The following is a 230,686-nucleotide window of genomic DNA, read 5'->3' as shown; positions in this document are numbered from 1 at the left end:
CATCAGAGAAATTATAAGCATTATAAGCTCTTGTCAAATCTCTTGATTCAGCAGCATAATTTGCAATTAATCTTTTATCTGCAATAACGGGAATATTTGTAAATGCTTCGTCTCCTGGATTTATCCAACGGTTTGTAAATTCTTTTGTGAATACTGTTAAATCATCATATTGATCAGAATAGATAGGGTTTAAACGCACTTTGTTACCGCCAGCAGCAACTATGAATACATTTAAAGACCAGTTTTCATAAGTAAATGTATTTGATAAACCAGCTGACTTGTTTGGTTCGATTGAACCTTCATATTTCAAGTATTTTGTAACATTTTCTGAATCTTGAAAGTTAGCTCCAGCAATGTTATCTTCCTCACCGTCAGCCATAACAAACGTAGGTAATCCTTGATTGTTTAATCCTTTAAATTGGTAAGAGTACAATGCATTTCTAGGATGGCCTACTGTGTTCCCGCCTGTTCCATCAACAAGTCCTAATACACTTGGATTATTTTGTAATTTTACAATTTCTTGATTGTATACAGAGAAATTGAAAGTTGTTGACCATTTTAATTTTGTATTGTTGAGGTTTTTAGTTGTTAATGACAATTCAATACCTTTTGTTTCCATGTCAGCGTTGTTTCCTTGCTTGATTTTTTGTCCTCCAATACCTGAAGTTGTAACAAAATCAACTAAATCAAAAGCTTTACGGCTATAAACATCTGTGGTAAATTGAACGCGATTGTCAAATAAGCCTAAATCTAAACCAATGTTAGTTTCAAATTGTTTTTCCCATGTTAAATCACCATTTTGTAATTCATCGATATTTAAACCGGATTCTCTATCCCCTAAATTTAAACGATTAGTGATAAAACTTTTATAAATAGCTAATGAGTTAGTTGCTGGTCCAGCTGTAGCAGTCAAACCGTATGAACCTCTTAAACTTAGATTAGTGATAGTATTTGCATTTTTCATGAAGTCTTCCTCCATAATATTCCATTTACCACTTACTGTATAGGTAGGTAACCATCTAGATGAACCGCTTCTTCCTTGTCTATTAGATCCATCATAACGACCGGTAACTGATCCAGTATAACGACGATCATATGTATAACCAACTTTTCCAAAGAAACCAACAGTTCTTTCTCTTTCTTCATTAAATCCAAAATAGGATTCTCCACCATTAATTAATTTTTCTAAAAGGCGAGGGTCTGTAAAAGCAGTTAAACCTTTGTCATATTGTAAACCAAATGCAGTAAAGTTATCACTACTCCTGTCAACAGATCTTAATTCCTGACCAAATAATCCTTCTAATTCGTGCTTGTCTTGGAATGTGTTTTTATAGCTAAAACTATTTCTAATATTATAAGAAGTCAATTCATTAGAAAATTTTCTTAAAATACCACCATTTGGAAGTACAGCCACTTTTGGAGCGGTTAGGTTATCTGGATCTTGGTATAAAAAGATATTTTGATCTCTAACAATTGTAGTTTCTTGTGCATTATAAGCACCTACAATATTTGAGTTCTCTAATATGTTGTGTTCTCTTGTAGTATTTGCATAACGTGCATTAGCCGTAAGGTTGTACGTTAAATTAGGATTGATTTTATACGCTAAGTCAGCTTGAAAACGGATGTCCTTAACTTTGATTTCCATATAGTTATTTTCAAGCTCATTAAGAATGTTTATAGGAGCCCAGTTATTTCGGTAATATTCTAGGTTTCCATTATCATCATAAGGTCTTAAAGCTCTATTTGTATTTAATACATAATTAAATGGATTGATATCAAAATCTCTGGTTGTACTACCACTTACTCCATCTTTAAGACTGTCATAACTTCCAGGAGCTCCCTGATCTCTTATTGATGCTTGGGTTGAAAGTGTTAAATTAAGTTTGTCATTGATAAAGAAAGTATTCTTTATGTTAGAAGTAAGCTGGCTTACATTATCTGCCAAAGTCCATCCCGGATCTGAATAATAACCTAAAGAAGCATAAAATGTATTGTTTTTACCACCACCTGAAAAACTTAGAGAATGATTTTGAGTAATAGAAGGTCTAAATAAGGCTTTAAACCAATCGGTGTTTGCAAGTTCATATTTTCTTAAAAAAGTATTTCTACTCGGAGTATCGTTTTTTACACCAAATGTTCCTGAAGTTTGATCATAGGTGTTTATTGCATTTGCAAGAATATTGTATACTCCTCCATAACGACCTTGGGCAGTTGAAGGTAAATCAAGAAAACCTTTAGCTTCAATTTCTTTAAGAACACTCATGGTCTCCTGAGAATTCAAAATGTCGTACTGATTATATGTTGGGACGTTTCTTACAGTTTGTTCCAGTGAATAAGTAACACTTAATGGAGATTCTCTTCTACCTTGTTTAGTCGTAACTACAACTACACCATTCAAAGATCGCGAACCATAGATTGATGTAGCAGAAGCATCTTTCAAAATTTCAATACTCAAAACATCATTTGCATTCAATCCTGCTATTGATGAACTTAACAATGTCTCTGAATTTCCAGAAGCTAAATCAGCAAAAGAGAGGTTGACGATGTCTTCTTGAACAATACCATCAATTACCCATAAAGGTTTTGTATCACCAAAAATTGAAGAGGAACCACGTACAGTAATTTTAGGAGCTGCACCAAAAGATCCAGTAACATTTTGTACCGTCACACCAGCTGCTTTTCCTTCAATCATTCTACTGATATCAATGACTCCTTCTACTTTTAAATCTTTTTCAGATATTTTACTTATCGCACCGGTAAAAGTACGTTTTGAAGTTTTTTCATATCCTGTTGTAATAACAACTTCATTCAATTTTTGTCCAACTTCATTTAAAACAATAGTAAGTGGTGTATTTCCAGTAGTTACTTCTAAGGTCTCCATGCCAACGTAAGAAACAATTAATTTAGTTGCGTTTTGTGGCATATCGATAACGAAATTACCATCAAAATCGGTTAGAACAGCTATTTTGCTTCCTTTTACCATAACAGTAGCCCCAGGTAAAGGATTGCCTTTTTCATCAATTACTTTACCTCTAACAATTGTGGCTGCTAATAAACTTTCAAAAAGGGTAGTTTGATCCTCTGTTGCGGTAAATCCTTCAATTTGATTATTCTTTTTTTGTAATACAATTTGATTGCTTACTTCGGAAAAGGTAATGTTAAATGGTTTTAAAATTCGATTCAGTATACTTGATAATTTTTCATCAATGGCGTCGATACTTACTTTTTTATTTTGTTGAGTAATTCGAGAATTATATGAAAACTTAATATTCGATGACTTTTGAAGCATCGACAAAGCATCGTCTAAACTGATGTTAGTAACTTCAATGGTCACTTTTGTATCTAATTTCCTTTGTCCTTTCACGCTATTGGCTAACGTTACACTTGAAAATACAAGTGCTAAGACTAATTGAAATAAAGTTATTTTCATAATTCGAAAGAGTAATCGTTGTTTGACAACAGGTTTTTTCATAATTTTGGGTTGTTTTGATAAATATTATTTATGGGTATTTTAAGAAACAGTACAAAATGCACTTTTCAGAGTGTACTTTGCTTTATTCATGGCGTCGAAATTGTTACAGCATTTTCGGCGCTTTTTTTAATTGTATTTTTTTTACATAGGCAATTTCACATTAGTTGCAACCATCAGAGGTAATGATGATTTGGTTTCCATTCATTTCATAACTGGTTTCATTTCCAATACTCTTACAAATAATCTTTAATTTTTCAGGCAACGGTTGGTCATTTAAGGATGTTGTAAGATGGCAATTTTTTAATTTTTCTACCGGAAAATCAATTTTAATTAAATAAGCTTGCTCGATAGTTTTGAATATTTGGCTAATTGGAATATCTGTGAATTCAAAACTTAATTGTTCAATATTACCCTCGTTTTGTATCAAATTTTTGTCTAGTGTAATGTCTGTTATTTTATTGAAAATCATTTTTTTACGTATAAATCTAAGGGCCTGATTGGGAAGTAAAACAATTTCTTTTTCTTTAGAATCTTTAATTAATTGACTCGACTTAACTTTTACCTTACCTGTACGAACAATAACTTCAACATTTGGTTGATCATTATACGCTTTTATTCTAAAACTTGTACCCACGACCTTAGTAACGATTTCATTTGCATAAACTAAAAATGGTTTTTTTGGGTTTTTACTTATTTCAAAAAATCCTTCACCTGATAGGTATACTTTTCGTTCATTTCCAGTAAATATTTTTGGATAACTCAACTTGCTGTCAGGTTTTAATAAAACGGAACTACCGTCAGATAAAGTTATGATTTGCGCCTTATTTGAGTTGTTAGTTTGCTCCACAAGACCTTCCCGATTTTCATTAATGAGTTCGTTGTAGGTGATGATGTTACTTTCAGGAACATAAAGACTGTTGTAGAACCAAGTTGATAAAAGAGCAAAAAGTAAAACAGCAGCAGCTATATTTACGCTATACTTTTTCAAAAGTTTTACTACACGAATTGTAGGATCTTCTTGCTTTTCTTTTTTATCAATTTTTGCCCAAGTGCTTTGTAATGCAGTTTTAATAACGATTGGCGATAGCAATGTTTCATTTACTTTCATAGCTAATATCCATAACCTAGCTTCCTCAACTAATTTTGCGCGTTTAGGATTTTCTAAGGTCCATTCTTCCCAACCTTGTTGGTCGTTCTTGAATCGAATCCATCTTTGGAATGATTCATTGGCTAAAAAATCCTCTATTTCTGTATAATTGTTTCGTTCTAGCATCAAAAAAGTGTTACAGATACATAGAGGACGGTTTTGTTAATATATACTCACTAAATTATGATTTTTTTTTGAGTTTGTTTAAAAAAACTAAAAAAGACTTGATGATAGTAAGAAAATAAGCGAAAGGTCTCCCTTCCATTCTTTACGAAGATTCAATACAGCACGATATAACAAATTGTTTGCTGATTGATAATTGACTTGGAGCATATCGGCAATTTGTTCGACACTAAGGCCCTGATGATAGCGAAGATACAAGGCTTCTTTTTGCCGAGCAGGTAAATTATTTAATAGCTCATTGAGATGTGAAACTTTCTCTTTCGTTACTTCATCAGAAATTAGTTGATGCTCAACAGAGAAATCAAAGAGAAATTCAATCGAGTCTATTGAAGTAGTTTTGCGAAAAATATGGTCCCGCTCTTGTAAACGAGCGATTCGCTTGCGAATACTTGATAGTAGATATGCTTTTACCACAACCGTATCATTTAGCGACTGTCTGTAAACCCAAACATCCGTAAATACATCTTGCACACAATCTTGTACTTTTTCAGGAAAAGGAGACAACGAATTTCCATAACGTACCAAATGTCCGTAGTATTTTTCAAAAAGTAATGAAAAAGCCTTTTCGTCACCCTCTTTTAGATTCCTCCAAAGAACAATGTCATCAAGAGTATCGATATATAATGTTTGACTTTTCATAATTTAGTTAGGATAGTTTAATTCTTTTCCGTGCAAATTGGTTGAAACACAATTCAATTGAGATTTTTATTAAAATATTTTTGACAAGAGCTGTACGAGTTAGCAAAAAAAAAAATCAACATTCATCTGCGATAAATTGATGTTTAGAAAACTTTTTTCATTATCAGGGATGTTTAATTTAATAAACAGTCAAATTTTTTTTTAACATTTTACTTAATTTTAACTTCATTATTTCGGGATTCATTCTTTCCGCTATTCTCATTTGCAATATTTTTGAAGGTCTGTTGCCAATGTTATTAATGCCTTTTTTTGCTAATTAGATCAACTTTTTAAATACTCAAAAACCTCCCGTTCTTTTACCTTATTAACACTAATCTTGCTAAACTTCTAAACGGAATTTTTTTATGTCCTAATTAATTTTTTTGAAAGCTTAACTTTATGGTATAAAATTACTTAAACTCATATATTTTCAGAAGCAAAGAGAATGATTGTAGGATTAAATTCCTGTTTTTAATCTAATCTGAAGCAAATTTAAAATTGAATTGACGCCTTAATAATTTAATGTTTTATTAACAAACATAAGCAATTATATGTTAAAAATTATTCCTAATGGCTTAAAAACATAGAGAAATGCAACAATTTATGAATAGATGCATTTTTTATTCGGTAAAATAAATTTTTAGAAGTTTAATTACTGATTTAATAATAGAAGTTTTTAAGGACTTCATTTTAAATGCATAATAGGAAAAAATAGAGGTACAGATTGTTTTTCCCGACTATCAAGAATGATTGGTGGGATTCAATACTTAAACAAAATAGGAGTTTTTATTCGAATTTCCAGGCCTTTTGCTGTGCTGCACTCAGGAAAGTCCAAGCTACAATTCGGCTTGTTTTTTGGCCTTGAGCCATATCAATCGTTTTAATTTCGACTGCACTTACTTTGTTTAATGTTTTGTAAAGACTGGAAAGATTTTCCTTTTTAGAAACCAAAGTAGTGAACCATAAACACTGCATCGGATATTTTGCACTTTCGTAAATCATTTGGGTAACAAAACCTAATTCTCCGCCTTCACACCATAGTTCAGCATTATGACCACCAAAATTTAAAACAGGTTTAGTTACTTTGCTCGTGGCGCTTCGAGACTCTAAATTATTGATTTTTAGAACCGTACTTTTCGTAGCTTCATCTTGTGAGGCATGAAAAGGAGGATTGCAAATGGTAAACGTAAATTTATCTTCGGGAGTGATTATGTTTTTGAAAATAAAACGCGATTCTGTTTGCTGTTGTAAACTGATGGCATCAATCAGTTTTGGGTTTTCTTCAATGATGGCGCTACAGTTTTCAATTGCTTTTAAGTCAATATCAGTTCCTACAAAACTCCATCCGTAAGCTGAATTACCAATTATAGGATAAATACAATTCGCACCCACACCTATGTCTAAACCCTGAACGGCTTCCCCTTCAGGAATTATTCCGCTATTACCTGAGGCTAATAAATCAGCGATATAATGAATGTAATCCGCTCTTCCCGGAATCGGCGGGCAAAGATAATTTTTAGGAATATCCCAGTTTTGAATATCGTAATGTGCTAGTAACAACGCTTTGTTCAGAGACTTTACCGCATCGGGATTACTAAAATCAATGGTTTCTTCTAAAGCGTCGGGATTGTGCTTATTGGTAGAAATAAAAGGCTTTAATTCAGGAGATTTTTGAATTAGTTCCTCAAAATTATATCCAAATCTATCCAGATTTCTGGGATGTAAATTAGTCTTTTCGGTAATCGTTTTCGCTTTCATTTTCTTTATTTCGATGCAAATATAGTCATAACTATTTTGTAAAAGCGTTAAGAAGACTTTAAGCAATAAATAGATGGAAAATAAATCATAAAATTAGAACGTTGCGTTTTTTCCGAAACATAAAAACGGTTACTTTTATAAAAAATACTATCAGAATGACCTTTATGCCCGCTTCATTTCATTTCAAAAAGAGATACATAGTTTACAGTTTGATGTTTTTGTATATCGTAATTTGTCAATCTTGTATGACGATGCGTTTTTCAAATAAAGAAACAACAAAATTTTTTGGTGCATCTAAAACAGAATTTCAGGATAAAACAATTGCTTTTGAAGGCTATAAAATACATTATGTAGCAACGGGAAGTGTGCAAAACCCGACTTTGTTTTTTGTGCATGGCTCGCCTGGCAGTTGGAATGCCTTCAAAGAATATCTTCAGGATACTTTGTTGCTTAAAAAATACCGAATGGTTGCTATTGACCGACCGGGTTTTGGATTCAGTGATTTTGGGGATGCTCAAAATTTAAAGGTACAATCTCAAAGAATATCTGAGTTTATCAAAAAAATAGATAACAAAAAGCCGCTAATTTTGGTGGGACATTCCGTTGGAGGGCCAGTTGTAGCTCAGTTAGCTGTAGATAATCCGTCTTGGTACAAACGATTGGTGATACTGGCTGGTTCATTGGACCCAAAAGCTGAAAACCCAGAGAAATGGAGAACCGTTATCAAGGCATCGCCTCTGCGATATCTAATTCCTGGAGCATTACGGCCTTCTAATGATGAGTTGTGGTGGCTCAAACAAGATTTGATGGTCTTAGAGCCAGAGCTGAAAAAGATTACTTGTGATGTTACCATTATACACGGAACAAAAGATGCTTTGGTACCGTACAGTAATGTTGCCTTTATGCAAAAAAAGTTTACCAATGCTAAATCAATCGACACAATATCGATCAAAAAAGCGAATCATTTTATTCCTTGGAGTCATTATGAGATTGTGAGAAATGCTTTGTTGAATATACAATAAATGCTAATCTAGACATTCCATCATTAATAAATCACCTTCATCATGTTCTATTGTTACGATGCCGTCCTTGATGACATGATTGCTGCTTCCGGTTCTGTAACCAATGGTTAAACTGTCATCTTTCAACGGATAAAATAAATTATTCGAATGAATTCCAGTAACGTGACCGATAGGAATTAATGAAATAGGAGTATTTGCCGTGTACCATTTTTCGAATTTCTTAGGCAATAGAAAAACTTTCGAGTGATCGTCCAAAATGACAATTTTCAATAGATTTCTGTATCTCGTAATGTTCGTAAGATTGGTAATCGTATGATCGGCTCTTCGTCCGGTGGCCCAAACGACATTTACGGCAGGAATTTTTCTTTCGATTAAATAGTCAAAAGCCTTTTCTAAATCAGTTTTATTCTGGTCCGGTGTGTGAATAATTTCGATTGGGTACTGAGATGTTTTATAAATTTCAGGATCAAATCCTCGGTCAAAATCTCCTAAAAGCACATCGACTTTGATGTCTAATTCCATCACGCGAACCATAGCCGAATCTAATACGACAACAAGCGGTGACCATTCCAATAGCTGACCCAATAGTTCTGGATTGCAGGAAGCGCCATTGGCAATGATTAAAGCAGGTTCTTGGTCGTCGCGGACGATATGGTGTGAAGACATAATGAAGTATAAATTATAAGTTGTGACGTAAAAGTAAATAAAAGTTCTCGTTTTATCCCTCACGTACTAGCTCGGATGGCAATGAAAACCAAAACAGGTTGTAAACTTTAGTTTTCCGGCAGTAGAACAGCGACCAAAGAAAGCTCCTTATACGGACTGGAAAACTGTTTAGAACCTGTTTTAGTTGTAATGAACAGCTGGATTAGCTCCAAATTATTCAATAATGTAATTTCTAACATCGACTTCGCTTAGGGAGAAATAGCCTAATGGATAATTTGCTGAATCAGTGGTATTGATGATATTTCCTCTTACGGTTGCAGGCGGTGATTGAAACGGACCGCCGCCATTATTTCCTGCAATGCTTACTAAAACACTCATGTAATTGTAGTATGCTTTTGAAATTCCGTAGTGCGTTACCTCAATTTTATCGTCTTTTTTTAATTCGTCATTTTGAGAGATACTGAAGAATTCGTTTCCATTAAAAAACTCATCCTGGTCTACATAAAAGTTGGATTTTACCTGGTTTGAATACACATATTTGTAAAGATAATAATTGCTTTCTCCCGCCGGATCTTGGTAGAATGTCTTAATTTCAATGTCGGTTCCAGTAAAACCACCTTGATTGTTTTGAATAATTTTTGTGATTGGCGTCACGGGTTTCAAGGTTTCGGTTGCGGTGTAGGTATTGCCATTACTAATCACTGTGAGCGTATAGGTTTCGTTGATTACCGGTATAAAAGTAGTACATGTATATTCGCCAGTACTCGCAATTTCGGAAAAATTAAAAACTACATTAGCGCTATTTTTTATGGAAACTGTGGCTCCGGAAACTTTTGGGATTTCAGTGTTGTAAAAACCGGTTGTAGTGGTTAGTTTTATTCTCTGTTGATTTCCGGTCGTTCCTTTTTTCCAATTGATAGCTGCTTCAATAACCAGTTTTGGTGCTGCATTATCTAAATCTACTTCGATAACATCTTCACAACTTATTGAAAATATAGCGATGAAAAGTACCAGATATAGTGTTATTTTTTTCATGATTTTATATTTTATTTTATTCTCTTAATCGATGCTATCGTTAAAATTTAAAGTTATAACTCACTGCCGGAACTACACCAAAAATCGAAGTTTTTACAGCTTCATTGCTTCCGGTATCTGTATTTTGTCTGAAATTGATGGAAGCCGCATTTTTCCGATTGTATAAATTATAGATACTAAAAACCCATTCGCCTTTCCATTCCCTATTTTTGTTTTTTGTTGGAGTCAAAGTAGCGGCAATATCTAAGTGATGGTAAGACGGAAGACGATTTTCATTTCTCAATCCGTAACTGGGAACATTGATTCCTAAGTAGTCATATTGCCCAACAGGATACGTTACTGGCTGTCCAGTTTGCAGGGCAAAATTAGCTCCAAAAGACCATTTCTCATTCAAATTATACGATGTGGTTACAGCAACATTATGCAATTTGTCGTATACTGAATTATACCATTGACCATTGTTGATTCCAGTTTCTACTGAAGTTCTTCCCGGAGTTTGTTGCTCGGATTTTGATAATGTATAGGAAATCCAGCCGTTAAATTTTCCTTCGTTTTTTCGGAACATGATTTCTAAACCGTACGATCGTAATTGGCCGTTCAGGATTATTTGCTCGATGGCTTTATTGGCAATCAAATCAGCGCCGTCAATATAATCCAATCGGTTTTGTACTTCTTTATAATACGTTTCTACTTCAAGAGAATACATGTCATCGTTGAAGTTTTTAAAGTAACCCAAAGCAACCTGATCCGCAATTTGTGGTTTTATAAAACTATCACTTGGCGTCCAGACATCAAGCGGAGTAGGCGATGAGGTATTCGAAATTAATTGTAAATACTGCACCATTCTGTTATAACTCGCTTTTATAGACTGCTCGTCATTGATTTGGTAGGCCAAAGAAAAACGCGGTTCCAAATAATTATAGCTTTTCATGACTTTATTTCTGTCGTAAAATTTAGTGCCAATTGGAGTTGCTTTTTCATAAATCTGTAACGCGGAATTGAATGTTACAGGATTATTGTCAGCATAAATATTCACTGTGGATTGACCTAAACGGTAAAACATACTGTAACGAAGTCCATAAGAAAGCGCTATTCTATCGGAGATTTCGTGATCAGCGTTAATGTAAACTGCAGGTTCAAAAGCATATTTTTTATCCAATTGAGCAAAATTGATACCGGAGTTCTCATCAGATGGTTTGATGGTTCCCGGATTAAACTCGTAGTAAATTCCGTTTATCCCGTAATTTAATTTGAATTTATCCGAAATATAGTTCTTGAAATCGTATTTAATATTGTAGTTTCTAATGCCGGAATCCCATTTGAAACCTACAAAATCCAAATCTAAACCGTAATAATAATCGCTGTAAATAAGTGATAAATTCGAAAATAGCTTTTCAGAAAACAGGTGATTCCAACGCAAGTTTAAAGTCGCATTTCCATAAATATTGGTAAAACTTTTATTCAGACTGAAAACATCACGACCAAAATAACCCGATAAATAAAGACTGTTGTTAGTATCCAATTTATAACTCAACTTGGTATTCAAATCATAAAAATAAGCAGAGTTATTTTTTTGTTCTTCGGAAAGCTTCAGGAATAAATGTGCATACGAACTTCTACCGCCAATAAGGAACGATCCTTTGTCTTTTACCAATGGTCCTTCGGCCAAAATGCGGCTGGAAATCAATCCGATTCCTCCATTGACATGAAATCCTTTGCTATTTCCGTCCTTTTGATAAATGTCTAAAACAGAAGAAGCTCTTCCGCCGTAGCGAGCCGGAATTCCGCCTTTATATAATTTTAAATCTTTGATTGCATCCGGATTAAAAACAGAGAAAAATCCAAAAACATGCGAGGAATTAAAAATAGTCGCTTCGTCCAATAAAATTAAATTCTGATCCGCTCCGCCACCACGAACATTGAAACCGGAAGCGCCTTCGCCAGCATTAGTAACTCCGGGAAGTAATAAAATAGATTTTAAAACATCGACTTCACCCAGCACAACGGGCATTTTTTTGATAGCCGAAATGGAGAGTTTATTAACGCTCATTTCTGGTTTTTTGATATCAATTTTTGTTTTATTATCCGTAATGATAACTTCTTGCAAAGCGGTTTCATTGCTGTATAAATTAAAATTGTTTTTTATATTTTGGTTAAGAGATATTGATTCGGAAATAGTCAGATAACCCAAATAACTTATTTGAACCGTATAATTTCCTTTTGGTATCGTAATGGAGTAAAATCCGTATTCATTGGTGGTTACGCCAGTTTTTAACTCTGGAATCACGACGTTGACACCTATTAAAGTTTCATTGCTGTTGGCGTCAATAATAGTTCCGCTTAGTGTAAATTTCTCTTGCCCGAAAGAGGAGAGCGTGGACAGTAATACAACTAAAAAGGTAATAATTTTCTTTGGAGTCATTGTTTAAATTTTATCGAAATGAAAAAACGCAAAGTACACTAAATTGAATAGCAATTGTTATATAACAAGTGTTAAGGTATTGCTAATATAAAAAAAAGACAACCGTTTCGGGTTGTCTTTTAAATATATTTAATAACTTGATTAAGCGATTTTTGCCAATATAGTATTGAAAGTTTCGCTTGGACGCATTGCTTTGCTTGTTGCTTCAGGATTTGGTTGGTAATGTCCACCAATGTCTTGAGGTTTTCCTTGAGCTGCAATCAATTCGGCATTAATTTTCGCTTCGTTTGCTGCAAATTCTGCTGCAATAGGAGTAAAGATAGCTTTTAAAGCAGGCTCTTTATCTTGCGCTGCCAAAGCTTCCGCCCAGTACATTGCTAAGTAAAAATGAGAACCTCGGTTGTCAATTCCTCCTAGTTTACGCGCTGGAGATTTATCAGTTGCTAAGAATTTCTCCGTTGCAACATCAAGAGTTTCTGCTAAAACAATAGCTTTTGAATTGTTTAATGTTTGTCCTAAATGCTCCAATGAAGCACCTAAAGCCAAGAACTCACCAAGAGAATCCCAACGTAAATAACCTTCAGCCGTAAATTGCTCTACGTGTTTAGGAGCTGATCCACCTGCACCAGTTTCAAATAAACCACCGCCGTTCATTAATGGAACAATAGATAGCATTTTTGCTGATGTTCCCACTTCTAAAATTGGGAATAAGTCGGTTAAGTAATCACGTAATACGTTTCCTGTTACAGAAATAGTATCTAATCCTTTGATGATTCTTTCCAATGTGAAGTTTGTAGCTTCAATAGGATTCAAGATTTGGATATCTAAACCGGTTGTATCGTGATCTTTTAAATATTTAGTAACTTTTTCAATAAGTTCTCTATCGTGTGCTCTATTATTATCCAACCAGAAAATAGCAGGAGTATTAGATAAACGTGCTCTGTTTACAGCTAATTTAACCCAGTCTTGAATCGGAGCATCTTTTGCCTGACACATTCTGAAAATATCTTTGGCTTCAACAGCTTGTTCCATTAAAACATTTCCGTTTGTATCTACCACACGCACTACGCCGTCAGCAGTCATTTGGAATGTTTTGTCATGAGAACCATATTCTTCTGCTTTTTGAGCCATCAAACCTACATTAGGAACACTTCCCATGGTTGTTGGGTCAAAAGCACCATGTTTTTTACAAAAATCAATAGTTGCTGTATAAACACCTGCATAACATCTGTCCGGTATCATTGCTACAGTATCTTGTAGTTTACCTTCTTTATTGTACATCTGTCCTGAAGTACGGATCATTGCTGGCATAGAAGCATCTACAATCACATCCGAAGGAACATGAAGATTTGTAATTCCTTTTTCAGAATTTACCATGGCTAATGCCGGACCATTTTCAATTGCTTGGTTTAATGCCGCTTCTACTTCAGCTTGCATCGGATGTCCTGCAATTTTTGCATATACATCACCCAAACCATTTCTGGTGTCAACGTTCAATTCATTAAATAAGGCAGCGTATTTCTCGAAAACAGCTGCAAAATATACTTCTACAATTGCTCCAAAAATAATTGGATCTGAAACTTTCATCATTGTCGCTTTCAGGTGAACTGAAAGTAGTACGTTTAATTTTTTTGCTTCAGCAATTGTTTTGGCAACAAAAGCTTTTAAGGCGTTCAGATTCATTACTGAACTATCAATTATTTCGCCCACTTTTAGTGGAGTACTTGCTTTTAGAACGGTAGTTGAACCATCTTTAGCTACGAATTCGATTTTTACATCGGTTGCGTCAGCAACAGTAACTGATTTTTCACTTCCGTAAAAATCACCACTTTCCATAAAAGCTACGTGTGTTTTTGAGTCAGCAGACCAAGCTCCCATAGAGTGTGGGTTTGCTTTAGCGTAATTTTTTACTGCTTTTGGTGCTCTACGATCAGAATTTCCTTCACGTAAAACAGGATTCACTGCCGAACCTAATATTTTCGAGTATTTAGCTTTGATAGCCGTTTCCGCTTCGTTTTGTGGCTCTTCAGGGAAGTTTGGTAAATTATAGCCGTGAGATTGTAATTCAGCAATAGCAGATTTTAATTGAGGAACTGACGCCGATACATTTGGTAATTTTATGATATTAGCCTCTGGAGTTGTTGCTAAAGTTCCAAGTTCTAGTAAAGCATCTCCTGTTTTTTGATCTTCGGATAAGAACTCCGGGAAATTTGCTAAAATTCTTCCGGCTAAAGAAATGTCTCTAGTTTCAATTTCAATGTCAGAAGTTGATGTAAATGCTTGTACAATAGGTAAAAATGAATATGTTGCCAATAAAGGCGCCTCATCAGTAAGTGTGTAAAAAATTTTTGATTTCTGTGTCATTTTTTTATTTTTATAATCGAATCAAGTTAAATGTAGCTTACATAAGGTATTTCACTTAAAATAAGGCGGACAAATATATGAAAATCAGATGTAATAGAAGGTGGATTTTGCACAGAAAAATACGAATTTTAAGATTACTAACTTGTTATTCTTATATTGTTAGTTTTAGGGGTTCAATAATCCTAAATTATTAATTTATAAGGAAAATAGTAAACAAAAAAAAGTCCCAACACTGTTGGGACTTTTATAGTAAAGAGATATTTGACTATCTTCTTTTGTCTTTAATCTTAGCTTTTTTACCAGTAAGTTCTCTGAAGTAGAAAATTCTAGCTCTACGAACTGCGCCTTTTTTGTTGATTTCAATTTTTTGTAAAGCTGGCAAGTTTACTGGGAAGATACGCTCTACTCCAATAGCACCTGACATTTTACGAATTGTGAAAGTTTCTGTATTAGCAGAACCTCTTCTTTGAATAACAACTCCTTTAAAAAACTGTGTTCTAGTTTTTTCACCCTCTCTAATTTCGTAGTAAACGGTGATAGTATCTCCAGCTGCAAAAACTGGGAATTCTTTTCTTGTTACGAATTCGTCTTGAACGAATTTCATTAAATCTGCCATGATATTTTTTAATTATGGGTTGCATTAAATCAACATTCACGGATCTCGCCAGAGGTTAAACTAATGTGGGCGCAAAAGTAGATAAAAAAGTTTAAATTTTAAAGTATTTCTTGTTTAAAGTTTAGAAGTTCTTGAATACCAACTTTAAACTTTAAACAAACTTTTACTCCTCCAGCAAATCCGGTCTTCTATTCTTTGTGTGTTCGTAGGCCATATCCTCACGCCATTTGTCAATTTTGGCAAAATTCCCGCTGGTCAAAACCTCCGGAACTTTCCATCCGTTGTAATCCGCAGGGCGAGTGTAAATAGGTCCCGACAATAATCCATCCTGAAAACTATCTGTCAGTGCTGAGGTTTCGTCACTCAAAACTCCGGGAATCAATCGGATCAAGGCATCCGATAATACCAAAGCTCCTAACTCACCACCAGACAAAACATAATCACCAATAGAGATTTCTTTCGTGATAAAATGGTCGCGTACGCGTTGATCTACACCTTTATAATGTCCGCAAAGGATAATAATATTCTCATACATTGACATCGTATTCGCCATTTTCTGATTCAGGGTTTCCCCGTCTGGCGACATATAAATGATTTCGTCGTAGGTTCTTTCGCTTTTCAAATGCGTAATACAGGCATCAATAGGTTGTACCGTCATTACCATACCAGCACCACCGCCATAAGGATAATCATCCACACTTTTCTGTCTGTTGGTCGTATAGTCCCGCAGATTATGAAAATGAACTTCCACCAATCCTTTGTCAATAGCACGTTTCATAATCGAAGCCTCAAACGGACTTCGCAATAATTCTGGGAGAACGGTAACAATATCAATGCGCATAATTTCTTTTATAAGTTTCAATCCCGAGGATCCGGGAGCAAAGGTACAAAGATGCTGAGGTTTTCAAATAACCAAATACCCAATTCAACGATTAAACTTTTCTTCAGGAGCTATTTCCAGCTTTACACGCTATCTTTTCTTGCTTAAAGAAATCAAGAAAAGGATGTTGTTTCAATCTGGGCTAGGGTTTAGTTGAATTAAAACTTTTTACTTATTATATAGACTTTGCGAGATAGCACCACTAACAAAAACTGCTATGACTGATGTAGAGGTTTGTTTTATTTTAGTAAATCCTAAAGTATTCTAAATTGTATTGATTTACAACTTTTTATTTCTGAATTTTGATATTCAATGAAAGATGATGAAAAATAAAATTCGAGTTTTAGGAAGTATAACACTGCTCTCTGCAAGTCTGCTGATTATGAATTCCTGCAGCTCTATACCTAAGGGCGCTATGGTAATTCAAGATTTTGAAAAAGATAAATACTTAGGCAACTGGTACGAAATTGCACGGCTGGATTTTATTTTTGAAAAAAATTTGAACAATACAACAGCAGAATATTCATTAAACGAGAATGGAACCATAAAGGTGGTAAATAGAGGGTATAATTACATAAAGAACAAATATGTAGCATCAACAGGTAAAGTGAAGTTTGCAGGTGATTCAAAGGAAGGAAAATTAAAAGTTTCTTTTTTTGGACCATTTTATTCGGGATACAACATTATTGGACTTGATTCAGACTATAAATATGCTTTGGTTGCAGGGAAAAGTCTGAAGTATTTGTGGTTGCTTTCGCGGGATAAAACAATGCCACAAGAGGTAAAAGAAGTGTATTTAAAAACGGCGAAAGATCTTGGTTACAATACTTCCGAACTCATTTGGGTAAAACACGATTAGTTTCTACAAATAGAAGAGTATATTATTTAGAGTCTTTTTTTGCCAAAATGGCTCAGCACAATCACTAAATAATGGTCTTCAATTAAGTGAATCGATTTAATGAGAATTTTCAAATTGTCTAATTTAATTCGTAAATTTGCGCTTTAACAAAAATTAAAAAAAATGGAAAACGGAATATATGCTAAATTCAACACCACAAAAGGTGCTATTTTAGTAAAACTAACACACGATTTAACTCCAGGAACAGTTGGGAACTTCGTAGGATTAGCTGAAGGAAACTTAGAAAATAAAGTAAAACCACAAGGGGTTAAATTTTATGACGGATTAAAATTCCACAGAGTAATTCCTAACTTTATGATTCAAGGTGGTTGTCCGCAAGGAACTGGAACTGGAGATCCAGGATATAAATTTGATGATGAATTTCACCCAAGTTTGAAACACGATCGTCCGGGCGTTTTGGCAATGGCCAACTCAGGACCTGGAACCAACGGTTCTCAATTTTACATCACGCATATTCCAACGGATTGGTTGGATAACAAACATACTGTTTTTGGCCATGTTGTCGAAGGTCAGGATGTGGTAGATGCTGTAGAGCAAGGAGATGTTTTAGAGTCTTTGGAAATCATCAGAGAAGGAGAAGAAGCTAAAAACTGGAATGCAATTGAGGCTTTCATCACTTTTAAAGGATCTCGTAACAAACGTGATGCAGCTCTTAAAGTAGAAGTGGAAGCAGCTATGGAAAAATTAGCAGCCGGTTTTGAGAAAACAGAAAGTGGTTTGCGTTACCAATTTATCCAAAGAGGTGAAGGTAAAAAAGCAGAAAGCGGAAAAACAGTAGCTGTTCATTATGAAGGTTCATTAGAGAACGGTAAAGTTTTTGATTCATCGTATCCAAGAAAAAAACCAATCGAATTCAGATTGGGTCAAGGTCAGGTTATCGAAGGTTGGGATGAAGGAATTGCGTTGTTGCGAGTAGGTGACAAAGCACGTTTCGTGATTCCATCTGATTTAGGCTATGGATCTCGTGGTGCAGGAGGAGCAATTCCACCTAATGCTACTTTGATTTTTGATGTAGAATTAATGGAAGTAAAATAGTTTAAACTATTCACAGTACTTATAAAATTAAAAAACCCAAAACGTAAGTTTTGGGTTTTTTTATGCGTTACATTAAAATCATAAGTAATTGTAATACAATTGTCTGTTTGTTCTATGAATTTAAAAATTCAACTAAATCTTTGTTTAATTTATCTTTTTCAATGTAAAATAACCCGTGTGGTGCTCCTTCATAGACGATAAATTTATTATCCGGAATTAATTTCGCAGCAACTTCAGATGTAATTTCAATGGGAACTGTTTTGTCTTCATCCCCATGAATAATTAATGTAGGGACATTTACAGCTGCCATTTCTGAGCGAAAATCGGTTGTTGAAAATGATACGGCACATTCCAAAGTTGCACGAGGTGACGCAAAAGAACACAACATTCTATAATAATCCAATAAAGGAGTACTGATTGGCTTACTGATAAAACTCACGCCGAAAAATGTTTTTCCAAAATTATCCAGAAAACCAATTCGGTCGGCTTTAATTTGTTCCGCCATTCCGTCGTATTTCTCTTGTGGAACTCCGTTTGGATTTGAATCTGTTTGTAGTTGAAAAGGGGTTACTGATGCAATAAGAACCGCCTTTGAAATTCCTTTTCCACCATGACGACTGAAATAACGAACTACTTCTCCGCCACCCATCGAAAATCCAACTAGCGCTGCATCATCTAAATCTAAATGTTCAATAATGACTTTCAAATCGTCAGCCAAAGTATCGTAATCATAGCCATCCCAAGGTTGCGATGATTTCCCAAAACCTCGACGGTCATAGGTGATAACTCTGTAGTTATTCTGTATTAAAGCATCAATTTGGTATTCCCACATTTCATTCGATAATGGCCAACCATGAATAAGAATTACGGGTTTTCCTTGACCATAATCTTTCACGTATAATTTTACATTAGGCGCTGTCTCAATATACAAGTCTATACCAGAATTACTTTCTTTGCGCATTTTGCTGTCATTCATTTGACTCATTTCCATAATAGTTACTATTTAAAAGATGAATTTTAGTATTCGCCTCTTGTAAAATTATAACTATTTTACAAAAAAAGTTTTACAGAATTAGTTTAAATAGTTGTAACTTTCTTTGTTTTTGAAAATAAAAAAGGAAGGGTTTTTACTTAACGAAAAAAAAACACCTTCATAAAATGAGGTGTTTAAAAAAGTTTATAATTAGTCGTTTGCAGTATTAGTTACGGTAATTATTTTTAAATTTTTAATGCCGGCAGGCAATTGCCATTCCACTTCGTCATTTTCTTTAAATCCAATTATAGCTACGGATAAAGGAGCCAAAATAGAAACTTTTCCATCTTTTATATTGGATTGTGAAGGCATAACAATTTGAATATTCATTTGCTGTTTTGTCTTGATGTCTTTGACTGTTACATGAGAATTCATTCGAATAATTGACTCGTCGAGAACACCTTCTTTTTTGATGATTGCGCGATCTAATTCTTGTGTAAGCAAGGCAATCTGTCTAATATTTGTGCTGTCTTTTGCATTTTTTACTAATTTGCGAAGAATGTTATAATCGGTAATTGTTAAAACTGGAGTTGGTTTCATATCGATTTAATTTAAGTTTATTTTTTCGGTTTTAGCTTTATTTTTAAAATCATTAAAAAATAGTGATGTAAAACTTTCATTCGTTTTATGGTCAATTCTGCGGTAAAAAACATCTGGAGTAATCGCTTTTGGAGAATCAAATCCACATGCTCCAATGAATTCTGCAAAAGCTTTTAATGTGTTGTTGTGAAAATGGGTAACTCGCACACTTTTTTCGGTAATATCTAATCCTTTGTATAATGCTTTATCTTGGGTTGCAATACCTACAGGACATTTACCACTGTCGCATTGCAACGCTTGAATACAACCTAATGCAAACATCATTCCTCGTGCGCTGTAACATGCATCGGCACCAAGTGAAATCGCTTTGGCGATATCAAAACCAGTGATGATTTTCCCAGAAGCCATAATTTTAATTTGATCTCTAAGTTCAAATTGTTGCAAGGTTTTGGAAACAAAAATCAAAGCATCCGAAAGTGCCATTCCCATATAATCAATAAATTCTAAAGGTGCTGCTCCAGTTCCTCCCTCTGCTCCGTCAACGGTTATAAAATCAGGTACAATTCCTGTTTCTTTCATGGCTTTAATGATGTCAATAAATTCATCTTGGCGACCAATACAAATTTTGAATCCAACAGGTTTTCCCTTTGATAAATGTCTTAATTTCTTTAGAAAAAGCAATAATTCAGTACTATTTGAAAAAGCAGTGTGTCCCGCAGGAGAATGTACTGCAATGTGAGGCTGGATATTTCTAATGTTAGCAATTTCAGGCGTGTTTTTTTCACCGGGTAATAACCCTCCATGCCCGGGTTTTGCTCCTTGCGAGAGTTTCAACTCAATCATTTTGACTTGTGGAAAGTTGGCTTTTTCTGTAAATAATTCTTCCGAAAAAGTACCATCATCTTTTCTGCATCCAAAATATCCTGTTCCGATTTGCCAAATTAAATCACCGCCTTCTAAGTGAAAATCGCTGATTCCTCCTTCGCCTGTGTTATGCGCAAATCCACCTTTTTGAGCTCCAATATTCAAAGAAGAAATAGCAGTTTTGCTCAATGCGCCATAACTCATGGCGCTAATGTTATAAATACTGGCACTATACGGTTGCAAACACTGGCTGTTGCCTACTGTGGTCCTGAAAAATTGTTTGTCGGCTCTTTTTGGATAAATAGAATGCGCCGCCCATTCATAACCAATTCTGTTTGGATCATCCTGCATTCCGAAAGAGATAGTTTGCTTTACATTTTTGGCTCTTTGATAAACGATTGTGCGTTGTCTGCGATTAAATGGCTTTCCGTCTAATTCGCCTTCAAAGAAATATTGACGCATTTCCGGACGAAAAGATTCTAGGAAATACCTGAATCGCCCCACAATTGGGTAATTTTTTTTAACGGTATGCTTGGATTGAAAAGTATCTGAAATTAGTAAATAGACTAATAAAAGTGGAACAGCCAAAAATAAATAATCAAGATAATCGAAATAAATTAATACACTGCTGATTACTAGAAACGAAAGGGTAGACGCCCAAATAATTTGGTGCGCTGCTAATTTTTTTAAAAACATGTTTTTAAATTATATTGAATTTTAAAAAGAGAACTTTTAAAATTTCAGATTAAATAAATGGTGTAAAGAAAAACCTTCGTCTCGAAGTAGTAGTTTGTTGTTATATAGACGAAGGTCTAATCAACAAAGGCTTTTGAATGCGAAAACTTAGCACCAAGCACGAAAATCTCTTTAAAAAGAGAGGTGCAACTTGGTGTTGTATTTGGAAAGATTTTCATGAAAATTAAATTTCGCACTGCAAAAATACACTCATTTTTTTTAGTTCTAAGACGTTTAACGTGTATTTAACACGTCAGATTAGTTTAGGATTGCTTTCAATTAGTAAATATCTTCTTATAATGAGTAGTTTTTTATTTTGTAAAATGTAACTTTATAATTCGAAATTAAATCAAAATTAAATCAAAATTAGATGGAACTGACTTGGACTGAATTTGAAAGAGTAGAAATGCGTGTGGGAACCATTTTAGAAATAAATGATTTTCCTGAAGCAAGAAAACCAGCGTACCAATTAACGATTGATTTCGGTTCCAAAATCGGAATCCGAAAAACATCGGCGCAAATAACCAAACGTTATCAGAAAGAAGATTTACTCAACCGCCAAATCGTAGCGGTAATCAATTTTCCTAAAAAACAAATTGGGAAATTCATGAGCGAATGCTTGGTTTTGGGTGCAGTAGGGGAAGAAGGTGATGTGATTTTATTGGCGCCCGATTTTAAAATTGAAAATGGATTGCCAATTGGGTAATTTATGACTCTAAAGTATTGACTCTTTTTACCTCTAAGGTCTCATATTTATTGTGAATAGCTAATATTATAACGCCAAACAATACTGCAGCTACAATAAGTATTGCATTCAAAACTCCTTCTGTGCCAAAAGAAAGCTTTATTAATATTGTTGATATGATAAAACCTGAATTGCGAATGACTCTATTGAATTTATCTGAAAGGAAGAAGGAAAACAGTAGTAAAAGCACTTCAATTAAAATCAGAATTGTAAAAAAATCAGCAAAGAAAATTTTATTAATGTCTTTAATTTTAACAACGATTTGCGTAATTGAAAAGAAATTTTCGTAAATCCAGTGGGCTAAACTGTATATCGAAAGCACCAAAAATATAGGGATGAGCCCGATAGCAAAAATATTTTTTAGCTTTATGAATGAATTGATGTCCAACGTTTTTTGGAGTTTAGACTGATTAATTTCATTTTTTTTGTTGAGGTTGTAAAAGATAAATATTAAAAAGAACAAGATTATTGTAGACACAATGTCAAAGGTAAAATTCACATTAGCTTTCGAATCAAACCAATTAGAGTTTAATTCTAATTTGGTTAAGTCTTTAAAAATTCTTCGGATGATAATTAGAGTGATAATTTCATATTGTTTGCCAATATAGATAGTTGTCGATTTAGGAAGATAATAGACTAATAGGTAAACTTCATAAATCAAAATAAAGGAGAATGGAGTGTAAATTGCAGTTATTGGATTACTTAATAATTTGGAATAATCATTAATCAAAATAATTTTAAGGTCAACTAAGGCAATGATTGCTAAATGCAATAAAAAACTTATTATTGCTAACGAAACAAAGAAAATTTCAGCTCTTTTTTTAGTTTTTTCAGATAAAAGTGCGGCGTATAAAAAACTAAATAATGAATTGGCTTCTTTCATGTGTTGTCAGTAATTTTAAATGCTTTTCGTTCGGTTTAATTGCTATTTTACGATAATTTCTCAGCGGTTCAAATGATTTTAAATAAAGTCTCAAAAAAGATGAGATTAAGCTCTGAAAATTTCTATTAAAAAAGGCTCTCACTACCTTTTAGCTCTGCGTTAATCCACAAAAATTTTTGAACGTAGATTTTTATTATTGTAAGTATTGGATAAATGTAATTAAATAACATGTAAAATTATCTGGAAAACAATCTTTTAACTTCCGTTTAAAGAGGAGAATTGCATGAATTTCGGTAATAGTTAAGCTCAGATTTGATGCTGAAATTTTTAAATAGTTAATTTATTATCTGGAAAAAATAAATTTATTAGCATGAATTTGTGGCTTATTTTCGGTAGAAAGCAAGGAAGTTAGTTATTCCATTTAAATTAAAAACGTACTGACATTGTATAGTAATGAATGCTAATTTCTTTGTTAAGCTGTTTATAACACACTATTTTTTAGATTACTCCTGGGATTAGCGGTCGTAATGTGATTTACAATTTAAAAGCAGTTTTTTATTTAAAAAATTCGTACCATTAGTATTAAAAAAAAATATTTTAATTTTCAATTGGAAGATTTTCCAGTTGTCCCCATTCTGTCCAAGAACCATCGTAGACGGATTTGGGATTTTTACCAATCAATTCATAAGCAATTAAATCGATGCAGGCAGTAACTCCGGAACCACAAGTAAATATTAGAGGTCTGCTGTCAGTTTTCAGAATTTTGACTAATTCTTCTTTTGGTAAGAATTTGCCGTTTCTTAAAAGTTGTGTGTATGGCATATTTATGGAGCCGGGAATATGGCCGCTTCGTAATCCGGGTCTGGGTTCGCTGCCAATTCCTTTAAATCGGTTTTCCGCGCGAGCATCAATCAGAACCGAGTCTTTAGTTTGTGTGTTTTCTAAAATTTGTTCTTTGCTTTTGACCAATTCTGGATCAAATTTGGCTTCAAAATTGCCAATTGTATAGTTTGGAATTGCCGGTATTGCTTCAACAGGATACTTTTGACTAATCCATTCCGGAAGACCGCCATCCAGAACAGCAACATTTTGATGTCCCATTACTTTAAACAACCACCATGCTCTTGGACTGGAATAAACGCCCAGATTGTCATAAATTACAACGATACTATTCTTGTTAATCCCTAGTTTTCTGGCTTCAAATTCAAAATGTTCAGGACTAGGAATCGTGTTGGGTAAAGGATTATTGGTATCGCTAAACGTGTTTTTTATATCAAAAAAACGAGCGCCTTTGATGTGAATATTTTCAAAATCTGTTTCTATATTGGATTGGTTCTCTTTGAAACTGGCATCGAGGAGTATTAAGTTTACATCTTTAATATTTGCTTGAAGCCATGCTGTACTTACTATTGGTTCTGTCATTTTAGTTGTTTCTACTGTTTAGTGAAATGTACAAAAAAAGTCCAAAAATCAAATGACTTTTGGACTTTTTTATTGGTAAGTAAGTAACTAAAAATTAAATATCATCAAATTCTATATCTGTAAAAGTTGATGTTTGCGGTATAATTTCATCATCTGATTTTTCAGATGCATATTCTTTTTTGAAATCTTTTTGGTGTCTTTCTGAGATTACTTCTTCGCCTTTGTGGTTCAAAACGTAAGATGTCATTTCTCCTAAAATTTCTGCAAAAGCAGCGAAATCTTCTTTGTATAAATAAATTTTATGCTTTTTGAAATGGAAAGATCCATCCTCTTCGGTAAATTTCTTACTTTCTGTAATGGTAATGTAATAATCATCTGCTTTTGTCGCTCTCACATCAAAGAAATAGGTTCTTCTTCCAGCTCTTAAAACTTTAGAAAAAATCTCTTCTTTTTCTAACATGTCATGTTCTCTCATAATCCTTTCTATCAATTTATGGTTGTTAACTAGTACCCAAAAATCTATAAAAAATATGTATTATACAACAATTATAGCATTTCTTTTTCTGAAAGTTGTTTCAAATACAAAGCCGCATAATACCCTTCTTGATTTATCAATTGATTATGAGAACCTTGTTGGATGATTTGTCCTTTATCAATAATTATAATTCTATCAGCATTTTTAGCTGATGACACACGGTGGCTTACAATTATAGTTGTTTTGTCTTTACAAATTTCGTGCAGGTTATTCAATATCGCTTCTTCTGTCTCCGTATCAACGGCCGACAAACAATCATCAAAAAGTAAAATAGGAGGATTCTTAATAATGGCTCTGGCAATGGAAACTCTTTGTTTTTGACCTCCGGAAAGTGTAATTCCTCTTTCACCCAACACAGTTTCGTATTGTTTATTAAAGCCCATGATGTTATCATGAACAACGGCACTTTTTGCTGCTGATTCCACTTCTTGGATGCTCGCATTCTCCTTGCCAAACATAATATTATTCTTAATACTGTCTGAAAATAAAAACGCATCTTGCGGAACGATACCAATGCTGTTTCGCAAATCAAAAAGATTGACGTTGCTTATTTCACTTCCGTCAATGGTTATTTTTCCATCGGTTACATCATACATTCTGGAAATTAAGGATAAAATGGTAGATTTTCCAGATCCTGTTTTCCCTAAAATAGCTAAAGTTTCTCCTTTTTTAACGGTGAAAGATATGTTTTGCAACGCTTTGATATTAGTATCCTCATATGTATAGCTTACGTTTTCGAAAGAGATCGAGCCTTCGATTATGGATTTATTTTCGTTTTTATTTTTTATCTCCGGTTCAATTTTAAGGAATTCATTTAATCTTTTTTGAGACGCTTCTGCTTCCTGAACCATTGAAGAAACCCAGCCAAGTGAAGCTACAGGCCACGTCAGCATGTTGACGTACAAAATAAATTCTGCAATGGTTCCAATGCTATTTATGGAACCGTTGATGTACATTAAACCCCCAAAATAAATTACGACTAAGTTACTGATTCCTATAAGCGCTAACATTAAAGGACCAAATAAGGATTGTACTTTGGCTAAATTCAAGCTTTTACTTTTGCTTTCATTGGCTAAATTCACCATATTATTTTGATGTTGGGCTTCCAGTGAATATGCCTTTATCACACGGATTCCCGAAAATATTTCTTGTGAAAAACTGGAAACTTTAGATAGATATTGCTGAAAAATGGTACTCCTTATATTGATTTCGGAACTTAACTTGAAAATTGTATACGATAAAATGGGTAAAGGTAACAGCGTATAAAGTGTCAAAGTTGGGGATACATTATACATGTAGACAATTACGATTGCAAAACGAATAACAGTATTAATCGTGTACATTACCGCAGGACCCACATACATTCTTACTTTTGAAACATCTTCGCTGATGCGGTTCATTAAATCTCCAGTACGATTTTGCTTGTAAAAATTTTGAGATAAATTCTCATATTGGCGGAAAACTTCGTTTTTCAAATCAAATTCTATGTGTCGTGACATGACAATTAAAGTTTGTCTCATCAAAAAAGTAAGAAATCCGGCAATGATTGTTGTGGCAATAATCAGTAAAATATTCGAAATTAATTCCTCATGAATGACTGATTTGGCTATGGTTTTATCTTTGGCGAAAGCCTCAATTACCTTGAAAGATTTGCTGATCAACTTTGGGGTGAAAAGCATGAAAATCTGTGCAATAATGGTAAAAATAATTCCCAATAAGAAACTGTATTTGTATTTGACGAAGTATTTATTTAAATAACGTAATTCTTTCATTTTTTATGATATTCTGTGTTGAAATGATTTTATTTCTAAGTTAAAAATTTGTTTTTATTATTTTTACCGATAAATTTTCGATTACTCTAATTGATGAATTAACAAATTTTAGACAAAATGTTGATGCATATTTATATTTTATGTAAATTTGAAATGTCTTTTTGACGAATTCGTAATTTATCACTATAAAAACTTACACTATGAATGCAGCTTTCACAACTGGAAAGGAACTTCAAAAAATGGATCCCGTTTTTGGTCAATTATCATTTGATGATCACGAACAAATTGTATTTTGCAACGACAAAGATACAGGTTTAAAAGCAATTATTGGTATTCATAATTCGGTTATGGGTCCTGCTTTGGGTGGTACACGAATGTTTAATTATGCCAATGAATGGGAAGCATTAAATGATGTTTTGCGTCTTTCACGCGGTATGACTTTTAAAGCAGCGGTTACAGGATTAAATATTGGTGGCGGTAAAGCCGTGATTATAGGAGATGCAAAAACGCAAAAAACGCCGGAGTTGATGCGTAAGTTTGGTGAATTTGTGCACGGTTTAAGCGGAAGATATATTACTGCTGAAGATGTGGGAATGGAAACCGCAGATATGGATATCGTTAGAGATGTAACACCATATGTTACCGGAATTTCTGAATACAGAGGTGGTTCTGGAAATCCATCGCCAGTTACAGCTTACGGAGTATATTTAGGAATGAAAGCGGCTGCAAAACAACAATTTGGTTCTGATATTTTGAGTGGCAAGAAAGTATTGGTTCAAGGAATTGGTCATGTTGGTGAAACTTTAGTTGATTATTTGACCAAAGAAGGAGCAATCGTTACTATTGCTGACATCAATGAAGAAAAACTGAATGAAGTAGGAGCGAAGTACCATGCAGAAATTTTCAGAGGAGACGATTTGTACAGCGCCGATGTTGATATTTACGCGCCTTGCGCCATGGGAGCAACTTTAAATGACAATACAGTTTATAAAATTAAAGCAAAAGTAATCGCCGGAGCTGCTAATAATCAATTAGCTGATGAGAATGTTCACGGTGCAATTTTACAGGAAAGAGGGATTTTATATGCTCCGGATTTCTTGATTAATGCCGGTGGAATTATCAATGTTTACGCTGAATTAGCGCATTATGACAAAGCGGAAATCATGCGTAAAACAGAAAACATCTATAATACAACATTGGAGATTTTTGATTTTGCAATTGCTAACAACATGACAACACATCATGCTGCTTTGACTATTGCCCAAAATAGAATCAATCAAAGAAAAATAGAGAACAGTAAAAAGTAGTTTTCAGTGCTCAATTATCAGTATTCAGGGGATGTTTTAGTAGTATTTACTGAGTACTGTTGATTGATTACAATAAAATAAGCGATTATATATTTTATTTTAAAAAATGAAATACTTATTTTTGCACCCTAATTAATAAAAGTTCTTACAAGGTGGTAAATAGAAGACACATTCGCGTTAAAGTCATGCAGTCCATTTATGCGATGCATCAAAGCGGTTCAGATAATTTGGAAAAAGAAGAAAAATTCCTTTTTTACAGTATCGACAATATTCAAGATTTATACCTTATAATGCTTTCTTCGCTGATTGAAATTTGCAAAACAGAAACTATCTTTTTGCACAAATCAAGTTTGAAACATCTTGCAACTCCTGAGGAACGCAAGCCTAACGAAAAATTCATCAAAAACAGGATTTTTCAAATTCTTTCCGAAAATAATTCATTAAGTATTGCTCTGGAAAACCGTAAGATCAATAATTGGACTTTAAACGACGATTATATTTTATTGCTTTTGAATGATATCAAGGCGAGTCCATTGTATGCGCAATACATGAGTAATGCCGTGAACACGTTTGAGGAAGACCGACAGTTTATCGTTGATTTATTCATGGAAGTTATTGTTCCAAACGAGAAATTGTATGACTATCTGGAGGATGATAAATTGACTTGGGTTGATGATATTCCGTTAGTGAATACACATATTATCAAGCAATTGAAAGCGATTAAGGCTGGTGAAGATGATAATTTCCGAGTTCCAAAATTGTATAAAGACAATGAGGACAAAGATTTTGTGAAAGATTTGTTTAGAAAAACAGTGCTTAACGAATCAGAATTAGCTAAAGAATATGTAGATAAAACGCCTAATTGGGACAGTGAGAGAATTGCCGAGATTGATACTATTATTCTGAAAATGGCAATTTGTGAATTCTTGAAATTCCCTTCTATTCCTGTAAAAGTTACACTTAACGAATATTTAGAGGTTGCCAAAGAATATTCTACACCAAAAAGTAGTATTTTTATCAACGGAATTTTAGACAATTTAGTAAAAGAACTGCAAACCAGCAAAAGAATTATAAAAGCCGGTCGTGGTCTAATGTAATAATTAACAAATAAAAAGAGAATCAAAATTATGGAACAGTTAACTCAATTTGCACCGTTTATATTAATGTTTGTGGTGATCTATTTCTTTATGATCAGACCACAACAGAAAAAAGCAAAACAAGAAAAAGAATTTGAAAGTACACTAAAAGTAGGTGATAAAATCATCACCAAAAGTGGACTTCACGGAAAAGTTTCTGAGCTTGCAGATACAACTGTTGTTGTAGAAACGATGTCAGGAAAATTGAAAATGGAGCGTTCTGCGATTTCTATGGAAATGAGTGCTATTTTGAACAAAAAATAATTTTCATTTTATAAATTAAAAAAAGTCTCAACCGGAAAATATTCGGATTGAGACTTTTTTTTGCATAAAAAAGAATAATATTATTTTTTATTCTTTTTATTCTTCTTTGCTTTTTTAGATTTTGCTTTGGCTTTTTTAGCTTTGATCTTCGCTTTTACTTTTGCTTTCTTCGCTTTGTCCTTTTTCGCTTTTTTTGCCTTTTTGGCTTTTGCTTTTGCTTTTTGCTTTGCTTTTTCTTTTGCGTCAGCTTTTTTAACCTTTTTCTTGTCTTTATCTTTCATCTTTATCTTCTTTTTAGTGTCTTTTTTAGTGTCTTTTTTAGTGTCTTTTTTACTTGGTTCTGCAGCAGTATCATCGTTGCTTTCAGCAGAAATGGTTATCGTTTCTTCAATAATTTCAGTGATTACAGTTTCATTTTTAGGTTCGATAATTTCGGCAGGTACCACTTCAGGGTTAATAATTTTTGGTTTTCTGGTTCGGGTTGGTTTTACAACTTCAGGTTTTTCCAAAGACGGTTGTATCGTCTCTTCTTCTTCTTTTTGTATCATAGTTTGTGTTTTTAGTATTAGATTTTGCTTTATTAAAACTAATGTTTCTTATTGTTTTAATAAATTGTTAAGTTATTGTAAGTAAATATAGTGATTTAATCAATTGTCCAATGTTAAGCTTTTCTTTATTTGAATCTAAATTTGTACGAATACATGACAACGAAGTAAGCCAACTAAAAAATATAAGCAGAAATTAGAGATTAATTTTGGCATCAATTAGTAAAGTAAATCATTGCTAAGTTTGATTTTTTTTAATAAAAAAAGTCCCATTCCTGAAATTTCAGTAATGGGACTTAATCTTATCGGTATTTGTCATTAAGACCAATGCTATCGAGTATCATTGGGATGATTTTATCAATCCGGGAACGTTTAGTTTCTTCTCGTTTTGCACTTTCAATATATTCCATGAATTCATATTGCTTGTACGCTGAAAATTTCTGAAAAGCCGCTGCTAATTCTTGATTGGCAATTAATTCTTTTTGGAAAAACTCGGATAAAATTGGCATTTTCTTTTCAGGCTTACTCGTTTTTCCTTGCTTTTCATTTTCAATGGCTTCCTTTATATAATTCAGGACATCAGTTTCATTGACTTCTTCTTTTGATTTAAAACGCCACTGCCGCAATGCTTTTGTAACGCCTTCTTATGCATTCACTAACAACTGTTTTTTGTCTTCCAGTAAAATACCTTTGAAAAACCAAATGGCAAAGTAATTTTTGAATCCACCAATTCCTATTACATTTTTGTCATTGAGGACATAAACAATTCCGCCCCATTTGCTAGTTTCTTCAAGTTCAGTTTTGACAATAATTGATTTTAGAAATTCTAATTCTTCTAACCAACTGTTGTTTTTATCCCAAATGTGAGTCGCTTTTGAGGATTCCAATAGATTATTTTTTAACAGCTACTTCCAGCGCAGTCAATTCGGCTATTTTTACAATAACTTCAACTGCTTTTTGCATGCTTTCAGCAGGAACATATTCATATTTTCCGTGAAAATTATGTCCGCCGGCAAAAATATTTGGGCAGGGCAATCCTTTATACGACAATTGAGAACCGTCAGTTCCACCACGAATAGGTTTTATTAGCGGTTTAATTCCAATCTCTTTCATTGCTTTTTCAGCAATATCCACAATATGTTTTACAGGCAAAACCTTTTCTTTCATATTGTAATATTGATCTTTTATTTCGGCAGTAACTATATCTTCACCAAATTGTTTTGCAAATTTCTTATTGATTTTTTTAGTTATTTTTTCAATTAGTTCTTTTCGTTTTTCAAACTTTTTCTTGTTATGATCGCGAATGATAAGTTCCAAAACAGTTTCTTCGATACTTCCTGTTAGGTGATGCACGTGAAAAAAGCCTTCGTATCCTTTGGTTTCTTCGGGAGTTTCTCCAGAGGGCAATTCATTTAGGAAATTATTTGCAATCAACATGGAATTGATCATTTTACCTTTGGCGTAGCCAGGATGAACGCTTTTTCCTTTGAAAGTAATTTTGGCTCCAGCCGCATTAAAATTTTCGTATTCCAGTTCTCCAACTTGGCTTCCGTCCATTGTATAGGCCCAATCCGCTCCAAATTTCTCTACGTCAAAATGATGGGCGCCACGACCAATTTCTTCGTCAGGTGTAAAACCAATTCTGATTTTTCCGTGTTTGATTTCAGGATTTTTGATAAGGAATTCCATAGCGGTAACAATCTCCGTGATTCCGGCTTTGTCATCGGCGCCTAATAAGGTTGTGCCGTCTGTAGTGATTAGAGTTTGTCCTTTGTAAAGCAGTAAATCTTTGAAATAATTAGGGGAAAGGATAATGTTTTTATCCGCATTTAATACAATGTCTTTACCATCATAATTTGGGACTATTTGCGGTTTTACATTTGCACCACAAAAATCTGGAGATGTGTCAAAGTGTGAAATAAACCCAATTGTAGGTACATCATGCGCTACATTACTGGGCAACGTTGCCATAATATATGATTTATCATCTATTGAAACGTCTTGCATTCCAATAGTTTTCAATTCTTCAACTAGTTTATTAGCTAAATCCCATTGTTTTTTTGTGCTTGGTGTAGTTTCTGAATTTGCGTCAGATTCTGTATCAATAACTACATAACTGATGAAACGGTCTATGATATGTTGCATTTTTCTTTGTTTTATGCAAATATAATCTTTTTTTTAGGAGGATTTAGAAGTAAAGTAAAGACTAAATTTTGTTTAATGGAATTTTGAATGACACAAGGATTGTATGCTGATTTGTGTCGGAATAGAGTAGTCATAAAAAAACCACCCGGAGGTGGTTGAAATTTAGTTTTTTACTTTATTTAATTTTTTTTTCAGCTTTCTCAAGATCTTCTTCCAGTTTATTGGTTTTAATTTGTTGCTTACTGATCTTTATATTTTCTTTTTTAATTCGATTAGAAGAAAGGCTGCCTTTGGCAATTTTCTTATCTAATTTTTCCTTGCTTGTAATCAAGTTTCGTTGTGACTTACTTATTTTATCTTTTATATTCCGAACGGATTTCTCTCCGGAAAAAATTCGGCTTTGCTTTTTGTTAAAGTCCTTTTTTTCTTTTTCAAAACGCTCTTGTTCTTTCTCAATTTTTTTAGCTTCCTTTAAAGCTTTCTTTTCGGACTTAAGTTGGTCATTTAAGTATTTTGTATCTTCTTTGGTTTTACTGCTTATTGCCGTTGCTGTTGCTGCAATTTGAGTTGAATCAACTGCTGGAATTACATTTTTTTTTGCATCCACTTTTATAGTTTCATTTTTTACTTCTTGTGCAAAAAAGACCTGAACTATAAAAAACAAAAAAAGCGTTGTTGTAATTTTCAATCTCATGGGAGTAAATATTTAATTAAAAAATGTAATTTTTATAAAACGATTCGATCGGTTAATTTAAAGTGTTTCTTCTATAATTGTATCATTTTAGATAGATAGAAAGAATAGGATTCTTTATTGGCATTTTCTTCGTTGGCTAAAGCCAAATAAAATATGTTTATAACCACTTTTTGATTTGGCAAAATGATTTAAAAATTATTTTCCAAATATTTATTTATCGGTTAGATAATTCTATTTTTGCACAACACAACAACACCAACATGTACAAATTACTCTTACGCCCTATACTTTTTTGGTTTAATCCTGAAAAAGTGCATTATTTTACTTTTTCATTGATTCGCTTTTTGTCTAAAATTCCCGGATTTACAGCTCTTTTTAAAGCGCTTTATGAAGTAAATGATGCCAAATTAGAAACCGAAGTTTTCGGATTAAAATTTAAAAATCCAGTAGGTCTTGCAGCAGGTTTTGATAAAGATGCAAAATTGTATAAGGAATTGTCCAATTTTGGTTTTGGCTTTATCGAAATAGGAACGTTGACTCCAAAAGGTCAGGAAGGAAATCCCAAAAAACGATTGTTTCGCTTGAAAGAAGACAGCGCCATCATCAACCGAATGGGATTTAACAACGGCGGAGTTCAAGAAGCAGTGGAACGTTTGAAACAAAACAAAGGCGTTTTGATTGGAGGAAACATTGGGAAAAACAAGTTGACACCAAACGAAGAAGCGACTTCTGATTATGAAATATGTTTTGACGCTTTATACGATTATGTCGATTATTTTGTGGTTAATGTGAGTTCGCCAAACACACCAAATCTTCGAGCATTACAAGATAAAGAACCGTTGACACAACTTTTGCAGACGCTCCAAAATAAGAATTTGGCTAAGCCAAAGCAAAAGCCAATTTTATTAAAAATTGCCCCAGATTTAACAGATGAACAATTGCTTGATATTATTGATATTGTAAAAGAAACTAAAATTGCGGGGGTTATTGCTACTAATACCACGATTTCTCGTGAAGGGTTGCAATCCGAAAATAAAACAGAAATGGGTGGATTGTCAGGAAAACCATTGACACATCGTTCTACTGAAGTAATCCGATTTTTATCTCAAAAAAGCAATAAAGCCTTCCCTATTATTGGAGTAGGAGGAATTCATTCTGCTGAAGATGCAATTGAAAAACTAGATGCCGGAGCAAGTTTAATTCAGTTGTATACCGGTTTTATTTATGAAGGACCAGCATTGGTAAAGGCCATAAATAAGAAACTTTTAGAAAGATTACAGTAGTTTTACTTTACTTAAATAAAAAGAGACTCTGTATCAATTATGAATATAGAGTCTCTTTTCGTTGAACTAATAAAATTAAAGCAATTATTTTTTTTGGCTTTTATTACGATATTGATGGAGCAATTTTCTATTGAAATCTTCTTCAGCCTTTCTAAGTTTAATGATTTTCACTGAAGGTAATATGCCTCGCAAATTTTGAGTGAATTTTTTTCGCAATAAAAATAACTCTTCTTCAGTTTCTTCCATTTGAACTAAGAAATTATTAGCTTCTTTTTCAGATATTTTATCTAATGAGCCATCACTCATTCTTTTCATATAAGCACGCATTTTTTGATGTCTTAATTCAAATTGTTTGTCATCAAATGTGTTGTAAAGCGGCCAGAACTTTTCAGCCTCATTAGCTGTAAAATCAAGCTCAGTGGTAAAAAAAGCTACTTTCAACGCTTTTATTTTTTCTCTTTTTTCTTTCATACTTTCGCCTTGAGCGTAAAAGCTGAATGAAACAAATAAAAAGAGTAGGGGTAATAATTTTCTAACGTTCATTTTATGATTTTTTAATTAAAGCTTAAAAAGCAAGTTTGTTATTTATTCTAAAATAAGATTTTCCAGATTTGAATTTCCAGATAAAAGATCTTCTATCGCTTCATCTTCTATTGCAGTACTTGTGTTCATGTTGTTAATGTCCTCAGTTTCTAGGCCACTTATCAAATCATATTGATTTAGATTAGATTGATAGGTGATATAATTTTCTAATTCAGTTGCATCCAATTCATTGCTGCTGGCAGATGAGTAATTATAAATTGGAATCATCAGGGCAAGTACGAAAACGGCTGCCACCATCATAATTAAAGTTTTCCTTTTTTGAAAAATAGAAATAACTTTTGGTTCCCTTGCAGGCAATTGCTGCATCATTTTGACTGAGAAATTTTCAAAATAATGATCCGGTGTTTTAAATCCGGTTTCAATTTTAGGCTCGTTTTCTAATTTAAATGTTTTCATATTTTCTTTAGACGTAGTTAGTATAAAAAGGTTTAATTAGTAGATACAAAAGCTTCTATTTTTTTTACTGCGATATGATAGGATGCTTTTAATCCACCAACGGAAGTTCCTAAGATTTCAGAAATTTCTTCATACTTGAGTTCTTCAAAATATTTCATTTTAAAAATCAATTGTTGTTTCTCAGGTAATAGTGCAATAGCTTTTTGCAATTTTATTTGAATATCATTTCCGTCAAAAAACACATCAGCTTCTAGATTATCCAACGTTTTGTTTTGCAATGTTTCAGATGAGATGCCACTTATTTTTGATTTTTGTTTTAAAAAAGTCAAAGCTTCATTGGTAGCAATACGATACATCCATGAAAATAGTTTGCTTTCGCCTTTAAAATTCTTTAAATTTTGAAATACTTTAATAAAAGTATTTTGCAAAACATCATCTGTATCATCGTGGTTCAAAACGATATTACGAATGTGATTGTAAAGTGGTCTTTGATAATCTGCAATCAACCGCTGAAACGCTTGATTATGCGTTTTAGGGGATAACAATTGCTGAATAAATTCCTGTTCCTCTTGCAAAATTATTATTTATAGGTTAGAGTGTAATTTTTCAAAAAGGTTTAATCCACCAATAATAATTTAAAATTCAGATTGCTCTTCTTCCTTATTCATAACTGGTTCAGGAGTTATTGCTGGCTCTACTTTCTTAATGGCAGCTGGAACATAAGATTTGACTGGAATTATTTTTGGCTGCAAAGGATAGTAAATTTCAGTTACCCATTTTGAAGGATTTTTAATTTCTGTTCTACTTGTAGTGAAAATTTCCAAGTGAGAAAATGTAGGATCTATTACAATTTTATTAGTATTAATGTATACTTTAGTTTGATCCAGTGCTTTTTGAGTATGGGAATAGTCTCCATTTAACGTTGTTTTAATGGCGTCGAATGGTTCTAGTTTTCCAGCTAAAATATCACTTCCTGAACTCGTTAAAATTTGAGTTTTTATAGGCACACAAAACGAAACTTTAGTCAATCCGCTTGCTACATCATAAGTGTGATAGATTAAAAATGGTTTTCCATTCAATTCGATATTGTTTTGTTTACAGAACGTGCTGATTTTATAAAATACGATTCTTGAATTTTTAATAACATTCGAAATTTTACTGTTGAAGGTTTGTTTCAAATAAAAGGTTCCAGCCTTTTTAGCTGGTCCGTCCACTTTTACCGTGTAAGTGTTTATCTCAAAATCTAGCGTTTTATCAAGATTGGCTAGGCTTTTTTCATACATTTCACCAATGATTTTATCGATACCGCCATTAAACGCGGTATATACTTTCATAGAAAAACTCATTTTTCCAATGGTTTTCCAAGTTACTTTTGTTCCTCCAACGGTATCTTTAAATTTCCAAAAAACCGAAGATTCGGTACCGCTATAGTTCATTTTCTGAGAAATACTATCGTTTTCTTTTACAAAAAGAGTTTTCATATCACCGTTTCCATCTTTTCCTTCCCATGAATACGATGCTCCTGTACCGATTGTTTTACCTGGATAATTAATTTTAATCTCGGGATCTGCAGTAATCCATGAGCCAAAATCTTCCCAGTTTCTGTAATCATTGACAAAATTAAAAACGTTGGATTTTGGAGAATTTATGATTTTACTTCTTTCTACGGTAAAATCTCCTTTTTGAGTGGCCACAAAAATAGATAGAGCCACAAAACTAAGCAGCAGTAAAAGAAATAAATATTTTAAAATCCTCATAATATACAGGTTTATTAATTTTTGTAAAGTTAAAGATTTAATTTACAAGTAGTGGAAAGTGTTAAATAAATATGATGGCAATTTTATCCAAAAAAGGATGTTTAATTTGTTTAATTATTAGAAGCGGTTAAAAAATTAATTTTCAATGCCTTAATTTTCAATTTTTAAGCAAAAACAAGAATTTTGAAAGCATATCCTGATATATTTAAAACAAAAAATTCCACTGTAGAGTGGAATTGGTTTATTAATTTGGAGAAAACTAACGTTTTAAAAATATTTTTATCAGGAATAAAATACCAATAAAAACTACAAATCCTATTACAATTTTGTAATTCCCCTTGTAAAACTCATTATGAATTTTGATATCTTTTCGATAGGAATAAATTGCAGCAATAACAAATGCAACAAAAAACAAGCCTGCAAACACTAATTGACCTTGACTAAACATAGTTGAAATTATTTCAGGCAAATTTAGGTAATAGTTTAGAAATAGTTGCTAATTTGCCTTTTCATTTAACAAAATAAAAAAATGCAAAAACAGATAAACTCAGTCAAAGAATTTCACACTGCTTTTAAAATTGGGCACAGTGAAATTCCAACAGCTAATTTAGGCGAAAGTAAGCATGAACTTCGCTATAATTTAATGAAAGAGGAAAACGAAGAATATCTTGAAGCAGTTCGAAATAATGATTTAATAGAAATTGCAGATGCATTGGGTGATATGATGTATATTCTCTGCGGAACTATTATTGAACATGGTTTGCAACATAAAATAGAGGCCGTTTTTGACGAGATCCAACGTAGTAATATGAGTAAGTTAGGCGAAGATGGAAGCCCTATTTACCGTGAAGACGGTAAAGTGATGAAAGGACCAAATTATTTTAAACCTGATTTTTCTAAAATATTGGAACATAAATAGAAGTATAGGCGGAATCTTAATATATACAAAATACAAAAAGCGATTTTCATTGTGAAAATCGCTTTTTGTATGCATTCATAATGTTGAAAAATTATATTTTAACAGTCCATCCAAAAGTATCTTCTTCTAGTTTATTTTGAATATTAGTCAATTTGTCTTTCAACTGAATTGCTACTGTTTTTTCAATTTTTGGCAATTCATAGTATACGTCTTGGTATGAAAATCCTGATATCGGACTTATTACAGCCGCTGTTCCTGCACCAAAAATTTCTTTTAAAGTTCCGTTTTTCGCAGCTTCAACAAGTTCAGAAACTAAAACCGGACGAACCTCTACAGCAATTCCTTCACTTTTAGCCAAGTCGATTAGTGTTTTTCTAGTAACACCATCAAGAATTCTTTCACTAACCGGAGCAGTCAAAAGCGTTTCGTTTATTCTAAAGAAAACATTCATTGTTCCTGCTTCTTCTAGTTTGGTATGCGTGGCATCATCTGTCCAAATTACTTGTTGGAATCCTTCCTTGTTAGCTAATTCAGTTGGATAGAACTGCGCAGCGTAATTACCTGCAGCTTTTGCAGCTCCAATTCCTCCATTAGCAGCTCTACTAAAATGTTCCGCTATGAGCACTTTGACATCACCAGAGTAATAAGATGTTACTGGAGATAAAATGATCATGAATTTGTAATCATTAGATGGATTTGCAATCACACCTGTTCCGGTAGCAATCATAAATGGTCGGATATACATCGCGTTCCCTTTACCTTTTTTGATCCAAGCTTCATCCAATTGCAACAATTGATTCAACCCATTCATGAATATTTCTTCAGGAACTTCAGGCATGGCCATTCTCACTGCTGATTTATTGAAACGTTTGTAGTTTTCGTCAGGTCTAAAAAGCCAAACAGCATCATTCGTATCCTTGTAGGCTTTCATGCCCTCAAATATAGCTTGGCCGTAATGAAAAACTCTTGTTGATGGGTCTAACAAAAAGGGAGCGTAAGGTTTAATGACCGGTTGTTGCCATTCTCCATTTTTAAAATCACATTCAAATAAATGATCTGTGAAAACGGAACCAAAGCTTAAGTTTTCAAAATCTACTTCACTTATTTTTGAAGTAGCGGATTTTATAATTTCAATTTTGTTAGTTTGAGTGGTACTCATAATAATGTATTGTTTTTTAATTTTTTTTAAAGTTTTAGCTAAAGCTTAAAAAATCTGGTTTCTATAAATTGGCGTTTAATATTTGCAAAATTAAATAAAAATCAGCAAATTACTTATCAAAACAATATTAATTATAGCCTTTGACTACGATTTGTTTACGTTTTAGAAAATAAAAAAAAAATGAGCTTAATTCTATCGATTACATAATAAATAGTGATTTATCAGCAGTAAACGCATTAGTTTTCATTAATTTTGACAAGTTTAAAAAATTTCACACTCGAATAACTTTAGAAAATAATTTTGAAAAGAGAAATAATCCAAACACTTGATGGTTCAACAACCATCCATATTGCGGAATGGGACGAATGTTATCATTCTAAACATGGCGCCATTCAGGAAGCGCAACACGTATTTATAAAAAACGGACTTTCGCTGTTTCCAGACAGGAATGTTTCTATTTTAGAAATTGGTTTTGGTACCGGCCTTAATGCTTTTATTACTTTTTTGGAGTCAAAAAAAAGGAATCAAAGCATTGATTATGTTGGAGTGGAAGCGTATCCAATTACGGCAGAGGAAATAGTGGCGATGAATTATGTAGAAGAACTTAATGCAGTGGAACAAAGTTCAATTTTTGATATCATGCATCAAAGTAATTGGGGAGAAAAAAGTATTTTGGATGATGATTTTACATTGACGAAAAGAAAACAATTCTTTGAAGAAATCAATGATGAAAATAAATTTGACTTGATTTATTTCGACGCTTTTGGATATAGAGTACAACCTGAATTGTGGAGTACAGCAATTTTCGAAAAAATGTATAATGCGCTCAAACCAAATGGAGTGCTGGTTACCTATGCAGCCAGAGGTGTGGTAAAAAGGAGCATGATTGAAGTAGGTTTTACTGTTGAAAAACTCGCAGGGCCACCGGGAAAAAGAGAAATGTTTCGGGCTACAAAAAACTAGATAGAGTTGTTAAAACCTTTGTTTTCAGTAGTTTGTTTTTGTTTTATTGATGGAATTTTTATCTGAAATAAAAAACTAAAAACTACGTTAAATAATTATGTTACAATTATAATTAATGTATTTTTACACCGATTTATTATTAAAATCTAACTTAAAATCTTCATTTACTATGTCGAAAATCATGTATGATTATACAAAATCAGTCCTAGAAAGAGTAAGTTTTGATCCGTTGCTTTTTTGCAAAGAGTTAGAAAAAGCCATCAAAATGTTGTTGCCTTATGAAATGGAACAATTACGAGAATGGTTATTGAACTATACGATAGGAAAACCAGAGTTGAAACAATGTTTACTTATTGTAAATTCATAAAAAAAGGAACCGCAAAAACGGTTCCTTTTTTTATTTTTTATGAATAGAACTTATAATTTGTACGTTCTGAAAAACAATTGCACCTTTTATGACTCCGGCAATTGTACTTCTAAGAGCTTCAATTATTTGAATTTTCAATTCGCTTTTAGGAAAAATAAGGCTGACTTCCCGTGCCGGTTTTGGTTCCTTGAAATGGCGAAGCTTTAATTTATCTTTATCTTTTAAATCCAGTGTATGCAAATAAGGAAGTAATGTTGTTCCCAGACCTTCATCGGCTAGTTTTATTAAGGTTTCAAAACTGCCACTTTCTAATTGAAAATGTCCAATTTCATTTTTGCTGCTGTTGTTTTTGCACAAATTTAAAATTCCGTCTCTAAAACAATGACCATCTTGCAATAACAGAATCTCGTCTAAGTTTAGATCGGAGACTTCTATTTCTTCCTTTTGAAAATTATGGTGAGTTTCCGGAATGTACGCCACAAAAGGTTCAAAATACAATACTATTTCCTTGATTTTATCTTCTAATAATGGAGTTGCGGCTATGGCTGCATCCAGATGACCATTATTAAGTTTTGTAATAATTTCGTCGGTATTCAACTCTTCGATGATGAGTTTTACTTTTGGATATTTTTTGATGAAATTAGTAAGGAACATTGGTAATAAAGTAGGCATAATAGTAGGGATTATTCCTAATCGGAATTCACCGCCTATAAATCCTTTTTGCTGTTCTACAATATCTTGTATACGATCAGCTTCGTTGACGATATTTTTAGCTTGATTGACTATTTTTTGACCAATATCAGTAAGTTGAATTGGTTTTTTGGATCGGTCAAATATCTGAATGCTTAACTCTTCTTCAATTTTCTGAATTTGCATGCTCAATGTAGGTTGAGTTACAAAGCATTTTTCGGCCGCAAGAGTGAAATTTTTGTGTTCGGCTACAGCCAAAACATATTTTAATTGAGTTATTGTCATTTTTTATAGTAATATCTAATGCAAATATAAAAACAATCAATTTGACTTATAGTGTAAAGTGGCGTTTTCTTGCGTATTTTTGTTTAAAACAATAAATTATGAAAACAAATATTTTAGGATTACCAGTTAAAGAATCAGAATTGATCGTAAGTGAATTGAATATTTTGTTGTCTAATTTTCAAGTGTATTATCAAAATTTAAGAGGAATTCATTGGAATATAAGAGGGAAACGTTTTTTTGATTTACATGTTAAATTTGAAGAATTGTACACAGATGCCCAAATCAAAATTGATTTAATCGCTGAAAGGGTTCTTACAGTTGGGGGAACTCCACTGCATACTTTTGAGGATTACATAAAAAATAATCAATTAGTAGTAGGGAAGAATGTTTCAAACGACGAGAAAGCAGTTCATTTGATTGTTACTTCATTGTCACATTTGCTAAAAATAGAAAGAGGGATTCTTAATAAATCTGGGGAAATTAGTGATGAAGGGACCAACTCAATGATGAGTGATTTTATATCAGAGCAAGAAAAAACAATTTGGATGATGCAAGCTTGGCTGGAAGAAACCTTATAGTTTTAGGAACGAAATAGAATAAGCCAGATGGAATCATAAGATTTTATTCTGGTTTTTTTTTGAATGTTAATTTTTTTTTAAATTTATTAGAACTTATGTTTTTTCTAATGAACTTAATTCTATTTTTGCGACAATGAAAATTATATCTAAAATATTTTTAATCATATTTTTCGCATTTCTTGTCACGCCAACAATTGTTACTGTGATTGAGAAAAGCGCTGATATATCTATTTTCTATGGCATCTCAGAAGAAGAACATGCGCTTAAAGAAATCAAGGCTTTTCTTTATACCGATTATTTTTCAGAAGTTATTGTTCCAATAAAATTATCTTCTAGCGCCATTCTATCTGAAAATCTATCAAAGCAAGATAAGATCACGTCCTCGATATTTATTCCCCCGCCCAACGAGGTTTAATACAAGTATGATTTTGAATTATTTCAAAATCTTTCCTCGCATTACTTTCTGCGAAAAAAACGCTGTATTCAATTTTAGTTAGGTATTATGTCAAAAAAAATTAATCTTTTTGCTAACCTTAAATCCGATTTCGCATCTGGTTTAGTGGTTTTTTTGGTGGCGCTACCATTGTGTTTAGGTATTGCAATGGCTTCAGGAGCTCCCTTGTTTTCAGGAATTATTTCAGGAATTGTAGGAGGAATAGTAGTAGGATATTTAAGTACTTCACATATAAGCGTATCCGGTCCAGCTGCGGGTTTAACAGCTATTGTTCTTACGGCAATCACGGATTTAGGTGCTTTTGACATTTTTTTGACTGCGGTTTTCATTGCAGGTATGGTACAATTAATATTAGGATTTGCCAAGGCCGGAAGTATTTCTAATTATTTTCCAACGAATGTTATTGAGGGAATGCTGGCAGGTATCGGAATTATCATTATTCTGAAGCAATTGCCACACGCTTTTGGGTATGATAATGATTTTGAAGGAGATCAAGCGTTTTCACAAACGGATGGCAGCAACACCTTTTCTACGCTGTTTAGTATTTTTGATTACATTCAAATTGGCTCAATTGTAATCACAGTAGTTTCTATGGTTATTTTGATTTCTTGGGACAAAGTTCCTTTTTTGAAAAAATTAAAATTAGTTCCAGGAGCTTTAATTGCGGTGGCTTTGGGTGTTATTTTAAATGAGATTTTCATGGCTAGCGGAAGTGCATTAACTATAGGAAAAGAACATTTAGTTTCGCTACCGGTTCCATCTTCTTTCGAGGAATTTAAAGCAATTATTGTTACGCCAAATCTTTCTGGAGTAATGAATCCTAAAGTATGGGTGGTTGCATTGACCATAGCAATTGTAGCGTCTATTGAGACATTATTGAGTATAGAAGCTGCCGATCGAATGGATGTACAAAAACGGTACACTGACACGAATATGGAATTAAAAGCGCAAGGAATTGGTAATATGGTGAGTTCACTTTTAGGTGGTTTACCATTGACATCAGTGATTGTGCGTTCCTCTGCGAACAGCAATTCGGGGGCAAAATCTAAACTGTCGACTATTATTCACGGATCATTGTTATTAGTAAGTGTACTTGCTATTCCAGCGATTCTGAACAAAATTCCTTTGGCTACTTTGGCAGCTATCTTAATTTTGGTAGGGTATAAATTAGCAAAACCGGCAACATTTATACATTTTTGGGAAAAAGGGAAATATCAGTTTGTGCCTTTTATTGCCACATTACTAGCTGTAGTATTTTTAGATTTATTGAAAGGTGTCACCTTGGGGATTATCATCAGTATTATTTTTGTTTTAAAGGGAAATCTCAAGAGAGCTTACTTTTTTAGAAAAGAACAATATGCCGATGGTGATGTGATTCACATTGATTTGGCTCAAGAAGTATCTTTTTTGAATAAAGCAGCCATTAAACAAACGTTGAATCATCTTCCGGAGAATTCAAAAGTGATCATTGATGCAAAAGATACGGTTTACATTGCACATGATATTTTGGATTTAATCTACGAGTTTAAAACTACAAGAGCGTTAGACAACAACATTAAGGTAAAATTAAAAGGATTTAAAAAAGCCTATCATCTGGAAAATAGTATTGAAACTCAGAATCATGTTTCCATTGAGCACTATTATGATGCGGCTAAAAGAGTTATGGTTAAAAAAGAAATCACCGACGTAGAATTTCTTAAACAAGATAATGGCAACTAAGTAAGGAATTCAAGTTGAAAAATAGTTCCTTTACATTGTAGTACAGTCACAGAACGTTTGTATTAAAATAATAATTAAACAAAAATTATGAGCGATTTTTATAAAAAAATATTAGAAAATAATAAAAAATGGGTGGAAACTTCCTTAGCAAGTGACCCTAATTATTTCCAAGATCTTGCCAAAGGTCAAACACCGCCATTATTATGGATTGGGTGTTCGGATAGTCGTGTTCCTGCTAATGAAATTGTCGGAGCAAAACCAGGTGAAGTTTTTGTACACAGAAACATTGCTAATATGGTCGTTCACTCTGACATGAATATGTTGAGTGTTTTGGATTATGCCGTGAATGTATTGAAAGTAAAACACGTTTTAGTTTGCGGACATTATGGTTGTGGTGGTGTTAAAGCAGCAATGGGCAATGATTCTATTGGTATTATTGATAACTGGATTCGTCACATCAAAGATGTATATCGTTTGCATAGTGCTTATTTAGATTCAATTGAGGATGAAACAGATCGTTTTAATACTTTTGTAGAATTGAATGTAAAAGAACAGGTTTTTGATTTAGCTAAAACATCAATCGTTCAGGCAGCTTGGAGAAACGGTCAAGATTTGACTTTACACGGATGGGCTTATGGACTTAATTCGGGGTTTGTAACAGATTTAGAGGTTAACATCAGTTCCGAAAAAGATTTGGATGCGGTTTACCAGTTAAAATTTTAATCAAAGAATTATAGTATAAAATCCGCTTTTAAGCGGATTTTTTTTTTATTCGGTATCCAGATTTTCATTAAAAGCAGAAGGCAATAGCGTAGGTATGAATTTGATTAAAATAGGCAACAATAAACTACCGCCAGGAAGCAGAAAAATGGTTAGTGACGGAATGGTTTTACAGATTTCCAGTAATTGTTTTTTGACTTTTTTCTTTTCTTTTTCGTCCAAATCTCTTCGGGTGGAGTAGGCAAGCAGCACCATCAATTCTTTACTTTGGACAATTTCCTTAATCAATCGGTTTTTGTTCCTGCCAATAAGTGTAACCACGCTTTGTGTGGTTTGATCATAAAAATGTTTGACAGGATTTGAGTAATTGAAATAAGGAATTTCTTTTTTGTACTTGGTAATAAATTCATTGGTACTATTGGTACTTTCATCAACGAAAGAATCTGGAACCGATACAATTTCAGCTAGCGAATGCAAAAAATACCTCTCGTCATTTTCTACTTTTCCATCGCTCCACAAAGCCATTCCGGCAATGTCTATCAAATAATATTTTTCCAATTCATTTGTAAAGTAATCTAAATGTAGTGTTTCTAAACTTTGAACAGAAACTTTAGAGAATTTGCTGTAGCGAATGGAAGCCTCAAAAAGTTTGATTAACAAATCATCATATTGTGATTTTCTTGACTTGATTTTTAGCGCAAGTGTTACAATATTAACGACCGTTTCTTCAATCTTTTTTAGATATTTTTCGGGAATTTCACCGTGAATCAAATATTGCCTAAAAGCAAGCACGTCAATAAATAATAATGCGTTTGTCACCAGATGAGAGAAACTTTTACTGATGATGCTGTCATTAGTCTGTACACGTTCGTCAATGATTTTTTCTAAAGTTAAAGCAGGAGAGTTTTTCGGAAGAATTTTTTTAAACAAATTAAAACCTTGAGGATTCATTTGATTGTAAAAAGCATTTCCTTGTTTGATAAAATTCTCGGGACTAATATCTTCATTAGTCAAACAAAAAACGTGATATAAAGTGTTCAAAAGTGCAACTTTTGAAATCTCTTCTTTAAACCAACCTTTCGTTTGTATAGGGGTTGCGGTTTCAAAAGCAATTATATGTCCATAAATAAACCCTGTATCTCTCACTTTTTGATAAAAAATATCAGTAGTTTTAGAAACAGTATCTTTTGAAAATTTTTGTTCAATAAAAAATTTATCTATCCAACCGGATGCTGAAGGGTTAATCATTGCTTTATTTTGAAGGTACAAAGCTATACTTTTTTGCGATAGTTTTAAAGGGTGTTTTTAGTTTAACACAGATATTACGTTTAATTGATGCTGTTTTTTTTAGAATTTGAATAGGAATAATTTATAGTGGATAATCTTAGGAATTTATCAGGGTGTATTGTCGTTTTTTAAAAGTAAAAACCCTGAAATATAGATGTATAATTCAGGGCTTTTTTTAATGTGTTTTTTATGAATTGAATAATTTTTCTGCTTCATCCCAATTGACAACATTCCAAAAAGAAGCAATATAATCTGCTCTTCGGTTTTGATTTTTAAGATAATATGCGTGTTCCCAAACATCCAATGCTAAAACGGGTTTCCCTTTTAGTCCTTTTCCTCTTAATCGCATCAGCGGATTATCTTGGTTTGCCGTTGAACCAATGACTAATTTTCCATCTTGTACCACTAACCAAGCCCATCCGGAACCAAATCGTTTCATAGACGCATCACTAAACTGTTTTTTGAATTCATCAAAAGTACCAAAGGCACTAGTTATAGCTTCTGCCAATTTTCCTTTTGGACTTCCGCCGCCATTAGGTTTCAATAATGTCCAGAAAAGACTATGGTTGTAATGTCCACCACCATTGTTTCGGATAGATTCTGGAAATTTAGACATTTTTTCAAAAATACTTTCTAAGGATTTCGAATCATCAACTAGTTTTTCATCCAGTGTTTCAAGGGCTTTATTCAAGTTTGTAACATACGCTTGATGGTGTTTTCCATGGTGAATTTCCATGGTGGCTTTATCAATATGTGGCTCTAATGCGTCGTAGGCGTATGCTAACTTTGGTAGACTGTAAATTCCTGCCGCCGCATTAATTATTTCGGAAGCTGAATTTTTATTTTCAATTTTTAATTCTGTTTCATTAGCGAAAGCAGAATTAAATAAACTAGACCCAATAATAGTCCCTGTTGAAAGTATGGCTGTTTGTTTTAAAAAATTTCTTCGTGTATTATTATTTTCCATAATGATAAATTTATCCTAAAAGAGGTATTAATATTTCTATAAAATTAGACATTTAAAGATAGAGATGGGTTAATAAAGACTTAAAGTTTGGTTTCATTTTTTTGTTTAAAATGTATTTTTCTCAACTTGAAAGGATGGGAATTATGTAAAATTCAGTTCAAATTGATAAAAATAATCTTTGTAATTTTGAATGAAAGTACAAAGGATTTCCGCGTATCATCTTCGCTTTTGAATTCAGGTAAAATGATAGGTCTAAATTTGATGTTGTATATGAATATAAAAGAGCATTGTTAAGATGAAGAAGAAAGAAATAGCAGTTATAAGTTGGGATTTATTAAAACGCACGTATCAGGAATTTGATGATGATAATGCAATAAAATTGAGTGCATCATTATCGTACTATACCATATTTTCGTTGCCGCCTTTATTGATTATTATTATGTCGATTTTTAGTTTTTTCTTTGGAAGTGAAGCTGTCACAGGACGTTTTTTTGGTCAAATCAATGGAATGGTAGGTAATGAAGCTGCGATTCAAATTCAGGAAACCATAAAAAATATTGAATTGTCTAATAGCAACACTTTTGCGGCCATTTTTGGAGGTATAATGTTACTTATAGGTGCTTCAGGTGTGTTTGCTGAAATACAAAGTTCCATCAATTATATTTGGGGTCTAAAAGCAAAGCCCAATAAAGGAATTATGAAATTTATTAAAAACAGATTGATGTCATTTTCCATGATTGCGTCTGTTGGTTTTTTATTAATGGTCAGTTTGATGGTGAATACGGTAATGGATGTTATCAATGCACGATTGCTTATTTATTTCCCGGACACCACGGTTTACATATTTTATATTTTCAATATCTTGATATTATTTGCTACGACAACCATGTTATTTGCCATCATTTTTAAAACCTTACCAGACGGAAATATCGCTTGGAAAGACGCTTTAATTGGTTCCAGTTTTACATCGTTTTTCTTTATGTTTGGTAAATTTGCTATTGGTTTTTATTTAGGAAGCTCTACCGTTGCTACTGTTTACGGTGCCGCTGGATCCGTAATCATTATTTTAATTTGGGTGTATTATTCAGCTATAATCTTATATTTTGGAGCCGAATTTACTAAAGTATACGCTAATTCACATGGAAAAAAAATTATTCCAAATGCTTATGCCGTGGGGATTAAAGTTGAAGTGACTGAAATTAAAAAGAAATAAAAGAGTGCCGATTTTTTAATATTTGACAGTGTTTGAGTTTTTAAAAGAATACTTATTTTGATGTTATTTTTTTTTCTCCGTAAACTGGCAATGTTATTGTTCTATTATAGAAGTATAAATATTAAAGATGATTTTATGAAAAAAATAATTTTGGCATTAGCCGTCCTTTCTCTAGCATTTGTTTCTTGTAATTCGGTGAAATCAGTATCGAGTAAAACTTCTTCTATTGAAGGAAGTTGGGAGTTAAATTATATCACAGGACCAAGAATAGCTTTCGCAGGATTGTATCCAGATAAAAAACCATCCATCACTTTCAACTTAGAAGAGACAACTGTATCCGGACGTAACAGTTGTAATAGCTATTCAGGGAAATTAAATATTGATGGTAGTAAAATTAGTTTCAAAGAACCGATGATGGTAACTAAAATGTTTTGTCCGGGAGAAGGGGAGAATGTTTACATGAATACCCTTCAAAAAATAGATTCTTATTCTGTTTCTGAAGATGGAAAAACGCTGAATTTTATAATGGGAGACATTGTAATGATGCGTTTTGAGAAAAAATAGATCATAGACTTTTGTAGAAATAAAAAAACCGCCTTGTTTTCAGGAACAAGGCGGTTAAAAAAAAACTAAAAACTAATTTTTATTAGAAACAATATTCATTTTCAGCTACTAATTTTGCTGTAATTGTTTCTCTCAATGCCACTACATTTGGCATGTTCGTGTATTTTGTAAAACGACGTAATCCCATAAGCATCATACGCTGTTCATCGCCTTCGGCAAAAGAGATAATGCTTTCTTTTCCTTTTTGATTCACAATATCTACCGCTTTGTATAAATACAATTTTGCCATTGCAATTTGCTCTTGTACTTTATCTTCTCCTTCTTTTTTAGCCAATTTTTCAGTACGCAAGATGGTACTTTCCGCCATATATACTTCGATTAACATATCTGAAGCTGCCATCAATAATTGTTGGTGAGCGTCTAAGTCTGCGCCAAATTTTTGAACAGCACTTCCGGCAACCATCAAGAATGATTTTTTCAAATTTCTAACGATTTCTTTTTCCTCAGCAAATAATTCAGAATAGTCAGGTGTGTCAAAAGATGGAATTCCCATTAATTCTTCAGAAACTTTCATTGCAGGTCCTAATAAATCAACATGACCTTTCATCGCTTTTTTGATCAACATTCCTACAGAAAGCATTCTGTTGATTTCGTTTGTACCTTCGTAAATACGTGCTATACGCGCATCTCTCCAAGCACTCTCCATAGGAGTATCTTCTGAGAATCCCATTCCACCAAAGATTTGAATTCCTTCATCGGCACAGTTTTGTACATCTTCAGAAACCGCTACTTTTAAGATTGAACACTCGATTGCATATTCCTCAACTCCTTTTAATTCTGCTTCTTGATGAGAAACTCCTTCTGCTTCACGAGCAATAATACGATCTTCAATATCTTTTGCAGCTCTATAAGAAGCACTTTCTCCAGCATAACAACTAGTAGCCATTTCTGCTAGTTTTGCACGAATAGCACCAAATTGAGAAATCGCAGTATTGAATTGGATTCTTTCATTTGCATATTTCACTGAACCTGTAATCACTCTCCTTTGTGCATCCAAACAAGCAGCAGCTAATTTGATACGACCTACGTTTAAAGCGTTCATGGCAATTTTGAAACCGTTTCCTCTTTCAGACAACATGTTTTCAACAGGAACTTTCGTTTCGTTGAAGAAAACCTGACGTGTAGAAGACGCACGAATTCCTAATTTATGCTCTTCTTCACCCATTGAAATTCCGTTATCTGGAGTGTTTTCAAGAATAAAACCAGTAATATTTTTGTCATCGCCAATACGGGCGAAAACGATAAACAAAGAACAAAATCCTGCATTTGAAATCCACATTTTTTGTCCTGTGATTTTGTAATGTGTTCCATCTTCTGATAAAACGGCTTTCGTTTTTCCGGAATTAGCATCCGATCCTGCACCTGGTTCTGTCAAACAATAGGCACCAAACCATTCGCCAGAAGCTAATTTAGGAACGTATTTTTGTTTTTGTTCTTCTGTTCCGTATAAAGTGATTGGCATCGTTCCAATTCCGGTATGTGCTCCAAAAGCAGTCGAGAACGAACCCGTTGCTCCCGAAATATAATCACAAACCAACATTGTGGAAACAAATCCCATTCCTAATCCGCCATAAGCCTCAGGAACTGCAACTCCTAAAAGTCCTAAGTCTCCTGCTTTTCTCATGGTTTCTTCGGTATAGGCATAATCTTTTTTCTCAAAACGATCTTTATGTGCCCATAATTCTTTGTCTACAAACTCTTTTACAGAGTCACGCATCATTAATTGCTCTTCCGAAAAATCTTCTGGAGTGAAGATATCTTCGCATTTTGTTTCTTTTACTAGGAATTGACCTCCTCTGGTTACGTCGCTCATTTTTTTTTTTTTTTAGATAAAAGATGAAAGAATCAAGAAGAAAGATTGTTGTCTAACTTATTAATGAAACCTGTTGTCATCTTTTGAAATTCAATTATTTTATTTTCTATTTCGTCTGTTTTTTCTTTTGATAGATAAGCATTTTGATTAGCTATTAGCAATTGAGTTTGTAATTCAAATGATGAACCCAAACTGATATTTAAATAATGCTGAAAATGTTTATCCCCTCTATTCGAACCCTCTGCAATATTTGAAGGCATCTAAACTGAACGCCTATTCATTTGACTAACTAGACCATATATTTCAGATTTTGGAAATATAGAAGTAAGTTTATAAATATCATTGGTGATATCCATTGCTAAATTCCAAATCTTCAAATTCTTGAAATTGTGTCTCATTTGTCTTTTTAATTCTAATTTCTGCTAAAATTATATCTTAAAGTCTTGCTTCTAGTTTCTTTCTTCCTTTATAAAATAATTTTAAAGCAACTCATAAATCCCAGCACTTCCTTGCCCAGTTCCTACACACATACTCACAATTCCGTATTTGCTTCCTCTGCGTTGCATCTCATCAAATAATTGAACAGAAAGTTTAGCTCCGGTACAACCCAGTGGGTGACCTAATGCAATCGCTCCACCATTGACATTGATAATATCAGGATTTAGGTTTAGTTCTCTCGTTACTGCTAGTGCTTGTGAGGCGAACGCTTCGTTTAACTCAATTAAATCAATATCATTCAACGTTAATCCAGCTTGTTTCAAGGCTTTTGGAATTGCTTTTACTGGTCCAATTCCCATTATTCTTGGTTCAACTCCAGCTGATGCGAAGTTTACCAAACGGGCAATAGGAGTAAGGTTCAATTCTTTTACCATTTCTTCGCTCATGATTAGAACAAATGCTGCTCCATCACTCATTTGAGAAGAGTTTCCTGCAGTTACGCTTCCGTTCGCTTCAAAAACCGGTCTTAAACCTGCCAAAGCTTCTACAGAAGTTCCTGCTCTAGGACCTTCATCTTTATTTACGATATACGATTTTGTTTCTTTTTTACCATTTTCATTGATAAACGTTTGTTCAACAGTAATAGGAACAATTTGTTTGTCAAATTTGCCTTCAGCTTGCGCTTTCAAGGCTTTCATGTGCGATTGGTACGCAAACTCATCTTGGTCGGCACGAGATACATTGAATTGTTTGGCAACCGCTTCCGCAGTCAATCCCATTCCCCAATAGTAATCTTCGTTACCTGCCTTTGCAACAGCATAATCCGGAGTTGGTTTGTAACCTCCCATCGGAATAAAACTCATGCTTTCAGCACCACCGGCAATAATACAATCCGCCATTCCAGATTGGATTTTGGCTGTAGCCATACCAATAGTTTCTAATCCTGACGCACAGTAACGATTTACGGTTACACCCGGAACATCTTCGATTTTCAATCCCATCAAGGAAATTAATCGTCCCACGTTTAGTCCTTGTTCTGCTTCCGGCATCGCATTTCCCACCATTACGTCGTCAATACGTTTTTTGTCAAAATCAGGCAACTCATTCATCATAAACTGAATCGTTTCTGCCGCCAATTCATCAGGACGTTTAAATCTAAACACGCCTTTTGGAGCTTTCCCCACGGCTGTTCTGTATGCTTTTACTATATAGGCTGTTTTCATTTTTTTTCTTTTTAAGAGTTGAGAATATAGAGAATAGAAAATAGAATATTTTAAATCTATACTCTATTCTCTTTGTTCTATTTTCTAATTACGTAGCGGTTTCCCTTTGGTTAACATAAACTGGATTCTCTCCAATGTTTTTCTTTCGGTACACAAAGACAAGAAAGCTTCACGTTCCAAATCCAATAAATATTGTTCAGTTACTAAAGTTGGTTCAGATAAATCACCACCAGCCATAACATACGCTAGTTTATTAGCAATTTTCTTGTCGTGTTCCGAGATGTATTTTCCAGCTTCCATTTGGTCCGTTCCTACCAAGAACATTCCCAAAGCTTGTTTTCCAAGAACTTTCACATCGCTTCTGCGAATTGGTTGTGTGTAACCCGCTTCGGCCATAAGTAATGCATGTTTCTTCGCTTCCGCAATCTGACGGTCTTTGTTTACCACAATGATATCTTTTCCTTGTTGTAAAAGTCCGGTATCAAAAGCTTCGTAACCAGAAGTAGACACTTTTGCCATAGCGATTGTCAAGAAATATTCTTGCAATACATTCAACTCCACATCATTTTTATGGAATAAATCTGCTGCACGCAATGCCATTTCTTTCGATCCTCCACCGCCGGGAATTACCCCAACACCAAATTCTACCAATCCCATATACGTTTCTGCTGCAGCAACAACTTTGTCAGCATGCAAACTCATTTCGCATCCACCGCCAAAAGTCATTCCGTGTGGCGCAACCACAACTGGAATTCCGGAGTAACGTACGCGCATCATCGTGTCCTGGAACATTTTGATCGCCATATTCAACTCATCGTATTCTTGCTCGACTGCCATCATGAAAATCATTCCGATATTGGCACCCACAGAGAAATTCGCTGCTTGATTTCCAATAACCAATCCTTGATATTCTTTTTCAGATAAGTCAATCGCTTTATTGATAGCTTGTAAAACATCGCCGCCAATCGTATTCATTTTAGATTGGAATTCTAAATTCAAAATTCCGTCTCCTAAATCTTGTATAATAGCACCGCTATTGCTCCACACTTTTTTGCTTTCGCGAATGTTGTTCAGGATAATAAATGAATCCTGACCTGGAACTTTAGTTTGTGATTTTGTAGGGATATTGTAGAAAAAAGTGGCTCCTTCTTTTATAGAATAAAAACTAGTACTTCCCGAAGCTAACATTTCAGTAACCCAAGCAGCTGGTTCAAGACCTTCCGCTTTCATGATTTCGATTCCTTTTTCGACACCGATGGCATCCCAAATTTCGAAAGGGCCATTTTCCCATCCAAAACCGGCTTTCATTGCATCGTCAATCTTGTATAATTCGTCTGATATTTCAGGAATTCTGTTGGAAACATAAGCAAACATTCCAGAAAAACTTTTTCTGTAAAATTCTCCTGCTTTGTCTTTTCCTTTTACCAAAACTTTAAAACGGTCAATTGGTTTATCAATTGTTTTTGTCAGTTCCAAAGTGGCGAAAGAAGCTTTTTTAGCAGCACGGTATTCCAAAGTATCTAAATCCAAAGACAAAATATCCTTATCTACTTTTTTATAAAAACCTTGACCTGTTTTGCTCCCCAACCATTTGTTCTCCATCATTTTGTTGACGAAACCTGGTAATTTGAATAACTCGTGTTGCTCGTCAGTTGGGCAGTTTTCGTAGATTCCGTTGGCAACGTGTACCAAAGTATCTAATCCAACCACGTCAACCGTTCTGAAAGTCGCTGATTTTGGTCTTCCAATAACTGGACCAGTCAATTTATCCACTTCTTCAATCGTCAATCCCATTTCTTTAACCAAATGAAACAAACTCTGAATTCCGTAAATCCCGATTCTATTACCAATAAATGCCGGAGTATCTTTGGCCACGACCGAAGTTTTTCCTAAGAATTTTGAACCATAATCAGTTAGGAAATCCAAAACTTCCGATGCTGTTTGTGGACCAGGAATGATTTCGAATAATTTCAAATAACGCGCAGGGTTAAAAAAGTGTGTCCCGCAGAAATGCTTTTGGAAATCGTCGCTTCTTCCTTCACTCATAAAGTGAATTGGAATTCCAGACGTGTTTGAAGTTACGAGAGTTCCCGGTTTTCTGAATTTTTCAATTTGTTCAAAAACCATTTTCTTGATGTCCAAACGTTCCACTACAACCTCAATAATCCAATCAACAGTAGCGATTTTCGCCATGTCATCAGTAGTATTTCCAGTTGTGATTCTACTTGCAAATTTCTGACTGTAAATAGGAGAGGGTTTCGATTTCAGGGAATTGGCCAAATGCTCATTTACCAATCGGTTTCTAACGATTTTGCTTTCTAAAGTTAGTCCTTTTTTAGCTTCCGCTTCGGTAAGTTCTCTTGGAACAATGTCTAATAATAGGACTTCGACTCCAATGTTAGCAAAATGGCAGGCAATTCCTGAACCCATAATTCCGGATCCAATTACTGCAACTTTTTTAATTGTGCGTTTCATATAAATAATATTTGATTTTCATTAGAAAACAACAGCGCTATTTTATTGATGGGAATCAATTTTAGCAGTGTCATTCTCTGTTTTTTCAGTTTGTTCCGCCAGTTCGCTGACGCTCGTATGTGTAAATATATTTTTGTCTTGAATTAATTCATTGATGGTTTCCGCAACTTCTATAAAGTGCTGAAGTTTCTCTGCCGAAATAGTTTGTTTGACCGTTTCATTAAATTTCAACACGGTATTTTTTGACAATTCTCTTTTTTCTTTACCAAAATCCGTCAGGTAAATCAAAACCCCACGGCCATCCACAGGGTTTTTCTTGCGAATGATTAAGCCTTTTTCCTCCATGGATTTCAGGGTTCTGGTCAGGCTCGTAGCTTCCATTCCCATTTTTGGACCTAACGAGGTCGATGGCGTTCCACCTTCCTTATCAATACTCAATAAAGCGAAACCAGTAGCCATGCTAGCATCGTATTTTGATGCTTCTTCATTATACATTCTGGCCACTGCTTGCCAGGTGGCACGTAAAATATAATCTATCGTTTTATCTTTCATAAGTAACTATATCGATTTCAAATATAATAAAAAATACTATGCATGCATAATATATTAAAATATTTTTTTGTTAAAAAGCATTAAATATAAAAAATCCCCGCTGAAATAGAGGAGATTATACCGTTTTTTAAGAGTAATTAATTTTTTTTGGGCGTATCCCTCCGGGTCGGGCTGTTCGTTGTATCTTTTATAAATCCCGAAGCCTCGGGATGGGGATTTATAAAAGGATGCCACTTCCATCCCTTACGCGAATCCTGCAAAGGAGAATGATTGGGGATTTAGTCGTAAGATCTGCTAAAGAGATGCTTCCATCGTCAGCATGACAAGATTGGCGATAATTATTTTGAATAATTTATCAATAGATGTTCCTGACCGTTAATTGTTCTATCGAAAAAGAATTTAAACTCAAAAGAATTAGTCAGGTCGCTAGATTAATTTTAGATGAAAAAAGTATAAAAAAACCACGAAAATCAATTCGTGGTTTTTTGTATAGTAAATATCTTTTCTAAGACTTCCTAAACTCCCCATTATCCACATCTTTCAAAAACGTAATCACGCCCGGAAAATAGGTTTTTGGATCATCGTATTGCGAAAGGTGGCTTCCGTTAGGACAAAACAAGAAACGTCCGTTTTGGACTTCGTTCGCAATCCATTTCATGTGTTCGGGATCCATCGTGTCGTATTTAGAACCAATACTCAATGTAGGAACGGTCAACGTTTTTAGTCTGGCTTTGACATCCCAATTTTTAAGGGTCGCATTTCCAGTAATACCAAATTCACTGTGGCCTTGCATAAACACATATACATTAGGATTAATGTGCTTGAAACATCTGTTGATGGATTCCGGCCATTCTTCGAGAGGCTTTCTCAAAATGTGTTCCGTGTAGTAATGTTTGAACAGTAATTCGCTGTATTTTGGATTATCAAAATCATTATTTTTTTCGATATCCTGCAATTGCTTTAGGATTTTAGGATCCATTTGCGGTGCCAGAACTTCTTTTGCGTAAGCATTATATTCCTGAGCGCTAGCCATCATATTCGAGATAATCAAGCCTTTCAGGTTTTTTTGGTATTTCAAAGCATATTCCATTGCTAGGATTCCGCCCCAAGATTGTCCCATCAAGTAAAAATTAGAATTGTCTAATCCTAATGCGATGCGTACTTGTTCGACTTCCTCCACAAAACGGTCATTGGTCCACAAACTGTTGTCGTTGGGTTGGTCGCTGTAATACGAGCCCAACTGGTCGTAATAAATGTATTCAATGCTTTCGTTGGGGAAATAACCGTCAAAGGCCTCGTACAATTCATGTGTCAAACCGGGACCGCCGTGCAGCAACAACACTTTTATTTTAGGATTGTTGCCCACTCGTTTGGTCCAGACTTTAAACGTACCTTTTGGTGTTTGAATCGGAATCATTTTGATACCGCCCGTGAGTTGGTCGTCCCGTTTGGAGAAATCTAAATAATTTGCTTTGATAGTATCTTCCTTTAGTTTTTCCTGACAATTAGAAAAAAAGAACACACTGATAACGGAGCAAATTAAGATTTTTAGTTTCATAACGGAATGGTTTTGTAACGCCTAGTTGTAGATTTTATGGAATAAATCAATGTATTTTTCCATTACTATTTTTCGTTTCAGTTTCAGGGTTGGTGTAAGCTGTCCGCCTTCTACAGACCATAAATCCGGCGTTAGTTCAAAACGTTTTATTTTCTCCCAGTTTCCAAATTTTTCATTCAGATTATCCACTTCCAACTGGATTCTTTCGATTACTTTTTCGTTGGCAATTATTTCTTCATTGCTTTTTCCAATGTTGATTCGGTGGATAACGGCCCATTCTTTGATGAAATCAAAACTTGGCTGAATAAAGGCTGCCGGCATTTTTTGTCCGTCACCAATAACCATGATTTGTTCAATGAAACGGGATTGTTTCATCGTATTTTCAATTAATTGTGGCGCTATGTATTTTCCTCCTGAGGTTTTGAACATTTCTTTTTTACGATCGGTGATTTTCAAGAATCCGTCTTCGTCAAAAATTCCAATATCTCCCGTGTGGAAAAATCCGTCCGTGATTACTTCGTTTGTTAATTTTTCATCTTTGAAATACCCCATCATTACGTTAGGTCCTTTACAGAGGATTTCGCCATCTTCAGCAATAATAACTTGCACATTGTCGATTACTTTACCCACAGTTCCCACTCTGAATCCACCATTTCTAATGTCATTTACGGAGATTACGGGAGAAGTTTCAGTCAAACCGTATCCTTCCATAACCGGAATTTCGGCAGCGGCAAAAATGCGGGCTAATCTTGGTTGCAAAGCAGCACTTCCAGAAACCATTAAATCGAGGTTTCCGCCCAAACCTTCTTTCCATTTGCTGAAAATCAGTTTGCGCGCAATTTTAAGTTGGAACTCATACCAAAATCCATTTTTGCCATACGGCTCATAGATTAAACCTAAGTCAATCGCCCAAAAGAATAATTTCTTTTTGATGCCGGTTAATTCGGTTCCTTTGGCATAAATTTTATCATATACTTTTTCTAAAAGTCTTGGAACAGCTGTAATTACTGTTGGTTTCACTTCCTTGATGTTGTCACTGATTTTTTCAATGGATTCTCCAAAATAAATGGAAACACCATAATATTGGTATAAATACAAAATCATTCTTTCGAAAATATGACAAATAGGAAGGAAGCTTAAAGCACGGCTTTTTCCGGCTTCAAATGGAATTCTAGAAGCACTGTCCAATACATTAGAGACAATATTTTTGTGCGAAAGCATAACGCCTTTTGGTCTTCCTGTTGTTCCCGAAGTATAAATGATAGTCGCTAAATCTTCGGTTTTTACGTTGTTTTTGCGTTGTTCCACTTCGTCTTGGTTTCCGGTGTCTACACCAAGAATTAACAAATCATTCCAGTTGGTGCAACCTTCAATTTCGTTGAAGGAATACACTTCCTTAAGCGTAGGAATTTTATGTTTGATGAGGTTTACTTTTCGAAGAACCTCAGCATCTGATACAAAACAATATATAGAACCGGAATGATTCAGGATATATTCGTAATCTTCTTCGGAAATAGTCGGATAAATGGGAACAGTTTGTGCGCCAGTTTGCAGCACACCAATGTCCATAATATTCCATTCGGTTCTGTTATTAGAGGAAATGATGGCAATTTTATCATCTTTATTAACACCTAATCGCAGTAGTGCTCTTGAAATGGCGTTGGCTTTGGCTATGTATTCCTGGGTCGAGGTTTTTACCCAGACACCGTTCTGTTTGCTTACTAAAGCATCCGGAATGGAATTGTATTTTTCTTGCTGATAATAAGGGAAATCAAAGAGGCGGGTGATATTTATCATTATGGATAATGTTGGATTTGCTTGCAAATTAAAAAAAAAATAGGGATAAATTTTAAAAATTGGAAATTATATCGCAAAATTTTGAATGGATTGTTGATTATCAACGAAATCGTTTTCTTTAAGGGATTGTCAAATAGATTTTACTGATAAAAAAGCATTTGTTTTCTAAAGTAATTGTGCTCCTTTTTTGCAATTTTAGATAATTCAAGTTTTGTGAAAAGTTTAAATTAAACTTTTCTTAAGGCATTTTTGGATGATATACGATTTACTTTTCAAACATCAGCATAAGTTGTATTGTTTAATGGAAGTAGTTTTTCAAGCATCTTGTTTAAATAGTAAAATGGAAGTACTTTTTTATAATTTAATCCTCTAAAAATAACTTTTTGCCACATAAATTTATAATGATTTGGTTAACTATTTATCTTTTCATCAATAATTTTTTATGATAATAGCGTAAAGGAATTGCTTCGCTCAACTTTTGGTTAGTTAAAAGCTAAGCGAACACAATAGGCATCTGTCTTTATCGCTTGGGTTCTAGTATTTGCTTACTAATTCAAAATATTAGAAAAGGAAAATAATACAGCGCAAATTTCTAATACGTAAGTACGTACTGCAATTCCATTAACAATTTTTTTGACCCACTCATTAACATTTAAATTATTTTTTATCATTTGAGTGATCCTATTAATTAACTAATTACAAATGTGGTATTTTTTTATAATAAGTTTTTATTAATGTTTTTTATTATTTACATAAAATAAATTTATAATACTTTAATTGGCTTATTTTATATTCAGCTTTAAGCAAATAAATCTAGGAGCATGGCATAGTGTTACAAACAACACATTTGTATTTAAATATCTATTTTTTAGGTGAAATATTGCCAATGTTAATTACGTAAAACTTACCTATGATTTTATGAAGCACTACATCTGGCATAGGTTTCTGTAATTTGTCTGCTGTAAAATATAAAGTCAGTTATAGTTGATAGGTTTAAAACTGATATTTCAAAGCTTCCATTATTTCTAAATGGCAAATTTTGCATGCAGGGCTACTACAATAGTATTTCTTTTGATACTCATTTGCAATGAGTTCTGGCTTATTTATGTTAATTAAACACAGCGGTTCTACTATTTTTTTTGAAGAGTGTTAAATTTTATTCTCAGAAATCTATTATAGTGCAAAGTACTTAATTAAGCTTTTTGTGTAAGTAGATGTTAGAATGAAAAATTAGTGATGCAGATGGTGGCTTAGAAAAAAATAAAATTACAGTGTAAAATTTTTGAACGCAATTTAGGAGTGCAGCGTAATTATTCTCTTTAAAAGCTTTACCATAAATTTCCAAACTTGTTTTATAGGCTACAATTAAGATTATCTCTAAACTCTATATGACTGCTAAGAGCATGTCCAGATTACCTTATTATATCCGTGCGCTTGGCGAGGTTGGGGATTAAGAAAACCAAAACTTTTAGTTTAAAACTGAATTTTACAATTAAAAACTAATTCTAAATTTAGCAAAAAAAAATCTTACCAAGAATGTGATAGCGGTTCGCTGTTATTATTGCATTATTGTTCCGTCTTCGGTAAGAATTATTGTTCCGTCTTTTTCAACTTCAAATGTAATATCTGGAGCATTTTTTTCTCCAATAATATTTCTGTAAACTTTGTATGTGTAGTTTCCATTTGAAAAAGTAATAACATGATTTCCGCCACTTCCTTCAAATTCTAATACTCCATTGTTTAAAATTATGTCAGGTTTTGAAGATTCTATTTTGTTTATTTTCCAAGAAGCATATCTGTATTTGGAATTAGATAGTTCGTCAACTCTAATCAAATAATTTTTAGTTTTTATTTTGTATGTTGGGCTATTAAAAGTTTTTAATGAAACATGCAAGTTTTCTTTTTCCTTTGCAATCAAGTCTTTTTGTAACTTTTTTTCAAAGGTGCTCTGATAATTTACTGCGGTTATTTTACCTTCATAACTTTCTATCCATACAATGCCATTGTCCAACATAATACCTCTCCATCCAACTTCTGACCATTGTTTAATTTTTGAATTAACAATCTTGTCTACAAGAGTTTGGTCAAAAACTTGACTGAACCGCTGTTTAAATTCATTTTTGTCATTAATGCTTGGTATTGGATATTCTCTACGTAAAGGAAAAGAAATTATGTTTGATATTTTGTGAATGTTTTTTTGTTTGAATAAAGCTATAATATTTTTGATGTTGTTTGTTTTATTGTCGTCAAGTTTTTCACTTTGAGAATAACCAATTTTGGAAACAAGTACTAGTAAAAATAATAATCTGAATTTCATTCTGTGTATTTTTATAATGGTCGCTAAAGTCAGTTCGTCTAAAAACGTCCAAACGAATTGTATTTAGTAAATCAAGTAGTAAATGTATATGATTTAAACTACAATTAAAATTCTTTCTGATAAAATTCGCTTTATGATTATTAAACTAAAATAGTCTTTAAAAAGCTTTTAAAGTCCCAGAATTAAAGCCAGAATTTAATAAATTTTGGTCAAGATCCGTTATTACGGTTTTTTGAGCAGTATCCCGTGTAAACGGGGCAGGCTATGGAAACGAGTAAAGTTGTAGCTTTTGCAAGAAAAGCTGAAGGAAGTCAAACGGCAAAAGTTTATACCGAGGAACGCAATCAAGTGAAGCGTATCACGAATACAAAAAAAGCAATAACAAAGCGTGAGTTTAGCGCATAAGAGGCTAATGAAATTAAGTAAGTGTACACAGCAATGCAAAGCCTTTAGACAACAGGTTTAGTTAGTAGATGCGTCGGGGATAGACGGAAAGAGGAAGTGCTTACCGAGGGAGGTCTTTGCAACCACGAGTTGGTTAAGCAAAGAAGTCAGCAGAAGTCATAGTACTTGGGGCAACGAGTTGCCAACAGAAAGGTATAGGACTCACAAACAAGGAAGGACCCAACGCAAGTGGTTCTCAATTTTCATCGGAATGACGCAAGTTATAGCCCTGGAAAAGCGGAACAGGAAGAATTTAATGTAAAACAACAAGCATGATTGTATGCTGACCCCCAAAATTCGGACAATATATCCCGACTAATTTAGATAGGAATAAAAACCTTAAATTAGCACTAATATGTCAAGAACAAGAAGAACCTTCGGAAAAGACTTCAAAGCCAAAGTTGTTTTGGAAGCCTTAAAAGAGAAAGATACCATCGAGGTATTAGCAAAAAAATACGAGTTGCTGCCCAACCAAATTTCAATGTGGAAGTCCGAAGCGATACGGAATCTTTCTGCGGTTTTTTCTGCAGAAAAAACGCTCGTTGCCAAAGATGAAATTCCAACAGAGAAACTCTATGCTCGAATAGGTCAGCTGACTTTGGAGAATGACTTTTTAAAAAAAAGTCTGGGTTAGTATCGATCAGTGAGCGAGTGAAAATGGTCGATACCCAAAATAAATTGAGCATTGTCAAACAATGTCGCTTATTAGAAATTCATCGTGGCGGTCTTTATTATAAAGCAAAACAGGAAAGTTTAGAGAACTTAAAAATAATGCAATTATTAGACCAACAGTATTTTAATACTCCATTTTATGGCTGCAGGAAACTGACGTTTTGGCTCAAGGATTTAGGTTTTAAAGTGAATCGCAAACGGGTAAAACGATTGATGCAAATCATCAATTGGCAAACCATTTATAGAGAACCTACAACAACAGTGAGTACTAAAGAACATAAGAAATACCCTTATTTACTCAAAGGTTTGAAGATTACCCATAAAAATCAGGTTTGGGCAACAGATATCACCTATATTCCTATGGCAAAAGGATTTATGTACTTGACTGCGATTATTGATTTGCATACAAGATTTGTTTTGAACTGGAGTGTAAGCAATACAATGAGTGCCGATTGGTGTGCCGATATTTTGCAAGAAACTATACAAAAGTATGGTGTGCCTGAAATTTTCAATACAGATCAAGGAAGTCAATACACCAGTGAGGTTCACACCAATGTACTATTAAACAATGAAATAAAAATTTCTATGGACGGTAAAGGAAGAGCTATTGACAACATTTTTATAGAAAGATTATGGAGGACAGTCAAATACGAGAATGTATATTTACAAGCATATACTGATGGAATCAGCCTTTATAGAGGACTCAAAGATTATTTTGAATTTTATAATACACGGCGAATTCATCAGTCACTAGATTATGGAACGCCTTATAATAATTATTACAAAAAAGAAGTGGCATAAAATCAGAATAACTTTTTTTGGCTTCTTAAAACAGCCAAAAGTTATCTCCGATTTTAACCAAGATAATAGAATATAAAACTAAAAACCTATCTTAAATCGTTGAGATTTCTGTCTGAAAAATGGGTACAGCATAATTGCACAAGTAACACATCCTTACAATCTCCAAAAGGCGCTACGTCAAGTAGTGGTCAACAAAGGCAGTGCGGGCGTTGATGGACTAAAAACCACTCAACTAGCGGATTATTTCCGTGAACACAAGTCTGCATTGTTGGAGGATATTAAGAATTATCGTTACTTACCGCAACCTATTCTTGGTGTGGAAATTCCAAAAGGAGGCGGAAAGTTCCGTCTCTTAGGAATTCCAACAGTAGTTGACAGACTGCTTCAACAAGCCGTATCGCAAGCGATGATGCCAAGATTCGAAAAAGATTTTAGTGATAATAGTTTCGGATTCCGACCCAACAAAAACGCCCGCCAAGCGGTAGGCAAAGCTTTGGGAAATATTCACCAAGGCTACAATTACATTGTAGATATTGACCTAAAGACCTTCTTTGATGAAGTCGACCATTGCTTGCTGATGAACCTAATTTACCAAAAGGTAAAATGTCCAACAACTTTGCGATTAATCCGCAAATGGTTGCGAGTGCCGATACTCATCAAAGGAAAACTGGTCAAACGACGAAAAGGCGTTCCGCAAGGGAGTCCGATAAGTCCGCTTTTGTCAAAGATTTTGCTCCATGAATTGGACAAAGAACTGACAACAAAAGGCTTGAAGTTTGTCCGTTATGCCGATGATTTTAGCATTTACACCAAATCGAAAACCCAAGCCAAAACGGTTGGTAACACTATCTTTCTGTTTTTGAGAGACAAGCTGAAACTGACTATTAATCTGGAAAAGAGCGGAATTAGAAAACCCATTCAGTTCACGATATTGGGATTTTTGTTTGCATCGACCTATCAAAAAGGGGTAAAAGGCAGGTATCAACTAACGGTAGGGGACAAAGCTTGGGCAAAACTCAAGCATAGTTTAAAAGAAGTGACACGCAAAACCGCACCCAAAAGTTTCGAGGAACGCATCCGTAAAATCAACGAAATCCAACGAGGATGGCTAAACTATTTTCGAGGGACAAGTATTCAAGGAAGGTTACGAGATATTGACGGATGGTTGCGCAACCGTCTGCGCTATTTCATTTGGACGGATTGGAAGAAACCCGAGCGCAAAAGGAAAAACCTGATGCGATTAGGGATTGACAAAGACCATGCTTATGCTTGGAGCAGAACCAGAAAAGGAGGCTGGCGAATCGCCCAAAGTCCAATTTTAACCACTACAATTACCCTACAAAGGCTCAAGAAGAAAGGCTATCAATCAATGTTGGAGATTTACATGGAACTCAACCCATCACTTTGCGAACCGCCGTATACGAGACCCGAACGTACGGTGGTGTGAGAGGCGCACTCCGTCAGTTTCTGGCGGAGCCGTCTACTCGATTAGCCGTAGTTTTTTTTTAAATTATTGTGGCTGACGTAAGATAACCATGATGAGTATCATACTCTGTAATTATTTCCCATTTAGTGTCACATTTTGAACATTTAAATATTTCAGTTTTTATATTCCATCCACCAGCTTCATCTTCATTTATTTTATCGATTAAAATTAAATTTTTAGGAGAACAGGTTAATCCGTTGTAGAATTTAGTTTCTTTCGGATTCCCACAAAATATAGAATTATCATAATCGTATGCTTCCTCAATTTCAAAATGCTCGATTGGATAAAATCCAACAGAATCAAACGGGATGTATTCTTCTTGTTTGACAGTGACATCTCCAACTTTTAACCATTTAGTTAATTTATTAAATGTCATTTTTTTCCATAATCCTTCACATTTTGAGCATGTAAATATTTCTATTAGTATTTCATTATTTCGTAGAGTATAATTATGGATTTTTTTCAAGTTGCTACTTTCACAACTTAATTCAAGGTGTTTTTTTTTATTTGAATTGCAATAAGTGTAAATCATTGATTCCTTCATCTTTTAAAATTACGGCTAACGTCAGTCTGTGAAAAAACCTCCGTTGTATTTATGATCAAATATAACAAAATACTAGTATAAAAAGAAGGTTTTTCGTATATTTAAGAATGCAACACATCACCGGAATTTCCCGTCAACAAATGCGTTTTTCAAGTTTAGAAGACACTATAAGTCCCGATAATCAGGTGCGATTTATAGATGCCTTTGTCGAATATATTGACCTCTCTAAACTCGATTTTGCTGTAAAAACGCTCAAGACCGAAGGTCGCCCAAGTTTCAATAGTAAAGTATTTCTAAAGATGTATTTATACGGTTATCTCAACGGAATCAGAAGTTGCCGTGATCTAGAAAAGGAATGTTTGAGAAACATCGAAATGCAATGGCTTTTAGAGGATATTCGTCCCAATTACCACAGCATCTCAGATTTTAGAAAAGACAATCCTATTGCTTTGAAAAAATTATTCAAACTATTTGTTTCGTTCTTGAAAGATGCTGACTTAATAGGCGGTGAAACCATAGCTATTGATGGCACCAAAAGCCGAGCGCACAATAGTAAGAAAGCCAATTTCAACCAAAAGAAAATCGACAAACACTTAGCTTATATTGAAGCTAAGACCCAAGAATACTTGGATACCTTGGAAGAAAATGACGGCAAAGATAATCCAGCTATAATCCAAAATATCCAACAAAAGTTAGACCGATTGAAAGGGAACAAATTGCGTTATGATCTACTGGAAGAAAAACTAAAAGCAAGTGGCGAGCCTCAAATAAGCACAACTGACAGTGATTCCAGAGCCTTGCTGGTTCAGGGACAAGTGATTGAGATTTCGTTCAATATTCAGGCTGCAGTCGATGCCAAACACAATCTGGTGGTAGCCACGCACACCATCAATAAGAATGATCGCAGTGCTTTGTCAGCTATTGCCATAGAAGCCAAAGAGAATCTAGGTATAGAAACCTATACCGCATTGGTCGATAAAGGTTACCATAATGGCAAACAAATAGAAATCTGCAAACAAGCCAACATAACTACCATTGTAGCACAGCCTGAACAAGGAAAAAGTAACGAAAACGGTACGACCAAGGCTTATTTGGTAGCCCAATTTCAATACGATCACGACACTTATACTTGCCCACAAGGCGAAACACTAAAAACTACAGGCAGTTGGCATAAGAAAACTACAGATAAAGACAGCTATAATTTTAAAAAATACCGAACCCCAAAATGCAAAGAATGTCCCGTAAAACATTTATGTACAAGTAGAGCAGCAGGCAGAGAAATCGACCGAAGCCAATATGCCGATGCCGTAGAAGAAAACAACAAGCGCTACCATGAGAACCCACAGCTCTACCGTAAACGACAGGAAATCAATGAACATATTTTTGGCACCATCAAACGACAATGGGGCTATAACCATACCAACTTAAAGGGATTAGAAAAAGTAAACGGAGAACATAGCTTGATTATGCTGGTGTATAACATCAAACGCAGTGTCAATATCCTAGGCGTTCCCGATTTGATTACTAAACTCAAAAAATGGAACTCACCCTACAAGGTAAAAGTCTTGTTTTTGCTAAAAACGAGTTATTTAAAGCTGAATTTAGAGTTCTTTTTTTCCAGTTTAAAATTAGCAGCCTAAAAAAGACCTTTCTTAAAAGGCTTTCTTTTGGATTGTAGAAAAGGAAAAATTGAAGATTTTAACGCAAAAAAGAGGTTTTTTCACAGCCTGACGTTCTCTTGCTACTCGTGGTTTGGTGCAAATTCCAGTGATATTGACCACCCAATTCCAATTTAAAGTGAGCACCTGATTCCAATTCAAAATGACCACCTAATTCCGGAGCAAAATGACCACCCCATTTTTCATTAAAAACTACTCTTTTTCATCTGTTAATTAGTATTCAAATATACTTAAATATTAGCCTTTGTTTATCCCTCTTTTTTTTCTCATGGATTCTCCATGTAATTCGAGTCGATGAGATTGATGAATCAGTCTATCCAAAATGGCATCAGCTATGGTTTTTTCTCCAATGATGTCATACCAGCCTTGCACTGGGATTTGTGAGGTTACAATAATAGAACCGTTATTATGCCTGTCTTCAATGATCTCTAAAAGGGTAATTCGGTTACTGCTATCCAAAGCTTGGAGTCCAAAATCGTCTAATATAATAACATCTTGCCGTTCTATTTTGGCCAATTCTCTCAGGTAAGAACCATCTGCTTTGGCCATTTTTAATTTAGCAAACAGCTTCGAAGTATTAAAATAACTTACTTTAAAACCTTGGATACAGGCTTGATAACCCAATGCTGTGCCTAAATAACTTTTGCCTACACCAGTGCTTCCCGTTATTAAAATGTTTTCATTTTTTTCGACAAATTCACATTCTGCCAGACGCAGTATGGTATTTCGATCCAGATTACGGGTTTGGTCAAAATTGATACTTTCAATATTTGATTTGTAATGGAATCGGGCGTTGGTGATACTGCGGGCAATACGCCGATTGTGCCTTTCATCCCATTCGGCATCAATAAGCATCGATACAAACTGATCGAGCGTGTAATGGTCTGTTTTTCCGCTTTCAATGGCTGTTTTAAAAGCATTGTGCATGCCGTAAAGCTTCATTTGTTTCATTTTTGTTACTGTGGATTCATTCATGATTACTGTGTTTTAATTTAATTATAATACTGTTTTCCTCTTATGTTAGCGTGAATTGGAAGTTCCTGCTCAGGTTCTTGTTCAAATTCGATATGATCTAAGTTGTTTTCTAAAATATTTTGAATGGTCTTAAAATTGTAAATTTTAAAATCAAGTGCCCGCTTACAGGCATTTATTAATCGCTCTTTCCCTACCTTTTTCTCGAAGTTTAATATTCCCAAACAACTTTTATAAGCCTGTTCAGGATGGTTTCTACTTTCAATTATTTGCATAATATATTCTGCTACTGACTCGTCAATACTACTGGCCCAATCAATGAAGCGGGCAGCACTCCACTGAGCTACAAATTGATGCGTGCTAGCCATATGTTCCGGGATTGTGGTATAGATATAAGGTTTGTAATTCCTTGGATGGATGGCTATTCGATTGTATTTGTGATAGATCTCTACCGTTGATTTGGTATACAATAGTTTCGCTTTTTTCTTGACATATTGATACGGAACGCTATAGTAATTTTTGTCCTGACTTAATTGAACATGCCCATTTTGCATTACTGTTGCAAAGGATTGGTATTTGATTTCAAAACGTTCTTGTGGTAATGGACTTAGTTTTTGTTGCTCATCTTCTAAAAATAATTCTATCCGAGAGTACGGACGTCCTGTGAGTTTTCGACTGTTATGAGCATCCAATAAATCCCATATTTGCTGGTTTAATTCTTCCAGAGAAAAGAATTTAGTTTCTTTTAGATTTACATAAATCCTTCGATACAAGATCTTAACAGCTCCTTCAACCAATGATTTGTCTCGGGGTTTATAAGCCCTAGCAGGCAAGATTGTAGTTTGGTAATGTTCGGCTAAATCAGCTAAGGTTTCATTAATTGTGGGTTCAAAACGACTGCTTTTTATTACTGCAGATTTTAAATTATCGGGAACAATTGCCGCAGGAGTACCTTCAAAAAAACGCATAGCATTTTCTACCGAAGTAACAAAATCTTCTTTTTGTTGGCTCATGGAAGCTTCGGCATAGGTGTATTGACTGGCTCCTAATATGGCTACAAAAAATTGTACTTCTTTAATTTCTCCCGTGTCTTTATCAATGATGGAGAGTGTTTTTCCAGCATAATCCACATACATTTTATCACCCGCTTTGTGATTCATGTGCATCACTGGATTGACTCGTTTGCTCCATGTTTTATAATGATGTCCAAATTGCGAGCTTCGGTAACCATTAGGATTTAGGGCAATATATTGCTCCCACATGTGCTGTATGGTAACGCCAACTTTTTTTAGTTCGCGTTCCATTTTAGGAAAAAAATCATAAAGAATCTGCAGTTTGGGACTGATTGATTCCACGGTAGTGTGTGAAAACAAAAGTTCTAACTCAGCATCTGTTTTTTCGTTAATTACTTCAAAACTTAATCCTAGCACTTCAAATAAAGAAATATACTTCTTTACTGTATTTCTAGAAAGAGATAAGTACTTACTTATGAATAACTTACTTTTCCCGTTACAGTAGAATTTAATTGCTTTTCTAATTTTACTCATGTCTGTTATTTTGTTTGCCATAATCCGTATTTTTTTAACGAATGTATGGTGCTAACAACATGAAAAAGTTAGTAGTTTTTAATGTCCAATTTTAGCCCAAAATCAGGTGGTCAATTTGGACTGGAAAATGGTGGTCAGTTTGCTCCGAAACTGGTGGTCAATTTGAACTGGAATAGGGTGGTCAATTTGACTGGTTTTTCCACACTTATACTTGCCCACAAGGCGAAACACTAAAAACTACAGGCAGTTGGCATAAGAAAACTACAGATAAAGACAGCTATAATTTTAAAAAATACCGAACCCCAAAATGCAAAGAATGTCCCGTAAAACATTTATGTACAAGTAGAGCAGCAGGCAGAGAAATCGACCGAAGCCAATATGCCGATGCCGTAGAAGAAAACAACAAGCGCTACCATGAGAACCCACAGCTCTACCGTAAACGACAGGAAATCAATGAACATATTTTTGGCACCATCAAACGACAATGGGGCTATAACCATACCAACTTAAAGGGATTAGAAAAAGTAAACGGAGAACATAGCTTGATTATGCTGGTGTATAACATCAAACGCAGTGTCAATATCCTAGGCGTTCCCGATTTGATTACTAAACTCAAAAAATGGAACTCACCCTACAAGGTAAAAGTCTTGTTTTTGCTAAAAACGAGTTATTTAAAGCTGAATTTAGAGTTCTTTTTTTCCAGTTTAAAATTAGCAGCCTAAAAAAGACCTTTCTTAAAAGGCTTTCTTTTGGATTGTAGAAAAGGAAAAATTGAAGATTTTAACGCAAAAAAGAGGTTTTTTCACAGCCTGACGTTCCCGCGCTACAGGCAGTTTGGGACTAAATTAAGCCCATTATTCGGATTTGCCAAATCTTCCAAATACAGACCAATTTTTCCATTAAGCCTAATGCCCAAATTGCTTGTAGCGTGTGTTAGCTGTAGTTTTTATGGTGCTTCAGTAACAGTTGATTGTTCAGGCTGGTCTTTTTTAAATTTAATTGAAGCTAATATATTTGAAAAATTTTTGTCATAATTATTAAATTCAACTAGATTTGTTTTTACAGTAACAACTCTCCATATATTCGAGTTTTCAATTATATAATACTCATTATGAACCACCAAGTGTTTTTTATTATTTAATTTAGATTTGAAATTATAAGAAATATTTCCAACAATTCCTTTGTATCCATTGAGTGTTGTATCTCTAGCTAATTTGATTTCTGGATTTGAATAAGGATATTTTTTAACATCTTCATCTCTGTTCCTGAAAAATTGTTTTTCTTCAATTTGTTTTTTAATCATTTGAAGTTCAATGTTTTTACCATCTTTTATATTGTTGTTTTCAGGTATCAAATATTTAATATCTTTTTGTGTTAATTTTACGATTACTAATTTCGAAATCAATTCATTTTCTCCCTTTGCTTGAATACTATCTTCTTTTTGAAAGAACCAAAATGAAGGATAATCGTTTCCTGGAATTTCATAATATCCTATATTACTATTTAATGAATCAATTGTGAAAAATGCATTGTCAATTTTTTTTAATTTTTTATTAGGTGAACAAGACAAAATAGTAAAGAAGCTAAAAGAAAGCATTAAGAATTTATTCATATAAGGTTTGTGTTTGGTGAAAATTCTAACTAATATTTTTTTAATGTTTTGAAAATCAATTATTTATATTTTTGATATTTGCCTAAATTTTCACTTTCTTCCGTTAGCTGAAGGAGTCAATTTGGGCGCGAATATGGGGAATTACAGCTAACTTGTATATATGTATGACAAAATCATACAAAGCCATCCAGTTTTGGGTAGATATGTATGACAAATACCATACTTTATTTTAATTCAAATATATAGATAATTCATTACAAATCATCAAAAGGACTTTTAATTTGTTGAATACTTTTCGTATTTACATGGGTATAAATTTCGATAGTCTTACTTCTGTTATGGCCTAATAATTCCTGTATATATCGTAAATCAGTTCCGTTTTCTAGTAAATGTGTGGCATAACTGTGACGCAACCAGTGTAATGTTACGGGTTTTGTGTTCCCCACTTTTTGAAGAGCTTGTTTTAAAACACTTTGTAAACTTTGTTCTGAATAGTGTTCTCCTACATTTTGCCCTTTAAAAAGCCAGGTTTTAGGTTTGCTTATTACATAATAATCTCGCATAATTTCTAATATTTTTGGAGATAAAGGAACAATTCTATCCTTTTTACCTTTGCTTTGTCTGATTATTACAATACCTCTTTTTGAATCAATATCATTTGGTTTTAAATTTAAAAGCTCACCTCTACGCAAACCACAACTGTATAGCAACGAAAGCATTGTTCTGTGTTTAATGTTACTATGCGCATTTAATATCAATTTTACTTCTTCTTTGCTTAATACATTGGGTAATAGTTTGGCTCGTTTGGGACGATGGATTTTATCAATATCGATTTTGGTGCCTATAATTGTTATAAAGAATAATTTAATGGAGTTGACCGTTTGATTCTGATACGAAGCCGAAAGATTATTCTTTAAAATATACTCGTTATTATAAATAATCACGTCCTCATTATTGATTTCTACAACTGATTTTTCTCGATAGAAAATCAGGAAAGATTTTAAGGCTTCGCTATAGGTACTAATGGTGCTTTCGCTATATCGTTTAGAACGAAGCCATTGTTTAAATTTTTCAATTTGTGTTATTGCCTCTGTCGAAGGGACTGAATTTGCAAGAGGTTCTATCTTGAAACGTTCTCTATTTTCGATTGTATCGGGGAGGTGCCAAACTGTTTTTTGCTGGCTCCATCGGGCTCCTTCTATTTGTTTGATACGGGCAATCAAATCTTGATTTTTTTTCAAAATAAACGGCAATTCTATTTTCGCTATTGTGTTTAATAAGTTTTGCGGCCCAAGTCATGTAGTGTTGGTTTTGTGACTGAAAGATACTAATTTTTACAAATATGGTTTTATTAAACCAAAGGTTCTTATAGTACCGAGGCTTTTGCGTGAGGGATAAAAGCGGAAATCCTCCCGATTTTTCTTCGGGAGATTAAAGCGGATAGCCCGACCCGCTTTTTTTAGCGGGTCACGCCCAAATTGTAAATTTTAGAATTAGTAGCAGTATTTGTGTAGCATTATTTTTTAAATAAAAAGGTAGTGGACTTTGCGAAAAACTTTGCGAACTTTGCGGTCCAATAATACGAGATGAAAGGAGTATAACGCAAGTTTGAAATAAACAACTGTAGCGCTATGCAAATTACATATTGCTTAAAAAAAATATAAACTACGTATGAAATCGCCATGACAACATTTGTCGCATACACCGATGAAGATTAGGCGATAGCATATTGCTTCGCCTGTTCGCTATCGCTCGAGTCCATTAAAAAACAAATATTATCTACATATGAAAATAAATCCAAAAAACGGAATTGACAAGCTCATTTTCGGAATGAAACAAAATGATGTTACTGCAATTTACGGGAAACCAGACCGCAACTATAAGGATGAGGATGAAAATGTGATCTTTGCTTACAACAAACTAAAAATGCGTTTGACGTTCTATGTAGAGGAAGATTTTAAATTGGGTTATATCGTAGCGTCGAGTCCTGAACTGGAAGTTTTTGGATATAAAATAATCAATAGAAAAATCAGTGAGGTCAAAAAAGATTTGGCAGCAAAGGGAATTACTAAATTTACTCAGGAAGAGTTTGACACGTTCGAAAACTATTTCAACGAGGAAAACTGGATGATTTTTCAAACGGAATTTGATGAAGTGGTGAAGTTTGAGATTGGTGCCATTATCAATCAGAAAGATGAATTTGACTGGAAATTTGGAAAGAAATAATTGAAACGTCGATAATGCTCAAAAAAGCATAAAAGGCGATTTCTATTCCTGTAATCACAGAGAATGAATTATAAAAATAAACCCGACATATTTTGAAGTCTGTCGGGTTTTTTTATGGCATTTTTTTTTGAGTTTTATTGTTTTGGAGCGGGTTGTTTTTCGAGCATTTCCAATTCGAAAATAAGCATTGTATTAGGCGGAATAACACCACCGGCTCCTCTTTCTCCATACGCTAGATTTGATGGGATGAAAACTACTGCTTTGTCGCCAAAAGCCATATTTTCAAGTCCTTCAATAAATCCTGGAATCATACCGTCTTTTTTTCCGGCTTCAAACGGGAAGGCTTGGTAGCCGTTTTGTGCGGCACGATTTGCATCATATTTTCCATAGGATTTATTCACCGTTTCATAACTGCTGTCAAATAGTGTTCCGTCCTCAAAATAACCAGCATAATGAAAATAGAATGTGGATCCGTTAGCGGGTTTTACTCCAGTTCCTTTCTCGGTTATTTTGTAAGCTAATCCGGATGGAGTAGTGGTTGCAGTTGCTTTTGTAGCGGCTAAATAGGCTTTTTTTGCGGATACTACAGGACCGTATTTTTCAGTGTACGCTCTTTTCGCTTCGGCTTCAATTGCTGCTTTTTTGGCTTTGTTTTCAGCGTTGATTAAATCCTGTTTCTTTTGGTCTTCGGATTTATTGTTGAAATAATCAGCGAACACTTTTGGCGCATCAAATTTTTGTGCTAAAGCGCCTTTTCTTACGATGGTAATTTTTGTGATTACATCGTTTTGCGCAATGGAGTTTACTATATTCATTCCTTCGGTAACGTGACCAAAAATGGTGTGTTTTCCGTCTAACCAAGGCGTTTCTTTATGCGTAATGAAAAACTGGCTTCCATTAGTAGTAGGGCCGGAATTAGCCATAGAGAGTATTCCGGGTTTGTTGTGCTTCAAGTCTGTGAATTCATCCTTGAATGCATAACCAGGACCGCCAGAACCATTACCGGAAGGATCTCCACCTTGAATCATGAAGTCTTTGATGACACGGTGAAATTTTAAACCATCAAAGAACGGTTTTCCTTTTAGTTTGTCATCTGTGACAAAAGTATTTTTCCCTTCGGCAAGTGCAATGAAGTTAGCCACTGTTACGGGTGCTTTTTGGTATGCTAATTCCAGTACAATATCTCCTTTGTTTGTTGCAATTGTTGCAAAAATCCCCTCGATTGCCGCTGGAGTTTTTACCGCAGGCTTTACTGGCGATTTTACAGTTGCTTTGACGCTTGTTGCCGGTTTTTTGGCAGGAACGGATTTCTTGATCGTTTGAGAATGGACGTTGACCATTCCCATAAATAATAAAAACAGAATTTTAAATTTCATGTTGTACTAATTTAAAGGCTTATTTTTTTAATATTATTGGGGCATTTTTTCTAATAATTCAATCTCAAAAATGATATTGGCATTGGGTGGTATTACGCCTCCAGCGCCCGCTGCTCCATATCCTAAACGGGATGGGATGAAAATTACGGCTTTATCACCAAAAGATAATTGCTCCAATCCTTCGATGAAACCAGGAATCATGCCATCTTTTTTACCTGCTTGGAAAGGGATGGGTTGGTACCCGTTTTGAGCGGCTCTGTTTTCATCGTATTTCCCAAACGTTTTAGCCACATTTTCGACACTGGCGTCAAATAATTCTCCATCTTCCAGAAAACCTGCGTAGTGTATAAAAACATTAGCGCCATTGGCCGGTTTTTTACCACCGCTTTTCTTGATAATCACATATTGCAAACCACTAGGCGTTCTGGTAGCCTTTGCTTTTAAAGCAGTAAATTCAGCTACTTTTTGTTTGCGAACTACTTTGTACTTTTCGTTGTATACTCTTTTATTTTCCGCTTCGATTGCTGCTTTTTTCTTTTGATTTTCAGACTCTACAGCGAAATAATCATTGAATATTTTTACAGCGTTGAATTTTTTGGCAGCTTCACCATTTCTGATGATGGTTACTTTATTGATGTAATCATTTTGTTCAATTTTGTTTACGACTTCCATTCCATTTTCGACTACATGACCAAATATAGTGTGTTTTCCGTCGAGCCAAGGTGTTGCAAGATGCGTGATGAAAAATTGACTGCTGTTCGTTGTTGGTCCGTTATTGGCCATAGCCAAAACACCGCCTTTATCAAATCTCAAATCAGAAAATTCATCTTTAAATTTGTATCCGGTATCTCCAGAACCTGTTCCAAGCGGATCTCCGGTTTGAACCATAAAATCTTTGATAACTCGGTGGAATTTCAAACCGTCAAAAAAGGGTTTGTTTTTAAGGTTTTCATTGGTAACAAATTCATTTTTTCCTTCGGCCAAGGCTACATAATTGGCCACCGTGATAGGTGCTTTTTCAAAATCTAATTGGACAATGATTTCACCTTTATTGGTTTCAATTTTCGCATATAAACCGTCAGGAAGGTTGTTGTATTCTTCTTTACAAGAATAAAATGAAGCAATTATCAGGAATACGAATAGAATCTTTTTTTTCATTTCTAAATTATTTTATTGAGTTATTGTATCTACGGTCTTGTTTATAATAGGGGTTGATTCTTTTGTAGGTGTTGGAACTGTTGGCGTGACTTTTAGTTTTACCTCGTTTTCTTTTTTATATGCTGCTTCCGATTTAAAATCACGTAATGTTACGGTGCAAAGTAGCGGTTGATTAGTGCCAATTCTTTTTTCGTCACCATGGTATCCATATCCCATGTGCGATGGGAAAAGAAAGTTTACTTTTTCATTTTTACGCATTAGCTTGATTCCGTCACGCAAGCCCATCATGATATTTTGTTTGTCCACATAATATATTTGCGGTCGCAATTCTAATGCAGAATAGATTATGGTTCCTTTCAAGTCTTTGATTTCATAATCAAAAAAAGCAACGTCTCCTTTTTTTGGTGTAAGCGTATCGGCTTCATTTCTTGTTTCATAGGAATACCAATATCCTTTTTTGGATGCGAGATAAACAACATTAGGATTACTTTTGATTACATCCTGAATTTGGGTTTCCTCGTTGGCAACTAATTTTTTGTTGCGTGCCACAGATTTTTTCATGAAGCTTCCTGATGCTTGAGAAATAGGTCTCCTGGCTTCCTGATGTTGTTTGCAACTTGAAAAGAGGACAAACATAAAAAATACAATTGCGATTCCCTTGCTATTTTTCATAGGATTAGATGCTTAATTTTGTTACTAAATCTTCAAATTTCCGAATCGTTTCTTCCATCGAAACTTCTGATTTTCCTCCGGCAGCATTGCGATGTCCGCCACCATTAAAATAATCTCTTGCAAACTGATTGACATCAAAATCGCCTTGAGAGCGGAATGAAATCTTGATGATTTTTTCTTCTTTATTTTCGATAAATATAGCGGTAAAAAGGATTCCTTTAATGCTTAGTCCGTAATTTACAATACCTTCCGTATCTCCTTTTACATAATCAAAGGAATTTAGTTCCAATTGAGTCAGTGTAGTATAGGCTGTTTTATGTTCCGTTATCACTTTCATGTTTTGAAGTGCTCTTCCCAATATTTGCAAGCGCCCAAAAGAACTGTTATCAAATAACAAGCTTGGAATTTCTGTGTTTTCAACGCCCAAATCAATTAATTCAGCCACAATTCTATGGGTTGTTCCAGTTGTTTTTGGGAAACGAAACGAACCCGAATCAGTTAGGATTCCTGTATAAATGCAAGTTCCGATAGTTTTGTCGATATCTGCTTTTTTTCCAAGATGCGATATGAAGTTATAAAGCATTTCGCAGGTAGATCCAAACGAAGTGTCGGAATAGGTTACCACAGCATAATCATCTGGTTTTTGATGATGATCTATCATTACGAAAGGTGCGGTTAGCTTGGCTAAAACATGTTCCATTTCGCCGGTGCGATGCAACGCATTAAAATCTAAAGTAAAAATAAGTTCTGCCTCTTCAAGAATTTGGGTGCAGTTTTGTTTGTCTTTTTCGAATATTTTAATGGTTTCAGAACCCGGCATCCACGCTAGGAAATCCGGAAATTCATTTGGAGAAACCACCACAGGATGATGCTTGTTTTTTAATAAAAAATGGTATAAACCCAGTGTAGAACCCATGGCGTCTCCGTCAGGACCGCGGTGAGGGATTATGGCAATTTTTTTTGGAGTTGATAATAACAACTGTATCGCTTGAATGTCTTGTATTTTCATAGTCTGCGAAATTACATTTTTTTAGTGTAATGTTGAAATCATTTATACAATTAACAAACTTTTAGAAGGTTATAAAAAGTCGGTATTTTTTCTTTTCAATTTTTGATACAAATGGTATTTTGCTCCTTTTACTATTTGAGAACTGTAAATACCGACTGACCCCGAAGAAAAGTAAGCAAGCAAACACGCAATCCCAATAAAAATGCCGCTTTCGATCCCGAAAAGTTCCATTCCCATAACCGTACAGGAAATAGGGGTATGAGTGGCTCCCGAAAAAACAGCTACAAATCCCATTCCTGCCAAAAGGGCTATTGGTAAAGGAACAAAAAGCGATAAAGCGCTTCCTAAAGTGGCACCAACAAAAAATAATGGTGTGACTTCACCTCCTTTGAATCCCGCTCCCAGCGTAAATCCTGTAAAAAGTATTTTTAGCAGGAAATCATAGGAAGCATTTGGGTTTGAAAAAGCATCGACAATCATAGGGACTCCAAGACCAATGTATTTTGTGTTTCCAATAAAATATACGGCTAGTGCTATAAAACATCCGCCCACAAAAGGGCGAAGCGGGGGAAACGAAATAGTTTTTGAAAATAAACGTCCCCAAAAGTGTGTACTTCTGGAAAAAAGCATGGCGGCTAAACCAAATAAAACACTCACGAGTATAGCCCAGAATAATGTTGTGAACCCAATTTCTGGTAGATAAGGAATCGCATAATGGGTGTGCTTTACATGCCAAAGTTCCACGGTGAAATAAGCGATATATGCAACCAGAAAAGAAAGAAAAATGCTTTTGAAATTGATTTTACTAAAATAAACAACCTCTAAAGCGAATAATGCTCCAGCTAAAGGAGTTCCAAAAATGGAGGCAAATCCAGCGCTGATTCCCAGAATGAGTATCGTTTTTCTTTCGGATGCATCAAGTTGAAATAATTTTGTAAACTGGTCTGCAATGGCACCACCCATTTGTACGGCTGTTCCTTCTCGACCGGCTGAGCCACCAAAAAGATGGGTGATTAAGGTACCAAAAAGTACCAAAGGAGCCATTTTTAACGGAATGATTTTCTGGGGATTTTCGTATTCTTCCAGCAATAAATTATTTCCTTTGACAACTGATTTCCCCCAATAATGATAGCCCAAACCTATAATCAAACCGCCTATTGGCAAAAGCCAAATGATCCAGTTGTTGTTTTCTCGGATTTGCGTAACCCATTCTAAGGAAACCAGAAAAAAAGCAGATGCCGATCCGGAAATAACACCGATTAAAATGCAGATGAAAATCCATTGGAGTAGCAGCGACGAATTTTTTTTAGTTTTCTCTAAATTCATTAGTAGAATGGGCAAATTGTTATTTTGCAAAAGTATTATAAACCTTCTTGAATTAATGGTTTTTCAGCGGCTATAGCTGTAAATTCTATTTCGACTAAATACTCAGGAGCAACCAGTTTGCTGATTTCATAAAAACCGGTCGTGGGTTTAATGTCCTTAAAAAATAGGGCATGAGCCGTGGCAACATCTTCAAATGTCGAAATATCGGTAGTAAAAATTCGTGTTCTGATGACATCTTCCATACTTACTTTTAAGTCTTCGAGAACTACTTGTATGCGTTCTAAAATGTTTACTGTTTGTGCATACGCATCAGTAGCTTTTACTTTTTCGCCATCAATAATAGCAACTGTACCAGATACTTCAATAGTATTTCCAATGCGTACCGCTCTGCAGTATCCCATTTTGTCTTCCCAAGGAGAACCGGTCAATATGTTTTCTCTTTTCATTTTAGTAGTGTTTAAATCTTGTTTAGTAATAAAAATGCGATTTTGGATATGGCATACTATTTGCAAGTTAGAAAAAAAAGTGAAATAAAAATACCGATTTTGGATTAAAAAAAATCAAATTTTATCAGGGATATTTTAGTTGTTTTATTCTCTTTAATGAAATAAAATACAGATTTAGGAGTTATAAATGAAAGTTAAATTACAGCTTGATTCTTGAATAAATACAATTGGTTTTTTATTTTTAAAATTTTACAAGCACGGATAAACTAATTTAAAAAGTTATGAAAAGGATTTTATTTTTAATGATTACCATCAGTATGTCCTTGAGCGGATATGCCCAGAATGAATTTAGCTCGAAATTTAAAGCGATTCCGCCGAAAGTTAATGCACCGAAAATAAAAAAAGCAATTCCACCCAAAGCGGATATTCCGCCTATTAATACGCCAAACGTTTTTAAAAATCCGGAAATTTTTAACCCAAAACCAAGTCCGTCGCTTCCTAGTACGCCTGCAGCTAACTTCTCCATGACTCCTAAAAACGAGTTTATTAATCCCGGAGATGTTTATAAAGACAAATGGAATAAAAAGGAGGACAATACAGATGGTGTTGTGTACAGAAAGAACCAAAATTTAGGTAATTTCGCCACGGGATCAGTTACTGCTAAGGTAATGTATCGGGATGCAGCTTATGTTGATGGCGATAAGATTAGGGTGTATTTGAATGATCGAGTAATAGAATATCAGGTGAATCTCGATAGTGACTTCAAGGGTTTTGAAATTGTGTTGGAAAAAGGCTTTAATAAGATAGATTTCGAAGCATTAAACCAAGGTAGTTCGGGTCCTAATACCGCCGAATTTAAAGTGTATGATGATAAAGGTGGTTTGATATCAGCAAGCCAGTGGAATCTTGGAACTGGTTTCAAAGCCACTATTATTTTGGTAAAAGAATAAAAACATAGGTAAGGTAAATAAGAAAAACCGTTCGATATCATGAATATTCAACGGTTTTTTATGTTTAAGGATGTTTTGTCTAAAACGGATCTGCAGTAACTTGAAATTTCATGTCTGATTTTACAGTAATGTCTTGAGTTAAGGATTCTTTAATAACTGCCTTAGCCCTTATTTTATAGGAAGGTGCCTTGATGTATTTGTCTAATTTTTGAGAGATACAAATTAGATTAATCGTATTTGAAGTGGAATTAATGTCGTCTAAATAAGCCAATTCAATTTCATCATTAGCATCTGTTGAAATATATAGGTGTATTGATTTTAAAAAGCGGAATGTTTTATCAGTTGGTTCAGTGATAGTTAATTTTAACGCTGTCAACTTTACATCTTTTACTAAATCTGCTTTTGTATTGTTATTTTCAAATTCTTTACTTGAATTCGTGGTTATTTCCGGTGTTACAACTTCAAATAGAGCGCCAACTGGGAAAGCACTATCAATTGTAAAAGAGGTTTCGTCATCGATTGTAAACGTTAATAAATCATCAATTACACTACACGAAATGGCTATAAGGCCAAAAATTGCAACTGCTATAAATTTCTTTGCTTTCATTTTCTTTCTGTTTTTACGAGATTATGAGGGTTACAAATGTACTCTTTTATATTCTAAACCTAATTTTAGAATAAACCCAAAATTGCGATACAAGATCAGATGTCTTTTAGTAGGCAAGAGAATTTTTTTAGCAACTTAAAAGAAAATAAATATTTTTCAAAATTCAATTTTTCAATTCAAAATATAAAAAGTATTTTTGCGCATGCAACACAACGTACTTATTTTAGACTTCGGATCGCAATACACACAACTTATTGCGCGTAGAGTTCGCGAATTAAATATATTCTGCGAAATCTTCCCTTACAATCATTTTCCGAGTGATTTATCCTCTTATAAAGCAGTAATCCTTGGTGGTAGTCCATTTTCTGTCCGTTCAGAAGATGCGCCTCATCCAGATTTATCTCAAATTAGAGGAAAACTTCCTATGCTGGCTGTTTGTTACGGCGCGCAATATTTATCCCATTTCAGTGGTGGGGAAGTAGCGGCTTCCAATACCAGAGAATATGGTAGAGCTAATTTATCGTTCATAAAGGAAGACGAAATTTTCTTTGAAGGAGTTTCTGAAAATAGCCAAGTTTGGATGAGTCATAGCGATAGTATCAAAGCTTTGCCAACAAATGGCGTAAAACTGGCAAGTACTCATGATGTGGAATTTGCTGCTTACAAAATTGAAGGCGAAACAACGTATGCGATTCAATACCATCCTGAGGTTTTTCATTCTACTGATGGATCAAAAATGCTGGAAAACTTTTTAGTTAAAATTGCAGAAGTTCCTCAAAACTTTACACCAAATGCTTTTGTTGAAGAGATGGTAGCTGAACTGAAAGAGAAATTGCAAGATGATAAAGTAGTTCTGGGACTTTCTGGCGGAGTTGACTCGACTGTAGCGGCAGTTTTATTACACCAGGCGATTGGAAAAAATCTATACTGTATTTTTGTAAATAATGGTTTGCTTCGTAAAAACGAGTTCCAAAACGTATTAGATCAATACAAAGGAATGGGTTTGAACGTAAAAGGAGTTGATGCCGGAGATCGTTTCTTATCTGAATTAGCAGGTGTAAGCGACCCGGAAACCAAACGTAAAATTATTGGACGTGTATTTATCGAAGTTTTTGATGATGAATCACACCTTATAGAAGATGTAAAATGGTTGGCTCAAGGAACAATATATCCTGATGTTATTGAATCGGTTTCTGTTAAAGGGCCTTCAGCAACAATCAAATCACATCATAATGTAGGTGGTTTGCCGGATTATATGAAATTGAAAATCGTGGAACCGCTTCGTATGCTTTTCAAAGATGAAGTGCGTAGAGTAGGAGCTTCACTAGGAATTGACCCAGAATTATTAGGAAGACATCCTTTTCCAGGGCCAGGATTGTCAATTAGAATTTTAGGTGATATTACACCTGAAAAAGTACAAATTTTGCAAGATGTAGATGCTGTTTTCATTGATGGATTAAAATCTTGGGGATTATACGATAAAGTATGGCAGGCAGGAGCAATTTTACTTCCTGTAAATAGCGTAGGAGTTATGGGTGATGAACGCACATATGAAAAAGTGATTGCGCTTCGTGCCGTAGAATCTACTGATGGTATGACAGCTGATTGGGTGCATTTACCGTATGATTTCTTGATGAAAATTTCTAATGATATTATTAATAAAGTAAAAGGGGTAAATAGAGTAGTATATGATATAAGCTCAAAACCGCCAGCAACAATTGAGTGGGAATAATATCGTTTTTTAACATTAAGTCATTACATTTGTGATGACTTAATTGTTTTAAATCATAATTTATGAAAGAATTTTTACGAATTTTGTTTTTAGTAATATTGTTTTCAAATGTCATTCTTGGACAAGAAAGCGTAATGCAACATACCGTTGTTAAAGGGGAAACAATAACACAAATCGCATTAAAGTACAAAACAACCCCTGCAGCTATTTATAAACTTAATCCGGAATCTCAGTCCGGAATTCAAGAAAACCAACTTCTTAGTGTTCCTAATGTTGTCTTACATCAAAGTGATAGTGTTATTCACATTGTAGGTCCTAAAGAAACACTTTACGGTTTAGCTACAAAATACAATGTAAAAGTTGAAGCACTTCGAGAGGTAAACGAAGCAGTGCTCGTTAATGGCTTAAAAACAGGACAGGAGTTAGTCATTCCGAGATCTTTTGAATCTAAAAAAACAGGGTCTGACCAGCAAACCATAAATGCTGCTAATTCAAAAATTACTCATAAAGTACTTCCTAAAGAATCCTTGTTTGGTATTGCAAGATTGTATAACGTGTCTGTTCAGGATTTAGACAAAGCTAATTCAGATATTTTTAAAGTAGGATTACAAGTAGGACAAAATTTAGTCATACCAAACAAACGAAAAACAGTAGATGGAAGAACCAGAATTATTAATTCTGAAACTATTTTTCATGACGTTCAGTTTAAAGAAACTAAATACTCAATAGCCAAAAAATACGGAATTACAATTGATCAATTAGAATCACAAAATCCTGAAATTGTAAATGGATTAACTCAAGGAAATAAATTGGCTATAAATGTTAAGCAGATAACTCCTTCAAACGAAAATGAAGAGTTGATGATTGCATTGGCAGAGAAGCAAGTAGTGGTAGAGAAAACCAAAGCTAAAAATCTTCAATTAGAGGATTTAAAAGACAAGCTCACCGTTCAAAAAGAAATAAATCAAAAAGTTATTAGAGTTAATAATTTAAAAATTGACCTTAACGAGATAGATGATGCCAAAGAAGGTTCAGAGGAAAGGCTTAAGTTAGTCTTAGAAGCTAATAAAAATATTCAGGATATATTGATTTCAAAATTAGATTCATTAGTGTACACGATGAATGAAGATTTGTCAGAATTAAAAAATACTGAGATTGAAAATCTAGAGAAATCAAAGCAATTGGAAGCTAAATCGTATGAAAGTATTTCTAGAACCAGTGAATTGTCATTTCAATTGAAAAAAGATTTAGCTCAAAATAGAAAAGTGTATTCTACATTGATGAATAAGGTGCAGCGCATCGCTGTTGAAAAAAATATTGAATACAAGAAGAAAGTAAGGGAAAATAGTAAAGCTGATCTCGCGGAGTCTGACAATGAAATTACTTCTCTTGATACTTATAAAAAGATGGAATCAGACCAAAAACGAAGAGATGAATTAAATGAAGTGCTTCTTAAAAAAATTGATTCGTTGGGCGGAGAGAAAAAAATTGAATTAAAAAGACATATTAGTATGGCTACTTTTTATAGCAGAGAAGCAAGAAATTTTGATGATAAATTAGCGTTGGTGCGATTAAAAAGATACCAAAATAAAGCGCAGGAGTCTCAAAATCAAAATCCAGTTTCTAAAGATTTAAACCAACAAAATCTAGTGGAGATAAAAGAAGCTATAAAGCAGGATTCTTTAAGTGACGGAAATAGATCTAAAATAGAAATATTAGATAATCTTAAGGAAGTGCCGGCAGGGTATTACATTGTTTTAGGAGATTTTAGTGAAGCAGAGGACAGAGATAAATTTATAATGAAATTGATTGATGCCGGAGAATTGAATTCCAGTTTTTTCTTTAATGTAAATATTATGTCATATTATGTCTTTACTGAATTTTTTACTACTGAAGAAGAAGCTCTTTATGAATACAAACAGAAAAAAAACAAAGAATTCTTTGAAAAAATGTTTGTTGTAAAGATTGAACAGAATTAATTTATTTAGGAAACAATTAACTACTCTTTTTAAAGTTCATTACTAATTTTACAAAAACTAAAAAATTAATTTATTATACTCAGCATGAAATATTTTTTAACATTCTTTGTTGTTCTTTTTTTTATTTATTTTCCGAGTCAAGCTCAAAATAAAGTGATACAACATAATGTAACAAAAGGAGAAACTATAAATCAAATTGCACAAAAATATAAAGTCACTCCTTATGATATTTATCAATTAAATCCAGATGCACAAAGTGGTTTGAAACCCAATACAATCTTGTTAATTCCTCAAAATTCTGGAAAGCAAGTAGTAGTTCAAACCAAAAAAAGTACACCGTCTACAATGCATCAAGTAATGCCAAAAGAGACTTTGTATGGAATTGAGAAAAAATATGGTGTTACAGATGAAGCATTAAAACAAGCGAATCCTTTTCTTGAAAAAGAGGGTTTACAAATTGGACAGACGCTTACAATTCCTTCGAATGTTATTTTGAAAAATAATACTCCAATCACTGAAAAAGTGGTGTTTCATTATGTGCTTCCAAAAGAAACTAAATATTCTATAGCAAAGCAATACGGAATTACGATTGAGGAATTAGAACGCAAAAATCCTGAAGTAGTCACTAATTTACCGGAAGGATTTAAATTATTGATTAAAGGCAATCCCGAAACTTCGAGACAAAAACTAGATAAAACTGTTCCGGTTAGTGAATCTAAAAAAGAGATTGTTACTACAAATCCAGTAAAAACAGCTTCTGCAGTAAATTACTTAAATTATATTGTAAAGCCTAAAGAGACCTTATATAGTTTGTCTAAAATGGCAGGTATAAGTCAGGAGGAATTAACAGCGCTCAATCCTGAATTGGCTCAAGGCGTTATTGAAGGTATGGTTTTGAAATTTCCTGCTACAATAGCATTTTCTCCACAAGTTAAAAAAGAATACACAGAATTGTCAAACAACAAGCGAAGTAACGGCAGAAAAAAGCTGGTACTGCTGTTGCCGTTTAACATATCCAAGATTCAAGGCGATACGGTCAATTCGACTGCAATGCGCTTAAAAAAGGATAAATTCTTGAATATGACATTGGATTTTTATGCTGGAGCACTAATTGCTATTGATTCCGCTAAAACATTAGGACTTAATATTGATGTGAAAATCTTCGATTCTCAGGAGACTAAAAATAGTTCCAATGTTGCTGCTCTGATCAAAAGTAATGATTTAGAAAATTCGGATGCCATAATTGGACCATTCTACCAAAGCAATGTGGAGAAAACTGCCGAATTACTGTTGCCAAATCAAGTTCCTGTAATTTCGCCTTTGTCTAAAGATTTAGGAGCTTCATACGCTAACATTTTTCAATCGATTCCAGCTCCTGAAGCAGTCAAAAATGCCATGTTCGATTACATGCGTTCCAAAGGTGGTAACATGGTAGCGGTTGTAGACAAGAAAAAAGGTTCGATAATTCAGTTTATCAAAGAGAATCACAAAGATGTACGATTTTCAGCGCTTACCGAAAATGGTGGCGTTTCTGCTGAAAACTTGAAAAGTTTATTTGTAAAAGACAAGATAAACTATGTCGTAATGGAAACTGGAAACACGGGAATGATAAAAACGACAATTGCGGCAATGTTAAGTGCGATGCCTTCATTTAAAGTACAGTTGGTAATTTTGGAACCTAATGAAACGTTGGATACTGATGAAATTAATTTTGGAAATTTAACCAAATTAAAATTAATGTATCCTTCAGTTACCCGTGAAAATGAATCTCCTGAAGCTTTAATTTTCGAAAAGGAATTTAGAAAGAAAAACAAAATTTATCCTAGTGTTTTTGCTACTCGTGGATTTGATTTAACTTTTGATACGATGTTGCGTTTGTCACAGGATAAAAAATACCAGGAAACAATTGATGCTGCGGCAACGGAGCAAATTGACAATAAATTCGAATTTTATAAAAAAGAGGACGGCGGTTATACCAATAAAGGAATCTATATTTTATATTATGACACGGATTTAACCATAAAAGAAGCGAATTAATGACATCAATAGTGACTTATTTAGGGGATTTGAGAACGTCTTCTATTCATTTGCAATCAGGAACCGAAATCCTTTCGGACGCTCCGGTAGACAATAACGGAAAAGGTGAGGCTTTTTCTCCAACGGATACTGTTGCAAACGCATTAGCAACTTGCATGATGACCATAATGGGTATTAAGGCACAAGAAATGGAAGTTGATTTGACAGGTTCTACCGCCGAAGTAATTAAAATTATGAATGCAGAACCAAGGCGTATCGGTGCAGTAGAAATTGCTTTTGAGATGTACGGAACGGCAGAGGAAAAAAACAAAATCATACTGGAAAGAGTAGCGATGACTTGTCCCGTTTTTTTAAGCTTGCACCCTGAAATCGAGAAAAGAATAATTTTTAACTGGAAATAAAGAGATTTGAGAAGCAAGAGATAAGAAACAAGAAGTAGTAATAGTTCTTGATTCTTATCTCTTGCTTCTTTTTTATAAAAAATGGATCAAAACCAAAAACAACTCGTTAAGCTAGCCCATACTAAAATGCCTTTTGGTAAGTATGAAGGATGGTTTCTTATTGATATTCCTGAATATTACATTGTTTGGTACAGCAATAAAGGGTTTCCTAAAGGAGAATTAGGTGAACAGCTGAAATTAATTTATGAATTGAAGCTCAACGGTCTGGAGGAGTTAATTAGGAATATAAAAAAACGTTATCCAAAACCATAGGATAGCATCTATAAGACTCCATAGATTTTTAGAGAATTGTATTTTGCTTTTTTTTTAACCAAAAAAGAGTCTGAAAATCTAACAAGCTAATATTCTAATAGTCCAATTAAATTTGTACTTTTGCCACGTTTTTTACACAACTACAACACAAACAACAACAGAATGAATCAAACGAAATATATTTTTGTTACTGGCGGTGTGACTTCTTCCTTAGGGAAAGGAATCATTGCTGCATCTTTGGCAAAATTGTTACAAGCAAGAGGATACCGTACAACCATCCAAAAGTTTGACCCATACCTTAATGTAGATCCCGGGACATTAAACCCTTATGAGCATGGGGAATGTTATGTTACTGATGATGGTGCAGAAACCGATTTGGATTTAGGGCATTACGAACGTTTTTTGAATGTTCCTACTTCTCAGGCGAATAATGTTACAACAGGAAGGATTTATCTTTCGGTTATTGAAAAAGAAAGAAGAGGAGAATTTCTTGGTAAAACGGTTCAAGTTGTACCTCATATTACCAATGAAATCAAGGAAAGAATGCAGTTGCTTGGAAATTCCGGTGACTACGATATTGTAATTACGGAAATTGGTGGAACGGTAGGAGATATTGAATCTTTGCCATATATTGAATCTGTTCGTCAATTGGTTTGGGATTTAGGAGAACATAATGCCATTGTAATTCATCTTACTTTAATACCTTATTTGGCTGCTGCGGGAGAATTGAAAACAAAACCAACACAGCATTCTGTTAAGACGTTGATGGAGAGTGGGATAAAAGCCGACATCTTGGTTTGTAGAACTGAGCATGAACTTTCTGAAGAATTACGCAACAAACTGGCTTTGTTTTGTAATGTAAAAAGAGAAGCGGTTATCCAGTCTATCGATGCTTCGACTATTTATGAAGTTCCTAATTTAATGTTGGAAGAAGGACTTGATGTTGTTGCGTTAAAAAAATTAGATTTACCTAAAAAAGCGGCCCCTGATTTAAAAAACTGGAATACTTTTTTACGCCGATTAAAAAATCCAAAGCATACTGTGAATATCGGTTTGGTTGGAAAATATGTTGAAATGCAGGATTGTTACAAATCTATTTTGGAAGCTTTCATTCATGCAGGTGCTGCGAATGAAACTAAAGTAAATGTAGTTTCCATTCATTCTGAACATATTGACGCGAATAATATAAGCGAGAAATTTTCTGGTTTAGACGCAATTTTGGTTGCGCCAGGTTTTGGAGAAAGAGGAATTGAAGGCAAAATTGCAGCAGTCCAATATGCGCGTGAAAATAAAATGCCGTTTTTCGGTATTTGTTTGGGAATGCAAATGGCAATCATAGAATATTCAAGAAATGTTCTGGGTTATACTGATGCCAATTCAACCGAAATGAATGAACACACGTCTCATCCGGTGGTAAACCTTATGGAAGAGCAAAAAACAGTTACGGACAAAGGAGGGACAATGCGTCTTGGTGCATGGAAATGTGACATCAAAAAAGATTCATTGGCCTACAAAATATATGGAAAAGAAACGATTTCAGAGCGTCACCGTCATCGTTATGAATACAATAGCAATTATGTGGCGCAATTGCAAAATGCAGGATTGATTGCTTCAGGAGTAAATCCTGATACCGGATTGGTTGAGATTGTAGAAATAGAAAATCATCCATTTTTTATTGGGGTACAATACCATCCGGAATATAAAAGTACGGTTGCGAATCCACATCCTATTTTTGTGAATTTTGTGGCAGCAGCTGTTCTAGCGAAGAAGAAATAATATAATTCTATGGAGCTGAACTTTAAACTTTAAATTTTAAACTTTTTTAATTACAATGGAACAAAAGAAATTTGACCTCAATTCGATTATCGGTTTTGCATTAATTTTTGTTATTTTGGTTTTTATCATGTACCAAAATCAACCGGACCCGAAAGTGGTTGCAGCTGAAAAAGCACAAAAAGAGTTGTTAATTAGAGAAGCTAAAGCAAAAGAGTTAGAAGCTAAAACTGTTGCAAAAGCGACAGTTGCAGTAGCAACTACGGGAGATTCTACTCAACTGGCACAATTGCAAAAGACACTAGGGAATTTTGCGTATTCTGCGACGCTTCCTTCTGCGAAAGCGGGTGTTACCACTATCGAAAATGATTTGGTGAAGCTGACAATTGCCAATAAAGGAGGATATATTGTTGAAGCGACTTTGAAACAATTCGAAAAGTTTAAGAAAGGTTCCGGACAATTAGTTCAATTGGTAAAAGACAATAATGCCAATTTAAATGTGCAATTACTGACTAGTGATAACCGTACTTTAAACTCAAAAGATTTATATTTTGAACCTACTTTAACGAAAGTTGGAGCAGATCAAATATTGTCCATGAAATTGAAAGCGGGAGCCAATGAATTCTTGGAGTACAAATACATTTTGAAGCCTAACGATTACATGATTGGTTTTGATATTCGTTCTCAAGGGTTGAATAAAGTATTGAATACTGCAAAACCATTGGATTTAGAATGGAATTTGAAAACCTACAGAAATGAGAAAAGTGTTTCCTATGAAGACAGATATACACTTCTGTATTTTGAGTATGGAGATAAAAAATTTGATTATGTAGGCGACGGAAAAGATAAAGAAGAGATTCCTGAAAATGTTAAATACATAGCTTTTAAACAACATTTTTTTTCAACTATATTATTGACAAATACTCCTTTTGCTAAATCATCTTTGAAATCGACTAAGTTGGTTTTAGATGAAAAAGTAGATACAATTTTCACGAAACAGTTTAAAGCTAATATTCCTTTAGCTTTTACTAATGGAGAATTAGACCACAAAATGAGTTGGTATTTTGGTCCGACGGATTACAAAACTTTAAAAGACTATGATAAAAATTTAGACAAGATTATTCCTTTAGGTTGGGGTATTTTCGGCTGGATTAATAAGTTTATATTTATCCCGTTATTCGGATTTTTAAGTTCTTACATTGCTTACGGAATTGCGATTATCATTTTTACGATTCTAATAAAAATTGCAATGTCGCCTATCACTTTTAAATCGTTCTTGTCACAAGCGAAGATGAAAGTATTGCGTCCTGAAATCACTGAGTTGGGAGAAAAATTCAAAAAAGACCCAATGAAAAAGCAACAGGAAACCATGAAGTTGTATAACAAAGCGGGAGTGAATCCTATGGCAGGTTGTATTCCAGCACTGATTCAGCTTCCTTTTATGTATGCTTCGTTTCAGTTTTTCCCTTCAGCTTTTGAGTTGAGACAAAAAAGTTTCCTTTGGGCAGATGATTTATCGTCTTTTGATGAAGTTATACGTTTGCCTTTCTATATTCCTTTTTACGGAAATCACATCAGTTTGTTTCCAGTACTGGCTTCGATTGCGATTTTCTTCTATATGAAAATGACTTCTGGCGACCAACAAATGGCTGCTCCACAACAAGAAGGCATGCCGGATATGGCGAAGATGATGAAAATCATGATTTATGTTTCGCCAATAATGATGTTGTTTTTCTTTAACAGTTATGGCGCGGGATTGAGTTTGTATAACTTTATTTCGAATCTGATTACCATTGGAATTATGATTGTTATCAAGCGATACTTTATTGATAGTGATAAAATTCATGCTCAAATTCAAGAGAACAAATTGAAAGAGCCTAAGAAACAAGGTAAATTCCAGAAAAAATTGCAAGAAGTGATGGAACAAGCCGAAGCTCAAAAAGCACAACAGAAGAAAAAATAAAACAAAAAAAAGCTCTCAATTTTGAGAGCTTTTTTTTTGTTTTAAAAATTACAGAATAGGTAATAGGACTTTGTCTATGGCATGAATGACACCATTGGAACATTGTACATCAGTTATGATAATATTTGAAATCCTGTTGTTAGCATCTTTAATTTTCGCGCCACCAGTAAGTTGAATTGTAAAAGTTTGTGCTGGTGTCAAAATTGGAGTTACAATTTGACCTTCTGTTAAACTTGCTGCTAAAACATTAGCCGGACTTACCACATGATATTGTAGAACTTTAGTCAGGTTTGCTGCGGAAACTCCTGCAATTCCTCCTGGAGCTAATTCAGTATTTAATGCAGTAAAGGCAGCATTTGTAGGAGCAAAAACAGTAAATGGACCAGTTGCTGATAATGCAGTTATAAAATTGGGTTGACCTGATCGATTCAGCACACTAACTAAAGTACTAAAATTGGCATTTGCAGCAGCATGAGTTACAATAGTTGGTAAATCAATAACTTTATCTACGATGTGTATTACGCCATTAGAAGCCATGATGTCCGCAGTTGTAACTGTTGCAATTCCGTTGAGTTTCACTCCTGATGAGGTGTTAACATACATACTCAAGGTATTAGTCGTGGATGCAGTTCCTTTGGCTAAAGTCTTTATGTAACCTGTAGTTAAATCAGTAGACTTCACTGCGCCTGTAACAACATGATTTAATAAAATTTGTGTCAAAGCCTCTTTCGGAACATCATTTATTGTAGCATAAGGCGTTGTGGCAAGGAAAGCGGTGAAAGCGTCATTCGTTGGAGCAAAAACAGTGTATGGACCAGCTCCTTTTAAAGTAGTTGCTAAATCAGCTTTGACAAGTGCCTGAACCAAGATACTTAAGTTAGCAGTGGCAGTTGCTTTTCCTGTAATGGTGTTGTCAACGACTACATTGTTATCGTCGTCATCACACGATACTGCTGCGATTGAAAATAATACAATCAGAGCCCAATTTTTAATTTTAGATACATTTTTCATAGTGTTTTTGTTTATTTGTTTCCTCTAAATTAGTAAACTGATTTCTAATTTTGTTTATTTTTTATCTAAAAATAATGAACAATGTGAAAATTTATTATTTTTTTTAAAGTTGTTTAATTTTTATTTTAACTGCATAAAATAGTATTTAACACGTTGTTGTTCAATATTATATGGGTTTTAGGGTTATTTTCAATACACTATTAGAAAAGAATAGTAACAGGATGCTTAAACAATTTATAAAATGCTTTATTTTAAATATTTGTAGAGATAATTATTTCAATATCACGAAGCGAATTGGTTGGATTTAAAGTTTGAAATTTGCTGTGATTTTGTGTTGACTTAAAAGAATAGTGTATTTTATTTGTGAAATAATAGAGCGAGCACCAACTCTAATAAATTCGTATTTTTGCTAAAATAAAAAAGAAGATTCTCAGTTTTAAAGTGTGGACTAAATACAGAGTAGTAATGATAAAATATAAGATTAGTTTTTTTGCCTTTTTAATTTTTGCGCTTTTCAGCCAAAATGTTGTATCCCAAACCGATTCTAATAAATTAGATGCAAAAGGGAAAAAGCAAGGCGTATGGAAAGGGTTTTATGAGGAATCTAAACGCCCAAGATATGAAGGGACTTTTGAGCACGGAAAAGAAATAGGAATTTTTAATTTTTTTGATGACACTAAAGCCAAATCTATAATTGCCACAAGGGAGTTTAATGCAAAAGACAATTCGGCTTATACCATTTTTTATGATCAGAATAAAAATAAAGTCAGTGAAGGGAAAGTGGTCAATAAAGTATTTGAAGGACAATGGAAATATTACCATCTAGCCTCTAAAAATATAATGACAACGGAACACTATAGTAAAGGTAAGTTGGAAGGTTTGCGTACCGTTTTTTATCTAAGTGGTAAAATTGCGGAAGAAATTAATTATAAAAATAATTCAAAAAATGGTTTTTATAAAAAATATACGGAGAATGGAATTGTACTTGAAGAGTCTATTTTCAAGAATGATCAATATAGCGGTTTGGCAATCTTTAGAGATTCTAATGGGAACATGGTTTCTAAAGGGCAATTTGTAAATGGAAAGAAAGCTGGAATTTGGCATTTTTTTGAGAAAGGAAAATTAGTAAAAGAAATGAATATGAGCTTTCCGGAAAATGCAACAAAATCTAAATTGTAAATTTTTTTAAAAATTAATTATTTTGACATAAAATAAATTTCGGTAAAATTAGTTATGATTTAATAATAGATTTATTTTTATTCAAATTCTTAATGGATAAATTTAACAAGACGAATAATTCAATTTTTCACCTGTTAATTAATTGCTAATGAGTGTATTGATATTGTGTAAAAGGTTTATTTTTGCAAAATTTAATTTATAAATTGTAATCAAAACGTACTAGCTTTGTCTTAGTTTAGTATTGCATTTCGTCTATAAAATAGTCTGTAGCCCTCTAATATTTTAGATAAATAAAACGTAATATAGATAAAATGAAAAAACTTTTTTTTGTTTTAATGTCAATTGTAATGTTGATGTTTAGTATCAAAATTTTGTCAAAAAACACTAATGATAGTACCATAATTTCGGTGTTTAATAATGCTACAGAGGAAAAACTTTTTAATCGAGCAAAAATTATTAAGAAATTTATTGTCAATAATTCTAAATATAATAATGAAATCGCTTTCATTATTGATATGAAGATTATGTCTGGGAAAAATAGATTTTTTGTCTACGACTTAAAGAACAATGTAATAATCGATCAAGGTTTGGTTGCTCATGGTATTGGCTCACAAACACAAACTGAAGGTGAACTAATTTTTAGCAATGAACCTAATTCTCTTTCTACCTCATTAGGTAAGTACAGTATAGGATCCAGCTATAATGGGCAATTTGGAAAATCATACAAATTATTCGGCTTAGAGGAAACAAATAATAAAGCTTTTGCGAGAAATATTGTTCTTCATAAATATTCTAAAGTGCCTTTTGGAGAACAAGAGAATCCAATTTGTAAAAGTTTTGGCTGTCCAATGATAAATGTGGAATTTTATAAAAGAATTGAAAAGTTAATTGATAATTCAAAAACAAATATCATTTTAGATATTTTCTATTGATAATACGATAAAGGTAAAATGTGTACTATAAAAACCTCATTCAAGAAATTCTGAATGAGGTTTTTTGATTAGCGATTTATTTTAAAGCAACGATTTTTCGACCGAATGAAACCTTTTGTCAATCAAATTATTTACAGAAGTTGCTTCAATAATATTTTTGACACTTTCTAAAATGGATCATTCAGCAATAGTAGCAGCACTTTTTTTAAATTATTCCGTTGACTATTTTAGAGAAGAATGTAATTTAAAAAAGCAAAATTGGCTGATCTTTATTTGTTTCTAATTCAAATCAATTAGCATCTTATTAAAATTTTCACTTCATATTAAGTTCATTTTGATCTGTAAAAACGCAGATTACTGGTTCTGGAAATGTAACAAAATCGGATAACAATTAACTTTATAGATAACAAATACTCTTGCAAATCTTTTGTAACTTTGGACCCTTATAAAATTATAATTTTTTGAAGATGAAGCGTGTTGTTGTAGGACTTTCCGGAGGTGTAGATTCAAGTGTTGCAGCTTATTTGTTGCAAGAACAAGGATATGAAGTAATAGGTCTTTTTATGAAGAATTGGCATGACGATTCAGTCACTATTTCTAATGAATGCCCGTGGCTGGAAGACAGTAATGATGCATTGCTTGTTGCCGAAAAATTAGGAATTCCATTTCAAACCGTTGATTTAAGCGAAGAATACCAGGAGAAAATCGTGGACTATATGTTCAGTGAATATGAAAAAGGGAGAACTCCAAACCCCGATGTACTCTGTAATCGTGAAATAAAATTTGAGGTTTTCATGAAAATTGCTTTGAGTTTGGGCGCTGATTTTGTGGCCACAGGACATTATTGCCAGAAAACGGAAATCGAAAAGAATGGAGAAACGATTTATCAATTAATAGCCGGTGCAGATACTAATAAAGATCAGTCGTATTTTCTATGTCAATTATCACAAGAACAATTGGCTAAATCTTTATTTCCTATAGGAGAATTAACAAAACCTGAGGTTCGTGAAATAGCAGCTAAAATGGATTTGATCACAGCTGAAAAGAAAGATTCGCAAGGTTTATGTTTTATTGGAAAAGTACGTTTGCCGGAATTTTTGCAACAAAAATTGCAGCCGAAAGATGGGATTATAATTCAAATAGATAAAAATGATTCTGTTTACAGTTCTGAAATACAAGAAGGACTAAGTGTTGAGGATGCTTTAAAATTAGAAGCAAGAAAAATTCCGTATACGCCACAAATGGGGAAAGTAGTAGGGAAGCATCAAGGGGCCCATTACTTTACTATTGGACAACGAAAAGGATTAAATGTAGGAGGAACAACGGATCCATTATTTATTATCGCCACCAATGTTGAAACCAATACAATTTATACCGGATTAACCAGTCAGCATCCTGGATTATTCAAGAAAGCGTTGCGTATTGAGAAAGATGAAGTGCATTGGATTCGTAAAGATTTGGCTTTGGCCAATGGAGAGACAATGGAGGTAATGGCAAGAATACGTTACAGACAGCCATTGCAAAAAGCTACTTTACATCAATTCGAAAATGAAATGTACATAGCTTTTGATGAACCACAATCCGCCATAACCGAAGGGCAATTTGCAGCTTGGTATTTAGGTGAAGAATTAGTTGGTTCTGGTGTAATTTCTTAGTTTAGTGCATTATTTTAATTTCAATAAACGTTTCCTTTGATGTAAGTAGGAGTGGAATAAAAAATTGCAATCTTGTTTCTAACCAGTGGAATTTAGCATATTTATGGCTTAACAAATAAAGTTTTATGAGAAAATTTTACTTATTTCTTTTTCTAATCATTGCTACTGCAGGTTTTTCACAACAGGATGCTTGGGTATATTTTAATGCAAAACCCAATTCTCGGTTTTTTTCTGATTCACCATTAAATATGCTCTCTCAAAGAGCATTGGACAGAAGAGGCAATCAAAGTATTGCCCTAGATTATAAAGATGTTCCAGTAGAAGCAACTTATATCAGTCAAATAAAATCAGTTGTAGGAATTACTGTCATGGCAAAATCCAAATGGCTCAACGCAATTCATGTTCGAGGGGAACAAGCGGCTATAAATTCGTTAGCCCTATTTTCTTTTGTCTCTAAAGTTGATTTTGCGGACAAATCGTTAAATCAATTGGGGAAAATTGCAAAATCCACGAAGGTAAAAAAGGGAAATAAAACGAAGAAAACTAAAATTGACTATGCTTATGGATCCTCATCGAATCAAATTAAGATGCTTAATGGACAACTATTGCATCAGCAGAATTATACCGGGTCAGGAAAAATAATTGCAATAATGGATGCTGGTTACCCAGGAGTAAACACCACACAGCCTTTTCAAAGATTAAGAGATAATGACCAAATTTTGGGTGGTTATAACTTTGTTCTCAGAGATTCAAATTTTTATACAGGTTCTTCACATGGAACATCTGTACTTTCCACAATTGGAGGATACAAAGAAAACTCGTTAGTGGGAACGGCACCTGACGCCTCTTATTATTTATTCATAACAGAAGATGATACCTCTGAGAATCCTGTTGAAGAATCCCTTTGGGTTGAAGCTGCAGAAAAAGCAGATAGTTTAGGGGTAGATATTATTAATACTTCTTTGGGTTATTTTGATTTTGATAATGAGGCTTACAATCATACCTACAGTGAAATGAATGGCGCAACAGCATTTATGTCTCGCGGTGCTGAAATTGCATTTAGCCGAGGAATGATTTTAGTTACTTCAGCTGGTAATTCAGGAAATTCATCAGATCCACATATTGCTGTTCCTGCTGATGCTGTTTCGGTGCTTTCTGTTGGAGCAGTAACAGCTTCTGAAATAATAACTTCATTCAGTTCAAAAGGGCCATCTTTTGACGGAAGGATAAAACCGGATGTCATGGCGCAAGGGCAAGCTGCTATAGTTTCAGATGCAGCAGGTAATATTGTAACAGCAAACGGAACTTCTTTTTCGGGTCCAATCATGGCGGGAATGGTAGCTTGTTTATGGCAGGCGTTTCCACAAAAAACAAATCAGGAAATCAGAGCATTAATACTACAATCATCCGATAAATTTTTGGTGCCAAATAATCAATATGGATATGGTATCCCAGATTTTGGATTGGCGGTTAGCAATGGATTAGCTTCAACATCTCTTTCGAAAGACGATTTTATAATTTATCCCAACCCGGCAAGTGATTTTGTTTCGGTTTCTTTACCGGCAAAGTTTGAAATTGGAACCGTTTTTATTTTTACCATTTTGGGACAAAAAATATTTGAACAAAAAATTACTTCTCAATCATCAATTATTTCATTGAAATCTCTTGAAAAAGGAATGTATCTTTATAAAATGGAATCTATCGGTTTCTCTAAAACGGGAAAAATAGTAAAACAATAATAGCATTACTACCACATGAATAAAATCACAGCACTTTTTAAAATTAAATACCCAATTATTCAAGGAGGAATGATTTGGAACAGTGGATATAAATTAGCAAGTGCTGTCAGTAATGCTGGGGGTTTGGGATTGATTGGTGCTGGTTCTATGTATCCTGAAGTGTTACGCGAACACATTCAGAAATGTAAAAAAGCCACTTCAAATCCTTTTGGAGTAAATGTTCCAATGTTGTATCCCAACATTGAAGAAATCATGGAAATCATTGTTGAAGAAGGCGTAAAAATCGTTTTTACTTCGGCTGGAAATCCTAAAACATGGACTTCGTATTTAAAAGAAAATGGCATTACAGTTGTGCATGTAGTCAGCAGTTCTGTATTTGCTTTGAAGGCACAAGATGCAGGTGTTGATGCTATAGTTGCTGAAGGTTTTGAAGCCGGAGGACATAACGGAAGAGAAGAAACTACCACACTTGCGCTGATTCCTATCGTGAAAGAAAAAATAAAAATTCCATTAATTGCTGCCGGGGGTATTGCTACTGGTCGTGGAATGTTAGCCGTTATGATTCTTGGTGCAGATGGAGTTCAGGTTGGAAGTAGATTTGCAGCATCTTTGGAATCATCAGCTCATGAAAATTTCAAGGAAACTATTATAAATACTAAGGAAGGCGATACACAATTGACTTTGAAAGAACTCGCTCCAGTGCGCTTAATTAAAAATAAATTTTATCAAGATGTTCAGGATTTTTATGAAAAATGTCCAACAAAGGAAGATTTAGTTGTTTTATTAGGAAGAGCAAGAGCAAAAAGAGGTATGTTCGAAGGAGATTTAGTTGAAGGAGAATTAGAAATAGGACAAATAGCAGGGATTATTCATGAAATAAAGCCAGCGGGAGAAATCATTAAGGAGATGATATTCGATTTTCAAACTGCTAGGAAAGAAGTGGTAAATTTTGATTTTTAAATAATGAATAAAACAAAAATATATATAATCTTGTTTTTTTTGGTTCTAGGTTTGCAACATTCCTTTGGACAAAATTATAAGTTTAAAACCTCGGGCTTTAGTGTTTTGGAAAAAAATGAAAAGGGAAAATGGGGCAAATGGTCTGATTTGAATTTGGTAAATTTATTAGTGACATTGGACACTAACAAAAGTAGGATAGTAATTTATTCTCAGATTATTCAATTATTTGAAATTATTGAGTATCAGGAAACCGAGGAAAATGATGCTGATATTGTATATTCTTTTTCCTGTAAAGATAATGAAGGAGTCAATTGCACCCTTTCAATCATTACCCGAAAAAAGCAAGATAACAGGAAACAATTGTACATCAATTATGACAATAGGATTGTTGTTTATAATATTTTCAACATGTAAAAAGGGTCTTCTTATGTTTTTTTATTAATTAAACTATTTCTATATCTTTAATAAAATCATCATACTCAGAATAAAACATTTCCAAAGCACTCATTTTTTCATGGTAAAAATCAAAAATTTCATCCCAGTATTTTTGGTTGCTAACTCCAACATTTAATTTTTCAACCCAAATGCGACTTATTGTTTTTCCGCTTTCAAGGGTGTACTCTTTTTCAAAAATTAAATCTTTAATAAATTCCTCTTCCAGAATATTTTTTAAAGATTGCAGTTTTTCAAAATATGCAATTCTTTTTTCATTACTTCGATGTTCGATATCTATTAGGACCTGCGCTTTTTTATTATCTACGTAAAATTTAAAAGAGAAATCTTTGATTTTAGTGTCATACAACACCCATTTACGGGGATATTTTTCTGCAAATGCAATCCAGAATTCACGCTTTAATTTTTGGGTTTCCACTTTGCTGTACATAATAGTTATGACTTTAGGTACTAGAAAATTTGTGCAACTCTGTTTTCTAGACTATATTTATATTTAATTTCAGTGTACAAAAATAGACTTTGATTATGGATTTTCAAGAATTTTTACGGTTTGTTCCTAAATTAATCGATGCTAAGCTTCCCGCATTTGAGGCGCATATCAAAATGGCACCTTTAGAAAGGTTGGAAAGTTTAAAAAATATATATTTAGAGAATAAAAATCCAAGGATAGCGGCTGTGATGATGCTTTTTTATCCTAAAAATGAGAGAACCCATTTAGTGTTGATTGTTCGGAAAACTTATGAAGGAGTTCATTCGGCACAAATTGCATTTCCTGGAGGAAAATACGAACTGGACGATGATAATTTTGCTGAAACAGCACTTCGAGAAACACATGAAGAGGTAGGTATTCATCCGGATAAAATTGAAATTCTTAAACCGTTTACGGAATTATATATTCCGCCAAGTAACTTTATGGTACATCCATTTTTAGGTATCAGTACAGAAGAACTTGTATTTGTACCTGAACCATCAGAGGTTGCGGAGATAATAGAATTGCCTTTGTCTGTTTTTTTGAGTGATAGTATTGTAGTTGATACGAATTTATCTACTTCCTATGCGAATAACATCAATGTTCCAGCATTCAAAATTGAAAATCATATCGTTTGGGGTGCTACTGCAATGATGTTAAGTGAATTGAAAGAAGTCTTGAAAGAGGTGCTTGGCACTTCAATTTGAAGTTAAATTAATGTGTAGGAATTGTAAAGTACATCAAATATTAATTTCGTAAGTTTGCTAATTAAATATTAAAAACACATAATTTTATGGGATTGTTTAAGAGAAATCCTTTTGGTCACATACTATTTATAAAGAAATGGTTAATTCGAGTTTTCGGTGCTAGTACGCATAGAAGATATAGAGGATTTAACGAACTACAAATTGAAGGTTCGGAAATTATCAGAAATTTACCGGATACTAACGTACTTTTTATTTCTAATCACCAAACCTATTTTGCTGATGTTGTAGCCATGTTTCACGTATTTAATGCAAGCTTGAGCGGTCGCGATGATACGATCAAGAATGTTTGCTATTTGTGGCAACCTAAAATGAATATCTATTATGTAGCTGCCAAAGAAACCATGCAGGCGGGATTATTGCCAAGAATTATGGCATATGCCGGAGCAATTTCTGTAGAGCGTACCTGGCGTGCTAAAGGAGTTGATGTTCAGGAGAAAAAAGATATTAACCCGGATGATACTGAAAATATAAAAATAGCTTTAAATGATGGTTGGGTAATCACTTTTCCACAAGGGACAACAAAATCGTTTAAACCGGTTCGTAAAGGAACAGCACACATTATAAAACAGCACAGACCAATCGTAGTTCCTATTGTTATAGATGGTTTTCGTCGCTCGTTTGATAAAAAGGGACTACGCATGAAGAAGAAAGGAATCCTGCAATCTTTTATTATAAAAGAACCGTTGGACATTGATTACGATAACGATACCATAGAAGAAATTGTAGAAAAAGTGGAATATGCAATTGAGCAACATCCTTCATTCCTAAAAGTTATTCCATCTGAAATTATAAAGGAGCAAGAAGAATTGAACCGATTAAGAAAATGGGAATATTAAATAAAAAAAAGAGGCAATTGCCTCTTTTTTTTATAGATCGATTTTCTTTAATTCCGTATAATTTCTATTCAATTTTTTTAATAATATGCCATAAATCAATTGGTAAAAAAGCCATACAATACCTAATAAGACAATTATGAAAATTAACATCAAGATACAAGTGAAAAATATTCTAGCTCCATTATCACTTCCCGTTGTTGATTTAATTTGAATCTCATTGATAAACAATACCACAGAAACAAAAAATACAAGAAACAAATTATATCCTATATAATATCGGACTGTTTTACGTGTGTTTAAAATGCATTCCATTAATTTTTTAGTATTTGAAGTGACTGATATAGAGCGATAATTTTTATAGAATAAATACATAAAAAATAGTGCTACACCATAACTTAAATAATCTAAAACAGTAATGAAAATCTCAATTGTTTGAGATTTACTCATTTTGTCATCAGGAAGTAAAAAACTCAAAGAATTTAATACTACAAATTCAATAATACTAATAATAAAAATCCACTTCACAATCGAAGATGATTTTTTATGAATCATTTTGTAAATTTCTATTTCCGATACCTGCTCAAAAGAATTATCACTCTTCTGCCAGTCTTTTTTTAATAAATCCAGCTCTTTCATATTCCTAATGGATTTAATATTTTTTTTAATTTCCCTTTTATTCTATTCATTTTCACCCTCGCATTAACTTCGCTAATTCCTAAAGTTTCCGATATTTCCTGATAATCCTTATCTTCCAGATACATGAATATCAACGCCTTTTCAATATCATTCAATTGGTAGACCGCTTTGTACATTAACTTTAATTGTTCCTCTTCTTCATAATCATATTCCACATCATTCAGGAAATGTTGTCGCCCTTCAAATTCGATAGTATTTATGGATCGTTTTGTTTTTCGGTACAAAGTAATCGCCGTATTTAGCGCAACTCGATAGGCCCAAGTCGAAAATTTACTGTCGCCCCTGAATTTTGGAAAAGCCTTCCATAATTGTATCGTGATTTCCTGAAACAAATCCTTATGTGCATCATCGCCATTAGTATACAACCTACAAATTTTGTGGATTATATTCTGATTTTCCTGCAACTGCTTTACAAAAGAATGTTCTAAATTATCACTCATATATACGTTAGTAAGTCAATACTGGTTTTTGTTACAAATTAAGGAATAAAATAACACTTCTCAAATTTGTCATTGTGAGTTACGAAGCAATCAGGAGCACAACGCCTTCATTTCATAATTAATACTCGTCCCGCTGTACATTACAATCTTTATTTCCTGATAAAAATCAGTAAATAAAGGATTTTCATTACCATCGGGGCTAACAAAGACGTTTTTTTTTCAGAAGAACATTTCTAAAACAAACAAAAATTTCGATACTATTTGATGAAATGCAACAATAGAAAACTTTGTATCTTTGGTTTTTAACAATTTTGAACTTTTTTACAAACATGAACATCCCAAATTCAACTTTATCCAGAATAGTTATTATAGGTGGTGGTTTTGCCGGAATTGCATTAGCCAAAAAATTAAAAAACAAAAAAGTTCAGGTTGTCCTTTTAGACAAACACAATTACCATACTTTCCAACCTTTACTATATCAAGTTGCCACAGGCGGACTTGAAGCTGGGTCCATAGCGTATCCAATCCGAAAAGTGATCCAAGAATACGATGACGTTTATTTCAGACTCACCAATGTCCAAGAAATAGACACTAAAAATCAAAAAATAGTTACCGAAATTGGCGAATTAAAGTATGATTATTTAGTCATTGCCACGGGTTCCAAAACCAATTATTTTGGCAACAAAGAAATTGAGCGCAACAGTATGGCTATGAAAACCATACCGCAATCACTGAATATAAGGAGTTTGATTCTCGAAAATTTTGAACAAGCTGTTTTAACCACTGATGTAGCCGAACAAAACAGTCTTATCAATTTTGTACTTGTAGGTGGCGGACCAACAGGAGTAGAGCTTGCGGGAGCTTTGGCTGAAATGAAAAAAGCCATTCTGCAAAAAGATTATCCTGATCTTGATATTGCCAAAATGGAAATCAATCTGATTCAAAGTGGCGATAGAATCCTAAATACCATGAGTGAGAAATCCTCTCAAGCTGCCGAAAAATTTCTAACCAGTTTAGGTGTGAAAATATGGAAAAACGTGCGAGTAACTAATTATGATGGACGAACTATAACCACAAATTCCGATTTGACCTTTGAAACCGCCACCGTAATCTGGACAGCAGGCGTTCAGGGTGCTCTTGTTGCGGGATTGGATGGGAAATCTTTGGTAGAAAAAGTAGAACGTATTCGGGTCAATGAATTCAATCAAGTGGCGGGCTATGAAAACATTTTTGCAGTAGGAGACATTGCTTCTATGGAATCCGAAACCTATCCGCAAGGACATCCCATGATGGCGCAACCCGCCATGCAGCAAGGAGAATTATTAGGCGAAAACTTAGTGAAATTAATTGAAAACAAACCCATGAAAGCTTTCGAATACAACGACAAAGGTTCGATGGCAACCATAGGAAGAAATAAAGCCGTTGTCGATTTGCCTAAATACCATTTTAGCGGCGTTTTTGCTTGGTTTGTTTGGATGTTTGTACATTTATTTTCCCTTATTGGATTCAAAAATAAAGCTGTCGTATTCCTGAATTGGGTCTACAATTATATTCGTTTTGATCGGGAAGGAAGATTGATTATTAGACCATACAAAAAGAAAAGTTTTACCACTTTTACCAGTGATGAAGTATAGAAAATGATGAGTTATGAATGATAAGTTTTAAGGTCTTGTTCATAACTCATAACTCCATAACTAATCATTTATAACTCTTTTTCTTTATAATAATTCACCATCAAATTAACAAATTTACTGTAGCCTTCCATGCCGTCTTTTTGCTGGTTTACTTTTAGGAATTGGTCGTAAAAAGCATGAAAACCTTTATTGATAATCGTGTCGTATTGCTTCCAGAAATGTTCACTTTCTTTATAATTTTTCAAAATACCGGGATGAATAGTTTTTAATAATTGTTTAAAAACAGCTTCGTCTCGTGCTTGCCAATTATTTAAACAATACCGTAGCGCCATGCTGTAACCTGAATATTGAACGTATAAATCATCATTTTTTACAGAAGATAAAAACCCAATAAAGTTGCATTCACTTTCACTTGCGTAACCCATTTGGTGTGCCATTTCGTGATTCGTGGTCATAGGGAAACTGTACATTGGACCTAGATAATTAACCTGCGCTTCATTGGTGAACGGATTCAAATAACCTCCAAAACCCATATACGTCAACGGCAGGCTAAACAATGATTTCTTGGTGCTTAACTTGGAATAAGAAAAATAGGGATAGTCCGCGGATAGGTTTTTATACCCATTCAGACTCATTTCAAAAACCTGTTCTTGTGAGTAGGGAAATACCACTTTCGAGCTGTCATTTTTTGTGATTTGGTAATGAACTGTATTGGTTTTGACAATTATCTTTTTGGTAAAAGCCAGCAAATCAGCATCCGAATAGTCTTTTTGAATTTCCATTTTTTCAAAAAGCGGTTCACGGTAATAATTTAATGCCCAAAGGACATGGAACAAAAAGTAAAAAACAGAAACAAAATTAAGTACACTCAAAATAGTGTCTTTCCATTCGGATTTCCAAGTTTTTCGTTTGTTCCAAAGCCATTTTAAAATAAATAAAATAAGAATAAAATAGAGAAAGTCACCCACAGAAAAAGGAATTCCGCCCAAAATAGTTCTTGAAAATAGTGAAAGTATCGGATAAAAACCATTGCTGTACCAGACTTCTATCTTTTCCGGGTAAAAGGGAATTATTTGTAAAAGCAGTATTTGGATCAATAGGAAGCAGGAAAGGAAATATTTTGTTTTCAATGTTTGAATTTTGGAAATGTAAATATAATTACAATATCAATTACTATCATACCGAATTTAAACTTTGTAACTTTGGGACTTGTAAATGTTAAACCTCAAACAAAAATAAATGAGTCAGGAAATAAGAAATCTGGAACCAAAAGCTCTTTGGAACAAGTTTGCCGATTTGAATGCTGTACCTCGTCCTTCTAAAAAAGAAGAGCGTGTAATTGAATTCATGAAAAACTTTGGAAATAATCTAGGATTGGAAACTTTTGAAGATGAAATTCGCAACGTAATCATCCGCAAACCGTCAACTGCTGGAATGGAAAACCGAAAAGCAATAGTGCTTCAAGGACATTTGGATATGGTGCATCAAAAAAATTCGGAAACCGTTTTTGATTTTGATACACAAGGAATCGATATGTATGTTGATGGAGATTGGGTACGTGCTCGCGGAACCACTCTTGGTGCTGATAACGGTCTAGGAGTTGCGGCTATCATGGCAATTTTAGAAAGTACGGATATTCCGCATCCTGCTATTGAAGCTTTATTTACCATTGACGAAGAAACAGGAATGACAGGGGCGTTGAACTTAAAAGGAGGCATTCTGCAAGGTCAAATTCTTTTGAATATGGATACGGAAGAAGATGATGAAATCGACATTGGTTGTGCTGGAGGAATTGATGTGACGGCTACTGCTGAATACGATGAAGAGGAAACTCCAGAAGGTTCAGTTGGATATACGATTACCGTAAAAGGATTGAAAGGTGGGCATTCTGGAATGGATATTCACAAAGGGTTGGGTAATGCCAATAAAATCATGAACCGATTGTTGTTTGATGGTTTTGATAATTTTGGTTTGCAAATTTCTGAAATAAAAGGAGGAAGTTTACGTAATGCGATTCCTCGTGAAAGTGAGGCAAAAGTAATTATTGCCGAAGTATATGATGAAGCTTTTGTTTTTGACATGCAGCAAATTGTAAACGAAATCAAAACAGAGTTTAAAACAACGGAGCCAAATTTAGAAGTTGTTTTTGATAAAATGAAGGAAACTCCTGCTAAAGTAATGCCGACAATTGCTCAGTTTTACTTTGTAAGATCGATGTATACGGCGCATAACGGAGTGTACAGAATGAGTGCTGATTTTGATGATTTAGTAGAAACATCTAATAATATTGCCAAAGTAATTGTTGGAGACGGACAACTTTCAGTACAATGTTTAACGCGTTCTTCTGTTGAAACATCTAAATTTGATTTGGCTAATGGGTTGCGTTCTGCTTTTGAATTAATGGGTTGTGAAGTAGAATTTTCAGGTTCGTATCCTGGTTGGACACCAAATTCAGAATCAGAGATTTTGGACGTTTTAGTTCCAATTTACGAAAAACAAAACGGTGAAAAACCAAAAGTAGTGGCATGTCACGCAGGATTAGAATGTGGAATTTTGGGGACTAATTATCCAGATATGGATATGATTTCTTTTGGACCAACGATTCACGGTGCACATTCCCCGGATGAAAGAGCGAGTATTTCTTCTTCTCAGAAATTCTGGAAGTTTGTATTGGAAATTTTAGCGAATATTCCGGTGAAATAATATTCAGTTATTGAAAAAGTGGTCAGTGTTCAGTTGTTTAGGAGTCAGTATTTAAACTGAACACTTCTTTTTAAACTGAACACAGACCACTAATTATTAGTCTCTTTTTGGAGCGTTCTTCTTGTCTCTCTTTTCTTCTTTCTTTTCTTTAGCCGTTTTCAAAGGCTCTTTTTTCGCAGTTTTTTTTGCGTCTTGACTTTTTGCCATGATATAGATATTTAGGTTATGTTTTTAATTCTTGATTCAGGTAAATGTATATAATATTTTTGATTTGTTTTAGATATTATTTTAAAAAATCCCCATCGATGATTAATAATTCTACGCCGGCAGCTGCTATAGACCGATGCGAACTTTCATTGTCTGAGACGATATAAGTCATTCCTTTGGAAAGTATAACTTGTTCTCCAGATTCTAATTCACTAATGAAATCTCCTTCAAGACAATGTACAATATGGCCTTTCTGGCACCAGTGGTCTGCTAGATATCCTTTGGAATAGGTTACTTTGCGAATTCTAAGTCCGCCTAATTGTATAGTTTGCCAATGCGCAATTCCTGTTGTGCCGATATGTTCAGTTTTTTCTATTGAATCCCAATCAATAGTTTGAAAAGGTATAGTAGACATATATTTTACTTTTTAAATTGTTGAAATTTTGATTTAAATGGTATCACTCCAAAATAAAATTCCCCAATTTCTTTTAGAATTGAGGAATGATTTAATTTGTGAAAGCTTGTTTACTAAGATTTAATTATATGTTTTATTTTTTCTTTAAAACTTTATATTCTTCATAACAGCCGCTGATAGCGTCCATAATCTGTAAGTCGTTAGCTGTTTTAATAAAGGATTCCGAGTAGTTGCAACGCTGTAAAATCTCAGGTATTTCATTTTTATCAATACCTAAAAGTACGGCTATAGTTTCTCTGTCAAATTTTGATTCTAGAAGATTACGCACCGTATCATCTTTCTTCATTTCTTTGAGTTTTTTGAGCTCTTTTGGATTGTTACCAAAGAAATTATAAAGCATATCGGCTGGATTAAAGATGGAACCAAGAACTCTTCCAAACGCATTTGGCGAATATTCACCCGCTTCATATCCTTGTGTTAAACCTGAAATACTGTAACGATAGTTTTCTTTTACGGGAATAATTTTGGTGTCTACTTCAAGATATCCGGTAAGATTAAATGGTCTTATTACGACTTCTTCAAGTGCTATAGCTTTTTCTGTAAGTTGAATTTTAGTACTTTTATTTTTGATCCAGTCATTGGTCACTCGAACGCGAAGTGATTGAAATCCCAGACTGGTGATGTGAAGTGTGTCGTTCACTTGAACGTCTATCTCAAAAAATCCTCCTGAATCAGTTGTTGCGCCTCTAACTTTATTAATATTAATAATATTTACACTAGATAAAGGTTGTCTGGTAGTATTACTGATGATGATACCATTAACTTTTTGGGAGGCTTCTTTAACTTGCGCAAAAGCGCTTACGGACAGTGCTAAAAAAAAGAAAACTACAAAATATTTCATAAACTGATTTAAGACTTTAAAAGTAATAAAACAGGATTAAATATTTTGTAGTTCCAGTATTTAATTATAAGAAAATTAACAATGAATGTTAGTCTCTTCTTGGTCTTCTTGGTCTTGGTGAATCACCAAAGCTTTCAGAACGTCTTGGTGCTCTATCAGAAGAACCTTCAGTTCTAGGTCTGTCAGATGAAAAACCACCTTCTCTTCGAGAATCGCTTCTTCCGCCAAATCCACCTTCTCTTGGAGCTGAATTTCTGTCACTTCTGAAACCACCACCACCAGAACCTTCTCTTCTTGGTGCAAAACTACCTTCTCTTCTTGGAGCTGAACTTCTTCCGCCACCAAAACTTCCACCAGAACTTCTTCCGTTATGGTCACGTCTTCCGCCACCATCGTTTTTAGAAATTTCAACATTGATTCTACGTCCTTCTAATTGAACGTTGTTCAATATCTCCATTACTTTATCAGTATGCTCAGGATCTGTGTTAAAGAAAGAGAAACCTTCTTTTACATCTACTTTGAAAACATCATCACGACCTAAGTCTAATGTTTCTTTCAAGTAATCTTTCAATGACATCCAATCAAAGTTATCTCTTGAACCTATGTTTACAAAATATCTTGTCGCACCACCATTGTTATTTTCTCTTGGAGCACCATCTCTATCGTCACGCTCACGTCTTTCAGAACCTGAAGCTTGATTAGAAATATCTCTTGTTTTCTTGTAGTAATTGATGAAACGGTTAAATTCAACCGATACCATTTTCTTGATTAATTCTTCTTTCGATAAATCTTCAAGTACGCTATTAATTGCAGGAAGGTAAGTGTCAATTTCATGATCAACTTCCGTATCTTTTATTTTAGTAGCTAGGTGTAATAATTGGATTTCGCAGATTTCAATTCCAGATGGGATTGTTTTTTCTTCGAATTTTTGCTTGATGATTCTTTCAATTGAAGAAATCTTGCGCAATTCGCTTTTAGTAACGATTACAATAGATGTTCCTAATTTTCCAGCACGACCTGTACGACCTGAACGGTGGTTGTACGTTTCGATTTCGTCAGGTAATTGATAATTCACTACGTGAGTAATGTTATCAACGTCAATTCCACGAGCAGCAACGTCAGTCGCTACAAGCATTTGAATTTGTCTTCCTCTAAAAGATTTCATGACACCGTCACGTTGCGCTTGAGATAAATCTCCATGCAATGCAGCAGCGCTGTATCCATCTTCAACCAGTTTTTCAGCAACAGCTTGCGTATCTCTTTTGGTACGGCAAAAAACTACAGAGAAAATGTCTGGGTTAGAATCAGCTAAACGTTTTAAAGCTTCGTAACGGTCACGTGCATTTACAAGGTAAAATTCGTGAGAAACGGTAGCTGAACCAGAGTTTTTAGCTCCAACTGTAATTTCAATTGGATCCGTCATGAATTGTTTTCCAATACGTGCTACTTCAGCAGGCATTGTTGCAGAGAATAACCATGTGTTTTTTTCGTCTGGCGTAGTCGAAAGGATGTTTACGATATCTTCGTAGAAACCCATGTTCAACATTTCGTCAGCTTCGTCAAGAATACAGTAGTTGATTTGAGAAATGTTTACCAAACCTCTATTAATCATGTCTTGCATTCTTCCTGGAGTTGCCACAATAATTTGCGCGCCTCTCTTTATGTCTCTCGCTTGTTCTGTAATGCTAGCTCCACCGTAAACTGCTACCACATTAATACCTTTTTCGTACTTAGAGTAGTTTTTAATTTCGTTGGTAATCTGCAAACAAAGTTCGCGTGTTGGAGATAAAATTAATGCCTGTGTGTTTCTGTTGTTGACATCAATTTTCTGAATAACTGGAAAACCAAAAGCTGCCGTTTTCCCTGTCCCTGTCTGAGCCAACGCAACCATATCTGTATCTTTTTCCAATAATAGGGGAATCGCTTTCTCCTGTACTTCGGTCGGATTTTCAAATCCTAGATCTAAAATCGCCTTCAGTAACGATTCACTCAATCCTAATTGTTCAAATTTATTCATATGTATTTTTAAAATAGGGTGCAAAATTACTGTTTATAATTCATATAAACTAATGCTATTTTAAGATTTAATGATTTATTATAATTTGATTATCAGAAAGTTATGTTTTTGTTTGCAAATTTGAGTTTTCAGTTTAGGTAATTGAGTACTAAATTATGGCTTGAATTTCAATTTTTTGTTATAAAATGTTGTATTCAATCGTTATTTAGACTTTTTCAAAAAAGCGATCAATTCTTGTGTTGCCTTTCCTCTGTGACTTATTTTATTTTTTATGTCTAATGATAATTGGGCGAATGTTTGAGTAAATCCTTCTGGCTGAAAAATAGGATCGTACCCAAAACCCTGATTTCCAATTTTTTCCAAAGTAATCGCACCTTTTGCAATTCCTGTAAAAAGATGTTGCTCTCCTTTTAAATTTAACGCAATTACGGTTTTAAATTGCGCTGCTCTATTATTTTTATCGGATAGATTAACTAATAATTTATTCATATTATCATCTGCATTGCGTTGTTCGCCAGCATAACGTGCGGAGAAAACTCCTGGTTCGCCATTCAAAGCGTCCACTTCAAGTCCGGTGTCATCAGCAAAACAATCAAATCCGTATTTTTGCTTGACATAATTTGCTTTTTGGATGGCATTGCCTTCAATAGTGTCAGTTGTTTCTGGAATATCTTCAAAACAGCCAATGCTCTCTAAACTAAGAATGGTAATAGATTCAGGAAGCATGCTTTGTAATTCGTGGATTTTATTTTTATTATTAGAGGCGAAAACGAGTTGCATTTTTTTTAGTTTTATTTTTCAAATATACATTTTCTGCTAATTAAGGATAGTGCCAAACAGTTTTTTATTTATGCGATCATATATTTTGCAGGGTTTTGAAGGAGTAAGTTTCTCAAAATGAGTAGAGCTACGTTATAAATGAATATATTAAATATTAGTTAAAATATTGATATCCAGTAATTTAAATATTTAATACTTGTATCTTTGAATGTGGTTTTGATTGATCACTTGAATAATTTACCAGTTTGTGGTGATAATATTCAGATACTCAATTATACTGAACGGTAGCGTTGATAATGGTAAATCGAAACTAACAATTGGAGGTCTCTCACGAGATCTCCTTTTTTTTGTAAAACATTTTCTGAAACAGTTTTAGAAAATACACAGTGGTTAAAAAGTTTCTATGTAATTAAAAATCAGTATGTTAATAATTATTTAAACTACTGTGCGTTAGTTTTTTATGTTTAAAATAGTTGTATCTTTGGGTATGGTTTTGGTTTATTGTTGAATATATCCATCTGCAAAGAGAAGAGTATTTAATAGTTAGTAGTGTCGAAAGATATATACCGATAACAACAAACCAAAGTCCATATCTGGAGGCCCTTTAAAAAGGCCTCCTTTTTTTGTTTATTTATTACCCTAAATAACTTTCTCATATTAAATTTTTATTGAAACAGTTTAAAAAGCTATGTTTTCAGATTTCTTTTCAAAATCAAATTTTCAAAATCAAATAAAGGAAACAAAAAAAACATTAATTTAATAATTTAAATAAAAGTTAAAATATTGATTTTTAATTAGTTTAATTAAAAATAGTTGTATTTTTGAATGTGATTCTGATTAATTACTTGGGATGTTAATCTTATAATGAGATTGATAACTCATAATTGACTCTATCAGTAACGGTATGAGTTAGTATTGGTAAATCAGAATCGACAATTGGAGGACTCTCAAGGTCCTCCTTTTTTTTATTGTTTAAATTTAAAATTTCTCTTTATATAGAAACTGATAGTAATACGTTAATTACGTGTTAAAGTATTGATTTTTAATTATTTATGTATTTTAAAATCTTAAATTTATATGTGGTTTTGATTAATTACTTGAGTTATCCATCTTGCAATAAGATCCGGTCATTCAATAATCAGCTATACATAAAAGTATGAGTTGATAATGGTAAATCAGAATCAACAATTGGAGGGCTGTAAAAGTCCTCCTTTTTTTGTTATTTAATTTAATGTTTGGTGACACTTTTTAAGTTATCAGGAAAATATAAATCAGATAAATGAGTAAATTCATCCCCACGCATAAAAATATTAATATCTACTTCAGAGAAGCTTTTTTTACCTGCGGCTGCAAGAAGTTCATTGGCAGAATGTAAAGTATTTTTATGAAAATGAAAAACGCGTTCCGCTTTATCAGTAACCACTAATCCTTTCATCAGCATTTTATTTTGTGTTGCAACTCCTGTAGGGCATTCATTATTGTTGCATCGCAAGGCTTGGATACATCCCAAAGAAAACATAAAACCGCGCGCACTATTACAAATGTCAGCACCTAGAGCAACTGCTCTTAATATAGAATATCCTGAGATGATTTTGCCACTACTAATAATGCGGATTTTGTCCCTAATTCCAAAACGTACTAATGTTTTATTTACAAAAATAAGTCCTGGTTCTAATGGCATTCCTACACCATCAGCAAATTCTAGTGGGGCCGCGCCGGTTCCTCCTTCGGCACCATCAACAGTAATGAAATCGGGATAGCAGTTTTGCGTAATCATTTCTTGGCAAATCATTTCGAATTCCCGAGTCTCACCAATGCATAATTTAAAACCAATTGGCTTTCCATTAGATAACTCGCGTAATGTTGCTATGAAATCAATTAAACCTTTAGTGTCTTCAAAAGCTGAATGATTGGGAGGTGAAAGAATTGTTGTATGAGGCAAAACACCTCTTATTTTTGCAATTTGCACCGTATTTTTTGCTGCGGGTAAAACACCTCCGTGACCTGGTTTCGCACCTTGTGATAACTTGATTTCTATCATTTTTACTTCTGGTAGATTCGCTTTTTCAGTAAATCTTCCTCCATCAAAACCACCCCTGTCATCACGACAACCAAAATATCCTGTTCCTATTTGCCAGCATATATCACCTCCTTGTTGATGGAATTCAGTTAAGCCTCCTTCTCCGGTATTGTGATAGAATTTTCCTTGGTTTGCTCCTTTGTTGAGTGCTACTATTGCATTTTCACTTAGTGAACCAAAACTCATTGCCGAAATATTTAATAACGAGGCTGAGTATGGTTGGGTACAATCTGGTCCGCCAATTGTAACCCGAGGGAGCTCATCATTGACTATTGCAGGGAAAATAGAATGTTTAATTCCTTCATAATTTGAGTCGTTCAGGTTGAGTTGCGTTCCAAACGGTGTTGTCGAATCGATATTTTTGGCTCTTTGATACACAAGGGAACGTTCGTTTCTTGAAAAAGGTTTGCCGTCAGTGCTGCGTTCTATAAAATATTGTTGGATCTCAGGTGCTATCATTTCAAATAGATACCTGAAATAACCTAAAACAGGAAAATTTCTTAAAATAGCATGTTTGTGCTGCATAGTATTGGCAAAACCAACAACTAAAAGCAAAATCAATAGCAGCATTAGCAGTAGCCCTTTTTGAAAAAAGAAATAAATTACAGTTGTAATAAGTAGTGCAGATATTCCGATAAGGAAAAATTTTTGTCTCATCTTAAACTTGGTTATAGTTTTCTTACGAAATTAAGTACATTTTGGTATAAATTAAAATTTAGGCCTCTATTTCTAAATATTTTTTTTTAAAAAATAAGGAAAAATAAATTTAACCTTTTGCTTCGATTTATAGTGATAAGTTAAAATAATTTTTGGGTGGAGTTTTTTTGGATATGTTCGAAATAAAATACTTTTCTTTTTTATAAAATCGAACGTTAATAATTAGTAAAAATATAATTTTATCAAAATTGTAGCCAATCGTAAATCAATATAAATTTTTATTCTATTTCATTTTACCAATTTATTTTTAACTCCGTTTAAAATTATTCCAACAGTATAAAACTGCATGTCGTCGAATATCTCTAATCATTTTCTATAGTATTTTAATCTTTGCTGACTTATTTAAAAAAATAAAACTAACTGATTTTTATGAAAAATATTCAAACATTTCTTTTAATGCTCTTTTTTACAAATTGCTACTCTCAATATGTTTTTGAAAAAAAAGCGGTGCCTGAAAAAGTATCTTTAGAAAGTTTTACTGAAATTATTAATGCTGAAGACGAAGTATTAGATATTCAAGAAGTAATCTTAAAGTTTGATCAACAAGAACCTAAGTTAAAAGCTTCAATTCAAAAATATTTTGGTTACACAAATGATAATTTTTGGGCCAAAGTTGCAATCCAAAATAAAACAAATCAATCATTAAACTATTTACTTTCAACTGCAACTCCAATGACTAACTTGGTTGAACTGTATATAGTCGATGAACAATCAAAAAAAATTAAAAAAATTGTAAATGGTGCTTCTTTAAACTACTCAAAAAGGATTTTAGCTAGTAACGAGGTTCTTTTTGATTTAAGTATTAATCCTGACACTAATCTGGATTTATATATACATTATAGCACTACTGGAGGTGTTGTAGCAATACCTATGGAACTTTATAGTTATGAGAGTTTCTATAAAAATACAATTCAAAAAAAGTTTATTAATGGTATTTTTTATGGCCTTGTAATACAGTTTTCATTGTTTTTGATTTTTTTATATTTTGCAGTGCGGGGAGCCAAAATAGTAACTTTAGCATTTTTTATTTTCTTAAGTGGATTAATAGCTTTTATGCTTGATGGTTATTTTTCCGTAAATTTTAATCATGAATCAGGAGTTTTTCTAAATAATATATTTTTATTAATTCTGATACTTACAGGTTTGTTTTTAGGAAAGTTTGGAGAATTATCACTAAAAATTAAAAAAAATAATAAAAAATTATTTTATGTTTTTCAAATTTTTTATGTCTTAAATATTAGTTTGTTTCCTTTACAGTGTATTTTTAAAACACATTTTGCTTTATTTTTAATTCTTTCAAATTTATTCGGTTTTATATTGTTTTTATTAATTGGATTTGCGCTTCTAACTTTCAAAAATAGAAAAGATAAGATAATAATATTTTTTGTATTAGGAAATATCTCCCTATTTGTGGGCTATTTAATTTATACTTTGAAAATTTATGGAATATTGGATTCAACTACCGTAATTGAAAGTAGTACTAAAATTTCAATAGCACTTGCTATGATTTTATTTACAATTAGAGAGGTTGTCTATCTTTTTAGATTAAGAATTTTAAAAAATAATTTAAGTGAAAAGGCTTTGATTAAAGCGCAAGAAATTAAAGATTTAAAATGTTATCTGCTTTGTAATATTAGCCACGAATTGAGAACACCCTTGAATGTGATTATGAATTTAAACAGAGACATTTTAGAGAAAAATATTGACACATCCATTAATAAAAAGTGCGAAAATATTCAAAATTCCTCTGAAAATTTATTAAATTCAATTAATGATATTCTTGATTTTTCCAAAATTGAGAAAAAAGAATTGAAGTTAGATAATTTAGCTTTTAATCCATTACAGACTTTGACTCGAATTAGAAAAACGCAGGAGCTGAGAGTCACAGAAAAGGGGTTGAAATTTAATTTTTCTGAAAGTGAAGGTTTTCCAAACTTAGTAATTGGGGATGAGTCGAGGTTTTCACAGATTGTTAATAATTTGCTGAATAATGCTATTAAATTTACTTCAGTAGGTTTTGTTGATTTTGATATTAAATCTAAAGTAATACCCAATAACAAAGTTAGACTAACTGTCTCCATAACTGATTCGGGTGTTGGTATTGAAAATGAAAAAATAGATAGAATATTTGATTCTTTTAGTCAGAATAGCATTGACAATAAACGGGCATATGGTGGAATAGGTTTAGGATTATACATTGTAAAATCTTTAATTGATATGCAAGGTGGTGTACTTGAAGTAAAAAGTGTTTTAGGTAAAGGAACAAATTTTAAAATTAGTATAGACTTTGATATTGTAGTACAATCACAAATGGAGATAGTTGCTGCTGTACCTGCAGTTTATGATTTGGGAGGAAAAAGCATATTAGTAGTTGAGGATAATAAAATGAATCAAATGATTATTGATGTAATAACCAAAAAATGGTTGAATACAAAAGCTTTATATGTTAATAATGGTCAGGAAGCCTTGGAAGCATTTGAAACAAATCATTTTGATATTGTTTTAATGGACCTGCAAATGCCAATTATGGATGGTTATGAAGCAACAGTTGCCATTAGAAATGGTGAAGCTGGTGCACACAACTGCAATATTCCAATTATTGCAGTTACTGCCGATGTTATGGAAACAACAAAAAATCGTGTCAAAGAAATAGGGATGAATGATTATTTGTCTAAACCAATTAAGAAAGAAACTTTATATAAGGCGATTAAAAAATTAGTTTAACTAAAACGCAATCGCACATAAACGTGTTTGATTCCTTTTTTATCAGAATCTCTTTCGTCGATTTCTAATATGTCAGTCAATGATTTAAGCATAGGAGTAAGTTTAGAAAAGCCATAATTTCTTGGATCGAATTCTGGTTTTTTCTTAACAATCAAATTTCCTACGTCGCCTAAAAATGCCCAGCCACTGTCATCAGCAATATCTTCTATAGTTGATTCAATCAATTCAATAGTATGTAAATCGACTTTGTTTAAGCTTTTTGGAGTTGTTTTTTTAGTATCGGTTGCGGTTCTTTTCGGTAATTTCTTTTTAATGGCGCCATCTAAAACTTCGATGTAAATAAATCGGTCACAGGCTACAATAAATGAATTTGGTGTTTTTTGTTCACCTATTCCAATGACTTTCATTCCGGATTCTCTCAATCGGATGGCTAAACGTGTAAAATCAGAATCACTGGAAACAATACAAAAACCATCGACTTTATCAGAATACAACAAATCCATGGCGTCAATAATCATCGCTGAATCCGAAGAGTTTTTCCCAACCGTATAGCTGTATTGTTGAATAGGAGTAATGGCGTGTTCCAACAAAACACTTTTCCAGCCGCCAGCATTTGGTTTAGTCCAATCGGCGTAAATCCGTTTGGTGGTTGGTGTACCAAATTTAGCAATTTCCTCCATCATTCCTTTTACATTGCTGTACGGAACATTGTCAGCATCAATGAGAACGGCTAATTTTAATTCTTTAGTATCTTGTGACATCTTGTAATGTTTTTGATTTTCGTACTTTAAAGGTACAGATTTTTCTTTTGTATTGTGTTTTTTTTATTTTTTGGATGCCAAATCTTTAATTGAAACGTCATTGATACGAACATCTTTGAGCACCGCTTCTCCATTTTTTACAGCCACTAAAGCGTACGTTTCGTTTTTCTTTTTAATAGAGAATCCCTGATAGATTTTCTCTGCTTTTTGCGCAATATCTTCATTCATATAATACCGATTGAAAGGAAAGTCAATTATTATTTTGGAGTCCAGATACCCTAAACTAATTTTTGTTTTAATATACGATTCGCTATTTTTTGGTTTCATTTTAGAAATAGAACTGATTTTGGCGAACCCATTTTTGTCGATAGTGAGTGTTGCAAAAACCGTTTCACCGTTACTCCATTTAATATTGTTTTGCACCGTGATTTCTCTTTCTTTAAAGAATAACGTAATGTACTTCCCTCTAAAAGGATCATAAGGATCTATTGGAGCTGTCTGAAATTTGAATTCTGTTCCAGTTTTCATAATATCTTCCTGATTGAACATCATTTGCAATGGAACGTATAATTGAGCGATAACAACCAATATGAAAATTAGGAGTGTGATTTTCTTATTTTTCATTTCTATTTCTTTTTTTAAGGATGAAATAATTAGCTAAGAAGAATCCTAAACCAATCGTTATAAATAGAATACCTCGAAGTACGAAACTTAAATCCGTATCAAAAAAACGACACGTAATAAGAATAGTAATAAGGAGTAATCCAAAATTCAATAGTCCCAGATGATTTAATTTAATACCACGTTTAACCTCGAAGATGCCAATGAATAATACGATTACATTGGCCACTATTGAAAACTCATAGCCGCTATTAAGAGTGAGGATATTCATCAAGAATACAAGCTCTAAAAGAGAAACTTCCTTAAAATTCGTTTGACTGTTTTTTTTGTAAAATAAGAGAGCGGCAATCAATGTGAGTGCACAAGCAGTTATGAATTCCATCGATAGCAATGTTTCTGAAATTGAATCTGTTTTATAAAAAGATTTATCCCAAAACCATTTAAAACTATACAGCAATAAAAGATAAAGTATTCCTAATTTTCCAACGATGAGAAAGCTGTTATTTTTTAATTTTTGTTTGTCAAAGAATGACGTTTTACCAATGAAATAAAAAATCGTGAACAAACTCATGTAGCCTAAATGTAGTAAATGACTATTTTTATGGGCAATAGTACCGAGACAAATTACAATTGAAACAGCAATAAACCAGTTGTGAAACAACGTAAAATTGCTTAATGCTTTGGTTTTGATCAGCTGATAATAATGAGGAGCGATTCCTAAAAGCAATAACCAATATAAAAAAGAATGAGTGCTTGGATAGGTAAAGTAATTAGCATTACAGCCATAATACGTAATTCCTGCAATATATAAAAGTGAAACGATGGAGGATTGAAGCAGATAAACCAGAGACAAACTCAATAGCATCCAAGTAATTATAAAAGAATTTAAATCTCCCGGAATATTATAAACCTGAGCGACTAATGAAATGCTTGCGCCAATGGCAAAAAATAAAAAAACGGATGAAGTTTCTTTCCAAACAGTGCTTCCAGATTTTTTTAAAATAGAATAACCACATAATAATTGACCAATAAGAAGCGGAAGGAACGATAGGATTATTTTAGTTAATCGGGAAAGATTGTCCCAGTTGTGAGCGAAAACAAGAATAATTCCAAGTCCAACAAGTATAGCTCCCAAAATTCCAAAAATAGAAGAAAGTCTGTTGTGGTTTTCTTCCTTTTTTTGGTGGAAATATTCGCGTATTTTTTCAGCGGTTTCTCTAGTCACTACGTTCGCGTGGAGTAGTTCTTCCAGTTCATTTATTATTTTGTCAGACATAAACTATAATTCTATAAATCAAATATACAAAGATTATCATTGAAAACGACTCGAAGCTTCTGGTTTAGTCTAATCCTTGTTAAGTTCGAATAGTTCATTTTGCGTGACCATGGCAAGAAATCACGCATTATTTCATAATCTCATAAATCATATATTAAACAACAGAAATTAGTACTAAAGAGACAATATGATAAAGCATGAAAAATAAATTTGCTTTCAAGTCCATTATAAAATTTAAATAATTATTTTTGCAACTTCTTAAAATTAAAATTATTACTTGATATATTATGGTAAAAGATTTATTCGAAAGGATTCAAAACAATAAAGGACCGTTAGGAAAATGGGCTTCGCAAGCTGAAGGTTATTTCGTTTTTCCTAAATTGGAAGGTGAGTTAGGTCCAAGAATGCAGTTTGGTGGAAAAGATATTTTGAATTGGAGTTTGAATGACTATTTAGGTCTTGCTAATCACCCAGAAGTGCGTCAGGCAGATACGGAAGCAGCAGCACAATATGGTGCCGCTTACCCAATGGGAGCGCGTATGATGAGCGGTCACACTAAATATCATGAGCAATTAGAGAATGAATTGGCTGCTTTTGTAATGAAAGAGTCGGCATATTTATTGAATTTTGGATACCAAGGAATTATGTCAACAATTGACGCTTTGGTTACAAAAAATGATGTAATTGTATATGATGTAGATGCGCATGCTTGTATTATTGATGGTGTTCGTTTGCACATGGGAAAACGTTTTACATACCGTCATAATGATCTTGCAAGTATGGAAAAAAACTTAGAACGTGCTACAAAATTAGCTGAAGTAACTGGAGGAGGAATTCTTTTTATTACAGAAGGTGTTTTTGGAATGCGTGGACAACAAGGAAAATTGAAGGAAATTGTTGCCATGAAGGAAAAATTTAATTTCCGTTTATTGGTTGATGATGCACATGGCTTTGGAACACTAGGAAAAACGGGTGCCGGAGCAGGTGAGGAGCAAGGTTGTCAAGATGGAATTGATGTTTATTTCTCTACTTTTGCTAAATCTATGGCTAACATAGGTGCATTTGTAGCGGCTGATAAAGATATTATTGATTATTTGAAATACAATTTACGTTCTCAAATGTTTGCAAAAGCATTGCCAATGATTCAAACAATTGGATCTTTGAAACGATTAGAATTGTTGCGTAATCACCCGGAATTGAAAGATAAATTGTGGGAGAATGTAAATGCGTTGCAAAACGGATTGAGAGAGCGTAATTTCAATATTGGAGATACAAATACTTGTGTAACGCCAGTTTATCTTGAAGGAAGTGTGCCGGAAGCAATGATTATGGTAAATGACTTAAGAGAAAACTACGGGATTTTCTTATCGATTGTAATTTATCCTGTAATTCCAAAAGGGATTATCTTGTTGAGAATGATTCCTACAACATCTCATACATTATCAGATGTTGATGAAACACTAACTGCTTTTGAAGCGATTCGTGAGAAATTAGAAAATGGTACGTACAAAGAAATCGCAAGTAGAACTACGGTTGATTTAGACGCATAATTAAGTCATTAAATGTATATGTAAATCCATCAGTCTTCGGGCTGATGGATTTTTTTTTGAAAGGTATTCCATCAAGAAGTCGTATATTTAGTAAACTAAAGTTGAAAATGTATGAAAAAAGAAATTATATTAGGTGTCGTTTTTATGACTTTTTTTATTTCTTGTAAAAAAGAAATGGAAACAGAAGAACCTCCTGTTGTCTCAGAAAAAATTGTTGTTAAAGAATCAGAATTTCAAGAATGTTACCAGGCAATTCTTAAAAAGGATACTATTTCGTTGACTTTGAAGATAAAAAACGGTGAGCTTTCCTCAGGAAACTTAAGTTATAATTTTTATGAGAAAGATAAAAACGAAGGAACACTTGTTGGGGAACTGAAAGGTGATACGCTTTATGCGGATTATACTTTTATGTCCGAAGGAACTTCTTCAGTCCGCGAAGTTGTTTTCTTAAAAAAAGATGATTCTTATATTGAAGGTTTTGGAGATGTGGTTGATGATAATAAAGGAAAAGTAACTTTCAAGGATAAAAAAAAATTACAATTTGATGGAAGTATAGTTTTGTCAAAAGTAGATTGTAAAATGTGATTTTATTAAAAACATGTGATAATTAAAACCAAAAAAATCCATCAGCATGAAATTGATGGATTTTTAGTTTTGCTATAAAATGCAATTTATTTACAATTCTTTTCTATAAGTACATCGTCGTTTGTGAATCTGAGGATCAAAATGTTTCCATAAATTGATGCTTGCGGCGTTGTCAGCTAATTCAGGAGTTCTGAAACAATTTAAGATTCCTTTTTCTTTGAAAGTTTCGTAATATTCTTTAAATATAATGGCTGTAACCGCTTTGTTTTGGTATTCGGGCAGTACGCCAATAAGGTAAAAAATTACGTCTTTACTTTGTTTCTTAGCTCGTAATAAATGAAGGAATCCAAACGGGAATAATTTTCCTTTTGCCTTTTGTATCGCCTCTGAAAACGAAGGCATTACAATACTGAAAGCAACTATATTATGATCTTTGTCTTCCACAAATTTTATAAACTCAGGATTGATGAAACTGATGTATTTCTTCTTGAAATATTCTTTTTGCGTATCTGAAATAGCTACAAATGAAGATAGAGACGCATAAGACTTATTGAATAAATCAAACATTTTATCTACATGAGGCATTACTTCTTTGGTAGTTTTAAAATTAAGCGGGCTTAGTTGGTACCTTCTTTTTACTAAATCATTTGCTTTTTCAAAAAATTCAGGTTTTACGTTTGAAAAAGGAAATTTACTTTCAATGTATTCCTTTTCTTTAACATAGCCCAATTGTTCAAAATGAGTTGCATAATAAGGATGATTGTACCATGTAATCATCGTTCCTATCGTATCAAAACCTTCAGTAAGCACGCCAACTTTATCCAAGTTTGAAAAGCCCATCGGGCCTTCAACATATTCTAAGTTATTTTTTCGACCTAATTCATGCACTTTTTCTAAAAGTGCTTTTGTCACTTCAATATCATCTATAACATCAAACCAACCAAAACGGACTTTCATTTTTTGTTGGTCTTTTACCTCACTCCAATTGATGATTGCAACAATTCTACCTACTATTTCGTTATTTCTTTTAGCTACATAAAAATAGGCTTCAGCAGTTTCGAAAGCGGGATTTTTAGTTTTATCAAATCCTTCGACTTCTTCTCCAATTAATGGCGGAACCCAGTTTTTATTGTTTTTGTATAGTGAAAAAGGGAATTTGACAAATTGAGTTAATTCACTTTTTGTTTTTGCTTCTTGTATTGTAATCATGCTGTTTTTGAAATTCTATGTTTATCCTTTTTTAGTCTTTTTTGCTCTTTTCTTCGCTTTTTTTCCAGAATCACCAGAGTCAATATTTATGCGTACTTCTTTATAATTACCATCGTAACGCCATGAAAAACCAATGCCGCCGTATAGGGCAGAAGGTGTGTCTTTTAGGCTTGTACTAATCGAAGCGTCAATTTGCATGTTTTTATTCAATAAATAAGCGGCGCCTCCTCGAACAATCGCATCACTGTAAAAATCACTTTTGAAGCCTTGGTTTTCCACGAAACCAGACCATTTGTCATTAAATCCTCGGGTTAATGTCAATACATAACCATAACTAGGGAAATCAGTGGTTATATAATCCGCTAAGATATTAGTTACAAAAACCCATCTTCCGTCACCTAAATGGTTCTGAGTTATTAGCATTATTTTGGGGGAGATGCTGGATTCTGCAGAAAAGGAATACGGATTATCCGCCATAGTAAAATTTGCTCCCGCAAAAACAGAAACGGCAGGTACCAATTGGCGCCATCTGAAGCCGTGATTTGCTTTCCAACTGTAAAGATTGACCTTTTTCTGGGAATTTTTGAAAGGATCGTAAATCAAATATTTGGCTCCTAAAACTGTTTGTTTGAAATCTGCTCGATTGGAACTGTTAAACAAGGTAGTGTATTTCTCGTTTTGGTATTGGATGTCGGCAATCAATTCTAATTTCTCCATGAATAATCCCCATCGTAAGGTGGCGTCAATTCCAAAACCATTAGCATCATAATTCAACAAACTATGATTTTGTTTGATGCCATAAACGCCTGTTTCAATTTGGATTACTGATTTTCCAACTGCGAAAGCGGACATGGTTTCTCCAGGTCTGTTCGAATTTATTTGATCAGTATATTGGCCATAATGAATACATGGAATCATTAAAACAGCAGCGATAAATAAGATTTTGATTTTGGACATATTATTTTTTTTGGGTTAAAAAGTAATAACGCTTTTCAAATGTACTATATTTTATTATTTATTTAAGAGAGATATTTTAATTTTGAACGGTTGATTTATTAATTTTGGAAAAAATTACAGTTATATGCAAACAGCTTCCTTCATTGGTTTTATAAAAGCAATATTTTATATGATCGCTTTTTACTATATTTTCAGATTTTTAGCAAAATTGTTTTTGCCTTTACTAGTTAAAAAAGTAGTCGAAAAAGCAGGAGAGAATATGCAAAAGCAGCAGCAATATGCCCAAGACAATACTTGGAAAAAAACACAAAGTAAGGATGAAGTAATATACAATACTGCAAATGCTAAAAACCCACGCGAAACCAAAAAAGTGGGAGATTATGTTGATTACGAAGAAATAGATTAAATTTGTCGTTATTTGCAGGTTTTTTATTCTAATCCAAACTTTTTTAAATTGAAAATAATAAATAAGTTCTATCCGCACGCCCTTGCCATACTTGGTTTTGTACTCGTTTCTGTTCTTTATTTTTATCCTGTACTACAAGGAAAACAAATTTTTCAATCGGATATTGTACAATATACCGGAATGGCTAAAGAGCAAAATGACTTTAGAGCCACGGATCATATAGAACCTTATTGGACTAACTCAGCATTTGGTGGAATGCCAACCTATCAATTAGGAGCGAAATATCCGTACGATTATATTGGCGCTTTAGATGATGCGTTGCGATTTTTACCGCGTCCTGCGGATTATTTATTTTTATATTTTCTTGGGTTTTATGGTTTGATGTTAGTGCTAAAAGTTGATCCTTTGAAAGCCTTTTTTGGAGCATTGGCTTTCGGTTTATCTACCTATTTAATTATCATTCTCGGCGTTGGCCATAATGCCAAAGCGCATGCTATTGCTTACATGCCGCTTGTTATTGCCGGATTTATTCTGGTGTTTCAAAAAAAATATATTCTGGGAGGTTTGATTACGCTTTTTGCGACAGCACTAGAAATCAATGCGAATCACTTCCAAATGACCTATTACTTATTGATTTTCCTATTGATTCTTTCTGCTTATTTTTTATATCAGCAAGTAAAAGAGAAGGAATATAAATCCTTGTTGTATTCGTTTGGGATATTAGCAGCAGCAGGAATTTTAGCTATTGGTGCCAATGCTACTAATTTATTAGCCACTTCTGAGTATGCTGATTTTAGTATTCGTGGAAAAAGCGAATTGACTTTCAATCCAAACGGTTCAAAAAACGAAACGACTTCTTCAATGTCTAAGGACTATATCACGGAGTACAGTTATGGAGTGATGGAAAGTTTTAATCTTATTGCACCCCGACTTTTTGGTGGTTCAAATAATGAGGCTGTTGGCAAAGACAGTAATATGTATGAATTCATGATAGGTCAGGGAGTTTCAGAAGATCAAGCAACTGATTTTGTTTCGGGAATGCCAACGTATTGGGGAGATCAACCTATTGTGGCCGCTCCTGCATATATTGGAATCGTAATATTCTTTTTAGCAGTTTTGGCTTTATTTATCGATAAACGCAAAATTAAATATGTATTTCTATCCGGTTCAATAGTTGCGTTAATTCTGTCGTGGGGTAAAAACTTCCCTATTTTGACCGACTTTTTTATTGATTATGTTCCAATGTATGATAAATTCAGAGCGGTGTCGTCCATCCAAGTTGTGTTGGAATTGTGTTTCCCCGTTTTGGCTATTATGGGATTGCAGTCTTTCTTCAAATTGGACAAAAAACTGCAATGGAAAGCATTATATGAAACGACAATTTTAGGTTTAGGAATTATTTTGATTTTATTTTTAAGCAAAAGTATGTTCAGCTTTTCTGGAGGAAACGATGCTTATTTTCATGAAAGTTACGGTCCCGAATTTGTAAATGCGCTTAAGCTGGATCGAATGAGTTTATATAGTGCTGATTTATTGCGCTCAGGCTTTTTTATTGTATTGACTGCCGGAGTTTTATGGTTGTTCATTAAAGATAGATTTGCTCAAAATACTGCCATTATAATTGTAGGTTTATTGATGGTTTCCGATTTGTTTTTTGTGGATAAAAAATATGTTTCCGGGAAAGATTTTGTAAGCGGAAGTCAAGTTGAAGTACCTTTTCAAGAGACACCTTCGGATACTGAGATTCTAAAAGACACCGCTAATTACCGCGTTTTTGAAGTAGGCGATATCATGGGTGCAAGAGCTTCTTATTTTCATAAATCGATTGGTGGTTACAGTGCCGTAAGACCCAGAAGAATGCAACAATTGATTGATTATCAGATTTCCAAAAACAATATAGAAGTGCTTAATATGCTAAATGTTAAGTATGTTATCCAAAAAGACAAAGAAGGAAAAGAATTCCCAGTATCAAATCCGGATGTTAATGGAAATGCTTGGTTTGTAAGCCAAGTACAATTGGTCAATTCTGCTGATAAAGAGATGAAAGCTTTGGATAGTTTGGATTCTAAAAATGTGGCAGTTGTAAACAGTAAAGATTTTGAAATTAAAAATACGGCTTTCGCAAAAGACAGTTCAGCGAGTATAACTTTAGAAAATTATAAACCTAATTACTTGAAATATGTATCAAACAATTCAAAAGAAGGTTTAGCCGTTTTCTCCGAAATGTATTATGGAAAAGGTTGGAACGCGTATATTGATGGAAAAAGTGTGTCTCATATTAGAGTTGATTACGTTTTAAGAGGATTACAAATTCCGGAAGGAAAACACACGATAGAATTTAAGTTTGAACCACAAGTCGTAAAAACTGGAAGCACCATAACGTTAATTAGCTCCTTAGGAATGCTTTTCCTTTTAATTGGCGGGATTTACTTCGAAAGGAAGAAAAAGATTTAAGATTGTTGATTAACGAATTTTGATTTTAGATTTTAAATTATCGTATTATAACAAATCCTTGAACTTGAAACCGAAGAAAATTTTAATAATTACCTATTATTGGCCACCGGCGGGCGGGCCAGGTGTGCAACGTTGGCTTAAGTTTGTAAAGTATTTGCCAGACTTTGGCGTTCAGCCTATTGTTTATATTCCGGAGAATCCTTCGTATCCTATTATTGATAAAAATTTGGTTAAAGAAGTTTCGGATAAAGCGATTATACTGAAACAGAGGATTTTTGAACCCTATCAATTGGCTTCTTTTCTTTCAAAAAACAAAACTAAAAAAATCAGTTCGGGAATTATTCCAAATCAGAAAAAGCAATCTTTTCTGGACAAAACGTTTCTTTGGATTCGCGGGAATCTCTTTATTCCAGATGCGCGCGTTTTTTGGGTAAAACCATCGGTTGCTTATTTGGAGAAATATATTCTAGACAATGATATCGATACTATTATAACTTCCGGACCGCCGCACAGTCTGCATTTGATTGGATTAGAATTAAAACAAAAATTAGATTTAAAATGGTTTGCTGATTTCAGAGATCCGTGGACTACTATTGGCTATCATAAATCATTGCGACTATCTAGTTTTGCTGCCAAAAAACATAAAGCTCTGGAACATCAGGTTTTGAATACAGCGGATACAATTATAGTCACGAGTAAAACTACTAAAACGGAATTTCAAGCGATTACTACTAAACCGATTGCGGTAATTACCAATGGGTACGATACTGAACGGGTCGAAAAACAAACATTAGATGCTAAATTTAGTTTAGCACATATTGGTTCTTTTCTTTCCGAAAGAAATCCTTCGATTTTATGGGAAAGTTTAATTGAACTGACACATGAGATTCCAGATTTTAAATCACATTTAGAAATTAAACTAATCGGCGCAGTCAGCCAGGAAGTTTTAGAAACTATTTCTCAATTTGGGTTAAAACCGTATTTGAATAACTTAGGTTATGTTTCGCATGCAGAAGCAATTGCGCACCAGCGAAAATCACAGGTTTTGTTGCTTATTGAAATCAATTCTGAAGATACGAAAAGCATTATTCCCGGGAAATTATTCGAATATATGGTTTCAAACCGGCCAATTATTGCCATTGGACCAAAGGATTCTGACTTTGCAGAAATTATTACGAATACCAATACAGGTGTATTTTTTGATTATTCGGAGAAAGTGAAACTTAAAAGTGTAATTTTGGACTTTTATAATCAGTTTTTGGAAGGAAAATTACAATCTAATGGAGTTGGTTTACAAAACTATTCCAGAAGAAACCTAACCAAAGAATTGCTTGAATTGCTTAAAAGTTTAAATTAAAAGCGTGGTTTCTTCATACCTCGCAATGATAAAATAATGGGAATAGTATTAAATCAATCTTTAAAGAATACGATAATTACCTATTTGGGTTTTGGAATTGGGGCAATAAATACGTTGTATTTGTACCCTATTTTTTTGGGCGCTACGTATTATGCTTTAACGAATTATATCCTTTCAGTTGCCAATGTTATCATGCCTTTATTTGCAATAGGAATGCAAAATACGTTAGTGAAATTTTATTCCCAATATCAAACTGATGAAGAACGATCTCGATTTTTATCCTTTACCGTACTTTTTCCGTTGCTTTTATCGATTCCTTTAATTCTGATTGGATATATTTTCTTTGATGATATTTTATTCTTTGTATCAAAGAAAAATCCAGTAGTCAAGGATTTTATCTGGCTGATTCCATTTATTGGATTGTGCATGGCTTATTTCGAAATATTTTACGCTTGGGCCAGAGTTCACATGCATTCGGTTTTTGGGAATTTTATCAAAGAAGTAGGATTAAGGTTGTTTTCGTTATTAGCGTTAATTGGTGTCTATTATAAATGGATAACGGTTGTTGATTTTGTTTACATTACTGCTGGTATTTATTTTTTGGCATTGATTATTACAATGGGATATGCGTTTTATATCAAAACACCAAGTTTTCAGTTTGCAATTCCGCATAACGTAAAAGGTTTGATGGAGTACACTTTTTATATTATTTTATCAGGAAGTGTAGCTAATTTACTTTTGGATGGCGATAAAATTATGTTGAATCAATATATGGTTATTGAAAATATAGCCTATTATTCAATTGCAACCTTTATTGCTTTGGTAATATCAGTTCCAAGTCGGGCGATGCATCAAATTGTTTATCCCATCACTGCAAAACTGATGCATGATAACAAATTCGATGAATTAAATGTTTTATACAAAAAAACGTCAATAAATTTACAAGTCGTAGGTGGCTTTGTAATGTTGGGCATTTTTGTCAATATCAATCAGTTGTATGAAATTGTTCCTAAAGAATACAGCGGTGGAATTTTAGTTGTGTTTATGATTGGGTTGTCTAAATATTTTGATTTGATATTAGGGAATAATAATGCTATTATTTTTAATACTAAATATTATCGAGCGGTTTTGTTTCTGGGAGTTTTTTTAGTCGTTGTAGCTATTGGTTTAAACATGATTTTTATTCCTTTGTACGGAATTATGGGATCTGCTTTTGCTACTTTATTATCGATAACCTTATATAGTATTGCCAAGTTGCTTTTTGTGGTAAAACGATTGCATTTGTATCCATTTACAAAACAAACATTGTATTCTCTGGCAATAACACTGTTGTTATTTTTACTGTTTTACTTCTGGGAATTTCCTTTTAATCCAATGATTAATATTGTGTTGAAATCGGTTTTAATAACCCTACTATACGTTTATATTAATTACAAATTTGTTATTTCTGTCGAAATCAATCAAGCTATTGATGTAGTTTTTAAGAAATTAAAAATTATGTCTTAGTATTTTTATTTGATACATAAAGGAAATAACTCTTTCATTTTCTCTTATTTAGGAAAAGTCTTTTTTATTTAAAAATTTTAAATATCACTAAAAGTGGGTATTGTGGAGTTTTAATTTTGCTATTATTTTTGTGAAAGTTATATAAACGTATAACCGCAAAAAAATAGACGAATCGCAATGAAAAATAGTTCTTCCGCAATAAACGCAAATGATGCTGATTTAATTAAATTTACATCTATTCTAACCGATAAAACCAATAATGGATTTGTAGTTTTAGAACGAAATGATAAATTACCTTATGCAGTTTTATTAAAGAAGAAAAAAAAGGTGGACCATGTTTTTAATTTTTACATCTTTTGTGCTACTCTTGGACTTTGGTCTATAGCTTGGATATATATTTCACAAGTTTCATCAAAAGCTAAAAAAATATTAATAGCAATTGATGAAGACGGAAATCCATTTGAAGAGAAATGTTATATGGGGTAATGTTTATAATTTATCCTTCAAATATTTTCCTGTAACAGATTCTTTCATTTTGACAACTTGTTCCGGAGTTCCTACCGCGAGTAATTTGCCTCCATTTTCTCCTCCTTCAGGTCCTAAATCAATAATCCAGTCCGCACATTTTATCAAATCAAGGTTGTGTTCGATAACAATAATCGAATGTCCTTTGTCAATTAATGCATCAAAGGAAGCCAGTAGTTTCTTGATGTCATGAAAATGTAATCCAGTTGTAGGTTCATCAAAAACAAATAAAGCTTTGTCTTTTGTTGCTCCTTTCACTAGGAATGAAGCTAGTTTTATACGCTGTGCTTCTCCTCCGGAAAGGGTAGAAGAGGATTGTCCTAACTGAACATAACCCAATCCCACATCTTGCAACGGCTGTAGTTTTTGAGTGATTTTAGTTTGTTTGTTCGCAATGAAAAAAGCAATGGCATCGTCAATAGTCATCGTAAGAATATCGTGAATGTTTTTACCTTCATAAGCGACTTCCAGTACTTCTTTCTTAAATCTTTTCCCGTTGCAGGTTTCACAAGGCAATTGCACATCGGCCATGAAAACCATTTCTACGTTTATAGAACCTTCTCCTTTACAGGTTTCACATCTTCCACCATCAACATTAAAAGAGAAATGTTTGGCCTGATACCCTCTTATTTTTGATAATTTTTCCTTGGCATACAATTCCCGAATGTCATCATACGCTTTAATATAGGTCACAGGATTAGATCGGGAACTTCTTCCTATTGGGTTTTGGTCTACGTATTCAATATGTTTAATTTGCGAAAAAGAACCAGTCATTTCAGTAAACTGTCCTGCTTTTTCGCCTATATTTTCCAGCTTTTTCTGCATGGCCGGAAAAAGGATTTTCTTAACAAGCGTACTTTTCCCACTTCCAGAAACTCCAGTAATTACTGTTAACACATCCAATGGGAAAGTAACATCAATATTTTGAAGATTGTTTTCTCGAGCTCCTTTTATTTCTATAAAATTTTTAAATAATCTTCGTTTTTTAGGCACGGTAATTTCTAAATCTCCATTCAAATATTTTGCGGTAAGTGAAGTTGATTTTAATATTTCGTCATAAGTTCCTTGAGCGACTAAATGTCCTCCTAAAGTTCCCGCTTCCGGACCAATATCTATAATCATATCAGCGGCTTTCATGATATCTTCATCGTGTTCTACCACGATTACCGTGTTTCCTAAATCGCGTAGGGAAAGCAATACTTTTATCAAGCGCTCTGTGTCTTTTGGGTGTAAACCAATACTTGGCTCATCCAAAATATACATAGAACCCACTAAACTACTTCCAAGTGAAGTTGCTAAGTTGATGCGTTGCGATTCTCCACCGGAAAGTGTTGCTGAATTCCTGTTTAATGTCAGATAATCTAGTCCTACTTCGGTTAAAAAGGACAAACGGTTGTTGATTTCTACTAATAATCGTTTGGCAATTTGTTTTTCATAAACATCTAAATCAATATTTTTGAAGAAGGTAACCAAATGTTTTATAGGTAAATCAACTAAATCCGAAACTGTTTTTTCATTGATTTTTACGTAGGAAGCTTCAACTCTTAAACGTTTTCCTTTGCAGGAATGACATTTGGTTTTGCCTCTGTAACGCGAAAGCATGACTCTGTTTTGGATTTTATAATTCTTTTCTTCCAGTTCTTTAAAAAAATCATTTAATCCTTGAAAATAGCTATTTCCATTCCATATTAGCTCTTTTTGATCTTCGGATAATTGATAGTATGGTTTGTGTATTGGAAAATCAAATTTGTACGCCTTATTTACAAGTTCATCACGAAACCAGCTCATGCTTTCTCCTCTCCAAGGGAAAATAGCATTTTCAAAAACGGATAAAGTGGTATTTGGAACGACTAATTCGGCATCAATTCCTATGATATTTCCATATCCTTCGCAAACGGGACATGCTCCATAAGGATTGTTAAAACTAAATAAATGAACGTTTGGTTCTAAAAATGTAATACCATCTAATTCAAAATTATTGGAATAGGAATACTTTTTATCGGAGTTTAATTCTTGTAAATGGCAAATTCCTTTTCCTTCAAAGAAAGCAGTTTGCACCGCATCCGCCAATCGATTGTAGAATTCTTCTTCGCCTGAAGTTTCATGATTAACTACAATTCGGTCAACGATTAAGAAAATTTCTTTTTTATCTAAAGCATCCGGTAAATCGTCTAGGCGTACCATTTCATTATTTACTAATATTCGGGCAAATCCTTGTTGTAAAAGGACTTTTAGTTTGTCTTCCAGTTTTCGTCCTTCTTCAAGGTGAATGGGTGAAAGAAGTAACCATTTGCTGTCTAATTCAAATGTTTTTACATCGGAAACAACATCAGTAACCGTATTTTTTTTGACTTCACGACCAGAAATAGGGGAATACGTTCTTCCAATTCTGGCGAAAAGTAATTTAACATAATCGTATATTTCTGTTGAGGTTCCTACCGTAGAACGTGCATTTGTAGTATTCACCTTTTGTTCGATAGCAATCGCAGGAGCAATTCCTTTGATGTATTCTACTTTTGGTTTGTCCAATCGTCCAAGAAATTGTCTCGCATAAGACGATAAGCTTTCTACATAACGACGCTGCCCTTCGGCATATAAAGTATCAAAAGCCAAACTTGATTTTCCGGAACCCGAAAGTCCTGTGATAACCACTAATTTATTTCGGGGAATGGCTACATCTACATTTTTTAGGTTATGTACTTGTGCGCCTTTTATGATGATATTTTTCTTGGGATCTAATTTAGAAAGGTCAACTTGCATAAAAATGATAATTTTTACAAAAGTAATCAATTTTCAACAGAGAAAAGGGATTGAACAACTCACAAATATTGTTTAAAAGGTCGTGTGAAATCTCTTTTTTCTTCTTGTATAGTTTTTATGTTTTCTATCACCAAAAAAAATACTAATTTTAGGTTTATTTTTGAAAAAAATTAACAACAAGACCCTTTGAAAACAAAACTTTACTTTTTTCTTTTTTTAATATCCTTCTGTACTTTTTCTCAAGAATTACCCCCAATTGTAAAATATGCATCTAGTATTTACGGTGCGGGAAACCAAAACTGGATGATTGCTCAAGATCAAAATCATAATGTTTTTTTTGCTAACAATGAAGGATTATTAGAGTTCAATGGATCCAATTGGGAGTTATATCCGTCACCAAACGAAACGATTGTTCGTTCCGTGAAAGTAATTGGGAATAAAATTTTTACGGGTTGTTATATGGAATTTGGTTTTTGGACCCGACAAGCAAATGGAAAATTAAAATACACGTCACTTAGCAAAACAATAAAAACTAAAATTCTTGATGATGAGCAATTTTGGAACATATTAAATTATGATCAATGGATAATTTTCCAATCCTTGAACAGAATTTATATTTATGATACTAAAACGGGAGGTTTCAAAATTATTGCTCCAAAAAATAATATTACTAAGTCATTCCGTACCAAAAATGCAATCTACTTTCAAACAATAAACGAAGGACTTATTGAAATAGAAAGTGGTAAAGCACGGTTAATTTCTAATGATCCAATTTTGCAAAGCAATAAAATTGTCAATGTTTTTGCTATTGATGAAGGGCTTTTGATCCAAACACAGCAGAATGGATTTTATAAGCTCATAGGAGCTGCTTTGACAAAGTTTTCTACTGAGGCTGATTCGGAATTAGCAGCCAGTAGTTTGTATAGCAGTCAAGTGCTTTCGGATGGAAGTTTTGCTTTGGGAACCGTTTCCAATGGAATATTTATTTTAAACAATAGCGGAAAAATTAAATATCACATCACTCAAAATAAAGGATTGACTAATAATACTGCACTTTCTTTATATGAAGATGCTGATAAAAATCTTTGGGTAGGATTGGACAACGGAATCAATTGCATTAATCTGCAATCTCCAGTACAAAATTTTGTTGATGACACGGGAATTCTGGGGACGGTTTACACTTCAAAACTGTACAATGGAACTTTGTATGTAGGAACGAATCAAGGTCTATTTTATAAAAGTTATCAGAGTAAAGATGACTTCAAATTTGTAAATGGAACTAAAGGACAGGTTTGGTCATTGTTTGAACACGATGGGACGCTTTTTTGCGGTCACGATTCGGGGACATTTGTAATTGAAAATGCAGTAGCGAGAAATATATTTTCAGCATCAGGAACTTGGAAGTTTGAAACGGTACCCAATAAAAAAGGACTTTTGCTTCAAGGGAATTATTACGGAATTTCCGTTTTGTCAAAAATGAATAACCAATGGGGCTTCAGAAACAAAATAGTGGGATTTGATTATTCTTCAAAATATTTTGAAATCACAAACGATTTGAATGTGTTCGTAAGTCATGAATACAAAGGCGTTTACAGACTGGAATTAGACAGTAAACTGTTGAAAACAAAGCCTTTTTTGAAATATAAAACACCTGCAAAAGGGAAAAATGCCAGTTTGACAAAGTTTAATAATAGCATTTATTATGCAAATAAAGGAGGTATTTTTAAATTGAATGAAAAGACAAAACAATTCAGTAAAGATACTTTGTTAAGTGCTGTTTTTGAAAAAGATGAATACACTTCTGGAAAACTGATTGTGGATAATTCCAACAAAATATGGTTGTTTTCAAAAAATTACATCCATTATTTTTCATTGAGTAAATTGAGTAATCAACTGAAACAAAACGTGATTCCTATTCCCGCTTCATTGACGAATTCCATGTTGGGCTATGAAAATATTACTCAAATTTCTAATTCTAATTATTTGATTGGAACCACTGACGGATATTATATTTTAAATCTTAACGAGTTGAGTTTTAAAAATCATAATGTCTCAATTTCCGCAATTACTACAAATAAGCTTAATGAAAGCTCCGAAAATCGTTCGATTCTAGAAAAAGGTAGTTTTAAACATGATGATAATAATATTACTATCAATTACACGGTTCCTGAATTTAATAAATACATTAATGCTGAATTTCAATATTTATTAGAAGGATTTCAAGATGATTGGAGTGAATGGAGTGCGAAATCAACGGTAAATTTTAAAAACCTTCCTCCTGGTGAATATACTTTTAAGGTCAGAGCTAAATTTGCTAATTCTACTCTGGAAGATATAGCGGTATATTCTTTTACGGTTGAAAAACCTTGGTATTTAACCCATACTGCACTGTTAGTATATTTGATTTTTATAATGGTAATGGCTCGATTTATCCATAAGGCATATAAAAGTTACTATCAAAAACAAAAAGAAAAACTGATAGAAGAGAATAATCTTTTATTGGAAATTAAAGAACTGGAGAACGAGCAGGAATTGATGCGCATTAGAAACGAACAACTTTCGCAAGATGTAGATGCCAAAAATAGAGAGTTGGCTGTTTCAACGATGAGTTTGAATAGTAAAAATGAGTTATTGGCATTCATTAAAGATGATTTAAAGAAAACACCGGATGATGGGAACAGAAGTATAAAATCTGTCATTTCTACAATTAACAAGAACATTACAGAAGGGGATAGTTGGAGTGTTTTTAAGGAAGCTTTTGACAACGCAGATAAAGACTTCTTGAAAAAGATGAAAGCTGCTCATCCTTCGTTAACACCAAATGATTTGAGATTATGTGCCTACTTAAGATTGAATCTTTCCTCGAAAGAAGTGGCTCCTTTGTTAAACATTTCAGTACGAAGTGTTGAAATAAAAAGATATCGTTTGCGTAAAAAAATGGAATTAACGCATGAACAAGGGCTTGTTGAGTACATATTAGCTGTATAGTTTTCTTCAATTCCCTCAAATAGAACTATACATTACCACAACATTAACGTTATTGTTGTGGTTTTTTTGTTTTGTAGAAAAAACGGTTATCACAATTTCTTCTTAATTTTCAATGCTTTTTTAAGTATTGTAAATTAAATAGTGAATTTTTTGCATTGTATGTTTTTTGTTGAGGTTCTTTTTGATTTATTATTAGTGTTTCCGATTAATTTTATAATATCATAAAAAGCCAAAAAATGAAGAAACCAATTTACATTAGTACTTACTTATTATTGAAGACAAGTTTTTGTCTTTATAAACCAATATTGATAAATAGAAATTAGTCCAATTAGTTAAGACTTTTTGCAATTCGGATTAATATAAAAATGTAAGCAAGAAACTATAAGTGAAATATGATTTATACTTTATTTGCTCATTACACTAAAATAATTATCGTTCAATAATTTTTGAAAGAATCAAATTAAATTTATTAAAATATGAAAATCAATATTCTAAGATTACTATTTTTCTTAATAACAACAACTGTTTTTGCACAGTCTAATAACGTCTCGGTCGTTTCTAACGAGAAGGGAATGAAATTAGTTGTTGATGGAAAAGATTTTATGATCAACGGTATGAACTGGGATTATTATCCTATTGGGACTAATTTTTCCTATAGTCTATGGAAACAACCAGATGATGTTATTAAAGCTGCACTTGACTCTGAAATGGGTTTATTGAAAAACATGGGAGTTAATGTAATTCGTCAATACACGGGTGTTCAACCAAAATGGATTCAATATATTTATGAAAAATATGGTATTTATACTATGCTTAACCATTCTTTTGGACGTTACGGACTAACTCTAAATGGAAATTGGGTGCCTAACACCGAATATTCGGATTCTCGAACTCGTAAATTACTTTTGAAAGAAACAAAAGAGATGGTTCAAGAATATAAAAATACTCCAGGACTTTTATTATTCTTATTAGGTAATGAAAATAACTATGGTCTTTTTTGGGATGGTGCTGAAACGGAAAATATTCCGTTAGAAGATCGAAAATCTACTGTAAGAGCACATTCATTATACAAGCTTTTCAATGAAGCTGTTCTAGAAATGAAACAAATTGATGCCTCACATCCTATAGCGATTTGTAATGGAGACTTATTATTTTTAGACATCATTAAAACGGAATGTCCGGATATTGACATTTTAGGTACTAATATGTATCGTGGTGTTTCTTTTGGTGATGCTTTTGCAAAAGTTAAAAATGAAATAAATAAGCCTATTTTATTTACAGAATTTGGAGCTGATGCATTTAATACCATTAATAACACTGAGGACCAAAAGTCTCAGGCATATTACATGGTGGGAAATTGGAAAGAAATTTATGAAAATGCAGCAGGAATTGGTAAAGCGGGAAATTCACTTGGAGGTTTTACGTTTCAATTTAGTGATGGTTGGTGGAAATATGGTCAAACTAAAAATCTAGACATCCATGATAATAATGCCTCTTGGTCGAATGGAGGATACTCATTGGATTTAGAAGGTACTAATAATAATATGAATGAAGAGTGGTTTGGTATTTGTGCCAAAGGACCAACAAATGAACGTGGCTTATATGATCTTTATCCACGTGCAGCTTATTATGCATTGAAGCAAGCACATAATGTAAATCCATATGCATCAGGTGAAAATCTTGAGAGCATACAAAATTCTTTTGCAAATATTGAGTTAATGGATGCTGTTTTAAAAGCTCGTGGAGATAAAGCGGCGCTATTGGGTAGCGGTACCGAAAAAATTCGTATTAGTAATATGAGAGCTGAGTTTACTACATTTAATACAGGTGGAAGTTTAATTACAACTCCGAAAACTGCAGATCCTGAATCAACTGTATATCCTAAAAAACTTGGATTTGACCATATGCAATCCTTTTTTGTAGGAGTTGAAGGTAATCCTTCTTCAAACATGCGTGCCAATGTCAATTTCAGTATACTTGGTAATGTTGCTGAAAATCCAATTGATGAGGTTTTTTATGAAAACCGTGGTCGTAGTGGAACTGTATTAACTGATAACGGACCCCTTTTATTAGATGATATAAATAGAGTTAAAGTTTACAATGCAAGTTACACTTGGGATGCAAAAGATTTTGAATTAAGAGGTTTTTACAGGACGGGCCATTATCATTGGGGTTATGAAGGCGATTTTTTTGGGTTGTATCCTGAGGCAAATTATGGAGCAAATTTAGATATTTATAATGGAGAAACTTCTGGTTTTGAAATTGATGGTAAAAGAGCATTAAAAGGTTTTAAAGCTGCTTTCGGACCACAATTATGGTGGGGTGCAAATCCAGCAGTTTTATTGAAATACGCTACAAAACTTGGTATGTTTGATCTTGCGGGTATTTATCATGAAGATATTGCTGATGCTCCAGAAGCTGTTTCATCAATTGCGGTTCCACTACCTAAAACAAGAAGACTTTCTATTTATTCGAAAACTAAATTTGGAGATTTAGGTGTTGAGCTCGGTGCTATTTGGGGTGGACAACCTCTAAATGGTAGAAGATTTCAATTTACTGAAGGAGAACCAGGAAATTATGTAATTTATACTGATGAAGTTAAATCAACTGATAATTGGGGAGGAAAAGCTAAATTAACGTATTCCAAAGGTTCATTCAATTGGTACGGACAAGCCGCCGCTATGGGGTTAGTCGCTAATGGCGGTGCTGATAATACAAGAACATTTACCGGCTGGAGATTAAAAGACAGTGGAAGTGGAAACCAAGTAAATGTTCTTTCCGGATTTACTTATACCACTGGAAATTTCCAAATTGCTCCAAATTTTTTGTGGCAAAAACCAATTGTGGCGGCTATGCCAAATGATGTGAAAGCGCCAGGAAGATTACGAAATATTCAAGATGATCCATTTGCTGTAAGAGGAAATAGAGAAACAGTGGGAGGGGAATTATTGTTGACTTATGATCCAACACCTGCGACTTGGATGTATGAATGGGATAATGATATGACTGAGGACGCTAAGTTTGCAGTAAGTAGCGGATTTGTATTTCGTCATTTACCAACTACTCAAGATGCTGCTGTTGGAATTCTTGCCGATGGGCGACAAACGTTTGCTTTTCCTACTTCGGCTCCTGCACATGACTTATGGGAATCAAATACACGTATAGTTTCTAAGTTAACTCCGGATTTTGGATTAATAGGTAATATTTACTTTGGAAATGCCCAAGCAAATGGTGGAGATGCTAGATTAGTGGAGCGTCTGGGAGGTGACATACGAGTGATCTATAATAAATCGAAATTAGTTAGTTCTATAAAACTTAATGATTGGGGACCATTTGATTATCATCGAGATTTTAACTTGACGTATCCTTTGCAGTTGATGCTGGATTTATCTACTTCAGTAGGAAAGCCTAATTGGTTTATATTACCTGATACTAAAATTGGTATTCGTGGAACGTGGCGTACACTTGATCAATATTCTCCACGCTACCTTCCAAATGTTGCTGATGAATTTGCCACTTCACCTACAATAAGTCCAGTAGGTTTCCCTAACGGAAATGAATGGGAAATTAGAACATACATACATATTAATATTGGAAAATAATAAAAATAAAATATGAAAAAGAGTAATTATAGAGATTCAAAAATCATATTCCTACTGGGATTGATACTCATTGTAACAGTTGGATGTGAGAGAGAGCTTTCCGATGATGTTGAGTTTGCAACGTTTCCTAAAACAGCTGAAGTTTTTATCGATGGTTTTAGTGGAGGTCTAAATTATTTCCCCTTTAGTGGTTCAAAAGCAAATGCATTTACAGTAGACCAAGAGGTAAAATATAAAGGTACGGCATCAATGCGATTTGACGTTCCTACTGTAGGTGATCCTAATGGTGCCTTTGCAGGGGCAATTTTTCCGGATGCTACGGGACGTGATTTATCGGATTATGATGCATTGACTTTTTGGATTAAATCCACACAAGCAGCAACGTTAAATGAAGTGGGTCTTGGGAATGATTTTGGGGCGAATAAATATTTAGTAACAATGACTAATGTTCCTTTATCTACAAATTGGACTAAAGTTATAATTCCTATACCTGATGCTACTAAATTGACGCTTGAAAAGGGGATGTTTTGGTATGCTGAAGGAGCTGAGAATGGTAATGGATATACTTTTTGGATTGATGAATTGAAATATGAAAAATTAGGGACTGTTGCACAACCAAAACCTGCTATTTTTAATGGTGTTGATAAAAAGGAAAATAGTTTCATTGGTTCAAATGTTACAATTGATGGTCTGACTCAAACTTATAATTTGGCTTCGGGTATAAATCAAACTGTTTTGGCAGCACCTTCTTACTTTAAATTTAGTTCCTCAAATATTGAGGTTGCAAGAGTTAGTGAATTAGGAATCGTTACAATTGTTGGATTTGGTACAGCCAAAATAACCGCTGCTGTAGCAGGTGTTAAAGCGACAGGTTCCTTGACAATTGAAGCTTCTGGTAGTTTTGGTTCTGCACCTGTGCCAACTCAAGCAGCAGTTAATGTAATATCGTTGTTTAGCAATGCTTATACAAATGTACCAGTTGATTTTTTCAATGGATTGTACGATGGTTCAACAACTAAAACGTCTGATATAAAAGTTGGTTTTGATAATTTTAAATATTATTCGGATTTAAATTATGTGGGTATTGAGTTTAAAAATCCTGCAATAAATGCGACAACAATGGGTTTTCTTCATTTAGATATTTGGACCGCAGATACAACAAATACGCCTTTTATAGTCAAAATAAGAGATAGAGGCGCTAATGGTGTAATTGATACAAATATTTTTACAGGAGGACCAACAGTAGATGATAAAGAAATATCATATACAGTTCCAGCAAATCAAATAACTCCTGGACAATGGATTTCAATAAACATTCCGTTAACTGGTGATATTGCTTCGCAAAAGGGAAATTTAGCACAAATTGTTTTTGTAGGAGATATAAAATTTTTACTTGATAATCTATATTTCTATAAATAATTTATTGGTTTTAATAAATAATAAAAACACTTAAGATGAATAAAATAAATCAACTTAAAATAAGAGCACGACAATTATCCATAATACCTTTTTATGTAGTTTTTTCCTTTTTTGTATTTTCTAGTTGTTCAACTGATGAGAAGCAAACGGTAGCGACATTTAATAATTTGGTAATGTCGGATGAGTTTGATGTTAATGGTAAACCAAATAGCGAAATTTGGAATTATGATATTGGAACTGGAAATAATGGTTGGGGAAATGGAGAGTTGCAATACTACACAGATCGCACTGAAAATGTAACGGTACAAAATGGTGTACTGCTTATCACTGCAAGAAAAGAATCTTTTAATGGTTCTTCCTATACTTCTGCAAGATTGTTGACTAAAGGTAAATTTGAACAAGCTTACGGTCGATATGAAGCGCGTATAAGAGTGCCTTATGGCCAAGGGATATGGCCTGCTTTTTGGTTATTAGGTGCTAATTCCGATACTGTTATTTGGCCACAATGTGGCGAAATAGACATTATGGAATATCGCGGACAAAATCCCACAACAATTTTAGGAACAGTCCATGGTCCAGGTTATTCAGGAGGAAATTCAATATCAAAAAGTTATAATCTTTTAAATGATCGTTTTGATACTGGTTTTCATGTCTATGGCATAGAGTGGGGACCTGAATATATTAACTTCTATGTAGATGATGTGTTATATAATCAAATTACACCTAGTGATGTGACAGGCGAATGGGTGTTTGACAAACCTTTTTACATCATCATTAATTTGGCTGTAGGAGGCTCTTTTGTTGGTTCTCCAAATAGCGAAACGGTCTTTCCACAAACTATGTTAATAGATTACGTAAGAGTTTACAAAAAATAACACCAATTAACCCAAAATATAATAATTATGAAATACTTAATCAATAGCGCTAAGCAAATTGCAATTTTGATCTTAACGATATGTTTATTTGGATGTACAAATGATGACTCCAAATATCCTAAAGTAGTTGCCGGATTCACTTACACAGTAAATCCAGCAACAGGAACAGTTACATTTATAAATATCTCAGAGAATTCTAAAAACTACGAATGGGATTTTGGAGATGATGAGACTTCTACTGAAATAAATCCGATAAAGTCGTATGCTGCCGGTACATATACAATTGTTTTAATAGCAAATAATGTAGCAGGTGGTTCGGATACGTTTGAGGACGAAATTACCATAACAATTCCTACCACTCCTTGTACTACTGAAGCATTAGAATCAATAAATGCCGCAACTTTAAATATGACATTTAAAACAGAACCTGCAGCAGGAACTATTATAAATGATGGAGCTGATTTTGCATGGGTGTCAAACCCTAGTTTCGATAATGCATTAAATAGTTCATGTAAAGTGGGTAAAATCACAAAATTAGGAAACAATCCTTGGGATAACACACAAATTAATTTAAATGCCAAATTAGATTTCAATACCAACGGAGGATTGAAAATGAAAGTTTATTCGGCAAAACCTGGTTTTAAAGTTAGAATTAAATTAGAAGAAATCGGTAATCCAAATAACAACACAGAATTAGAAGTTCCTACAACAAAAACAAGTGAGTGGGAAGAATTAACGTTTCCTTTTGCTGCTTCTCAAACCAATAAGTTTAATAAAATAGTTCTTTTCTTTGATTTGAATGCAAATAATAAAGATACTTACTATTTCGATGATCTTAAAGTATATGCAGGAACTGGTGGTGGAGTTACTCCTGGCGCATTTGATGATGGTTTATTAACTAATGGTAATTTTGAAAGCGGTAGCAGCTCTTGGATTATTGGAGTTGGTACTGATCCTGCTCCAGTTAAAACTGTAAACGGTGATACTTTTTATTCGGTAAACGTGACCGCTGCAGGAAATTCTTATGATGTAAATGTAAGTCAGAAATTAGCAATAGTACAAGGTGCAACATACACTTTGAGTTTTGATGCATGGTCAGATAGAGCAAGATCTATCTTAGCAGGAATAGGATTGAGTGGAGGAGATTTTTCCAATACGGTTCAGACAGTAAACATTACTACAACTCGCACGAAATACACAATTACTGTAACCGCGAGTAACTTTGGTGCAAGCGATGCACGTGTATTGTTTGATTTAGGTGCAGCAATTGGAGAAGTAAATATTGATAATGTATCCCTATTTTTACAAGGTTCAGGAGGAGGTACTGGTGGGTCAGGAACGACTACAGGATTAGCACAAAACAGTGATTTTGAAACTGGGGCGCTTTCTGGATGGATTGTTTTTCAAAATGGAGGTACTGCAGCTTTAGATAATACAACAAGTAATAATGGTGGTACTTGGTCAGGTAAATTAGTGACAAATGGGCCAAGTAATCCAGCCTTTAAACAAGAAGCTGTTGGTGCAGGAACAGTAAAATCTGGTGACAAAATCACAGTTAAGTTTGATGTTAAAGGTTCTATTGTACAACCAGGTGCTGTATTTAATGTTCTACTTTTTGGTGAAGGTGCTGCTGGAGCTTCGTTTACACATGTTTTCAATCCAACTCCAACTTTAACTTCATCATGGACAACATTTACGGGTACTTATACAATACCTTCAAATGCTGATGTCTCTAAAGGATTGTCGTTCTTAATTGAAGCAGTTTGTGGCGGTGATGCAGGGTGCAAAGTAACTGCTAATATCGATAACGTTTCTGTGACTATTAATTAAATTATTGTTTAAATAGTTAAAGTGTACGTTTGCTATTGCAAAAAGAATATAAATTTAGTTTAGACTAGTGTTTTTTTACAAGTTTAAAACTATAATAATTTGATATGATGAAAATAAAAAGGTCGAAATTTATTTCGACCTTTTAAGTGTAAAAAAATGGATAAAGATGAAAAATAAATCCCTGTTAGCATCATTTGCTATAGCAGCTCTACTAGTTGCAGGTTGCAGTAATAAAATCTTGAAATCGCCTGTTTCTTATTCCAAAGAAAATGTTTTAGAGACAAAAGTAGATTCAGTTCTCCAACTGATGACTTTGGAAGAAAAAGTCGGGCAACTCAATCAGTATAACGGGTTTTGGGATATTACAGGTCCAACTCCAAAAGAAGGTCAAGCGGCCAAAAAATACGAGGACTTGAAAAAAGGTTTAGTCGGTTCAATGCTGAATGTCAAAGGAGTTAAAGATGTTAAAGCATTACAGAAAATAGCGGTGGAACAAACCCGATTAGGAATTCCTTTGCTTTTTGGATTTGATGTTATTCACGGTTATAAAACGATTAGTCCAATTCCGCTCGCTGAAGCAGCAAGTTGGGACTTAGAAGCGATGAAAAAGTCGGCAGCAATTGCAGCTGAAGAAGCCGCTGCTGTTGGATTGAACTGGACTTTTGCACCCATGATTGATATTTCCAGAGACGCCCGCTGGGGACGCGTTATGGAAGGCGCCGGCGAGGATCCTTTTTTAGGAAGTAAAATTGCCGTTGCTCGTGTACAAGGTTTTCAAGGGGAAGATTTAGCCGCTGTGAATACTATTTTGGCTTGCGCCAAACATTTTGCAGGATATGCTTTTGCAGAATCAGGAAGAGATTACAATACAGTTGATATAAGCGAAACTGTGTTGCAAAATACCATTTTTCCACCTTTTAAAGCAGCCGTTGATGCAGGTGTGCGAACGTTTATGAACTCTTTTAATGAATTGAATGGAATTCCCGCAACAGGAAATGCCTATTTGCAAAGAGAAGTTTTAAAAAGAGATTGGAAATTTGATGGTTTCGTAGTTTCGGATTGGGGTTCTATCAACGAAATGATTCCGCACGGTTTTGCTAAGGACAGTAAACAAGCGGCTGAAATAGCGATTAATGCAGGTTCAGATATGGATATGGAATCCAGTGCATATGTGGAACATTTGGTTGCATTAGTCAAAGAAGGCAAAGTCAAAGAAAGCGTTATTGATGATGCTGCAAGACGAATTTTGAAAGTTAAGTTCGAATTGGGTTTGTTTGATGATCCATACAAATATTGTGATGAAAATCGAGAACTGGCAACCGTTGGAAAAGCGGCCTTTCATGAAGGAGTTTTGGATATGGCCAAAAAGTCAATCGTGCTTTTAAAAAATGAAAAGGAATTATTGCCTTTAAAAAAATCAGGTCAAAAAATCGCATTAATTGGTGCTTTGGCAAATGATAAAACGAGTCCTTTGGGAAGTTGGAGAATCGCAGCTGATGATAATTCGGCAGTTTCTGTTCTGGAAGGATTACAAAAGTACTCAGGAAATCAACTCAAGTATGTAAAAGGAGCTGATGTAACCGAGGGAAGAACCCAATTCATTTGGGAAACTAAAATCAATACGACGGATAAGAGTGGATTTGCAGAAGCTATTACCGCTGCAAAACAAGCTGACGTAGTAATTATGGTTTTGGGAGAACACGGTTTGCAATCAGGCGAGGGAAGAAGTAGAACCGATATTGGTTTGCCAGGTGTTCAACAAGAATTATTAGAAACAATTTATAAGGTCAATCCTAATGTGGTTTTGGTTTTAAATAATGGTCGTCCATTAGCGATTCCTTGGGCTGATGAAAATATTCCTGCAATAGTCGAAGGATGGCATTTGGGAACACAAAGCGGAAACGCAATTGCACAGGTTTTATACGGCGATTACAACCCAAGTGGAAAATTGCCAATGACTTTCCCGAGAAATGTAGGTCAGATTCCTATTTATTACAATTATAAAAATACGGGAAGGCCAGTTATGAACGAACCCGAAAGTGTGTTTTGGTCGCATTATATCGATGAAAAAAATACGCCTTTGTATGCTTTTGGGCACGGTTTAAGTTACTCTAAATTTGAATATTCGTATTTACAATTATCCTCTAATAAATTTTCGAAAAATGGTAAAATTGAAGTTTCTGTAAATTTAAAAAATACGGGGAAAGTTGCCGGAAAAGAAGTGGTTCAATTGTATATTAGAGATTTGATAGGAAGTACCACACGTCCCGTAAAAGAGTTGAAAGGATTTGAAATGATAGAATTACAACCCAACGAAACCAAAAAAGTGGTGTTTACAATCGATGAAAAAACAATTGAGTATTTCACGGCTAATAGAAAATGGGAAGCAGAAGCTGGAGACTTTAAAGTATTCATTGGAGGCAGTTCAATAACAAAGTTGGAAGGAGATTTTCAATATTCTAATTAAAATATAATGAAGAAAATAATAGTATTACTACTTGTGGTTAATTTTTCTTTTGCGCAACAGAACAAACGAAAACTGGTTTGGGAAGAAAATTTCAGCGGTAAAACTTTAAATGAAAAGAATTGGAATTTTGAACTTGGTGATGGTTGTCCTAATTGCGGTTGGGGCAACAAAGAAAGACAATTGTATACGAAACAGAATCACAAAATTGCTAAAAATAAATTGGTCATTACTGCTAAAAAAGAAGGAGATAAATATACTTCGACACGCATTACTACCAAAGGCAAAAAAGAGTTTCAATACGGTCGTTTTGAGGCAAGAGCGAAGTTGCCGGTCGGTCAAGGAGTGTGGCCTGCTTTGTGGATGTTAGGTTCTAATATAAATGAAGTTGGCTGGCCTAAATGTGGTGAAATCGATATTTTAGAATACATAGGGAAAGAGCCAAATATGGTTTTTACTTCTTTGCATACGCAGGACAGCTATGGAAATACGATAAATACAAAGAAAACACGATTTGATGATATTGAGGAAGGTTTTCATATTTACGCTATGGAATGGACGAAAGACAAAATCGATTTTTATGTGGATGATACTTTAGTGTACACGTTTCAGCCTGAAAATAAAACAGAGGCAATTTGGCCCTATAATCAGCCTTTTTATTTTATTGTTAATATGGCAATAGGAGGGAACTTTGGTGGTCCAGAAGTTGATGACAATATTCTACCGCAGCATTTCATAGTTGATTACATCAGAGTCTACCAATAATGGTACACAAACAATAAAATAGTTGAAACTAAAATGAGGTTTGATTCTAATCGATTAACAATCGGACTTTATTTTAGTTTTTTTATTTTTAAGAATTCCTTGACATAAACTATTCTTTTTTATTCAACGGCATGCTATTTGTATGGTAAATGTGAAAAAAAGAAGAAAAATTTTAACAAATTTTATTCATGATATGTTAATTTTAATTAATTTTACTTGCATCTTAAAATAATATTTAGTTAAATTTGAAAACTTAACGAACGTAATCCAATTTAGCCTATAATAGAAAACTACTTTTTAGAGAAAACTCTCCAATTTTAATTAAAACTAAAAAGTATTATTATGGTTAATATACAACTCCCAGATGCGTCATTAGTTAAGGAATATGTCGCAGGTAATGAGGATGCCTTAGCTAAACTAATAAAAAGGCATGAATCAAAAATCTATGGATTTATTTATTCTAAAATCCCCGACAGAGATATTACCAACGATATTTTTCAAGATACTTTTATCAAAGTGATTAAGACTTTGAAATCAAACTCCTATAATGAAGAAGGTAAATTCTTGCCATGGGTAATGCGTATTTCCCATAATCTGGTTGTTGATCATTACCGAAAAACTAAAAAAATGCCCATGTTCAGAGAAACGGAAGAATTTTCTATTTTCTCAATTATGTCTGATGATTCCTTGACGATAGAAAATAAAATAATATCGGAACAAGTAGAAATGGATTTGAAGAAATTAATTGAAGAACTTCCAGCGGATCAAAAAGAAGTTTTGGTAATGCGAATGTATCAAGATATGAGTTTTAAGGAAATCTCGGAATCTACCGGAGTGAGCATCAATACCGCATTAGGGAGAATGCGTTATGCTTTGATGAATTTGAGAAAAGTAATTGATAAACACCAAATTGTTTTAACCAATTAACAATATCTTGAAATTTGCTGCGTTGTAATAGAAAACAAATATGTATTACTATATGGCAAAAACTTACTCAAAAAAATCATTAGTTTATCAAACGATGAAACCAAGTAAAGAAACAATTTCTTTTTTATTAGGCTATTCCAAAGCGTTAACCATAATAAAAGTAGATAATAAGAGTTTCGAAATTATTTCGAATTAGAATTATATTGATTGATTGATAAAAAGTCAGTTTTTACTTTTCTAAGGGGTATTAACAATACATAAAAAAAAACCGCTGATTCGCATTAAGAATCAGCGGTTTTTTGTGTTTAGATAACTTATTTTTTATAATATGCATCGAGTACCGTTTTTCGGCCAATCGTTTTGGTAATAATATCTTTTTCTAAATCCCACCCACGAGCCGGAGAATATTCTCTTCCGTACCAAATAATTTGAAGATGAAGGTCATTCCAAATTTCCTCAGGAAAAATCCGTTTGGCATCTTTCTCCGTTTGGACTACGTTTTTACCATTGGTTAAATTCCAGCGGTACATCAAGCGATGGATGTGTGTATCCACAGGAAATGCAGGGACTCCAAACGCTTGCGACATCACGACACTGGCCGTTTTATGTCCTACTGCGGGTAATTCTTCTAGAAATTCAAAACTTTGGGGTACTTTCCCTCCATGTTTGTCAATTAAAATATGCGATAATCCATAAATTCCTTTTGATTTCATTGGCGATAAGCCACACGGACGAATAATTTCCTTTATTTCCTCCACAGACATTTTTATCATATCATATGGGTTATCTGCTTTTGCAAAAAGTAAAGGCGTAATCTGATTTACTCGCACATCTGTACATTGTGCTGATAACAGAACAGCTATTAATAATGTATATGGATCTTTATGATCTAGCGGAATTGGAATCGTAGGGTATAATTCTTTTAACGTATTTATAACAAAAGATACACGTTCTTGTTTATTCATTATTCATTAAATTTGATTGTAAAGAAAAACAATTTCAACTGCAATAGCAATATTCAAATTCAATTCAAATAAGTAAAAAATACAAATAATGACAACATTAAAAAAAGGAGATAAAGCACCTAATTTTTCAGGCGTAGATCAAGACGGGAAATCACATCAATTAGCGGATTATTCAGGAAAAAAATTAGTCGTTTTCTTTTATCCAAAAGCAAATACGCCGGGATGTACTGCTGAAGCTTGTGATTTAAGAGACAATTTTGAGCGATTTCAGGCTAATAATTACGCGTTGTTAGGTGTAAGTGCTGATTCAGCGAAAGCTCAAGCGAAATTCAAAGACAAGTATGAATTTCCTTTTCCATTACTTGCTGATGAAGATAAATCTGTAATTCAGGCTTTTGGAGTTTGGGGACCAAAAAAATTCATGGGTAAAGAATATGATGGAATTCACAGAACCACTTTTGTAATTGATGAAAAAGGAATCATCGAAGAGGTGATTTCTGATGTAAAAACGAAGGCGCATGCAGCTCAAATACTAAAATAAGTATTCGTGTTGCGTTTTTAGGAGTTAGTTGCTAGTGCAATTTAATTAAATTTCTAAAACTGAACTTAGATTTTGATGGACAAAGAAAAGTCCAGAGTTGAGGTAATAATTAACCGCAATTCTGGACTTTTTTTATAATTTGAATCTACTAGTTGCTTTCGTTCAAGACTTTATTTGGATCAAATCCAAAAAGTCTGTGTTCTTTAATTATTTCTGCAATACCGGAAGGAAGCATATGTTCCCAACCTGGTTTTCCATGATTAATCATATTCAAAACTTCACGGGAGAAAACTTCTAGAATTGAAGGGTCATAATCGTCAATATCAACTACTTTGCCATTGAATTTAAAGAATTTATAAAGTTCTTTCATTCTTGGATGTACTTTCAAATTTTCGGATGTAATTATTTCTCCATTTTCACCAATCATTGGATACAAGAATACTTTCATATCGCGGTAGAATAATTTTCCAAAAGCTTCCAGAATTCCACCACTTAAATGTCTGTAATATTTCTCGTCAAAAATATCTATTAAATTATTTACGCCCATGGCTAATCCCATTCGGGCTTTTGTATAATTTGCAAAATACTCCACCACTTTATAGTATTCCTGAAAGTTTGAAATCATTACGGTTTGTCCAAGAGAACACAATAATTCAGCTCGATCCATGAAATCTCTTTCATCAATTTCACCATCGGAACGAAGATTTGAAAGTGTGATTTCAAAAACTACCAGTGTATTTTCAGCATTTACTTTATTCTCGTTCAAGAACATTTTCAATGATTTCTCATACATGTCCATGTTTACTTTTGTAACTGGACGAAAACTTCCTCTAAAAGCAAGTATGTTTTTCTTGTATAATATAGCTGCAGGAAGGATGTTTTTTCCATCAGGATTAAACATTACCGCATCAGTCATTCCATTTTTGACTAATTGTAAACTCATCAAACGATTGTCTACATCAGCGAAACGGGGACCTGAGAAATTTATCGTGTCAATTTCTAATTGATCTTTGTCTAAATGGTCGTATAAATATCGCAAAAGACGTTTAGGATCATTGTATTTGTAGTAAGCGCCATAAATTAAATTTACACCAAGAATTCCAAGAGTTTCCTGTTGCAAACGAACATCAGTTTCTTTAAAACGAATGTGAAGAATAATTTCGTTGTAATCTTCGTCTGGTTCAATTTGGTAACTTATTCCAACCCAGCCGTGTCCTTTAAATTGTTTGGCAAAATCAATTGTGGCCACGGTATTGGCATAACTAAAAAACATTTTGTTAGGATGTTTTTCTCTACTTAGTCTTTTTTCTATTAGGTTTACTTCATGAGAAAGCATTTTTTTAAGTCGGCTTTCAGTGACATAACGGCCATCTTCTTCAATACCATAAACGGCATCACTAAAGTCTTTGTCATAGGCTGACATTGCTTTTGCGATTGTTCCGGAAGAACCACCAGATCTAAAAAAATGTCTTACAGTTTCCTGTCCAGCTCCAATTTCAGCAAAAGTTCCATAAATATTTTCGTTCAAATTGATACGAAGTGCTTTATCTTTAATTGAAGGGATTTGTTGGATGATTTTATCACCTTTTAATTTTATTTCTGTATCCATTTTCTTTTAATATGGCTAATATTTTGCAAAGTTAATGAAATAGGTTTCTAATGAAAGAGAATTAACCCTATTTTTGCAATTAAAATAAAGAAAGTTGAAGGTATATTTTTTAGGAACTGGCACGTCACAAGGGATTCCTGTTATTGGGAGTAATCATCCCGTTTGTAAAAGCACTGATTTTAAAGATAAAAGACTACGAGTTTCGGTGTGGATTTCTTGGGGAAATTACTCTTTTGTTATTGATTGCGGACCTGATTTTAGACAGCAAATGCTATCCTCCAATTGTCAGAAAGTAGACGGAATTCTTTTTACCCACGAACATTCAGATCACACTGCAGGAATTGATGATATTCGTCCTTTTAATTTTAAACAAGGTGAAATCCCAATTTACGCACATCAAAGAGTGCTCCATAATTTGAGAAAACGTTTTGATTACGTTTTTGAAACAGTCAATAAATATCCGGGTGCGCCATCTGTGGAAACTATCGAAGTGGTCAATAATCAATCCTTTTCTATTGGAAATAAAACAGCTGTTCCCATAAATGTGATGCATGGAAATCTTCAGGTTTTTGGGTACCGAATTGATGACTTTGCCTATTTAACAGATGTAAAAACTGTTGAAAACAGTGAAATTGCAAAGTTGAAAAATCTAAAAGTATTGGTTATAAATGCTTTGCGGGAAGAACCCCATGAAACGCATTTCAATTTGAAAGAAGCCTTGGATTTTATAACTTTGGTGCAACCCAAAAAAGCGTATCTCACTCATATTAGTCATATTATGGGATACCATGAAGAAGTTCAAAAAAACCTTCCGGATAACGTCTTCTTGGCCTACGATAATTTAGAAATTACAATTTAATTTTAACTACAATGAAAAAATCATTATTCCTTTATCTAACTATTTTGGCTGTTCTTTCGACTGTTTTTACCTACATGTTCTTAAGTAAACAGGTGACATTTGAACAAAATAGATACGATAAGACCACAAAAAAATTAAGAGACAGTTTAAGCTTAGTTTCGAATCAGTTGGTAGATGCCAACTATTTTTCTTTAGAAAAGAATGAAAATGCCCAAAATTATTTTGATTCAGGAAATGGAGATAAAATGATTCAATTTGAAAAATTAATTCCTGTTGTTACTGAAAAATTAATGGATTTTAACGCCAATCCAAAAGGAAATCCTTATACCGGTCAAGACCAAATTGGGACTAATAAATTTATTATTAACAAAATAAAAATACTAAACCACAGATGGATTATAGCGGATTATAGTGATGGTGAAATTTGGGGCGAAGTTTTGTTGAAATATTTTGTCAATCCTGATGAAAGCATTTCTTTTGAAGTGAATCAATCGCTGTTGTATCAGAAATAAATAAGCAGTCGCAGTTTTCAGATAGTATACCCTGACAACTGCTACTGATTACTGAAAATTATTTTTCCTGAAGCCAATTTTTGAAGTCATAAAAGTTCTGTGGAGCAACTCCATGACCAATTGGATATTCTTTATAGGTTAAATTTATTCCTAAATTTTCTACTATTGCAGGCGTTTTTCTTGCCCATTCTACTGGAATTACCTGATCTACCGTTCCGTGTGAAGCAAATATTTTCAGATTATTAAAGTTGTTTTTGAGGTAATCCTCAGCTACAATTTCTAAATTCAAATACCCGCTCATAGCTACTACTTTCTGAACTTTTTCAGGATAAGAAAGTGCAACTGCGTAACTCAAAATAGCGCCTTGGCTGAAGCCAACTAAAGCAATTTGTTTCTCATCAATTGGATAATTGGCAATTAACTCATCAATAAATCCAGCTATTAAATCCCTAGAAACTTTAGCTTGTTCGTGGTCAGAAAATTTGTTTTCGTCCGCATCAAAGTTAATGGCGTACCAAGCAAAAGCACCGTATTGCATATCATAAGGCGCACGCGCTGAAATAATGTAATATTCTTCCGGAAGTTCAGTGGCAAATGAAAATAAATCTTCTTCATTGCTTCCGTATCCATGCAATAAAAGGATTAGAGGATTCTTGTCTAATTTTATTTTTGGTTCTCTTATTTTGTATTCTAAAGATAAATTCATTGTAATTATGATATGTTTGATAGCCATTTTTGATAATAAGCCCCTAATAATGGAACTGGTTTTGTTTCTCCTTTTATAGCACTTGTAATGCCATACGACCATAAAACAAATACGAAAATCCACATGGGAGCGGATATCATCAAGCTGTCAAAATTGCTGATGATTAATCCCAATGATATGAATGTTAAGGTAAGTCCCAGTCCTTGTCGGATGTGAAAGGAGGCAAATGCATTTTTATCCTCTGAGTTTATTGACATCGCTATGAAAACGCCAATTCCTAAAATATAACTGGTAATCGCTGCAGTTTTACCTGACTCAGAATTATTATTATTATTATTATTCATTTTTCTATGCTAAAATTAATTTTCCTTGATTCACAATTCCGTATACTTTCCCTTTTATTTCAGCACCTAGAAAAGCAGAATTTTTAGATTTGGATAAAATAGATGATTTTGTAAAAATGCTTTTTGGTTCTGGATTAAATAAGGTAATATTTGCTTTTGAACCTTCATTAATCGTTTCTGTTTCGATTCCAAAAGTTGTTTTTCCGGATGTCAATTTATCTATTACAGTTTCTAATGGCAATACAGTCATCAAAGCTCCAAAAGCACTTTCCATTCCAATTGTTCCATTTTTGGCACCGTCAAATTCCATTTTCTTGTGTTCGATGTCCATCGGATTATGGTCGGATGTAATCATATCAATCGTTCCATCTTTGACTCCTTTCAGTAATGCTTTTCTGTCGGTTTCAGTTCTAAGTGGAGGCGAAACTTTATAACGGGTATCAAAACCTTCCAGTTTTTCATCGGTTAAAACCAAATGATGTACAGCAGCACTGCACGTTACATGTAGTCCATTGGCTTTAGCCTCTTTGATTAATTGAACTGATTTTTTAGTGGAAATTGTTGGAATGTGAAGTTTTCCTCCGGTGTATTCTAACAGGAATAAATTTCTTGCGATTTGTAATTCTTCGGCAAGATTTGGAATTCCTTTTAAACCTAATCGGGTTGAAACAATACCTTCATTCGCTACTCCATTTCCTTTTATATTTTCGTCTTGGGAAAAAGCAAGAATCAATCCATCAAAATCCTGAACATATTGTAAAGCAATTTTTAGCAAATTAGCATTATCCAAACTTTTATTATAATCACCAAAAGCAACTGCTCCTGCATTTTTCATGTCATACAATTCTGCCATGTCTTTTCCCGCACTTTCTTTGCTCAAAGCGCCAATAGGATACAGTTGAGTTGCAGAACCTTGTGCTTTATTCAAAACAAAATTCACTTGAGATTGATTGTCAATAATAGGGAAGGAGTTGGGTTGTAATGCGATTGCTGTAAAACCGCTTTTAGCAGCAACATTGAGTCCGTTTGAAATGGTTTCTCGGTCTTCAAAACCAGGTTCTCCTAGAGAAACGCTGCTGTCAAACCAGCCTTGTGAAACATGTAAATTATCAAGTTGTAATTCGTCTACTTTATCTGGATTTGGAAGTGATGTTCCAATTTTTTTTATAAAACCATCAATAATTAAAATATCTGCAGTCTTATTATGAAACGGACTTTTCGAATCGATTATTTTGGCGCCTCTGATGATTAATTTCATATGTAGATAATATTTGTTTTTTTAATGGAATATGGAATTCGTATTACTGTATTAACTCTTGCAACCAAACTCATTTCAAATTGAGTTTTAAAGTATTTGACTTACATTATTTACTTCACGAATCGTATAATTGCCATTTCGCTAATCAGAAATAACAGTGCAAAGATAACAAACCATTTCCAAATTTGATTGTCAGTTCTGTCAGTTTGTAAAGTATCAAATAGCGATGGGATGGATTCGATTGTTTTATAGTCAGAAAGAATATTGTCATTGGCTGAAGCCAAATTACTTTCAGTTCTGTTGTAATTAAAACTGATGTTTTCCACCCATTCTTTTTTATTGAAAATGGTAAAGTTTCCAGCTTGTTCCGGATAATCATTGAAAGTCATTTTGACTTTATTATTCAGAATTTGTTGGATAGGAATGAATTGTTCGTCCGAGCCTTTTACCGTTAAAATAGCGTCTTTATTTAGCGATACTTCTGTCAAGTGTGGATTGTTATTCCCAATTGTCAAAGCATTTACACCGTTGTTTTGATTGTTCATCGCCATCTTGTAAAATGTAGGTACAATTAATGGAGATTGCTGAAAATTTGAATTTTCGGTGTTGATAGGAGCTGCAAAAACGGCAACTGCTGAAACCGAATTCGCTATCGAAGTCAAGAAAACACTTTGGTCCTCATAAGACAAAGCAGCAGAATTGGAACTGGATAATATAAATGAACTTTTAGTTTTTGGATATTGAAAATTAGTCACTTTATTTTCAAAAACGCTATTGAATATGGGATGATTGAAGTTGATTTTAGTAATCAGTTTTTCTCTGTTTTCTAAAGAATCGAATCTCAGATTTCCAAAATTCGAAATAAAAGAATTCAAATTGGTAATGGAATTTATCGCTGAAGGAATCACAATTAGATTTCCGCCTTTTTCTACAAAAGATTTCAATGTGGTTGACAAAGCTTGAGGGATTTCATCTAATTCATTGAGAACAATTGCGTCCTGTTCCTCCAGTTTATTGTAATCCAATGCGCTTAAGGTATAATTGCTAAAGTTGAATTCTTCACTGGTGTAAATTCGGGAAAGGAAGTTGCTTTTTGCCGGTTCTCCAATGCTGATAATATTGGTTTTCTTAGTTTTAGAAATGCTAAAATACAAGGTGTTATCATAAGACAAACCATTATCAGCTATCGAAAAATAACCATGAAAAGCTTGTTTTGGAATCGTAAAGTTGAGATTTTTTTTCTTCGTGTCTAAAGTTACTATCGTTTTAGCAATAAGCTTATTTTCATTGTATAGAGAAATTGGAATCGGTTTGAAATCATCTCCATAACCGGATATTTGGACGCTCATTTCATAAAAATTGTCCAATGTTTTATTGATGAAAACGCTGTCAATAGAAACATTGTTTTTTTGTTCTGCTTTTGGGATTATAAATAAAGGAGAATCAGTTGCATCACTATTTTTCAATTGTTTTTCATCAAGACCAATAGCATCGGTAATGATAACGATATCTTTTTTAAAAGCTGATTTATGCGCTTTTATTTTGGCCATTATATTGTCCAATTGGAACGGAGTGGCGCTGTATTTTAGATTTTGCAGAGCACTACGAACCGACTTTATATCCGTGTTCCAATAATTTTCGGAATTGGTGAGCAAAGAAAAATTGACGTTTTCCGGAGTTTCTTCTAGTAATTCCTGAACAGCTCGTTTTAGCAATTCCCCTTTTTTGCCTTTGGCTTGCATACTAAAAGAATTGTCTAAAATGATATACAATTCGTTGTTGGCATTTTTACTGTCTTTAGACTCAAAAAAAGGCTGCGTAAATGCTATAATAATACAAGTTAGCAGTAATAAACGACAGGTGAGAAGCAGCCATTTCTTGATTTTAGAGCTTTTTCTAGTTTGAATCGAAAGTGCTTTTAAGAAACGAACATTAGTGAAATATTCTTTTTTGAAACGGCGTAATTGAAATAAATGAACCAAAATTGGAACAATCAACAAGAACAGAAAGTATAAAATTTCGGGATGTTTAAAATGCATTCTGAGGTTGAGTTTACTTCACTGGATTTTATTTTCAATGAAGTTCATTGAATTTCGTGAGTCAAAAATACAAATTTGTTGACAGTTTTGGTTGAAGTTGTTATAATTTTTCAAAGGAATAAACAATTGACATTCATTATGGATATAATGTGTATTTTAGCTTTTCAATAAAATTTAAAAACATGAAAAAGCCGTTTGCTATTGTTCTACTAATTTTCATTTTTACAAGTGTTCAGGCACAAAAAAATAAATTCAATTTACTGATTGGAACCTATACTCAAAGTTGTGACAGTAAAGGAATTTATGTGTATGAATTTGATTCGAAAACAGGTGATTTTAGTTTTAAAAATGCTACTGAAAAGGTTATAAATCCAAGTTATTTGACGGTTTCAAAAGATAATAATTTTGTTTATTCCGTAAATGAGTTTGGTGCTGAAAGTTCGGTAAGTTCTTTTAGTTATAATCCAGCAAGCGGAAAATTAGACTTAATCAACAAGCAAAGTTCGAAAGGTGCTGATCCTTGTTACATTATAAACGATGATAAAAATGTGATCGTTGCCAATTATTCTGGTGGTAATATTTCTGTTTTTGGTAAAAATATCGACGGAAGTCTAGCTGAAGCAAAGCAAGTGATTCAACATTATGGAAAAGGGACGAATACGCAAAGACAAGAAGGTCCACATGTGCATATGGTTCATTTTTCTCCAGATAAAAAGTTTGTTTTGTCTAACAATTTAGGGAATGACAAAGTGTATTCCTATGCCTATAATCCTAATGTTGCAAATACTGTTTTAGAATTAAAAGATAGTATTTCAGCGAAATCGGGTAGTGGACCCAGACATTTAACTTTTAGCAAAGACGGGAAATTTGTTTATTTATTACAGGAACTCGACGGTGCGTTAACGGTATTTAGTTACTCAAACGGAATTTTAGAGAAAATCGATGAAACGACTATTTTAGATAAAGATTTGAAAGGAAAGTTTAGTTCTGCGGATATCCATATTTCGCCTGACGGGAAGTTTTTATATGCTTCTAATCGCGGTGAAGCCAATAATATTACAATTTTTAAAATTCAAAAAAACGGAAAATTAGTATTGAAAGGAGAAACCAGCACTTTAGGAAAAGGACCTAGAAATTTTGCGATTGATCCAACAGGTAATTTTCTTTTGGTAGCACATCAATATACCAATGATGTGGTAATTTTTAAAAGAGATAAAAAGACCGGATTACTTACTGATACTGGAAAAAAAATAGCATTATGCGCTCCGGTTTGTTTAGTTTTTACTAATAATTAAACTTGAGAATCAATATAATTCACAAAAAAAACGGGTTGAAAATGTTTCCATTTTTAACCCGTTTTTATATTTTATCTTGTGTCCCAGATGATTTAAAAATATCAGGATTTAGAACTGAGGACTATTTATTCTTGTCTTTTCTCTTTTTGTCTCTGGTTTTTAGCATATTTCTATTGACAGAACCATGTGTTTTTTTCTTTGTTACACCAGGTCCACCCAAGTTGACTTTCTTGTTCTTTTTACTTTTCTCTTGAAAAGCGCCATCTCCATCAAGTTTCTGTTTTTTCATTAAAAACTTAATTGGTTGTCTGTCTTTTTCAGGCTCTATTAATTTGGATGAAACTTCAACGGTTTGTGGGAAAGGTTCAATTGCCAATTCCATATTCATCAGTACTTCGACCTCTACTTTGAACTCTTCTTCGCGAGGCGCAATAAAACTTATTGCGGTTCCTGAAGCATCGGCACGACCTGTTCTACCAATTCTGTGCATATACAATTCGGGCATTTCGGGCATTTCAAAATTGATTACGTGTGTAATATTCGAAATGTCTAAACCTCTGGCCATAATATCTGTAGTAATTAAACCACGTAAATTTCCTTCTTGAAAGGAAGCCATCGTGCTCAAACGATAATTTTGTGATTTATTGGAGTGAATTACTCCAAACTGACCGTCAAAATCTTCTTCGATTCGCTCGAGAACCAAATCCGAAATCTTTTTATTATTGACAAATACCAGAACACGACTCATGTCCTTGTTATTTTGCAACAAGTGCTTTAAAAGGTTTATTTTGGTATTGAAATTAAGAACTTGATAGGAGAATTGTTTGATATTTTCCAATGGTGTTCCTGAAGCAGAAAGCGTAACTTCTTCCGGATAATCAAAATAATCATTCAAAATTGCATCTACTTCATCCGTCATTGTAGCCGAAAAAAGGATGTTTTGACGTTTTTTTGGCATCATCGCTAAGATAGCGGTCAATTGCGTACGAAATCCTAAATTTAGCATTTCATCAAACTCATCAATTACTAGTTTTTGCATTTCTTCAAAACGAATGACATTGTCCAGTGTTAAGTCCATGATTCTTCCTGGAGTTCCCACAAGTATGTCGCAACCTTGGTAAACGGTGGTTTTTTGAGTATTAATATTGACACCACCAAAAATTCCAATAGTTCTAACCGACATGTATTTGGTCAGTTTTTCAACTTCTTCCACAACTTGAACTACAAGTTCACGTGTAGGAACCAGAATCACTATTTTTGGAGTATGTCCGGGGGTGAATTTATATAGTTTTAACAAAGGCAATAGGTAAGCAAATGTTTTACCGGTACCGGTTTGAGCGATTCCCATCATATCTCTTCCGGACATGATCACAGAAAAAGTTTTTTCCTGAATTGGAGTGGGAGTAGTAAATCCTAAATCATCAATCGCTTTTTGTACGGATTTCGGAAGGTTGAATTGCTCAAAAGTAGTCATTTGCTTAAATTTTTTGCAAATATAGTCTTTTTGAAAGTAATGCTCAAAATCAACATTTTTCAGAGGCTATTTAGCTTCATATTTGAATTAATGATTTAATAATCGCTTCACTCTCAATACTAATTCGTTTGGATTAAAAGGTTTTGCAATGAAATCATCGGCACCAAGTTTAAATGCTTCGCTAACAGAATGTTCCTCTTCGCCTAAGGCAGATAATGCAATTATAGCTTTATTTTTGTAATTACTTTTTACAAAGCTAATTACTTCTAATCCTGATTTATACGGTAATAATAAATCAGTGATTACCATGTCAGGATTTATGGTGTGTAATTGTTCAATAGCACTTAGACCATCTCTAATTACGCTCAACTGATATCCTTCCTTGTTTAATATAAATGTGAGGATTTTAATCATTAACTCATCATCTTCAATAATTAGTATTTTTTTGTCGCTATTCATTTGAGTTATTTTATTTGTTGTAAAGTTCAATTTCATCAATCATTACCATCGGTTTTTTGTTTTTCCGTTTTCTCCAATTTGGTAAATCTTCCTGATTCTGCACGACTAATTTTATTTTTTCAAAAGTGCTGAAACTTTTATCCACAATCTCTATTTCACTACTTTTTACTTCATAATTTTCTATTAAATTTGCGAATTTTTTTTCAGTTATCAGGTTCCATTTTTTGTTTTTATATCCAAATATTGTGATTTTCTGTGGTAGAAAAATCCAACTTCTTTGGTTATCTAAAAAGTGCATCTTAATAAGATTAAAATCTAAATTTTTTGTAATTATTTCTATTTCAGGATTGTTTCCATACCATCCAATCCAATTGATGTTATAATCTGTGTGTCCAGTTATGCCATCAACAAGTCCAGCACTTCCTTTACCTGAGTATTCCGTTGATGATGGTGTCAAAATATTAATTTCTAGTTTTTCTCCAAGATGTGTTGCCGTATTTTTAGTTATTTCCAGCCAATTCTGGTAATATTGGTCAGGAGACAATCCATCTTCGCTCAGTTCGTAAATTCCAAATTCATTGCACGCCTCAGCAAATTTCGACACCCTTTCAGTTAGGCTGGGTTTTACTTCTTTTTCACCATTGGCATTGACGATGAACATCCCATGTTGTTCTTTCCCGTAATACTTGGATTGCTCAAAAAACACATATTCTAATGCAAGACGTAATTTTTTTATTCGGGAATATAAAATGGGGTCTTCATTCACTGACATGGATGCTTCTTCCAGTAATTGGTCATATTGTACCATCGCTTTTGGAGATAGAAAGGTATTTCTACTTTGAATAGGTCCAGAATAAATGTCTAAAGTGCGATTCGAATTTTCTTGGTTTTTGGACAAAAGATTTAAATATTCTTTAATTGAAGAGGCAGCATTTCCGTAAAAACCTCTTAAGAAGTCATCGGTAGTTGCTTCGATATCTATTTCAGTATCCCATAATAATTTGGCTAAAAGATATTGTCGTAATTCCGAAAAATCTCCGGGAACATCAGCGTAACCTTGTACAAATAATCCTTTGACATTATTTTTTTTGAAAAGTTTATAATTATCTGAAAATGTATGTATGTTAGGAAAAGGAGATAAATAATTTGAAAATTGCACGGTATAATCCCATAAATATAAATTGGAAGCTGTTTTCCCCCAGTTTTGTAATATTTTTATAAAAGGTTTATTTTCAGTATCATTCTGTATCGATTTTCCTCGGTTTAATTCTATAGGGCAAAATAAAGTGTAAATATTTGATTGGATTTTTAAATTAGTTGGTGCTTTGAAGGTGTGTTGGTACGCCAGTGTAGCAATTTTTGTTTTCGGAAAATGTTTTGCAATTTTATTCAAAAAAAAATACAGAGAGCCTTGCGGTCCTCCATGTTTTTCATTCAATGATTTGCATTTATCGCACTCACAATATACAGCATCATCATTTTGACTGACAGATATAAATGATGCTTTAGGATTGTCAGTAATAATTTGAGTCATTTTTTTTATTACCGTATTAACGACAGTTTCGTTAGTCATACAAAGTGATTCCGGTCTTCGTTTCCCCTCGTATAAAGCAAAAAATTCAGGATTTGTTTTGAAAAATTCTTTTGCTGGTAAAAGTATATGAAATGAGTGTCCCCAAATACTGAAATCGTCTAAATGCCAATCTAATTTGTGCCAATCGCGAAAATCTTCATCAAAAGCATCTGGATAAAAAAGTACCCGATATTCAAATGAAGGATTATGTATTTGGGTTGTGTTTTTTGGAAAAATAACACGATTTAATTTTGGAATATAAAGATCTTTCGAAGTAAATTTTCTAAAGCCCCAATTTTCAAGTAAAGTATAAACGGCGTATCGAAGCAGTTTTTCATTGGCTGCGTCCAAGTAGATAATGGTATCATCACTTTTGATACTAAAACTATTTTTGTCTTTTTTATTTTTAGAATTTGTTATAGTTAGATGAATTGTCGCAGTAGTTTTCTCCGAATTTCCTGAGTTACTTTTGATGATGAAAGGATTAGAAAAACTTCGGTCTAAATACTTTTTTAAAATATTTGCAGCTGGTTTTGCATTTTCGTTCATGAATTCAATAGCATTTTCCTCCCCAGGTTTATTCTCAATTATAATGTTAGATTGAGCCATAGTTTTGAAGTTAAAAAGAACCAAAAAAAACAGAAAGTAAATCAAGTTCAGCCTTTTATTTAACATATTTTAGAATTTATATTGGAACATTAATGAGAGTTCCAATTCATTTTGTGTTAAGTTTCGAACGTATTCTTGTTGATTATAGGTAAGTTGAATTCCTATAATATAATGATTGTTGAATATTCGGTAATAACCGGCACCCAACCGATACGAATCCAGTGAAATTCGCTCTTTAAATTGTCCTAAAGTAGTCCGCTCTTCCGGGGAAGAACCGTAGCCAGAGGTAAAAGTTACGTAATCAAATCGTGTATCAAAATAATATCGCATAGTCAAGGTAACAGCGGGATAATAATCTTGTTTGTCTTTTTGAATAAAAGTTCTCAGATTAATCCAATAGGACGCAATATATTTCCCGAGACCAATAACTACGGTATTAAATTCAGTACCATCTTGGGTTTTTAAATAGCGGAGACCTAAATCGCCTTCCCAGCCTTTTTTAAAATTTTGATAAAAAGAATATCCCAGTCTTATTTTTGGAAAAACAAGATCATTACTGTATGCCGCGCTCACATAGGAATAATTGTTTTTGCCCGTAAAAAAATACGATTCGGCTTCATATTGAATTCCGTCAGCTATACTCTGACCTGAGGATAACCGATCAGCATAATTGATTCTCCCAATCAAGGATCCCCATTGGCGTTCTCTTATGTATTGAAAACCCAGTAAATGCCATGGTCCGTATCCTTTTCTGTCAAAAGTGGTATAACTGTAATTGATACCTGCTCGATCCGATTTCATCTTTGATTCCAGTTGAAAAATCAGTTGTGTAATGGCATCATCATTTGGATTTTTTGCTTGTAACGTTTTTAAATATTCATATTCTTTTTTTCTATCCTTTTGCAACTGGAAAACAGTAAGTTTTTTTTGTTCAAAGTTTTTATTTCCAGGATGTTTCGTAAGGGCTTGGTCTATTGTAACTATAGCATTATTGTAATTTTCATCCTCTAATTCAAGATTGATTAAATAGTTAAAAGTGTCTTCATTGTCGGGATTTTTTTCTATATAATAGTTGTAATAATATCTAGCGCTATCCTTCTTTTGCAGTAAATCATAGTTTCTACCCAAAAGCAAATAGTAATCTAAATACGCAGGAGCAATTTTTTTCCCTAATAAAGCTCTTTCAATATTTTTTTCATAGTTTTTATTGGTTTGCATGTCTTTTATAATGACCGTGAGTAGACTATCAGAATCAATTTTTTGAGCTGATAAATTTGGGTTAGACAGTAATAATAAAAAAATTAAAAAACTGGCAGTGTTTAAAATTTTGTTTAGAATCATAATGTTACTTTTTCAGTTGTTGCAAATCCTTTTCGAATCATAACGCCCCATTTTTGTTCTGTTTGTCTAAAAAAGAACCAATAACCCTTTAACGATGCGTATACATTCAAAGGATGATATACGAATGGTTCTATGATGGCCATTAAAATCAAGACCATTAATTCTTTGTAATTAGCATAGCTTTTGTACAATAAATCGTCAATTAGGATGGATATTAGTGTAATTAATAAATAAAATATATAGACAAACAATCCCATAGTGACGAGATATTCAATATTTATGGAGTGGTTGAAAAATCCTATAATCAGTGCGATAATTCCAAGTAATTCAACAATTGGTACTAAGAATTCGAATACAAAGAAAAAGGGTAAAATCAAGAATGCTGTTTTACCATATTTTGGGTTTAAAAACATTTTTCGGTGCAGAAAAAGCGTCTGAACAAGTCCTCTGGCCCACCTGGTACGTTGTCTCAGCAACACTTCCCTTGTATCTGGAACTTCAGTCCAGCACAACGATTCCGGAATGTATTTAATTAAGAATTTTTGCTTATTTTCATGCATGTGTTTTCGCATTCGGGTGATTAGTTCCATATCTTCGCCTAACGATTTATGCCAATAACCACCTACTTTAATAGCTATTTCTTTGTCAAACATTCCTAATCCGCCAGAAACTAAAAGCAAACCATTGATTTGGCTCCAAGCCATTCTGCCAAAAAGAAACGAGCGAACATATTCTAATTCCTGAAATCTAGGATACCAGTCTTTAGGGAAATGCACTTTATGCAAAAAGCCATCTTTTACCTCACAGGAATTCGATATTCTGATTCCGGCACCCGTTGCGATTACGCGGGTTTCATTTTCCATAAATGGCTTTGCTAATTTAAGAATTGTATCTCTTTTGAGAATACAATCGACATCAGTACAGAGAAACAAAGGATATTGTGACGAATTTATTCCTGCATTGGATCCATCCGCTTTACTTTTTCCGTTTTCTTTATCCACGACCATAAGTTTGGAATATATAGGATTAGTGGATTTATAATGACCCCGAACGGGTCTGGTCACAATTTTTTCCTGATAATAGAAATCAATTTTTACTAATTCAAATTCCGTGATCAACTTGGTTAACGTGTCATCTGTGCTTCCATCATTGACAATAATGATTTCGTATTTTGGATACGTCAGTGACAATAATGATTTTACATTATAAACGATGCTAACGCCCTCATTAAAAGCTGGTGCAACAATGGATACGCCTAACAAATGATTCGATCTAATAAGAATATCTTCCGAAATATATTTTTGGTATCTAAGATGTTTTAGTATAGCAAAATAGGAAAGAATGGACAGTAAAACGTAGAATAAAATGTAGGTAAGCGAGAAAAGTGAAACGAATATTTCATAAAAGTGAATAAGGTGATATGTGAGACTGTTTATCATTATAAATATATTTCTCTGACATGTTTTGTCATTTTTGTAATATCAAAATCATTGATTGCTACTAAATTCAGTTCTATTTTGTCTAATTCGTTTAGGCATGCAACTGCTTTGAGTTTTATGTCTTTATTAGTCGCTTTCGGAATTATATTTTCTAAAAAAGGAACTATACTTTCATCACCTATAACCATTAATGTTTCTAGAATTTCTAATTGAATATCAGGAGATACTTTATTGAAAAGTTGTATCAAATCCGTTTTAGCTTCTGTCAGAAACAGTTCTCGGATCGCGATAATAGCCTCTTTTTTTAAAGTATCATCATCATTATAAATTAATGAAATAATTCCTTTAGCTTGTTTTCTATAATTGTAGTACACCATTATCTTCAGCCCTAATTTCGTGACCGAATTATTTTCTGTTTCAATCCATTCATCAATATTTTTAGGAATAGCGATTTTTTTTTCATGTAAAATATCCATTATTTTTATCATATTCAGATGCGATATAGCGGACGATTGTTGTTTCAAACTTTCCATGTGATTTTCGGATAAGGAAATGTAAGCCATGTTAGCATTTGACCGAATCACAATATTCGGGTGTTTCAGATAGGGTTTTATTAAAGCACTTCCTTTTTTATAATCTAAAGCCTGAAAATGATAAAAGCCCTCGCATTTATAAAAACTTCTAAAATCACGGATTAATCGTGCGGAGTATTTATCAAGATTAAAAGCTTGGTAAAAAACATTGATTTGTTCCGATGCTTTTCCTTTTAAACTGTGCTTAAAACGAATCATATCATTGATGATCATTTCCTTGCACCAAGTCTTATGAAGCGGTATTTCTTTTTTAAAGAGGGATAATTTAGTACTTAATTTTTTGTCCTTTCGATCTGACAGAATAATTTCAGTCAAAAAAGTTTCAGCTTTATTGCTTATTGCTTCTCTGCGGGGTTTGTTGTGTTCGTAGCGTATTCTTTTTAACAATAAAAAAATTGTCAATAATAAGGTTGAAAACAATAGGAATGGAATAATGTAATATTGCAGGTAGTTAGTGATTAAATCCATGATTAGCAGTATTTTATAATATAATATTACAAATAAAATAAAGCTTAAAGAAATATTTTCGACGTATAACATTTAAATCCTTTAAAACACATAATACAAAAAAAGCAATGTTATTTTTTGCAGAATTTCTATTTTTAGAAATTTATTTTTCGCAGTTTTATTAGAGTCTTTGAATTTAATTAAGGATTTTTTATCAAAGCTACGAGTAGAGTAGGGATTTCATTTTTTTACCGTGTATTATTCGAACATTATACACCGAAACAATTCATAAGTCTAAATTGTATTAATGGTAAACTCTTTTTTTGGAAGCTAAAGAAGGATTTACAAAGTAAATAGGTTGCCTTTATTTGAAGTTTAATTAATAAGATGAATCAACAGAGAATGCCCAAAAGGAATTTCCTTGTTGAAATATTGTTTCTTGGTGTAAAAACGCTTAAAATCCCTCGAAAACACCTAATCCAAATAAAGCAAAATCATATTTAACAGGATCAGCATTGTCAAATTCACGAAGTTTCAAATCCAATTCAGACAAGGCTTTACCATCGTTCTGTTTTCTGGTTAATATTCCTAATTTTCTGGCTACATTTCCGGAATGTACGTCCAAAGGGCAGGATAATGAAGCTGGTGAAATGCTTTTCCAAATTCCTAAATCGACTCCTTTATTGTCTTGACGAATCATCCATCTCAGATACATGTTGATCCTTTTTGCAGCCGAATTATTCAGCGGATCTGATACATGTTTTTGGGTTCTGTACTGGTGTGGAATTTCGAAGAATATTTTCTTGAATTCATGGATGCTTTTTTGCATTGAATGGGTTTCCTGATGTTTATTGAAAACCGATTCTAAACCCCCATGATTGGTGTAAATATGTTGTAAACTTTTGATGAAACTGGTAAAATCTATTCCGTTGAACGTGCGGTGTACAAAAGTTTCCAATCGTTCTAAATCATTTTCGGTGTGCGACATCACAAAATCATAGGGCGCATTTCCCATTAAATCCATCATTCGATGAGAATTTTTGATAATCATCGTGCGATTTCCCCAAGCAATGGTAGCGCTTAAAAAACCGGCAATTTCAATATCTTCTTTTTGTGAAAATAAATGCGGAATTTGTACCGGATCGCTTTCTATGAAATCGAGTGTATTGTATTGCAAGACTTTTTCGTCGAGGAAATCTTTAAGTTCTGATGGATTCATTATCGATTTATGACTTTGGATACTTAATTTTTTTAGTAAGTACGGCTTGTTGTTGCGTGGTATAGCCCAGATAGAAACGGCATCCTTTTTATTTTTCCTTTAAAAAAAAAAAGATACAGTGTATAGCTGGAAATAGCTCCTAATTACTAATTAAACCGTCCACCATTATTAGTTTTCTGTCGGCCATATTGGCTAAATCCTCGTTGTGTGTTACAATGACAAAGGTTTGTCCTAACTCATCGCGTAGTTTGAAAAATAATTGATGCAGGTTTTCAGCAGAAGCTGTGTCGAGATTTCCCGAAGGCTCATCAGCAAAAATGATGGCTGGTTTATTAATCAGCGCTCTAGCCACTGCCACACGTTGCTGTTCTCCACCCGAAAGTTCGTTGGGTTTGTGATTCATTCGGTGCGAAAGACCAAGGTAGGTTAACAATTTTTTCGCTTCAATTTCCGTCTCCTCTTTGGGTTTATTAGCAATGAAAGCGGGAATACACACATTTTCCAGTGCGGTAAATTCTGGTAATAATTGGTGAAATTGGAATATAAATCCTAAATTTAAGTTTCTGAACTTCGATAAGGTTTTGTCATTCATCGTAAGAATGTCTTCATTGTTGATGCGCAACTCAATTCCGTTTTCAACGGTTGGCTTGTCTAAAGTTCCAAGAATTTGTAAAAGTGTTGTTTTTCCTGCACCGGAAGCACCTACTATAGAAACTATTTCTCCTTTTTTAATATGTAAATCAACTCCTTTCAACACATGCAGTTGATCGTAATATTTATGTAGATTTTTGGCTTGTATCATTTTGAAACTGTTTTTACAAAGAAACAAAGATTTTAATGATTATGAATTGGAACACCAATTATTTTCCTTTGACAAACTATAAACTTTAGTTAACAGAGAATATTCACAACGATTTATTGAATAAATTTGATTCTAAATCAGACAAATTATGAAAAAAATAATTGGAGTTTTTTTGGCGCTATTGCCTTTTTCATTTTGTGCAAAAGAAAAGAATATTACTTTACCAAAAAGTATAGAAACAAAAAATATGGAAATACAAAACGGAATGGAAGTTGCAACCTTTGCAGGAGGTTGTTTTTGGTGTACTGAAGCAGTTTTTTTAGAACTGGACGGTGTAAGTAAGGTAGTTTCAGGATATATAGGTGGAAACACGGTGAATCCTACATACCAGGAAATCAGTACTGGTGATACTGGTCATGCCGAAGCGATTGAGATTACGTTTGATCCCAATAAAATAAGTTTTGGGGAATTATTAGAAATATTCTTTGCTACGCACGACCCTACGACATTGAACCGCCAAGGAAATGATATTGGGACACAATACCGCAGCGAAATTTTTTATCATAATCCTTTTCAAAAACAATTGTCCGAAGATTATATCGGTTTGATGACTACTGAAAATACATTTGGAAAACCAATTGTCACTAAAATTTCATCAGCAACAAAGTTCTATGTAGCCGAAGATTATCATCAAAACTACTACAATCAGAACAAAACTCAGGGCTATTGCAGTTATGTGATTACTCCTAAAATTGATAAATTGAAAAAATTATATCAGGATAAGCTCAAAAAATAATTGGCATTAGATTTGTAAGTATTCTGGAAAATAATAATCTAAATACTATGGCAGAACAAGTGTCCGTTAGTGCAGTAAATAACAAAACTAGAAATCTGGTGTTAGGAATTCTGTTTGATGCCATTGGAATGCTTTCATTTAGCGTTCCTTTCATCGGTGAATTTTCAGATGTAATCTGGGCTCCTTTAGCCGGTTTTTTAATGACTTGGATGTATAAAGGAACAATAGGAAGAGTAGGAGGAGTAGTTACATTTCTGGAAGAAATTTTACCTTTTTCGGATTTTATTCCAACGTTTACCTTAACCTGGATTTATAATTATGTAATTAAAAACAAAAATGCCTCGTAATTCGAGGCATTTTTTGTTAGTCGTTAAAAAGAAATCCTAATCCCAATCGTTTCAGCATCTTTTTTTCGAAAGCCCAAAAGAATTTAAACTGTCCAAACAAAAAGCCAATAAGGACTAAAAGCACTTGATAAATTGGAAAAATTAGAATTAACCGAATTGGAGTAAACCAAAAGCCTAAATCTTCTCTTGTAATTCCAAGCCAAAAACAAAAAGGTTTAGAAAGCCACGCCGATGCAGATCCGGTTATCGCAAAAACAATAAATATGATGGTAAGTTGAAAATTGCTGTCAATTCCCCAACGTTGTTTAAGTTTGTTCATTTTTATTTATAATGAATACAAATATAGTGACATTATCTGATGGGGACAAAACCAAAAAGTTTTTGTTTGTAGGTGTTTTGAAAATAAATCATGTAATTGTATATCAAATAATTTACCTCATATCCATAATCAATATTAGGGTCATAATTGATTGTCATTTCATATAAATTAGGATCATATCGTTGCGGTTGCAATACTCTATTGTTCCATTCCGTCACATATAGTTGGTTTTTCATTTCCAAAAAAGATTGAGAATGATAATTGCGGGGCAAAGCTCTTGAATTTAACCATAAACTAAAACCTGGGTCAATAATTATTACCTCATATTCCAGTTCATCATTGGCAATTCGGACGGTATCGCCTTGAGCGGCAACAGATTTTTCAGTACTTGGAAATGAAGTTTTTGAAGTTGTACAACTTAAAAACACACAAAAAAGGACGATTATAATGTAGTAACTGTTTTTCATGACGGAAAAATTGAACCATAAAGTTACAAAAATAAAACGCTGTCTAATAGTGTTTTAAAAAAAATAAATCATCTGTTATTAGCAGATGATTTATTATAATTTATATTTTATTTTCCGAAGAGTTTACCAAATATACTGCCAAGTCCTCCACCTTTTTGCGTCACTGCAGCCATGGCATCATTTATATCAACTTTTCCATCAGTATTTTGGTCTAGGCCAAATTGACCACCATATTTAGAAATAGCATCCATAATTACTGAATTTTGTCCGCTATTCCCAGAAATTGCCGTAATAATGTCAGAAATTTGAAAACTAGAGTCATTAGGATCTTTTGCTTTATTGATTAACGAACTTATGATTTGTGGAATTAAATTTCCAGCAACACCAGATGCAGCGCCTTCACTTAAACCAAATTTTTCTCCAAGGCTTCCCTTGAATTGCTCGGTTAGTTTTTGAACTATTGGATTCGAATTATTTTGAGCATTATTTCCTTGGAATAATCCTGTAAGTTGATCAACTCCGCCTTCTGAAATTATTTTCTGTAGACCTATAAATATAGAGCTGCTAGCCTCACTGATTACCGCTTCGTTTTGTTCATTTGGAATAGCGTTATTTTTTACAACTGATTCATTTCCATGTTGCTGTGCTAATTGTATTAATTGTTCAAACATAAGATTTCGTTTAGATTTAAATCCAAATATAATAAAAAAAAGGATTCACTATATTTTTAGTGAATCCTTTTCTTCTTGCTTTATTTTACAGATATTACCCTAATATACTAATAATTTGGGAAGCTAATTCAGTACCAATTCTGTCCTGTGCTTCTCCTGTTGCCGCTCCAATATGTGGAGTCAACGAGATTTTATGATTCATCAAAATAGCCATTTCAGGAGTTGGTTCGTTTTCAAAAACGTCTAATCCTGCAAATAAAACTTTTCCGCTATCTAATGCTTTTACTAATGCGACTTCGTCAATAACACCGCCACGGGCACAGTTTACAATTCCTACACCATCTTTCATAATGGCAAGTTCTTTTTCGCTGATGATGTAACCATCTTGAGCAGGAACGTGTAATGTAATGAAATCAGCTTCTTTGAATAAAGATTCTAATGATTGTGAAACAATAGTCGTCGTAATAGATTGTCCGTCAAAAAATTCTACTTTAACATCCACTTGCGGAATAAAACTATCGGCAGCGATAACTTTCATTCCTAGTCCTAACGCCATTTTAGCAGTAGCCTGACCAATACGGCCAATTCCAACTATTCCAAGTGTTTTTCCTCTTAATTCGATTCCATTTGCGTAGGCTTTTTTCAAACCATCAAAGTTGGTATCGCCTTCAAGCGGCATATTTCTGTTCGAATCATGCAAGAAACGAACACCAGAAAATAAGTGAGCAAAAACTAATTCTGCTACTGATTCTGATGATGAAGCCGGAGTATTGATTACGTGAATTCCTTTGCTTTTAGCATAATCCACATCAATATTGTCCATTCCTACACCACCTCGGCCTATGATTTTCAATCCTGGACAAGCGTCAATGATATCTTTACGAACTTTAGTCGCACTACGTACCAAAACTACGCTTATATTATTTTCATTTACAAAGTTAGCCACTTGTTCTTGTGCTACTTTTGTCGTTATCACTTCAAATCCACCTTTTTCTAAGGCTAGAATTCCACTTTTAGAAATTCCGTCATTGGCTAATACTTTCATTTGTATTTTATATTTAAAGATTGAAAAATTTAAAGATTCAATCTGTGTTGTTTAATGTAGTTATTGATTAAAAATTGATTTTTCAAATCTTTAAATCATTCAATATTTTAATTTTTAAATTGCTTTTTCCAAAGCCTGCATAACATCTACTAATACCTGAACACTTTCTAACGGAAGCGCATTGTACATAGAAGCTCTGTAACCACCTACTGAACGGTGTCCAGGCAAACCTGAAATTCCCGCTGCTTTCCACATTGCATCAAATGTTGCAGCATGTGCTTCATCATTTAATAAGAAAGTAGCATTCATGTTTGAACGGTCTTCAACAGCTGCAGCTCCTTTGAATAGCGGATTTCTGTCGATCTCTCCATAAAGCAAAGCCGCTTTGGCATTGTTTATTTTTTCAATAGCAGCGATTCCACCAAGGTTTTTCAACCACTGTAAGGTCAATAATGAGGCGTAAACAGGGAAAACAGGTGGTGTATTGTACATACTTTCTGCTTTGATATGTTTGGCATAATCCAACATGCTTGGGATTATTCTACCATTTTTACCTAAAATTTCTTCTTTTACAACAATCAGCGTAGTTCCTGCTGGGCCCATGTTTTTTTGTGCTCCTGCATAAATCAAATCAAATTTAGAAAAATCCAATTCTCTTGAAAATATATCAGAACTCATGTCGCATACAACTGGCATATCCACTGATGGAAATTCCTTCATTTGCGTACCAAAAATAGTGTTGTTACTTGTGCAATGGAAATAATCAGCATCTGCAGGTATTGTATATCCTTTTGGAATGTGATTGTAATTTTCTTCTTTTGAGGAAGCGACAACGACAGTATCTCCAAAAAGTTTGGCTTCTTTGATAGCTGCTGCTGCCCAAGTTCCTGAATCTAGATAAGCCGCTTTTCCGCCTTCTTTCATCAAGTTATAAGGAGCCATGATAAATTCTAAACTAGCTCCTCCAGCAAGAAATAAGGCGCTGTAGCCTTTGCCTTCAAGTCCTAAAAGTTCAAGAACGATGGCTCTTGCTTCTTCCATAACGGCAACAAAATCTTTGCTTCTGTGCGAAATTTCTAAAAGTGATAATCCGGAATCGTTAAAATTTAAAATTGCTTGTGCTGATTTTTCAAAAACTTCTTGCGGTAAAATACAAGGTCCTGCGCTGTAGTTGTGTTTTTTCATGGTGTAGTTTATGTCCAAAAAATTAAAGTGCAAATTTCGACAATAGGAGTTTAAAAAGCGTTAATTTATTCGAAATAATTGCACTTTTTTATACTATATTGTTAACAAAAACGAAATAGTATCGATGTTATCTGCGTAATTCCATAATCGGGGATTTTGAGTTTCTCCAAAGTCCACGCTGTTTTCTATAGTCTCAGCAGCAACGATACATTGTAATAGCTCGCTTTCCGACTCTAATCTTGTTTTTAATTCCTTTATATCATCGTAAAACTCATAAAAAACACTCGAAATAGGAGAGGCATGACTTTGATCTTCTTTTAAAGTCAAAAATCCATTGTCTAATAATTTAAAATTACTCATCAGGAAAACGGCTTTGTTGTAATCGTAATTGTTGGCGTATTTTTCGTAATGAATGACGTCTTGGTATGCAAAGATCGCTTCAAAAAACGGAACAAACGAATATCCTTTTGGAACAAAAAGTTTAGAAACGTTGCGGCAACCCAATCCAAAATAGCGAAAAATATCTTCTCCTAAAGCGGTAAGTTGTTCTTTGGTTTCATTTCCGGTTAAAACCGCTACTGAATTTCTGCTTTTTCGAATTATAGAAGGTTTGTCTTTAAAATAATATTCAAAATATCGGGCAGTGTTGTTGCTTCCTGTTGCGATAACAGCATCAAAATTTTCTAATTTTCCATCTACAAAAGCAATATTCTGAGCTAGTTCTGGTTGAACAGCAATGATGTATTTCGCTAAAAAAGGTAACAAATGCTGATCGTTTGAGGATGTTTTTACTAAAACAGTATTTCCGGTAATCAAAACCGAAAGGAAATCGTGAAAACCCACCAACGGAATATTACCGGCAAGTATTAAAGCGACTTTTTTAGGCTCTTGAATTGGAATTGTATAGTTTGAAAGCCATTGATTCAGGTTTTCTTCTGTTAATGCTTCTGCCCAAGATTGTATGGAGAAGTAGACGTTTTCAGGAGTATACCAGCCATTGTGCGATTGTGATAATTGTATCAAGTCAACAAAAGCATCAAAAAACGTTTCGTTGTGCAAAACAGCCAAATTTTTTAAAGTGTTATTTTCGGAAAACTGACTTAAAAATTTTCCTAATTCAACAAAAACACTTTTTTTTGTTTCTAATGTCATAATGTTTGCTTATGAATAGTTTTGATTGTAATTTTGCACAAAAATAAGCTATAAAACGTATAGTTAAAAGATTAAAGAGGAAAGATATGAGAATCTTAAATCCAAAATCTTATTTCCTTAATATCCTAAATTAAAAACATGGCAATTATTATAACAGACGAATGTATCAATTGTGGCGCTTGTGAACCCGAGTGCCCAAATACAGCAATATATGAAGGAGCAGACGATTGGAGATACAAAGACGGAACAAAACTGAAAGGAAAAGTGATTTTGCCTGATGGTACCGAAATTGATTCTGATGAAGCTCAAACTCCAATTTCTGACGAAGTGTATTACATTGTACCAGGAAAATGTACTGAGTGTAAAGGTTTTCATGATGAGCCACAATGTGCGGCTGTATGTCCTGTAGACTGTTGTATTCCGGATGACAATCACGTCGAAAGCGAAGAAACATTGTTAAACAGACAAGCTTTTTTACACAACGAATAGGCAGAAAATCTTAATTTTATGCAAAAAAAAATCCTGAACTAATTCAGGATTTTTTTTGTTTTACAACTTTCTTATTCTTTAACCATAATGAAAGTCTCTATTATTACTTTATCAGTTTTATCATCATAAGATTCTAAAACTAGATTTCCGTTAGCATCAAAGTAACCAAAAGAAGTTTTATTTTTTGCTTTGTAAATGTAGTTGTTGTTTGATGTTTTTCTCAAAACTGCAGCTTTTTCTTTGTTTGGTAAATACATATTATATCCGGTCTCAGCCAGTGAAACTTGATATTTCTGTCCATTTAAATTATAATAAGCAGATCTGTCGATATCCACAACATTTGTAACTCCGTTTGCCGTCACTGCAGTAATTGCCGTTACTTGAACAGGCGTATCTTTCATTTCTTTATTCAATACATTAGATTCAGCATCTTTTAGTTCAATATTTTGGATTTCTTTTACTTCCTGCGTTTTGATTAATTTTTTTTCGCCTTTTGAATCTTTAATCGTTGTTACAGTCGTTTTTACTTCTGATTTAACATTTTTATTTTGCGCTTGAATAGTTAATGTAAATAAAAAAGCAATCATTCCAAGAATTATAGTTTTCATAATATTTAATTTTGTGATTAATATGAAACAAATTTACAATCATCTGGCTAAGTACATGTTATGTAATTATGATAAAAGATTATATAATTTACATAAAGGCAGATAAAATCTATGTTTTTACTTTTGTCTGGCAACAATTACAAAAGTGTCATACGCATATGTTTTTCGATCAATAGTGTTGATTATTTCAAAACCATTTAGATATAGAAATAATTGTATTTCATTTAAAGTAAATACGCGAACTGTCGAAAAATCATCTGCTATTATTTCTTTTACGCTTTCTTTGAGGGTATAATATTGAGCAGTCCATTCCAACATGAAATTTTCCGCTGAAGTTGTTTTCCAGCTGCTGCCTCTATAATAAGTGATTCCTTCATGATTTGCCTCATGAATAATAATGGGATTCTCTTTTGTATATGGAATGTACCGATTGGCATCTATAAAATCAAAAATAAGAATTCCATTGCTTGTTAAATTTTTATAAATGGATTTAAAAGTATTGTTGATGTCATCATTTGTAATCATATAACTAGTAGAACGACCAGTAATTAGTATGGAATCTACGGAGTTTTCAAGTTGAAAATCTCGCATGTCGCCATGTATGAAAGTGCAGTCTTTATTTCTCTCTTTGGCGATTGCAATCATACTTTGACTATAATCCAGACCAGTGTAATTTTGATTGTTTTCCAGAAATCGTTTGGCAAGATTTCCTGTACCACTACCAATTTCAAGTATAGTTTTACAATTTTTTTCTTGGATTAAACTATTATAAAAATAATACTCTTCATCATAATCAATAAAGGTTTGGTACATAGCATCAAAAATTGTCGCCATCTTTCCGTTGTAAAGATTTGCCATGATATTCGTATATTAAGTATTAAATTTAGTGATAATAAACGAAATAAAAAAAGGGCTGTCAATGACAGCCCTTTTAAAATTATTCTATAACTGAATTAGAATTTATAGTTCAATGATAAATTAAACATAGTTCCTAATTGGCTGAAGTGATATCCATCATATGTCATTTGAGAATAACGTTGGTTGAAAGTGATCAAGTTAGATTGATTTTTTACTTGAGCAGGGTCATTTAAAATAGCTGTTCCAGCTGCATTTTCTGCTTTGAAATTCCATTCAGGAAGTACATTCAATAAGTTGTTTACATTCAATGCCAAAGTTAATTTTTCAGTTGCAGAGAAAGTAATTCCTAAGTCAGTAACAACTTTTGGAGTAAACTCAGTTCTTAAGTTAGCATTCAAACCATCTTGTTTGAAAGTTGTTTTTCCGAAATAAGTATTGTTCAAAGAGAAACCAAATTTACCAATTTCATAATTAGCTCCTAAAATCCATTTGGTATCAGGTCTTGATGAAAACATTAATGCGTCTAATGTTCCTCCGAATGAATTGTTTGTTACATCAGAGATTCTTTCATTTTGTAAGGTAACATTACCAGATAAATTGAATCCTAATTTTCCTTCTCCTAATAAGATGTTGTTGTAATTAGCTACTACATCTAAACCTGATGTACGAGAATCAAATGAGTTTGAAAAGAAAGCTACATTACCAAATTGAGTATCTTGTCTGTCTCCTAATACAATTCTGTCTTCTACCTTGATATTGTAGTAATCTACAGTAAAGTTGAAGTTTTTAGAAGGTTTAGCTCCAATACCAACAGTTACGTTAGTTGATTTTTCAGCATCTAGTTGTGGAACACCTAAGATACGAGCTTGTGGAGATACGTTATTGATAATTCCACTTACTTGAATTCCTTGACCAGCTACAAAAGAGTATTGTGCTTTTTGTGTGTAAATTTGATGTAGTGTAGGTGCTCTGAATCCAGTAGATACAGATCCTCGTAGTGTAATTTTATCATCTGCAAATTTATATCTTGAGCTTAATTTCCAAACGGTAGCTCCACCAAAATCACTATATTGTTCATGACGAAGTGTTCCGTTGATTAAGAAATCTTCAGTTACATCGTAAGCAACATCAAAATAAGCTCCTAAATTATAACGATTCCATTTTCCTGAGTTTTCAGGTCTATTTCCTGCAAACGAGTCTGCACCAATTCCATCCCAAGAAGCTTTGTCTCCTTCAATTACTTCAAAATTTTCTGTTCTGAACTCAGTACCAAAACCAATACTTACTTTGTCTGATACTATTTTAGAGATATCTAAATTTCCTACAATGTGATTAAAAGAAGTTCCTCCAGGTTGAAAAGTAATAGGGCTGTTTTCTTGATAAACGTTATTACCATTTGCATCTTGAATGTCTGATCTGTTTTGAGAGTTTGTTACTGAATACGTTTGGGAGTTACCACCAACTGTTACACTAGCGTCAGTATTCCAACCGTTTTTAACTGCTTTATATCCTAAAGTAGCATTGTAATCATTTAAATCTCCAACAAAAGTAGGAACATAACCTACGTAAGACGCTGCTGTACCATCTCCAAAGAAATCAGCAAGGTATGGGTTGGCAGGATTTAATGTTCTCCAATATGGGGTTCTGTAATTAGCAAATGAGTTTACTTTTTTGTAAACATATGCCGCGTTATAATACAATGATGTTTCATCTGATAATTCAAATCCACCATTAACTAAAAATTTAGCAGCTGCAGTTTCTGGAGATCCATTGATATTTCCAGCATCTGGTTTTTTTGCAAGGAAAGCTTGAACATCAGAAAGTGAAGCTTCAAAATCTTTAGCTTCACCAGCAGCATCTACAGTTCCAGGTCTGTTTGCAAGATTAACTTTTGAAAAATCAACAGTATAGTTGATATATCCTTTATCACCTACTGTAGATCCATTATTTAAACTTACTCCAATCATTTCTCCGTCACCTTCAGAAGTTACACCACTTCTAGCAGTTACAGATCCACCGTTTGTACTTTTCTTTAAAATGATATTCATAACTCCAGCAATCGCATCAGAACCGTATTGAGCAGATGCACCATCACGAAGTATTTCTACTCTTTCGATAGCATCTGTAGGTATTGCAGAGATATCAGCACCAGTTTCTCCACGTCCTGGAGATGTTTGCACATATAACAATGAACTTAAGTTTTTGCGCTTTCCGTTGATTAAGATTAACGTTCTACTAGGTCCCATGTTTCTTATTTCATATGGATCTAGCAATGAAGTTGCATCATTCACAGGAGTTTGAACCGTGTTGAAAGATGGGATTTTGTACTGTAATGCTTTGTCAAATGATGCTTGACCAGTTGAAGCCAAATCTTTTGATGATATTACATCAATAGGAAGTGGAGTGGTAGTGTTACTTCTTGGAGCCGTTCTTGACCCTGTTACAACTACTTCGTTAAGATTTTGCCCGCCTTCTTCTGATAGAACTACATTTACAACCGCGTCAGTAGCTGCTTTTTCTAATTTAGAAAACCCTACATAGCTAAAAACTAAAGTTGCTCCTTCTTTTACTTTAATTTTATACATTCCGTCCACGTCAGTGGAAACTCCGTTTTGAGTTCCTTTTTCAATAATGTTTACACCTGGTAAAACATTACCAGTGTTGTCTTTTACCACGCCCGAGACTTGCTTTTGAGCAAAAATAAACGAGACGTTTAAGAGGATTAATAATAATGCGAATTTTTTCATAATAAGTTGTGTTTAATTTTTGGTTTGGTTTTAAATCGGTCGCAATATAATTTTTTTTTAACAAAACATTAATAGATATTTTGATTTTTTATAAAAATATTAGTAATTATTTTAAATCTGTCGATAAAATTAATTATCTATTAATTAAATCACCTTAAAATACGAAATTCTTATTGCTTTAATTAATTAGGTATAACAATAAATGCTCTGTTTATATCACCTTACATTCATTTTAATATTATATTTGCAAACTTTTAAAGTGAAGATTACAAAAATAGTGGAGTTCGTTGTTAGCAAATAAAAACGCAATCAAATTGTCCTTTACCACAAGATTATAAAATAGTACGGCACACAACTTTATGTTCCATTAAAAAAACAAATATTATCTACATATGAAAGCAGGAATTGTAGGATTACCAAATGTTGGAAAATCAACATTATTCAATTGTTTATCCAATGCAAAAGCGCAAAGTGCCAACTTTCCTTTTTGTACCATCGAACCTAATATAGGAGTTGTAAATGTTCCGGATTCCAGAATAGAAAAATTGGAAGAATTAGTAAAACCAGAGCGCGTTCAAATGGCTACTGTTGATATTGTTGATATTGCAGGATTAGTAAAAGGAGCTAGTAAAGGCGAAGGTTTAGGAAACCAATTCCTTGGAAATATTAGAGAGTGCAATGCCATTATTCACGTATTGCGTTGTTTTGACAATGATAACATTGTTCACGTTGACGGAAATGTAAATCCAATTCGTGACAAAGAAACCATTGATATTGAGTTGCAGTTGAAAGATTTGGAGAATGTTGAAAAACGATTAGAGAAAGTAAAACGTGCCGCTAAAACAGGAAATAAAGAAGCAATCGTTGAGGAAGCGTTGTTGAACAGAATTAGAGAAACGTTACTTCAGGCAAAATCAGCCAGAACCATAACCCCGCAAAACATTGACGAAGAAGTTTTGATGGAAGGTTTCCAATTGATTACTGCAAAACCAGTTTTGTATGTTTGTAATGTAGATGAAAATTCTGCAGTTAACGGGAATAAATATGTAGACCAAGTTCGTGAATTGGTAAAAGATGAAGATGCAGAGGTTATTGTGCTTTCTGTAGGTGCTGAAGCTGATATTACCGAATTAGAAAGCTACGAAGAGCGTCAGGTTTTCCTTGAAGATATGGGTTTAAGTGAGCCAGGAGCTTCGGTTTTAATTCGTGCCGCTTATAAATTATTGAAACAACAAACTTATTTTACCGCCGGAGTCAAAGAAGTTCGTGCTTGGACCATCAATGTTGGATCAACCGCGCCACAAGCTGCGGGAGTGATTCATACTGATTTCGAAAAAGGATTTATCCGTGCCGAAGTTATTGCGTTTGAAGATTTCGTTCATTACGGTTCGGAAGCCAAATGTAAAGAAGCCGGAAAATTCAAAGTAGAAGGAAAAGAATACATCGTAAAAGATGGTGATGTAATGCATTTTAGATTCAACGTATAAATAAACAGTTATAAAGCTGAAAGTTATAAAGTCGAAAGTTAGCAATAACTTTCGACTTTTTTATGGACCTATTCCAGCTTTCCACTACAAGATTTTCAGATCAATCTCTTTTTTCTAAGACAAAAAAGGAGCTTTCGCTGGTCGCTCTTTTATGCCAAGAAAAAAAGGAGATTGATCTGAAAAATGCTTTCCGTTTCACTCTGGGGTAAAATCGATTTAGAAAGAAATGAAGTTTCGTTTTCTTATCGTTTTTTAAATCTGTGAATCAGTAGTTAATTATTTTGTTGCTATTTTATTTTTAGTACTTTTAATAAAAACTAATTGTCATGAAAATAATCGCTTTTGGCGCAAGCCCCAGTAAAAACTCTATCAATAAAAAATTAGCGACCTACGCAGCAACTCTTTTTGAAAATGCCGAAGTGGAGGTTCTGGATTTAAATGATTTTCAAATGCCGATTTTTACTGTTGATATCGAGCCAGCAATAGGTCAGCACGAGCTGGCAAAAGCATTTCTGGCTAAAATTGCTACCGCTGATATTTTGGTAGTTTCAATGGCTGAAAATAACGGAAATTATTCAGCAGCTTTCAAAAATATTTTTGATTGGTGCTCCAGAATTACAGGAAAAGTTTTTCAGGAAAAACCTATGTTATTAATGGCTACTTCTCCAGGGGCTAGAGGCGGTGCAAGTGTTTTGGAAATCGCTAAAAAAGCTTTTCCATTTTATGGTGGAAACGTAAAGGCTACTTTTTCACTTCCTAGTTTTGATACTAATTTTGATATCGAAAAAGGAGAAATTAGTAGTGTAGAATTGCGAAAAGAACTTCAGAAATTAATCACAGATAATTTTTAACACGATATGATTTCAGTTCAATTGCATTCGATTTTAGATAATGATTTTTACAAATTTACGATGCAGCATGCTGTAATCAAACTTTTTCCAAAGGCTAAAGTTCAGTACGCATTCATTAATCGTGGTAAACATCAATTTCCGTCTCATTTTGCTGAATTACTCCGTAAAGCAGTTGATGCAATGATTCATCTAAAATTGACAGTAGCCGAAAAGAGATTTCTTGCCGATAATTGTCCCTATTTAGATCCTACCTATTTGGATTTTTTGCAAGGTTATCAATATGATCCTTCCGAAGTGTTAATTAAGCAGGAGGGAAGTGACTTGAAAGTGATCATTAAAGGGTATTGGTACCGTACAATCCTTTGGGAAGTTCCCTTGATGGCTTTGATATCAGAACTTTTCTATAAGTCTCAAAATTTAATTCGTGTTAGTGATGAAGATGTTAAAAGAATCACTAAAATAAAAATAGAGAATTACAATAGTTTGGGTGTTGTGATTTTAGAATTTGGAACACGTCGCCGACATTCCTATAAAGTCCAAAGTTTGGTTAATGAAACATTAAATGTTTTTGGTGCAAATAGTTTTTTAGGAACAAGTAACGTGCATTTGGCAATGTTGCAAAACCGAAAACCATCGGGAACGCATGCCCATGAATGGTTTATGTTTCATGCATCAGCATATGGGTTTAAAGTAGCCAATGCTATAAGTCTCGAGAATTGGACAAAAGTGTATCAAGGCGATTTGGGGATTGCATTAACGGATACGTACACAACCGAAGTCTTTTTTGAACAATTCAATAAAAAATATTCTAAACTTTTTGATGGCGTTCGACACGATAGTGGCGATCCAATTGAGTTTGCAAAAAAAACGATCGCACATTACGAAAAAATGGGAATAGATCCAAAATCCAAAATTATAGTTTTCTCTGATTCGTTAAATTATGAAAAAGTAAAAGTCATTGCTGATTATTGTCGAGGAAAAATTAAAATGTCATTTGGCATTGGAACAAACTTCAGTAATGACGTTGGTTTGCCTGCAATGAATATGGTAATTAAACTCACTGATGCCAAACCCGAAAATAGTCATTGGGAAGCTGTTGTGAAATTATCGGATGAAAAAAATAAACACACAGGAACCCCAAAAATGATTGCCTTAGCACAGCAAGTTTTAGGAATTGAATCCTAAAAGCAGTTGATTCTATAAAGACAAAATCATTTTTTGTAATTTTGAAGCATAGCTCTTTTAAAATATATTGAGATATGCTATATTAGCAAACTCAAGGTCTAAGCTAAAGCTAAGACCGAACAGAACCAAGTTAAAATCCAGAAAATTCACAATGTCCGATCAAAATCAATATACCGAAGATAATATTCGGTCACTCGACTGGAAAGAACACATTCGCATGCGTCCCGGAATGTACATCGGGAAATTGGGTGATGGCTCTTCTCCGGATGATGGTATTTATATTCTTCTAAAAGAGGTGCTCGATAACTGTATCGATGAATTTGTCATGGGTGCTGGTAAAACAATCGAGGTAACTATTAAGGATAAGACCGTTACTGTTCGAGATTATGGTCGTGGAATTCCATTAGGAAAAGTCATTGATGTCGTTTCTAAAATGAATACCGGTGGGAAATATGATTCTTTGGCATTTAAAAAATCCGTTGGTTTGAATGGAGTGGGGACAAAAGCCGTAAATGCTTTGTCTAATTATTTTCGTGTAGAATCTGTTCGGGACGAGAAACAAAAAGCAGCAGAATTCTCCGCTGGAAACTTAGTTCTTGAAGAGGATATTATTGATACAACCAAACGCAAAGGAACTAAAGTAACTTTTATTCCGGATGAGGCCATTTTCAAAAATTATAAATTCCGCTACGAGTATATCATCAAAATGCTTAAAAATTATTGTTATTTAAACAATGGTTTGACAATCATTTTTAACGGAGAAAAATATTTTTCAGAGAATGGTCTTAAAGATTTATTAGAAGAAACCATTCACGCCGAAGATTTAGAATATCCAATCATTCACTTGAAAGGCGACGATATCGAGATTGCTTTAACACACAGTAAAACGCAGTACAGCGAGGAATATCATTCCTTCGTAAATGGACAAAATACCACACAAGGAGGAACGCACTTAGCGGCGTATCGTGAAGCAATTGTAAAAACCATTCGGGAGTTTTATAATAAAAGTTTCGAAGCTTCAGATGTTCGAAAATCGATTGTTACAGCGGTAAGTATTAAGGTGATGGAACCGGTTTTTGAATCGCAAACCAAAACTAAATTAGGCTCAACTGATATGGGTTCAGAGCCAGGAATGCCATCTGTGCGTACTTTTGTAAATGATTTCGTGAAAACGAAGTTAGATAATTATTTGCACAAAAACCCTGCAACTTCAGATGCATTATTACGCAAAATTCTTCAAGCCGAAAGAGAGCGTAAAGAATTATCTGGTATTAGAAAACTAGCCACTGATCGTGCCAAAAAAGCTAACCTACACAATAAGAAACTAAGAGATTGTCGTGCTCATCTTCCGGATACTAAAAATCCTAAAAATTTGGAAAGCACGCTTTTTATTACGGAGGGAGATTCGGCTTCGGGGTCGATTACCAAATCACGTGATGTAAATACGCAAGCCGTTTTTAGTTTGCGTGGTAAGCCTTTGAATTCGTATGGAATGAGCAAGAAAATTGTTTATGAAAATGAAGAATTCAATTTATTGCAAGCGGCTTTGGATATCGAAGACGGATTGGAAAAATTACGGTATAACAACATTGTAATTGCAACTGATGCCGATGTCGATGGAATGCACATTCGATTGCTATTGATTACGTTCTTTCTGCAATTTTTCCCTGAATTGATAAAAGAAGGACATTTGTATATTTTGCAAACACCTCTTTTCAGAGTTCGAAACAAGAAAGAAACAATCTATTGCTATTCTGACGAGGAACGAAAAGCGGCAATCGAAAAATTAAAGCCGAAACCGGAAATCACCCGATTTAAGGGATTGGGAGAAATTTCTCCGGATGAGTTCAAGAATTTTATTGGAGAAACCATTCGTCTTGATCCTATTATGATGGACAAAAATACTTCGATTGAGCAATTGCTTTCTTTTTATATGGGAAAAAATACTCCGGACAGACAGGAATTTATCATCAAGAATTTGAAGGTGGAATTAGATGTAATTGAGAAAGTTTAAAAAAACAGATTAAAGTTGATAGGAGGAATCCATATACAATTCATAGAAAATAAATGGACGAAGAAGAAGAAAACATAATTCCAGAAGATCAAAACGAAGGTAAACAGTCTGAAGGACAGCATTTTTACGATAATCAAGAAGACGGAAACGATACCATTACCAAAGTTACGGGAATGTATAAAGACTGGTTTCTGGATTATGCTTCGTATGTAATTTTGGAGCGTGCCGTTCCGGCGATTGAAGACGGTTTTAAACCTGTGCAACGTCGTATCATGCACTCTTTGAAAGAATTAGATGACGGTCGTTACAATAAAGTTGCGAACGTAGTTGGGCACACCATGCAGTATCATCCTCACGGAGATCAGAGTATTGGTGATGCGATGGTGCAAATTGGACAAAAAGAATTATTGATTGACTGTCAGGGAAACTGGGGAAATATCCTAACAGGTGATGGTGCTGCGGCTTCTCGTTACATTGAAGCGCGTTTGTCTAAATTTGCTTTGGAAGTTATTTACAGTCCAAAAATTACCGATTGGGGTGTTTCTTATGACGGAAGAAGAGCAGAACCGAACAATCTTCCAGTGAAGTTTCCGTTGCTTTTGGCACAAGGAGCCGAAGGTATTGCCGTAGGTCTTTCCACGAAAGTTTTACCTCATAATTTCAATGAATTAATCGATTCTTCGATAAAAATATTAAAAGGGAAGCCTTTTACACTGTATCCGGATTTCATGACGCAAGGTATTGCTGATGTGTCAAATTATAATGACGGATTGCGTGGCGGACGTGTTCGGGTTCGTGCCAAAATTGGTCAGTTGGACAAAAATACGTTGGTGATTACTCAAATTCCGTTTTCGACCAATACGACGACTTTGATTGACAGTATTTTGAAAGCGAATGAAAAAGGTAAAATCAAAATCAAGAAAATTGAAGACAATACCGCGGCGGAGGTAGAGATATTAATTCACCTTTTTCCGGGTGTTTCTCCTGATAAAACCATTGATGCATTATTTGCTTTCACGGCTTGTGAAACTTCGGTGGCGCCGTTAGGTTGTGTGATAGAGGATAACAAACCACTTTTTATTGGTGTTTCTGAAATGTTGAAGATATCAACGAACAGAACGGTTGAATTGCTGAAAAGTGAACTTGAAATTCAATTGAGTGAATTGGAGGAACAATGGCATTTTCTTTCTTTAGAGCGTATTTTTATCGAAAATAAAATCTATCGTGACATTGAAGAAATGACGACTCGTGAATCGGTAATTAAAGCTGTTGATGATGGTTTGAAACCACATACAAAACACTTAAAACGTGCGGTTACCGAAGAAGATATTCTACGTTTGTTAGATATCCGAATCATGCGTATTTCCAAATTTGACAGTAATAAAGCACAGGATAAAATTGAATCATTGGAAGGTGATATCGAGCAAGTAAAACACAATTTAGAACATCTGATTGATTTTGCAATTGCCTATTTTTCGAAGTTGAAAGAGAAGTACGGAAAAGGCCGTGAACGTCAGACAGAACTTCGAATTTTTGATGATATCGAAGCGACGAAAGTAGTTTTAAGAAATACTAAATTATACGTCAATAAGGAAGAAGGATTTGTAGGGACGAGCTTGAAAAAAGATGAATACGTGACGGATTGTTCGGATATTGATGATGTAATTGTTTTTCTGCGTGACGGAAAAATGATGATTACCAAAGTAGATGCCAAAACTTTCGTGGGTAAAGACATAATTCATATTGCTATTTTTGACAAAAGCGATAAAAGAACGATTTATAACATGATATACCGTGATGGAAAATCGGGGCCTTCATACATAAAACGTTTCAATGTTTCTGGAGTTACCCGAGACAAAGCCTACGATTTAACCAATGAAACTGCTGGTTCTCAAGTATTGTATTTTTCTTGCAATCCAAATGGTGAAGCAGAAGTAATTACAATATTATTACGCCAGATAGGAAGTGTCAAAAAATTAAAATTCGATATTGATTTTGCCAGTTTATCGATAAAGGGACGTGCTTCTAAAGGGAATTTAGTTACCAAATATCCAATCAAAAAAATAGAATTGAAGGAGAAGGGAATTTCTACTTTATTACCAAGAAAAGTTTGGTTTGATGATACTGTTCAACGATTGAATGTAGATGGAAGAGGAGAATTGTTAGGCGAATTCAGACCAAGTGATAAGATTTTAATCATCTCACAATCGGGGAAAGCGAAGGTAATTACGCCGGAATTGTCTACGCATTTTGATGAAGATATGGTAGTTTTAGAAAAATGGATTCCAAAGAAACCAATATCAGCCATTTATTATGATGGAGAAAAAGAGCGTTATTATATCAAACGTTTTTTAGTAGAAACGGAAAACAAAGAAGAAAGTTTCATCACGGAACATACTAATTCACATCTCGAAATAGTGTCTACTGATTATCGTCCTGTAGCCGAATTAGTTTTTTCAAAAGTAAAAGGTGTTCAAAAAGAAAATATGACGGTGGACATTGAATCTTTTATTGCCTTGAAAGGATTTAAAGCGCAAGGAAATCAGTTAACTGCTGATAAGTTGAAGCAAGTTAATTTGATGGAACCCTTGCCTTATGAGCCACCTGCTGAGGTGATTCCGGAAGTTGCAGAAAATCAAGAAATTGATGGTGATAGTGATGAAGTACAATTAGATGATGATGGACAAATAACATTAAGTTTAGACTAAAAAAAAAGCTTCCGTTTGAAAGCTTTTTTTATCGCAATTTATTTTTTGTTTTTATTCATTTTCATATTTAGTACTTCAACAAGTAATGAAAATGAAATTGCGAAGTATAAATATCCTTTTGGCACTGGTGTAACATGGCTACCAAAGATCAAAGCATTTGATAAATGAGCGCTTTCAGTAAGTAACATCATTCCAATTAGTATTAAAAATGATAATCCAAGTATCTGAATAGAAGGGTGTTTGTTTACGAAATTTCCAACAGGAACAGCAAATTGCATCATAACTAATACAGAAATAACTACGGCAGTTATCATAATGTATAAAGCACCTTCCACTCCGTTTGTCATACCCACCGCGGTAAGAATACTATCAAAAGAGAAAACTAAATCAATCATGATAATTTGTAACAGTACGTTCTGGAATGATTTCGTTGCTGCTTTTCCTATTTCTTTTTCTTCATGTCCTTTTTCATCAACTTTCTCCCTGATTTCATTTGTACTTTTATAAATTAAGAATAAGCCACCACCTAGTAATATAAGACTCTGACCGGTAATTCCAGCTGAAAACCAACTAAAATCAATATGAAACCAAGGTTCTTTCATTTGAATCAATAAGTTGATACCAAACAAAAGTGCAATTCTCATGAACATGGCTAGGAACATTCCTATTTTAGTAGCTCTTTTACGTTGTTCTACGGGCAATTTCCCGGTAGCAATCGATATGAATATGATATTATCGATTCCCAATACAATCTCCAGAAATGTCAATGTTAAAAGGGCAATCCAGGCGTCGGGATTTAAAAATACTTCCATTTTGTTCAGTTATAAATTATAATTCTTAATCGGCAATTTTGGTAACGGTTCCTTTTTGTTTGGCATCTGATCCAACCATTCCAAATTCAAAGGTATACGAATTTTTTGAGGTTGTCAAAATTTTCATACCAATAGCTTTTTTCTCTGCCATATTTTTAGGATGAATTTTTTGTAATACATATTCACAATCATTTACCCATCGAATTGCAGCGGTATCTGTTTTACCTTCGAAAGTTTCAATCTCGATAGTGTCATTGCGTTCAAAAAGCGTGGTTTTTTTCACACCGTCAACTTCATATTCAAACTTGAATTTTCCAGTTTTAAAATCTTTGCAATTACGATCCGCATCATAACACGACATTAGAAGCAGTAGTGGGAGGAGGAATATTATTTTTTTCATTAGTAAGAGGTTTATTTTTAATTTTATAAAGTAAATCAATTTTACTGATTCAATCGAAGGGTTGTAGTTAGAAATCTAATTACACAATTTTAATATCATATTTGTCCAAAAGTCCAATAATTCCTTGTGTTGAAAATTTTGCTTTTTTCATCGGATTGAATTCAGGATCAATTTTGAAATCAGTAGCTTTTGAAAAATCGGCTCCAGCTAATTGCGTATTATTGAAAATAGCACCATCTAAATTACTATTATCGAAAACAGCATTTGTAAGATTAGTTCCAACAAAGCTTACTTCTCTTAATGAACAGGAATTGAATTTTGTCTTTGGCATTTTTTTATTGGCAAACGAGGAATAATCCAAAACACATTCCTGAAAACTCACATTAAACAAGAAATCATCACATTCCTCAAATTGAATTCCCAGTAATTTGCAGTTTTTAAATTGAATCCCTTTTAAACTTGTCCCGGATAATTTAGTCATAGCCAAATTGCAATCAATGAACTCGCAATCCATAAATGTGCTATACGAGAAATCACTATTTGATAAATCACAGTTTTTAAAAATGCAATCCTCAAATTCTCGGTTGTTTACTTTTTTATCGACGTAAACAATTTTTTCAAATGTTTTTTGTACATGAATTAGGTTTTCCATTAGTCGTTAAATAAGCTTTTCATAATTGTTTTTAACCCCAAGAACATCAAATACATGGCAGCAATACAAGCAACAATTCCAATTGCTAAAACTAAATAATGCCACACATTTTGTTTGTTCATAAAGGCATTATATATTAAAGTAGGCCCAATGAAAATCAATGGTAAAGCTCCGGATAAATATTTGATTCCTTTAGATAATAGTTCTTTGTTGGTTGCCATTGTTTTGTTTAAAGTTTAAGGTTCGAAGTTTTTGAAAGTTGTCAAAATATTTACCTGTAATCTGTTTATTGAGTTGTAAAATTATCAACAACTTTCCTTACGCTACCGTGCTTTTTTAATAAATCAGCGGCTTGTTCATAGGAGACGGGAATTTCTTCCATAATCATTTTCACACCGCGATCCACGAGTTTGCTGTTGCTGAGTTGCATATCGACCATTTTGTTGCCTTTCACTTTTCCCAGTTGAATCATTGTGGCTGTCGAAATCATGTTGAGCACCAATTTCTGAGCTGTTCCGGCTTTCATGCGGGAACTTCCCGTTACAAATTCAGGTCCTACAATTACTTCTACAGGAAATTTTGCGGTTTGCGAAAGCGGACTTCCCACATTGCAAGAAATACTTCCTGTGGTAATATTATTTTCGTTACAAGCTTGTAATCCTCCAATAACGTAAGGTGTTGTTCCTGAAGCTGCAATACCAACCACGATATCATTTTTATTTATATCAAAAGCTTTCAAGTCAATCCAGGCTTGAGTAGCGTTATCTTCGGCATTTTCTACGGCTTTGCGTATTGCGGTATCGCCACCAGCAATAATGCCAATTACTAAATCGAAAGGAACGCCAAATGTTGGTGGACATTCAGAAGCATCTAGTATTCCAATACGTCCCGATGTTCCTGCGCCAATGTAGAATAATCGTCCGCCAAGTTTCATTTTTGCAACGATTTCAGTCACTAAAGTTTCTATTTGGGGTAACGCTTTTTCTACGGCAAGCGGTACGGTTTTGTCTTCCTGATTGATATTAGATAACAATTCTTGAACCGACATTGTTTCTAAACGTTCGTATTTTGAGGATTGTTCGGTGGTTTTTGTGAATTCCATATATCTGTTTTTTGCGTAAGGGATATCAGCGGAAATCCTTTTTATTTTTTCTTTAAAAATAAAAAGATTGAAGCGAATAGCCCGACCCTTGCGGTCACGCCCAAATTATTAATTTATATAAAATATGCCAATGCAATTCCTATCACAATCATTGAAACCTTGGCAATATTGAACTTGTGTCCTTCGCTGCTTTCGAAAATAATGGTGGATGAAATATGAAATAATATTCCTATTACGATGGCTGTGATTTCAGTATAATATACATTTAATATTGGCAAATAATCAGATAATATGGTCCCTAGTGGCGTCATTACTGAAAAAGTGATCATGAAGAAAAAAATGGCTTTTTTGTTCAGACTTGCATTGATAAAAAAGGTAGTCAGAATTATGGCAATAGGTAAATGATGAATGGCAATTCCAATGGCTAAATCATGATGATGGCTTACAGGGAATCCTTCTAGAAACGCATGTATACAAAGACTTACGAATAGTAACCACGGAATTTGTGTCATTATTTCGTGTCCGTGAACGTGACCGTGTTCAGCACCTTTAGAGAAAAATTCCAATATGATTTGGAACAATATTCCCAGCATGATAAAGAGTCCAATGTTTGGGTTTGCACTTTCGTAAATTTCAGGTAATAAATGCATTACCGTCAAGGAAAGTAAAAAAGAACCACTGAATGCCAATAACAATTTTAGGTTGGTTTTGTTCTTTGGTCGTATGATTATTGCAACGATATATCCTACAAGTACCGAAAGTAATGGTAAAAGGTAATTCATTTATTTAAAAATCATGATTAGGCGTTCGCTTTCTGTTTTGTGGAATTTTTTTAATTTGTAATCACCAAAAATATCCAACAAATAAATTCCGGCTTCTTCCATTAATTCCTCAAAATCTTTTAGGGTTAACGCTTTTACTTTTTCGGTAAAATGAAATTTTTGACCTTTGTCTTCAAAGTCAATTTCTTTGTAAATATGACCGTCTTTTAAATAACGTTTGATATGAAAATCGATTCCATCAACTATTTTTGTTTCTTCAGGAACTAGCGTTTCAAGGACTTGGGCAACATTCATGAAGTCAATCACGGCAAAACCATATTCCGAAAGACTTTCTTTGATGGCTTTTAGCGTGGTCAGATTGTCTTCGTCATTTTCGAAATAACCAAAGCTGGTAAATAAATTGAAAATGGCATCGTATTTCTCTTCAAAATGTTCACGCATATCGTGTACTTTAAAATGAAGGGTTTCATTCGTATTTTTATTGGCTTCGGCAATACTGTTCTCCGATAAATCAGCACCAAGAACATCAAAACCCAATTGGTTCAAATAAATAGAATGGCGTCCTTTTCCGCAGGCTAAATCCAATACTGTTGCCTTTTCAGGAAGGTTCAGATAATGGGTAAGATTGTCCATGAAAACCTGGGCTTCTCTATAGTTTCGGTCCTTGTAAAGGATGTGGTAATAAGGAGTGTCAAACCACGAACTGTACCAGTTTTCAGGTGTTTGTGGTTGATTATCGGTAGAGGATTTGCTAGATTCGGACATTTATTATTTTTCAATTAATTCGATTGATGCAAATTTAGTGTATTTTTGCCGAATATAACGATAACAATTCCCGCTTTAGTGGGCAAAAGGGGCAAATGGAAAATAATTTTAAAATGGTTGCCAAAACCTTTTTTGGTTTTGAAGAAATATTAGCAAAAGAGTTGCAAAACCTTGGCGCGCAAGATGTGGAGCAAGGGGTAAGAATGGTAAGTTTTAAAGGAGATAAAGGCTTTATGTACAAAGCGAATTTGTCTTTGCGTACCGCTTTAAAAATCCTGAAACCTATTTATTTTTTCAAGGCCAATAACGAACAGGCTTTATACAAAGGAATTTCGAGCATGAACTGGTCTAAATTATTAAATGCCAATCAGACATTTGTGATTGATACCACAGTACATTCGGAATATTTTAATCACTCGGAATTCGTTTCTCAAAAATGTAAAGATGCGATTGTGGATCAGTTCAGAGAAAGAACTGGTCAACGTCCAAGCATTGATAAAATTCATCCTGATTTAAGAATCAACATTCATATCGATAAAGACCAAGTTTCAGTGGCACTGGATACTTCAGGAAATGCATTGAATCAACGTGGATACAGGACTGCGACCAATATTGCTCCTATAAATGAGGTTTTGGCAGCAGGAATTTTATTGCTTTCTGGTTGGGATGGTCAAACGGATTTCTTGGATCCAATGTGTGGTTCGGGAACATTTTTAGCCGAAGCAGCCATGATTGCCTGTAACATTCCGGCAAACATCAATCGTAAAGAATTTGCTTTTGAAAAATGGAACGATTGGGACAATGATTTGTTTGATAATATCTCGGACAGTTTATTGAAACGTGTTCGGGAGTTTCATTACACGATAAAAGGCTATGATAAAGCACCAAGTGCGGTTCAAAAAGCCAAAGACAATATCAAAAATGCCAATCTTGACGAGTATATTTCGATTGAAGAGCAGAACTTTTTTGATACTGAAAAAACTTCAGAAGGGAAACTGCATATTGTTTTCAATCCACCGTATGATGAGCGTTTGGACATTCACATGGAAGAATTCTACAAAAATATTGGAGATACATTGAAGAAAAATTATCCTGGAACAAATGCCTGGATGATTACAGCGAACTTGGAAGCACTGAAATATGTTGGATTAAAACCTTCGAGAAAAATCAAACTTTTTAATGCTGGTTTAGAAGCCCGTTTGGTAAAATACGAAATGTACGAAGGTAGCAAAAGAACGAAGTTTCAGGTAACAACTGATAGCGCTGAATAAACAATATTCAATTTTTTACGTTCAACTTTTGATTTTAAAACTTTAAGACTTAAAAAAATGACCAAATTACAAATACGAGCATTCCTATACCAACTGGGATGTTTTGCGATATTATTTATTTCTGCCAGATATTTAGTAGAACATTACACGAAATTAACCGGATTTTGGATTCCCTTAACCGCGTTTGTTATTGGAACGCTTTTGTCGCCAAAATTTCATGCAATAAAAACCAAAGATGGAGAGAAATTATTCATGAAATGGATTTTCATGAAAGGAATAAAGGAAATAGGATAGTTTAGAAATCCTGAGATATTAGTTTTAAATATGAACCGCTAATTTGCTAATTTTTACCAAAAATAAAAATTAGCGAATTGGCGGTTATTTTTTATCAACTTTTTTTGGTGCAATTTTCTTCTTATAAATAGGAACAAAATAAGTTACTGTATAATTGAATCCGACTCCAAAACTACCATCGTAAGTTCTGTTGAATCCGGGAATATATAAGTTAGAGAAATTCTCCGGTTCTTTATTGGTTACCAATCGGTTCAATCGAAGGCTGAAACCCATAAATACATTGTCAAAAACTTTAGCTTTTACTCCGGCCACAACTTCAATCCAGCTCGCGGATAAGCCATCAAACTTTTTACCGGAAGGAATTACAGGAACTTCTCCAAAATACGGATTCGCATTATAAATTCTGTAACTATTTAACTGCTGATTAAAAGTACTGAAACCGTAACGCATTCCTATAGAAATAATGTTTTCCATATCCAGCCAATTCTCGTAAGCATTATAATCAAACCCCGCTTTTATATAGGAACCTTTGGTGGTGAAATTGACACGATCATCATCCGTAGTTTTGTTTTCGTTTCCAAGTTCGGCAGCCAAAAAATATTTTTTAGTCAATCGATAATCTCCCACCAACTCAATTCCCTTGTAATCTTTGTCATAAAGAGCGCGCGTCAGTTTATATAAATCAACACCCACACGTACACCATAACGATCGGTCTTTACAGGAATCGAATCGTTCTTTATAATTTCAGGACTAATTTTGACTAATGGCAATGGCGCTTCAGGAATAATCTGTTCTGTTTTGGCAGTTTTCGGATCACTTTTGACAGGAGTAGTCTCCTGAGCTTGTACTAAAGTCAACGACAATACGAGACAAATACTAAAAAAAGATCTTAATGTGTGTTTCATTTTCGTTTTCGATATTACTTTTTTCAACCGATATAAATTTTATCCATTTTTGATTTGCAGCTGTCGCATCAGTATGTGTATATGGATTTGTGGGATCTAATGTAAAAATTGATTTATAGCCACACGCTCTGGAAACAAAAAGTTCCTGTGTGGTGTAATCAAATTTTATGATGTCTTCGTCAATCAACGCAGGATTAGGATTTCCTGAATTTAATGTGAAACGATAGGTCGTACTTGTTCCAACAGTTTTTAACGGAATAGAAATAGTATTACCGCTAGTCGTTTGACTGCCGTTAAAAAGGATTCCGTCGGTCATTCCTTCGCCAACAACTTTCAGATTAGATACGTTTTTTAAAACGGAAGGATTCAAAAAATCATAAAAACCAATCACCAATCGTGGTGTTGTGGGAGTATTTGCATCGCAAATGTCATCTTTCTCACAACCGGAGAAGGATAGCGCTAATGCAAATACCAATAAAATTATTTTTTTCATATACACTTTATTGTTCCCCTAGGGGGCTTATCTTCTTTCCAAAAGTACAACATTTTCCACGTGATGCGTTTGCGGAAACATATCCACGGGACGTACACGAGTTACTTTGTATTTTTCATCCATTAAAGCCAAATCACGCGCCTGCGTAGCCGAATTACAACTTACATAAACCACTTTTTCAGGAGCAATTTTCATAATCTGTTCAATTACATCTTTATGCATTCCGTCTCTTGGCGGATCAGTGATAATTACATCAGGATGACCGTGTTGAGCGATAAAATCATCATTAAACACCACTTTCATGTCTCCTACAAAGAACTCACAATTCGTGATTTCATTGCGCACCGCATTAGCTTTGGCGTCTTTAATCGCATCAGGAACACTTTCCACACCAATTACTTTTTTTGCTTTTTTCGAAACAAACTGAGCAATTGTTCCCGTTCCGGTATATAAATCATAAACGATTTCATTTCCTGTCAGTCCAGCAAAATCACGCGTTATTTTATACAATTCATACGCTTGATCCGAGTTGGTTTGGTAAAAAGATTTCGCATTAATGCTAAATTTCAAACCTTCCATTTCTTCCAAAATGTAATCACGACCTTTGTATAATTTAATATCAGTATCGTATAAAGTATCGTTCGCTTTATTGTTTACTACGTATTGTAGCGAAGTAATTTGCGGAAATTTCTCGTAAAGATGATTTAGAATCAATTCTCTGTTGGCTTTGTCATTTTCGAAAAACTGAATCAAAACCATGATTTCACCAGTCGAAGCTGTACGCAACATCAAAGTTCTCAATAAACCTTCATGCGCTCTTGGATTAATGAACGTCAGTCCATTTGCATTAGCAAAATCTCTCACTTCGTTTCTGATAGCATTCGATGGATCTTCCTGCAAATGACATTTATTGATGTCCAGGATTTTGTCCCACATTTTCGGAATGTGAAAACCAAGTGCGTTTCTATTTCCTAAATCTTCAGTGCTGTCAATTTCTTTTTCGGTCAACCAACGGCTGTTCGAAAACGAAAATTCCATTTTGTTTCTGTAAAAAAACTGTTTTTCGGAACCTAAAATTGGTTCAAATTCCGGAAGTTCTATTTTTCCTATGCGTTGCAAATGATTTTTCACCTCATTTTGCTTGTAATACAACTGCTGGCTGTATTTCATATTCTGCCATTTACAACCTCCGCAAACACCAAAATGCTCGCAAATAGGTTCTACACGATGCTCAGAATATTCATGAAAATGAACTGCTTTTCCTTCGTAATACGCTTTGCGCTTCTTGAAAGTCTGCACATCAACCACATCACCCGGAACCACATTCGGGATAAAAACTACTTTTCCATCGGGAGCCTTTGCTACCGAAACGCCTTTTGCACCAGCATCAAGGACTTTTATTTGATGAAAGACAACTTTGTCTGTATTTTTCTTAGCCATAGCGCAAAAATAAGTGTTTGAATGGTTTTATAAATTCAAATTGCGAAATATTTTCACATTTAGCTGTTTTTTATTTGGGCCTATTCCCGATTTTCACTGCAAATCCTGGCTACGCAAGCAATAACACTACGCCCGTAAAGCACTTTCTTTTTTAATAAGCACAACGAATTAAATAAGAAAGGTATCATTAATATTAATTTTAAACGTAGCTTAGAATTCATGGAATCAGGATTTTTTCGAACACGCAATAATGTAGCAAGTGAAAGAGATTATGATTATTTCAGTATTGAAAAGAACTTTAAATTTTATTTAAATTATCAATTGTTTGAAAGTGTTTTTTGATAAAAGAGCTAAATTTGAGAAAACAGAAAACTGAAAATTATGAAAAGAAATGCAACCGCAGTCTGGAATGGCTCACTGAAAGAAGGTGCCGGAAAACTTACTACACAATCGACCACATTAAAAGATACGCAATATTCGTTCAAATCCCGTTTTGAAGAAGGAGTAGGAACAAATCCGGAAGAATTGATCGCAGCAGCTCACGCAGGCTGTTTTACGATGCAACTTTCGGCTTATATCACCGAAGCAGGTTTTGAAATTGAAAGTATCGAAACGAAATGCGATATCGATTTGGTGGATGGGACAATTATAACGTCACAATTAACGGTTCAAGCAAAAGTAAAAGAAATAACAGAGGATGCTTTTCAGCAATTGGTTACCAAAGCAGAGAAAAATTGTCCGGTTTCTAAAGTGTTGAATGCAGCAATTTCAAGTACAGCAATTTTAGCATAAACAAGAATTTATAAAACAAAAAGGCTCGATTTAGTTTAAATCGAGCCTTTTTGTTTCTGTATAGTAGATTATTTCTTTGCTAAAACTTCCGTGATTGCTTTTTCAGCTAGCGGAGCCATTACCTGATAGCCTAGTTTGTTGGGATGAACACCATCTCCGGAATAAGCAGTTTTCAGTCCGTTGCGTTCATCTTTCATAGTCGAAAAGTAATCAAGATAAAGAATGCCATTGGCGTCAGCGTAATTTTTTATCATTTTATTTAAAGCAACCACTTTTTCAGCTGGATTTTGATTGGGTTTCCAAGAGAAATCATACGCTGGTAATACAGAACACAAAATCACTTTAATGTTGTTTGCTTTTGCCAATTGAGCCATCGAAAAGATATTGTTTGCAATCATATCTAATGTTGCGGGACCGGAATTACCGGCAATGTCGTTTATTCCAGCCAAAATAATCACAGCAGCGGGTTTTAAGGCTATAACATCAGCTCTAAAACGGATCAGCATCTGAGGTGTGGTTTGGCCGCTAATACCCCGATTAACGTATGGTTTTCCAGCAAAATATTCAGAATCTGTTACACTCCAAAATTCGGTTATGGAATCGCCCATAAAAACTATTCTTTTATCTCCGGGCGCTATCGGTTTTAGATTCGCATTTTCATTTTGGTATTTATTTAAATTCGGCCAATCTTGCGCCTGTACTTTTCCTCCCATAACAATTGATAAAAATAGTATACTGTAAATTAATTTGATGTTTTTCATTTGTAACCTAATTTTAAATTTTGAAAACAGAAAAAATGGGATGCCGAAATAAAATGAAACACCCCGTCATTCTTATCGGAAAGATATAGAAAAGGAAGGCTATTTTTATAAAGGCATGGTAATTTAATCAAACAAATCCGAAGACAAATACCGATCGCCTCGGTCGCAAATGATAGCGACAATCACTCCTGATTCTAAATTTTCAGCTATTTTTATTGCCGCAGCTACTGAGCCCCCACTGCTCATCCCCGCAAAAACGCCTTCTTCCAGTGCTAAACGTTTGGTCATCGCTCGTGCTTCTTCTTCGGAAACTTCGATGATTGTATCTACTTTCTTGGCATCAAAAATTTTAGGTAAATATTCTTGAGGCCATTTTCTGATTCCTGGAATTTGGGAGCCGTCGCTGGGTTGCGCACCCACAATTTGGATAGTAGGATTCATTTCTTTCAAGTAGGTGGAAGTGCCTATAATTGTACCCGTTGTTCCCATTGCCGAGACAAAATGGGTTACAGTTCCTTCGGTATCATTCCATATTTCTGGTCCAGTGGTATTGTAGTGTGCTTTCCAGTTGTCGTCGTTTGCAAACTGATTCAGCATGATGTAACCGCCTTCAGCTACTTTTTTATCGGCATAATCTCTGGAACCAATTATTCCGGTAGCAGCGGGTGTCAAAATTACGGTTGCACCATAAGCACGCATGGTTTGCGTGCGTTCGATAGTCGAATCTTCAGGAAGGATTAATTCGATTTCGATATTAAATAGTTGGGCAATCATCGCCAGAGCAATTCCAGTGTTGCCACTTGTTGCCTCAATGAGTTTATCTCCTTTTTTGATTTCTCCTCTTTCCAGCGCGGATTTAATCATATTGTAAGCCGCACGATCTTTTACACTACCACCGGGATTGTTTCCTTCGAGTTTCAGCAAAAGTTTTACGTTTTTATTTTGTATCAAATGAGTAGATTCAACTAAAGGTGTATTTCCTATTAAGTCTAATATTTTTTGTGATTTCATGCTATTGATGTCTAGTGTTTGAATTGTAATCAAATGATTTTGGATTTAATTACAATAAGAATTTGTTTGCGAAAACTGTTTATATCAAGTAAATTTTAAAAACTACAACAACAATAACGGATAGGAATATTTTCGAAGTTCAGTGACATTTTCAAGAGTTTTAAAACGAATCGCAAAGATATTGAACTATTTCGAATTATTTCTTTCTTATGTGTGAAGCTATCTTGGTTATTGCGACACTTTTGTTAAATTTATGATGTGTAAATACTAAGAAATTTATTGTTTTAAATTTTTATGATGAAAAGTGAGGTTTCGTATTTTTAATTTATTTTCAATCTACAAGAACTGATTAGTAGTTTTGATGAAAGTGTTTTTTTAAATTAGCCACTAAATAACAATCCATGAAAAGTAATGCAACTTTTATAAGTGATATTTCCAAAAAGGAATTCCCAATTGCAGATAAAGTGTCTGCTAAAACCATTCGAAATCCAATATTGGCACTTATCCAAAATGATTATCCTGATTTTGATGCCGATAAATTCTTGTCTATTACTGAACTCAACATGTATCGGGAGAAATACATTTCGAATTATTTATTAGTTGAAATAGGGGAGTTGACCAATCTGGAAACCAGAGTTATTGGTTCGCTAAACGAGGACAAATCCTTAGTGAGTACTGTAGAAGATGAAGCCGGTATTCGAACTTTTGGGCAAATAGTGGCGGATAAAGTAGCTGCTTTTGGCGGAAGCTGGAAATTCATCATTTTTTTCGGGGTATTTATTCTGTTGTGGATTTTGGCTAATATCTATATTCTCTTGAATAAAGGATTTGATCCGTATCCGTTTATTTTGTTGAATTTAATTTTGTCTTGCCTTGCCGCACTTCAAGCGCCGGTAATTATGATGAGCCAAAATCGTCAAGAAGAAAAAGACCGCGAGAGAGCTAAAAAAGATTACATGATTAATCTGAAATCAGAACTTGAAATTAGAATGCTTCATGAAAAACTGGATCATTTGATTATGCATCAGCAAGAAGAATTAATACAAATTCAAAAAGTGCAAATCGAAATGATGAATGATATTTTGACACGCATCAAATAATCTTTTTGTTCTAAAAAGTTTAAAAAAGGAACCTGTTAATAGTGCTTAAAGTAATACCCCAAAATCATAAAAATACCATTTAGGATTGCGAAGCCAATGATGATTTTTTTATAATTCCTGTTTTTGTCAATACAATTTAAACCCAGAATTCCCAGAAATAACAGGGTGGTAAAAATGGCTGGATACATCTTAAAAGCACCTTCGAAATCACCTTGCAAAAGCAATAAAAATCCCCTCTGAAAACCACAGCCTAAACACTCCATTCCGAAGAGTGTTTTACTTAAACACGGCAGCATATATTTTTCTAAATCCAATGGTTTTTCTTTCTACAATTTTACGAAAAAATAAGAAACATTTGTCATAATAATTGATGCAATTTTAAATTCATTACTTTTGGAATCTGATATTTTAAAAGATGAAAAAATTTATAATTCCCATAATGATTGTCGCTATCATTGTTGCTTTGTATGAGCAGGTGAGTGCGGAAAAAAATGTGTATATCATGGTCGTTGCAATTGTAATATTTATGATTGGAATGATGCAATTGAGTGCCAAAACACCGAGTAAAAATCAAGATAAAGAAGACGAAAATGTTTAACAAAGGAGATAAGGTTTCAGTACTGGATGAAGCCATAAATGGAGTAGTGCTATCCGTAAAAGAGCAGCAAGTAACCATAGAAACTGAGGATGGATTCATGATGACATTTTTTGTCAAAGAGTTGATTAAAGTAAACGATTCCAGTAACTTACTAGATTCTATTAGAAGAATAAATATAAGTGAGGTTTCTAAGGAAAAAGAGATTCCAAAAGCACGAAGTTTTGTAAAAGAAAAGAAATCAAAGCACGAAATTCCGGCTCCGGAGTTTGATTTACACATTGAAAAACTGGTGCCAAATAAACACGGAATGTCAAATTATGATATTCTGACATTGCAGACAGAAACGGCAAAACGACACATAGAATTTGCCATTCGCAATAGGATTCCGAAAATTGTTTTTATTCACGGAGTTGGCGAAGGAGTGCTGAAAGCGGAGTTGGATTTCTTATTAGGTCGGTACGATAACATCGCTTTTCAAGAAGGCAATTATCAAAAATATGGACAAGGCGCAACAGAAGTTTTCATTAAGCAAAGTGCTATGTAAGTTCTTATTTTACGTTTTTAAAATAAAAAAAGAGACCCAATTTTAACTGAATTTTTCAATTGAAATTCAGTTAAAATTGGGTCTCTTTTTGGACAAAAATAGAAACGTTTTAGCGGTCGATTTTCATGCCTTTTTGGTTCTTAATTGGTAGTCAATAATTCACCGTAAATGTAATTATCACCCAAAATAAAATCACTGTTTCCTTTCTTCATTTTAACTTTTTTGAGGACAACGGTGTGCTTAAAACCGTTTCCGAAAACCGTTGTAGTAACTTCGACGATACCACTGATATTTGCTACTCCAGCTACTGCGATCCATTCTTCAGTGACTACTGGAGTTGCTGGAAAAGTGGTGTTACAAAAATAAGCGCCGGTTACTAAACCGGAGAATAATCGGTAGGTAAGTTTGTTTTTTGTATCGCTTATCAGTCCTGTTCTTGGTGCATTTAGAGGTGTTGCTTCATTAACAATTAATGCGGAATCCACATCAAGAATAAGTGCTTCACTACTATTGTAATCATATAATTGCTTTGAAGAACTGCATTGTTCAAGAGTTTTATTGAATGCAAAAGGTAAAGGAGTTGCGGAAATCAAATAGTCTCCAAAAGAGAATGTTTCGTATACCTGAGTACCCGTTCCTTTATCAAAAGTGATGTTTTTGAAAGTGATATTGTGATTGTAACCTGTAATTTTTGTACTGTTGTCCGCTTCATCGGTTTTTACAGCAGTTGTATTTATTACTATTTTCCCACCTGTAGCGGTCCATTGTCCTGTAACAATAGGAGTTGCCGGTGGTATTGATTCGCAAATTGTTGATGCACTAACGGTACCATTATAAAAGCGATAAATCACGCGATTGGCACTGCTGATGTTTAATTCCTGAGAAGTAGTTTCGGTTGGGAACGTAACTCCGGTTGCTTCAAAAATAAGCGCTTCACTGTCTTTCAGTTTGTAGATAATGTTGTTAGTGGTGCATTTTTGCGTGTTAACATCTTCAAAATTGATGTTTTCTTGAATTAAATCACCATCATCACACCCATTTAAGAACATGGAAAAAACCAACAAGCTAAGGACTCTTTTCATTTTTTATAATATTTCTAACAAAAATAGAATTTTTAATTTGTTCCAAATACATTACCGTTTAAAAATAGATTATTTAACAGGATTTTGGGTTTTCTATTGAAATGTCCGAGATTTAAGTAACGGTCAGGAGTTGTCAATATTACTGTCATTTAAAGCCAATGGAATTCGTTATCTTTGCGCCAATTTAATACTAGTCATGAGGCTTAACAAATATTATTCGGCTGCTTTTTTAGCTTTTTTTGTATGGGGTTTTTTTAGTTTTGCTTTGAAACCGCTGCATAATTATCCTTCTTTGGATATTTTGTTTTATCGGGTATTTTTTAGCGTGATTACGATGGTACTGATCAATGTTATTTTTCGAAGAAGAGTAATGCGACAAAATTGGAATCATTTCAAAACTATCTCTTCAAAACAACAAAAAAATGTTGTGTTATTGACACTTGGTGGTGGCGTATTTCTTTCCTCAAACTGGTTTGTTTACATCTACGTGATGAATCATGTCAGTGTTAATGCGGCATCATTAGCCTATCTGATTTGCCCAATTGTGACTACTGTATTTGCCTTTTTTATGTTGAAAGAAACATTGAGTAAATGGCAATGGGTAGCTGTTTCAATCAGTTTTTTTAGTTGTATTTTGTTATCATTCAACCATTTTCAGGATATTTTTTACAGCCTTATTACCGCTGCTACTTACGCACTCTATTTAGTGAGTCAACGAAAAAATAACGATTTGGATAAATTTCTGGGTCTTACCATTCAGTTGATTTTTACGGCGCTTGTTCTTTTGCCTTTTTATCCAAAATACAGCGGAGCTATCCCTACGGAACCTCTATTTTACACTTGTATGTTAATGATTGTGGTGTTTTTTACCATTATTCCACTGTTTTTAAATCTCTATGCGCTCAAAGGAATTAACTCTTCCGCTGTGGGAATTATGATTTATATTAACCCGATTATTAATTTTTTACTAGCCATATTTTATTACAATGAGCAAGTAAGTTTCCTTCAATTGTTTTCTTATTTTCTAATTATGGTTTCAATAGTTGTTTTCAATGAAAGAATTCTCTTTTCCAAAAAACCAAAAGCGATGCCAGCAGAAATCAAAGGGCTTTAATAATTTTATATTTTAAAAAATGAAAAAAGTATATCTCGATAACGCCTCAACCACGGCTCTTCGTCCAGAGGTGATTCAGGAAATGACTAAAGTTTTAACGGAAGAGTACGGAAATCCATCGTCAACACATAGTTTAGGACGTTCTGCAAAAAATATTTTGGAGCTTTCCAGAAAATCAATTGCTAAAAATTTGAATGCTACGGCTCAAGAAATTATTTTCACCTCTTGCGGTACCGAAGCTAATAATTGGATTCTTCGTTCTGCGGTTAAGGATTTGAAAGTAAAACGAATTATTACCAGTAAAATAGAGCATCATGCCGTTTTATACACCGCTTTAGCATTAGAAAAAGAGTATGGTATTCAAGTCGATTATGTGGCAATAAAACCAAATGGTGAAATTGATATAACGGATTTAGTGGAATTACTGTCGCAGGAAAAGAAAACATTAGTTAGCTTGATGCACGTGAATAATGAAACAGGAACCATTTTAGATTTGGAGCGAATAGGTCGTATTTGTCAAGAGCACAGCGTTTTATTTCATTCGGATACCGTGCAATCCATCGGGAAAACATCAATAAATTTGCAAACAATTCCTGTCGATTTCATTGTGGCCAGTGCGCATAAATTTCACGGACCTAAAGGAGTTGGTTTTGCTTTTATTCGAAAAAATTCGGGATTGCAACCGCTATTTTTTGGTGGAGAACAGGAAAAAGGATTGCGTGCAGGAACTGAGGCTTTGCACCAAATTGCCGGAATGGCAAAAGCTTTAGAACTTTCATACAGCAATTTAGAAACGGATAGAGAACATATTACTGAGTTGCGAAACTACCTCATTACCCAACTTGAAATTGAATTTCCAGCTTTTGAAATCAATGGAACTGTTGATGGATTTTATACAGTTTCGAATGTTTTATTGCCTTTTTCAGCGGATAAAACAGCGATGATTTTATTTCACTTAGACATGAAAGGAATTGCAGTTTCCCGCGGAAGTGCCTGTCAATCCGGAAGTATAAAACCTTCGCATGTTTTAGCCGAAATGCTTTCGAATGAAGATTTAAAAAAACCAAGTTTGCGAATTTCGTTTAGTCATTTCAATACAAAAGAGGATATTAATGTACTTATCGAAGCATTGAAAACGATATAAAAAAATCTGCTGAAAAGCAGATTTTTTAGTGGAATTTAAGTAATTAGGGACTTCGTTTTGGATATTTTTATTGGATTGGATGGTTTTTCCGTATATTTTTCCATGATTAATCGCGCTTTGAAAAAACACAAAGTAGATTCAGCTCCTTGATTGATATTGATGTGTTTGTCCTCCAAGCCATCATAGGAAGCACCATTTTCCGGATTGTACATGATCTGTTTTAAATGATTGTTCCCTAAAAACCAGATGAAAGCAAGTTTTAATTGGTCTTTATATTTTTTATTTTGCGTTACTTCATAAAATAGATCGAGTGCAATAATGGTTGTAGCGACTTCAATAGGTTGTTCGCCATAGAAAATTCTTTCATTTTGCTTCTTGAACCAACCTCGATTAGATATTACTTTCAACTGTCCTTTCATAAAATAATGAGAAAGCAGAAAGTCGAACGTAATTACCGCAATTTTTTTGTATTTCGGATTCTTGGTGACTAAATAGCTGTACATCATAGCTTCTGGAAGGACATTATTAGCATACGTCATATAATCTTCATACCAACACCAATTCTCGGCAGAATTGATTTTATAATGACGCAACAGTTCATCAGCAAGATTCTCGATATGTTTTTTTATTTCCCCGTCTTCATACATTTCATGATAATGATAAAGTCCTTTTAATGCGTAAGCTATGGCTCTTGGAGATTTAAAATTATCAATTTTTTTGATGGCTTTATCCCAGCATTTTACTGCTTGGCAAATCATGTCCAGCGGTAAATTTTGTCTGTGAGAAATCACCGTTCCAAGACTCCACAGCGCTCTACCATTTGCATCTTCCAGATTAACCTCTTCGTTTTGTTTGGTCAATTTCTTGTTGTAGTCTTTATAATTATCAAACCAACCGTCGTGCTGTTGTATTCCTTCAATAAAATTCAAATAAGTATTGGCTAATTTTAAGTTTTCCTTATCGGGAAAAGCTTTATTGTATAGAACCATATTAATTAATGCTCGGGCATTATCGTCTAATGTATAGCCAGATTCAGGATCAGGTTGACTGAATTTGGAAAATTGAAGAATTCCAAAATCGGTAGTCAGTTTTTTGATATGATCTAACTTTATTGGAGGGAAATTGAATCGCAAATCATCTTCTCTATTGGTTAATTGGTCAAATAAAAGGCGGTATTGTATGGCAATATTTTCCCAGTTTGTGGCGCGAGCCATAGAAAAAGCATTTTTCCCCATTGCGATTCGTTGCTCTTCATTTTCGATGAGATAAAGGATTGCTTCCTTAAATTCGTCAGGATTATCAAAACTTTTCAATAGGATTCCATTGCCGTTTCCTAATGATTCGACAGCATGCGGTATAGGTGTAGAAATTACTGCGCAGCCGCTGCTCATAGCATATGCAAAAGTTCCACTTACGGTTTGATTGGGATCTTTGGAAGAAAATAAATAAATTTCAGATAACGTTAAAAATTCCAATAGTTGGTCCAATTGAAGATACTCATTGACGAAAATCACATTGTTTTCCAGACCGAGTTTTTTTACTGTAGCAGTAAGTAAATTGCGGTATTTTTCACCTTCTCTTTTAATAACTTCAGGATGAGTTTTTCCTATAACAAGATAAATTACTTCAGGATGTTGAGCCACGATTTCTGGTAAAGCGCATAATACGTTTTCAATTCCTTTATTTTCACTGATTAATCCAAAGGTTGATAATACCACCCTGTCTCTAAAACCATATTTGTTTTTCAGTACTTTTTTTTGTTCCCAAAGAACAGTATGATTGCCATGAGGAATAATTATGCATTTTGAAGGAGGACAATTGTAATGATTGGCCAAAATTTCCTTTGATTTTTTGGTTAGTATCACCACTTTGTCCGATAAATCAGTGAGCGCATAAACCACTTTTTTTCTTTTTTCGTCCGGATTAGGCAGTACTGTATGAAAAACGGTTACAATGGGTTTGTTGAGTGCCAGAATAAAGGAAAGAATATGGTCTCCATAATCCCCTCTAAAAAGACCAAATTCATGCTGAATACAAACCAATCCAATATCGTTTCGTTCATTTATTTTCTCGGCAACCAACCTATAATGAACCAAAGAATCTACCGGCAGTACATAGCTCACTTCTTCAGGATATTGGAAATCTTGCTCCCTATTTTGCAACGCGCATACTTCCACTGGAAGCGTATCCCCAAAGACAACATCCAATGCATTGACAATATCATTCGTAAAAGTTGCTATTCCGCATTCTCTGGGTGGGTAGGAGCTTACAAGAAGCATTTTAATTCCTTTCTCAATTTTCATAGCGTTATTTTTTAAGGTTGTTTTCTCAATTCGAGAAGCAATTCGTTGAGATCTATTTTTGCAACAGCAATATGTTTATCGGCCACACCGTAGTATAGGTAAAGCTCGTTGCCAAATAACGCATGTCCCGATGGAAAGACAATATTGCTTACTTCTCCCTCAATTTCCCATTGTTTCGTAGGTGAAAATAACGGAAATGGTAATCTGGCAATCTCAATTTTAGGATTATCTAATTGTAATAATGCGGCTTTAGCATGATATATTTTCCCCTTTATCGTTTCTTGTACTCCATGGTAAATCAGCAACCAGCCATATTCAGTTTCAATAGGCGGACCGCCAGCACCAATATAATTGACTTCATATACATCTTTGGGATCCAGTACAATATGATCCACCAAATTAATGAGATATTCTTTCCAAAAGGACTCCGTTAAATCCTTGAAATCGGTAAATTCTGCGATCTGAATTCCAGGCCAAATCCGATGCAAAAGCATAAATTTTCCATTTATTTTCCTTGGAAACAATACCACATCTTTATCCCGAAGCAACCTTAATTCATCAGCAACCAATCCTATTTGAGCAAAAAGATTGTAATATTGATGGTATTTCGGATTCAGTTTATTGTTGTCACAGCAATTTACAAAATTTTCATATTCTTGATAATTAACGTGCGGAGTTATCACACCTTGTTTTTCAAAATGAATTAAATCCTTTGAAATGGCTAGCGCTCCCATCGCATTGACTCCATCATAAGCGGTATAAGTAATATAATAGGTATCCTCAATTTTTACAACTCTGGCATCTTCGACACCATGTTTTTCATAGTCAAAATCTCTGGTTATTAAAGGTTTTTCATGGCGTTCAATTACCTTTGTTGGACCATCTAACTTGGCGTATCCTATCGTAGAATAATTGCCGTGTTCTACCGCTCGGTATAAAACATGAATGATATTTCCTTCCTGATAAATCCCGGGATTGAACACGCCATTATTTTCAAATGGATGGTCGGTAGGACTTAGAATTATTCCTAATTTTTCTATTATAACCATGTTGTAATCGACTTTTACGTAGTTCTAAATTCAAATAAACGCTGTAATCTATTTTTGCTATTCTTCCTTTTTCTGTTCTTTTAATTTTGCTTTTTCCTGTTTTCTAAAGTAACCACGTAGTAAAAAATTATGTTTCAAGGCCTCTAGATTTTCATTCAAACGCAAACTCGCCTCGTTAACATTTGTCATCGTTGAATCTATTTTTCGAACTAATTCAGGGTCATTCGAAAGATAATTTACTGCTCCTTTACCGTTTTTTATATTTACAATTGTGGTATCTAGGTTGTTTACAACGTTATCTATTTGAGTACTGGTTTGTTTTAAATTCAGTACTATTTTTTTAAGATTATTTGCGACCGCGGTATCTTTCAAAACACCAATCACATTGTCTTTATTTTCTAATGAAGAAATAAGTCGGTTTATTTTCGTGATTGATTCTGAACTTCCCCGTCCTGTAATTTTCAAATAGTGAACGGTTTGTTTCAAATCATTTGCCAAGTTAGCATCCTTAATTAATAAGCCCACGGTTCCAGTTCCCTGATTGATTTCATTAGTGATTTTAAGTAAATCTGATGTCAGTAGCGCCGCATTTTTATTGGTTTTGCCAAGGGTATTCAGCATATCATCAGTGCGAATGCGGTTTAACGTACTAATCTCATCTCCAGGCGATATTGAGGTTGCTTTGTCCTTCCCGGGAATAATATTGATAATCATGTTTCCCACTAAACCATCGGAGCCTATTGTGGCAATGGCATTTTTCCTGATATGCGGAAAAATGGTTTTATCAATCAGCATATCGACTTTTATTGCCGTGTCATTAATCATTACTATTCCGCTAACCGTTCCCACATTTATTCCGGAATAGCGTACATTGTTTCCCAGTTGCAGGCCGCTCACATTATTAAAAACCGCAGATAATTGATTGGTTTTTCCAAACATTTGTTGCTTATCGCCAATGAAATACACCGCGAGTATAAACAGCGATATCCCGATTATTACAAAAAGTCCAAGACGCAATTTTTGTGATGTCGTTTTTTCCATTTTTTTGTTCTTATTTAAAGAAAGCTTGCACTTTTGGATCAGTTGAAACGGATAATTCCTCAAAAGTGCCTTCGATATAATTGATGCCGTCAACCAATAAAATCATTCGATTCGAAATCACTCTTGCGCAATCTACATCGTGTGTGATAATGATTGCCGAGGTGTTGTATTTTTGTTGGATAGTCATCATCAAGAGCAAAATTTCTTTTGCAGTAATGGGATCTAATCCTGTTGTAGGTTCGTCATACAGAATTATTTTGGGTTGCAGAATCAATGTTCTGGCCAAAGCAATGCGGCGTTTCATTCCACCCGATAGTTCTTCAGGCATTAAATTGATGGTTTGAGCCAATCCTACGTTTTCCAAAGCTTCCATCACTAACGGTGTAGTATCTTTAATGACTCCAAATTTCTTGGTATGGCGTCGCAACGGAAATTCCAGATTTTCGCGAACCGTCATCGAATCGTATAATGCACTTCCCTGAAAAAGAAAACCAACTTCAGTACGTAAATCGTCCAGTTCCTCCCGATTAAGTTGGGTAATGTCTTTGCCCATCACAACGATAGAACCACTGTCCGGCTGCTCCAGTCCAATTAAACATTTTATCATCACTGATTTTCCGGAACCGGATTTCCCCATAATTACCAGATTTTCCCCTTCATTCAGCGTCATATTAAAGCAATCCAAAACATGATTGTTACCATAACTTTTTCGCAAGTCTTTGATTTCTATAATTCGGTTTTGATTGGGTGTCGGGATACTCATAATCGTTATAAATCATAAAATATATCAGTAACAAAAACAGCAATAAAATCAATAATAAATAGCAACATCGACGTGAAAACCACCGCAGAATTAGCTGCTAATCCCACACCAGCTGTCCCTTTTTTGCAATAATAACCTTTGAAACAACCTACTAATCCGATGGCAAAACCAAAAAAGAACGTTTTGATGGTTGCGGGGATCAAATCACCAAATTCCAATGCATCAAAAACTTTGTTGTAATACAATAAAAAAGAGACATTTCCTTTGATGTTTTCGACCAGAAAAGAACCAAATATTGCAATAGCATCGCCAAAAAAAACTAAAACGGGTAACATAAAAGTGGTGGCCAAAACTCGGGTTACCACTAAATATTTGAACGGATTAGTGCCGGAAACTTCCATGGCATCAATTTGTTCCGTAACCCGCATCGAACCTAATTCAGCACCAATACCAGAACCAATTCGTCCCGCACAAATCAAAGCCGTTATAATAGGACCAATTTCTCGAATCAGTGAAATACTAACCATTGATGGCATCCAGGAAACGGCACCAAATTCTTGCAGCGTAGGGCGTGATTGTAAGGTGAACACTAATCCAATTATAAATCCCGTGACCGCAACCAGAAGCAAGGAACGATTTCCCATATTAAAACATTGTCGTAAAAACTCTTTGAACTCCATGGGACGTTTGAAAGTTTCTTGAAAAAAACGGCCAGCAAAGTAAGAGAGTTCGCCAATTTCGAGTAAAAAAGCTTTGAATAATTCCCTTATTTTTGAAAATGTATCCATAAGCAAACGAATTAGTTTTTAACAGAAAATAGCTACTCAAATATATAGTTATTTATCTGATTATCAGCACTATTAAAAGTGTTGTTTGCCTATTATATTGAGGGTTTTGTCGAGAAAATACCAATTTTAAAAAATAACAGCATTTTTGCAACCGTTATTTTTATTCGCGCGAATAATTCTCATTGTAAAATTGAACTTGAAGAAGTAATTTTTGATAAAAAGAAAGGAGAATCAAACTGAGATTTAGTAAGATGGTATTATTAATTATGGATATATGGTGAATCTTATATTTATTTTTTATACTTCCGCTTGTCTTATTTATTTCTGTTTTTAATCCACTTCTCTATTTCTACCGCCCAAAAAACTACACTTGATACAGCTAAGGTAATCAGCAACTCATATAAAGTAAGTGGTTGTGTTTTGAAAATATCATTAAAAAAAGGCGTGTAAACAATCATAAGTTGTAGCGAAACCGTTATTAATAAAGCACCAATCATGGGTTTATTAGAGAAAAAACCAATTTTAAAAATTGAATCCTGTCCGGAACGGATCACCATTACATGTCCCAATTGACTGAAGCAAAGTACTGTGAAAGCCATCGTTTGCCAATGGGAGTTTGCCACATGTATCGCATAAGCCTGCATTCCAATGGTGACTACTCCCATTAAAAATCCAACCCACAAAATGTGAATTGCCATACCATTTGAAAAAATACTTTCAATTGGATTTCTGGGCGGGCGTTTCATAATATTTATTTCTGATGGCTCGGAGGCCAAGGCTAATCCGGGCAAACCATCGGTCACCAGATTAATCCAAAGGATATGAATGGCCAATAACGGAATGGGTAAACCAAAAAACGGCGCCAAAAATATCGCCCAGATTTCGCCTGAATTTCCGGTCATGATGTACTTGATGAATTTCAGGATGTTGTCAAATATTTTTCTACCATGTTTGACTGCAACTACAATTGTTGCAAAATTATCATCTAGCAAAATCAGGTGCGACGCTTCTTTAGAAACTTCTGTGCCGTTGATTCCCATGGCGATTCCAATATCAGCATTTTTAAGTGCTGGCGCATCATTCACACCGTCACCAGTCATAGCCACAAAATTATTTTTAGATTGTAAGGCATTAATGATTCTTAATTTCTGTTCGGGATTGACACGGGCATATACCCGAACATTCTCCACGATTTTCACAAATTCAATTTGTGTTAATGCGTATAATTCAGAACCCGTCAGTACCAGATCTTCCTCGGAAGAAATGATTCCCAGTTTTTCGGCAATTGCTTTTGCGGTGAGTTTATGATCGCCGGTAATCATCACCGGAATAATACCGGCCTCTTTGCATTCCGAAACCGCTTGTTTCGCTTCCTCTCGCGGCGGGTCAATCATGCCTACAAAACCAATAAGCGTTAGTTCTGTTTCAATTGTTTCCGGATTCAAATTTTCCGGTAACGAAGAGAGTGTTTTCATGGCATATCCTAAAACCCGATACCCTTTTTCCGCCATTTCATTGACTTTACGTTCCAATTCGGGAATAAGTGATTGTTGCTCGGCATTTAGTTTATGAAACAGGACATCGACCGCTCCTTTTGTAATTACGAGAATTTCAGCATCAGCATTTTGAATTTGATGCAGGGTTGTCATGCATTTTCTTTTGGAATTAAAAGGCAATTCTGCTATTCGTGGAAATGCAATTTCTAAATCTGCACGGTTTAAATTTTTATCGAAAGCATATTGCACCAATGCGACTTCAGTTGAATCGCCCAGCCATTTTCTGTTTTCGCCTTTCGAGACATCATTATTTAAAGCTATGGCATGAAGCAATCGGTTTTTTTCTTCAAAAGCATTGTTGTGTTTTGTATCTGAAGTTTCAAAAATCTCCTGCACGGTCATTTTATTCAGCGTAAGAGTTCCCGTTTTATCAGAACAGATATAGGTAACTGAACCAAGCGTTTCTACAGCGGGCAATTTGCGTATAAGCGCATTATTTTTGGCTAATTTCTTAGCTCCAAAAGCCAATGCGATGGTAACTAATGCTGGTAAAGCCTCAGGAATTGCGGCAACAGCAAGGGAAATTGAAGTAATCAACATCGTCATTGCAGATTCGCCCCGCAACCATCCGATAAAGAAAATGACAGTGCAGATGATTAGGATGACTATTGATAATCTTTTTCCAAATGCCGCTAATCTTTTTTGTAATGGCGTTGTGGTTTCATCAGTTTGAATCATTTTAGCGATATGACCCAGTTCCGTATGCATTCCTGTGGCCACAACGTATCCAAGAGCTCTTCCATTCGTAATCGAAGTGCCTTTGTAACCCATGTTCGTCTGGTCGCCAAGAGCGTAATTTCCTTCTGGAAGTTCCTCTGTATTTTTTTCTACATTGTTGGATTCGCCTGTAAGTGCTGATTCGTCTACTTTTATTTGATGGGTTTCAAAAAAACGAATATCTGCGGGAATAACATTGCCGGCTTCCAGAACCACAACATCGCCTGGAACAAGATCTGAAGCTGGAATAGTAATCATTTTTCCTTCGCGCATAATGCGAGCGTGGTTTGCTACCATTTTTTTCAGTGCTTGCATCGCTTTTTCGGCCCGATATTCCTGAATGAATCCCACGATGGCATTAATAATGATGATGGCAAGAATAATGATCGTATCTGTTAGATCGCCTATTATTCCCGAAATTATTGCTGCCGCGATCAGAATCAGAATCATGAAATCAGACAACTGAGAAAGCATCATCTTTACGATGCTCTTCTTTTTAGTGTCTTCGATTTCATTCTTCCCATTTTCGCGCAAGAGTTCCTTACTAGTTACTTCATCAAGTCCGCGAGGAGTTGTTTGTAACAAGTGGGTGATTTCTGATAGTGGGAGTAAATGCCAGTTCATCGCTTTGTTTTTTTTATTTTTTATAATATAAAAGCCCCATCATTAGTACATAAACGGAGATAATTAATGCAGTATCAATGGCGAGTTTCCATTAGAAATAATTACTTCTTTAGTAATTTTTTTTTCCTGATTAATTGTTTTAAATCAGGAGGAATGGTTTTTTTTATGATATTATTTTCAATGGTAGCAAGCCTTTCCATTAATTTTTATAGGCTTCCATATTTTCTTTTTCACTCAGTGAAAGCGGAGAAAAACCACTTTCGAAAAGAATAAAACTGTGGCACAAAATCAATGAAGCTTCTCAAAGTAACGCCATTTTTATAGCGTAATGAATGGCGGAATCTGCTGCAATGGAGAAGTCTGTGGGTACAAATATTGTTTTTCATAGCTCTAAAATTTATGCTTTAGTAATCTCGTAAAGTATCAATTTTGAACTTTTTAGTATTCATAAATATCAGAATTAGTAAAAAGCAGTAAAACATTCTCTTTTTTAAAGATTGTAAACCAAAACTTTTTAAGGGCATATTTAATTGGTACTTTTGTTAGCTTTCGTACAAGCGTAATCTGTTTTTGAGTGAGGTCAATTCATTTTGCAACACATCAATCTTTTGTAACAAATTAAACACTACATCAATTCCTTCTATGTTTACGTCTAATTCCTGATGCATGCGAATCATTTTTTCGATTTCATAAATTGCATTTGAATCAATATATTGTTTGGATTTAATCGTTTTTATTTCGAGTAACCCCATTTCGCTAAGATTGGTAAAAAAAGATAGTTCCACACTATAGTGAATGCACAATTCAGGTATCGGGATCAGGTTTTCCATGTTTATGATTTTCTTAGTGTAGCGAGTTCAGTGAATAATTCTTTTTCTTTTTCAGAAAGATTAGTGGGGATTTGTATTTGATAGGTTAAGTACAAATCACCAAATTCTCCTTCTTTTTTATACACTGGAAAGCCTTTTCCTTTCAATTTGACTTTGGTTCCGTTTTGGGTTCCGGGTTTCACGGTCAGTTTTACTTTTCCGTCAAAAGTGTCAGCGGTAATCTCGCCGCCCAATAGGGCAGTAAATAAATCCAAGTCCACTATTGCGTAAAGGTTGTGCTTATCTAGTTTAAAATTAGTGTGATTCGCCACCGTGAACGTGATATATAAATCACCTTTAGGACCACCACCGGAACCTTCGCCACCCATGCCGCTGATTTTTATTTGTTGGCCGTTTTCGACACCGGCAGGAATGGTAATTCGAATATTTTTGCCATTAATGGTTAACGTGCGTTTGTGAGTTGTGTACACATCTTTGAGTTCAAGATGTAGTTCAGCATTAAAATCCTGTCCTTTGAATTGCGCACTTCTGCGGCCACCACCAGATGCTCGACCACCAAACATCGATTCAAAAAAATCAGAAAAATCACCTCCACCACTGAATCCACCACCGCCAAAACCTCCTTGTTGTCCATTTCCTTGGTATTGCCGCTGCTGTTTGGATTTTTCAAATTCTTCCGCATGTTGCCAGTTTTCACCATAATCATCATATTTCTTACGATTCTCCGCATGACTCAAGACTTCATTTGCTTCATTGATTTCCTTGAATTTTCTTTCGGCTTCTTTATCATTTGGATTTAAATCGGGATGGTATTTACGGGCAAGTTTCCGATAGGCCTTTTTAATCTCGGCTTCAGTTGCTTTTTTGTCCACTTCTAGAATCTTGTAATAGTCTATAAATGCCATTGTGATTATTTTTATGTTGTGGTTATTTGGTTACGTTCGAAACATCTATATATTTATTAGATACATATTTTGCTTCTTACAATTGATGAGATTTCTCAGTTCATTAATACATACTTATTGTTTTATAAATTCACTGTCAGCCTTAATTTTTACTTCATCACTAATCATTGGTGCAGGGAATTTTGGGCCTATATTAAAATCAGAACGTTTTATGATGGTACTAAATTTAAAACCAGCTGTTGGCGCTTTCGTTTGAGGATTTTCAATAGTTCCTCTGTACCACATCGTGATGACTACCGGTTTCGTTATTCCGTGCAGGGAAAGTTGGCCCGTTAGCTTGTATTTATCTTTTGCTGTTTTTTGTATCGACGTACTTTTGAAAGTCATTTTAGGATATTTTTCAACATCAAAAAATTCGTCACTTCGTAAATGCTTATCTCGCATTTCAACTTCGGTATTGATGGACGCCACTGCTGTAGAGAGTTCAAAAACAGCATCACTGAAATCAGTTTTGGTTGTAATTGCGCTAATTTCAAATGTTTTGAACAATCCTGCAATGTCAGAAATTCCATTGTGCATTGTGCTAAAAGTTAATTTAGAATGCATTGGATCAGCTTTCCATGTTGTTTGTGCAAACAGAAAAGTAGATAAAAATAATGAGGCGATAATGGTAGCGATGTTTTTCATGGCTTAATTTTATTTAATCTTAAAGATACGCTATTAAGTAGTTACGAAGTTTAAAAAGGAACTTTTTGTGATATGAGTAATTATAGTTTTCAAAGAGTGTATTTGTCAAATTTAATCAATTTTTGGGTGAAAAAATAACAATAAAATACTTAATAACAGTTAGTTGTAGAATTAAAAGCCCCAAAAAGGAGCTTGTTCTAAATTGATTTTTACAATTTAAATAGGAAATAATTCGTTTTCTATCGCAGTTAAGTCTTGTTTGTGTTTCAAATCAAAAAGCACAGCTTTATACTTTATAAATTCCGCATCTTTTGGATTAATTTGGAGTACAAAATTTATTTTCCCCAACAAATGTTCCAGATAATTGTTATGATTATTTTTTTTGAAGATTTTATGTTCCTCAAAACCAAATTTCTGAATGTAATATAAGGTTTGTCTCAATTCATTGCGCTTATAGAAAATGACTTGCGGTTTCTGATTCACCACAACTCCAGTAACAGTCTGTCGCATATTTGGCGTCATTAGTTTGGTCTTTTTGGCATTGATACGAAGATTCAGTTTTTCAACCGTTTCTGTTACTTTTTTTAGCAATTCCTCGTGGTCAAAATCTCCTGAAAAACTCATATCGTCCGCATAACGCGTGTACCTAATTTTATAATCTTTGCAATACGAAGCAATTTCGGCATCAGCCTTTTTAAAAATCAGATTAGAAAGATAGGGGCTGGTAGGCGCACCTTGCGGCAAATTTCCATTTCTGGTGCATAATCGGGAAAGTAATTTGGATACTATTTTAGAATATCCCAATTCCAGAAATTCTGCTTCAACAACCTCAACTGATATTGAAGGAAAGAAATTCTCTAAATCCAGCGTAAAAATCTTGTGTTGATTTTTATGAAACCTCAGGTTTTCCAGCAGTGTTACGTTTGGTTTATACGCTTTCGCAAATGGACTGACGGGTATTTTATACAGTATACTTCTTAGAATCCAGATTTGGATTTCTTTCAAGCTGGGCAGTGGTTCAGAAATTAGTCGTTTGGTTCCATTTTTTTTTGCGACTTCAAAATCACGATAAAAATAATTAGGAAACAGCGATGCTTTTTTTAAATATTCTTTTTTGTATCCCACAAGTGCTGATAAATGGGAAGGATTGTAAATTACCGGGACATGATGTGAAAATAAAACTTCAGCATAATCAAGACAATGCTGAATATTAGGTAACGAAAAGCCTATTTTTCGCGACTCCTTGATAAAAGCTTCTTTGTAATGGTTAAAATCCATAGGTTTGAGTCATTAATGGGATAGGGACTTTTGCGTCCCTAACCCCAATTAAGAATACCGGTTTAAAAGTTCGGAGCTCTGCGGAGAATCTTTTAAACCTGGTGCTTGAAAGAACATTCAATTACAGAACAGTGACTCACGGTTCCGTCGCTAGCATAAGCCAACAAATTTCTTTTAAAAATGAATTAAAAAAAAAGTTCATCCTGACGGGGGACAAATATTTTTTTACAGTCCAATTTAGGGATTTGTCTTTCAAAATCCTTTTGGATCCAATCCTCTTTTTTTTGGGTTTTAATTCGGTATGGTTCCATTTTTAAAAAATTATAAATCAGCACCCAATATATGTAACTACTTATTTATTAGGTAATTACATTTATAAATTTACAAAAAAAAATGCAGTAACCGCATAAATTCTTAAATATTTTAGTTTTTAATTTTAAAAGAGACTTCTTTCTAAATTTTAGAGGTTTTAATTGGGATGAAGGGAGTGTTTTTCAATTATAGAACCGTTTATAAGGCGTGTAGGTGACTATTATTTCTACGATTCTGGTGATCACATAGCAAACCAAGTTGATGAATTTTGTCATTATAGTGGTATTTGTTTTCAGTGATTCGGGAGTGATGCGTTGACATTGTGCAATAATTTCGGTTAGGTGTTCTTGAAATAAGATGGAAAAGGAACTTGAAAGTATTTCGACATTCATTTCCAGACTTCCGTAGGAACTCAAATTATTCAGGTTAAAAGAACCAATTGTGGACCAATTGCCATCCACAACAGCTACTTTTCCGTGTAAAATAGATTCGTTCCATTCATACAATTCAATGTTATAACTGAGGAGTTTGCCATATAAAAAGCAAGTCGCCCGTCTTGTCAGCGGAAGATCTGATTTTCCGGAGAGAATCAATTTGATGATGACTTTATTTTTAGACGCTTTTTTTAAGGCTCGAATGATTCGGATTCCGGGAAGAAAATAACTGCCTACAATGATGATTTCCTTTTTGGCATGTCGGATGGATTTTATATAACCTTCACATATTTCGTTTTTCCCTTTCAACCAGTCATTCTGGAGGATGCGAACGGAAGTATCTTCCTGAATATGAAATGCAGATTTTATTTTTTTATTCCTCAGATGTCTTTTTTTAAAATAAATATCGTGACAAAGCTGTTGAAGTGGTTTGGCTATTTCCCCGTTTATTTGAACGGCGTAGTCCAGCCAAGGTTTTTCGGTGACGGAACCGCGGTATTTATCAGCGATATTTATGCCGCCAACCAGCGCAACTTTTGCGTCAGCGACAATAACTTTGCGATGCAATCTTCGTCCAAGATAAAAGGTGTAGGTTGAGAATAAAGGGGCAAAAAAGCGAATGTTTACGCCGCTATATTTCAGTTCCTTTAGTAATTCTGCCGGAAAAGATAAAGAACCCAAGCCATCCAATAGCACATAAATTTCAACTTTCCGTAACGCGGCTTCTTTTAGTGCATTGACGATTCTTTTTCCCGTTGCATCATTTTCAAAAAGATACATCTGCAGGTGGATTTTAGATTGTGCCTCTTGGATAATAGCTTCTAATCGGTCAAAATAATCTTCGCCACTAAACACCAGCTCCAATTTTTTGGTAACAAAAAGGCTATCGTTAGTTTTTATCATGCGCTTTATTTGTAGTAACTTCATTAATCAAAATGAACTCCATTAGATTTTCGATATCCAAAGTTCCGGTAACTTCATTGTTTTCCATAACGAGCATTAATTTTGATTTATTGAGTTGTATGAGTTCAAAAACATTTTCCAAAAGCGAATTTGCATCGAGAAAAATTAAATTCCGATCCATCACATTATAAATAAATTCCTCTTCGCCTTTTTTGGAGAGAGCCATTATGATTTGGTCACGGTTCAGAGTTCCGACAGGAGTTCCTTCTTCCATGATTAAAAAATTCTTGTTTTGGCTGTTCAAAACTAATGCTACTGCGGTTTTGACTGTGGCATTGGCATCAATCTTTGGATAGTCTTTCATTACAACGTCATGGACTTTAAAACCTTTTAGCATGAATTTCGATTCCGTATAATCCGCTTCAACCTGAGCACCTATAATTACAAAAATACCAATAAAAACTAAAATAGGAGAGGTGAAAAAACCAAAAAGTATAAATCCTAACGCAAGAAATTGACCAATCCGTGCCGAAATTCGGGTAGCTATATTTCGCTGCATTCTGAATGATAACAAGGCACGTAAAATTCGGCCGCCATCCATAGGAAACGCTGGGATCAAATTAAAAAGTGCCAACCAAAAATTCACTAAGAAGAAATTCAGAAAGAAATTATTGGCATTGACACCGTTGGATAATTCGGCCATCAGTTGTTCTGATGTTTCAGGAATGGTTATAAAAATCCCGGTAATAAATGCTAAAGTTATGTTTACCAAAGGTCCTGCAATTGCCACGATTAATTCCTCCATGGGTTTTTCAGGGATTTTTTCGAGTCGTGCTAAGCCGCCAATGGGCAATAATGTGATGTCTTTGGTAATTATATGGTATCTTTTTGCTGCCAAAGCATGGCCTAATTCATGCATTACAACGGTGATGAAAACACTCAAAATAAACACAACTGACCATACTATCTGAGCCGCATTTTGACCTGATCGGTAATTAATGAAAATGATAAACAGAATCAGTAACGAGAATGTCCAGTGAACAAAAATCCCTATATCTGCTATTTTTCCGAGTTTAAAGGAGCCTTTCATTTGGTGTGTTTTTAGGAGTTTTAATTGAAAAATAATCTCGATAATTCTATTTTAACTTGAAAAAAAACAGCATCTTCCATCAACTTATTTCATTTTCAGAAATGCCATTATAGGCCCAAGCATTTAAATTGGCAATTGTAGTATGGGCAATTCCTGCCAGCGTTTCATTAGTCAAAAAACCTTGATGTCCGGTAATCATTACATTGGGATAAGAGCGGAGTTTCAAAAATAATGTGTCTGTAATAGGAACTTCGGTATGATCCTGAAAAAATATAGAATCTTCCATTTCGTAGACATCTAAACCAACAGCAGAAAGGATTTTATTGTCTATTGCTTCAATTAAATCTTCGGTATTTACAAATTCCCCATGCGCTGTATTAATGAAAATCATTCCTTTTTTGCACAACGAAAAGGTATTTTTGTCAAACAAAGGATAGGATGATTCGTTCCATGTAGCATGCACGGATAGTATATCTGAAGCGGCACAAACTTCCTCCAGAGGCTTATATGAAATTGGGATTTCAATCATCAGTTCCTTGTTTTTTTCGCTATCGAAGGCTATAATTTTGCAACCAAAGCCATGCATAATCCGTGCAAAAGCAGCGCCTATTTTTCCGGTTCCAATAATTCCCACAGTTTTTCCATGCAAATCAAAACCGACCAAATGATCCATTCGGTAATCTCCAATGTGCATTAATCGCTGTCCTAAAACCAGTTTCCTGTTCAGTGCCAATACTAAACCAACGGCATGTTCAGCCACCGAATAAGGAGAATACACGGGAACATTTGCCACCTTCATCGCAAGAGATTTTGCCCTTGGAACATCAATTAAATGGGAGTGTACAGCCCGTAATGCAATATATTTCACACCGCAGGTATAGAGTTTTTGCAAAACTGCTTCTGAAGCCACATCTGAAGTGAAAAGCGAGACGGCATCAAATCCTTGGGCCAGATGCGCCGTGTTTTCATTCAAATGCTGCTCCGTAAAAACCAATTCGTGATTTCCATGGGCTGCTTTTTCCATAAATGGCTTATCAAAGCCAAAGATGCTGTAGACTAATACTTTCATTTTATGGTTTTTTATTTTTAATGTAAGCTAGTAGTGCCTGTAAAGTGGCTATTTTTCCATAATCTTCTTCCGGAATTTCGATTCCTGTTTTTTTATTCAATGCAACGATGAATTGCAGCGAGTCAAACGAATCAATATTGAGCGTTTCCCTTATGTTTTCATCCGGTTTTAATGTTGATGGTTCCGTATCCGGTGCAATGTTTTTCAACAATTGAAAAACAATTTCTTTGATTTCTTCTTCATTCATAATGCTTCAGGATTTTGTAAATGGGTGTTCAAGGCTACTAGAAAGCGGCTGCCGGTTAATCCATCCGTGGCACGATGATCCCCCGCCAAAGTAGCGAAAATTGAAGTTCGAATTCCTAACATTCCTTTCTCCGCAAAGGGTTGTTCTGAAATATTTCCGAAACCAATTATCGCAACCTGTGGCGGATAAATCACCCCAAAAATGGTATCGGCGCCACCATCGCCAATGTTGGTTATGGTAATTGTAGCGTCACTCAATTCTGAACTGCGTAGTTTCAATGCGCGAGCTCTGGGAATAATATCATTTAAGGTAGCCATGATTTCATCCAGACTTTTTATATCTGCATTGTGAATCGCGGGAACTATGATTCCTCCGTTGCGCAGCGAAACCACAAAACCAATATGAATTTCTTTTTTTAACTGTAAACCGTTGTCCCAAACCGCATTCAATTCCGGGAAATCAGTCAATGCTTTAGCGGTTGCTTTGATGAGCAGCACAACGGGAAGCAATCGTTCTTGAACTGATTTTTCCTTATTTTTGGCTATCAGCCAATCAGTTGCTTTTGATACATCTATCTTTTTCTCTAGGTAATAATGTGGAATTTCTCGTTTCGATTTGCTCATTGCCGACGCTATTGCTGTACGAACCGCCTCAATTTGTGCTAGTGTTTTTGCGTCATCAGGAGGAAATTTTTCCGCTTTTGGAAGTTGCTCTTTTTGAGTTGTCAATGCTTGTTCCACATCGTCTTTTGTAATCACGCCATCTTCCCCCGTTCCTTTTATTTGCGAAAGATCAATATGATTTTCCGCGGCAATTCGCCTTGCCAGTGGGGAAGCTTTTATTGAAAATACAGCTGGCTTTTCTTCTATCGGTTGTAAGGCAATTGGCTTTTCTGATGTTGCTTTTCCTTTTTTGTTTTCCAATACCGCTGCGCTGGGATGAATCAATGCCATTACCGTTCCCACAGGGACTTTAGTTCCTTCCTGTATCAGTAATTCTCCGATTGTTCCTTCATCAAAAACCTCAATTTCTATAAGCCCTTTTTGCGTTTCCACTTCGGCAATGATATCACCACGCTGTACTGTATCGCCTGGTTTTTCCTTCCATTCGATTAGAGTTCCAGCTTCCATATCAGCACCTAAATTTGGCATTTGAAATTCAATCATGACGTATCATTTTTTTTATTGCATTTACAATATCATTTTTCTGCGGAATCGAAGCTTCTTCCAAATGTGCAGGGTAGGGAATTGGAACTTCAACACCGCACAATCGCTGGACGGGAGCATCCAAATCATAAAATGCCTTTTCCATAATTCGCGCACTAATTTCTGACGAGATACTGACCGAACGCCACGCATCTTCAACAATCAAAACCCGATGTGTTTTTGCCACCGATTCCAGAAATGTATTTTCATCTAATGGTCGCAATACCCGCAAATCAATAACTTCGGCATCGATTCCGACCAAAGCTAATTCGGCAGCAGCCTCCAGACTTTTATAAACGCCCGTTCCATACGTAATGATCGAAATAGCAGATCCTTCGCGCAACACTTTGGCTTTGGTAATATCAATATAACCTAAATCTGCAGCAATTTCTTTTTCGAGATTGAGCATCAGCGTGTATTCAAATAGCAAGATAGGATCTGGACTTTGCAAAGCAGCAAATAACATTCCCCGCGCATCCTCATGCGTTCCCACTGACAAAACAATTAATCCCGGAATGTGTGCATAAAACGGTTCCCAACTGTGCGAATGTTGCGCTGCCAGTTGACGGCCAATTCCGCAACCCATCCGGATAACCATTGGGACATGGATTTGGCCGCCTGACATGTGCAATAAAGTCGCCGCATTATTCACAATTTGATCCATGGCTAACAAACTAAAGTTGACGGTCATCACCTCAATAATGGGTTTCATTCCCGCCATAGCCGCCCCGATACCGGCTCCTACAAAACCTGCTTCTGAAAGCGGGACATCCATAATCCGATCCGCACCAAACTCCTGTAATAATCCTTTGCTTACCGCAAAAGCGCCTCCGTAACGGCCCACATCTTCGCCCATCAAAAAGACGTTTTCGTCATTTTGCAACGCTTCCCGAAGCCCTTGTTTCAACGCCTCGCGATACGTAAGGGTTATTGTGCCAGTACTGTTGTCCATGATGCCAATCGATTAGGGATTAAATAACAAATTGTTTGTTTTTCCAACGTTGCAATGCAGGTAAAATATTCAATGCTTTCTGAACCATATAAATAGGAAGCTTTTTTTTCTCCATGTGCATTTTTACGGTATTTTTCATTTCTTCCAAGTTCATATCCGGGTTTTTGAAGCGACTGTCTTCATAACAATACCGGCAATAATCATTTGTTTTTAGGCCGTTATTTTCGGTTCCTTTAGCGTCTTCTGTAGTCAGTGGCATTCCGCAACTTTGACAAAAATGTGTGTTTTCCATGTGTGTTGATTTAAATAGTTAGCTTTCTTTCTTTATGTTGTTTCTAATTTATTTTTCGTGTACACCATTTTGTCAATGGGCTCATAAGGACCAGATTCCCGCTTCCGCAAAAGGAACTCCGTTCTGGATTCTACTTTTAACTTCTGGATTAATTACTTTTCCAACGTTTTAACGCTGGTAGTGTGTTTACCGCTTTTTGAATTGCATATTCATGCAGTTCTAACTTTTTCATTTGATTTTTCACGTTAGTTTCAATGTCTTCCAAATTCATTTTTGGATTTGTAAAAACCCCATCTTCATAACAGTATTTGCAATATTCATTGCTTTTTAACCCGTTTTTCTCCGTTCCTTTCACAGCTTCGGTGTCCATTTGCATGCCACAACTTTGACAGATAATTTTATTTTCCATGATTTTAAATTTTTAGCTTTCTGTTTCACTGTAAACAAATTTTGTTAGTTGGTCCAACGGCTCCCATGTTCCTGCTTCCGCAAAATCGACTGCGATAGCTATTTTTTTTTCAATTTTACTTTCAAAAGCAGCAATTTCGGCATCCGTTATCCATTCCTTTTGCAAAAGAAACTGTTCGAATTGTGGAATAGAATCTCGTTTTTTCCATTCCTCGACTTCTTTTTTGTCCCGATATAATTCCGCATCAAACATCGAGTGCGCCCGAAAACGATACGTATTGCAAACTAATAAATATGGCTTTCCACTGCTTCTTACTTTTGCGATAGCAATATTGGCAGCAGCAATCACAGCCATCAAATCCATTCCGTCCACCGCAACGGCTTCAATCCCGTAAGCAGCTCCTTTTTTTTCCAGTTCTGTTATGGCATGCGAATATTTTATCGCAGTTCCCATCGCATACAAATTGTTTTCACATACGAATAAAACGGGAACTTCCCAAAGTGCCGCTAAATTCAGGCTTTCGTGAAAGGTACCTTCGGCAGCTGCTCCTTCTCCAAAAAAGCAACACGTAAGGTTCGTTTTCTTTTGTTTTTTGGCTGCCAAAGCCATCCCAACAGCAAGCGGAAGATGGCCGGACACAATCGCATTACCACCATAAAATCGGTTTGCCACATCAAATAAATGCATCGAGCCTCCACGACCTCGGCAGCAGCCTTGCATTTTACCATACATTTCGGCCATGATAATGTCAGGATCAATACCTCTAGCTAGTGCATGACCGTGTTCCCTATACGTACATAATAAATTGTCATCTTCCCTCAGCGCCTGAATTACGCCTACAGCAACCGCTTCTTCGCCAATGTACAAATGCAGAAAACCACGGATTTTCGCTTTCGTATATTGCTCGGCTGCTTTTTCCTCAAAACGTCTTATGAGCAGCATTTGATACAAAAAAAGCAATCCTCTTTTGGCATCCATCGGTTGTGGTTCTGTCGTTGATTGTACCATTTTTATAGTTTTATAATCCGAAAGCATAATAGTAATACGTAGGATTGCCGGCATATTTTCCTTCGAGCATGATGCCGCGTTCTTGTGCTGCAACTGCATCCATAAAGGATTGAACTGATGAAATTGCCCTGTTGTTGACTGATGTAATTACGAATCCGTTGCGTATGCTTGTGAATCTTTTTATTTTCCCATCGTATAGTTTCGTGATTTTGAGTCCGTTTTGTACATTATACACTTTTTGGTCTTCCTTAGTAATTGGACTCAACTCAACTCCCAAATCTTTCAGCAATTCTATATTTTTACTTTTTGTAAGTTCTGGGGTTGCTTCCTGTTTTTTCAGTGTGGCAATCAGTTCTTTTTTCTCATTACCGTTTCTGATGAGTGTGATTTTTACTTTCTCACCCGGACGTTTTCGCATGATGATTTCCTGTAATTTTGAAGCCGAAGCGGTTTCTATATTATCAATGCTGATGATGACATCTTTCTCTTTTACACCCGCTTCTTTCGCTGCACCATTTACAGTGACGCTGTCAATATATACCCCATTGGCACGGTCAATTTTTATTTCTTTTGCCAATGTGCTGTTCAAATCGCGTATGCTTATTCCTAAAATTCCCCTGCGAACGGAGCCAAAATTCATTAGATCATCCGCTACTTTTTTTACAATATCTACAGGAATTGCAAACGCATATCCAGCATAAACACCTGTTGGCGTTGCTATTGCGGTATTTATACCAATGAGTTTTCCTTCCAGTGTTACTAATGCGCCGCCGCTATTGCCTGGATTTACTGCTGCATCAGTTTGAATGAAGGATTCTATGGCGCCTTGATCGCTTAAAATATTGATATTTCTGGCCTTGGCACTGACAATTCCTGCTGTTACCGTCGATGCGAGATTAAATGGATTTCCTACCGCAACAACCCATTCTCCCACTTCAATAGTATCACTGTCACCGTAGCGTATAAACGAAAGGTTGCTTTCTTCGATTTTAAGGAGAGCAAGATCAGTTTGAGGATCATTTCCAATAACTTTTGCCGGATAGGATCGTCCGTCGAATAAAGTGATATTTATTTCATCGGCATTTTTTACCACATGATTATTAGTAATAATATATCCGTCAGGTGTGAGAATCACTCCAGATCCGCTGCCAATCACGGTTTCAGAATTGTACTGTTGTGATTGTGGCAGTTGAAATCTAAATTCTCTGAAAAAAGAATCGTCTCTAAAAAAATCTTTGAGTGGGTCCGGAATATTATAAAATTGATCTTCACCCTCGTATTGAAGGGTTTGTGGTTTGAAACTGCACTTGATATGAACAACTCCGGGCGTAGCTATTTTGGCTGCCATTCTGAAATCGACATTGCCTGAATAGGAAATTTTTTCAGGAACAAGGGCGGCACTTTTCTGGATGGATTCTATGTCCGTTTCAGTATTCTTATTTTGAGCTTCGCATCCTTGAAATAGAATAAGAAGTACAAACAGAAAAGCAGTTTGGTTTTGTAGTTTTATTTTTTGAAAAGGTATCATGGCTGAAATTCATTAGTAAGAATTAATTTTTGATGGTAATTATATTTTAAGAGGATTCTAATGTTGAAATATCGCCTTCGGGTAAACCGAGTTCTCGGGCTTTTAGTAATCGCCTTAAAATTTTTCCGCTTCGAGTTTTGGGAATATTTTCCATAAATTCAATTTCTTTGGGAGCCACCGCCGGACCCATTTCTTTTCGAGCGAAAGCCATAATATCCATTTTGGTTGTCTCGTTAGGCTCTTTTCCGGTTTTAAGAATGACGAAGGCTTTTACCATTTCTCCAATGGTGGGTTCCGGTATCCCAATTACAGCAGCTTCTGCCACATCAGGATGGCGCATCAGCGTGCTTTCTACTTCAAACGGACCGACCATGTGGCCTGAAGTTTTGATAATATCATCGGCCCGACCGATAAACCAAAAATACCCATCCGCATCTTTCTTAGCTAGGTCGCCGCTGAGATACCAATCGCCAATGAAGCATTTTTTATACCGTTCTTCTTCATGGATATAGCCGCGAAACAGCGACGGAAAACCTTTCTTAAGAACCAAGTGTCCTTGAATTTCAGGTTGTGTGATAAGTGTCAGTTGGTCGTCATTTATTGCTGCAATGGCAATTTCTACCCCGGGCATTGGTTTTCCCATCGAACCCGGTTTTACGACCATCGACGGATAATTGGCAATCATAATGCCACCCGTTTCGGTTTGCCACCAATTGTCTAAAATGGGGATGCCAAAATTTTCTTGTCCCCAAATCACGGCTTCGGCATGAAGCGGTTCGCCAACACTCAGTATCAACCGAAGATTCTCGAGATTATATATATTTTTGGGTTTTATATCCATACGCATCAATCGCCTGATAGCCGTGGGAGCGGTGTACCAAATGTTTATTTTATGTGTTTCAAGAAGCGAATACCATCGGCTGGCATCAAATTCTGCTTCATCAATAATGCTGGTGATTCCATGAAGCAGCGGAGCAATAATGCCGTACGAAGTGCCGGTAACCCAACCCGGATCCGCGGTGCACCAATAGTGGTCACCTTCATGAAAATCGAGAACATATTTGCCCGTTATATAATGCGTGAGTACGGCTTGGTGAACGTGAAGTACGCCTTTTGGCATTCCGGTTGTTCCACTGGTAAAATGCAATAAAGCGGGGTCTTCCAGGTTAGTTTCAGGAATGGTAAATTCCGTTTCAGCCTCGTCCATAAGTTTGGAAAAAGAGCGTATTTTTTCAGAAATATGTTCCGTTGCGTCGGTAAGAATGATATACCGGAGCGAAGGAAGTTTTTCCAAGATCTGTTTTATTTTTTGTTCGAATAAAAGAGTTGTGGTTACCAGAACTGTTGCATCGCCTTTGCTGAGTCTTTGATACACGGGCTCAGGGCCAAAGACAGAAAACAATGGACAAAATACTGCGGTATATTTCAAGGTTCCTAAAGCGGTGATGTATAGTTCAGGAATCCTGCCAGCAAAAGAAAAAGCGCGTTCCCCTTTCTGGATTTTCAATTTTTGAAGTACATTGGCAAATTTCGAGGTTTGTTTTTGCAATTCGGAATATGTAAATTCCTGTAAACGGTTGTCTTTTCGAATAAAACGCAATGCCACCGTATTTTTCAGATGCGTTTGTGCGTGACGGTCAACCGCTTCATGCGCTATATTCAGCCCTTTTCCATTAGGAAGACCATCTAATTCCCGGGCAACATTTCCCCACGAGAAAGTAGCTTGCACTTTTTCATAGTCCAAAAGGTGGTGCGTGGTTTTATTTTTGATGGAAATCATGGCGTGGCACGTTTAAAAAATGATGTATTTGAGTAAAATTTTTCTGTTTTTGTATTGATCAAAAAGATTCACCAATAGGAATCAGACTTTTCTCTACAATGATTTTGGGCTCTAATCGTATGGGTATTTTTAGTGTATTGGAAACCAAACACGCCTTTTCACTCATTTCCACAATCCGTTTTGCCCGGTCTGGTTTTTGGGAATAGGGAATGACGACTTTAGGATGTAAGAGGACTTCAGTAATTACGTAAGCCCCTTCGACCAATTCAACGGTACAAGAAGATTTGCATTCAAAACTGATAAAATGCAGTTTAGAATTTTCGGCGATATTTAAAAAAGTACTCATGACGCAACTGTTGATTGATGCGATAAATAAGTGTTCCGGCGACCAAATTCCTTGCATTCCTTTCGGGAAATCAGGTGGTGTGGCGACTTCAATATTTTGTGGTAAAACCGGAGAACTCAAAAGTCCTTTCGTGTTACCGGTCCATTTTAGGTTGACTTCGTACGTGTGCATCTTGGTATGGTTTTTTGGTTATTTTTTAAATTACTGAGCTGTAAATCCGCCGTCTACTGCCATCACATGTCCGATTACAAATGAGGCTTCATCAGAGCACATCCATACCACGGCATTGGCTATCTCTTCCGGAAGACCAAAACGACCGATGGGTTCAAAACCTTTAAATCGTTCGATACCTTCTTTTGTTTTTCCGGTTAGTCGGTCAATCATTGGTGTTTGAATAACACCGGGACAAACTACATTTACTCGGATTCCTTTTGTAGCACATTCTAAAGCAGTGGTTTTTGTAAGTCCCACAATTCCATGTTTAGAGGCCACATAAGCCGGTAGCCCTGCAAAACCAACTAATCCGGCTACCGAAGCACAGTTGACGATGGCTCCTTTTCCTTGTTTGAGTATTTCCGGGATTTCATATTTCATGCACAGCCAAACTCCTTTCAGGTTTACACCAATGGTTTTGTCCCAGTTTTCCTCGGAGCAATCTTGGGTAGGAGCAGAGGCACCCTCGATTCCGGCATTATTGAACGCATAATCCAATCGGCCAAATGCGGCAATTGTTTCCGCCACCATCGCTTTTACGTCATCGGTTTTTGAGACATCGCATTTGATAAAAATAGCTTCACTACCCAATTCTTTGATGAGGTCTACTATTTCATCATTTTTCTTCCAATCTACCACGGCTACTTTGGCTCCTTTTTTGGCGAAAGCAAGTGCCGTGGCTCTGCCAATTCCTGATGCTCCTCCGGTTACTAATGCTACTTTATTCTTGAATGGTGTTTCCATAGTTTGGTTTTCTTAGATTATGATTTTTCTTTTTGTTTTTTGTTCTGCTTCTAAAATATTTTCGATTCCTTTTATCAAAGCATCTGGGTTAAAAGAGATACTGTCAATCCCTTCATTTACTAAAAACGCGGCGAATTCAGGAATGTCGCTGGGTGCTTGTCCGCACAATCCCACTTTTATTTCGTAGCGCTTGGCCACCCGAATGGTTTCCTTTATCAGGGCTTTGACAGCAGGATTTTCTTCGCTGAACAAGTAACTCACTAATGCCGAATCGCGATCCAGCCCCAAGGTGAGTTGCGTTAAATCATTGGAACCAATAGAAAAACCATCAAAGAGTTTAGCAAAATCATCCGCCATCAATACATTGCTTGGGATTTCAATCATCACATAAACCTGCAACCCGTTGATGCCTTGCACTAAACCATTTTTCGCCATTTCGGCAAGTACTTTTTCTCCTTCTTCGAATGTGCGGCAAAAAGGAATCATTAGTTTTACATTGTGAAGTCCCATTTCGTTGCGTACTTTTTTCATCGCTTCGCATTCTAAAGCAAAACCTTTTCGATAAAAATCACTGTAATAACGCGAAGCGCCACGAAAACCAATCATCGGATTTTCCTCGTCTGGTTCATAATATTTCCCTCCGATGAGGTTGGCGTATTCGTTGCTTTTAAAATCACTCATTCGTACAATCACCTCTTTTGGATAGAAAGCAGCGGCGACAATCGCTACCGCTTCGGTGAGTTTGTCAATGAAATAATTTTTGGGATCTTCATAGCCTTTTGTCAATGTTGCTATTTCTAATTTGATATTTGCATCTGTTATTTTTTCAGGTTCGCATAGCGCTAAAGGATGGATTTTGATGGTATTCGAAATGGCAAATTCCATGCGCATCAAACCCACACCCTGATTGGGATATTGGCTTAATTCAAAAGCTCGTTCGGGATCGGCGAGAATCAGCATCGGATCTGTTTGCGGCATTTTGAGAGTACTGAAATCTTGTTCTTTTATTTCCCATTTCAATTTCCCGTCGTAAACATTTCCTTCTTTGCCTTCGGAGCAGGAAACGGTGATTTCCTGTCCGTTTTTTATAACTGTAGTAGCATTTCCGCATCCTACAACGGCAACAGTTCCCAGTTCACGTGCTACAATAGCTGCATGACTGGTGCGTCCGCCTTTATTGGTTATGATTGCCGAAGCTCTTTTCATAATGGGATCCCAATCCGGATTCGTTAAATCTGTGACAATGATTTCTCCATTTTGCAATAAAGCACCTTCTTGTGGATTGTTCAGAATTCGAGCTTTCCCCGAAGCAATCTTATCGCCAAGCGCAATTCCTTTGGTCAAAAGTGTACTTTTTTCCTGGAGTTTATATATTTCCCGAACTTGTTTGTTTGCTTTGCCGTGAACGGTTTCCGGACGGGCCTGAACAATATACAATTGGTTGTTTAAACCGTCTTTTGCCCATTCGATATCCATTGGTTTTTGGTAATGTTTTTCAATTTTAGAACACCATCGAGACAGTTGGATGACTTCTTTGTCGGTTAAGGAGAATTGGTTTTGTTTTTCCAAAGTTGTTTCGGTATTTACGATGGTGTTTTCTGCTGATTTGCTTCCTAATTTGCTCGAATAAATCATAGTAAACTCTTTTCTACCGCATTGTTTTTTCAGCATTGGATTCAAATCTGGGTTTTCTAGAGTGGGTTTAAAAATCATCCATTCATCTGGTGTAACGGTACCCTGAACTATATTTTCGCCCAGTCCCCAACATCCGTTGATAATGATGGTGTTTTCAAATCCACTGTCCGGATCAATGGTAAAGGCAACTCCTGACGAAGCTTTATCACTCCGAACCATTTGTTGAACGCCAACTGAAATAGCAATATCTAATGTAGCAAAGCCCATGTCATGGCGGTATTTGATAGCGCGGTCTGTAAACAAGGACACAAAGCAGCGGTGCACCGCATCTAATAATTGGTCTTGGCCTTTAATATTTAAAAATGATTGCATCTGACCGGCAAAACTGGCGCTTGGTAAATCCTCTGATGTGGCACTGCTTCGAACTGCCACATCTAGATTATTTAAATCGCATTGCTCGCTAAGGGATTGGTAAGCGACTTCAATTTCTGCACGAATCTCTTCAGGAATGGTGGCTGATAAAATGAGTGTTCTGGCTTTTTCTCCAATTGTTAAAAGATTTGAATAGTCTTTGGTATCTAATGACAACAGCAACTCTTGAAGCGGTTGCTCCAGATTATTTTGTTTGCGGAATAATCGGTAGGCTTCAGCGGTAAGAGCAAAGCCGTTTGGAATGGCGATGCCAATTGGATTGAGCTGATTGTACATTTCTCCCAATGAAGCGTTTTTGCCCCCAACTTCGCTAAGAGCGTCAATACCAATTTGATTGAAAAATAAGATGTGTTTGTAGTTTACCATTTCATATTTTTTTTTAATCCAAACAGACGCCTATTGAAGTCTGTTAAAATAATATTAGTCTAAAATAAGAAGGGGCTTTTATTAGTCCGATTGTAAATTTTGAAATTCAGATGTAGGTTTGAAATTCAAAGGACTTTTTTAGGTTTAAAGAATCGAGAAATAGGATATTCTGCTTGCTTAAACCAATACTGTAAATTTAATAAAATATTTTTTCTAATCTTAAAAAATATTATTTATTTTTGCATTTAAGTTGC

General features: G+C 34.3%; 206 protein-coding genes and 2 pseudogenes (1 of these 208 running past the window's edge). 80 read left to right on the top strand and 128 right to left on the bottom strand.

Annotation, left to right across the window (positions count from 1 at the left end):
- From G7A72_RS04925 to rlmF, 4 genes are all read right to left on the bottom strand, one after another.
- Positions 1–3,472 carry the 5' portion of a SusC/RagA family TonB-linked outer membrane protein gene (locus G7A72_RS04925; protein WP_165151661.1) on the bottom strand. The gene continues 242 nt to the left of window position 1, outside the view, so 3,472 of the gene's 3,714 nt are visible here — the first part of the coding sequence; it begins with the start codon at positions 3,470–3,472; its stop codon lies off the left edge, out of view.
- A gap of 160 nt (positions 3,473–3,632) precedes the next feature.
- Positions 3,633–4,745 (bottom strand): FecR family protein, encoded by a 1,113-nt coding sequence (locus G7A72_RS04920; protein ID WP_165151660.1) that lies wholly within the window; start codon positions 4,743–4,745, stop codon positions 3,633–3,635.
- 87 nt (positions 4,746–4,832) lie between these two features.
- The gene (locus G7A72_RS04915) at positions 4,833–5,441 is read right to left on the bottom strand and encodes an RNA polymerase sigma factor (protein ID WP_113667069.1); all 609 of its coding nucleotides are present in this window, start codon (positions 5,439–5,441) and stop codon (positions 4,833–4,835) included.
- Positions 5,442–6,266: 825 nt separating this feature from the next.
- Positions 6,267–7,238 (bottom strand): 23S rRNA (adenine(1618)-N(6))-methyltransferase RlmF, encoded by a 972-nt coding sequence (rlmF, locus tag G7A72_RS04910; protein WP_165151659.1) that lies wholly within the window; start codon positions 7,236–7,238, stop codon positions 6,267–6,269.
- Positions 7,239–7,393: 155 nt separating this feature from the next.
- Here rlmF and G7A72_RS04905 point away from each other — a divergent pair, with 155 nt between their 5' ends.
- A complete protein-coding gene (locus G7A72_RS04905) occupies positions 7,394–8,260 on the top strand; it encodes an alpha/beta fold hydrolase (protein ID WP_165151658.1) in 867 nt (288 codons plus the stop codon).
- Between the two features lie 3 nt (positions 8,261–8,263).
- Here G7A72_RS04905 and G7A72_RS04900 read toward each other — a convergent pair whose 3' ends face one another.
- From G7A72_RS04900 to trmD, 6 genes are all read right to left on the bottom strand, one after another.
- Positions 8,264–8,926, bottom strand: a complete 663-nt coding sequence (locus tag G7A72_RS04900) for a thiamine diphosphokinase (RefSeq protein WP_165151657.1) — start codon at positions 8,924–8,926, stop codon at positions 8,264–8,266.
- A 213-nt stretch (positions 8,927–9,139) separates the two neighbouring features.
- Complete coding sequence (locus G7A72_RS04895; protein WP_165151656.1) at positions 9,140–9,961, bottom strand: DUF4249 domain-containing protein; 822 nt, start codon at positions 9,959–9,961, stop codon at positions 9,140–9,142.
- Positions 9,962–10,001: 40 nt separating this feature from the next.
- Positions 10,002–12,383 carry a TonB-dependent receptor gene (locus tag G7A72_RS04890; RefSeq protein WP_165151655.1) on the bottom strand — a complete coding sequence of 794 codons (2,382 nt, stop codon included), beginning with the start codon at positions 12,381–12,383 and terminating at the stop codon, positions 10,002–10,004.
- Positions 12,384–12,524: 141 nt separating this feature from the next.
- Positions 12,525–14,747, bottom strand: a complete 2,223-nt coding sequence (locus tag G7A72_RS04885; RefSeq protein WP_165151654.1) for an NADP-dependent isocitrate dehydrogenase — start codon at positions 14,745–14,747, stop codon at positions 12,525–12,527.
- 265 nt (positions 14,748–15,012) lie between these two features.
- A complete protein-coding gene (rplS, locus tag G7A72_RS04880; RefSeq protein WP_073354306.1) occupies positions 15,013–15,363 on the bottom strand; it encodes a 50S ribosomal protein L19 in 351 nt (116 codons plus the stop codon).
- A gap of 163 nt (positions 15,364–15,526) precedes the next feature.
- A complete protein-coding gene (gene trmD, locus G7A72_RS04875) occupies positions 15,527–16,204 on the bottom strand; it encodes a tRNA (guanosine(37)-N1)-methyltransferase TrmD (protein WP_074723946.1) in 678 nt (225 codons plus the stop codon).
- Positions 16,205–16,565: 361 nt separating this feature from the next.
- On the opposite strand from trmD, the gene G7A72_RS04870 reads away from it, so the two are divergent.
- On the top strand, positions 16,566–17,102 hold the full coding sequence (locus G7A72_RS04870; protein WP_165153639.1) for a lipocalin family protein: 537 nt from the start codon (positions 16,566–16,568) through the stop codon (positions 17,100–17,102).
- Between the two features lie 162 nt (positions 17,103–17,264).
- A complete protein-coding gene (locus G7A72_RS04865; protein WP_165151653.1) occupies positions 17,265–18,197 on the top strand; it encodes a peptidylprolyl isomerase in 933 nt (310 codons plus the stop codon).
- A gap of 112 nt (positions 18,198–18,309) precedes the next feature.
- On the opposite strand, the gene G7A72_RS04860 is transcribed toward G7A72_RS04865, so the two are convergent.
- From G7A72_RS04860 to G7A72_RS04850, 3 genes are all read right to left on the bottom strand, one after another.
- The gene (locus G7A72_RS04860) at positions 18,310–19,188 is read right to left on the bottom strand and encodes an alpha/beta fold hydrolase (RefSeq protein ID WP_206531535.1); all 879 of its coding nucleotides are present in this window, start codon (positions 19,186–19,188) and stop codon (positions 18,310–18,312) included.
- Between the two features lie 192 nt (positions 19,189–19,380).
- Positions 19,381–19,770, bottom strand: coding sequence for a GreA/GreB family elongation factor (locus G7A72_RS04855; RefSeq protein ID WP_165151651.1), 390 nt, complete (start codon positions 19,768–19,770; stop codon positions 19,381–19,383).
- Between the two features lie 6 nt (positions 19,771–19,776).
- Positions 19,777–21,330, bottom strand: a complete 1,554-nt coding sequence (locus G7A72_RS04850) for an FMN-binding glutamate synthase family protein (RefSeq protein WP_165151649.1) — start codon at positions 21,328–21,330, stop codon at positions 19,777–19,779.
- A 409-nt stretch (positions 21,331–21,739) separates the two neighbouring features.
- On the opposite strand from G7A72_RS04850, the gene G7A72_RS04845 reads away from it, so the two are divergent.
- Positions 21,740–22,075, top strand: coding sequence for a tRNA-binding protein (locus tag G7A72_RS04845; protein WP_165151647.1), 336 nt, complete (start codon positions 21,740–21,742; stop codon positions 22,073–22,075).
- 1 nt (position 22,076) lies between these two features.
- On the opposite strand, the gene G7A72_RS04840 is transcribed toward G7A72_RS04845, so the two are convergent.
- The 4 genes from G7A72_RS04840 to G7A72_RS04825 form a co-directional block, all read right to left on the bottom strand.
- Complete coding sequence (locus G7A72_RS04840; protein ID WP_165151645.1) at positions 22,077–22,997, bottom strand: hypothetical protein; 921 nt, start codon at positions 22,995–22,997, stop codon at positions 22,077–22,079.
- A gap of 597 nt (positions 22,998–23,594) precedes the next feature.
- Complete coding sequence (locus tag G7A72_RS04835) at positions 23,595–24,419, bottom strand: sulfurtransferase (RefSeq protein ID WP_165151644.1); 825 nt, start codon at positions 24,417–24,419, stop codon at positions 23,595–23,597.
- Between the two features lie 94 nt (positions 24,420–24,513).
- On the bottom strand, positions 24,514–24,894 hold the full coding sequence (locus G7A72_RS04830) for a PUR family DNA/RNA-binding protein (RefSeq protein ID WP_099715976.1): 381 nt from the start codon (positions 24,892–24,894) through the stop codon (positions 24,514–24,516).
- A 71-nt stretch (positions 24,895–24,965) separates the two neighbouring features.
- Positions 24,966–26,726 carry an ABC transporter ATP-binding protein gene (locus tag G7A72_RS04825; RefSeq protein ID WP_165151642.1) on the bottom strand — a complete coding sequence of 587 codons (1,761 nt, stop codon included), beginning with the start codon at positions 26,724–26,726 and terminating at the stop codon, positions 24,966–24,968.
- Positions 26,727–26,926: 200 nt separating this feature from the next.
- Between G7A72_RS04825 and G7A72_RS04820 the strand changes: the two genes are divergently transcribed.
- The 3 genes from G7A72_RS04820 (at position 26,927) to yajC (ending at position 29,433) form a co-directional block, all read left to right on the top strand.
- The gene (locus G7A72_RS04820) at positions 26,927–28,033 is read left to right on the top strand and encodes a Glu/Leu/Phe/Val dehydrogenase (RefSeq protein ID WP_165151640.1); all 1,107 of its coding nucleotides are present in this window, start codon (positions 26,927–26,929) and stop codon (positions 28,031–28,033) included.
- A gap of 185 nt (positions 28,034–28,218) precedes the next feature.
- Positions 28,219–29,130, top strand: a complete 912-nt coding sequence (nusB, locus tag G7A72_RS04815) for a transcription antitermination factor NusB (protein ID WP_165153635.1) — start codon at positions 28,219–28,221, stop codon at positions 29,128–29,130.
- A 30-nt stretch (positions 29,131–29,160) separates the two neighbouring features.
- A complete protein-coding gene (gene yajC, locus G7A72_RS04810; RefSeq protein ID WP_113634394.1) occupies positions 29,161–29,433 on the top strand; it encodes a preprotein translocase subunit YajC in 273 nt (90 codons plus the stop codon).
- 80 nt (positions 29,434–29,513) lie between these two features.
- Here the strand turns inward: yajC and G7A72_RS04805 are convergent, their stop codons facing one another.
- The 5 genes from G7A72_RS04805 to G7A72_RS04790 form a co-directional block, all read right to left on the bottom strand.
- Positions 29,514–29,981, bottom strand: coding sequence for a hypothetical protein (locus G7A72_RS04805; RefSeq protein ID WP_165151639.1), 468 nt, complete (start codon positions 29,979–29,981; stop codon positions 29,514–29,516).
- Between the two features lie 299 nt (positions 29,982–30,280).
- Positions 30,281–30,604: a YdeI family protein gene (locus G7A72_RS16750; RefSeq protein ID WP_371807559.1), complete on the bottom strand. Its 324-nt coding sequence runs from the start codon at positions 30,602–30,604 to the stop codon at positions 30,281–30,283.
- An 18-nt stretch (positions 30,605–30,622) separates the two neighbouring features.
- The gene (locus G7A72_RS16745; protein ID WP_371807558.1) at positions 30,623–30,865 is read right to left on the bottom strand and encodes a DUF1801 domain-containing protein; all 243 of its coding nucleotides are present in this window, start codon (positions 30,863–30,865) and stop codon (positions 30,623–30,625) included.
- A 4-nt stretch (positions 30,866–30,869) separates the two neighbouring features.
- On the bottom strand, positions 30,870–32,123 hold the full coding sequence (gene pepT, locus G7A72_RS04795) for a peptidase T (RefSeq protein ID WP_165151637.1): 1,254 nt from the start codon (positions 32,121–32,123) through the stop codon (positions 30,870–30,872).
- Positions 32,124–32,298: 175 nt separating this feature from the next.
- Complete coding sequence (locus G7A72_RS04790) at positions 32,299–32,811, bottom strand: hypothetical protein (RefSeq protein ID WP_165151636.1); 513 nt, start codon at positions 32,809–32,811, stop codon at positions 32,299–32,301.
- Between the two features lie 266 nt (positions 32,812–33,077).
- On the opposite strand from G7A72_RS04790, the gene G7A72_RS04785 reads away from it, so the two are divergent.
- Positions 33,078–34,100, top strand: a complete 1,023-nt coding sequence (locus tag G7A72_RS04785) for a quinone-dependent dihydroorotate dehydrogenase (protein ID WP_165151634.1) — start codon at positions 33,078–33,080, stop codon at positions 34,098–34,100.
- Between the two features lie 84 nt (positions 34,101–34,184).
- Here the strand turns inward: G7A72_RS04785 and G7A72_RS04780 are convergent, their stop codons facing one another.
- The 5 genes from G7A72_RS04780 to G7A72_RS04760 form a co-directional block, all read right to left on the bottom strand.
- Complete coding sequence (locus tag G7A72_RS04780) at positions 34,185–34,643, bottom strand: sensor of ECF-type sigma factor (RefSeq protein WP_165151633.1); 459 nt, start codon at positions 34,641–34,643, stop codon at positions 34,185–34,187.
- Positions 34,644–34,685: 42 nt separating this feature from the next.
- Positions 34,686–35,099, bottom strand: a complete 414-nt coding sequence (locus G7A72_RS04775) for a hypothetical protein (protein WP_165151632.1) — start codon at positions 35,097–35,099, stop codon at positions 34,686–34,688.
- A 32-nt stretch (positions 35,100–35,131) separates the two neighbouring features.
- The gene (locus G7A72_RS04770) at positions 35,132–35,674 is read right to left on the bottom strand and encodes an RNA polymerase sigma factor (RefSeq protein WP_113667093.1); all 543 of its coding nucleotides are present in this window, start codon (positions 35,672–35,674) and stop codon (positions 35,132–35,134) included.
- Positions 35,675–35,734: 60 nt separating this feature from the next.
- Positions 35,735–36,856: an SRPBCC family protein gene (locus G7A72_RS04765; RefSeq protein ID WP_165151630.1), complete on the bottom strand. Its 1,122-nt coding sequence runs from the start codon at positions 36,854–36,856 to the stop codon at positions 35,735–35,737.
- A gap of 259 nt (positions 36,857–37,115) precedes the next feature.
- Positions 37,116–37,304, bottom strand: a complete 189-nt coding sequence (locus tag G7A72_RS04760; RefSeq protein WP_165151628.1) for a hypothetical protein — start codon at positions 37,302–37,304, stop codon at positions 37,116–37,118.
- Between the two features lie 81 nt (positions 37,305–37,385).
- Between G7A72_RS04760 and G7A72_RS04755 the strand changes: the two genes are divergently transcribed.
- Positions 37,386–37,775, top strand: coding sequence for a nucleoside triphosphate pyrophosphohydrolase family protein (locus G7A72_RS04755; RefSeq protein ID WP_165151627.1), 390 nt, complete (start codon positions 37,386–37,388; stop codon positions 37,773–37,775).
- Between the two features lie 91 nt (positions 37,776–37,866).
- Here the strand turns inward: G7A72_RS04755 and G7A72_RS04750 are convergent, their stop codons facing one another.
- A complete protein-coding gene (locus tag G7A72_RS04750) occupies positions 37,867–38,934 on the bottom strand; it encodes a branched-chain amino acid aminotransferase (RefSeq protein WP_165151626.1) in 1,068 nt (355 codons plus the stop codon).
- Positions 38,935–39,234: 300 nt separating this feature from the next.
- Between G7A72_RS04750 and mnmD the strand changes: the two genes are divergently transcribed.
- Together mnmD and G7A72_RS04740 are read left to right on the top strand one after the other, a co-directional pair.
- Positions 39,235–39,897 carry a tRNA (5-methylaminomethyl-2-thiouridine)(34)-methyltransferase MnmD gene (gene mnmD / locus G7A72_RS04745; protein ID WP_165151625.1) on the top strand — a complete coding sequence of 221 codons (663 nt, stop codon included), beginning with the start codon at positions 39,235–39,237 and terminating at the stop codon, positions 39,895–39,897.
- Positions 39,898–40,066: 169 nt separating this feature from the next.
- A complete protein-coding gene (locus G7A72_RS04740) occupies positions 40,067–40,264 on the top strand; it encodes a hypothetical protein (protein ID WP_113633621.1) in 198 nt (65 codons plus the stop codon).
- Between the two features lie 30 nt (positions 40,265–40,294).
- On the opposite strand, the gene G7A72_RS04735 is transcribed toward G7A72_RS04740, so the two are convergent.
- Entirely contained in the window at positions 40,295–41,239 is a 945-nt protein-coding gene (locus tag G7A72_RS04735) for a hydrogen peroxide-inducible genes activator (protein ID WP_165151624.1), read from the bottom strand.
- 98 nt (positions 41,240–41,337) lie between these two features.
- On the opposite strand from G7A72_RS04735, the gene G7A72_RS04730 reads away from it, so the two are divergent.
- From G7A72_RS04730 to can, 4 genes are all read left to right on the top strand, one after another.
- Complete coding sequence (locus tag G7A72_RS04730; protein ID WP_165151623.1) at positions 41,338–41,817, top strand: Dps family protein; 480 nt, start codon at positions 41,338–41,340, stop codon at positions 41,815–41,817.
- A gap of 133 nt (positions 41,818–41,950) precedes the next feature.
- The gene (locus tag G7A72_RS04725; protein WP_165151622.1) at positions 41,951–42,232 is read left to right on the top strand and encodes a hypothetical protein; all 282 of its coding nucleotides are present in this window, start codon (positions 41,951–41,953) and stop codon (positions 42,230–42,232) included.
- 87 nt (positions 42,233–42,319) lie between these two features.
- Positions 42,320–43,990, top strand: coding sequence for a SulP family inorganic anion transporter (locus G7A72_RS04720; protein ID WP_165151621.1), 1,671 nt, complete (start codon positions 42,320–42,322; stop codon positions 43,988–43,990).
- Positions 43,991–44,077: 87 nt separating this feature from the next.
- Positions 44,078–44,713, top strand: a complete 636-nt coding sequence (gene can, locus G7A72_RS04715) for a carbonate dehydratase (protein ID WP_113667103.1) — start codon at positions 44,078–44,080, stop codon at positions 44,711–44,713.
- Positions 44,714–44,758: 45 nt separating this feature from the next.
- Here can and G7A72_RS04710 read toward each other — a convergent pair whose 3' ends face one another.
- A complete protein-coding gene (locus G7A72_RS04710; protein WP_165151619.1) occupies positions 44,759–45,958 on the bottom strand; it encodes an LETM1-related biofilm-associated protein in 1,200 nt (399 codons plus the stop codon).
- A 226-nt stretch (positions 45,959–46,184) separates the two neighbouring features.
- Positions 46,185–46,799 (bottom strand): superoxide dismutase, encoded by a 615-nt coding sequence (locus G7A72_RS04705; protein WP_241258604.1) that lies wholly within the window; start codon positions 46,797–46,799, stop codon positions 46,185–46,187.
- Positions 46,800–47,259: 460 nt separating this feature from the next.
- Here G7A72_RS04705 and G7A72_RS04700 point away from each other — a divergent pair, with 460 nt between their 5' ends.
- Together G7A72_RS04700 and G7A72_RS04695 are read left to right on the top strand one after the other, a co-directional pair.
- Positions 47,260–48,177, top strand: a complete 918-nt coding sequence (locus G7A72_RS04700) for a YihY/virulence factor BrkB family protein (protein ID WP_113667106.1) — start codon at positions 47,260–47,262, stop codon at positions 48,175–48,177.
- A 135-nt stretch (positions 48,178–48,312) separates the two neighbouring features.
- Complete coding sequence (locus tag G7A72_RS04695; protein ID WP_165151616.1) at positions 48,313–48,741, top strand: META domain-containing protein; 429 nt, start codon at positions 48,313–48,315, stop codon at positions 48,739–48,741.
- Between the two features lie 82 nt (positions 48,742–48,823).
- Here the strand turns inward: G7A72_RS04695 and G7A72_RS04690 are convergent, their stop codons facing one another.
- From G7A72_RS04690 to G7A72_RS04655, 8 genes and pseudogenes are all read right to left on the bottom strand, one after another.
- Complete coding sequence (locus tag G7A72_RS04690) at positions 48,824–50,614, bottom strand: acyl-CoA dehydrogenase family protein (RefSeq protein WP_165151615.1); 1,791 nt, start codon at positions 50,612–50,614, stop codon at positions 48,824–48,826.
- Between the two features lie 32 nt (positions 50,615–50,646).
- Positions 50,647–51,012, bottom strand: a pseudogene (locus G7A72_RS04685) (four helix bundle protein).
- Between the two features lie 81 nt (positions 51,013–51,093).
- Entirely contained in the window at positions 51,094–52,275 is a 1,182-nt protein-coding gene (locus G7A72_RS04680) for an acetyl-CoA C-acyltransferase (RefSeq protein ID WP_113667108.1), read from the bottom strand.
- Between the two features lie 84 nt (positions 52,276–52,359).
- A complete protein-coding gene (locus G7A72_RS04675; RefSeq protein WP_165151614.1) occupies positions 52,360–54,750 on the bottom strand; it encodes a 3-hydroxyacyl-CoA dehydrogenase/enoyl-CoA hydratase family protein in 2,391 nt (796 codons plus the stop codon).
- 42 nt (positions 54,751–54,792) lie between these two features.
- Complete coding sequence (locus tag G7A72_RS04670; protein WP_113667110.1) at positions 54,793–55,302, bottom strand: MarR family winged helix-turn-helix transcriptional regulator; 510 nt, start codon at positions 55,300–55,302, stop codon at positions 54,793–54,795.
- A 505-nt stretch (positions 55,303–55,807) separates the two neighbouring features.
- A complete protein-coding gene (locus G7A72_RS04665) occupies positions 55,808–56,860 on the bottom strand; it encodes a proline iminopeptidase-family hydrolase (RefSeq protein ID WP_165151613.1) in 1,053 nt (350 codons plus the stop codon).
- 21 nt (positions 56,861–56,881) lie between these two features.
- Positions 56,882–58,657, bottom strand: coding sequence for a long-chain fatty acid--CoA ligase (locus G7A72_RS04660; protein WP_165151612.1), 1,776 nt, complete (start codon positions 58,655–58,657; stop codon positions 56,882–56,884).
- 1,558 nt (positions 58,658–60,215) lie between these two features.
- On the bottom strand, positions 60,216–60,974 hold the full coding sequence (locus tag G7A72_RS04655; RefSeq protein ID WP_165151611.1) for a hypothetical protein: 759 nt from the start codon (positions 60,972–60,974) through the stop codon (positions 60,216–60,218).
- A 264-nt stretch (positions 60,975–61,238) separates the two neighbouring features.
- Between G7A72_RS04655 and G7A72_RS04650 the strand changes: the two genes are divergently transcribed.
- The 4 genes from G7A72_RS04650 (at position 61,239) to ltrA (ending at position 64,338) form a co-directional block, all read left to right on the top strand.
- Entirely contained in the window at positions 61,239–61,379 is a 141-nt protein-coding gene (locus G7A72_RS04650; RefSeq protein ID WP_165151610.1) for a hypothetical protein, read from the top strand.
- Positions 61,380–61,773: 394 nt separating this feature from the next.
- Positions 61,774–62,052 (top strand): transposase, encoded by a 279-nt coding sequence (locus G7A72_RS04645; protein ID WP_165151468.1) that lies wholly within the window; start codon positions 61,774–61,776, stop codon positions 62,050–62,052.
- A gap of 23 nt (positions 62,053–62,075) precedes the next feature.
- Positions 62,076–62,891 carry an IS3 family transposase gene (locus tag G7A72_RS04640; protein ID WP_241258508.1) on the top strand — a complete coding sequence of 272 codons (816 nt, stop codon included), beginning with the start codon at positions 62,076–62,078 and terminating at the stop codon, positions 62,889–62,891.
- 130 nt (positions 62,892–63,021) lie between these two features.
- The gene (ltrA, locus tag G7A72_RS04635; RefSeq protein WP_165153633.1) at positions 63,022–64,338 is read left to right on the top strand and encodes a group II intron reverse transcriptase/maturase; all 1,317 of its coding nucleotides are present in this window, start codon (positions 63,022–63,024) and stop codon (positions 64,336–64,338) included.
- Between the two features lie 58 nt (positions 64,339–64,396).
- On the opposite strand, the gene G7A72_RS04630 is transcribed toward ltrA, so the two are convergent.
- The gene (locus G7A72_RS04630) at positions 64,397–64,921 is read right to left on the bottom strand and encodes a hypothetical protein (protein WP_165151608.1); all 525 of its coding nucleotides are present in this window, start codon (positions 64,919–64,921) and stop codon (positions 64,397–64,399) included.
- A gap of 107 nt (positions 64,922–65,028) precedes the next feature.
- Between G7A72_RS04630 and G7A72_RS04625 the strand changes: the two genes are divergently transcribed.
- The gene (locus G7A72_RS04625) at positions 65,029–66,561 is read left to right on the top strand and encodes an IS1182 family transposase (protein ID WP_241258513.1); all 1,533 of its coding nucleotides are present in this window, start codon (positions 65,029–65,031) and stop codon (positions 66,559–66,561) included.
- A gap of 276 nt (positions 66,562–66,837) precedes the next feature.
- On the opposite strand, the gene istB is transcribed toward G7A72_RS04625, so the two are convergent.
- Together istB and istA are read right to left on the bottom strand one after the other, a co-directional pair.
- Positions 66,838–67,575 carry an IS21-like element helper ATPase IstB gene (gene istB, locus G7A72_RS04620; protein WP_113667236.1) on the bottom strand — a complete coding sequence of 246 codons (738 nt, stop codon included), beginning with the start codon at positions 67,573–67,575 and terminating at the stop codon, positions 66,838–66,840.
- 17 nt (positions 67,576–67,592) lie between these two features.
- On the bottom strand, positions 67,593–69,140 hold the full coding sequence (istA, locus tag G7A72_RS04615) for an IS21 family transposase (protein WP_165151421.1): 1,548 nt from the start codon (positions 69,138–69,140) through the stop codon (positions 67,593–67,595).
- A gap of 60 nt (positions 69,141–69,200) precedes the next feature.
- Here istA and G7A72_RS04610 point away from each other — a divergent pair, with 60 nt between their 5' ends.
- Together G7A72_RS04610 and G7A72_RS04605 are read left to right on the top strand one after the other, a co-directional pair.
- Positions 69,201–69,353 (top strand): hypothetical protein, encoded by a 153-nt coding sequence (locus G7A72_RS04610; RefSeq protein WP_165151607.1) that lies wholly within the window; start codon positions 69,201–69,203, stop codon positions 69,351–69,353.
- Between the two features lie 35 nt (positions 69,354–69,388).
- Positions 69,389–69,841, top strand: a pseudogene (locus tag G7A72_RS04605) (transposase); the annotation flags it as partial.
- Positions 69,842–70,065: 224 nt separating this feature from the next.
- Here G7A72_RS04605 and G7A72_RS04600 read toward each other — a convergent pair.
- Positions 70,066–70,731, bottom strand: a complete 666-nt coding sequence (locus G7A72_RS04600) for a hypothetical protein (RefSeq protein WP_165151606.1) — start codon at positions 70,729–70,731, stop codon at positions 70,066–70,068.
- A gap of 254 nt (positions 70,732–70,985) precedes the next feature.
- Positions 70,986–71,972: a site-specific integrase gene (locus G7A72_RS04595; RefSeq protein ID WP_241258576.1), complete on the bottom strand. Its 987-nt coding sequence runs from the start codon at positions 71,970–71,972 to the stop codon at positions 70,986–70,988.
- Positions 71,973–72,516: 544 nt separating this feature from the next.
- Between G7A72_RS04595 and G7A72_RS04590 the strand changes: the two genes are divergently transcribed.
- Positions 72,517–72,957 (top strand): hypothetical protein, encoded by a 441-nt coding sequence (locus G7A72_RS04590; RefSeq protein ID WP_165151605.1) that lies wholly within the window; start codon positions 72,517–72,519, stop codon positions 72,955–72,957.
- A gap of 134 nt (positions 72,958–73,091) precedes the next feature.
- On the opposite strand, the gene G7A72_RS04585 is transcribed toward G7A72_RS04590, so the two are convergent.
- The 6 genes from G7A72_RS04585 to G7A72_RS04560 form a co-directional block, all read right to left on the bottom strand.
- The gene (locus G7A72_RS04585; RefSeq protein WP_165151604.1) at positions 73,092–74,333 is read right to left on the bottom strand and encodes a peptidylprolyl isomerase; all 1,242 of its coding nucleotides are present in this window, start codon (positions 74,331–74,333) and stop codon (positions 73,092–73,094) included.
- A 33-nt stretch (positions 74,334–74,366) separates the two neighbouring features.
- Positions 74,367–75,491: a peptidylprolyl isomerase gene (locus G7A72_RS04580; protein ID WP_165151603.1), complete on the bottom strand. Its 1,125-nt coding sequence runs from the start codon at positions 75,489–75,491 to the stop codon at positions 74,367–74,369.
- A 12-nt stretch (positions 75,492–75,503) separates the two neighbouring features.
- Positions 75,504–76,163 carry a gliding motility-associated peptidyl-prolyl isomerase GldI gene (gldI, locus tag G7A72_RS04575; protein WP_165151602.1) on the bottom strand — a complete coding sequence of 220 codons (660 nt, stop codon included), beginning with the start codon at positions 76,161–76,163 and terminating at the stop codon, positions 75,504–75,506.
- A 4-nt stretch (positions 76,164–76,167) separates the two neighbouring features.
- Positions 76,168–77,172, bottom strand: coding sequence for a bifunctional oligoribonuclease/PAP phosphatase NrnA (locus G7A72_RS04570; RefSeq protein WP_165151601.1), 1,005 nt, complete (start codon positions 77,170–77,172; stop codon positions 76,168–76,170).
- A 69-nt stretch (positions 77,173–77,241) separates the two neighbouring features.
- Positions 77,242–78,498, bottom strand: coding sequence for a voltage-gated chloride channel family protein (locus G7A72_RS04565; protein ID WP_165151600.1), 1,257 nt, complete (start codon positions 78,496–78,498; stop codon positions 77,242–77,244).
- A gap of 35 nt (positions 78,499–78,533) precedes the next feature.
- A complete protein-coding gene (locus G7A72_RS04560) occupies positions 78,534–78,944 on the bottom strand; it encodes a RidA family protein (RefSeq protein ID WP_165151599.1) in 411 nt (136 codons plus the stop codon).
- Positions 78,945–79,225: 281 nt separating this feature from the next.
- Here G7A72_RS04560 and G7A72_RS04555 point away from each other — a divergent pair, with 281 nt between their 5' ends.
- Complete coding sequence (locus G7A72_RS04555; protein WP_165151598.1) at positions 79,226–79,894, top strand: hypothetical protein; 669 nt, start codon at positions 79,226–79,228, stop codon at positions 79,892–79,894.
- Between the two features lie 79 nt (positions 79,895–79,973).
- On the opposite strand, the gene G7A72_RS04550 is transcribed toward G7A72_RS04555, so the two are convergent.
- Entirely contained in the window at positions 79,974–80,501 is a 528-nt protein-coding gene (locus G7A72_RS04550) for a hypothetical protein (protein ID WP_113666715.1), read from the bottom strand.
- Positions 80,502–80,703: 202 nt separating this feature from the next.
- Between G7A72_RS04550 and guaA the strand changes: the two genes are divergently transcribed.
- The 7 genes from guaA to yidC all read left to right on the top strand — a co-directional run bounded on the left by guaA (position 80,704) and on the right by yidC (position 90,698).
- Complete coding sequence (gene guaA, locus G7A72_RS04545; RefSeq protein ID WP_113666716.1) at positions 80,704–82,233, top strand: glutamine-hydrolyzing GMP synthase; 1,530 nt, start codon at positions 80,704–80,706, stop codon at positions 82,231–82,233.
- 62 nt (positions 82,234–82,295) lie between these two features.
- Positions 82,296–84,212, top strand: coding sequence for a LysM peptidoglycan-binding domain-containing protein (locus tag G7A72_RS04540; RefSeq protein WP_165151597.1), 1,917 nt, complete (start codon positions 82,296–82,298; stop codon positions 84,210–84,212).
- Positions 84,213–84,296: 84 nt separating this feature from the next.
- Positions 84,297–86,249: a LysM peptidoglycan-binding domain-containing protein gene (locus tag G7A72_RS04535; RefSeq protein WP_165151596.1), complete on the top strand. Its 1,953-nt coding sequence runs from the start codon at positions 84,297–84,299 to the stop codon at positions 86,247–86,249.
- Positions 86,249–86,650 carry an OsmC family protein gene (locus G7A72_RS04530; RefSeq protein WP_165151595.1) on the top strand — a complete coding sequence of 134 codons (402 nt, stop codon included), beginning with the start codon at positions 86,249–86,251 and terminating at the stop codon, positions 86,648–86,650. Before G7A72_RS04535 ends, G7A72_RS04530 begins: the two co-directional genes overlap by 1 nt.
- An 81-nt stretch (positions 86,651–86,731) precedes the next feature.
- A complete protein-coding gene (locus G7A72_RS04525) occupies positions 86,732–86,962 on the top strand; it encodes a DUF3820 family protein (protein WP_113666720.1) in 231 nt (76 codons plus the stop codon).
- Between the two features lie 162 nt (positions 86,963–87,124).
- Positions 87,125–88,738 (top strand): CTP synthase, encoded by a 1,614-nt coding sequence (locus tag G7A72_RS04520; protein ID WP_113666721.1) that lies wholly within the window; start codon positions 87,125–87,127, stop codon positions 88,736–88,738.
- Positions 88,739–88,793: 55 nt separating this feature from the next.
- Positions 88,794–90,698, top strand: a complete 1,905-nt coding sequence (yidC, locus tag G7A72_RS04515; protein ID WP_113666722.1) for a membrane protein insertase YidC — start codon at positions 88,794–88,796, stop codon at positions 90,696–90,698.
- A gap of 48 nt (positions 90,699–90,746) precedes the next feature.
- On the opposite strand, the gene G7A72_RS04510 is transcribed toward yidC, so the two are convergent.
- On the bottom strand, positions 90,747–91,709 hold the full coding sequence (locus G7A72_RS04510; RefSeq protein WP_165151594.1) for a fasciclin domain-containing protein: 963 nt from the start codon (positions 91,707–91,709) through the stop codon (positions 90,747–90,749).
- A gap of 465 nt (positions 91,710–92,174) precedes the next feature.
- Between G7A72_RS04510 and G7A72_RS04505 the strand changes: the two genes are divergently transcribed.
- The 6 genes from G7A72_RS04505 to G7A72_RS04480 all read left to right on the top strand — a co-directional run bounded on the left by G7A72_RS04505 (position 92,175) and on the right by G7A72_RS04480 (position 98,588).
- Positions 92,175–92,888 carry a toxin-antitoxin system YwqK family antitoxin gene (locus G7A72_RS04505; RefSeq protein WP_165151593.1) on the top strand — a complete coding sequence of 238 codons (714 nt, stop codon included), beginning with the start codon at positions 92,175–92,177 and terminating at the stop codon, positions 92,886–92,888.
- A gap of 311 nt (positions 92,889–93,199) precedes the next feature.
- The gene (locus G7A72_RS04500; protein WP_241258575.1) at positions 93,200–93,820 is read left to right on the top strand and encodes a murein L,D-transpeptidase catalytic domain-containing protein; all 621 of its coding nucleotides are present in this window, start codon (positions 93,200–93,202) and stop codon (positions 93,818–93,820) included.
- Positions 93,821–94,287: 467 nt separating this feature from the next.
- Positions 94,288–95,475 (top strand): tRNA 2-thiouridine(34) synthase MnmA, encoded by a 1,188-nt coding sequence (gene mnmA / locus G7A72_RS04495; protein ID WP_165151592.1) that lies wholly within the window; start codon positions 94,288–94,290, stop codon positions 95,473–95,475.
- Between the two features lie 125 nt (positions 95,476–95,600).
- The gene (locus G7A72_RS04490; RefSeq protein WP_165151591.1) at positions 95,601–97,214 is read left to right on the top strand and encodes a S8 family serine peptidase; all 1,614 of its coding nucleotides are present in this window, start codon (positions 95,601–95,603) and stop codon (positions 97,212–97,214) included.
- Between the two features lie 15 nt (positions 97,215–97,229).
- On the top strand, positions 97,230–98,174 hold the full coding sequence (locus tag G7A72_RS04485; protein WP_165151590.1) for a nitronate monooxygenase family protein: 945 nt from the start codon (positions 97,230–97,232) through the stop codon (positions 98,172–98,174).
- A 3-nt stretch (positions 98,175–98,177) separates the two neighbouring features.
- Complete coding sequence (locus G7A72_RS04480) at positions 98,178–98,588, top strand: hypothetical protein (protein WP_165151589.1); 411 nt, start codon at positions 98,178–98,180, stop codon at positions 98,586–98,588.
- Between the two features lie 28 nt (positions 98,589–98,616).
- Here G7A72_RS04480 and G7A72_RS04475 read toward each other — a convergent pair whose 3' ends face one another.
- A complete protein-coding gene (locus G7A72_RS04475; RefSeq protein ID WP_113666729.1) occupies positions 98,617–99,057 on the bottom strand; it encodes a DUF4268 domain-containing protein in 441 nt (146 codons plus the stop codon).
- A gap of 95 nt (positions 99,058–99,152) precedes the next feature.
- Between G7A72_RS04475 and G7A72_RS04470 the strand changes: the two genes are divergently transcribed.
- Positions 99,153–99,803, top strand: a complete 651-nt coding sequence (locus tag G7A72_RS04470; RefSeq protein ID WP_165151588.1) for a CoA pyrophosphatase — start codon at positions 99,153–99,155, stop codon at positions 99,801–99,803.
- An 86-nt stretch (positions 99,804–99,889) separates the two neighbouring features.
- Entirely contained in the window at positions 99,890–100,699 is an 810-nt protein-coding gene (locus G7A72_RS04465) for a 1-acyl-sn-glycerol-3-phosphate acyltransferase (protein ID WP_113666731.1), read from the top strand.
- Positions 100,700–100,729: 30 nt separating this feature from the next.
- Here the strand turns inward: G7A72_RS04465 and G7A72_RS04460 are convergent, their stop codons facing one another.
- Both G7A72_RS04460 and G7A72_RS04455 read right to left on the bottom strand, forming a co-directional pair.
- On the bottom strand, positions 100,730–101,335 hold the full coding sequence (locus G7A72_RS04460; protein WP_165151587.1) for a hypothetical protein: 606 nt from the start codon (positions 101,333–101,335) through the stop codon (positions 100,730–100,732).
- Positions 101,332–101,835, bottom strand: a complete 504-nt coding sequence (locus G7A72_RS04455; protein ID WP_091171887.1) for an RNA polymerase sigma factor — start codon at positions 101,833–101,835, stop codon at positions 101,332–101,334. The genes G7A72_RS04460 and G7A72_RS04455 overlap by 4 nt, the downstream gene beginning before the upstream one ends.
- A gap of 329 nt (positions 101,836–102,164) precedes the next feature.
- Between G7A72_RS04455 and G7A72_RS04450 the strand changes: the two genes are divergently transcribed.
- A complete protein-coding gene (locus tag G7A72_RS04450; protein ID WP_165151586.1) occupies positions 102,165–103,469 on the top strand; it encodes an NAD(P)/FAD-dependent oxidoreductase in 1,305 nt (434 codons plus the stop codon).
- 68 nt (positions 103,470–103,537) lie between these two features.
- Here the strand turns inward: G7A72_RS04450 and G7A72_RS04445 are convergent, their stop codons facing one another.
- Positions 103,538–104,599: a DUF3810 domain-containing protein gene (locus tag G7A72_RS04445; protein WP_165151585.1), complete on the bottom strand. Its 1,062-nt coding sequence runs from the start codon at positions 104,597–104,599 to the stop codon at positions 103,538–103,540.
- A 109-nt stretch (positions 104,600–104,708) separates the two neighbouring features.
- On the opposite strand from G7A72_RS04445, the gene G7A72_RS04440 reads away from it, so the two are divergent.
- On the top strand, positions 104,709–106,172 hold the full coding sequence (locus G7A72_RS04440) for an aminoacyl-histidine dipeptidase (RefSeq protein ID WP_165151584.1): 1,464 nt from the start codon (positions 104,709–104,711) through the stop codon (positions 106,170–106,172).
- Between the two features lie 283 nt (positions 106,173–106,455).
- Here G7A72_RS04440 and G7A72_RS04435 read toward each other — a convergent pair whose 3' ends face one another.
- The 5 genes from G7A72_RS04435 to G7A72_RS04415 all read right to left on the bottom strand — a co-directional run bounded on the left by G7A72_RS04435 (position 106,456) and on the right by G7A72_RS04415 (position 113,229).
- Positions 106,456–106,794 (bottom strand): DHCW motif cupin fold protein, encoded by a 339-nt coding sequence (locus tag G7A72_RS04435; RefSeq protein ID WP_165151583.1) that lies wholly within the window; start codon positions 106,792–106,794, stop codon positions 106,456–106,458.
- A gap of 133 nt (positions 106,795–106,927) precedes the next feature.
- Entirely contained in the window at positions 106,928–107,695 is a 768-nt protein-coding gene (locus tag G7A72_RS04430) for a carboxypeptidase-like regulatory domain-containing protein (protein WP_165151582.1), read from the bottom strand.
- A gap of 88 nt (positions 107,696–107,783) precedes the next feature.
- Positions 107,784–109,712, bottom strand: coding sequence for a DEAD/DEAH box helicase (locus G7A72_RS04425; RefSeq protein ID WP_113666738.1), 1,929 nt, complete (start codon positions 109,710–109,712; stop codon positions 107,784–107,786).
- 201 nt (positions 109,713–109,913) lie between these two features.
- Positions 109,914–110,492 (bottom strand): non-canonical purine NTP diphosphatase, encoded by a 579-nt coding sequence (locus G7A72_RS04420; RefSeq protein WP_165151581.1) that lies wholly within the window; start codon positions 110,490–110,492, stop codon positions 109,914–109,916.
- Between the two features lie 1,228 nt (positions 110,493–111,720).
- Positions 111,721–113,229: an FMN-binding glutamate synthase family protein gene (locus tag G7A72_RS04415; RefSeq protein ID WP_165151580.1), complete on the bottom strand. Its 1,509-nt coding sequence runs from the start codon at positions 113,227–113,229 to the stop codon at positions 111,721–111,723.
- 429 nt (positions 113,230–113,658) lie between these two features.
- On the opposite strand from G7A72_RS04415, the gene G7A72_RS04410 reads away from it, so the two are divergent.
- Positions 113,659–116,013: a hybrid sensor histidine kinase/response regulator gene (locus G7A72_RS04410; RefSeq protein WP_165151579.1), complete on the top strand. Its 2,355-nt coding sequence runs from the start codon at positions 113,659–113,661 to the stop codon at positions 116,011–116,013.
- Here the strand turns inward: G7A72_RS04410 and G7A72_RS04405 are convergent.
- From G7A72_RS04405 to G7A72_RS04395, 3 genes are all read right to left on the bottom strand, one after another.
- Positions 116,010–116,774, bottom strand: a complete 765-nt coding sequence (locus G7A72_RS04405; protein ID WP_113666742.1) for an NYN domain-containing protein — start codon at positions 116,772–116,774, stop codon at positions 116,010–116,012. The two genes, G7A72_RS04410 and G7A72_RS04405, sit on opposite strands and share 4 nt — an antisense overlap.
- 63 nt (positions 116,775–116,837) lie before the next feature.
- Complete coding sequence (locus G7A72_RS04400; RefSeq protein ID WP_165151578.1) at positions 116,838–117,398, bottom strand: GDYXXLXY domain-containing protein; 561 nt, start codon at positions 117,396–117,398, stop codon at positions 116,838–116,840.
- A complete protein-coding gene (locus G7A72_RS04395) occupies positions 117,388–118,671 on the bottom strand; it encodes a DUF2157 domain-containing protein (protein WP_165151577.1) in 1,284 nt (427 codons plus the stop codon). Before G7A72_RS04395 ends, G7A72_RS04400 begins: the two co-directional genes overlap by 11 nt.
- Before the next feature lie 287 nt (positions 118,672–118,958).
- Between G7A72_RS04395 and G7A72_RS04390 the strand changes: the two genes are divergently transcribed.
- Positions 118,959–120,221, top strand: coding sequence for a pyridoxal phosphate-dependent aminotransferase family protein (locus tag G7A72_RS04390; RefSeq protein ID WP_113666745.1), 1,263 nt, complete (start codon positions 118,959–118,961; stop codon positions 120,219–120,221).
- 111 nt (positions 120,222–120,332) lie between these two features.
- The gene (locus tag G7A72_RS04385; RefSeq protein WP_165151576.1) at positions 120,333–120,806 is read left to right on the top strand and encodes a hypothetical protein; all 474 of its coding nucleotides are present in this window, start codon (positions 120,333–120,335) and stop codon (positions 120,804–120,806) included.
- A 90-nt stretch (positions 120,807–120,896) separates the two neighbouring features.
- On the opposite strand, the gene G7A72_RS04380 is transcribed toward G7A72_RS04385, so the two are convergent.
- Entirely contained in the window at positions 120,897–122,015 is a 1,119-nt protein-coding gene (locus G7A72_RS04380) for a GTP cyclohydrolase (protein ID WP_113666747.1), read from the bottom strand.
- A 21-nt stretch (positions 122,016–122,036) separates the two neighbouring features.
- On the bottom strand, positions 122,037–122,972 hold the full coding sequence (locus G7A72_RS04375; protein WP_165151575.1) for a transporter: 936 nt from the start codon (positions 122,970–122,972) through the stop codon (positions 122,037–122,039).
- A gap of 124 nt (positions 122,973–123,096) precedes the next feature.
- Here G7A72_RS04375 and G7A72_RS04370 point away from each other — a divergent pair, with 124 nt between their 5' ends.
- The 5 genes from G7A72_RS04370 (at position 123,097) to G7A72_RS04350 (ending at position 129,181) form a co-directional block, all read left to right on the top strand.
- Complete coding sequence (locus G7A72_RS04370; RefSeq protein WP_165151574.1) at positions 123,097–123,378, top strand: DUF4834 family protein; 282 nt, start codon at positions 123,097–123,099, stop codon at positions 123,376–123,378.
- Between the two features lie 48 nt (positions 123,379–123,426).
- Positions 123,427–125,832 carry a YfhO family protein gene (locus G7A72_RS04365; RefSeq protein WP_165151573.1) on the top strand — a complete coding sequence of 802 codons (2,406 nt, stop codon included), beginning with the start codon at positions 123,427–123,429 and terminating at the stop codon, positions 125,830–125,832.
- Positions 125,833–125,896: 64 nt separating this feature from the next.
- The gene (locus G7A72_RS04360; protein WP_165151572.1) at positions 125,897–127,189 is read left to right on the top strand and encodes a glycosyltransferase family 4 protein; all 1,293 of its coding nucleotides are present in this window, start codon (positions 125,897–125,899) and stop codon (positions 127,187–127,189) included.
- Positions 127,190–127,225: 36 nt separating this feature from the next.
- Positions 127,226–128,695 (top strand): lipopolysaccharide biosynthesis protein, encoded by a 1,470-nt coding sequence (locus G7A72_RS04355; protein WP_165151571.1) that lies wholly within the window; start codon positions 127,226–127,228, stop codon positions 128,693–128,695.
- A 177-nt stretch (positions 128,696–128,872) separates the two neighbouring features.
- Positions 128,873–129,181 (top strand): hypothetical protein, encoded by a 309-nt coding sequence (locus G7A72_RS04350; RefSeq protein WP_113666750.1) that lies wholly within the window; start codon positions 128,873–128,875, stop codon positions 129,179–129,181.
- A 3-nt stretch (positions 129,182–129,184) separates the two neighbouring features.
- Here G7A72_RS04350 and uvrA read toward each other — a convergent pair whose 3' ends face one another.
- A complete protein-coding gene (gene uvrA / locus G7A72_RS04345; protein ID WP_165151570.1) occupies positions 129,185–131,980 on the bottom strand; it encodes an excinuclease ABC subunit UvrA in 2,796 nt (931 codons plus the stop codon).
- 186 nt (positions 131,981–132,166) lie between these two features.
- Here uvrA and G7A72_RS04340 point away from each other — a divergent pair, with 186 nt between their 5' ends.
- The 9 genes from G7A72_RS04340 to G7A72_RS04300 all read left to right on the top strand — a co-directional run bounded on the left by G7A72_RS04340 (position 132,167) and on the right by G7A72_RS04300 (position 147,046).
- Positions 132,167–134,968 carry a triple tyrosine motif-containing protein gene (locus G7A72_RS04340; protein ID WP_241258574.1) on the top strand — a complete coding sequence of 934 codons (2,802 nt, stop codon included), beginning with the start codon at positions 132,167–132,169 and terminating at the stop codon, positions 134,966–134,968.
- Positions 134,969–135,444: 476 nt separating this feature from the next.
- A complete protein-coding gene (locus G7A72_RS04335) occupies positions 135,445–138,570 on the top strand; it encodes a glycoside hydrolase family 2 TIM barrel-domain containing protein (protein WP_165151569.1) in 3,126 nt (1,041 codons plus the stop codon).
- A 12-nt stretch (positions 138,571–138,582) separates the two neighbouring features.
- Positions 138,583–139,989, top strand: coding sequence for a carbohydrate binding domain-containing protein (locus tag G7A72_RS04330; RefSeq protein ID WP_165151568.1), 1,407 nt, complete (start codon positions 138,583–138,585; stop codon positions 139,987–139,989).
- 35 nt (positions 139,990–140,024) lie between these two features.
- Positions 140,025–140,864 (top strand): family 16 glycosylhydrolase, encoded by an 840-nt coding sequence (locus tag G7A72_RS04325; protein ID WP_165151567.1) that lies wholly within the window; start codon positions 140,025–140,027, stop codon positions 140,862–140,864.
- A gap of 27 nt (positions 140,865–140,891) precedes the next feature.
- Positions 140,892–142,694: a carbohydrate binding domain-containing protein gene (locus G7A72_RS04320; protein WP_165151566.1), complete on the top strand. Its 1,803-nt coding sequence runs from the start codon at positions 140,892–140,894 to the stop codon at positions 142,692–142,694.
- A 166-nt stretch (positions 142,695–142,860) separates the two neighbouring features.
- A complete protein-coding gene (gene bglX, locus G7A72_RS04315; RefSeq protein ID WP_165151565.1) occupies positions 142,861–145,161 on the top strand; it encodes a beta-glucosidase BglX in 2,301 nt (766 codons plus the stop codon).
- A gap of 6 nt (positions 145,162–145,167) precedes the next feature.
- On the top strand, positions 145,168–145,923 hold the full coding sequence (locus G7A72_RS04310; RefSeq protein ID WP_165151564.1) for a family 16 glycosylhydrolase: 756 nt from the start codon (positions 145,168–145,170) through the stop codon (positions 145,921–145,923).
- Between the two features lie 342 nt (positions 145,924–146,265).
- A complete protein-coding gene (locus tag G7A72_RS04305; protein ID WP_091171946.1) occupies positions 146,266–146,850 on the top strand; it encodes an RNA polymerase sigma factor in 585 nt (194 codons plus the stop codon).
- Positions 146,851–146,902: 52 nt separating this feature from the next.
- Complete coding sequence (locus G7A72_RS04300; protein ID WP_165151563.1) at positions 146,903–147,046, top strand: hypothetical protein; 144 nt, start codon at positions 146,903–146,905, stop codon at positions 147,044–147,046.
- A 118-nt stretch (positions 147,047–147,164) separates the two neighbouring features.
- Here G7A72_RS04300 and nth read toward each other — a convergent pair whose 3' ends face one another.
- Complete coding sequence (gene nth / locus G7A72_RS04295) at positions 147,165–147,815, bottom strand: endonuclease III (RefSeq protein WP_165151562.1); 651 nt, start codon at positions 147,813–147,815, stop codon at positions 147,165–147,167.
- A gap of 88 nt (positions 147,816–147,903) precedes the next feature.
- On the opposite strand from nth, the gene bcp reads away from it, so the two are divergent.
- Positions 147,904–148,356, top strand: a complete 453-nt coding sequence (gene bcp / locus G7A72_RS04290) for a thioredoxin-dependent thiol peroxidase (protein ID WP_113633377.1) — start codon at positions 147,904–147,906, stop codon at positions 148,354–148,356.
- Positions 148,357–148,504: 148 nt separating this feature from the next.
- Here bcp and G7A72_RS04285 read toward each other — a convergent pair whose 3' ends face one another.
- Positions 148,505–149,965: a TonB-dependent receptor gene (locus G7A72_RS04285; RefSeq protein WP_113666757.1), complete on the bottom strand. Its 1,461-nt coding sequence runs from the start codon at positions 149,963–149,965 to the stop codon at positions 148,505–148,507.
- A gap of 94 nt (positions 149,966–150,059) precedes the next feature.
- Between G7A72_RS04285 and G7A72_RS04280 the strand changes: the two genes are divergently transcribed.
- Both G7A72_RS04280 and G7A72_RS04275 read left to right on the top strand, forming a co-directional pair.
- Entirely contained in the window at positions 150,060–150,824 is a 765-nt protein-coding gene (locus G7A72_RS04280; protein WP_165151561.1) for an MBL fold metallo-hydrolase, read from the top strand.
- 11 nt (positions 150,825–150,835) lie between these two features.
- Positions 150,836–151,336: a hypothetical protein gene (locus G7A72_RS04275; RefSeq protein WP_165151560.1), complete on the top strand. Its 501-nt coding sequence runs from the start codon at positions 150,836–150,838 to the stop codon at positions 151,334–151,336.
- 58 nt (positions 151,337–151,394) lie between these two features.
- Here G7A72_RS04275 and G7A72_RS04270 read toward each other — a convergent pair whose 3' ends face one another.
- The 4 genes from G7A72_RS04270 to G7A72_RS04255 all read right to left on the bottom strand — a co-directional run bounded on the left by G7A72_RS04270 (position 151,395) and on the right by G7A72_RS04255 (position 155,683).
- Positions 151,395–152,042, bottom strand: coding sequence for an alpha/beta hydrolase (locus G7A72_RS04270; RefSeq protein ID WP_165153627.1), 648 nt, complete (start codon positions 152,040–152,042; stop codon positions 151,395–151,397).
- Between the two features lie 5 nt (positions 152,043–152,047).
- Positions 152,048–152,386, bottom strand: a complete 339-nt coding sequence (locus tag G7A72_RS04265; protein ID WP_165151559.1) for a hypothetical protein — start codon at positions 152,384–152,386, stop codon at positions 152,048–152,050.
- A gap of 4 nt (positions 152,387–152,390) precedes the next feature.
- Positions 152,391–153,644: a dihydroorotase family protein gene (locus G7A72_RS04260; RefSeq protein ID WP_165151558.1), complete on the bottom strand. Its 1,254-nt coding sequence runs from the start codon at positions 153,642–153,644 to the stop codon at positions 152,391–152,393.
- A 110-nt stretch (positions 153,645–153,754) separates the two neighbouring features.
- Complete coding sequence (locus tag G7A72_RS04255; protein WP_165151557.1) at positions 153,755–155,683, bottom strand: BatA domain-containing protein; 1,929 nt, start codon at positions 155,681–155,683, stop codon at positions 153,755–153,757.
- A 182-nt stretch (positions 155,684–155,865) separates the two neighbouring features.
- On the opposite strand from G7A72_RS04255, the gene G7A72_RS04250 reads away from it, so the two are divergent.
- Positions 155,866–156,978 carry a lactonase family protein gene (locus G7A72_RS04250; protein WP_165151556.1) on the top strand — a complete coding sequence of 371 codons (1,113 nt, stop codon included), beginning with the start codon at positions 155,866–155,868 and terminating at the stop codon, positions 156,976–156,978.
- 121 nt (positions 156,979–157,099) lie between these two features.
- On the opposite strand, the gene G7A72_RS04245 is transcribed toward G7A72_RS04250, so the two are convergent.
- The 8 genes from G7A72_RS04245 to G7A72_RS04210 all read right to left on the bottom strand — a co-directional run bounded on the left by G7A72_RS04245 (position 157,100) and on the right by G7A72_RS04210 (position 166,934).
- Positions 157,100–158,452, bottom strand: coding sequence for a DEAD/DEAH box helicase (locus G7A72_RS04245; RefSeq protein WP_165151555.1), 1,353 nt, complete (start codon positions 158,450–158,452; stop codon positions 157,100–157,102).
- Positions 158,453–158,539: 87 nt separating this feature from the next.
- A complete protein-coding gene (locus G7A72_RS04240; RefSeq protein ID WP_165151554.1) occupies positions 158,540–158,911 on the bottom strand; it encodes a response regulator transcription factor in 372 nt (123 codons plus the stop codon).
- 10 nt (positions 158,912–158,921) lie between these two features.
- Positions 158,922–161,093 carry a DUF4838 domain-containing protein gene (locus G7A72_RS04235; RefSeq protein ID WP_241258573.1) on the bottom strand — a complete coding sequence of 724 codons (2,172 nt, stop codon included), beginning with the start codon at positions 161,091–161,093 and terminating at the stop codon, positions 158,922–158,924.
- Positions 161,094–161,162: 69 nt separating this feature from the next.
- Positions 161,163–162,434: a YaiO family outer membrane beta-barrel protein gene (locus tag G7A72_RS04230; RefSeq protein ID WP_165151553.1), complete on the bottom strand. Its 1,272-nt coding sequence runs from the start codon at positions 162,432–162,434 to the stop codon at positions 161,163–161,165.
- Complete coding sequence (locus G7A72_RS04225) at positions 162,431–163,873, bottom strand: glycosyltransferase (RefSeq protein WP_165151552.1); 1,443 nt, start codon at positions 163,871–163,873, stop codon at positions 162,431–162,433. Before G7A72_RS04225 ends, G7A72_RS04230 begins: the two co-directional genes overlap by 4 nt.
- On the bottom strand, positions 163,873–164,934 hold the full coding sequence (locus G7A72_RS04220) for a HEAT repeat domain-containing protein (RefSeq protein WP_165151551.1): 1,062 nt from the start codon (positions 164,932–164,934) through the stop codon (positions 163,873–163,875). Before G7A72_RS04220 ends, G7A72_RS04225 begins: the two co-directional genes overlap by 1 nt.
- Before the next feature lie 433 nt (positions 164,935–165,367).
- Positions 165,368–166,132, bottom strand: a complete 765-nt coding sequence (locus G7A72_RS04215; RefSeq protein WP_165151550.1) for a TIGR02757 family protein — start codon at positions 166,130–166,132, stop codon at positions 165,368–165,370.
- A gap of 139 nt (positions 166,133–166,271) precedes the next feature.
- On the bottom strand, positions 166,272–166,934 hold the full coding sequence (locus G7A72_RS04210; RefSeq protein WP_165151549.1) for an ABC transporter ATP-binding protein: 663 nt from the start codon (positions 166,932–166,934) through the stop codon (positions 166,272–166,274).
- A gap of 247 nt (positions 166,935–167,181) precedes the next feature.
- On the opposite strand from G7A72_RS04210, the gene msrA reads away from it, so the two are divergent.
- Both msrA and G7A72_RS04200 read left to right on the top strand, forming a co-directional pair.
- Positions 167,182–167,730, top strand: a complete 549-nt coding sequence (gene msrA / locus G7A72_RS04205; RefSeq protein ID WP_206531546.1) for a peptide-methionine (S)-S-oxide reductase MsrA — start codon at positions 167,182–167,184, stop codon at positions 167,728–167,730.
- A gap of 47 nt (positions 167,731–167,777) precedes the next feature.
- Positions 167,778–168,077 (top strand): hypothetical protein, encoded by a 300-nt coding sequence (locus G7A72_RS04200; RefSeq protein WP_165151547.1) that lies wholly within the window; start codon positions 167,778–167,780, stop codon positions 168,075–168,077.
- 16 nt (positions 168,078–168,093) lie between these two features.
- Here G7A72_RS04200 and G7A72_RS04195 read toward each other — a convergent pair whose 3' ends face one another.
- The 6 genes from G7A72_RS04195 to G7A72_RS04170 form a co-directional block, all read right to left on the bottom strand.
- Entirely contained in the window at positions 168,094–168,396 is a 303-nt protein-coding gene (locus G7A72_RS04195) for a DUF6787 family protein (protein ID WP_165151546.1), read from the bottom strand.
- Positions 168,397–168,428: 32 nt separating this feature from the next.
- The gene (locus G7A72_RS04190) at positions 168,429–168,863 is read right to left on the bottom strand and encodes a DUF6146 family protein (RefSeq protein ID WP_165151545.1); all 435 of its coding nucleotides are present in this window, start codon (positions 168,861–168,863) and stop codon (positions 168,429–168,431) included.
- A 107-nt stretch (positions 168,864–168,970) separates the two neighbouring features.
- Positions 168,971–169,534 carry a hypothetical protein gene (locus G7A72_RS04185; RefSeq protein WP_165151544.1) on the bottom strand — a complete coding sequence of 188 codons (564 nt, stop codon included), beginning with the start codon at positions 169,532–169,534 and terminating at the stop codon, positions 168,971–168,973.
- A 94-nt stretch (positions 169,535–169,628) separates the two neighbouring features.
- Entirely contained in the window at positions 169,629–170,579 is a 951-nt protein-coding gene (locus G7A72_RS04180; RefSeq protein ID WP_165151543.1) for a D-2-hydroxyacid dehydrogenase, read from the bottom strand.
- A gap of 114 nt (positions 170,580–170,693) precedes the next feature.
- Positions 170,694–171,764 carry a 3-phosphoserine/phosphohydroxythreonine transaminase gene (gene serC, locus G7A72_RS04175; protein ID WP_113666806.1) on the bottom strand — a complete coding sequence of 357 codons (1,071 nt, stop codon included), beginning with the start codon at positions 171,762–171,764 and terminating at the stop codon, positions 170,694–170,696.
- A 93-nt stretch (positions 171,765–171,857) separates the two neighbouring features.
- Positions 171,858–172,916 carry an acyl-CoA reductase gene (locus tag G7A72_RS04170; protein WP_165151542.1) on the bottom strand — a complete coding sequence of 353 codons (1,059 nt, stop codon included), beginning with the start codon at positions 172,914–172,916 and terminating at the stop codon, positions 171,858–171,860.
- 138 nt (positions 172,917–173,054) lie between these two features.
- Between G7A72_RS04170 and G7A72_RS04165 the strand changes: the two genes are divergently transcribed.
- A complete protein-coding gene (locus tag G7A72_RS04165) occupies positions 173,055–173,405 on the top strand; it encodes a 4Fe-4S dicluster domain-containing protein (RefSeq protein WP_091171992.1) in 351 nt (116 codons plus the stop codon).
- Positions 173,406–173,476: 71 nt separating this feature from the next.
- Here the strand turns inward: G7A72_RS04165 and G7A72_RS04160 are convergent, their stop codons facing one another.
- The 3 genes from G7A72_RS04160 to G7A72_RS04150 all read right to left on the bottom strand — a co-directional run bounded on the left by G7A72_RS04160 (position 173,477) and on the right by G7A72_RS04150 (position 177,618).
- Positions 173,477–174,013: a hypothetical protein gene (locus G7A72_RS04160; RefSeq protein WP_165151541.1), complete on the bottom strand. Its 537-nt coding sequence runs from the start codon at positions 174,011–174,013 to the stop codon at positions 173,477–173,479.
- Between the two features lie 117 nt (positions 174,014–174,130).
- Positions 174,131–174,871, bottom strand: coding sequence for a class I SAM-dependent methyltransferase (locus G7A72_RS04155; protein WP_165151540.1), 741 nt, complete (start codon positions 174,869–174,871; stop codon positions 174,131–174,133).
- Positions 174,872–174,966: 95 nt separating this feature from the next.
- Entirely contained in the window at positions 174,967–177,618 is a 2,652-nt protein-coding gene (locus G7A72_RS04150; RefSeq protein ID WP_165151539.1) for a TonB-dependent receptor, read from the bottom strand.
- A 392-nt stretch (positions 177,619–178,010) separates the two neighbouring features.
- Between G7A72_RS04150 and ychF the strand changes: the two genes are divergently transcribed.
- From ychF to G7A72_RS04125, 5 genes are all read left to right on the top strand, one after another.
- The gene (gene ychF / locus G7A72_RS04145; protein ID WP_113666810.1) at positions 178,011–179,105 is read left to right on the top strand and encodes a redox-regulated ATPase YchF; all 1,095 of its coding nucleotides are present in this window, start codon (positions 178,011–178,013) and stop codon (positions 179,103–179,105) included.
- A 326-nt stretch (positions 179,106–179,431) separates the two neighbouring features.
- Positions 179,432–179,956 carry an NADPH-dependent FMN reductase gene (locus tag G7A72_RS04140; protein WP_165151538.1) on the top strand — a complete coding sequence of 175 codons (525 nt, stop codon included), beginning with the start codon at positions 179,432–179,434 and terminating at the stop codon, positions 179,954–179,956.
- A gap of 6 nt (positions 179,957–179,962) precedes the next feature.
- Positions 179,963–181,141, top strand: coding sequence for a nicotinate phosphoribosyltransferase (gene pncB, locus G7A72_RS04135; protein ID WP_165151537.1), 1,179 nt, complete (start codon positions 179,963–179,965; stop codon positions 181,139–181,141).
- Positions 181,142–181,292: 151 nt separating this feature from the next.
- Positions 181,293–183,155 carry a DNA topoisomerase IV subunit B gene (locus tag G7A72_RS04130; protein ID WP_113666813.1) on the top strand — a complete coding sequence of 621 codons (1,863 nt, stop codon included), beginning with the start codon at positions 181,293–181,295 and terminating at the stop codon, positions 183,153–183,155.
- Between the two features lie 53 nt (positions 183,156–183,208).
- Positions 183,209–185,863: a DNA gyrase/topoisomerase IV subunit A gene (locus G7A72_RS04125; protein WP_113666814.1), complete on the top strand. Its 2,655-nt coding sequence runs from the start codon at positions 183,209–183,211 to the stop codon at positions 185,861–185,863.
- 38 nt (positions 185,864–185,901) lie between these two features.
- On the opposite strand, the gene G7A72_RS04120 is transcribed toward G7A72_RS04125, so the two are convergent.
- From G7A72_RS04120 to G7A72_RS04090, 7 genes are all read right to left on the bottom strand, one after another.
- A complete protein-coding gene (locus G7A72_RS04120; RefSeq protein WP_113666815.1) occupies positions 185,902–186,675 on the bottom strand; it encodes a TerC family protein in 774 nt (257 codons plus the stop codon).
- A gap of 25 nt (positions 186,676–186,700) precedes the next feature.
- Positions 186,701–187,075: a DNA topoisomerase IV gene (locus tag G7A72_RS04115; protein WP_165151536.1), complete on the bottom strand. Its 375-nt coding sequence runs from the start codon at positions 187,073–187,075 to the stop codon at positions 186,701–186,703.
- Positions 187,076–187,154: 79 nt separating this feature from the next.
- Positions 187,155–187,727, bottom strand: a complete 573-nt coding sequence (locus tag G7A72_RS04110) for a pentapeptide repeat-containing protein (protein WP_165151535.1) — start codon at positions 187,725–187,727, stop codon at positions 187,155–187,157.
- On the bottom strand, positions 187,727–187,948 hold the full coding sequence (locus G7A72_RS04105; protein WP_113666818.1) for a DUF6095 family protein: 222 nt from the start codon (positions 187,946–187,948) through the stop codon (positions 187,727–187,729). Before G7A72_RS04105 ends, G7A72_RS04110 begins: the two co-directional genes overlap by 1 nt.
- Before the next feature lie 65 nt (positions 187,949–188,013).
- On the bottom strand, positions 188,014–188,829 hold the full coding sequence (murQ, locus tag G7A72_RS04100; protein WP_165151534.1) for an N-acetylmuramic acid 6-phosphate etherase: 816 nt from the start codon (positions 188,827–188,829) through the stop codon (positions 188,014–188,016).
- A gap of 113 nt (positions 188,830–188,942) precedes the next feature.
- Positions 188,943–189,611, bottom strand: a complete 669-nt coding sequence (locus tag G7A72_RS04095; protein ID WP_165151533.1) for a ZIP family metal transporter — start codon at positions 189,609–189,611, stop codon at positions 188,943–188,945.
- Positions 189,612–190,376 (bottom strand): bifunctional 2-polyprenyl-6-hydroxyphenol methylase/3-demethylubiquinol 3-O-methyltransferase UbiG, encoded by a 765-nt coding sequence (locus G7A72_RS04090; RefSeq protein ID WP_165151532.1) that lies wholly within the window; start codon positions 190,374–190,376, stop codon positions 189,612–189,614.
- A gap of 95 nt (positions 190,377–190,471) precedes the next feature.
- Between G7A72_RS04090 and G7A72_RS04085 the strand changes: the two genes are divergently transcribed.
- Both G7A72_RS04085 and G7A72_RS04080 read left to right on the top strand, forming a co-directional pair.
- The gene (locus tag G7A72_RS04085; protein ID WP_165151531.1) at positions 190,472–191,647 is read left to right on the top strand and encodes a class I SAM-dependent RNA methyltransferase; all 1,176 of its coding nucleotides are present in this window, start codon (positions 190,472–190,474) and stop codon (positions 191,645–191,647) included.
- Positions 191,648–191,704: 57 nt separating this feature from the next.
- Positions 191,705–191,941, top strand: a complete 237-nt coding sequence (locus tag G7A72_RS04080) for a hypothetical protein (protein WP_113666825.1) — start codon at positions 191,705–191,707, stop codon at positions 191,939–191,941.
- Positions 191,942–192,025: 84 nt separating this feature from the next.
- Here the strand turns inward: G7A72_RS04080 and G7A72_RS04075 are convergent, their stop codons facing one another.
- Genes G7A72_RS04075 through rlmD form a run of 3 tightly spaced genes read right to left on the bottom strand, consistent with a single transcriptional unit; the run spans position 192,026 to position 194,780 of the window.
- Positions 192,026–192,847, bottom strand: coding sequence for a DUF6048 family protein (locus G7A72_RS04075; RefSeq protein WP_165151530.1), 822 nt, complete (start codon positions 192,845–192,847; stop codon positions 192,026–192,028).
- On the bottom strand, positions 192,819–193,340 hold the full coding sequence (locus G7A72_RS04070; RefSeq protein ID WP_165151529.1) for a DUF6452 family protein: 522 nt from the start codon (positions 193,338–193,340) through the stop codon (positions 192,819–192,821). The genes G7A72_RS04075 and G7A72_RS04070 overlap by 29 nt, the downstream gene beginning before the upstream one ends.
- A gap of 27 nt (positions 193,341–193,367) precedes the next feature.
- Positions 193,368–194,780, bottom strand: a complete 1,413-nt coding sequence (gene rlmD / locus G7A72_RS04065; RefSeq protein WP_165151528.1) for a 23S rRNA (uracil(1939)-C(5))-methyltransferase RlmD — start codon at positions 194,778–194,780, stop codon at positions 193,368–193,370.
- 381 nt (positions 194,781–195,161) lie between these two features.
- Between rlmD and G7A72_RS04060 the strand changes: the two genes are divergently transcribed.
- Positions 195,162–195,572: an OsmC family protein gene (locus G7A72_RS04060; protein WP_165151527.1), complete on the top strand. Its 411-nt coding sequence runs from the start codon at positions 195,162–195,164 to the stop codon at positions 195,570–195,572.
- A 68-nt stretch (positions 195,573–195,640) separates the two neighbouring features.
- On the opposite strand, the gene G7A72_RS04055 is transcribed toward G7A72_RS04060, so the two are convergent.
- Together G7A72_RS04055 and cysM are read right to left on the bottom strand one after the other, a co-directional pair.
- Positions 195,641–196,333 (bottom strand): SGNH/GDSL hydrolase family protein, encoded by a 693-nt coding sequence (locus G7A72_RS04055; protein WP_241258572.1) that lies wholly within the window; start codon positions 196,331–196,333, stop codon positions 195,641–195,643.
- A gap of 123 nt (positions 196,334–196,456) precedes the next feature.
- Positions 196,457–197,344 (bottom strand): cysteine synthase CysM, encoded by an 888-nt coding sequence (cysM, locus tag G7A72_RS04050; protein ID WP_165153621.1) that lies wholly within the window; start codon positions 197,342–197,344, stop codon positions 196,457–196,459.
- Between the two features lie 401 nt (positions 197,345–197,745).
- Here cysM and G7A72_RS04045 point away from each other — a divergent pair, with 401 nt between their 5' ends.
- Positions 197,746–198,444, top strand: coding sequence for a DUF1003 domain-containing protein (locus G7A72_RS04045; protein ID WP_165151526.1), 699 nt, complete (start codon positions 197,746–197,748; stop codon positions 198,442–198,444).
- Positions 198,445–198,479: 35 nt separating this feature from the next.
- Here G7A72_RS04045 and G7A72_RS04040 read toward each other — a convergent pair whose 3' ends face one another.
- Positions 198,480–198,740: a DUF2752 domain-containing protein gene (locus G7A72_RS04040; RefSeq protein WP_371807566.1), complete on the bottom strand. Its 261-nt coding sequence runs from the start codon at positions 198,738–198,740 to the stop codon at positions 198,480–198,482.
- 119 nt (positions 198,741–198,859) lie between these two features.
- Between G7A72_RS04040 and G7A72_RS04035 the strand changes: the two genes are divergently transcribed.
- Together G7A72_RS04035 and G7A72_RS04030 are read left to right on the top strand one after the other, a co-directional pair.
- Positions 198,860–199,042, top strand: coding sequence for a hypothetical protein (locus G7A72_RS04035; RefSeq protein WP_113633325.1), 183 nt, complete (start codon positions 198,860–198,862; stop codon positions 199,040–199,042).
- Positions 199,035–199,586 carry a Smr/MutS family protein gene (locus G7A72_RS04030; RefSeq protein ID WP_113633324.1) on the top strand — a complete coding sequence of 184 codons (552 nt, stop codon included), beginning with the start codon at positions 199,035–199,037 and terminating at the stop codon, positions 199,584–199,586. Before G7A72_RS04035 ends, G7A72_RS04030 begins: the two co-directional genes overlap by 8 nt.
- A 140-nt stretch (positions 199,587–199,726) precedes the next feature.
- Here the strand turns inward: G7A72_RS04030 and G7A72_RS04025 are convergent, their stop codons facing one another.
- Positions 199,727–200,668 (bottom strand): hypothetical protein, encoded by a 942-nt coding sequence (locus G7A72_RS04025; RefSeq protein WP_165151524.1) that lies wholly within the window; start codon positions 200,666–200,668, stop codon positions 199,727–199,729.
- Between the two features lie 196 nt (positions 200,669–200,864).
- On the opposite strand from G7A72_RS04025, the gene G7A72_RS04020 reads away from it, so the two are divergent.
- Positions 200,865–201,782 carry an EamA family transporter gene (locus G7A72_RS04020; protein WP_165151523.1) on the top strand — a complete coding sequence of 306 codons (918 nt, stop codon included), beginning with the start codon at positions 200,865–200,867 and terminating at the stop codon, positions 201,780–201,782.
- A gap of 19 nt (positions 201,783–201,801) precedes the next feature.
- A complete protein-coding gene (locus G7A72_RS04015) occupies positions 201,802–202,926 on the top strand; it encodes a cysteine desulfurase family protein (RefSeq protein WP_165151522.1) in 1,125 nt (374 codons plus the stop codon).
- A 35-nt stretch (positions 202,927–202,961) separates the two neighbouring features.
- Here G7A72_RS04015 and G7A72_RS04010 read toward each other — a convergent pair whose 3' ends face one another.
- From G7A72_RS04010 to ppsA, 24 genes are all read right to left on the bottom strand, one after another.
- Positions 202,962–205,229: a glycosyltransferase gene (locus G7A72_RS04010; protein ID WP_165151521.1), complete on the bottom strand. Its 2,268-nt coding sequence runs from the start codon at positions 205,227–205,229 to the stop codon at positions 202,962–202,964.
- 11 nt (positions 205,230–205,240) lie between these two features.
- Positions 205,241–206,278 (bottom strand): pesticidal protein Cry7Aa, encoded by a 1,038-nt coding sequence (locus G7A72_RS04005; RefSeq protein ID WP_165151520.1) that lies wholly within the window; start codon positions 206,276–206,278, stop codon positions 205,241–205,243.
- A gap of 57 nt (positions 206,279–206,335) precedes the next feature.
- Positions 206,336–207,319, bottom strand: coding sequence for an MlaD family protein (locus G7A72_RS04000; RefSeq protein ID WP_165151519.1), 984 nt, complete (start codon positions 207,317–207,319; stop codon positions 206,336–206,338).
- Between the two features lie 10 nt (positions 207,320–207,329).
- Positions 207,330–208,082 carry an ABC transporter ATP-binding protein gene (locus G7A72_RS03995; RefSeq protein ID WP_165151518.1) on the bottom strand — a complete coding sequence of 251 codons (753 nt, stop codon included), beginning with the start codon at positions 208,080–208,082 and terminating at the stop codon, positions 207,330–207,332.
- Between the two features lie 5 nt (positions 208,083–208,087).
- Positions 208,088–208,870, bottom strand: coding sequence for an ABC transporter permease (locus tag G7A72_RS03990; protein ID WP_113633317.1), 783 nt, complete (start codon positions 208,868–208,870; stop codon positions 208,088–208,090).
- Between the two features lie 314 nt (positions 208,871–209,184).
- On the bottom strand, positions 209,185–211,767 hold the full coding sequence (locus G7A72_RS03985) for a cation-translocating P-type ATPase (protein WP_165151517.1): 2,583 nt from the start codon (positions 211,765–211,767) through the stop codon (positions 209,185–209,187).
- Positions 211,768–212,309: 542 nt separating this feature from the next.
- Positions 212,310–212,597, bottom strand: coding sequence for a chaperone modulator CbpM (locus G7A72_RS03980; protein ID WP_206531534.1), 288 nt, complete (start codon positions 212,595–212,597; stop codon positions 212,310–212,312).
- A 2-nt stretch (positions 212,598–212,599) separates the two neighbouring features.
- Entirely contained in the window at positions 212,600–213,502 is a 903-nt protein-coding gene (locus tag G7A72_RS03975) for a J domain-containing protein (protein ID WP_165151516.1), read from the bottom strand.
- Between the two features lie 114 nt (positions 213,503–213,616).
- Positions 213,617–214,189: a YceI family protein gene (locus G7A72_RS03970; RefSeq protein ID WP_113666843.1), complete on the bottom strand. Its 573-nt coding sequence runs from the start codon at positions 214,187–214,189 to the stop codon at positions 213,617–213,619.
- A 216-nt stretch (positions 214,190–214,405) separates the two neighbouring features.
- The gene (locus G7A72_RS03965) at positions 214,406–215,467 is read right to left on the bottom strand and encodes a reverse transcriptase domain-containing protein (RefSeq protein WP_165151515.1); all 1,062 of its coding nucleotides are present in this window, start codon (positions 215,465–215,467) and stop codon (positions 214,406–214,408) included.
- Positions 215,468–215,961: 494 nt separating this feature from the next.
- Entirely contained in the window at positions 215,962–217,116 is a 1,155-nt protein-coding gene (locus G7A72_RS03960) for a phosphatidylserine/phosphatidylglycerophosphate/cardiolipin synthase family protein (protein ID WP_165151514.1), read from the bottom strand.
- Positions 217,103–218,206, bottom strand: coding sequence for a site-2 protease family protein (locus tag G7A72_RS03955; RefSeq protein WP_165151513.1), 1,104 nt, complete (start codon positions 218,204–218,206; stop codon positions 217,103–217,105). Before G7A72_RS03955 ends, G7A72_RS03960 begins: the two co-directional genes overlap by 14 nt.
- Before the next feature lie 79 nt (positions 218,207–218,285).
- Entirely contained in the window at positions 218,286–219,275 is a 990-nt protein-coding gene (locus G7A72_RS03950; RefSeq protein WP_165151512.1) for an NAD(P)-dependent oxidoreductase, read from the bottom strand.
- A gap of 1 nt (position 219,276) precedes the next feature.
- Positions 219,277–219,522: an acyl carrier protein gene (locus G7A72_RS03945; protein ID WP_165151511.1), complete on the bottom strand. Its 246-nt coding sequence runs from the start codon at positions 219,520–219,522 to the stop codon at positions 219,277–219,279.
- A complete protein-coding gene (locus G7A72_RS03940) occupies positions 219,519–220,688 on the bottom strand; it encodes a dihydrolipoamide acetyltransferase family protein (protein WP_165151510.1) in 1,170 nt (389 codons plus the stop codon). Before G7A72_RS03940 ends, G7A72_RS03945 begins: the two co-directional genes overlap by 4 nt.
- Positions 220,681–221,679, bottom strand: a complete 999-nt coding sequence (locus G7A72_RS03935; protein WP_165151509.1) for an alpha-ketoacid dehydrogenase subunit beta — start codon at positions 221,677–221,679, stop codon at positions 220,681–220,683. The genes G7A72_RS03940 and G7A72_RS03935 overlap by 8 nt, the downstream gene beginning before the upstream one ends.
- A 19-nt stretch (positions 221,680–221,698) precedes the next feature.
- On the bottom strand, positions 221,699–221,971 hold the full coding sequence (locus G7A72_RS03930; RefSeq protein WP_165151508.1) for a zinc ribbon domain-containing protein: 273 nt from the start codon (positions 221,969–221,971) through the stop codon (positions 221,699–221,701).
- A gap of 148 nt (positions 221,972–222,119) precedes the next feature.
- On the bottom strand, positions 222,120–222,380 hold the full coding sequence (locus tag G7A72_RS03925) for a zinc ribbon domain-containing protein (protein ID WP_165151507.1): 261 nt from the start codon (positions 222,378–222,380) through the stop codon (positions 222,120–222,122).
- 12 nt (positions 222,381–222,392) lie between these two features.
- A complete protein-coding gene (pdhA, locus tag G7A72_RS03920; protein ID WP_165151506.1) occupies positions 222,393–223,388 on the bottom strand; it encodes a pyruvate dehydrogenase (acetyl-transferring) E1 component subunit alpha in 996 nt (331 codons plus the stop codon).
- A gap of 10 nt (positions 223,389–223,398) precedes the next feature.
- Entirely contained in the window at positions 223,399–224,916 is a 1,518-nt protein-coding gene (locus G7A72_RS03915) for a Do family serine endopeptidase (protein WP_206531533.1), read from the bottom strand.
- Positions 224,917–224,962: 46 nt separating this feature from the next.
- Positions 224,963–226,696: an acetate--CoA ligase gene (acsA, locus tag G7A72_RS03910; protein ID WP_165151505.1), complete on the bottom strand. Its 1,734-nt coding sequence runs from the start codon at positions 226,694–226,696 to the stop codon at positions 224,963–224,965.
- A gap of 58 nt (positions 226,697–226,754) precedes the next feature.
- Positions 226,755–227,213, bottom strand: a complete 459-nt coding sequence (locus G7A72_RS03905; protein ID WP_165151504.1) for an OsmC family protein — start codon at positions 227,211–227,213, stop codon at positions 226,755–226,757.
- Positions 227,214–227,243: 30 nt separating this feature from the next.
- Positions 227,244–227,999, bottom strand: coding sequence for an SDR family oxidoreductase (locus G7A72_RS03900; protein ID WP_165151503.1), 756 nt, complete (start codon positions 227,997–227,999; stop codon positions 227,244–227,246).
- Positions 228,000–228,011: 12 nt separating this feature from the next.
- Entirely contained in the window at positions 228,012–230,432 is a 2,421-nt protein-coding gene (ppsA, locus tag G7A72_RS03895) for a phosphoenolpyruvate synthase (protein WP_165151502.1), read from the bottom strand.
- Positions 230,433–230,686 lie beyond the last annotated feature (254 nt).

It is taken from the genome of Flavobacterium sp. Sr18, assembly GCF_011064265.1.
Classification (GTDB): Bacteria; Bacteroidota; Bacteroidia; order Flavobacteriales; family Flavobacteriaceae; genus Flavobacterium; species Flavobacterium petrolei.
The sequence above is the reverse complement of the archived record's forward strand: the minus strand, read 5'-3'. Positions and strand labels throughout refer to the sequence as shown.

What these genes read in the sequence shown, in the direction of transcription:
- G7A72_RS04805 (WP_165151639.1), bottom strand. Translation starts at nt 29,981, where the DNA reads ATGATACAAAAAGAAGAAGAAGAGACGATACAACCGTCTTTGGAAAAA.
- G7A72_RS04895 (WP_165151656.1), bottom strand. Translation starts at nt 9,961, where the DNA reads ATGAAAAAAATAACACTATATCTGGTACTTTTCATCGCTATATTTTCA.
- G7A72_RS04570 (WP_165151601.1), bottom strand. Translation starts at nt 77,172, where the DNA reads ATGAAAATACAAGACATTCAAGCGATACAGTTGTTATTATCAACTCCA.
- G7A72_RS04465 (WP_113666731.1), top strand. Translation starts at nt 99,890, where the DNA reads ATGGGATTGTTTAAGAGAAATCCTTTTGGTCACATACTATTTATAAAG.
- G7A72_RS04860 (WP_206531535.1), bottom strand. Translation starts at nt 19,188, where the DNA reads ATGGAAATGAGTCAAATGAATGACAGCAAAATGCGCAAAGAAAGTAAT.
- G7A72_RS04155 (WP_165151540.1), bottom strand. Translation starts at nt 174,871, where the DNA reads ATGGCAAATCTTTACAACGGAAAGATGGCGACAATTTTTGATGCTATG.
- G7A72_RS04695 (WP_165151616.1), top strand. Translation starts at nt 48,313, where the DNA reads ATGAAAAAAATAATTTTGGCATTAGCCGTCCTTTCTCTAGCATTTGTT.
- G7A72_RS04610 (WP_165151607.1), top strand. Translation starts at nt 69,201, where the DNA reads ATGTCCAATTTTAGCCCAAAATCAGGTGGTCAATTTGGACTGGAAAAT.
- G7A72_RS04710 (WP_165151619.1), bottom strand. Translation starts at nt 45,958, where the DNA reads ATGATTAACCCTTCAGCATCCGGTTGGATAGATAAATTTTTTATTGAA.
- G7A72_RS04645 (WP_165151468.1), top strand. Translation starts at nt 61,774, where the DNA reads ATGTCAAGAACAAGAAGAACCTTCGGAAAAGACTTCAAAGCCAAAGTT.
- bglX (WP_165151565.1), top strand. Translation starts at nt 142,861, where the DNA reads ATGAAAAATAAATCCCTGTTAGCATCATTTGCTATAGCAGCTCTACTA.
- G7A72_RS04690 (WP_165151615.1), bottom strand. Translation starts at nt 50,614, where the DNA reads ATGAGCGACGTAACCAGAGGAGGTCAATTCCTAGTAAAAGAAACAAAA.
- G7A72_RS04735 (WP_165151624.1), bottom strand. Translation starts at nt 41,239, where the DNA reads ATGACAATAACTCAATTAAAATATGTTTTGGCTGTAGCCGAACACAAA.
- G7A72_RS03955 (WP_165151513.1), bottom strand. Translation starts at nt 218,206, where the DNA reads ATGAAAGGCTCCTTTAAACTCGGAAAAATAGCAGATATAGGGATTTTT.
- G7A72_RS04505 (WP_165151593.1), top strand. Translation starts at nt 92,175, where the DNA reads ATGATAAAATATAAGATTAGTTTTTTTGCCTTTTTAATTTTTGCGCTT.
- G7A72_RS04565 (WP_165151600.1), bottom strand. Translation starts at nt 78,498, where the DNA reads ATGAATTTAGAGAAAACTAAAAAAAATTCGTCGCTGCTACTCCAATGG.
- G7A72_RS04430 (WP_165151582.1), bottom strand. Translation starts at nt 107,695, where the DNA reads ATGAAATATTTTGTAGTTTTCTTTTTTTTAGCACTGTCCGTAAGCGCT.
- G7A72_RS04750 (WP_165151626.1), bottom strand. Translation starts at nt 38,934, where the DNA reads ATGAGTACCACTCAAACTAACAAAATTGAAATTATAAAATCCGCTACT.
- G7A72_RS04060 (WP_165151527.1), top strand. Translation starts at nt 195,162, where the DNA reads ATGAAAAGAAATGCAACCGCAGTCTGGAATGGCTCACTGAAAGAAGGT.
- G7A72_RS04170 (WP_165151542.1), bottom strand. Translation starts at nt 172,916, where the DNA reads ATGACATTAGAAACAAAAAAAAGTGTTTTTGTTGAATTAGGAAAATTT.
- G7A72_RS04265 (WP_165151559.1), bottom strand. Translation starts at nt 152,386, where the DNA reads ATGAATAATAATAATAATAATAATTCTGAGTCAGGTAAAACTGCAGCG.
- cysM (WP_165153621.1), bottom strand. Translation starts at nt 197,344, where the DNA reads ATGAAATCACAAAAAATATTAGACTTAATAGGAAATACACCTTTAGTT.
- G7A72_RS04555 (WP_165151598.1), top strand. Translation starts at nt 79,226, where the DNA reads ATGAAAAGGATTTTATTTTTAATGATTACCATCAGTATGTCCTTGAGC.
- G7A72_RS04460 (WP_165151587.1), bottom strand. Translation starts at nt 101,335, where the DNA reads ATGAAAGAGCTGGATTTATTAAAAAAAGACTGGCAGAAGAGTGATAAT.
- G7A72_RS03980 (WP_206531534.1), bottom strand. Translation starts at nt 212,597, where the DNA reads ATGGAAAACCTGATCCCGATACCTGAATTGTGCATTCACTATAGTGTG.
- G7A72_RS04455 (WP_091171887.1), bottom strand. Translation starts at nt 101,835, where the DNA reads ATGAGTGATAATTTAGAACATTCTTTTGTAAAGCAGTTGCAGGAAAAT.
- G7A72_RS04640 (WP_241258508.1), top strand. Translation starts at nt 62,076, where the DNA reads ATGGTCGATACCCAAAATAAATTGAGCATTGTCAAACAATGTCGCTTA.
- G7A72_RS04045 (WP_165151526.1), top strand. Translation starts at nt 197,746, where the DNA reads ATGAAAAGTAATGCAACTTTTATAAGTGATATTTCCAAAAAGGAATTC.
- G7A72_RS04665 (WP_165151613.1), bottom strand. Translation starts at nt 56,860, where the DNA reads ATGAAACTAAAAATCTTAATTTGCTCCGTTATCAGTGTGTTCTTTTTT.
- G7A72_RS03915 (WP_206531533.1), bottom strand. Translation starts at nt 224,916, where the DNA reads ATGATACCTTTTCAAAAAATAAAACTACAAAACCAAACTGCTTTTCTG.
- G7A72_RS04560 (WP_165151599.1), bottom strand. Translation starts at nt 78,944, where the DNA reads ATGAAAAGAGAAAACATATTGACCGGTTCTCCTTGGGAAGACAAAATG.
- pncB (WP_165151537.1), top strand. Translation starts at nt 179,963, where the DNA reads ATGATTTCAGTTCAATTGCATTCGATTTTAGATAATGATTTTTACAAA.
- G7A72_RS04245 (WP_165151555.1), bottom strand. Translation starts at nt 158,452, where the DNA reads ATGACTACTTTTGAGCAATTCAACCTTCCGAAATCCGTACAAAAAGCG.
- G7A72_RS04180 (WP_165151543.1), bottom strand. Translation starts at nt 170,579, where the DNA reads ATGAAAGTATTAGCCAATGACGGAATTTCTAAAAGTGGAATTCTAGCC.
- G7A72_RS04010 (WP_165151521.1), bottom strand. Translation starts at nt 205,229, where the DNA reads ATGAAAATTGAGAAAGGAATTAAAATGCTTCTTGTAAGCTCCTACCCA.
- G7A72_RS04260 (WP_165151558.1), bottom strand. Translation starts at nt 153,644, where the DNA reads ATGAAATTAATCATCAGAGGCGCCAAAATAATCGATTCGAAAAGTCCG.
- G7A72_RS03965 (WP_165151515.1), bottom strand. Translation starts at nt 215,467, where the DNA reads ATGGATTTTAACCATTACAAAGAAGCTTTTATCAAGGAGTCGCGAAAA.
- G7A72_RS04760 (WP_165151628.1), bottom strand. Translation starts at nt 37,304, where the DNA reads ATGTTTAGTCAAGGTCAATTAGTGTTTGCAGGCTTGTTTTTTGTTGCA.
- G7A72_RS04480 (WP_165151589.1), top strand. Translation starts at nt 98,178, where the DNA reads ATGAATAAAACAAAAATATATATAATCTTGTTTTTTTTGGTTCTAGGT.
- G7A72_RS04580 (WP_165151603.1), bottom strand. Translation starts at nt 75,491, where the DNA reads ATGAAAAAAAAGATTCTATTCGTATTCCTGATAATTGCTTCATTTTAT.
- G7A72_RS04730 (WP_165151623.1), top strand. Translation starts at nt 41,338, where the DNA reads ATGAAAACAAATATTTTAGGATTACCAGTTAAAGAATCAGAATTGATC.
- G7A72_RS04235 (WP_241258573.1), bottom strand. Translation starts at nt 161,093, where the DNA reads ATGGCTCAATCTAACATTATAATTGAGAATAAACCTGGGGAGGAAAAT.
- G7A72_RS04765 (WP_165151630.1), bottom strand. Translation starts at nt 36,856, where the DNA reads ATGAGGATTTTAAAATATTTATTTCTTTTACTGCTGCTTAGTTTTGTG.
- G7A72_RS04550 (WP_113666715.1), bottom strand. Translation starts at nt 80,501, where the DNA reads ATGAAAGCAAAGAAATTTATAGCAGTTGCAATTTTTGGCCTTATAGCC.
- serC (WP_113666806.1), bottom strand. Translation starts at nt 171,764, where the DNA reads ATGAAAAAACACAACTACAGCGCAGGACCTTGTATTTTACCGCAAGAA.
- G7A72_RS04720 (WP_165151621.1), top strand. Translation starts at nt 42,320, where the DNA reads ATGTCAAAAAAAATTAATCTTTTTGCTAACCTTAAATCCGATTTCGCA.
- G7A72_RS04740 (WP_113633621.1), top strand. Translation starts at nt 40,067, where the DNA reads ATGTCGAAAATCATGTATGATTATACAAAATCAGTCCTAGAAAGAGTA.
- nth (WP_165151562.1), bottom strand. Translation starts at nt 147,815, where the DNA reads ATGAATAAACAAGAACGTGTATCTTTTGTTATAAATACGTTAAAAGAA.
- G7A72_RS03950 (WP_165151512.1), bottom strand. Translation starts at nt 219,275, where the DNA reads ATGAAAGTATTAGTCTACAGCATCTTTGGCTTTGATAAGCCATTTATG.
- G7A72_RS04390 (WP_113666745.1), top strand. Translation starts at nt 118,959, where the DNA reads ATGGTAAAAGATTTATTCGAAAGGATTCAAAACAATAAAGGACCGTTA.
- acsA (WP_165151505.1), bottom strand. Translation starts at nt 226,696, where the DNA reads ATGATTTCCATCAAAAATAAAACCACGCACCACCTTTTGGACTATGAA.
- G7A72_RS03975 (WP_165151516.1), bottom strand. Translation starts at nt 213,502, where the DNA reads ATGGCATTTATAGACTATTACAAGATTCTAGAAGTGGACAAAAAAGCA.
- pdhA (WP_165151506.1), bottom strand. Translation starts at nt 223,388, where the DNA reads ATGGTACAATCAACGACAGAACCACAACCGATGGATGCCAAAAGAGGA.
- G7A72_RS04590 (WP_165151605.1), top strand. Translation starts at nt 72,517, where the DNA reads ATGAAAATAAATCCAAAAAACGGAATTGACAAGCTCATTTTCGGAATG.
- G7A72_RS04370 (WP_165151574.1), top strand. Translation starts at nt 123,097, where the DNA reads ATGCAAACAGCTTCCTTCATTGGTTTTATAAAAGCAATATTTTATATG.
- G7A72_RS04150 (WP_165151539.1), bottom strand. Translation starts at nt 177,618, where the DNA reads ATGAAAAAATTCGCATTATTATTAATCCTCTTAAACGTCTCGTTTATT.
- rlmF (WP_165151659.1), bottom strand. Translation starts at nt 7,238, where the DNA reads ATGAAAGCGAAAACGATTACCGAAAAGACTAATTTACATCCCAGAAAT.
- G7A72_RS04105 (WP_113666818.1), bottom strand. Translation starts at nt 187,948, where the DNA reads ATGGCAACCAACAAAGAACTATTATCTAAAGGAATCAAATATTTATCC.
- G7A72_RS03960 (WP_165151514.1), bottom strand. Translation starts at nt 217,116, where the DNA reads ATGATAAAAACTAACGATAGCCTTTTTGTTACCAAAAAATTGGAGCTG.
- G7A72_RS04650 (WP_165151610.1), top strand. Translation starts at nt 61,239, where the DNA reads ATGGAAACGAGTAAAGTTGTAGCTTTTGCAAGAAAAGCTGAAGGAAGT.
- G7A72_RS04215 (WP_165151550.1), bottom strand. Translation starts at nt 166,132, where the DNA reads ATGAATCCATCAGAACTTAAAGATTTCCTCGACGAAAAAGTCTTGCAA.
- G7A72_RS04830 (WP_099715976.1), bottom strand. Translation starts at nt 24,894, where the DNA reads ATGAGAGAACATGACATGTTAGAAAAAGAAGAGATTTTTTCTAAAGTT.
- G7A72_RS04075 (WP_165151530.1), bottom strand. Translation starts at nt 192,847, where the DNA reads ATGAAACACACATTAAGATCTTTTTTTAGTATTTGTCTCGTATTGTCG.
- G7A72_RS03925 (WP_165151507.1), bottom strand. Translation starts at nt 222,380, where the DNA reads ATGGAAAATAAAATTATCTGTCAAAGTTGTGGCATGCAAATGGACACC.
- G7A72_RS04395 (WP_165151577.1), bottom strand. Translation starts at nt 118,671, where the DNA reads ATGTCTGACAAAATAATAAATGAACTGGAAGAACTACTCCACGCGAAC.
- trmD (WP_074723946.1), bottom strand. Translation starts at nt 16,204, where the DNA reads ATGCGCATTGATATTGTTACCGTTCTCCCAGAATTATTGCGAAGTCCG.
- G7A72_RS04450 (WP_165151586.1), top strand. Translation starts at nt 102,165, where the DNA reads ATGAACATCCCAAATTCAACTTTATCCAGAATAGTTATTATAGGTGGT.
- msrA (WP_206531546.1), top strand. Translation starts at nt 167,182, where the DNA reads ATGGAAATACAAAACGGAATGGAAGTTGCAACCTTTGCAGGAGGTTGT.
- G7A72_RS04200 (WP_165151547.1), top strand. Translation starts at nt 167,778, where the DNA reads ATGGCAGAACAAGTGTCCGTTAGTGCAGTAAATAACAAAACTAGAAAT.
- G7A72_RS04025 (WP_165151524.1), bottom strand. Translation starts at nt 200,668, where the DNA reads ATGAAAAGAGTCCTTAGCTTGTTGGTTTTTTCCATGTTCTTAAATGGG.
- G7A72_RS04485 (WP_165151590.1), top strand. Translation starts at nt 97,230, where the DNA reads ATGAATAAAATCACAGCACTTTTTAAAATTAAATACCCAATTATTCAA.
- G7A72_RS04185 (WP_165151544.1), bottom strand. Translation starts at nt 169,534, where the DNA reads ATGTTTGAACAATTAATACAATTAGCACAGCAACATGGAAATGAATCA.
- G7A72_RS04195 (WP_165151546.1), bottom strand. Translation starts at nt 168,396, where the DNA reads ATGAACAAACTTAAACAACGTTGGGGAATTGACAGCAATTTTCAACTT.
- G7A72_RS04780 (WP_165151633.1), bottom strand. Translation starts at nt 34,643, where the DNA reads ATGAACGTTAGAAAATTATTACCCCTACTCTTTTTATTTGTTTCATTC.
- G7A72_RS04165 (WP_091171992.1), top strand. Translation starts at nt 173,055, where the DNA reads ATGGCAATTATTATAACAGACGAATGTATCAATTGTGGCGCTTGTGAA.
- G7A72_RS04700 (WP_113667106.1), top strand. Translation starts at nt 47,260, where the DNA reads ATGAAGAAGAAAGAAATAGCAGTTATAAGTTGGGATTTATTAAAACGC.
- G7A72_RS04475 (WP_113666729.1), bottom strand. Translation starts at nt 99,057, where the DNA reads ATGTACAGCAAAGTGGAAACCCAAAAATTAAAGCGTGAATTCTGGATT.
- G7A72_RS04835 (WP_165151644.1), bottom strand. Translation starts at nt 24,419, where the DNA reads ATGACAGAACCAATAGTAAGTACAGCATGGCTTCAAGCAAATATTAAA.
- G7A72_RS04500 (WP_241258575.1), top strand. Translation starts at nt 93,200, where the DNA reads ATGAAAAAACTTTTTTTTGTTTTAATGTCAATTGTAATGTTGATGTTT.
- G7A72_RS04095 (WP_165151533.1), bottom strand. Translation starts at nt 189,611, where the DNA reads ATGAATTACCTTTTACCATTACTTTCGGTACTTGTAGGATATATCGTT.
- G7A72_RS04900 (WP_165151657.1), bottom strand. Translation starts at nt 8,926, where the DNA reads ATGTCTTCACACCATATCGTCCGCGACGACCAAGAACCTGCTTTAATC.
- G7A72_RS04335 (WP_165151569.1), top strand. Translation starts at nt 135,445, where the DNA reads ATGAAAATCAATATTCTAAGATTACTATTTTTCTTAATAACAACAACT.
- G7A72_RS03945 (WP_165151511.1), bottom strand. Translation starts at nt 219,522, where the DNA reads ATGAATGAAGAAGAAATCAAAGAAATTGTTTTTCAATTGTTGAAAAAC.
- G7A72_RS04350 (WP_113666750.1), top strand. Translation starts at nt 128,873, where the DNA reads ATGAAAAATAGTTCTTCCGCAATAAACGCAAATGATGCTGATTTAATT.
- G7A72_RS04270 (WP_165153627.1), bottom strand. Translation starts at nt 152,042, where the DNA reads ATGAATTTATCTTTAGAATACAAAATAAGAGAACCAAAAATAAAATTA.
- G7A72_RS04115 (WP_165151536.1), bottom strand. Translation starts at nt 187,075, where the DNA reads ATGAAAAAAATAATATTCCTCCTCCCACTACTGCTTCTAATGTCGTGT.
- G7A72_RS04005 (WP_165151520.1), bottom strand. Translation starts at nt 206,278, where the DNA reads ATGGTTATAATAGAAAAATTAGGAATAATTCTAAGTCCTACCGACCAT.
- G7A72_RS03940 (WP_165151510.1), bottom strand. Translation starts at nt 220,688, where the DNA reads ATGATTGAATTTCAAATGCCAAATTTAGGTGCTGATATGGAAGCTGGA.
- G7A72_RS04020 (WP_165151523.1), top strand. Translation starts at nt 200,865, where the DNA reads ATGAGGCTTAACAAATATTATTCGGCTGCTTTTTTAGCTTTTTTTGTA.
- G7A72_RS04035 (WP_113633325.1), top strand. Translation starts at nt 198,860, where the DNA reads ATGAAAAAATTTATAATTCCCATAATGATTGTCGCTATCATTGTTGCT.
- G7A72_RS04230 (WP_165151553.1), bottom strand. Translation starts at nt 162,434, where the DNA reads ATGATTCTAAACAAAATTTTAAACACTGCCAGTTTTTTAATTTTTTTA.
- G7A72_RS04905 (WP_165151658.1), top strand. Translation starts at nt 7,394, where the DNA reads ATGACCTTTATGCCCGCTTCATTTCATTTCAAAAAGAGATACATAGTT.
- G7A72_RS04510 (WP_165151594.1), bottom strand. Translation starts at nt 91,709, where the DNA reads ATGAAAAATGTATCTAAAATTAAAAATTGGGCTCTGATTGTATTATTT.
- nusB (WP_165153635.1), top strand. Translation starts at nt 28,219, where the DNA reads ATGCAGTCCATTTATGCGATGCATCAAAGCGGTTCAGATAATTTGGAA.
- G7A72_RS03935 (WP_165151509.1), bottom strand. Translation starts at nt 221,679, where the DNA reads ATGGACAACAGTACTGGCACAATAACCCTTACGTATCGCGAGGCGTTG.
- G7A72_RS04125 (WP_113666814.1), top strand. Translation starts at nt 183,209, where the DNA reads ATGGACGAAGAAGAAGAAAACATAATTCCAGAAGATCAAAACGAAGGT.
- G7A72_RS04120 (WP_113666815.1), bottom strand. Translation starts at nt 186,675, where the DNA reads ATGGAAGTATTTTTAAATCCCGACGCCTGGATTGCCCTTTTAACATTG.
- G7A72_RS04675 (WP_165151614.1), bottom strand. Translation starts at nt 54,750, where the DNA reads ATGAAACGCACAATTAAAAAAGTTGCAGTAATTGGATCCGGAATTATG.
- G7A72_RS04915 (WP_113667069.1), bottom strand. Translation starts at nt 5,441, where the DNA reads ATGAAAAGTCAAACATTATATATCGATACTCTTGATGACATTGTTCTT.
- G7A72_RS04855 (WP_165151651.1), bottom strand. Translation starts at nt 19,770, where the DNA reads ATGAAACCAACTCCAGTTTTAACAATTACCGATTATAACATTCTTCGC.
- G7A72_RS04310 (WP_165151564.1), top strand. Translation starts at nt 145,168, where the DNA reads ATGAAGAAAATAATAGTATTACTACTTGTGGTTAATTTTTCTTTTGCG.
- G7A72_RS04775 (WP_165151632.1), bottom strand. Translation starts at nt 35,099, where the DNA reads ATGAAAACATTTAAATTAGAAAACGAGCCTAAAATTGAAACCGGATTT.
- pepT (WP_165151637.1), bottom strand. Translation starts at nt 32,123, where the DNA reads ATGCAACATATCATAGACCGTTTCATCAGTTATGTAGTTATTGATACA.
- G7A72_RS04755 (WP_165151627.1), top strand. Translation starts at nt 37,386, where the DNA reads ATGCAAAAACAGATAAACTCAGTCAAAGAATTTCACACTGCTTTTAAA.
- G7A72_RS04320 (WP_165151566.1), top strand. Translation starts at nt 140,892, where the DNA reads ATGAAATACTTAATCAATAGCGCTAAGCAAATTGCAATTTTGATCTTA.
- G7A72_RS03985 (WP_165151517.1), bottom strand. Translation starts at nt 211,767, where the DNA reads ATGAACTGGCATTTACTCCCACTATCAGAAATCACCCACTTGTTACAA.
- G7A72_RS04660 (WP_165151612.1), bottom strand. Translation starts at nt 58,657, where the DNA reads ATGATAAATATCACCCGCCTCTTTGATTTCCCTTATTATCAGCAAGAA.
- G7A72_RS04920 (WP_165151660.1), bottom strand. Translation starts at nt 4,745, where the DNA reads ATGCTAGAACGAAACAATTATACAGAAATAGAGGATTTTTTAGCCAAT.
- G7A72_RS04080 (WP_113666825.1), top strand. Translation starts at nt 191,705, where the DNA reads ATGACCAAATTACAAATACGAGCATTCCTATACCAACTGGGATGTTTT.
- istA (WP_165151421.1), bottom strand. Translation starts at nt 69,140, where the DNA reads ATGGCAAACAAAATAACAGACATGAGTAAAATTAGAAAAGCAATTAAA.
- G7A72_RS04110 (WP_165151535.1), bottom strand. Translation starts at nt 187,727, where the DNA reads ATGGAAAACCTAATTCATGTACAAAAAACATTTGAAAAAATTGTTTAC.
- G7A72_RS03995 (WP_165151518.1), bottom strand. Translation starts at nt 208,082, where the DNA reads ATGAGTATCCCGACACCCAATCAAAACCGAATTATAGAAATCAAAGAC.
- G7A72_RS04055 (WP_241258572.1), bottom strand. Translation starts at nt 196,333, where the DNA reads ATGAAAAACATCAAATTAATTTACAGTATACTATTTTTATCAATTGTT.
- G7A72_RS03930 (WP_165151508.1), bottom strand. Translation starts at nt 221,971, where the DNA reads ATGGAAAACACACATTTTTGTCAAAGTTGCGGAATGCCACTGACTACA.
- G7A72_RS04285 (WP_113666757.1), bottom strand. Translation starts at nt 149,965, where the DNA reads ATGGATACAGAAATAAAATTAAAAGGTGATAAAATCATCCAACAAATC.
- G7A72_RS04535 (WP_165151596.1), top strand. Translation starts at nt 84,297, where the DNA reads ATGAAATATTTTTTAACATTCTTTGTTGTTCTTTTTTTTATTTATTTT.
- G7A72_RS04255 (WP_165151557.1), bottom strand. Translation starts at nt 155,683, where the DNA reads ATGCATTTTAAACATCCCGAAATTTTATACTTTCTGTTCTTGTTGATT.
- G7A72_RS04220 (WP_165151551.1), bottom strand. Translation starts at nt 164,934, where the DNA reads ATGGATTTAATCACTAACTACCTGCAATATTACATTATTCCATTCCTA.
- G7A72_RS04140 (WP_165151538.1), top strand. Translation starts at nt 179,432, where the DNA reads ATGAAAATAATCGCTTTTGGCGCAAGCCCCAGTAAAAACTCTATCAAT.
- G7A72_RS04240 (WP_165151554.1), bottom strand. Translation starts at nt 158,911, where the DNA reads ATGAATAGCGACAAAAAAATACTAATTATTGAAGATGATGAGTTAATG.
- G7A72_RS04850 (WP_165151649.1), bottom strand. Translation starts at nt 21,330, where the DNA reads ATGTTTTTAAAAAAATTAGCAGCGCACCAAATTATTTGGGCGTCTACC.
- G7A72_RS04625 (WP_241258513.1), top strand. Translation starts at nt 65,029, where the DNA reads ATGCAACACATCACCGGAATTTCCCGTCAACAAATGCGTTTTTCAAGT.
- G7A72_RS04425 (WP_113666738.1), bottom strand. Translation starts at nt 109,712, where the DNA reads ATGAATAAATTTGAACAATTAGGATTGAGTGAATCGTTACTGAAGGCG.
- G7A72_RS04375 (WP_165151575.1), bottom strand. Translation starts at nt 122,972, where the DNA reads ATGTCCAAAATCAAAATCTTATTTATCGCTGCTGTTTTAATGATTCCA.
- yidC (WP_113666722.1), top strand. Translation starts at nt 88,794, where the DNA reads ATGGAACAAAAGAAATTTGACCTCAATTCGATTATCGGTTTTGCATTA.
- G7A72_RS03905 (WP_165151504.1), bottom strand. Translation starts at nt 227,213, where the DNA reads ATGCACACGTACGAAGTCAACCTAAAATGGACCGGTAACACGAAAGGA.
- G7A72_RS04405 (WP_113666742.1), bottom strand. Translation starts at nt 116,774, where the DNA reads ATGTCACAAGATACTAAAGAATTAAAATTAGCCGTTCTCATTGATGCT.
- G7A72_RS04840 (WP_165151645.1), bottom strand. Translation starts at nt 22,997, where the DNA reads ATGAAAGAAGCCAATTCATTATTTAGTTTTTTATACGCCGCACTTTTA.
- G7A72_RS04885 (WP_165151654.1), bottom strand. Translation starts at nt 14,747, where the DNA reads ATGACACAGAAATCAAAAATTTTTTACACACTTACTGATGAGGCGCCT.
- G7A72_RS04520 (WP_113666721.1), top strand. Translation starts at nt 87,125, where the DNA reads ATGAATCAAACGAAATATATTTTTGTTACTGGCGGTGTGACTTCTTCC.
- mnmA (WP_165151592.1), top strand. Translation starts at nt 94,288, where the DNA reads ATGAAGCGTGTTGTTGTAGGACTTTCCGGAGGTGTAGATTCAAGTGTT.
- G7A72_RS04225 (WP_165151552.1), bottom strand. Translation starts at nt 163,873, where the DNA reads ATGATAAACAGTCTCACATATCACCTTATTCACTTTTATGAAATATTC.
- G7A72_RS04845 (WP_165151647.1), top strand. Translation starts at nt 21,740, where the DNA reads ATGGAACTGACTTGGACTGAATTTGAAAGAGTAGAAATGCGTGTGGGA.
- G7A72_RS04525 (WP_113666720.1), top strand. Translation starts at nt 86,732, where the DNA reads ATGGATCAAAACCAAAAACAACTCGTTAAGCTAGCCCATACTAAAATG.
- G7A72_RS04275 (WP_165151560.1), top strand. Translation starts at nt 150,836, where the DNA reads ATGAAAAAATCATTATTCCTTTATCTAACTATTTTGGCTGTTCTTTCG.
- G7A72_RS04000 (WP_165151519.1), bottom strand. Translation starts at nt 207,319, where the DNA reads ATGGAAAAAACGACATCACAAAAATTGCGTCTTGGACTTTTTGTAATA.
- uvrA (WP_165151570.1), bottom strand. Translation starts at nt 131,980, where the DNA reads ATGCAAGTTGACCTTTCTAAATTAGATCCCAAGAAAAATATCATCATA.
- G7A72_RS04385 (WP_165151576.1), top strand. Translation starts at nt 120,333, where the DNA reads ATGAAAAAAGAAATTATATTAGGTGTCGTTTTTATGACTTTTTTTATT.
- G7A72_RS04250 (WP_165151556.1), top strand. Translation starts at nt 155,866, where the DNA reads ATGAAAAAGCCGTTTGCTATTGTTCTACTAATTTTCATTTTTACAAGT.
- G7A72_RS04030 (WP_113633324.1), top strand. Translation starts at nt 199,035, where the DNA reads ATGTTTAACAAAGGAGATAAGGTTTCAGTACTGGATGAAGCCATAAAT.
- guaA (WP_113666716.1), top strand. Translation starts at nt 80,704, where the DNA reads ATGCAACACAACGTACTTATTTTAGACTTCGGATCGCAATACACACAA.
- G7A72_RS04490 (WP_165151591.1), top strand. Translation starts at nt 95,601, where the DNA reads ATGAGAAAATTTTACTTATTTCTTTTTCTAATCATTGCTACTGCAGGT.
- G7A72_RS04015 (WP_165151522.1), top strand. Translation starts at nt 201,802, where the DNA reads ATGAAAAAAGTATATCTCGATAACGCCTCAACCACGGCTCTTCGTCCA.
- can (WP_113667103.1), top strand. Translation starts at nt 44,078, where the DNA reads ATGAGCGATTTTTATAAAAAAATATTAGAAAATAATAAAAAATGGGTG.
- G7A72_RS04540 (WP_165151597.1), top strand. Translation starts at nt 82,296, where the DNA reads ATGAAAGAATTTTTACGAATTTTGTTTTTAGTAATATTGTTTTCAAAT.
- G7A72_RS04325 (WP_165151567.1), top strand. Translation starts at nt 140,025, where the DNA reads ATGAATAAAATAAATCAACTTAAAATAAGAGCACGACAATTATCCATA.
- G7A72_RS04725 (WP_165151622.1), top strand. Translation starts at nt 41,951, where the DNA reads ATGAAAATTATATCTAAAATATTTTTAATCATATTTTTCGCATTTCTT.
- G7A72_RS04600 (WP_165151606.1), bottom strand. Translation starts at nt 70,731, where the DNA reads ATGAATAAATTCTTAATGCTTTCTTTTAGCTTCTTTACTATTTTGTCT.
- G7A72_RS04400 (WP_165151578.1), bottom strand. Translation starts at nt 117,398, where the DNA reads ATGAAAAATAAGAAAATCACACTCCTAATTTTCATATTGGTTGTTATC.
- G7A72_RS04585 (WP_165151604.1), bottom strand. Translation starts at nt 74,333, where the DNA reads ATGAAATTTAAAATTCTGTTTTTATTATTTATGGGAATGGTCAACGTC.
- rlmD (WP_165151528.1), bottom strand. Translation starts at nt 194,780, where the DNA reads ATGGCTAAGAAAAATACAGACAAAGTTGTCTTTCATCAAATAAAAGTC.
- G7A72_RS03900 (WP_165151503.1), bottom strand. Translation starts at nt 227,999, where the DNA reads ATGGAAACACCATTCAAGAATAAAGTAGCATTAGTAACCGGAGGAGCA.
- G7A72_RS04630 (WP_165151608.1), bottom strand. Translation starts at nt 64,921, where the DNA reads ATGAAGGAATCAATGATTTACACTTATTGCAATTCAAATAAAAAAAAA.
- G7A72_RS04160 (WP_165151541.1), bottom strand. Translation starts at nt 174,013, where the DNA reads ATGAAAACTATAATTCTTGGAATGATTGCTTTTTTATTTACATTAACT.
- G7A72_RS04355 (WP_165151571.1), top strand. Translation starts at nt 127,226, where the DNA reads ATGGGAATAGTATTAAATCAATCTTTAAAGAATACGATAATTACCTAT.
- gldI (WP_165151602.1), bottom strand. Translation starts at nt 76,163, where the DNA reads ATGAAAAATAGCAAGGGAATCGCAATTGTATTTTTTATGTTTGTCCTC.
- G7A72_RS04820 (WP_165151640.1), top strand. Translation starts at nt 26,927, where the DNA reads ATGAATGCAGCTTTCACAACTGGAAAGGAACTTCAAAAAATGGATCCC.
- G7A72_RS04130 (WP_113666813.1), top strand. Translation starts at nt 181,293, where the DNA reads ATGTCCGATCAAAATCAATATACCGAAGATAATATTCGGTCACTCGAC.
- bcp (WP_113633377.1), top strand. Translation starts at nt 147,904, where the DNA reads ATGACAACATTAAAAAAAGGAGATAAAGCACCTAATTTTTCAGGCGTA.
- G7A72_RS04655 (WP_165151611.1), bottom strand. Translation starts at nt 60,974, where the DNA reads ATGAAATTCAGATTATTATTTTTACTAGTACTTGTTTCCAAAATTGGT.
- G7A72_RS04415 (WP_165151580.1), bottom strand. Translation starts at nt 113,229, where the DNA reads ATGAGACAAAAATTTTTCCTTATCGGAATATCTGCACTACTTATTACA.
- G7A72_RS04410 (WP_165151579.1), top strand. Translation starts at nt 113,659, where the DNA reads ATGAAAAATATTCAAACATTTCTTTTAATGCTCTTTTTTACAAATTGC.
- ppsA (WP_165151502.1), bottom strand. Translation starts at nt 230,432, where the DNA reads ATGGTAAACTACAAACACATCTTATTTTTCAATCAAATTGGTATTGAC.
- G7A72_RS04680 (WP_113667108.1), bottom strand. Translation starts at nt 52,275, where the DNA reads ATGAAAACAGCCTATATAGTAAAAGCATACAGAACAGCCGTGGGGAAA.
- murQ (WP_165151534.1), bottom strand. Translation starts at nt 188,829, where the DNA reads ATGGAATTCACAAAAACCACCGAACAATCCTCAAAATACGAACGTTTA.
- G7A72_RS04210 (WP_165151549.1), bottom strand. Translation starts at nt 166,934, where the DNA reads ATGATACAAGCCAAAAATCTACATAAATATTACGATCAACTGCATGTG.
- G7A72_RS04865 (WP_165151653.1), top strand. Translation starts at nt 17,265, where the DNA reads ATGGAAAACGGAATATATGCTAAATTCAACACCACAAAAGGTGCTATT.
- istB (WP_113667236.1), bottom strand. Translation starts at nt 67,575, where the DNA reads ATGAATGAATCCACAGTAACAAAAATGAAACAAATGAAGCTTTACGGC.
- G7A72_RS04420 (WP_165151581.1), bottom strand. Translation starts at nt 110,492, where the DNA reads ATGCAACTCGTTTTCGCCTCTAATAATAAAAATAAAATCCACGAATTA.
- G7A72_RS04440 (WP_165151584.1), top strand. Translation starts at nt 104,709, where the DNA reads ATGAGTCAGGAAATAAGAAATCTGGAACCAAAAGCTCTTTGGAACAAG.
- G7A72_RS04070 (WP_165151529.1), bottom strand. Translation starts at nt 193,340, where the DNA reads ATGAAAAAAATAATTTTATTGGTATTTGCATTAGCGCTATCCTTCTCC.
- G7A72_RS04040 (WP_371807566.1), bottom strand. Translation starts at nt 198,740, where the DNA reads ATGCTGCCGTGTTTAAGTAAAACACTCTTCGGAATGGAGTGTTTAGGC.
- yajC (WP_113634394.1), top strand. Translation starts at nt 29,161, where the DNA reads ATGGAACAGTTAACTCAATTTGCACCGTTTATATTAATGTTTGTGGTG.
- G7A72_RS04090 (WP_165151532.1), bottom strand. Translation starts at nt 190,376, where the DNA reads ATGTCCGAATCTAGCAAATCCTCTACCGATAATCAACCACAAACACCT.
- G7A72_RS04890 (WP_165151655.1), bottom strand. Translation starts at nt 12,383, where the DNA reads ATGACTCCAAAGAAAATTATTACCTTTTTAGTTGTATTACTGTCCACG.
- ychF (WP_113666810.1), top strand. Translation starts at nt 178,011, where the DNA reads ATGAAAGCAGGAATTGTAGGATTACCAAATGTTGGAAAATCAACATTA.
- G7A72_RS04785 (WP_165151634.1), top strand. Translation starts at nt 33,078, where the DNA reads ATGTACAAATTACTCTTACGCCCTATACTTTTTTGGTTTAATCCTGAA.
- G7A72_RS04870 (WP_165153639.1), top strand. Translation starts at nt 16,566, where the DNA reads ATGAAAAATAAAATTCGAGTTTTAGGAAGTATAACACTGCTCTCTGCA.
- G7A72_RS03970 (WP_113666843.1), bottom strand. Translation starts at nt 214,189, where the DNA reads ATGAAAAACATCGCTACCATTATCGCCTCATTATTTTTATCTACTTTT.
- G7A72_RS03990 (WP_113633317.1), bottom strand. Translation starts at nt 208,870, where the DNA reads ATGGATACATTTTCAAAAATAAGGGAATTATTCAAAGCTTTTTTACTC.
- G7A72_RS04305 (WP_091171946.1), top strand. Translation starts at nt 146,266, where the DNA reads ATGGTTAATATACAACTCCCAGATGCGTCATTAGTTAAGGAATATGTC.
- G7A72_RS04380 (WP_113666747.1), bottom strand. Translation starts at nt 122,015, where the DNA reads ATGATTACAATACAAGAAGCAAAAACAAAAAGTGAATTAACTCAATTT.
- G7A72_RS04470 (WP_165151588.1), top strand. Translation starts at nt 99,153, where the DNA reads ATGGATTTTCAAGAATTTTTACGGTTTGTTCCTAAATTAATCGATGCT.
- G7A72_RS04190 (WP_165151545.1), bottom strand. Translation starts at nt 168,863, where the DNA reads ATGAAAAACAGTTACTACATTATAATCGTCCTTTTTTGTGTGTTTTTA.
- G7A72_RS04530 (WP_165151595.1), top strand. Translation starts at nt 86,249, where the DNA reads ATGACATCAATAGTGACTTATTTAGGGGATTTGAGAACGTCTTCTATT.
- G7A72_RS04670 (WP_113667110.1), bottom strand. Translation starts at nt 55,302, where the DNA reads ATGAAAGATAAAACGATAGATTATATTTTACGTGCCACCTGGCAAGCA.
- G7A72_RS04330 (WP_165151568.1), top strand. Translation starts at nt 138,583, where the DNA reads ATGAAAAAGAGTAATTATAGAGATTCAAAAATCATATTCCTACTGGGA.
- G7A72_RS04300 (WP_165151563.1), top strand. Translation starts at nt 146,903, where the DNA reads ATGGCAAAAACTTACTCAAAAAAATCATTAGTTTATCAAACGATGAAA.
- rplS (WP_073354306.1), bottom strand. Translation starts at nt 15,363, where the DNA reads ATGGCAGATTTAATGAAATTCGTTCAAGACGAATTCGTAACAAGAAAA.
- G7A72_RS04085 (WP_165151531.1), top strand. Translation starts at nt 190,472, where the DNA reads ATGGAAAATAATTTTAAAATGGTTGCCAAAACCTTTTTTGGTTTTGAA.
- G7A72_RS04435 (WP_165151583.1), bottom strand. Translation starts at nt 106,794, where the DNA reads ATGTCTACTATACCTTTTCAAACTATTGATTGGGATTCAATAGAAAAA.
- G7A72_RS04825 (WP_165151642.1), bottom strand. Translation starts at nt 26,726, where the DNA reads ATGAAAGAATTACGTTATTTAAATAAATACTTCGTCAAATACAAATAC.